Origin of the sequence: uncultured Alistipes sp., from assembly GCF_902388705.1 — a bacterium.
Taxonomy (GTDB): Bacteria; Bacteroidota; Bacteroidia; order Bacteroidales; family Rikenellaceae; genus Alistipes.
Window position 1 is genome coordinate 1 of the sequence record NZ_CABMQJ010000002.1, and the last position, 182,856, is coordinate 182,856.

The window sequence follows — 182,856 nt, forward strand, 5'->3', positions numbered from 1 at the left end:
GGCAGCGGACGCTCCGCGTCGGGGCGCCGGGCCGGCACACAGAACGCCGCGGCCAGCAGGGCCCACGGAAGGATATGTCGCAGCGACATTTTCATATGCAGGTTCAAAGTTAACTTTCCCGGCGCTAAAATCCAAAAAGTGCACTATATTTGCCGCCCGGAACCGCGAAGCACGGTTTTTGCCGTCATCCTGCCATCATGCACCGGCCCGGGCAACCCGCAGCGGCGTTCCGGATTTAGTCCGGAGCTCGCCATTCCGGCATCATCCGGCCGTACGGCGGCAACGTCGGGAAGCAGCGGAGCAACAAACGCATACACGCGGCTGCGGCCGCCGTCGATGCGATAAACGTCAAGATACTATGCGCAACATCAGGGGAGTCAAGGGAGTCATATACGCCATCGTTTCATCGGCCACTTTCGGGCTGATACCGCTGTTCTCGATACCGCTGCTGCATGCGGGTATGGCCTCGCCGGCCATCCTTTTCTACCGCATGCTGCTCTCGGCGGTCATCATGGCGGCCGTAGCCCTGCTCACAGGACGGAATTTCCGCATCTCGTGGCGCGACTTCGGCGTGCTGGCGGGTTTGAGCCTGATGTACGCAGCCACGGCGCTGGGGCTGCTGCGCTCGTACGACTACATCCCGAGCGGCGTGGCAACCACCGTCAACTTCCTCTACCCGCTGGTCGTAACCATCGTCATGACGCTCTTTTTCCGCGAGCGCAGCTCGGTGTGGATTGTCATCGCCATTTTCATCTCGCTCGTCGGCGTGGCCCTGCTGGCATGGGGCGATGCGGGCAGCCGCGACCCCGGACGGGGCCTCGCCTATGCGGGTGCCACGGTGGTGACTTATGCCGTATATATCATAGGAGTGATGAAAAGCCGCGCAGGGCGGCTCGACTCGCTGGTCGTGGCATTCTACGTACTGACCTTCTCGGCGGCGATATTCCTCGTCTATGCGCTTTCGACGTCGGGTATCGGCGTGGTGCACACCTGGCCGACATGGCGCAACCTGTTGCTGCTGGCCCTGCTGCCGACGGTGCTTTCGAACCTCACGCTCGTGCTGGCAATCAAGGAAATCGGGTCGACGATGACCTCGATCCTCGGGTCGATGGAGCCGCTCACGGCAGTCCTCGTCGGGGTAGTCCACTTCGGGGAGCGTTTCGACCTCGATGCCGCGGCCGGGCTCATACTGGTCGTCACCGCCGTGATTATCGTCATCCTGCAAACCCGCCATACGCCGCCCGCACCTCCGGCCGACATTCCCACGCAGCCGCAGGAATAAGCCGGCTGCCGCTCTGCACTCCGTATTTCCGCCGCCGGCAAACCGGCGACAGCCGCCCTTTTACGCCCTGCGTTTCGGATTGGCCGGAAACCACCCCTTGGCGACGCGCGCGCGCTGTTCGAACAATTCGCCGATCGACCAGAGCGACGAGGCGCCCCAGACGGCCAGCAGCGTCGACCACAGGATATGCCGCACGGCGACCGAGGCTGCGATGGCCGCAACGCCCATGATGAGGAACACCCACCAGCAGCGCACGCCGAAATAATACTCGCCTTTGACGACGAGCGGATGGAACAGCCCGATAATCAAAAACGTCGCCACGCCGATTACCAGCCCCGTAAGGTTATATTCCGTAAGAAATTCCATAGCACACGATTTTAGTGTTTTGCCAAAGATACGAAAAAAGGACGGTTCCCGGGGAAACCGCCCATAAGAAATACCCTAACAAGTATCGTCAGAAGCTATACTGCAGCATCACGTTCACACGGTTGGCGTGGTTCTTCATGCTGTTCATGTCCTTGCGCGAACCGTAAAGGTACTCGCCGGCCACCTTGCAGCGCGGGGTCAGCGAATAGAAAATGTTGCCGAAGATATACTGTCCCTGCTTGTACTGGTCGGCCGTATAGTAACCCTCACTGCGCTGCACGCGCACCGTTGAGTAACCGCCCGACACGAACAGGCGCGGGGTGAGGTTGATCTGGCCTGCGGCCTGCACGCCCCACATCGGCATCATGCGCACGAGCATCGGATTCTTCGGATTGGGCGTAAAGTCGAGGCCCGAACCCGTCAGATCCTGGATGTACGGGGTGATGCCCTCGCCGTAGACGCCGTTCATGAACATGCGGAACCAGTTGCAGCATTTGATCGTACCGCTCAACTGCACGCCCCAGCCCAGCAACGACGTGTTGGATTCTTTCGACACCTTGTACATGTACGGATTGCGCAGGACGGCCGATGCACGGAGGTGGCTGCTGCGGTCGGCGCCCCAGGCAACCTGCAGGTACATCGGGAAGTCGGGTACACGCTGGTGCAGTTCCTTGAAATTCTCGCCGTAGGTGGCGCTGACGCTCGGCAACTCGGCGGCGACGCCGAATGTCATGTGCTTGCGGGCGAATTCGACCTCGTAGCGAATCAATGTCGCAAAATTGAAGTTATAGGCGTTCGGGCCCTGGAAGTCGATGGTCGTGGGGGCGGCCGACAGGTCGCAGAACGTGGTTACGTCGCGGCCGAGGGTCAGTCCCTTGAACGATACGTAGGCCGAACGCAGACGGGGCGTGTAGCTGCCCTCGGCACCGCCGCGGAAGTCGGCGTCCATGTAAATCACCACGCGGCCCAGCGCACGGGTGTTGGTGATTGCCTTCAAGAACAGACGCGAAGTCGAGGCGTCCATCATCAGCTTCTGTTTCGAATTGTAGTTGCCCGGAACGGGTATATCGTAGGGCACGAAATCGATGTTGTCGACGATGCCGTCGAAATCATAACCGGCGCGCAGTGCGACGAAACCGCCCATCGAAAAGGAGAACTTGTTGTTCTTCGATGCAAATACGAACTGGGGTTTCTCGGTTTGCTGGAAACCGGGGCGGTGCGTTTCGATGTAGTCCTGCGTGGCGTTGTCCATAGCCAGACGATTGAGCGCCGCGGCCTGCCGGGCCCCGCAGCCGCAGTTGTAAATCGTATCCACCTCATGCACGGATATAAGGTAGACCGTAGGCGAATACTCGCCGTCGCGGCCCTGGCCGCGAAGATGCTGGGCGGAAGCGGAAGATGCAAGGAGCAGGGCCACAATCAAAAGTCGAAATGTTTTCATAAGCCGAATAAAATTTGGTTTTTTAATCAATTTGCTTGGTTCGATAGGATTTGTTTTTGGGACACAGGCAGTTAATATTCACCCCGGGAATTAGCAAGATATATGCCAAAGGAAGTTGCGCGAAATTTGATTTTGAACCGCCGGAACCAATTTTGCAGGGGATAAAACGCATCCCTGTAAATCCGGATGAATCCGGTTTCCCGGTTTTCATTATCTTTGCAGGAAAGATGCCCCGGCACGGGCAGGCAAGGCCCGGCAAAAACCGGAACGGACTTGGCACTGCACCGTCTTTACCGAAAACTGAAATCCGGTTTAGACAGGCGGCGCCCCGGCATAACTCGAGCAAAGCTTGGTTCTGCACTCGGCTTGCACTATCTTTACCGAAAACTGAAATCCGGTTTAGACAGGCGGCGCCTCGGCATAACTCGAGCAAAGCTTGGTTCTGCACTCGGCTTGCACTATCTTTACCGAAAACTGAAATCCGGTTTAGACAGGCGGCGCCTCGGCATAACTCGAGCAAAGCTTGGTTCTGCACTCGGCTTGCACTATCTTTACCGAAAACTGAAATCCGGTTTAGACAGGCGGCGCCTCGGCATAACTCAAGCAAAGCTTGGTTCTGCGCTCGGCTTGCACTATCTTTGTGCATTATTTAAATAAAGGTATATGCTGCTCTGGATTATCACTGCACTGACACTCGCGGCCGTCGCCGCCGACATCATACACTACCGCCGCATGCGGCGCAGGGCCCCGGCCGTACGCCACCGCCTGTTCATCGCGGTAGCAGCCGTGACCGATGCGCTGCCGTTCGCAATCGCGCTGACCGGCCTTTTGAGCCGCGACAACACCACGGCATTCATGACTTTCGCCATGTGGACCTTCTGGGTATGGATGGTTACCGTCCTGCCGCGTATCGCCTGCTATTTCTTTCGCTGGATTCGCCTGCCCCGGGTGGGGGTCGTAGCGGGGATTTGCGTGGCGCTGCTCTTTATCTGGGGCGCGACGGCGGGCCGCACGACGATTCTCGTAAACCGTGTGGAGGTCTGTTCCGACCGCCTGCCTTCAGGGTTCAGCGGCTTCCGTATCGCCCAAATCTCCGATATGCACCTCGGCACCCTCGTCCGGCCCGATGCCGAACTACGGCGCATCGTGGACAGTGTCAACGGCCTGCGTCCCGATTTGATTGTCTTCTGCGGCGATTTGGTCAACGTACGCAGCTCGGAGCTCGACGCCCCTATCATGCGCCTGCTGGGCGGGTTACGGGCCACATACGGCGTGGTGTCGGTTACGGGCAACCACGACGCAGGCCTCTACATCAAGGACAGCATTGCACAACCCTATGAGACGAGCCTCGCCAAGGTGATTGCCCGCCAAAAGGAGATGGGCTGGCGCGTATTGGAAGACACGACCGTCTACCTGCACCGCGGCGGCGACAGCATCTCGCTCACGGGCATCTCGTTCGATCCCGCACTGCGGCACCTGCGCCACGACCCCGACCTGCCGCCCGCCAATCTGGACATCGCCTACCGGGGCGTCCCGGAATCGCTCTATAACATCACGGCCGTGCATATTCCCCAGCTCTGGCCGCAAATCACCGGTGCCGGTTACGGCGACCTGACGCTTTCGGGGCACGTCCACAGCATGCAGATGAAAGTGCGCCTCTTCGGACGGGCGTTTTCCCCGGCTCAACTGCTCTACACACGCTGGAGCGGCCGCTACGACGAGGACGGCCGCACGCTTTACATCAACGACGGCACGGGATATGTGGCCTTCCCGATGCGTGTGGGAGCCTATCCCGAAATCACCCTGATAACTTTGGAACGATGCGAGTAACCCTTTCCGCCGCGGTCACGGCCGACGGCTATATGGACGACGACAGCCCGCGACGGCTGATTATCTCGACACCCGGCGACTGGGAGGCGGTTTACCGCCTGCGGGCCGCACACGACGCCATCCTCGTCGGCGCAGAAACCCTGCGGCGCGACGACCCCTCGCTGCTGCTCCGCGACGAGGCGGTGCGCATGCGCCGTGCACGGGAGGGCCGCCGGCCCGACATCGCGAAAGTCACGCTCACTCACTCGGGCAGGCTGTCGCCGCAGCTGCGGTTCTTTACTGCGGGCGATGCCGATCGTTATGTGTTTTCACAGCGTAATTTACCTGAAATACAAAATCTTGCGAATGTTATATACAGCGAAGCTCCAATCAATGCCAAACACATCGTCACCGAACTGGAAAAACGGGGTGTCGAGCACCTGATGGTCGAAGGAGGAGCGAAAATCCTGCGCATGTTCCTCGACGAGGGGATGGCCGACACATTGCGGCTGGCTGTAAACCCGAACCTGCGGCCCGGCACGAGGGGAGGTGCACGGTTCGAGCCCGGATTGCCGGACAGCATCCCGCACACCCGCGAAATTGTCGACGGCATGGAGGTGACGATTTGGACACTTCATCCCGACACGACAGCCCGGGATTTCGGATTCCTGCAAAGAGCAATCGACGAGGGACGCAAATGCACGCCTGGCCCCACGTCGTATAGCGTAGGAGCTGTCGTGGTTACGGCCGACGGCCGGATATTTGCAGGATACACCCACGAAACCTCGCCTACGCACCACGCCGAACAGGAGGCCATTGCCAAGGCGCTGGCTGCCGGCGCTGCGCTGCGCGGAGCCGCCATGTACTCCTCGATGGAGCCCTGCTCGCAGCGGGCGAGCGAACCCGAAAGCTGTACGCAGCTCATTATCAGGCATGGTTTCGCCCGGGTGGTGTTCGCGCTTTACGAACCGGACTGCTTCGTCTGCTGCCGCGGGGCGCTCACCCTGCGCGAGGCGGGCATCGACGTACGTGTTTATCCTTCGCTGGCAGCGGGAGTGTGGGAGGCCAACGCCCACCTGAAGCGCTGAATCCGTCGCAATTTGTGTCCGTAAGGGCCTAAAATTGGCCTGTTTTTCCGGAAAATCGTGCAACGTATCGAGATAACTTATATATTTGCTCCATAAACGCATTGATTAATATGAAAATAGCAGTCAGAATCGCCCTTACGGCGACGGCACTCGCGACAGTCGTCCAGCTGCCTGCACAACAGGCCAAGCAGACGCTTTCGCTCGACGAAGCGATCGCCGTTACGCTTACGGAGAACCCGGCGATGAAAGCGGCCGATTTCGAAGAGAAGGCCGCGACGCAGGAGCGCCGCGCAGCCATCGGCCTGCGCATGCCCAAAATCAGCGTCACAGGCGCCTATGCTTACCTGGGGAAAGACATCGGTTTCGATTTCAACGAGATGAAAGGCCCCGCCAAAAACCTTGCGGGGCAGATCCTCGGCAGCGGGCTCGTGCCCCCCGAAATGATTCCCTCGATCAACGGGCTGCTCAATCCGCTGATGAATGCCGACTGGTTCCTCAAGGTACAGGATCAGAGCCTCGGCTTCGTGGGCGGCGAAGTGACGATGCCCATCTGGCTGGGCGGCAAGATAAACGCCGCCAACCGGGCTGCGAGAATCAACGAGCGCACGGCCGTGGAGCAGGGTAACCAGACCCGCAATGCGCTGATCTCGGAACTCGTGGAGCGCTACTTCGGACTGGCGCTCGCCACGCAGGTCGTCGAGGTGCGCCAGCAGGTGGTCGACGGCGTGCGCCGCCACCTGGAAGACGCCGTGGCCCTCGAAAAGAACGGCATGATTGCCCAGAGCGAACGCCTCTATGTCGAATTCAAGATGGCTGAAGCCGAACGCGAGTTGGCGAATGCCAAATTGCAGGCCGAAACCATCGCCAGCGCCCTGAACAACACGCTGGGCCGCGAAAACGATTGGCAGCCCGTCACGGCGATGTTCATCGTCGAGCGCATCGAGGAACTGGAATATTACCAGGATCTCGCACAGGATCGCAACCCGCTGCTCAACCAGGTGTCGCTCAAGCGCCAGCTGGCCGAGGAGGGCGTGCGCGTCCAGCGCGCCGACTTCCTGCCGCAGGTGGCGGCCATCGGCGGCGGCTCGTTCTACAATTACCAGGTTTCGGGCATCGTGCCCCGCTGGGCGGTGGGCGTGGGTGTCAACATCAAGATTTTCGACGGCCTGAACCGCGAATACAAATATTCGGCGGCCAAACAGACGGTACGGCGCGTCGGGGCCCTGCAGAACAAGGCGGGCAAGGACATCTCGGTACTGGTCGAAAAACTCTACAACCAGATGATGAACTACCGCAACCAGATGACCTCGATCGATGCGTCGCTGAACTTCGCCGAGGAGTACCTCCGCATGAAGAACGCCGCATTCCTCGAGGGCATGAGCTCTTCCACAGATTTGATTGACGCCGAGCTGAACCTCGCCGGAGTGCGCACCGAGCGCCTGCAGGCAGCCTACCACTTCGATTTGCTGCTGGCGCAGCTGCTCGAAGCCGCCGGCATCAGCGACGAATTTTCGGCCTATGCGCGCCGCGCCGACGCCCGGCCTGTCCTGTTCGATAAAAAGTAAAAAAATAAAACCATATGAAGCGAAGCAACATTATCGGAATCATCGCGGCCGCAGTGATTATCATCGTATCGGTCGTACTGATCAGTTGGTACCTCAAGCGCACGACCCCGACGCTGATCCAGGGCACGGTCGAGTGCACGACCTACAAAGCCTCGTCGAAAGTCCCGGGCCGCATCGACGACATGAAAGTGGCGCAGGGCGACCGCGTGGAGAAAGGACAACTGCTCTACACGCTCTCGACGCCCGAACTGGAGGCCAAACTCCAGCAGGCCGAGGCGGTCAAAAGCGCGGCTTCAGCACTGGATCAGGCGGCTATCGCCGGCGCACGTATCCAGCAGATCGAAGCGGCCCTGAACATGTGGGAAAAGGCACAGGCCGGCCTGGAACTGGCCCGCAAGACTTTCGAGCGCGTGAAAAACCTCTACGACCAGGGGGTGGTCCCGGAACAGAAACTCGACGAAGCGTCGGCCAACTACAAGGCGATGGAGGCCACCGCACTGGCTGCAAAGGCACAGTACAACCTGGCGTCGGACGGAGCCCGCAAAGAGGATAAGGAGGCCGCAGCGGCCCGTGTCCGCCAGGCCGAGGGCGCCGTCAGCGAGGTCGAATCCTACATCGGCGACGCCATGGTCTATTCGCCCGTGACGGGTGAGATTTCGACCATCATCGCCGAGCAGGGCGAACTCGTGGGCAGCGGTTATCCCGTCGTGGCGATTCTCGACTTGAGCGACGTCTGGGTGACGTTCAACATCAAGGAAACGCTGCTCCCGGCCATCGCAGTCGGCACCCGCATGAGCGGTTACGTCCCGGCGCTGGCGCAGGACGTCGAGTTCGAAGTGACCTATATCTCCGCGCAGGCCGATTTCGCAACGTGGGCCGCAACGCGCACGCAGGGCGGTTTCGACATCCGCACCTTTGCCGTGAAAGCCAAACCCACGACCCACGTCGACAACATACGTCCGGGCATGAGCGTGCTCGTGGACTGGGACAAAATCGAGAAGTAGGAGCGAACGATGCTGGATTTCCTGCGCAATACATGGGCCGTACTCCGGCGGGAACTGATGCGACTGACGCACCAGCCGATGTACTTCGTGCTGATGCTCGTGCTGCCCGTGGTGTCTTTCGCGTTCTTCGCCCTGCTGTTCAACAAGGGCGTGGCGCGCGACATCCCGATTGCCGTGCAGGACGAAGACCACACCACGCTCTCACGCAAGGTCACGCAGATGATCGACGACACCCCGACGGCGCTGGTGGCCTACGAAATACAGAACATGGACGAAGGCGAACGGCTGATGCGCGAGGGCAAAATCATGGCCATCGTGCAAATTCCGTCGTTCTTCGAGAAAAACATCCTGAGCAACAGCCAGACGCACATCGAGAACTACATTTCGGGAACGAACATCACGGTCAACGGACTGCTGTCGAAAGACATCCAGACGGCCGTGACGACTTTCTCGAGCGGCATCCAGATACAGCTCTTCACCAAACAGGGACTTACCGAACGGCAGGCTATGGCACAGCTGATGCCCGTACGGTTCAACAGGCACGTATTGTTCAATCCTTATATAAATTACGGCTATTACCTCTCGCCGAGCTTCATGCCGATGATGCTGCTTATCTTCATCGTCATGGTGACCGTTTTCGCCATCGGCACCGAGCTCAAGCACGCCACGGCGCGCGAATGGCTCGGCACGGCCGACGGCTCGGTCGGCGCGGCGCTCGCAGGCAAGATACTGCCCGTCACGGTCATCATGTTCCTCATGTCGCTGGTGATGTTCCTGATTATCTTCAAAGTCGTTGGCGTGCCGCTCAACGGCAGCCTGACGGTCATCCTCGTAAGTACGCTGCTCTTTATTTTGAGCTACCAGGCCATTGCGGTGTTCATCGTTTCGCTGCTCTCGAACCTGCGCCTGTCGCTCTCGATAGGCGGTGGCTATTCGGTGCTGGCGTTCACGTTCTCGGGGCTCACGTTCCCGATTATGGCCATGTGGCCCGCCATGCAGTATTTGAGCAAGCTGTTCCCGTTCACCTACTACACCGACATCTTCGTCGACCAGATGCTGCGGGGCGCCCCCGCGGTCTATTCGCTGCCCGACATGGCTTACATGTCATTATTCATTGTCTTACCGCTCCTCTGCCTGCCGCGCCTGCGGACGATTTGCACGGAGGAAAAATATTGGGGGAGGTTATAGTATGAGTAGGTTCACACACCAGGTAGCCTCTTACTGGCAGCAGATGCTGTCGGTCATGCGCAACGAATTCCGTTCGATTTTCACCGATGCGGGCGTCGTGCTCATTCTGGTTCTCGCGCTGATTATCTACGCCACGGTCTACTCGTTGGCTTACGGCCCACAGGTGCTCCGCAACGTACCGATAGGCGTTATCGACGAATGCCGCACCCCGACCAGCCGCAGCCTGATCGAAACATTCAATGCCGGGCCCAACACCTACGTGGCTTACAACCCGACGAACATGGAGGAGGCCAGGGAACTGTTCTTCGGCCGCAAGATATACGGCATCGTTTACATTCCTTCGGACTACGAGAAGAACCTGCTCGGTGGCTCGCAGGCCAATGTGGCGATTTATGTCGACGCAAGCTACTTCCTGATGTACCGGCAGGTGTTCCAGGAGGTCGTGACCTCGATCGGCACCACGGGCGCCATGGTCGAATTCCAGCGCCTGATTGCCAAGGGGGCCGACATTCCGCAGGCGCAGGCCACCTCGCAGCCGGTTATCTACCAGTCGCACAACCTGTTCAACCCCTATCTGGGCTACGGCACGTTCGTGATGCCCGCCATCATCATGGTCATCATCCAGCAGACGATGCTTATCGGCATCGGCATGATCGGCGGCACATGGCGCGAGTTCGGACTCTACCGCAAACTATGTCCGTCCAACCGCAAACGCATGTCCACGCTGCCCATCGTGATGGGCAAGGCGCTGGTCTACGGCATGATTTACGCCGTGACGACTTTCTATATCCTCGGACTGCACTACCGACTGTTCCACTTCCCGATGAACGGCGCGACGAGCACCATTCTGGTGTTCATGCTGGTATACCTGGCCGCCTGCATCTTCCTCGGCATCGCCATCTCCACGCTGTTCCGCTACCGCGAAAATTCGCTGCTGCTGTTGCTGTGGACTTCGATTCCGCTGCTGATGTTGAGCGGCGTATCCTATCCCCGCGAGGGTATTCCCGACTGGCTGTTCAACTTCGGGCAAATATTCCCCAGCAGCCACGGCGTTGATGCGTTTATCCGCATCCAGACCATGGGGGCCTCGCTCTCCGAAGTGCTGCCCGAAATCCGGATGCTCTGCATCCTTACGCTTATCTACGGCGGCCTCGCCTGCATCGGCATCCACTTCGTAATCGACCGCGCAGCCAAGGATACACCCGTTAAAAGCCTGAAAAAATAATGCATATCGAATTCCAGGCGCCCCTGATTGCCGTCCAGGACGTCGAGCGCTCGAAGCGCTTCTACTGCGGGCTGTTCGACCAACAGATCGTATCGGATTTCGGGGAGAATGTCACGTTCAGCGGCGGCTTCGCCATACAGGAGAAATTCGCATGGCTTACGGGCCTCGCGGAGGATTCCGTGCGCAGCCGCCCGCACAACATGGAGCTGTATTTCGAAACGGACGACCTCGACGCATTCATGCAGCGGCTCGGGGAGTATCCCGAGCACGTCGAACTGCTGCACGCGCCCCGCAAATACGACTGGCAGCAGTGCGTCGTACGTCTCTACGATCCCGACGGCCATATCATCGAAGTGGGTGAGGCGATGGAAGTCGTCATAAGGCGGTGCCTTGCCGAGGGACACACGGCAGAGGAAACCGCCGCACTCACCCAGCATCCCCTGAAACTCGTGCTGCGCGTCCGGGACGAAGCGGCGAAATAGCCCTGCACACCCTGACGACACGATTTGCGCAGCATTTTTCGGCCGGCACCGGCAACAACGATTGTGCGACATGCAGAACTGAAACGCCATCCCGGCAACGCGCCGGATATTCGCAAAAAAAGACACCGGGCATTTGCCTGGTGTCTTTTTCATATCCGAAGCCGAATCCGGCCGCAGCGTTATCTCGGACCGTGGAAAACTCCCGGAGGAGGGCCGCCCGGGCCGCCGGGCCCCATGCGGCGCGCACCGGAGGGCTGCGCCACGCCGTCGTAATCCTTGATGTTCTTCGAGCCTTTTTTGCCGAAGCGGCGCAGGTTGTAGGTGAACTGCACCATGTAGTAGCGGCCGATCACGCTGTTGGTCGAGTTCTGCGTCCAGCCCGAACCCGTCGAACGCGCGAAAGCCTTGTTCTGGTTGAAGATGTCGTTTACACCGACCATAACCTCGCCCCGCTTGTTCTTGAAGACTTTCTTGCCGATCCAGGCGTTGCAGAGCAGGTACGAGTCGTCGTAATCGTTCGTAAAGCCGATATACTGCGTGTAGGCCACGCTGCCCGTAAAGGTGAAGCCCAGCGGGAAGACGAACTTCATGTTTCCCTGCGCCGTGTGGTTGAAATACCGGTTCTTCGCACCGGCCTCGCCCAGCGAGTTGGTCGCTTCGTTGTAGGTTCCGTTCCACGAGAGGGTGAAGTCCACATTCTCGGAGATGTTGCTGCCCAGCACCGTACGGAAATCGTATCCCATGTTTTTGGTGTCGTTGCGGTCGCCGCCGGTGATGAACCCGTTGCCGTCGACCGTGCCGCCGAGCATGCTCGGCGTCAGCGAGTAGCTGACACCCGCCATCACGTTGAAGTTGCTCTTGAGGAACCCGATGGGGAAACCGTAGCTCAAATGCGTGCGCAGGTTCCAGTAACCGTCGAGATTCACGGGCGTGGAGTAGTAGTTCGGCGTATACTGGTCGCCGCCGAGGGTTATCGTCCCGGGATTCGCAACCAGGTGCGTGGCGTTGTAGTCCGAGGTGTTCTGCATCGAGAACATCCACATGAACGTACGGCCTTTCTCCACGTTGGAATTCACGTAGTGGAAGTTGATTCGGTGGCTGTACGACGGGTTCAGGTCGGGGTTACCCTTGGTGATGTTCTGTGCATTCGACACGTCGGCGACATTCTGCAGGTCGGTGATCGACGGATTGTCGGTATAGGAGGAAACGAACAGGCGCAGCGAATTTTCACGGTTGATGTTCAGCTGGCCCATCATGAAATAGGTCACGTTGTTGTACGAATGCTTGATTTTGTCGGCATCGTCCCGCACGACCTGTCCGTCGAGCGTCGCACGCTGGTAATAGACGTTCGCCACGAACGTATTGCGCTCTTTCGAGTAGCGGAAGCCGGGGCCGGCGCTCTGCGTCAGGTAACCGCTCTTGTAGGAGTTCGAAAGCGAGGGGTCGGGAACGAGTCCGCCTGTCGAATAATCCGCTCCGGTGATGTACGATTTCTTGTCGCGCTCCTGATAATCGTACGAGGCGCGGTATTGGAGGCTCACCTGTGCGTACTTCGCCACGGGCTCCGTGTAGGTGAACTGCCCGCGCAGGCGGTAACTGCTCGACGGCGCGAGGTTGCGCAGGTAGCGCAGGTCGGTATATCCGTCGGGATCCCATTCGCCCGTTTCGGGGTCGATCGTGGGGCGTACCTGCGAAATTTTCAGGATGTTCGAATAGGAATTCGAATTGTTGGTGTTGTCCGAGTAGTTGACGTTGCCGTCGAGCGTAATCGTACGGCCGTCTTTTCCGAGTTTCGCCCGGTACACGGCGTTGGTGCGGATGTTGTAGCCGTGGCGCAGGCCGTCGTTGAAGTTGTCGGTGCGGCTGTATCCGCTCTCGCCGAACTGCCAGCCCTGCGTGGTGCTCAACGGGTCGTTCGACTGGTAGCTGAAACTCGGGCGTATCATCAGGTTCTGGTTGTCCGAAATCTTCCACTCCAGACGGCCGTTGAAACGGTGGTTGTAGGACTCCGTATCGGAATAGCCGCGCGTCGAAAGGGTATCCACGGGCATCGGCGATTCGTACCACTTATCGACCGTCGAACGGTTCTTCGTATCGGTGTTATTGAAGAAATAACTGCCCTGGAACGATACTTGGTCGCGTTTTCCCCATGTATCGGAGTAGTTGATGCCGATGGCGTTCACCGATGCCACACCGCTCTGCGGGCGCACCATATACTGGCCTACGCCGCCTCGGCGGCCGCCGCCCGAGCCCGAAACGCCGAGGATGTCCTCGAACGAGAAATTCTGCTGGTTGACGTTGTTGAACAGGCCGATGACCGATATGCGGCTGCTTCCGCTGAAGATATTGGCATTACCGCCTACGACGTACTTGTTTTTCGCCTCGGTCTTGGTATCGGCATCGTAGCCGTATCCGGCATACAGTTTTCCGAACTGTCCCTGGCGCATATTGGCGTGCGTGACGATATTCAGGGCCTTATATCCCTCACCGTCGTCCATGCCCGAGAATTCGGCCGCGTCGCTCAACTTGTTGTAGACCTCGACACGGTCGACAGCCTGTGCCGGCAGCGACTTGATGGCCGTGGTCACGTCCTCGCCGAAAAACTCCTTGCCGTCGACGAATACTTTCTTGATCGCTTCGCCCTGCGCTTCGACCGTGCCGTCGGAGACCGTGATACCCGGCATCTTCTTGAGCAGTCCCTCGACATCGGCGTCGTCGGTGACTTTGAAAGCCCCGGCGTTATAACTTACCGTATCGCCTTTCTGCGAAGTACGCAGCGCCTTGGCCTCCTTGACGACGGTTTCGATCTGCACGCCCGGCTTGAGCTGTATCGTGCCGATATTCTGTTTGGCCGCAGCTACCTTGAACGTCATCTCGGCGTTGTTGTAGCCGAGGAAAGAGACGACGAGCGTGTAGTCGCCGTATGCCAGCGAGGGAATCGACACGGCGCCCTTGTAGCCGGAGGTGAAATATTTCTTGTTGTCCGGGGCATTCACCGGAGCGACCTCCAGCACGGCACCGGCAACGCTTTCGCCGGTCTCGGCGTCCGTGACGGTACCCGTGACCGTCCCCTTCTGGGCAAAGGCCGCGACCGCGAACAGCGTGAATAAAGTTGAGAGTAGTAGCCGTTTCATCTTTTATTTTCGATACTTCCGTTTTTTAATTTTGCGCATGCGAAGATAGCTTTTTTATCGCGGATTTCGGCCCGCACCGGGGCGAATCGGCAAAAAAAGGGTGCCAGTCGACCAACCGGCACCCCGACTGTAACAAACCGGTTATTTACCTAACCTCACTTCTTCCCTTTCTTGTCCTTTCCGGTACCCGGCCTGTCACATTGCTTTGCGCCGCAACACGTTCCGTCTTTCATCTGCGGGCCGCGTTGCATGCCGGGTTTCGGGCCCTGCATCTGCTGCCACTGCTCGTATTGCTCCGTGGTCAGGATTTTCTTCATCTTCTCGGCCTGCGCCTTGCGGGCCGCGCGCATCTGCTCGTGCTGCGCCTGCATATTCTTAATTTCCTGCAGGTTGAGCTCGTACAACTGCTTCGACTGATTCTCGTCGAGGTTCAGTTTTTCGACCATGCGGTCGGTTTTGCGCTGGGCCATCTGCTCGGCCGTGGGACGCTCTTTCATCCGGGGGGCCCGTTTCGAATCCTGTGCAAAAGCGCTTGTGCCCGCCAGCAGGCAGAGGGCCATTGCAACCGCAAAAATTCTCTTTTTCATAGTTTTAAGATTTATGTTATCCGTTCATCGAATGGATTTCGACTCCCGTTGCTAATGCAAAGGTAGGGCCAATCCGGTACCGGCAGTACCGAAGTGCGGGTCAAACGGCTGAACGACGGGGCGAACCGGCTATTCGGCGGGTTGAACGGACGTGAGCCACGATTTGAATTCGGGGACGCGGGCTTTGGAAATAACGATGCGCTCGGGGATTTCGACCGTCAGGTGGAGCGACAGGCGGCTTCCGAACCATACGGTAATCTCTTTCACGGCGCGGCGGGCGACGATGAACTGGCGGTTGGCGCGGAAGAAATCGGCCTCGGGCAGCACGGCCTGCAGCGCCTCGAGCGTTTTGTCGAGCGGATAGGTGGCGCCGTCGAACGTGCAGGCCGTCACCTTTTCATTGGAGGTATAGCAGTAGGCAATCTCCTCGCGTTTGAGCGGGATAATCTTGTCGCGGACATGTACGAGGAATGTCTGTTCGCGGTGCGATGCGGCCATCGTACGCACGCGGGAACCGTAGTCGCTCCGTTCGCTGCTCGACAGGCGGTCGAGTTTGTGCAGCGCCCGCTGCACGTCGGCGCTGTTGATCGGCTTGAGCAGGTAATCGATACTGTTGACCTTGAACGCCTCGAGCGCGTATTGGTCGTAAGCCGTCGTAAAGATTACGGGAGCCGTAACCTCCACGGCGCTGAAGATGCGGAACGAGTCGCCGTCGGCCAGGTGGATGTCCATGAACAGCAGGTCGGGCTGGGGATTCGCACGGAGCCACTCAACGCTCTCTTCGACGCTTTCGAGCGTTTCGACGATCTCCATGCCGGGCGCCACCTGTTTCAGGATGGCTTTCAGGTTCAGCGCAGCGGCTGTTTCGTCCTCGATAATCAGTGCTTTCATCATACGGCGGGGTTCTGTAACGGCATGCGCACGACGAATTCCCTGTCGGAATCGACAATCTCGATGTCGCGGCCGGTGATGAGGTGCCAGCGGTTGCGCAGGTTCTCGAGGCCGATGCCCGTCGAAGGTTCGGGCTCGAGTTTGGGCACCTTGGGATTGGCTACGACCAGCCACCCGTTTTCGGTGCGAATCGAGATATGGAACGGCTTGCTGCGGGTTATCGTATTGTGCTTGACCGCATTGCCCACCAACGGCTGCAGCGAGAGCGCCGGAAGCGTCCATGTGCGGTACTTGTCGTCGACGTCGATGTCGAAAAAGAGTTTGTCGGCATAGCGTATCTTGAAGAGGTAGCTGTATGCCTCGATGAATTTCAGCTCCTCGTCGAGCGTCATCAGCGTGCTCTGTCCGTTCTGGATGATGTAGCGGAACGTATAGGAGAGCTGGTCGATGTAAACGAGCGCCTTTTCGTCGTGCTTCTCCCGCACGAGCATCGCCAGCGAGTTGAGCGAATTGAAAAAGAAGTGGGGGTTAATCTGCCCCACGAGCATGTTGTAGCGGGTCGTGAGGTTCTCGTTCTTGAGCCGTTCGTTCTCCATGACGACGGCCTGCTGCTTGGAGTTGAGCACGTATACCCAGCCGTAGAGCATCGACACGGCCACGGCGAACGAACACTTCAGCAGCAGCATGTAGTCGAAAATATGGTCGCCCATGAAATTCAGCATGATACGGCCCGTGCGCCACTCCGAAACCGGCGCGACCATATACAGCGCCGTGGCGGCCAGCACGCACCACATGCAGTGGCGGACGAAACGCCCCGGGGTGTACCTGTGGCGGACGGAGGTGAGAATCGAAAGCATGATAAACGAAACGACCAGGTAATAGAACAACTGCAATGTCAGCTCCGTCGCTTTCGAAGGCCGGTTGAAAAGCGTACTGTAATCGAACTCCTCGCCGTTGCGGATGCGCAGTTCGTTCATCACCGGATGGGCGCCGTAACGGCGCGGCGCCACCAGGTCGACGACCAGCCGGTCGCCGTCCTCCAGTCCGAGCCTCCGCAGACGCTGCATCATCACATAGACGCTGTCGCCGTTTTCGTAGACGATGTAACCGTGGCCGTCGGGGCTCACCCGCAGCGTTCCCTCTTCAGCGCGCGCGACGACGCTCGCCTTGGCCGGACGCGGCTGGCTGTCGCCCCGTTGCTCGACAATCAGCAGCAGCACATAGGAGAAATTGACGACCAGCGTGATAGCCAAAGCTACCAGCACGTTGAGAATCAGGTCCGAATATTTCGACTGCGGCGCCATATCGCGTTACTCTTCCTTATACCACGACGCGTACAGCATATAGTCGTGGGCCGTACGGCGGATAATCTCCTCCCGCTGTTCGGGAGTCACCTCCTTGACTTTCCGGGCCGGGACGCCGGCATAAACCGAGTTGGGCTCCAACTTGGCGTTCGAAAGCACCAGCGCATTGGCCGCGATGATGCACCCCGACGGGATGACGGCGTTGTCCAGCAGGGTAGCGCCCATACCGATCAGGCAGTTGTCGCCGATGACGGCGCCGTGGACAATGGCGTTGTGGCCCACCGACACGTCGTTGCCGATAATGGTCTGCGACGGATGCTGCGCCTTGTCGTAAATCGTGTGGAGCACCACGCCGTCCTGAATATTCGTCCGGTCGCCGATGACAATCTTGTTTACGTCGCCGCGCAGGACGGCGTTGTACCAGATCGAGCAGTCGCGTCCGATTGTCACGTCGCCCAGAATGACGGCCGTTTCGGCCAGGAACGTATTTTCTCCGATTGCGGGAGTATGTCCCCGCACCTCTTTAATCAATGCCATATTCGTTATAAAATTTCTTTGGTTTCAAATATATGTTCCGTGCGCGTACCGTTGCGCAGCACCTCCATGCGGTGACGTCCCGGCACATAGGCCGCACTGTCGATGCACAAATTCCCGACCGGCACGCCGTCCCATGTGGCGACCACGTCGCCCGGCTGCAATCCCGCCGGGGCGTATTCCCCGTAAAGTCCCGTCACAGGCCATCCTTCGCAGATGTCCGTGCGGTCAATCACCGAAAACCCGGATACGACGAACGGAAACGGGGCTTCGCAGCCGACGGCCGGCCGGAGCCAGAGCGCAGGAGCGGCGAAGTCGATAACGAAATCGAAACGCTCCAGCAGCCTGTTGCCGATTAGTCCGGCAATATCCTCGCGCGCCAGGAATCCCGACATGTTCCGCGACACTTCGACGGGAACCTCCGCAAACGTCCGCTCCCCGAGCGTCACCGAGCCGGCCCGGCAGTATAGGTGGTTCGCGCTGCCGCCGATTCCTCCCGAAACCGTGCCGTATGCGACCTTTTTGCCCGCGCAGCCGTCGAATCCCGCACGGCGTGCCGCCGGGGTGGTGATGCTCACCGTTCCGGGACTTCCCATGTCGAGCAGGAATTTACCCTCGACCGTATGCGCGGAATCGAGTTGCACGCGCACGGGAACGTATAAGCGGTCGCTCTGCTTTTCGGCCGGAATCCGGGTGAATCCCGCCGACGCGAGCGTATCGGGCAGCACGGCACGAAGGTAACCGCGCTTGAGGTTGAACTCCACGCAGGCCTGCGCCAGGTATTGCTGGCCGAAAATACCGTCCGCACGTCGCCCCAGCACCTCTTTTAGGGCAAGTACAGGCGTCATTTGGCTTTGCCAGCGCAGGGTGTCGACACCGAACGGAATCTTCCCGAAAAGCACGCGAACCGACGAGGTCGCATTTCCGGCGCCTCCGATCCGGGCCCTCGTGTCGCCGGCCGGAACGAATCCGGACTGTGCGAGCCACAGCGAATCGACGTACAATCCCGTCGCTCCCGTGTCGAATACCAGCCGGGCGGGAAGCGAATCGCAGAGCGTTGCATCGAAGTACAGGTGCCTGCCATTATAATGGAAAGCGACCGCATCTTCCGGAAGCGGTTCGGGAGCGGGCACATCCGTTTGCTGCGGCCCCCTGCCGCTGCAGGAAGCCAGTAACATGCCCGCCAGGGCCGCCGATACGAACGACAGCGACAGCTTCATCGTCTTATTCCCCTTTTTTCGCTTCCTGCCAGAGTTCCTCCATCTGCTCGAGCGAAAGTTCATGCAGCGAATGCCCCTCGGCCGCAGCCTGTTCCTCCATGTAATTGAAGCGGCGGATGAACTTCTTGTTCGTGCGTTCCAACGCCGATTCCGGGTCGATGCCGTACAGCCGCGAAGCGTTGACCAGCGCAAAGAACAAATCGCCGAATTCGGCTTCGAGGTTCGCCTTGTCGCCCGAGCGCATCTCCGCCTCGACTTCCGCAATCTCCTCTTTCACCTTGTCCCACACATCCTCGCGCCTGTGCCAGTCGAACCCCGTGGAGGCCGCTTTCTCGCCCACGCGAAACGCCTTGACCAGTGCAGGAAGCGAACGGGGCACGCCGCCCAGCGTACCGCTTTTGCGGTTCTTCTTGCGGAGTTTCAGCGCCTCCCAGTTCTCCTTCACCTCGTCGGGCGTATTGGCATGGATGTCGCCGTAAACGTGCGGGTGGCGGTATACCAGTTTATCGCACAGGGCGTTTGCCACATCCGCATAGTCGAACGCCCCCTGCTCCTCGCCCAGTTTGGAATAGAATACCACGTGCAGCAACAGGTCGCCCAGCTCCTCCTTGATACCCTCCATATTGTGGTCGGTGATTGCATCGGCCAGCTCGTAAGTTTCCTCGATCGTGTTGCTGCGCAGCGAATCGAAAGTCTGCTCACGGTCCCACGGACACTCGCGTCGCAGCGTGTTCATCACTTCGAGCAGGCGGGCCGTGGCCTCCAATCGTTTATCTTCCATCGTTTTGACTTAATTTTACAGCAAAGGTAGCAATTCAGCGGAAAAAAAGTAACTTTGTCCGAAACAAAATTCCGCATCGCCATGAAACTGCGACACCTGATACTCCTCACAGGAGCGCTCTGCACTCTTTCTCCCGCCGTTGCACAGCCGTCGCCGGCACGACAGGAACCCTGTCCCGGCACCTGCCGCATCACCCCGCAGACAATGCTCTGTTACGAAACACCGCTGGCGCCCCTGGCCGACTACCTGCGCGAATACATCAACGTTCCAAAGGCCAGCGACAGTATGTCGGCCGACGAAGCGATTGTGCTTTCGCTCGACCCGGCGCTCGGCAGCGAAGCCTATAGCCTCCATATACGGCCGCATCGCATCGAAATTGCCGGCGGCGACTACGGCGGCGCTTTCAACGGCGTACAGGCCCTGTTCCGGCTGCTGCCGCCCGAAGTCTACGCCGGGCAGCTGAAACTGCCCGCGGAAATCGCCTGCACCAAAGCGGAGGACGCACCGCGTTTCCCGTACCGGGGCATGATGCTGGACGTGGCCCGGACATGGATTGATGCAGCTGGAATAAAGCGTTATATAAACCTGCTATCACACCACGGCATCAACAAATTACACCTCCATCTTTCGGACGACGAAGGGTGGCGTATCGAGATTAAATCGCATCCCGAGCTGACCGAAATCGGCGGTTTTCGCGGCGGCGATTCGCCCGTGCGTCCGGTTTACGGCAAGTGGGACGAAAAATACGGCGGCTACTACACACAGCAGCAGATGGGCGAGATAATCCGCTACGCCGCAGTCCGCAATGTCGAAATCATTCCCGAAATAGACCTCCCGGGGCACAGCCGCAACATCGCCTCGGTGCATCCCGAAATCCGCTGCAACTATCCGCCCGACACGGTTTCGACCAACGGCTACGACTACCGCTCGGCGTGGTGCGTGGCCCGCGAGGCCAATTACGCACTGCTGTCCGACATTCTGGGCGAAGTGTGCGCGCTGTTCCCGTCGGAATATATTCATGTCGGCGGCGACGAGGTCGACATGACCCAGTGGAAGAGCTGCCCCGACTGCCGGGCGCTGATGCAAAGGCGGGGCATGACCGACCCGCACCAGTTGGAGGATCTGTTCATGGAGCGCATGGCGGCCATACTGGCGGCCAACGGCAAGCGCCCGGGGGTGTGGAACGAAGCGGTAAGGACGGGCAGCCTGGCGCACGACTGCCGGGTCTACGGCTGGGAGAGCGTCAAAGCCTGCCTCGACGCCACGGCAAAAGGCTACCAGACGGTGGTGATGCCGGGCCAGTACTTCTATTTCGACATGCGGCAGACGCCGCACGAGGACGGCCACGACTGGGCGGCGATTTTCGACGCCAGGAAGACCTACGGATTCGACTTCGCGGCCCAGGGGTTCAGCGCCGGGCAGATGCGCCACGTCGTCGGACTCGAAGGGACGTTTTTCAGCGAGGCTTATGTGTCGCATGAACCCGAGAAGCCCGATTACCTCGACTACATGTGTTTTCCGCGCATCTGCGCCCTGTCGCGCATCGCATGGAGCGGGAACGACGAAGGGTGGGAAGCCTATTACAAGGAACTGGTTTCGGCGCATTACGACCGCATGGCCGCCATGGGCATCCGTTTCCGGCTCTTCCCGCCGAAAGTAAACTACCGGGAGGGTGCTTTCACGGCAACGGCCGACGACGGTTCGGAAATATATTACCTCGTGGGCGATTCGCCCGAAGAGCACCGCTACACCCGACCGGTGAAGACGGACAAGCCGCATCTGTACCGGTTCTTCACCCGCTACAAGAGCGGCCGCAGCCCCCTTGTCGCGGACAAATCCTATTACCGCACGATAACGCCTGCCGTGACCATCACCACATCGATGGGGGAGAGCAAACAATTCCCCTGCACGAACGCCTCCGGTTACAAGGGACTCTCCCGGACACGCCGCGCATGCCGCCAGCAGGACTGGGTGCTCTACATGTTCGAACAACCCGTGAAATGCCGCGAAATGTACCTGCAAACGGGCAACCGCCAACTGCCCAAGACCATCATAACCACAGGTTATGCCGAAGTGTCGTACGACGGCACTACGTTCGAACGGGTGGGCGATCTCGAAAAGGGCAGTATAACCCTGAAGCCGGAACGGCCGGTGCAGGCCGTGCGTATCGTATCGACCTGCGACGACAACGGCACGCCCTATGTGACGATCCAGCCGCCACAGGTGAAACCCGTTCTGTAAGGGATACGGCAATCAGGCGCCGCGGCCCGGGGACGCGTCCGGCGTAACGGATTTTCCGCAGCCCGGCGTGCGGGCAACAGCCGATTCGACTGCGAAACGGTAAAACAGGTACTGCGCCAGATAGTAGGTAATCATCACGACGTATGTGCGGCCGGGAACGGGCGCAACGAAGCGCCCCCATGCAATCACGGAGTCGGAAAAGACGAACAGCAGGGCCGCGCACCGGAACCATGCGGCATGCGGCCCGCAGTACTGGAGCACGCTGTATAACATTCCCGCAATCACCAGCCCGTAGATACCGACGCCGAATCGTTCGACCGGATCGACGGCACGGGGCACGATAACACCGAACAGGAACACGAACAACACCCCGATGAGCACAACTGAAAAAGCGCGGGGCATATAGTCCTTTGCCCGGGGCAGGAAGTAGCGCATGTAGGCGCCGTGCGCCAAGGCGAAAAACAGCATCTGCGGAATGAACAGCCCCTTTGCCCCCACTGCATCCCCGGCCGCCGACAACAGGAGTGCGGCCCCGATCGGAACCAGCTGCCGCTGCCGGAGCCGGAAAACCGACAACGCCAGCAGCAGCACAGGCCATGCGACCTTGTACGGAAGCGCCGCGGCCTTTATGAAGAACACGGCAACGCCCGCCGCGAAAAGCAGGGTAGTCAGGGTCGATATGCGGGAAGTACGATGCATCGTTTCGGGAAAAACCGCTTCAGAAGAAAAGCCGCCCGGCAGGGAACTGGCGGGCGGCTTCGGTCGATTGTTATCCGTTAAATCCGGTTATGCCCTCACTTGCGCGCCGCACTGGCGTTCGAACTGCATCGTCAGGTTTTTCATCACTTTCTCAATCGTCTTTTCGTCGAGTGTGCGGGTTTTGTCCTCGAGGATGAAGCTCAAAGCGTAGGACTTCCTGCCCTCGGGCAGCTTGTCGCCCTCGTATACGTCGAACAGCGAAACGCTCTTAAGCAGTTTGCGTTCGGTGGCGAACGCCACGTCGCGCAGCGCCGAGAAAGTCACCTGCTTGTCCACGAGCAGCGCCAGGTCGCGTTTGACCTCGGGGAATTTCGACAGCTCCTCGGCGGCAATGCGGTGTTTTTTGGTCGACTTCACGAGCGCCTCGAAGTTCATCTCCAAGTAGAATACGTCCTGTTTGACATCCAGCTTGCGGCGTATCTTCGAACTTACCGTACCGATCTGCAACAGCTCCTTGCCGCCCAGCGACATCGTAAGCGCCTCACCGAAGAGGTCGCTGCGGAGCGTGTCGGTCTTGAGCGCATAGATGTCGACGCCGAAGCGGCGCAGGAGTTTTTCGGCCACGGCACGCAGCGTGAAGAACGACGCTGCCTGCGGCCGGGCGTTCCACGACGCGGGAACGGCGGTACCCGTCACGGCGATGGCGAGGCGGTACTCCTCGGAGTAGGCCGCGAGGTGATTCTCTTCCGTGCGCCTCGACTCGTCGTAGAAATAGCAGTTGCCGAACTCGTAGAGTTTCAAATCGCCGTTGCGGCGGTTGGCATTGAGCTGCACGGCTTCGAGCATGTTGAACAGCAGCGTCTGGCGCATGACGTTCAAATCGGCGCTCAACGGATTGAGAATACGCACGCAGTTCTCCGCCTTGTACGCCTCCAGTCCGTCGTAATAGGCCGCCCTGGTCAGCGAATTGGACATGATTTCGGTGAAGCCGTTGGCGGTCAGGAAGTCGGCCGCGAGGTTCATCAGTTTGCTGCGGTCGGGTTTGGGCGCATAGGAGAGCGTCGAACGAACGCGCGACGGTATTTCGACGTTGTTGTATCCGTAGATGCGCAGGATGTCCTCGATAAGGTCGGCCTCGCGCTGCACGTCGACACGGTAGGGCGGCACGGCCACGCTCATCACACCCTCTTTTTCGGCGAGTATCTCCACCTCGAGCGCCGCGAGAATCGTGCGGACGGTATCTTCGGGAATATGCTTGCCAATCAGCGAATCGATGCGGGCGAACGAAATGTCGAACCGGAACTTTTCAATCGGTTCGGGATAGATGTCCGTGATGTCGCTCGAGATTTCGCCTCCGGCCAGCTCTTTCATCAGCAGGGCCGCACGCTTGGCGGCATAGACCTGCATGTCGGGGTCGACGCCGCGCTCGAAGCGGAACGAGGAGTCGGTATTCAGGCCGAAACGCTTGGCCGTCTTGCGCACCCATACGGGATTGAAATAGGCGCTCTCGATGAATACGTCGGTCGTCGTATCGCTGACGCCCGAATCCAGTCCGCCGAATACACCCGCGATACACATCGGGCGCTCGGAAGAGCATATCATCAGGTCGCCGGCCGTAAGTTTGCGCTCCACGCCGTCCAAAGTCACGAAAGGCGTGCCCTCTGCACAGGTGCGTACCACGACCTCGTGCCCTTCGATTTTCGCCGCGTCGAATGCGTGCAGGGGCTGTCCCAGCTCGAAAAGCACGAAGTTGGTGATGTCCACCAGGTTGTTCTTGGGATTGATGCCCGCAGCGCGCAGGCAGTTCTGCATCCACTCGGGCGAAGGGCCGATTTTGCAGTTTTTCACGGTCACGCCCGCATAACGGGGAGCCGCTTCGCTGTTTTCGACCCGAATCTTTACGTCCAAATCGCGGTTGTCGGGGGCGAATGCCGACACGTCGGGCATCTTCACCGCCACATCTTCGCCGCGGCTGCGCAGGTAAGCCGCCAGGTCACGCGCCACGCCGATATGCGAGGCGGCATCCACGCGGTTGGGCGTAAGCCCCACCTCGATCAGGTAGTCGTCCTCGATGCGGAGGTATTCTTTGGCCGTCGTGCCCGCCACGGCACCGGAGGGAAGCTCCATGATGCCGTCGTGCGAGGCGCCGATGCCGAGCTCGTCCTCGGCACAGAGCATACCCAGCGATTCGACGCCGCGGATTTTGCTGCGCTTGATTTTGAACTCCTCGTCGCCGCCGCCGGGGTAGAGCACCGAGCCGACCGTGGCGCAAAGCACCTTCAGGCCCGCGCGGCAGTTGGGTGCGCCGCAGACAATCTGCAGCGGTTCGCCCGTGCCGACGTCGACCGTGGTGACGTGCAGGTGGTCGGAGTCGGGATGATCCGTGCAGGTCAGCACCTCGCCGACCACCACGCCCGCAAGTCCGCCCTTGATGGTTTCGATTTTCTCGAAGCCCTCGACTTCCAGTCCGATGTCGGTCAGAATCCGGGCGACCTCCTCGGCCGGCAGGTCGGTGTCGATGTAGCGCTTGAGCCAGTTATACGAAATATTCATATCGTTGAATTTGAGAATTAGCTAAAATCGAACAAAGATAACGATTTTTCGCCTCATTTGTAAAAAACACGGCGGAAAAAGCAGACACGGGGCAAGCTCGGCGGACGGCAGCGCCCCGGGCGGCCCAGCCGCGGTGCGGCAGCAGGCCTTCCTGCACCAAACCGCCCTTTATATTTAGGTATCGTAAAAAGTCGCCGGAAAATTTGGATTTTCGGTTGCGACCCGCTATATTTGCAGAAACGACCCGAAGAAACAGGAAGGTCGGTAAAAACGGAAATGCTTTACAATTTCAACATACAGGCTTGGTGGTGGCGCTCGTTGACTCTCGTGGACAATGAGTGCGGCTCCGTGCGTGTATAGTTGAACGACATACCCAACACAAGCCCGTTGTTTACGAGAGAGTAAACAGCGGGCTTTTTCTTTTGCACCTTAACCGAACACGAAAATAATTCAAAGACTATGGAAACAAAGAAATTCTGCCTGACCGAGCGTCAGATGCCCACACAATGGTACAACATCGTGGCCGACATGCCCAACAAACCGCTGCCGCCGCTGCATCCCGCAACCAAGCAGCCCGTAACCAAGGAGCAGATGAGCGCCATCTTCGCCGAAGAGCTGATCGACCAGGAAATGTCGACCGAGCGTTTCATCGACATTCCCGAAGAGGTGCAGGAAATCTACAAGATATGGCGTCCGACGCCGCTCGTGCGGGCCACAGGACTGGAAAAGGCGCTCGGAACCCCGGCGAAGATTTACTTCAAGAACGAGAGCGTGTCGCCCGCCGGGTCGCACAAGCCCAATACCGCCGTGCCGCAGGCTTACTACAACTACAAGCAGGGGATTCGTCGCCTGACGACCGAAACCGGCGCAGGACAGTGGGGCGCGGCAATCGCATTCGCGGCCAAGCATTTCGGACTCGACGTGCAGGTTTACATGGTCAAGGTCAGCTACGACCAGAAACCCTACCGGCGGCTGATGATGAACACGTGGGGCGCCGAATGCATCGCGTCGCCCAGCACCCTGACCGCTTCAGGCCGCGCGGCGCTCGAACGCGACCCGAACTGTTCGGGAAGCCTCGGACTGGCTATCTCGGAGGCGGTAGAAAAGGCGCTGGAGCACCCCGAAGACACCCGTTACTGCCTCGGCAGCGTACTGAACCACGTCATCCTGCACCAGACCATCATCGGACAGGAGGCTGTCGCGCAGATGGAGATGGCCCAGGCCGAACCCGACGTGGTAATCGGGTGCTTCGGCGGCGGCAGCAACTTCGCAGGCATCGGCTTCCCGTTCCTGCGGAAAAACCTGACCGAGGGCAGGAATATCCGTATCGTGGCGGTCGAGCCGTCGAGCTGTCCGAAGCTCACGCGCGGCACGTTCCAGTACGACTTCGGCGACGTAGCCGGATTCACGCCGCTGCTGCCGATGTACACGCTCGGACACGACTTCCAGCCGTCGGACATCCATGCGGGCGGATTACGCTATCACGGAGCGGGGTCGATCGTGAGCCAATTGCTGAAAGACGGCCTGGTGGAAGCGCGGTCGCTGCCGCAGACCGAAACCCTCGCGGCGGGTATCCTTTTCGCCAAGACCGAGGGTATCATCCCGGCACCGGAATCGACGCACGCCATTGCCGCAGCCATCCGAGAGGCGCTGGAAGCCAAGGAGGAGGGCAAGCCGCGGACCATCCTTTTCAACCTCTCGGGCAACGGCGTGATAGACCTCTACGCCTACGAGCAGTATCTTGCGGGGGCGCTGAAAGACTACGTCCCCGGCGACGATGAAATCGCAAAGACCGTCAATCAGTTGAACAAGATTATTTAAAGCAATGCGGCCGGTACTCGAAATACCGGCCGCATTCGTTTTACATCCCGTTTTATTTCGACCCCAGCCACAGGAAGACCATGCCGACCAGGATAAAGGCCAAATCGACGGCCTTGGAGCGCAGGTTCCGTTCGCGGAACAACACGGCGCCGCACAGGAACGACACGACCACCGATCCCCGGCGAATCATCGACACGACGGATATCATCGCACCGGAATCGCGCAGGGAGAAGAGGTAGGCAAAATCGGCCAGCGACAGGAAAACCGAAATAAAGGGGATGGCCCAGCTCCAGTGGAAAGGGGAGGAGGTATGCCGTTTCGGCCACCACAGCAGGCCGGTCAGCACGGCCATCATCCCCAGCTGGTAGAGGTTGTACCAGCTCTGCACGAAGACCGGGTCGAGGCGCGACATGATGTATTTGTCATACAGGCCGCTGACGGCGCCCGTGACGGCGGCCAGGGCGATGCAGAGAATCCAGACGTTATGGGCGAAATCGACGCCCTCGCGGCGGCTCGAGCGGCTCAACAGGAAAAGCGACACGAGGGCCAGCGCCACGCCTGTCCACTGCCAGGCGTTCAGCCGTTCGCCGAAAACGAGCATCGCGCCGACGAGTACCATGACCGGACGCGTGGCGTTGATCGGGCCCACGATGGTGATGGGCAGGTGTTTCATGCCGAAGTAGCCGAAAATCCACGAAGTGAGGACGATAACCGACTTGAGCACGACCAGTCCGTGCGCTCCGGCCGTGCCGGGCGGGGAGGCGAGCACCGTCCCGTCGAACCACCCGAGGCCGAACTCGGCCGAAAGAATCGCCGGCAGGAAGATAAGCGACGAAAAGAGGGTGTTGAGCAGCAACACAGGCAACACGGCGTTGCCTGTGAGGGCCTTTTTCTTGGCCGCGTCGTAAAAGCCCAGCAGGGCCGCCGAAGTGAAAGCGAGAGTCAGCCACATAACGAAAGTCGGACGGAATCGATGATTATTATGGGATTGATTTGAGAAAAACCGGGAACCCACCGAACCCGCATTGCGGCATCGCAGATGCAGGTTTCAGTTTCGCCGTCCCCGAACCTCCCTTTCCAAAGGAAAATCCCGGGACGGAATGTCGGTGGATGCCGGCTTAATCGTCTGAAATGCGAAAGGCGGCCTTCGCCACCTTTCCGCACCGTGTCGTCACGGGTTACAATTCGTCGCTGTAAACCGCACCGGGCAAATCGTGGAGATTATAGCGCGAAGCCATCGACATGCCGTAGGCCCCGGCCGACTTGATGGTCAGCAAATCGCCGCGGCGTGTCGTGCGCAGGCTGACGTTCTCGTCGAAAACGTCGGTCGATTCGCAGGCGGTACCGACGATGGTGTATTTCTCGCGGGGCACTTCGTCTTCCGAGGTGATGTTCTCGATGTTGTGGTACGAGCCGTAGAGCGCCGGGCGAATCAACTCGGTCATCGAGGCGTCGACAATCACCAGTTTGCGGCCCGTGGCGGTGGTTTTGTTGAAAAGCACCGTCGTAATCAGTTCGCCGCACTCGGCCACAATCGAACGGCCGAACTCGAAGTGCACTTCGCGGTCGCCGACGGCCAGGTGGTTGTGCACGATGGAGAACAGCGACGCGAAATTGGGAATCGGCTCGTTCTCGGGCACGTCGTAGTTGACGCCCAGACCGCCGCCCACGTCGACGAAACGGAACGAAAAACCGAGCTTCTCGAGGTTCTCGACGATGACGTTGACCTTGTTGCACATATTCTCGAACACATGCAGCTCGCGAATCTGCGAACCGATGTGCAGGTGGATGCCGATAATATTGATGTGTTTGAGCGATTTGATTGCTTTCGCATGTTCGAGCACTTCTTCATATGAAATACCGAACTTACTGTCTGCCTGGCCGGTATCGATGCAATGATTGGTCTTGGGGTCGATGTCGGGGTTGATACGCAGCGCCACGTCGGTCACGCGGCCGGCCTCTTTGGCGAGGCTGTCGACCAGCTCCAGCTCCTCAATCGACTCGCAGTTAATCGCCAGGATATCCTGCTCGATGGCATAACGCAGTTCCTTGTCGCGCTTGCCCACTCCGGCGTAAACGATTCCCTTGGGGGCGAAACCGGCCTCGATGGCCTTGCGCAGTTCGTTGCCGCTGGCGCAGTCGATGCCCAGCCCGTATTCGCGGATGATGGCCAACAGGTGGTCGTCGTAGTTGGCTTTGATGGCGTAATGCACCTTGTAGCCGTATTTTTTGGACTCGTAGACGACGCTTTCGAGGGTCTGGCGCAGCAGCGCCGTATCATAGAGATAGAACGGGGTTTCGTAGCCCCGGAGTTTTTGTGCAATCTGTCTGCTTAACATTTTTCCTAACTTTTAACCTGTTGAAGTTGCAAATATAAGCTATTTGGTTTATTTGAGCAAATCCAGAATCACCCCGGCTGCGAGCGAAAGGCTCGCCAGCCCGTTGAGCGTGCCGAATGCGATGCCGATATTCCGCTGGCGCGAGGGTGTTACGAGCAGGTGCTCCAGTACGAGGAGCGCCGTGAAAACAGCCGCCCCGAGCCACAGCCACACCGATCCGGGGCAGTAAGCGACGAACCAGCCGAGCGCCGCGACGCTCACCGCATGCAGGCCGCAGCTGATGCCGAGGGCCGTCCGGGCCGAGAAACGCGAGGGAATGGAGTGCAGGCCCCTCTGGCGGTCGAAGGCGGCATCCTGCAGGGCGTAGATGATGTCGAAGCCGCCGCACCACGTCGTTACGAGCAGGGCGAGGATGCAGGGTTCGAGGGCGAAGCGCCCCGTGACGGCGATATAGGCCCCGACCGGCGCGATGCCGAGCGAAAGGCCCAGCACGAGGTGCGCCAGTGCCGTAAAGCGTTTGCAATAGCTGTAAAAGAGCACGATGAAGAGCGCAGCGGGCGCAAGGAGCGCCGTCAGGCGGTTGATCGTCGCGGCCGTGGCGATGAAAAGCAGGGCGTTGACAACCACGAACCAGAACGCATGCCGTGCCGGAACCTTGCCGGAGGGTATCTCGCGTCCGGCCGTGCGGGGATTCTCGGCGTCGATGCGCCGGTCGGCCCAGCGGTTGAAGCCCATGGCCGCATTGCGGGCGAAGACCATGCACAGCACGACCTGCGCCAGTACGAGGTACGGCGACTGCGGGCTGTAGGGCGGCGCGGCGGTCGTGAGCCCGTACACGAACCCAATCATGGCGAAAGGCATGGCGAAAATCGTGTGCGCGAACCTGACGAGCGAAGCGTATTTCGAAACGGCATTCATTCTGGATTGCAGTATTTGCGGGCACAAAGATAGGAAAAATTCCGCATCGGCGCATTTCCGGCGGCCGGAGCCGCACAAGGGCCCGTAAATCCAAAATATTTCGTATATTTGCACACATTTTTATGCGATATATGAAAAACATCCGCAACTTTTGCATTATAGCCCATATCGATCACGGCAAGAGCACCCTGGCAGACCGCCTGCTCGAAAAAACGAACACCCTGAACCAGCGCGAAATGCAGGCGCAGGTGCTGGACGACATGGACCTCGAGCGTGAGAAAGGCATCACGATCAAGAGCCATGCGATACAGATGGAATACACGGCCCGCGACGGGCAGCAGTATACACTCAACCTGATCGACACCCCGGGACACGTCGACTTCTCGTACGAAGTGTCGCGTGCCATCGCCTCGTGCGAGGGGGCGCTGCTGGTGGTGGACGCCACGCAGGGCATCCAGGCGCAGACCATATCGAACCTCTACCTGGCCGTGGGGCACGATTTGGAAATCATCCCCGTACTGAATAAAATCGACATGGACTCGGCGATGATCGACGAGGTGAAAGACCAGGTGATCGACCTGATCGGCTGCAAGGACGAGGATATCCTGCTCGCGTCGGGCAAAACGGGACTGGGCGTAGAGGAGGTGCTGGAGGCCATCGTACAGCGCATTCCGGCTCCCGAGGGCGACGAGAACGCGCCGTTGCAGGCGCTGATTTTCGACTCGGTGTTCAATCCGTTCCGCGGCATCATCGCCTATTACCGCGTATTCAACGGCACGCTCCGCAAGGGCGACCACGTGAAGTTCTACAACACGGGCAGCGAGTACGATGCCGACGAAGTGGGCGTGCTGAAACTCAAGATGCAGCCCCGCACACAAATCAAGGCGGGCGACGTGGGGTATATCTGTTCGGGTATCAAAACCTCGTCGGACGTCAAGGTCGGCGACACGATTACCTCGGTGACCAACCCGGCCAAAGAGGCTATCGCCGGCTTCGAGGACGTGAAGCCGATGGTCTTCGCGGGCGTCTATCCCGTTGAGGCCGACCAGTACGAAGATTTGCGGGCCTCGCTCGAAAAATTGCAGCTGAACGATGCGTCGCTGACGTTCGAGCCCGAGAGCTCGCTGGCGCTGGGCTTCGGGTTCCGCTGCGGATTCCTCGGGCTGCTGCACATGGAGATAATCCAGGAGCGCCTCTACCGCGAATTCGACATGGACGTAATCACCACCGTGCCCAACGTGTCGTACCGCATCACCACGACGCAGGGCGACGTGGTCGAGGTGCACAACCCCTCGGGGCTGCCCGAAGTAACGAAAATAGCCAAGATAGAGGAACCCTACATCCTCGCGCAGATTATCACCAAGTCCGAATTCCTGGGCAACGTCATCAAACTCTGCATCGACAAGCGCGGGGTGATGAAGAACCAGACGTTCATCACGCAGGACCGCGTGGAGGTGAATTTCGACATGCCCCTTTCGGAAATCGTGTTCGACTTCTACGACAAGCTCAAGAGCATTTCGAAAGGATATGCGTCGTTCGACTACCACCGCACCGGCTACCAGCCCTCGAAACTCGTCAAGCTGGATATCCTGCTCAACAGCGAGCCGGTCGACGCGCTTTCGTCGCTGACCTATACCGACCACGCTTACGATTTCGGCCGCAAGATGTGCGAGAAACTCAAGGAGCTGATTCCGCGCCAGCAGTTCGACATCGCCATACAAGCCGCCATCGGCGCCAAAATCATTGCCCGCGAAACGGTCAAGGCCGTGCGCAAGGACGTGACAGCCAAGTGCTACGGCGGCGACATCTCGCGTAAGCGGAAGCTGCTCGAGAAGCAGAAGAAAGGCAAAAAACGCATGCGCCAGATAGGCAACGTAGAGGTGCCGCAATCGGCATTCCTCGCCGTATTGAAAATGGACTAACCGTTAACCAACCATGAAGAAGACCATTATCGACCTGTTCGAGGACTCCGTCGTGAAATACGGGGCCAAGACATTCCTGCTGGAAAAAAGACACGGGGCATTCGAGCCGACGACCTACGCCGAAACAAGGGAGCAGGCCCTCGAGGTGGGTGCGGGACTGGCCGCAATCGGCGTCCGGCCCAAGGATAAAGTCGCCATACTGGCCGAAGGCTCCAACGCATGGATAATCTCGGAACTGGGCCTGTTCTACGCCGGAGCCATCAGCGTGCCGCTGTCGGTGAAGCTCGAGGAGTCGAACGACCTGCTGTTCCGGCTGCGGCATGCCGAGGTCAAGGCCCTCTTCGTATCGAAATACCAACTGCCGAAAATCCGCCGCATACGCGCAGAACTGCCGCAGGTCGAACACATCATCGTCATCGGCCACACGCCCCTCGAAACGGGCGAAACGGCGCTCGGGACGCTCAAGCGCATGGGACGCAGCTACCTGTCGGAACACCAGGAGGAGTTCCTCGCCATCGGCCGCAGCATCCGGAACGACGATTACGCGACAATCACCTATACGTCGGGCACTACGGCCGACCCGAAAGGCGTCGTGCTCACGCACCGCAACTACACGGCAAACGTCGAGCAGTCGCTTTCGCGCATCGACATTCCGTCGTATTACCGCACGCTCATCATCCTGCCGCTGGATCACTGCTTCGCACATGTCGTCGGGTTCTACATCATGATTGCCTGCGGCGCCTCGGTGGCGACCGTGCAGGTGGGCGCCACGCCGATGGAAACGCTCAAGAACATTCCGCAGAACATCCGCGAGGTACGGCCGCATTTCCTGCTGTCGGTGCCGGCGCTGGCCAAGAATTTCCGCAAGGGCATCGAGGCTTCTATTCGCGCCAAAGGGCGTTTTACGGAGGGGCTGTTCAACCTCGCGCTCCGCACGGCGTATGCCTACAACGGGGACGGATACAGCAAGGGGCACGGCTGGCGCGTCGTGCTGTGGCCCGCAGTAAAGCTGTTCGACGCCATCCTGTTCCGCAAAGTCCGCGAAGCGTTCGGCGGCAGCCTCAAATTCTTCGTCGGCGGCGGCGCGCTGCTCGACACGGAACTGCAGCGCTTCTACTACGCCATCGGCATTCCGATGTTCCAGGGTTACGGGCTCTCGGAGGCGACGCCCGTGATTTCGACCAACTCGCCCAATTACCACTGGCACCGTTTCGGTTCGTCGGGTAAAATCCTCATTCCGCTCGACCTGAAAATCGTCGACGAGCAGGGCAGGGAGGTACCCCGCGGACAAAAGGGAGAAATCGTCATAAGCGGCGAAAACGTCATGGCCGGTTACTGGAAAAATCCCGAGGCAACGGCGGATACGCTGCGCGACGGATGGCTCCACACGGGCGACATGGGGTATGTTTCGGAGGACGACTTCCTCTATGTGCTGGGGCGCTTCAAGAGCCTGCTGATTGCCAGCGACGGCGAAAAATACAGTCCCGAGGGCATGGAGGAGGCGATCGTCGACAAATCGCCCTACATCGACCAAATCATCATACACAACAACCAGAGCCCCTTTACGGGCGCCATCGTCGTGCCGAACCGCGAAGCGCTGCGGCGCGAACTCGACAGCCGCGGGATAACGGGCGGGGAGCGGGCCGCAAAGGCCGCAGAAATGCTCGGTGCCGAAATCGACCGCTACCGGGCGGGCGGAGCCTACAGCGGGGAGTTTCCCGAGCGCTGGCTTCCGGCCGGACTGGCGATTGTCGACGAGCCGTTCACCGAGCAGAACGGACTGGTCAACAGCACGATGAAGGTAGTGCGCGGCAAAGTGGAGGAGCATTTCCGCAGCCGCCTCGACTACCTCTATTCGCCCGAGGGACGCAACCTCAAAAACGCGGAAAATCTCGCAGCGCTGAAAAAAATCGTGGGCTGATGTGAAATTTGATGCCCCGAAAACTTGAAAATAAAAAAAAGCGGAGTATATTTGTACTCCGAAATGCGGGAGTAGCTCAGTGGTAGAGCATCAGCTTCCCAAGCTGAGGGTCGCGGGTTCGACCCCCGTTTCCCGCTCACGGCGAAAAGTCTTTTCAGAACACCCTGAAAGGACTTTTTTCTATTTTGGGCGGATGCCATGCGAAAATAGGGCATCCGGGAAGTACACCCTTTACGTTTTATTGCTACATTTGTATAACGATCAGCTATACATCCGGCCGGCGCGACACGAACCCCCAAACGATAAAAATACCATGAAAAAACTCGTAATACCGATATTGCTCGCATACTGCTGCATGTCATGCGGCGACCATGTCGAAAAAATGCAAATGCCGGCCTATACGTTCGAAAGCAACGGGCCGACCGTCTATACTGACAGCTATATCACCTATATAATTTATACGCCGGTGAAGTGCGATGCGGCGCAATTGAGTCTGATCGCTGCGGATATCCGGAAAAACACCGATGTAAAATACACCTCGCTGTGGATCGAATACAGGGAGCCGCAGCACTATGACTCTTATGCGACCTCGAGCATCGATGCAACTGCGGCCGTAACGAAAATAAAACCGCAGGAAGAGAGCCTGCCGGAAAATCCGCAACCCGCTGCCGAAACCGTCCGGGAGCCGGAACCGGTGCACAAGCAGGCAGCTGCGACGCCCCAAAAGGAGAGGACAATCGACGGGACGGTTATCGGCCGCTTCAGGGACAACATGTCGAACATCTACGTCCTATACAGCAAAAACGGCAAATATTATATCGACAACTCATACACCGACGGCTCCCACATGACACAGGAGCTGGAAACACGCACGAGAAACGGCGCGAAAACCTACAATGTCGTCGGCGATCCTTACGAATACTTCGTAATCGAGGGCGGTCGGTTGTACTGCTACGACGAGGACGGAAACCTGGGCGGTATATACGATCCGGCATAAAGGGCGTAAAAAAACGACATGGGAGCGTCCGACAAGCCCCGGAAATAAATCCACCCCTGCCGTAACGCTGCGGCAGGGGTGGAATCGTCAAAAGGATGCCGGACAGTCCGGCCGCCGTCATTTCCCGAAGGTCCGGGTATAGGAAACCGACGGCATAACCGGAATCAGCACCGTCGCCTTATAGGTTCCCCGGTAGGGGTAGACGCTTACGGGATTCCTGTGCGATGTAACGTTGATGACCGAGAACTGCCAGTTGCGCACGCCGTTGCGCTTGCGGCGCTCCATGTTGTAGCTGATGTCGGCGCGGAAATAGTTGCGCATGCGCATCGTGGGGTAGGCCGTAATGCCGACAATCGGACGGCCGTCGGGATCGGGATAGCTTTCGTCCGTCAGCCGGAGGGGCAGCCCCGAGCGCCACGACACGTTGAGCGAAAAGGTATGCCGGCGGCCGGGTCGCTTCACCACGTCATAGTTCAGGAAGGTATTGAAATCGTGGGGAACGTCGTAGTCGAACGGGTAGGTGACACCGTCCGAACGGCGGCGCGAAGCGGTATAGGTGTAGGAGGCCGTGAGGCTCAACCGACTGGTCTGGTACTGGAGCATCGCCTCGACACCAAGCGCCCGGCCCGTGCCGTAGACGAAACCGCCGCGCCCCAGCAGGAAATCGTCGCTGTCGTAGATGAGCGGCAGGTTGCGCATCCGCTTGCAGTAGGTTTCCAGCGAAAGGGAGAGGTTGTCGTGCAGTTTCACACGGCCGCCCAGCGACACCTGCCATGCGTGCTGGAGGCGGCCGTCGCGGAACGGCGTCCAGAAATCAATCGGCATGGAATAATAGTAGCGGTTGAACTGCACCAGCGCCTGCGAGTTCATCGTAGCAGAGAGCCAGACGGCATTGTCGTGCCCGAAGTCATAGGAGAGCTGCGCGCGCGGCTCGACGGCAAACCGGGACGGCTCCGCATGGTCGTAGAGCGCCCCGCGCAGTCCGATGTCGGCACGCCACGGCCCCCGGCGGAAGCGGTTGTTCAGGAACACGGCGCCCGACGTAAGCTGCTGCCGGGGATACCCGCGCTGTTGGTACCGGCCGTTTACCCGGGCCCGCGTATGCATCGGCATGAAGCGCTGGCGGGAGAAATTCACCCCGTACTCGAGCGAATAAGTATCCGAAATGCGGTGGTCGAAAGTCAGTCGTGCCCCGAATTCCCGGGTTTTGAACGTCGTTTCGCCCCAGTTGCGGTAGCCGCCGTCGGGTTCGTCGTATTTCGCTTCCTGACGGTTTTGCAGGAATGAATAATAGACGACAGCCGTCGAGTGCAGGCGCTCGCTCCATCGGGATTCGAGCCGCAGGGAAGCTGTCGTATTGCCCCAGCCGAAAGCATTCCAGGCGTGTTTGTCCTTGTTGCGCATGTTGTCGTCACCGGAATAGAGGCCGAGGGTCAGGGTATGGTTGCGGTGGACATCATAGGCGAGTTTCCCGGTCAGGTCGTAGAATCCGAGGCGCACTTCGTTGCCCACGGCAGCCAGCACCGCTTCGGGAAAGAAGTAGCGGGCGGAGACGAGGTAGGAGCCTTTGCCGCGCACAAGGGGCCCGTCGAGCGTCCCGGCCAGCGAAAGCGTGCCGACGGTGAGCGACTGGCGGTGGTGCTGCCGGTCGCCGTCGCGCGTGCGTATCTGTGCCAGCGCCGAGAGGCGCGAGCCGTAAGCGGGGGAGATGTAGCCTTTAGACACCTCGGCCGATTGTACCGTTTCGCCGCTGAAAATCGAAAGGATACCGTAGGCATGCGCCTGGTTGTAGACCGGCACGTCGTCGTAGAGTATCTGGGTCTGGTCGTTGCTGCCCCCGCGCACCAACAGTCCCGACATGCCGTCCTTGCCCGATGTGACGCCCGGCAGCAGCTGCAGGAACTTGAAAATGTCTTTCTCGCCGGCGAACAGCGGCGCGTATTTGAGCTGTTCGACGTCCACGGCGACATTGCCCGTCTGCCTGAAGACCATCAGGGGTTTGCGGGCCATGACGACTACGGAGTCGATGGCCTCGGTGCGGGCAATGCTGTCTGCGCGTTCCTGCGCCCCGAGCATGGCCGGAACAGACACCGCGAGGAGGCATGCGAACATGGCTCTCATAACTCGGGCGACGTATAATAGTTGTATCCGGCAAAGACGCCGAGTCCGTTGGCGACGTTCGAATAGACCGTGATTTGCTCGGTAAAGGGATTGTCCCCGGCACCCTCCTCGGTATTCAGCGTCTGTTTGTAGCGCGAGCGCATATAGCGGTCGTAGGTGTCCGACGCGGTTATCACGCGGAACTGATGCGTACCCTCGGTATTTCCGTCGACGGAAAACCGCAGCGGAACTGCCGCCGTGCAATTTTCATAGGGAATGCGCAGGAACTCCTCGAAATCAATCGTGCAGCCCTTTTCGTCGGCTTCGTAAGCGTCGTTGGAGCCGTTCACCTGATCCACGAACGCCGAAGCGGTATAGTAGCCCCAAAGCTTCTCCGACTCACCCTCGCGGATTCTGTATCCCCGGAGCCAGACGGCTTTCGCATCGGCCGGAACGGTCAGCGCCGCAAGGTCGAAATGGCGGTACCAGCCTTTGTACATCACATGGCTGATCGTGGCCACAGGAGCTTCGGGAACCGAGGTTTCGGCCCACAGTTCCCCGTAATCCGGCACGCTGACCTCCAGCCGGTAGCGGCGCCCCGGCACGGCTATGAACGTAGTTTCGGTAATGCCGCCGCCCGAGGCCGGGCAGCGTACGACCTCGGTTCTGCCCTCGAACAGGCGGATTTCCGCATCTGCGACGGGTGTGTAATTATCCCCCTCGGCATAGGTGCCGCTCCAATGCAGCCTGACGGTAAAAGTTTCCTGCGGCGTCAGGAGCGCATTGACGACGACGCGCCGTCGGAATCCTTTTCCCTTGAAGTCGTAATCCACCGTCACGCAGGCGGAGAGCAGAAGGGCGCACAGCGCCGTGCACAGGGTTGGGGCACTCCCGCAGGCACGGAAGGCGGGAGCTTTTTTACAGGTACGGGGCATATCGGTTCGGGTTGAAGTGAAAAACAAAAGTCGGGACACACGGGCATCGCCCGCACCACCGCTGGGGTGTACCCGGCCCGGGAGCAGGTGCCAAAGCCAGCCGGGATTTCCCCAGCCGACGTTCTATTTGACCGTAATCGTCAGGCGGTCGGCTACGCGCGTCTCGAGCGGACATTCGTCGTAATACCCGTATACCAGCTGCAGGACAATCGTTTTGCCCTTCGCACCGTGGATATTGACCGAGAAGGGCAGCTGGAACGTACTTTTACCGAATTCCAGCGAGCGGGGCGTAAAGTCGAAATCCGTGCCCTCGACGGCGGTCGAAAGCGCATCGTCCACGACCACCTGTACCGTCTGTTTCGGATAACGTTCCATAAGGGAGATGTTCCGTGAAACGAGAAGTGCAACCCGCGAATCCGGCGCAGCGTCCAGCCGGGTCACGGATTCGACATAGCCCTCCATGACGGGTTCGTCGAGGAGGAAAGAAATCATGTCCTGATAACTGTACGAATACTCGCTGTCATCGCCGCAGCCGGAAAAAAGGAATACGCAGGCCAGTGCGCAAATAAAACCGTGGAGTTTAATCATAAAAACAGAATTAGTGGGGTTAGACCCTGCAAAGGTAAGTACGCACGACCCGAAAAGACAAAAAAATGCCTTGTAAAAAACTTACAAGGCAAACATATAACAATCTGATATAAAATGTTTTACACCCACAGAAATCCATAAAAACATTACACGAAACACATATAACTGATTATCAACGAATTAAACATAAAATCCCCAAAGCACGACCGCACCGCACCGGGGGGGGGTATTTCGCTGATAATAAGCATATTACTTGAACATTTCCAGAAACACCCTTTTCGACGGGGCGTCCGATTCGGCGATTTTCGATTTCAACCGGGATTTTTTCGTATAGACATTCCCGAGGCTGTCTTTGGTAAAAACGCTGATTACCCGGGGCGAGAACCCCGCATAGATATAGCAGAGCAGGTCGAACTCCGGTTCTTTGAGCGAGGGTAACTCCTGCCGGGCCTTTTCCATGACACGGTCGTAACACATGTTCACGACCTGTTCGATTTTCTGCCTGCTCCCGGCGTCCGAGGCATAGGAATCGAGCAGGGTGCGCACCTCCTCGTAAATCGCTTTCTGCTCGGTTTTCGTTCCCTGGCGCTCATAATAGGCCGAGGCGAGCCGGTCGATAAGCGCAAACCGCTCTTTGACCACCTGCCGCAGTTCCGAGGACTTCGAACGCAGCAGTTCCATGCGTGCGAGCATGTTCCTGTTGACCGTATTCACCTCGTCGACGGCGGACATATACTCGGCGACCGCCTGACGGCGGCGGCGACGGTTGATATAGGCGACATATCCGACAAACAGGACAATCGTAAGGAACAATGCCGACGCCAGCCACAGCTTTTGCCGCAACATGCGCAGCGTACGCTGCGAAACGCGCTGTTTCTTTTCCAGATAGTCGCGGTGCAGGCTGGCATAGGAGCGTTGCAAAGCGATGCGAACCAGCGAGTCCTGCGTCGAGAGACAGTCCCGGAACTCTTCGGCGGCCTCCCTGTACCTGCCGTTATCCAGGTGGATATTCGCAGCGGCGCTTTTCCACTGGGCGAGGGCCGACGGTTTGCCGCCGACCTGCCGTCCGGCACGCTCCAGGTAGAGCCGGGCGCTGTCCGCATGCCCCTGCGCCTGCTGCGCCAGAGCCATCGCGATATTCTCCTCGGCTTCCCACTCCCGGTGCAGGCGGCGCCTTATCTCCCAAAGCGAGGCGGCGGCGCGCTGCGGTTGGTCCTGTCCGATATAGGCCAGCGCGAGGTTGCCCAAGCAGGAGTACTGCATCGCCGTATCCCGCTGCCGCTCCGCCATGCGCAGGGAGCGGATGTAGTAAATACCCGCACTGTCGTATTTTTCCAGGTTGGAATAGGCCTCGCCGATGTCGAACATGGCGTAGGCGCAATGGCCGTCGAGCCCGGCCCTGCGGAAATTCCCGCAGGCCTCCTGCGCATATTTCAGGGTATTCCGGTAGTCGTACTGCGAATGGTAAAGCTCTGCAATCTGGTGGTACAGCAGGCCCAGCGTATAGGGATCGTCCAGTTCGCGCCCGAACTCCTCGATGTGCAGGAAATAGAGCAGCGCCCCGGTAGAATCGCCCCGGTTGCACAATATCCGGCCGTAATAGTAACCGGCCAGAAACCGGTTGCGCCGCGGGCCGTGGCGGCGGTAGTACTTCCGGGCGATGCGGATCAGCGAGTCGTTCGTTTCGTCGATGAAATTTTTATCGAGCGCCTGCGAATAGAGCAGCGCATAGCGGGCGCGGGCGCTGCGGCGGGTAATCTGCCGCTCGTCGAGCTGCTGCAGGAGATACAGCGCACTGTCGGGCCGCGTCGCCATGAGCCCCTCGGCCCAATCGAGGTGCATACCGACCGTCCGGGCATCACACCCGGCAAGGCCGACGACCGGCAACAAGAGCAGGATGATTCGCTTCACGACCGGCTTTAAGGCCGCAGCCGGAGTCCGAAAAAAATTCATATGGGAAGTGGGTTAGGAGTGACCGGTGCCGTTTTCCGCCGCGCAGTGCAGCGGCCCGGCCCGCCGGGGCGACAGCAGGAAGCCCTGTGCACCGGCAATGACAGCCGGGGCGAGCAGATTTTGCAAAGGGCCCGTTATTCATACGCAAGGTTCGGGTAGAGGGTATATATCGAAGAAACGGACGGCTTCCCGATATATTATGCGGACGTAACGAAATACATTACCAGCCAAGAGGGTGGAAGCGACGATGGTTTCGAAAAAAAAACGAAACGCTTTCGTTTCGAATCCCGGATTTTTTTCATAGATTTGTAAACGGCGGAGCTGCCGCAACCGGGCAGCAGGGATAGCCGCCGCACACCGGCCGGACCCGCACAAAACCGGGGCCGGGGAAAAGAGTACGCTAAAACCTAAAAGAATATGGAACAATACATCTTGTCGCTGGATCAGGGAACGAGCAGCTCCCGGGCAATCGTTTTCGACCACAAGGGGCAAATCCGCTCGGTAGCGCAGCGGGAATTCACCCAGATATTCCCCAAACCGGGATGGGTCGAACACAACCCGCACGAAATCTGGTCGTCGCAGGCATCGGTAATCGCCGAAGCAATCGCCGCCATCGACATCAACGGGCTGAACATCGCCGGAATAGGCATCACCAACCAGCGCGAAACCACAATCGTATGGGACGCGGAAACGGAAGAACCGGTGTACAACGCCATCGTCTGGCAGGACCGCCGCACCTCGGCGTACTGCGATGAGCTCAAAGCTGCGGGAAAAACCGGGTTTATACGCGACAGGACAGGGCTGATTATCGACGCCTATTTCAGCGCCACGAAAATCAAATGGATCCTGGATAACGTGGCCGGAGCGCGCGAGCGCGCAGAAAAGGGCAAGCTGATGTTCGGCACGGTCGACACGTGGCTGATTTGGCGGCTTACGCGCGGCGAGGTGCACGTGACCGACGTGAGCAACGCCTCGCGCACGATGCTTTTCAACATCCACACCCTGCAATGGGACGAGGAACTGCTCGAACTGTTCGACATTCCCGCATCGATGATGCCCGCGGTGAAATCGTCGAGCGAGGTATACGGCGCGACGAAGACCACCATATTCGCCCACAAGGTGCCCATTGCGGGTATCGCGGGCGACCAGCAGGCCGCCCTGTTCGGGCAGATGTGCGTCGAGCCGGGGTCGGTGAAGAACACTTACGGCACGGGATGCTTCCTGCTGATGAACAGCGGCGAGAAACCCATCACGTCGTCGAACAACCTGCTGACCACCATCGCCTGGAAAATCGGCGACAAAGTCAATTACGCCCTCGAGGGAAGTATCTTCGTGGGCGGATCGGTCGTGCAATGGCTGCGCGACGGACTGGGTATCATCCGTTCCTCGTCGGAGGTCGAAGCGCTGGCCGCCTCGGTGGCCGACACCGGCGGGGTTTACTTCGTTCCCGCGCTCACGGGATTGGCGGCCCCGCACTGGGATCAGTACGCGCGGGGGGCTATCAGCGGCATCAGCCGGGGCACGACGGCAGCCCACATCGCCCGCGCGGCGCTGGAGGGAATAGCCTACCAGACGCTGGACATCGTCGGCGCCATGCAGCGCGACTCGGGCATCACGCTCAAGGAGCTGAAGGTCGACGGCGGTGCGGCGCGCAACAACCTGCTGATGCAGTTCCAGTCCGACCTGCTTGCAACGCGCGTCATACGCCCGAGCGTGACGGAAACCACGGCTTTGGGCGCCGCCTACCTCGCAGGCCTGGCCGTAGGATACTGGGAAAGCATCGACGAAATCCGGCAGCAATGGCAGGCGGAGCATGTCTTCGAGCCCACCGCCGACCGCGACCATATCGCACAGGCCGTCGCAGGCTGGGAAGACGCCGTCCGACGGGTGTTACGCAATAATAACGACCAATAAAACCTCAAACTATGGAAATATCGTTGTATACCAAGTGCCTGTTCGAGTTTATCGGGACGCTGGTGCTGGTGCTTTTGGGCGACGGGGTAGTCGCCTCCACGGTGCTGAAACGCTCGAAAGGCTTCGAAGGCGGCTGGGTCGTAATCACCATCGCGTGGGGCCTTGCCGTGATGTGCGGTGTGCTGATTGCCGGGCCCTATTCGGGAGCGCATCTCAATCCCGCCGTGTCGATCGGACTGGCGGTCGCAGGCTCGTTCCCGTGGGCATTCGTCCCCGGATACATCGCCGCGCAGCTGCTGGGCGGGTTCTGCGGCGCCGTACTGGTCTACCTCTATTATAAAGACCATTTCGACGCCACGGACGACCCGGCTACGAAACTCGGCGTGTTCTGCACCATGCCCGCCATCATGAACAAACCGCGCAACCTGTTCTGCGAAACGGTCGGCACGTTCCTGCTGGTATTCGTGATTCTCGCCATCGGCAACGAACAGAACACACCCGAAATCGGGATGGGAAGCCTCGGGAGCCTGCCGGTGACGATGCTCATCATGGCCATCGGCATGTCGCTGGGCGGCACGACGGGATATGCCATCAACCCCGCACGCGACCTGCCGCCGCGCCTGGCGCACAGCCTCCTGCCCATCAGGGGCAAGGGCCCCAGCGGCTGGGGTTACAGCTGGGTTCCCGTAACGGGCCCCGTGGTGGGCGCACTCGTGGCAGGCCTGATTTACGGATGCATCTATATCTGCGGCTGACGGCGGCAGAATGCCGGTTCACACCTATGGCCGCCCCTGTCCCCGGGAGCGGCTTTTTCGTATCCGGCCGTAAATGCGCATCGCCTCCTGACGGAAACATGCCGTCCGTTTCGGCGAGGCGAAAGCCGGGACGAGAAACGGGATTGTCGCCCGATGCAGGCAAATTTAGGCGGCAGCCCGCCAACAACGACGGGCATGCGGGAAATTTTCCCGGATATTTTTCGTTAATTTACAGAAGACAATTCCCAACGAATGGACACGACGACATTTCATATCAAAAACATGGTCTGCAACCGCTGCATTCTGGTCGTGCGGCAGCTGCTCGAAAAACTGGAACTCACGCCGCTCCACGTCGGGCTGGGACAGGCAATCGTGCAGGAGGAGCCGACGGAGGCGAAACGGGAGGAACTGAAAAACGCGCTGGAAGCCGTTGGCTTCGAGTTGATCGACGACAGGCGCACGGTGCTGCTCGAGCAACTCCGCAATGCGGTCGTCGATTTGGTGCATTACCACGACAACACCCTGCGCACGAACCTCTCGGACTACATCTCCGAAAAATTCCACAGCGACTACGGCGCCTTGAGCAGGCTCTTCTCGGAAGTCAACGGCGTCACGCTCGAGAAATATTACATAGCCCAGAAAATCGAGCGGGTCAAGGAACTGCTGGTGTACGGCGAGTTGTCGCTGGGCGAAATAGCCGACAAACTCAACTATTCGAGCACGGCCCACTTGAGCGCCCAGTTCAAGGGTGTGACCGGAATCACGCCCAGCGAATTCCGGCGGCTCAACGACAAAGCGCGAAAGCCCCTCGACAAGGTGTAGGGCGCCCGCAGGGCGGCGGAATGTTGTAAATCGTATCCGTAATTATGTAACGCCCGTCCCGGGCGCAGGCCTTATCTTTGCAGTGCAACCAAAAGAAAACACTGCAATGCCGACACATCGCACCGTAAAAACGATATTTCCCGTACTCGACATGAGCTGCGCGGCGTGTGCCGCACGGGTGGAAAAAGCACTGGCTCACCAAACGGGTGTCCGCGCCGCACACGTCAACTATGCGGCGGCGACCGTTGCCGTGGAGTACGACCCGGCACAGGCCTCGCCCGAATCGCTCCGCGAAGCCGTCCGGAAAGCCGGATACGACCTGCTGACCGCTCCGGGCCCCGCTGCGGCGGATGCGGAAAAGGAACATGCGGAACGGTTCCGGACGCTGAAACGCCGCGCGCTCTGGGCGCTGCTACTCGCATCGGCCGTCATGGCCGTGGCGATGTTTTTCGACGATGCGCCCTATGCCGTCCCCGTCATGTGGCTGCTCTCGACCCCGGTGGTATTCTGGCTGGGACGCGGATTTTTCATCCGCGCATGGCGGCAGCTGCGGCACGGCACGGCGAACATGGATACGCTGGTAGCCGTCAGTACGGGCACCGCCTATCTGTTCAGCCTCTTCAACATGCTCTTCCCCGGATTCTGGCTCGCGCGCGGCATCGAGCCGCACGTCTATTTCGAAGCGGCGAGCATGATCGTCGCCTTTATCCTGCTGGGAAGGCTGCTCGAAGAGCGGGCGAAAGGCAACACGGCATCGGCGCTCCGGAAGCTGATAGGCCTGCAGCCCGGCACCGCCACGGTTATCGACGACAGGGGCGTGCAGCACGAAGTGCCCCTCGACCGGATTCGCACGGGCAGCAGCGTGGTGGTAAAACCCGGCGGCCGTATCGCCGTCGACGGAACCATCACCGAGGGCGGCTCCTACGTGGACGAAAGCATGTTGAGCGGCGAACCCGTCCCGGTGCGCAAAGTCCCCGGGGAACGGGTTTTCGCCGGAACAATCAACCAGAAAGGATCGTTCGTGTTCCGGGCGGAAAAAGTCGGAACGGAAACCATGCTGGCGCACATCGTCCGCCTGGTACAGCAGGCACAGGGGAGCAAAGCCCCCGTACAGAAACTCGTCGACCGGATTGCGGCGGTGTTCGTGCCCGTCATCATCGCCGTCGCCGTCCTCTCCTTCCTACTATGGGTCGTATTCGGCGGCAGCGGCGGGTTTACGCACAGCCTGCTGGCCTTCGTGACCGTACTGATCGTCGCATGCCCGTGTGCGCTGGGACTGGCCACCCCGACGGCCATCATGGTGGGAATCGGGAAAGGAGCGGAGCAGGGTATCCTGATTAAGGATGCGGAGAGCCTCGAAACAGCAAAAAAAATCGACACGGTGATACTGGACAAAACCGGAACGCTGACCGAAGGCAGGCCGGTCGTGACCGACCTGATATGGGCCCGGGGCTCGGAAGGGCTGGAACCGCTGTTCCTCGCGCTGGAAACGCGCTCGGAGCACCCTCTGGCCGAAGCCCTGACAGCCCGGCTGAAAGGAGGGCCCGTATCCGTCGGCAGTTTCGAAAACCTTCCCGGCCGCGGGGTAAAGGGCTGCGCAGGCGGACGTACGTACCTCGCAGGCAACCGGCTGCTGCTGGAGGAGCACGGCATCCCTGTCGGCGAGGAGCTGCTCCGGCAGGCGGAGCGATTGGCCGCACAGGCCAGGACGGTCGTCTGGTTCGCAGACGACACACATGCGGCGGGCGTCGCCGCGATAGCCGACCGCATCAGGCCCGGTGCGGCAGAGGCCGTTGCGGAACTGCGCAGCATGGGACTGGATGTGCAACTGCTGACGGGCGACAACGAAGCCACAGCCCGCGCAATCGCCGCAGAAGCCGGAATAACACACTACGCCGCCTCCGTACTGCCGGACGGAAAAGCCGGGCATATCCGCCGGTTACAGGCTGCGGGACACAGGGTGGCGATGGTCGGCGACGGCATCAACGACAGCGCGGCGCTGGCACAGGCCGACTTGAGCATCGCCATGGGACAGGGCAGCGACATCGCGATGGATGTGGCGAAGATAACAATCATCACCCCCGACCTGGGGAAAATCGCCGAAGCACTCCGTCTGTCGGCCATGACCGTCCGCACCATCCGGCAGAACCTCTTCTGGGCATTTATCTATAACCTGATCGGCGTACCCGTCGCGGCCGGCGTGCTCTATCCGGTCAGCGGATTCCTGCTGAACCCGATGCTGGCGGGGGCCGCCATGGCGATGAGCAGCGTCAGCGTGGTAACCAACAGCCTGCGGCTGAAAGTCAAACATGCCGGGAAACGCGCCGGCATCAAAACGGATGTCAAACCTCACACCTATGATAAACAAATGAAAATGGAAAAGAAGTATCGAATCGACAGAATGATGTGCAACCACTGCCGGATGCACGTCGAACAGGCGCTGAACAGCTTGGAGGGCGTTCGTGCGACCGTATCGCTGGAACCGCCCGTGGCAACGGTCGAATTCAGCGGAAGCGAGAAGCCGATCGGCGAATTGCAGCGGGCGCTCGACGGGGCGGGGGATTACAGGATATCGGAAACGGAAGCCTGATTTCCGGAAACGACGCAGAGGGCGCCGCCGCAGGTCTTTATGACCCGCGGCGGCGTTTTCGTTATATCCGGATATTTCCCGCCAATAACTTCCCGGCCCGATTTCCGGACTTCGGCGTTTCCGGGACTTCCGGTCAATATTTCATTTAGTCCGTTAAATTTCAGGCAAATAAAAAAGTACGTCCGATTCCGGGCGGCAACCGGGCATCAAATATTGTATAATCAGTATATTACATACAACATCAGGTCATCCGCAATACGCTCCGGAGACGACTAAAACCCACAATATCATGGAGATGGATGCCGATAATTGGAAGCAATTTTGTATCTTTGCACCCAGTGACCAATTCTTCAAATTAAATTTACTTAATTATGTATTCGCCAGATTCCGCCTTTACGGGGCGGCATCCGGTTGCCGGGCCATACCCGGCAAGGATGGACCGTGCCCGTACCAAGGAGCAATTCGACTTCATGTCGTGTTTCTTTCTCCACATCTCCGATTACGAAAAGGCCGGGCGCAAAGGCTCGGCGGCCAATTACCGGTCATCCTACCGGCTGTTGCTTCATTACCTGAACGGTCAGCACCTGACCTCCAAACACCTTACGGCCCGTTGGGCAGAGCGTTACGAACGCTGGCTCCGGGCCCGGGGCGTAACGACAAACACGGTGACCTTTCACCTGCGCAACCTGCGGGCCGTCTACAACCGGGCGGTGAAAAAACGACTCATACCGTCCTCGCATCCCAACCCGTTCAGCCACCTGACCGTCAGGCAGACAGTCACCCGCAAGCGCGCCCTGTCCCGCATGACCCTCAAGCGAATCTGTACGGCCGACCTCTCGGCCATGCATCCCAAATACGCACTCGCGCGCGATATATTCATGTTCAGTTTTTTTACGCGCGGCATGTCGTTCGTGGATATGGTCTACCTGCGTAACTGCGACATCCACGACGGAGTGCTGACCTACGCACGCCACAAGACCGGGCAGATACTCTCGATGCGTATCGAACCCCAATTGCAACACATTATCGACCGCTACCGCAACGCCTCGCCCTATCTCTTCCCCGTACTGTCGAAAGACGACAGCTACCGCAATTACCGCCAGCAGCAGCGCGAGCTGAACAAATTCATCCGAAAAATCGGAGTCCTGCTCAATATTCCGGAACCGCTGACATTCTATGTCGCACGACATTCATGGGCAACTCTAGCCCGGGATTGCGGCACACCGCTCACGGTGATCAGCGCCGGAATGGGACACACGTCCGAACGGACGACGCGCATCTATCTTGCACAACTCGACCACAACATCATCGACAAGGCGAATCGAAAAATCATCGACCTGCAATAAAAGACGGAATAATATGATAACCGGATTTTTTTGTTGAAACGAAAGGATTCTGCCGATAAAACAAACAAAGACCCATTATTACCAATAATGTATCTTGAAATCGTAATAAGTTGTATTATAGCCGTTTCAATACATCGGCAAAAATAGAACTAATTATATTCATAACCAAACTTTTCAGCAGAAAAAATTACCGCGTCCAATGTAATAAGCTGAAAATAAATCTCTTAAATCCCCACTTCACCACTATTTCAATCCGAATCGTCCGAAAGCTCCGGACAGCCCCCGTCATGTCCGGCAAAAAGTGTCCGAACAGCGTATTTCCCTACTGACACACAGGTACATAGCTGCAAGAAGACCCATTATTGGTAATAATGGGTCACGAAATGTAATTGCATAATATTAATTTTCAAGTAGTTACAAAACGCATGTTGTCTGTGAAAATATTGTGGGCAGTGAAAATACTGCTCGTGCTGCACAAGGCGTCGGCCGACGGAGCTCCCCTGGTGAAGAGCCGCGAGTTGCTGTCGTCCTGCGTCGGGCCGGGTACAGACGCCTACATATGCCGCCGCACACTGCGCGAACTGGTCGCCAAAACCGATTATGTAATCTGCGTCTTCCTGTCGGGAAGAACCTACTACAAATGGAACGAAAACTTCCGCCCCACGCTGCACGACCTGATATCGCAGCTGGAGGGAGGGATGCACGAGGCGACCAACACATTCTGGTCTTACGAAAACACACGCACCATGCAGCCCCTGCAGCGGGTCTGCAGACAATTCGACAACCACATACATAACTACCTGTCAAATATATACATCGAAGAATTGGAATCACCCGCACTGTCAAAACAGGGCCGGTTCCGAATGTCGCAGTTGTATCCACAGGCTGCGGACGGCACGGAAAAACAATCCGGCAATTGCCAAAATGTCAGCCCATGAAGAAAAACGCACGCTTAACGGGCCGGTAAACCCCGGCAAACGAAGAATGGAAGGATCAACACCTGTCGATTTTATCCCCTCGATACTCACGATAGCCGCCACAGCGCTGACGGCAGCCGTCTGCTACCGCCTGTACCGGACACGGAGGATAGCCCCATGACGGATTCGCAGAAAGAACATTCATACCGGAAAAATTCTAATCACTACAAAAACATTCAAACATGAAACGCCTCTACCTGATTGCACTCTTTGCCATGTTCTGCGGAGCCGCCACGGCCCAGGAAAACGGCAACCGCGACGCCCAAAACCGCATCGTGCGCGGCCCCTATGAAACCAACCGCTTGTTCGACAACATCTTCGTCGGAGTCGCAGGCGGTGTAAACCTCTATTTCGGCGAACACGACTCCAGGGGTAAATTCGGGCAGCGCCTCGCCCCCGCACTGGACATCCATGTCGGCAAGTGGTTCACGCCTTCGATCGGCGCTCGCGTCGGATACACGGGCCTGCAGGCAAAAGGATGGACGACCGCCGGCTCGATGTACGCCAAAGGCGCCGACGGCGACCTGTTCAAGGAGAAATTCGGCGTATCGTACCTGCATGCCGATGCCATGTGGAACTTCTCGAACGCCGTAAGCGGCTACAAGGAAGACCGCACATGGAACTTCGTACCCTTTGCCGGCGTGGGCTGGGCCCGCTCCTACGGCAACGGCACGCACGACAACGAAATCGGCTTCGACGTCGGCCTGCTGAACGTCGTACGCCTGTGCAGCGCACTCGACCTCACGCTCGAAGCGCGCTGCCTGCTGGTAAACCAGCGTTTCGACGGCGTTACGGGCGGCCGTATCGGCGAAGGCATGCTCTCGGTGACCGCCGGACTCGCATACAAGTTCAACCGCCGCGGCTTCAAGCGCGCGTCGCAGGCACAGCCCGCCGACTATACGCCTTACCTGGAGCGCATCAAACGGCTCGAAAACACCAATAACGAGCTTGCATCGCAGAACTCCGCACTCGACGCCGAAAACGAGAAACTCCGCAACGCCCCGGCAACGGTCGTTTCCGAGCAGAAGGTATCCGCGTCGCCCGTAGCGCTCTTCTTCAAAATCGGCAAGGCCACGCTCGACAAGAAAGAGCTCACGAACCTCGAATTCTACGTCAAGAACGCCATGAAAGCCGACAAGGACAAGACGTTTACGCTAATCGGCTCGGCAGACAAGGATACGGGCACCCGGGAAATCAACCAGCGCTTGAGCGAACAGCGGATGGAGTATGTATTCGACCTGCTGAAGAACAAGTACGGCATCGCCCCCGACCGCCTGATCCGAAAAGCCGAAGGCGATACGAACAACCGCTTCGCAGAGCCCGAACTGAACCGCGCGGTCATCGTGGAATAACCCCCAGCAGCTCGTTCACATGCCACGTACCGCAACCCCAGCAACAAGCGATGCCGCCCGGCCTTCGACGGCTCCGGCCTATCTGCTGGCCTACCTGGAGGCAAAGGAGGTGCGCGTATACGCCCCGCGCAAACAATGCCTGTGGGCTGTACAGCAGCTTCCGCAGCAAGAAGAACAGCGGATAGAGGCGGAACTGCAGCGGCTCCGGCACAGCGGAGAGCGGACGTCCGTACTGGAAATAGAATTTTCCGCGGACGGAGGAGCAGGCAGCACACGGGTAGTGTGCGTTCGGGGCTGACAGCAATGCAAGACAATAACTTTCACAATAAAAACAGATCGACTATGAAAAATCAATTTTTGCCCTATGAAGCGCCGGAGCTGTCCCTGATCTCCGTTCGCGTGGAAAAAGGATTCGCCGTAAGCAGCGACATCGAACCGGGAACCGGCGGCGGTGAGCTGGGCGGAACGAGAACGTACTCCTATGACGATTACGAATAGCAGTCCGGCCACCTGAAAAATCAAGACAAAAACAAGAAACCTATGAAAAAATTACTCGTTATAGCAATGCTTGCCGCCATCGGCATGATTGCGTGCAGCAAGGACGACGCGACGGCTCCCGCCGAAGACACGCAAAAGTATGTGCAGGTCACCATCCCCGAGGAGATGCTCACCCCCGAAACGCGCACGGCCGTGGACGGCACGGCGACCACCTGGGTAGCGGGGGACAAGATAGCCGTATTCCTCTACGACGGTTCCGCGACGCGCAAATGCGAATTCACGGCCGACAAAACGGGCGCGACCACCACGTTCACCGGGGATGTACCCATCGGTTCCTACATGCTGGCGGCAGCCTACTACCCGTACAGCTGCAACGCCACGTTCGACGCCGTAAACAAGACCTTCAAGCATACGTGGGGCTCTTCCTACTGCACGGCGAACCTCGCCGACTACGACTTCATGTATACGAATATCTGGGAAACGCCGTTCAGCGTCAGCGAAACGACGACCCTGATGCCCGTGCAGTTTACCTTCAGGCCGCTGATGGCCCGCATCAAGGTGACGCTGGGGCTGGGTGCCAGCGAAACGCCCAAGAAAGTCACGTTCACGACCGGCAGCAATGTATTGCCGACGGCCGGAACCATCGACCAACTGGGCAATTTCACCGCATCGGCCGTAGGTAATACGCTTACCGTCGACACCGACCGCAAAGAGTTCGTAATCGGCATGCTGCCGGTCAGCATCCATTCGACCATGAGCGTACAGGTTACGACCACCGACGGCCTGACCTATTCGGACAAGTCGCTCACGCTGGCCGGACTGAAACGCAACCACCACTACACGATGAGCGTTCCCTGCAACAGCAAGACGATGACAATCACCGTTCCCGATGAAATCGACAAGAAGTACGGCACCGACACCTGGAAAGACAACGGGTTCTACTCCGTCGACCCGCAGTACGACCCGGCGGGGATTTTCGACGGCTGGTACTTCTACCGCGCGGAAATCAAGAGCGACAAGAACGGCGACGACAAACTCAAGAAGAACCGTATCCAGCTGCAGGTTCCCGCCGGCACCAACAACGACAACAACGGCGCGTTCGTCACGGCCCCGATACAGTGCGACGGCTCGAAAACCGTGAAAGTGACTTTCGAAGCGGCGACGAACCGGGCGTTGGTGAACATCAAATACAGGATAGGCCTCACCGACGCCGGAGTTTCGATAACGGAGTCTTTCCTGCGTAACCGCAACAACATCCAGGCCGGCAACGACAAGGAGTGCAGGTCGGGCACCCAGACCCACACGTTCACGGTCACCAACGGACAGCGCATCATGGTCAAGATATTGAGCACGGCCGGCTCCTACCATGTGGAGTTCGCGAACTTCTCCTATACGATCGAATAACTTCGGGAAAGTGAATCCATAAATCGGGACGGAGTCGACAGCCGTCCCGATTTACATATAAAACAGACATCTGATGAAAGCAGCTTACACAAAGCCGGAACTGGAGGTATTCGCAGTCGCGGCGGAGGCGGGATTCGCAATCTCCCAGCCCCACGGCGGAGAGGTGGGCCCCGGCTCGGCGGACTACTCCGCAAGCGGATGGGGCGCCTATGAAAATGAACTGTAATTGCGTTAAACTTGCCTATCATGAAATACGAACATACATTCCGTCTGCTGACGCTGGCCATGCTGCTCCAGACCGGGTGCGGAGAGGATCCCACCGAAACGGCGGGGAAATCCGAAACAGGGCCTTCGGCGCAGGGCGCTCCCGTTGTGTGCCGCCTCGCAATTGACAACGGCGACGCTCCGGCTGCCGAAGGCACCACCCGCACCGTCTACGGCCCGCTCACGGACGATTATTATCCGATTTACTGGCGCAGCGGCGACCGGGTGGAAATCATCTGTCCACAAACAACCCCGCAGCGGTCGGTGGTCGAAGTCAGCGTATCCGGGCCGACCGAAAGCGAGGCCGACCTGAGCGATACGGGCATGGCCTGGGGAGAGGACACGCATTACAATTTCTATGCGTTCTACCCGGCAAAAGCCATTCAGGCCAACAGCGGCTCGATCGTCGTAACGGCGATTCCGGCCGTGCAGACCTACGACAACGGCGAATGCGACATGCAGTATGCCTACATGGCGGCATGCGCCGAGGGGGTGGAACGCGGCACGGAAGTGCCGTTCACGTTCCGGCCGCTGATGACGGCGGTGACGATACAAATCGGCTTCTCCGAAGAAACCGAAGTGCAGAAACTCGTGTTGTCGAGCGAAAACGGTCCGGTAGCAGGCACTTTCACCTATGACATCGCCACAGACCGGAGCACGGTCGACCCGGACCGCAGCTCCCGCGTGCTGGCCCTGCATATGACCACGGGCGACATTCCCTACATCCTGCTCGATGCAGGCTCGAAAATCGCGGTCACGGCATTCATGCTGCCGCAGGATATCGAAGGTCTGACGCTGACCGCCGTAACGACGGGCGGGAAGACCTACGGCTACACGACGCAGGCGACGCTCAAAGCCGGCCACCGCTATTCGTTTACAATCGGCGACATGCAGGCACAGGCGCAGCAGACGGCGGAGGACGGATCCGACTGGATGAAATACCTGCCCGACAACGTCTACCTGTCGCAGGTGTCCATGCCCGGATCGCACGACGCCTGCACGATGTACGGCTCGCATTACGAATACAAAAGCGGCATGCCCGGCGAAAGATACCATTTCAAATGGCTGCAAAACGTCGTATTCGGATATATGAACACGACCAAAATCATCAAGGCACAGGAGCTTTCGATCGAGGAGCAGCTTGCCGCCGGCGTACGCATGTTCGACCTGCGGCCCAGCGCTTCGGGCAGCTCCGTAAGCGACCTTCCCATACAGCACGGCATCGCGCCGCTGGGCGACCCCACGCTCGGGGGCTACACACCGGGAAGTTCCGACCGGCAAGAACTCGCGCCGTTCAGGCTCTCGCACCTGCTCGACCGCTTCGTGCAATTCCTCGAGGAGCATCCGGGGGAGACGGTGCTGGTGCACATGAAGTACGAAAACACCAGCGGAAGCGGCAAAACGGGGTGGAATAAAAGCGTGGTGAGCTACATCAAGTCGCAGTGCGAAGGGCGTATCGCCGATTTCCATCCCCGCATGACGCTGGCCGACGCCCGCGGCAAGATACTCTTCATAATTCGCGAAGATTACAAATCGGCGAACAACGGCCAATACCTCGGCGCATACCTGAACTGGACGCACGACAAGGTGGTTTTCGAAACGACGCTCCACGGCAACACGGGCGACGTGGCGCAAATCAAGGTCAACGACCTCTACAACATCAAGAACGGGTCGTCGGACGGCGTGAAGAAAACGGAGGCTATCGACGACTGCATCGCCTATACGTACAACACGACGGATGTGACCCGCTGGTGCATGAACTACGTCAGTTGCTACGACACGGCCCATTGCAGCGTATCGGGCATCAGTATCTTCGGTGCGGTGGGGGACTACGACTACTGCGCCAACCTCTACAACAAGTACACGGCGGACAAACTGAACCGATACTCGTTCCGCGGAAACGTCGGCATCGTGCTGATGGACTTTGCGGGTGCGGAGTACGCCACGATGACTTACGGGCAGACCTACTCCAACATGCGGGTATACGGCGACGACCTAGTGAAAGCCGTCATCGCCGCCAACAACAAGTGGGACCTGCGCCGCAACGAATAGCCTGCGGCAGAAGGCCCCGCCGACCATCGGAATCAACCAGCACAAAAACCTCCCGGGAATATCCCGGGAGGTTTTGCACACACAAACATTAACAATACAAACAACACAATGGCTGAATCGCCCGTTTGTTCCGGTACAAAGGTGGGGGTAATTTACGGCTCCCGCAATCGCCACTAATAAGTATTTTATCCCCGAAAACTCCCGATATATGGTGAAACCGTACGACGGAACCGCGTGACCTGCAATTTTTTATTTTGAATTTCGAAATAATGCATTATCTTTGCAAGCGAATTCCAACACCGCCGGCGACCGCCGGAGTTTCGAAAATCACTTTGAAATAGAAATATATGCAGGATTTAAAAGCGCTCGAAGGGAAAAATCTCGCCGAATTGCGTGAAATAGCCAGAGCACTCGGCATTGAAAACATCATGGTAAAGAAGCGCGAACTGATTGAAAAAATCGCTGGGGGCATCGCAACCGACACTCCCGCAGACAATAAGGACAAAAAGGGAAAGAAAAAGGAGGCACCCGCTGCGGATACGCCGGCGGAAACCGTTCCCGAAGCGTCAATGACTCCCGACAGGGAGGCAGAACCGGCGCCCAAAGCCCCCCGGGGCCGCAGGCCGCGCATTACCAAGACCGAGAATACCGCACCGGCGCAGCGTCCGGCAGCAGCTCCCGAAATGCCCGCCGCGCCGGAGCTTCCGCTGGATACCGTCGCGGCAGAGCCCGAACCCGAAACGGCCCCCGCACAGGCGGCACAACCGGAAACGGCGGAACCCAAGCGCCGGGGCCGCAAGCCCAAAGCGCAGGAACAGGAGCAGGGCAATCCCGAGCCGCAGGCCGCCGCAGCCCCCGAGGCGCTGCAATACGAGGACGAGATAATCACCAAAGACGATTTCGCCGGTGAAATCGAAGGGGAGGGCGTACTGGAAATCATGCCCGACGGCTACGGGTTCCTGCGCTCGGCCGACTACAATTACCTGAACTCGCCCGACGACATCTACGTATCGCCGTCGCAAATCAAACTTTTCGGACTCAAGCCCGGGGACACGGTGAACGGTGCCATCCGCCCGCCGAAAGAGGGTGAAAAATACTTCCCGCTGGTGCGCGTGAACGAAATCAACGGCCTCGCGCCCGAATACATCCGCGACCGCGTACAGTTCGAATTCATGACGCCGCTCTTCCCGAGCGAGAAGTTCTGCCTGACGGGCAACGGACACAACAGCCTTTCCACACGCATCGTAGACCTCTTTTCACCCATCGGCAAGGGGCAGCGCGCCCTGATCGTGGCACAGCCCAAAACCGGTAAGACGGTATTGCTGCAGTCCATCGCCAACGCTATCGCCGACAACCACCCCGAAGTATACATGATTGTCCTGCTGATCGACGAGCGTCCCGAGGAGGTTACCGAGATGGCCCGCAACGTCAAGGCCGAAGTCGTGGCGTCGACTTTCGACGAGCAGGCTTCGCGCCATGTGAAAGTGGCCGAAATGGTGCTCGACAAGGCCAAGCGCATGGTCGAATGCGGACACGACGTAGTGATTTTCCTCGACTCGATAACCCGCCTGGCACGCGCCTACAACTCCGTGCAGCCGGCATCGGGCAAGGTGCTCTCGGGCGGTGTGGACGCCAACGCCCTCCACAAGCCCAAACGGTTCTTCGGCGCCGCCCGCAACACGGAGGAGAAAGGCTCGCTGACGATTATCGCCACGGCGCTGATCGACACCGGCTCGAAGATGGACGAAGTGATTTTCGAGGAGTTCAAGGGCACGGGCAACATGGAGCTCCAGCTCGACCGCAAACTCTCCAACAAACGCGTTTACCCGGCCGTCGACGTCATCGCTTCGGGTACGCGCCGCGAAGACCTGCTGCTGCCGCGCGACGTGATGAACCGCACGTGGGTTCTGCGCAAATACCTCTCGGACATGAATCCCGTCGAAGCGATGGAATTCCTCCAGAAACAGATGAACCTCACGGACACCAACGAAGAGTTCCTCGCCACGATGAATCATTGACGCCGTACCATATCCCACATCCCACTTGCATCAAAACCCAACGAAAATGAAAAGACTACTCATCCTGCTTTCATGTTTATTCTTCGTCCACAGCGCGTTCGCATGGGGACAGAAAGGACACGATATCACGGCATACATCGCAGAATGCCACCTGACGCCCGAGGCCGCCGAGAAAATCGACAAAGTCCTGAACGGACACTCTCCGGTTTACTATGCCAACTGGCTCGACGTGGCCAGCCACACCCCGGAATACGCATACAGCAAGACCTGGCATTACCTGAATGTCGACGAGGGTATGACCGTCGACACCATGCCGGCAAACCCCAAGGGTAACGTACTGACAGCGGTAAATACGCTCGTCGCCGAACTCAAGGCCGGCGACCTGGCCCCCGAAGAGGAAACCCTCCGGCTGAAAATGCTAATCCACCTGGTAGGGGACATGCACTGCCCGATGCACCTGGGCCGTCTTTCGGATATCGGAGGCAACCAGCGTCCGGTGCTGATGTTTAACCGCAAAACCAGTCTTCACTCCGCATGGGACTCGGCGATACCCGAGGCGGCACACAAGTGGAGCTACTCGGAGTGGCAGGAGCAAATCGACCGGCTGACGGACGACGAAGTGCTCCTGATACAGGCCGGCGAACCCTATGACTGGGTCAAGGAGACGCACGCCATCTGCGTCGGCGTCTACGAAGATTCGCCGGAAGGGACGAAAATATCCTACGATTACGTGGACAAATACACACCGGTTATCGAACAGCAGTTCCTGCGCGGAGGTTACCGGCTGGCCAAACTGCTGAATGAAATATATCGGTAATCCCGACCGGACAACAAAATGAAACGGCCCCGCATTGGCGGGGCCGTTTCATTTTGCAAGCAGGGCGTCGGGACGCCTTTTGCAGCCCGTCTCTGCTTTCGGCGGGCCCGACGGCAGGCCCGACGGCAGGGTAGCGCGCCTACCAGTCCGTTGAAAACAGTTCGAGCAGTTGACGGCGTTTCACGGGCTTGGCCAGGAAGGCATTGCATCCGGCCTCGATGGCGCTGGCCTTGTCCGAATCGAAAGCGTTGGCCGTGAGCGCCACAATCGGAACCGAGGAATTGAACTCCCGGATTTTCCGGGTCGCTTCGAGTCCGCCCATGACAGGCATTTTCAAGTCCATGAGCACGAGGTCGAATCTTCCGCTGCGTACCGCTTCGACCGCCTTCACGCCGTTTACCGCACGCGTGAGGTCGTAGTCCTTGAGCATATGCCGCACCAGCGAATAGTTGCTGTCGTTGTCCTCGGCGACCAGAATCCGCATCTCCCTGTCGTCGTTCCCGGCGGGAACGGCATTCCGCAGCGGACGGGACAAATCGGTTGCATCGGAACGGCCCCGTGTACCGACCTCACACGGGAGCCAAGCCCAGAAAGTCGAACCGGAGCCCGCCTGGGAACGGAACCCGACTTCACCTCCCGCAGCTTCGATGATCGCTTTGCAGATGGCCAGTCCGAGCCCCGTGCCCTGAGCGAACTCGTTGAGTTTCTGGAAACGGCCGAACACCCGTGCCTGCAGCTCCTCGGGAATACCGGCCCCCGTATCCTCGACATAGATCCGGACGCCGCCCCTTTCGGCGGCATATCCCATTTTTATATGTCCCGACCGGGTGCATTTCACCGCATTGGTGAGGAAGTTCATCCACACCTGTTTAAGGCGGTTGCAGTCCAGAAACACCCAGCAGTCCGGAAGCGAATTATCCATGTGCAATTCGACATCCGGATTGGTGATTTTCTGCTGCATCATCAGATAGAGTTCGTTGCAGACCTGCGACAGGTCGAACTTTTCCCGCTTGCGCTCGAGTATGCCCGACTCGATTTTGGAAAGATCCAGGATGTCGTTGATCAGCCGCAGCAGCAACTCGTTGTTGGATTCGATAATCCGCCAGTATTCCGCCTTTTCATCCGGGTCGTCGCAATCCACCAGCAATTCGGAGAAGCCGACGATGGCATTCAGCGGAGTGCGTATTTCGTGGCTCATGTTGGCCAGGAAAGCGGATTTGAGCCTATCGGAAAGCTCGGCCTTGTTTTTCAGCTCTTTCAGTTCCTGGGCCATCTTCTCCCATTTGGTATTGTTGAACGCAATGCCCGTATAGCGGATGATGCGGCCTTTTTTATCCCTTTCGGAGGGGATGCCGGTGATAATCAGCGTCTGCCACTCCTGATCCCACTTGGTGCGGGAACGGTATTGGAGGCTGAACTCCTTGCATTCGCCGCAGAACATGCTGTCGATATTCGCGCGTACGCACTCCGTATCTTCGGGATGGGCGACACTCAAATAATCCTCGGGGACGAGCGCCCTTTCGGAATCGAAATCGTTCACCGGGTCGTTGAACGAGCGGAACTGCCCGGTCGCCACATCGAAATCCCAGTAAGACATTCCGACCGTTTTGAACGTGAGTTCCATCTTGTAGTTACGCTCCTTGAGCTCCTCGTTCAACTGGTGAAGTTTGGAAATATTCTGCCGGAATCCCGTAAACCTGATGACCTCACCCTGTTCGCCGTATTCGAACGGAACTCCCGTAACGTTGCAATACTGCCAGCAGTCGTCGTACTTGGTCTGTATGCGGCAGGTAAAATTGATATTGCTCTTTTCGCCCGACAGCATGGTCTGAATGGCATCGTTGACCGACGACTGGTCTTCGGGATGGATAACCTCCAAATACTCGGACACGGTAACCAGTTTATCCGCAGCATAGTCGTTGACCGGATCGTTGTAGGACTCGAATTTCCGGGTACGCACATCGAAATCCCAATGGACGATGTCGCTCACTTTCATGGCCAGTTCGCGTTTGGCAATCAAATCCTGCGTCTTTTTGGCCATTTGTATCTTTTCGGTCACGTCCAGCTGGGTTCCTACGATTTGCAGTTTGCCCATATGCTCCGTCGAAACCCGCAGGCGGGTTTCGTAATGGCTGTATCGGCCCTCCATGCCCGGGTTCAAAACACGCACGGTAAGCTGCCCCTGCCGCACCTCGCCGCTCTCCAGCCGGGAGAAAAGTTCCGCCAGCGGAACGCGATCCTGCGGATGCAATTTCGCCTGCAAGTCGCCCAGCGTCATACCGTCGTGCACCATCGGCTCGCCGTACAGCGAACCGAACACCCGTTTGCGCACGTCGTACACCCACGAAGACATGCTGGCCGCCTCCATGGCCATTTCCAGATTTTTCTTGGTTTCCTCGGTACGGTATTCCGCCTCCTTGGTGGAGGTCACGTCGTTGGTGAGCAGCATATGCCCGAGAATCTCGCCCTTCCGGTTCCGCACGGCGACAATCCGCGCCTCGTATATAATGGTATTTTGGCTGCGGGTCGAAAAGTACTCTTTGTTTATCAACTCGAAATCGTATTCGAACTCCAGGGTGATATCCTCGCCGGACTGTATCTTCGCTTTGAGTTCCCCGTCGACATAGGGGCTGTCGAACAGGTTGATCTTATCCAGCACTTCAGACAGGTCGGTGACGCCGTACATGCGCAGTGCATGGTCGTTTATACTGCGCAGGATACCCTGCGTATCGTAAATCTCAATGCCCATCGGCAAATGTGCATAAACATCCTCCGCAAACAGGATCTGTTCGTGCAGTAATTCGGACATTTCTTTTTCAAAAGACTGCTTACGGTTTTCGCGGGCAGTTTCAGGCTGCTTCATTTCGTATGTAATTTAGTATTTTTCGGTTACCAGGCAATGTGTACCGTACGCCGGTATTCCGACGGGGACATGCCCGTATGCTGGCGGAAAAACCGGCTTAATGAGGAGTGGTTGGAGAATCCGGTCTGTCGGACAACGTCTTTTATATCGAGGTTGGCGTCCAGGAGCAGGGACTTTATCGCGACGACAACGTAGTCCGCGATAAACTCACGGGCAGACTGCCCGTTTACTTCCTGTATGACTTTGGTCAGGTATAAGGGGGATATGCACAGTTTGTCGGCGTAGAAAGCGATTTCACGGTGCTCACGGTGGTGTTCGAAAACGAGCATGGCGAATCGGAATGCGATGCTCTCCTTGTTGGAGTTCAGGATGCGGAGGGTTTTCCGGTCGCACGATATTTTCCGGAAGTGGACGTAGAAGTCCCAAAAATAAATCCGCAGCAGGTGCAGGACGGTTTCCCGCCGGAAAACGGAATCGTCGTTCTTGCAGCGGAAATCGAGCACCCGGCAGAATCCGAGGAACCTCGCGGCCTCCTGCCCGTTAAGCCGCACCCGGAAATTCTTCCGCATGTAAAAGAAAAAATCGGGAGTTATCTTGCCCAGGCCGCTCATGACATCCAGAAATACACCCCTGTCGACTTTGAAAAAGGTCATGGAGAAATCGGCACTGACATCGTGAATCGACACCAGCTGCAACGGAAGAACGGTAACCAGATCGTTTTCAGCTATTGTACGACTGACGGAAAACACCTTTATCACGGCTGTACCGCCCGTGCACATCCCGCAGAATCCCTCTTCGAGGTACGCTTCGTGTTCGCATGCGGGAAGGGCCGAAATATCGGTATCTACGTGAAAATCATCTCTCATCTGATATTTGTCTAAATGGGATACATAAAGGTAGGGCATTCCTGTTCCATTCGGCAGTTTTCTATAAAAATTGAACGCGACTAGCATGTTTCGGTGCCAAAACCGTGCAACTGCAGGATTGTCGTCCGGAAAATTTATGCTCCCTGCCATACGGGCACAAAATAAGCCGCCGATCATAAAGATCAGCGGCTTATTACCGGTACTCGGAGCGGGAATCGAACCCGCACGACCATTGCTGGTCACAGGATTTTAAGTCCGGCGTGTCTACCTATTCCACCATCCGAGCAGCAGTCTTTCGGCGAAAGACGCCGGCAAAAGTACGAAAATTTTACGATTCGCCAAAATCTATATAACTTATAATCGCTTCGGTGTCATCGGGCCCGAACCAGCGTATCCCGCCGTCGCGGCGGAACCAGGTGAGCTGCCGCTTGGCATAGCGGCGCGAATTGCGTTTGATAAGCGCGACTGCCTCGTCATAGGTGGTGCGGCCGTCGAAATAGTCGAAAAACTCCCGGTAGCCGACCGTCTGCAACGCATTCAGGTGGCGATAAGGGTACAGGGCGCGGGCCTCGGCTTCCAGTCCGTCGGCCAGCATGCAATCGACACGCCGGTCGATACGTTCGTATAGCATATCCCGGGGCATGTCTACGCCCACTTTCACGATGCCGAAATTCCGCGGCCGGGGCGTACCGGTACGCAACTGCGAATAGGGGAGTCCGGTCTGCAGGCAAACCTCCAGCGCCCGTACGACACGCGCCGGATTACTGCGGTCGACTTTGTCGTAGTAGGCCGGATCGAGTGTTTTCAACTGCGCGGCAAGCGACTCCAGCCCCTCGGTTGCAAGCCGCGAGGCGAGTTCCCGGCGCAGTTTCTCGTCGGCCTGCGGCAGGTCGTCCATACCCTCGCACAACGCCCGCACATAAAGTCCCGAGCCCCCGACGGCTACGACATAATCATGCGCCGCGAAGAGTTCATCGAGCCGCGCAAGGGCTTGTGTCTCGTACTCTCCACAGCTCAAGTTATCCTTTATATCGTGCGATGCTATAAAATGATGCTCAACTTCCTGCAGCTGTTCAGGCGATGGCTGGGCAGTACCGACAGCCATCCCCCGGTACATCTGGCGTGAATCGGTCGAAAGAACCGGGGCGCCGTAACGGCGGGCGATGCGGATGCTCAAATCCGTTTTTCCCGAGCCGGTAGGCCCTACGATAACGATGAGCCGTTTAGTACTCGTCGTCATAGTTGTCGTCGCCCTCGAAGTCGTTGAATTCGCCCATCACCTCGTTGAAAATCGACCCTTCGCCCCCGACGACATTCTTCGTGGGATCATACTGATCCGGAGCGTCGGCCTGCGCGTAAATTTCACGCGGATAGGAAGCGCCGTCCTGCGCTTCGAACGAACCGGTCAGCTCCAGAAAGTAGGCCCGGTCGCCGAACATGTCGAAGAGATAGATCAGCCGGTCGCGGTTGTTATGGATAATCTGCCCGAGGGTCACGTTCTCCATTGCCACGGGAGCCCCCTCGGCGCCGTCGTCCATATCCATCAGCGTGAATTCGCGCTGCTTCTCCCAACGTTCGTCGGCCTTGAAAAACGATGCCATGCAATCCTCGTATTCGAGCGAGCGAAGGATGAAATGATGAAAATCGAGCAGGGTAGTATCGTACAGCACCTCGTAATCGCGCACGAAGTTGTCGTTCTCATCGCTCAACATCCTGAATCGGAAAACCATCGACATAACTGTATGTATTTTGAATTTCTCTATACAAAGATAAGAAATAAAAATGAGACTAAGAGCAGAGCACAGAAAGAAGGTTGTAAAAGAGCGATTTAGGCGATAATCAGAGAAAAGTGAGAAGCCAAGTAAAACCATCAAAAAGCCAAGTAAAACCGGAGTTACGTTACTATCCCGTTACTCTTCTTTGGTAGATAAAGGGATTTTAGATAGGTTTTCAATGCGCTGATTTACATGCTTTCAACGGTCGCCGTGGCTGTAAATGTAACCTAAATTTCGAGAAACGAAAGAGGTTACGCTAAAAAAGAAACAAATCCGATTCTTTTGCACTGATTGGCAATGCTTTGCATATTAACGAATGACTCTACATAACTTAATTTTGTAACTTAAAAAAATGTAGAGTATGAGATCAACTTTTAAAGTCTTGTTTTATTTGAAGCGTAATGCCCCGAAGAAGAACGGGCTTGTGCCAGTCATGTGCCGTATCACGGTAAACGGCAAAGTATCTCAGTTCAGCAGCAAACTGGACGTAGAGGAAAAATTGTGGAACGTCGAGCTGGCCAGGGTGTCCGGCAGAAGTACCGTTGCACAGGAAACGAACCGGATGTTAGACAAAATTCGTGTAGGTATCAACAAAGCCTATCAAGAGATTTGCGATAAAGACAATTATGTCACTGCCGAGAAAATCCGCAATGCTTTTCTGGGAATGGGGATGAACCACGAAACTCTGCTTGCCGTATTCCGTCAGCACAATGCCGATTATTTGAAGCAAGTAGGCAAAATCAAAAGCGAACGCAGTTATTGGAAATACTGCACAGTGTACAACCACTTGTCGGAGTTTATCAAACAGCGGTACAAAGTAAGCGATATTGCGTTGAAAGAGCTTGCTCCGGCTTTCATTACGGACTTTGAGTTATTCCTCAGAACGGAGAAGAACCATTGCACCAATACGGTATGGTCTTATATGATGCCCTTTCGGAGTATTATCTTCATGTCCATTAATAACGGCTGGCTGCAACGTGATCCGTTCTTCGGGTACAGCATCACGAAGGAGGAAACAAAGCGGGGTTTTCTGACTAAAGAGGAAATCAAACTCTTAATTAACGGCACGTTCAAAAAGAAAAGCTATGAATTGATCCGTGATTTGTTCATCTTCTGCACGTTTACCGGATTGAGTTGGACGGATATGGCGAACCTAACAAAAGAGAATCTGCAAATATCCTTCGACGGTCATCTGTGGATTAAGACCAACCGCCAGAAAACGGGTACGGAGAGCAATATCCGCTTGCTGGATGTTGCCAAACACATCATAGACAAGTATGAGGGTATGGCAGAAAATGGAAAGTTACTTCCTGTTCCTTGCTATCCGAACTGCAAAAACGGAATAAAGGTTATCGCTAAAAAATGCGGTATAGATAAAAACGTTACGTGGCATCAAAGCCGTCATAGCTATGCCACGACCGTGTGCCTATCGAACGATGTACCTATCGAAACACTCTCAAAAATGCTCGGACATCGTAGTATCCGCACAACCCAGATTTACGCTAAAATTACGGCAGAGAAAGTCAGCCGTGATATGGATAAGCTATCGAAGCAGATCGAGCAAATGGAGAGTTTTATTTGTCAAGCAATTTAATTCAACATGATTATGAAACGAGGAAGTATATCTATCAACAGAAACAGTGTTACCATTACAGGTAACGTATGGATGGCGGATTTTGAAATAGCCGAGCTATTAGGTATTACATACTCCGCAATCAGAATTAACATCAAAGCTATCTACAAAAGCAGAGCTTTGCAAGAAAACGACACATACCAATATATCCATTTAGAGAATGGCAACCGTGCGAATGCGTATAATCTGGAAATGATAACCGCCCTTGCCTTTCGACTTAACAGCCTGCCTGCCAAAGTATTTCGGCAGTGGGTTGTCCAAAAGGTGGTAATGCCGATACGCACAGAACCGTCAATCGTGGTTCAACTCAAAGACAACAGCTTTCTATGCTGAATGAAAAACGGGCAAACCTCTCATATAAGATTTGCCCGTTCGTTTTAATTTAGATCATTGTCTGTCAGCCAATCTTGGGGGATTAATTTTTCTCCATTTCTCCAGACTGCTTTAACACAGTTTTTAAACTTGTCGTCTTGTAGATAGGCATGATCTGTAATAATTACTTGAAATTTAGAATCCATCGCATCAGTTCTGTCAATAATGAAATCGAACATCTTTTTTACTGCTATTTCATCTGAACTTTCTTGCATTACTCCGTCATTATTGACATCTTTCTCAGGTGGAAAATATACTTGTGTCGGTTGGTCAATCATTAGAAAACGAGGTACAGGTCTGTCAGTTTGAACAAAGTGCTGATGTAATGCGAAGTGAATAAGTAAATGATAACTTACCCAGTTGGCTCCACTTCCCATCTGAGATAAAGGGATAGATTTGCGATCTGTATCTGCAATCAATGTTAATTTTGAAGGTCAAATCTAATTAGAGCATCTTCATATTCTACATCAAGGCTCCTCACCCAATTGCTCATGTGTAGGTTTATCTTATTAATGATTGACATCAATTTGTCTTCTTTTGACTCTTTATCAACAAGTCCAGATAACCTCTCAATTTCAATTCTCAATTCTTGAATCTGATTATCCAACCCACGATCCTCTGTAAAGTCTACGCTTTCCAAAAACAGACTTATTCGTCCTATAACTTTTCCTCTTCGCAAATTCAAATCACGTAATCTTCTTGCATTTTCTTGCTCTGTATATAAAGCCGAAATTGCATTTTCAATTTTAAGTATTTCCTCTTTTAGAACATCAACTTTTACCGATAACTCTTGTAAATATTTGTTTAAACGAGGCTTTTCCCTAGCTGTTTCTTCCAAACTACGATTAAGATGCAAGAGCGGTGCATTAATTGCTTGTATGGAAGGAATATTTGTTGATAGAGCATTATTACATAACGGACAAACATTGTAGTCTGTATTTTCTGTTTCTGAAAATAGCCCTATACTCTCAAGTCTCATTTTTTGTTGCTCGACTTCTTCCGAATAATGAAAATTATTTTTTATAAAGGTTTTTGTGGCAGATATAGTATCTTCCAGATGACCTAATTCAACTTTATATTCATTTCTTTTATTTACAAGATTTTTCAAAGCAGAATTTTCACCATTCACTGTTACTTGTGAGGTGTTGTATTCCCAATCTTTGACACTATTTAGGGCTTTAAGAGCATCTGAAATTGTTTCAACAATAATATTTTTATCCATTATACCCATTTCTTTGGCTTCCTCTACTAATGAAAATGCCAAACTTACGCCATCAGTCCTAATTTTATCTGCTTCATTCTTCTCACGCGTAAGTCTATTTAAGATTCGTTTATTTTGAATAATTTCCTGCTCAATTTTTAAACTATCTTCTCTAATTGCTCCTAAAAAACTAAGGCAATGAATCCTTCATTGACTGAGGAACAAACTGTTCTGTTTGTTTATAAAATAAATAATCCTGCTGCGCAATAAGCGTTTGAGGTTGAAAACTATAAAATCGCGAATGTTTAAAATTAACCTCTAATGATTCTCTAGTATTATTCTCTGCGATTTGTAGATTCTCAGCTATTCCTAATTTTCTTGATAGAAATTCTTTTAAAGCTATAATATGTTACTGTTATTATGAAGATTAGAGAATTCAGGAAAATAATCATCATTAATTTGTTCGATATAGATTTCAGAGATACTGCTAACATTCCGAACATTAGGATTTAATCGTGCAATAACATACTGTTCATTGTCTGCAAAAGCAATAGTCATTGCAAACCAATAAACATTATCTCGAATAACGCCATCTGCTATTTTACACTCTTTGCTTCCTAAACAGTAATCAACAATATTAATCAATGCGGTTTTTCCAGACTTGGATTCACCTGTGATAATATTCACTTTACCCAAATCAAAAGGAAGTATTCTTTTACGCTCAGCATCCTTGTATAGGATAATATTTTTAATCTGCATATTATGGTCTAATTTTTAGAAACATGTAAATTGTTTGCTCATTCCCTGTCAAACGGAACCACTTACCAAGTAAATCTGCTTTTTTATAAATAGATCGAACTTCATCTGAATGTTCTCCAGTTGGGTTTCTACGCATATATTGAGTTAATTTCTATCCTACCGTTATCATCAATTTTTGCAGCATTATGTGATAATAGAAACATAAGACTTTCCTTCGTGTAAGGAATTAACTCTTTTACTCTATATGCAAAATCAATAAACAAGAACTCATTCTCATCAACCCAATAATGAAAATAAGTGCTTGATCTTTGAGGCATGTTTTCTCTGGTTTTTTTATGTAGGAGTTTTGGCAATATTAAATAAAGCAAAGAAAATGGAAACTTTGCATTCTCTTCATTGTTATTGTATGCCGCAATAGTCCGACGTATTATTTCTCCACAAAATGCAGGATTAAGTAAATTAGCTGCAATCTGAGATCTATCTTCCCATTTTTCCATCATTTATCTTTTAATAATTCTTGAAAATTTGGATGCCAACCAATTTTTTTGTCTTCCGCCAGCATATGGCAACTTCCTGTAGTCAAGTATTGTGGCTGGAAGTTATTTCGTATTTTATATGCAGGGGGGGGGCTCTTTATATAAAAATCTTCATAGAAACTTTTTCCAGCTTTTGCTAATTCTTCTTCAGTCATATCCTCACATTCATCTTTCATCAATGCAAAAATACTATTCCAGTGATTGAATAATTGATTATCAAATCTATTGTATTCTTCTATACCTGTCAAATTATCTCGTAACCATTTTGATCGCTGTTCAAAAGCCCTTCTAAAATCACTAATAGCATTTCTCATACTATTATTTTTGACTGCAATTATTTTTAACTGTTTAATAAACATCCTTTCTTCATAATCTGCAATTTCTTCTTCATCTATGGTTAGTGGATCAGGAAAATCATCAGGTAGATTGTCTGCCGAAAACATTTCTCTCGTATCTGATATTTTCATTTGTAGTTCTTTACTTGAAATTCCATCTTTCTTTTGGGACAGCATCAATATACATTGTGAAACCACCAACCCTCTATTTTTTCCACAAATAAATCTATTTTCCCAACTGGAGCAGAATACTTTAATTCATTTTTTATTGCGGTTAAAGTTCCGTCAATTGACAACGAAGCATCTATGATATTATACTATTTATCAATTTAGTTTGTTGTTCTGACGATAAACGAACAAATGCTTCGTAACCTTTTATATTGGTTTGATTACTACTCTCTGTACATATTTTAAGCATATCTTCCAATACACCTATCCGAGTTTGAGTACTACTAACCGTCAGTCTGGATATAAAGGAATCAGGACTTACTGTTGCTGTTGTAATGAGTGTGAAAACAGTATTGTCAATATCTAATAAACCAGAAAGAATAGCCTCACTCCAAACCCGTATAGTTTTCCAAAAATCAGCACTTCTGTCTGACAAATTTGCCACAGAATTGATATGTAATTTGGTTTGATACAAATCCCTACCATCAATATCATCTATCACAATATCATCAAGTTCTTCTAATCGAATAGAAGGGTTCTCCTTTGCTTTCTCACGCAACAATAAATACAAACTATATCTAATTTGATAATTGTAGCCTAAAGATGGTTCTTTGGCTGAAAAGTCTGTTTGATAAGTTGTACTCATACGCAATCTATATCTATTTGTTTTCGATATTCTCTGTTAGCAAATCTTTTACACTAACCTGTAATATTTCAGCTATTTGGTAGAGGATTTCTAATGTTGGTTGCCTTCGGTTGCAAACAACTGACTTTCGACCGTATGATACCGCCCTACAGTATGGAAGTGACGTATGACAAGACGGTACACGTCATTTTCCCGTCCGCAGTCCGTTATGTGGATTTGGGTTCTCCCAATCTGATTGCGGGCAAAGCCGACGGTGCGGAAAATGTGATCCGTGTGAAAGCGACGGTGAAGAATTTCCGCACAGAAACCAATTTTTCGGTGATTACCGAAAGCGGCTCGTTCTATACCTTTAATGTGAAGTATGCAGATGAACCGTTGTTGCTCAACATCGAGATGAAAGACTTTATCCACGATGGCAGCACGGTTAATCGTCCGAACAATGCCCTCGATATTTATTTGCAGGAGCTGGGCAGCGAATCCCCCAAGTTGGTGCATTTGATTATGAAGTCTATCCACAAGAACAACAAGCGTGAAATCAAGCATATCGGGGCGAAGTCTTTCGGCATCCAATACCTGCTCCGTGGGATGTACACGCACAACGGGCTGCTGTATTTCCATACGCAGATTAAGAACTCGTCTAACGTGCCGTTCGACGTAGATTTTATCACGTTCAAAATCGTGGATAAGAAAGTAGCCAAGCGTACCGCCATTCAGGAGCAGGTGATTTTTCCGCTCCGTGCCTATAACTACACCACCCGTGTGGCAGGCAACAAGGACGAGCGCACCATCTTTACGATGGAGAAATTCACCATTCCCGAAGACAAACAAGTGATTGTCGAATTGCATGAGAAATCCGGTGGTCGCCATCAGTCCTTTGTGATTGAAAACGAGGACATCGTGCGTGCAAGGGTGATTAACGAACTGAAAGTGAAGTAAGATGAAGAAGTATCTATTTGTAGTTGTAGCGTTGCTTGCCCTTGCGGGGCAAGCAAACGCCCAACGCTGCCTACCGGGTATGCGTGGCGTGGAACTGAAAGGCGGTTTCGTGGACGGAGTACAGAAACCTGTAAACTATTATCTCGGTATCGGGCTATCCACTTATACAAAGAACGGAAACCGCTGGGTGTTCGGGGCGGAATATCTGAACAAACAGTACGAATACAAAAGCCTCTATATCCCCAAAGCGCAGTTTACGGCGGAGGGCGGTTACTATCTGAAAGTCTTGTCCGACGCTTCCAAAATATTCTTTCTCTCTTTGGGCGGTTCGGCACTTGCCGGATATGAAACAAGCCGGTGGGGTGATAAGTTACTTCCCGACGGGGCAACACTCCGCAATAAGGATTCATTCATCTATGGCGGTGCGGTAACATTGGAATTGGAAACTTACCTGTCCGACCGTGTGGTGCTGTTGCTTAACGCACGGGAGCGGGCACTCTGGGGCAGTTCCATCGGGCACTTTCACCTGACTTTCGGGGCAGGCATAAAATTCATCTTAAATTAGTATGACCATGAAAATAAAGATTATAACCATGTTGGCGGTGGTATTGACCGGACTGTTCCTTACCTCCTGCGATGACAAGATAGAAGTGCAGCAGGCATACGATTTCTCACTGACGACCATGCCTGTGCAGAAACGCATCAAACAGGGTGAAACGGCTGAAATACGCCTCCAACTGCACAAGTCGGGAAACTACCGGGAAACGGAGTTCTTCATTTCCTATTTCCAACCGGACGGACGTGGGAGCCTGCGGATGGATGACGGAACCGTATTTGCTCCCAATGATTTCTATCCGTTGAAAAGAGAAACATTCCGGCTGTATTACACTTCGGAGTGTACCGACCAGCAAGCTATTGACGTGACAGTGTATGATAGCTTCGGGCAGAGGTATGATTTGAGTTTCTCGTTTCAAAATTATGGCGATACGAAAACTACAGAGAAGTAAAAACAAAAAAATCCATCGACACCATTGTCGATGGATTTTTTCCACAGAAGCATATTATATTTTATATATTTCTTGTCTTTTTCTAAAAGCTCGTTCTCCTCCCTCTAATATTTCACAACATAATTTGCGAGTTTTTTCATTGTCTATTGACCCACGTTCCATTATTAAAGATTTTATACTTGTACTCTTTAAAGGGATAATTAGCTCCGCATCGCCAAGAACAGCTATGTTAGGATTGTGCGTAACAATAATTACTTGTCTATGTTCTTTTATTTTCCGTAGATTAGCAACAATTGATTTATAAATAAATTCACTATCTAAATTATCTTCTGGCTGATCTATCAAAAGAGGAACCTTGCTTTTTGATTGCAATAAGATTGCTAATAAAATTGATTGTTGCTGTCCTAATGATAATTGATTTAATGGCCTGTTTACGTATTGAGTATTTCCTGATTCGTCTTCGACAACTTTTGTAACAATTATACTTGGTTTATCATCAAAATCCAAAGAATCGAAATCCTCATAATTATAACTATCTGTAGCTTTTATCAATAAGCCATTAATTTCATCATCTGAATAGACACGTGCTCGTGATTCATCAACTATCTTTTTCATGAAATCAAGATTCTTTTTCCGTATTGCTTCAGCAAAATCAATAGGAGTAATATTTTGAGCTAAGAATTCGGATTTTCTTAATAATCGCCATTGTGATAAATTTCTTATAGCTTGTTCAAATGTGGGAGAATATCCACCATTCATATATCTTACAGATACAAAGAAATTATCTACACTATTCTTTAAATTCTCATTTGTCATTTTGGCAAAAGCATAATGATGAGAATAAATCTTATTTTTTACTTCAATTCTTTTCTTGATAATATCATCCCGTTCTTTAAGTAGTATCTTTAGGTCAGATTCTTTTTGTTGCAATATTTTAAGTTTTGTTTGATATATAACAACGTCTTTAGTAATCTGATTTATTTTTCCTAAATCAAATGGAATACCCTTATCTTCAAGTTCTTTCTTCTTGGCTTCGATTTTGGATTGAATTTCTGTTTCCTTGCTCTTCCATGTTTCTAACTGAACTTTCAGTTCTGCTATCTTTTGAGATAATTCCGTATTTAACTCGACTTGCTTAGATGATACTATCTCTCCAAATCTCTTTACTATTTTTTTCACTTGGATGAAATTATCTTTTCCTACTTTAATTTCATTGCCATCAATTTTTTCAAAATTCTCGAAAATTGTCTTATCAGAAAGAATTTCTTTATATTTATGAACCAGAGCATTTAAGTCAGTAATAATGCTACTACGTATTTCTTTTTCCCTAATTAATGCTAAATGGAAATTAACTAATTCACTTGCTTTATCTTGTTGTAATTGTTTCAACTTGCCTTCAAGGTTAATTTTCATTTTAGTAACTTCAGGAATTTGGGAAACCTCTATCCTCAAAGCTCTCAACTTACTTTGATTATCATTTAATAAATCCCGATACGATTTATCTTCGATGTTTAAATTATCTATGTCAATAAAAGAATTGAGGAAATCTATCAAAAATTGCGGATTTTTCTCACTAAACTGAATAGTTTTGGCAGTTTCTCCTTGTCCGTAACTTTCAATTTGCACTTTAGAGAGTCCTTCTGAATCAGTTAAATTTGTTACACTTCCATTCTTTTCTCTCGAAAAATTGATAATCTGCCCTGTTTCATCTTCATATTGTAATAAAATTCTCTCAGGCCAAACTTCGCTATCAACAACATTTAACTCAGAGTGATTCCCTGAACATTCTCTTAACGATTCAAGCATTGTTGATTTCCCCGCACCACGTCCACCGATAATGCAGGTTAAATTATTACTAAAATGAACTACTTGTTTGTCAAGCAATCCCCCTTCGATACTCATTCCAACAAATCGAGGAAGTCTCTCTGGTATAAGATTTTCTATTCTTATTCTTGAATTGCTACTTAATAAGGCTATTCTAAATGCGTGAAAATTTAATGAATCCAGCTTAATTCGGGTTAATTTTTTTTCTCCACTTGCATTCAGTCCGAGTTTGTCTAACGTATGAGCATCTGAAGACATTAATTTTGGAAAGTCATAGTTGCTTTCTAAATTTAATGCTTGTCGTCTTTCATTAATTAATCTTTTTCTTTCCTCTGAACTTTCGGTATCGTCATTATCCGTATATAAGGATATGCTATCTTTGGTGCTAATTTCTAAAGCCATTAATACCTCATGAGTCAGAATAGCAGACATTTTGGGGTCAAAACGATTAATTGTTTTTTCAAAACCAGAGTCTAACTCAATATGGGCTAATACACCTACACCATTATATTGTTTTGCAAGATTTAGGCAATCTATAATTCCTTGCGTACATGTTTGCCTATCTTCTGCAACTGACAATTTTCCTCTAAAATTTTTTAGTTCGTCATATTTTTCAAAATATAAAAGCAAATGTCCTTGTAATGTTGATACTTCCATGCCCGGAATAACAAGAATGTTTTTCCCTTCAGCATGTTTAAGTGCTCTTTTTACATTTCTATCTTCATTGTGGTCTGTGATTGAAATAATAGATAATCCTTTTTCTATCGCAGTATCTACAATATTTTCAGGAGTCATTGTAGTATCTGTTACGTCAAAAGAACCTTCTTCTCCATAACTATGGATGTGCAAGTCTGCTTTATAAAAACTTGCACCTGAATTAATCGTTTCAAAATCAATCATAATATTTATTTGTTATTATATTCTCTACTATTTATCACTATAACGATTTTTGTTCACAAATATAACAATTGTACCTGAAATTCAATTACATAAAATGGAATTTATTACTTTTGTGCCGTTTTATCAGCTAAAAATAACGGCACAAAAATAACCCTCTGAATTTTTAGAGGGTTTAACTACGGTTTCTTTGTTACTTTCTTACCCGCTATCGGCTCACTGAAAGAAAGTAACGGGCGGAAAAACCGCCCGTCCTCTCATAGCCTTGTATACAATCCTGTAATCGAAGTGAACATTTCTTCCAGCATATCGCAATAGACACCTTCATGCAGCGCAATATCCTTTTTTGATACTTCAAATGTCTTTTTGCTGAATATCTGACGGAAGAACTTCATTGTATAAGTGTCCGTTTCTCTATCCAAAATGATTTCAAGCCGATTGGCGGAAGTCTTGTTCCTTGCAAGGTTCATTCTTAACCCGTTTCCCAAATCTATAAAATCCTTGCTTCCCGTCATGGCAATAAACTTACCATCGCCAAGCTGTTCTAAGATAGTCTTTGCTACCATTATTTGCTCTCCTTGTTCTTTAGCCATTCATCCCTGCGCTGCCTGCATATTTCCAATGTAGGGGCGACTGTTGAGAATAACTCACCATCTTCTTCATGGCGGTAATCGTATTGGCAATACCTGCTTTTCCTGCGTAATCGGGGCATTAGGTTGAAATACACATAGTTTTCTTGTCCTGTCTCGCAGGTGGATACTCCGTTATTGTTCAATGATTTCATGCTTTTACTGATTAAAATTTGTACCAACTATCGTGATAATTATCTCCTATAAGAGTGAACACGCCAATTAATTCACTCTCTGTTGCAAATTTCTTGGCTTCCCGAATGGTCGGGAATATGTCTATCTTCCGAAAGCCTATGAATAATGTGTACATGGCTTATTCCTCCCTCCATATCATTATCGGTGTATAACGTTGCAGCCACACTATAATGGATGGCATATTGTATTTGGAAGTGATTACTGCCGAATTATCGCCAATCTGCGTGAAACGCGTGCTTTCATGAGACTCTATCCATTCCTTGAGAGTGGATGCTCCCCATGTTTGGGGAGTATCAAATATGCCGTTCAGTTCTTCGATGTTTTCATCGAATGTTACTATTATCGTTTTGTATGCTGTTTCCATATTCTTCTTATCAGTTTAATGATTATGCAGCCATCCGCTTACGGATAAGCCGTTTGTTCTTATTTACAAGTTCGATGATGCGGTCGTGGTATTCGGTATTTTGGTTGCATACGCCACGACTTTGTAGGACTTTCATTGTTTTGAGCGAAACTTCTATCGTTTCTACCCGCTTCCCGTCTATGCAGGCGGAAAATATAAGGCTGTCGGGTTTGAGGTAGTATTCGTTGGAATACACGCAATGGTGCATGGCTGTTCCCTCTTCCAAAAACTCCAATACGCTCTCCAATACCCGTACTTGGATTGTCCCGTCTGTAAAGGCGATGCCGAAAAACTTGCCTTTGAGTTCTTGGAAACGCTGTTCATTTTCCAATGCCTTGTGCTTCTGTTCTTCAATCCGTTCACGTTCCAAACGTTCCATTTTCTTTTTTACAAGGCGGTCATGTTCGGTTTTCAAGTCGGCAGGACAAACATATTTCGGACTGTTTGTGTCCTTGCCAAAATAACGGAGCAAGTCGATATAGTCGCACCATATCCCTGCATCGCTTACCATACAGCCGTTACGGGTTGCTATGCGGATGGCATTCCAATAGGTGGAGATACTTTTGGACGGATGGTGTATGAAATAACTTAGCAGGCTATATTGTCCCGTCTTCATCAGCGTTTCCGCTTGGTTGTTTTTCAACAGTTCACAAAACAGGTCAAACGGTTGGAGTTTGTGAAAATCACCTTTGAAGCCGTTACGCTTGAGTTCGGGAATTACCTTTATTCTCGGATAAGTACATACGGGGTGTATGTCATACACATGGTGGTTCCTGCGGATTTCCATAGAACTGCCTTCCTGCCATAAATCGTAATAGATGAAAGCTATCCCTCTCAATCGGGCTATCGTTTCAAACTTACCGTTGGGGGCAATCCAGCGTTGTGCCACTTCGTAAATGGAATATTCGGCAGGCTGTCCGACCTTGTAATAAGCCTTTGCAAAGAAGAACCGTATCACTTGATAGCCTTTGCAGGTGGTAATCATGGAAAAATATTCAATTTCTTTGAATACCCGTTTTCGGGTGGTATGGACTTTCAGTTCCATTCCGCAATGAGGGCAGGTGCAATCGCAAAGCGTATCTGCCAATGCTCCGTTTCCCTGCCATTGGTGTCCGCACTCGGTGCAGGTAATGATACCTTTGGCAGACCTGCGCCCGACGTGTTCAAAGCAATGGCGGAAAGCATACTTCTTTTGTGCTTCATTAATTTGAGGTAATTGTGCGCTCAATACTGTAACCTCTTTTTGTATCTCCGTTTTCGGTTTCATAATCGTTAGAATAAAAGTGCCATTTGTCCGTTGTTAATACCCTCTTTCTTAGGGGCAGTCTTGCGCTTCGTCATTCTGCTATAAGCCTCGTTTTCGGCTCGCTTGATGGCTTCCTTACGTGCTTCCGCTTTCTCTTCTTCGGTCAGTTCCACCGCATGATTGACTACTACTTTGCAGTCGATAGGCTTGCCAACTTCAATATTGGTTTCATCGTAGTAGTGTACGGCTTGCCCGAATATTTCATCATCAGAGAAACCGTTGCAACCACTTCTCTGAACATAGTTCAAAATATAGGTTATGCAATCTTCTATGTTTTTCAACGGGTTACGGTAGGAACGGGCGAATAATTCGTCATACTCGGCACGCTGTTCTAAATAACTCTGTATTTCTGTTTGGAAATGGATGGATGCTTTCATCTTATTTGGGTATTTATGGGTTTTTAAATGGTTGCTTGGATTATCTCTACTCGCCACGCTGGTATCACCTCGTCAAACAGGTAGGAAATAAATTCCTTGCGTGCATCGGTGCATAACTCTTTATATAGTTCCTTAAAAGGCTCTATATTGCCGTTGATATATACGCTTACCATATATTCATAGATATTTTCCACTTCGTAATATCTGCATTGCTGTGCAACTGTCTTGTTGTATCTTTTCATGTTTCTGTATGTTTTAAGAAATGAGTAACCAAAATATTCCACCGATGATTGCAGCATATACAAGGCAGTAAATGACTATCGCCAACGCTATGGTAAAAAGCAAGCGGATAACGAATTTGCCTACTGCTATTCCTACTAACCACCACCAAAAGCTACCACCTAAAAGTGCTGAACCTGCTACGGCAACGAGTGCCAAAACTGCTATTTTATACCTTGTCTTCATCGCTGTTGTTTTTTTAAGTTTATGCGGATTCTTGAGATGAGGGAGGGAGTTGAGTTTCAATTTCTATCTGCCTCCTTTGAATCCGACATTTTTTTTATGCGTCTTTCCGTCGAGTCGGTCGTTTTTGTTTCAGGGGCGATAATGGTGTAGGGTTTAGGACAAACAAGGTTTATGAGAAAAATACTCTCAAACGCAGTGCAGCAGGAAGATTTTTATCAGAACCGCTTGCGGCTCGACCTTGTTTGTCCGTGAAGAACCCGGAAATACCTTTGCCACTGAGAACGAAAATGACTGTCCCGACGGTTTAGAATCAGCATATTGTGGAGGATCCAAAATCAGAGAGGCAGATTCAAATTATCAATTAATCTTTTCCATAGTGGTTACCCACTATGGGTATCAATAAGGGTGGGTAGACAATGATAAAAGATACCGCTTCGCATAGTCGGAAAAAGAACAATCCCCCGTCTGCAAGTGCTTTCACTGCTGACGAGGGATTGTTCTAAAGGCTATGCCGTAGGATGAATATGATTGCCCGATTTATCGGGGTAATGGTATTCAGACGAAAATAAGGTCTTTTATACCGATGAAGGGGTGGAGAAAATATATTAGATGGACATTTAGAAAAGTTAATCAGAACATCCTTTGCAATATTCATTTTTTGCGTTACCTTTGCATACAGAGTTATTTGAGGTACGCAAAGCACAGAGGTTCAATGAAGTTGCATTGTCGCTAAATCGTTACCAATAACTTTCTACTTCTCTACTTAGTTCTGTCATTCAGACAGATACGCAAAAATTTCTTATTCATGGCAAAGATAGTACAAAATGCGAGAAAGCCAAAGTTATGCCGGGTTACTTCCGCTCGAGATACTTTGCAACGGGGTCGATGAGGTAATGGCTGCCGCGGGGATTATCACGGTTCGGCCGGACGTAATCGTGGTGGAACTCCCACCAGAAAGCGCCCCGGTAGCCGCTGGCCGTAATCCATTCGATTTTGTTCAGTACCGACGACGGATTGTCGATGGTCACGAACTCGTTCCTGTCGGGAGAAAAGTAGTAGGACACCTCCGCAACGGGGTCGTACTCCTCCGTCCAGCCGTTGCCGAGCCGGGGCAGAAACTCCCGGTAGGTGATGTAGGAACCGTATTTGCTCAACGGGCCGTCGGCCTTCTGTCCGGGTTTGAGTCCTTTGTAATAGAATCCGTAATTGGCCAGGCCGAGGCAGAGCTGCCGCTTGTCGAATACGTTCCAGTGCGCCAGCTTCGACCGCATGCGCTCCATCGAAGTGTTATGCGACGGGGTGCTGCCCCATACGCCGTCGCACATGTCGTAAGACATGATGTTTATCCAGTCGACCGCCTGGCTCAACTTGTCGGCCAGCGGCCGGTCGTACACATGGTCGATGCTCAAGGCGGTGGTCAGGTAATAGTATTTCCCGCGGCGCGCGGAAAGCTCGTCCAGTTTCTCGCGCAATTCGGCCATCATGCGGGCGTGCAGTTCCTTGTCGAGCGTGATTTCCCAGTCGATGTCTATTCCGTCGTAATCATTGTTCCCGACCAGCCGTACCATGTATCCCACGAATTTGGAGATGCGTTCGGGCTTCTCCAGGAACGGCCGGAATTCCTGCTGGCCGCCGAAACACAGCAGGACTTTAACACGGGCGTCGTGCGCCTTTTCAATCATCTGCGGCACCAGCGGCATATTGCCCGCCTGTTCGGTGTAATCGAAGCGGTCGGCGTATCCGTCGATCACCTCCTGCGGCAGGTCGAAATCGAAATTTTTCCACTCGGGGGTGGCCATGAGATAGATGAACTGGAAAGTTTCGTATCCCGGATTCGACAACTCCTCCTTGCTCAACAGGCTTTCCACGGAGTAGGTTGCATGGATAAAGTCGGGAATTTGGGGTGCGACGCTTCGGGCGCAGCTTCCCAGGATAACCAGGGAGGCAATCGATAGAATAAGTCTCTTCATGACGCTTGGATTAATTTGTATCAGCCACAAATATAATATTTTTTACCAAAACATCAATCCAATCCGATATTTTTCATTATCGCACCAATCCATTATAACATTTTTAGCCGAAAATCTTATTTTAAAGAGGTGAGAAATGCAATAACATCCCGGTCATCGGGATAATCCGTCAAGGCAGGGGACTGCGCGCGGCCGAATCCCGCACGACGGCTGTGGGAAATGGACTCCGAAACCACACATTGCAGTTCGGCATCATGCGCCGCGAGCCACGCTTCGACCTCGCCGGCGGATGCGTAATACGAATAGCCGAGGCAGCTCAACGCCGTCGGGAAAGCACGCTGCTCGACGGCAACGGCCGCCCCGAGGTCGAGGAAAGGCCGGCCGGACATCTCCAGCAGGGCCTTCTGCTGGCGGTAATTGTTCCGGTATTTGTCGTTCACCTCCGGCATCGCCAGACGCAGTTCGTAACCTGCCGGCACGAACAGCAGCGACACGCTGCGGCATCCCAGCCCCGAATAAGCCCAGATGTCGTCGGCAAGGCCGGCCAGTTGCCCGGGGGTTTCACGGCCCGACAATACGGCGACCGACTGGCGATTGCCGCGCAGCAGGGCCGGAATCCCGGCATACCGTGCACGAAAATAACGGTTGGCATTGTCGCTGCCCGTAGCGATAACGGCATCGACGGGCGTTTTGCCGTCGTAGAATCCGACCGGCACCTCGGGATCGATGTCGTGCAGCAATCCTACGACATACTTCATCAGGACGGTATCTTTGGCCGAGGGTTTCACCAGACACTTATGTCCGCTTGCGAGCACACACAGCAAATCGAAAAATCCGACCATCGGAATATTTCCGGCCATGACGACCAGCACACGCCGCGGAGTGCAGACGGGGACAGGGTAGGCAGACAGCCATTTCCCGAGCGCCTCGCGCCGCAGCATCCCGCCGGCCAGAGCGGCTGCAGCACGGCGAACATCCGCAGGCGTAAACCAGGCATTGGCACGGCAGGCCTGCGCCACGACATCGCCGGCCGGCGAATCGCCTCCGAAGCTGCCGAAGCCTCCGAGCCGCCGGCCCAGTTCCGAAAAAAGTTCAATGGCATCTTTCATGGCACAAAGATAGTGTTTCATGGCGGAATATGCACATTTTATCCAAAGTTGCGCTATCTTTGTAGATACGGATATTAAACGACAAAACTATGGAGAGAACATTCACAGAAGCGCTTCGCCACCGTCGCAGTTATTATGCACTGGCACCGGAATCGCCCGTCGACGACGCACGGCTCGAGGAGATCGTGCGTTTCGCCATAAAGCACGTCCCCTCGGCATTCAATTCGCAGTCCACACGCGCCGTGCTGCTGCTCCACGAGCACCATGCCGAATTGTGGAAGATTGTAAAACGCACCCTGCGGGCAATCGTTCCGGAGGATGCCTTTGCCCGCACCGAAGAGAAAATCGAGCGCAGCTTCGCATCCGGATACGGCACCGTACTCTTTTTCGAGGATACGGACGTCGTACGCGGCCTGCAGCAGCAGTTCCCGGGTTATGCGGGCAATTTCCCGACATGGTCCGAGCAAACCTCCGCCATGCACCAGCTGGCAATCTGGACGATGCTCGAAGATGCCGGACTGGGCGCTTCGCTGCAGCATTACAATCCACTTATCGACAAGGAGGTGCGCAAACACTGGAGTCTTCCCGAAGAGTGGAAGCTCATTGCCCAGATGCCGTTCGGAGCCCCCGCAGGAGAACCGAATGAAAAAACTTTCGAACCGCTGGACGAGCGTATCCGGGTGTTCAGATAGCGGCACGAGGCAGGTTTCGCAGGAAAAATCCACAGAATACCCCTGAAAAATTTGGAGTTTCGGATTTTTTATATACCTTTGCACTCGCAATTGCGAAACACGCCATGCGGAAATAGCTCAGTTGGTAGAGCGCAACCTTGCCAAGGTTGAGGTCGCGGGTCCGAGTCCCGTTTTCCGCTCTCATTAAATGGTTGATAATCAGTCGATTATCAACCATTTTTCTTTTTCTGCCGTGTGTTGCGGATGTCCGTCGTGTAACACGCCATACCCTGAAATCAACGCGGCCGCATGCCGTGCCGCCCGCAGATCCGTCGGCGCAAACGGACTGTATCGCGCCGAACGGACAGGTCGAACCCAGACCTCACGTGATTTGTCATAGACCGTGCCCCGTGTGCCCGCACCATCGAAAGCATTCCCCCATACTGCGAAACCGGAATTTTCATTCCGGCCCTGCTTCCTGCGCTTCGATGCGTTCGATGATTGCATCGTAATTCTCCACGTCGAAAATATCGAACTCGACCAGGGGCCGTCCCGCCTCCCTCATCGCGAAAATGTAATTCAGCAGCAGGATATATACCCTTAAATCACTGCCTGCGATTTCCATTTCGGCTTCGCCGAATGTCGATATATCCCGGTTGAAGCGCTTTTGTAAAACATGGTCGAATACGAACACGGGCAGTTGAGTTTGGGACAACGTATCGTTTTGACGGGCAAAATTGCGTTTGTATTCCTCCGCCTGCTTCTCGCCCGGCATCGGCATCAGCCACTTTTTCAGCAAATCGTCTGGCAGTTCGGTAGACAGAACCCGGTAACGATGCTTCCGCAGATAGGCAAAACTCGTTTGAAGCAGCGATAGAAACTCCCCCAGGGGGATTACGCCGCCCGAGGAAAAGGGGCCGAAAAGTCTGTTCAGCAATTTTCGCAGCATGCAATGTTCTTGTTATTTCGACTTCTGTTTTTACCGGTCAGATCCGCCGACCGCCATTTGCCCGATGCCGCGGCGCATAAATCAACCTGCACCGTGTAATTGCGGCTTATGGCCCGCAGGGCTTTTCGGAATCGAGGTCGTCCCGGTTTGTCGCCTCGATGCCATGTTAAAAAAGGGGCGGTTCCGATTGAACATAGTGACGCAACTTCACTTCTCGAAGAATTCAATGCGGAAACCGCCCCGGCTACCAGATTTCAAGGGCCGCTTCCGGTGCGGGACTTGTCGACCGCAGCCGGAAGAGGGGATATAATGTGTTGCAGGGAAAGCGGGGCAGCGCCCGGCACAAGCCGCCGATACCGATTCCGCCCGGCCCCAAACCGGGGACGGGTGCAATCCGCAGGTGCGGAGATAATACGCATGGACGGCAGGACGCAACGGGGTTCCATAGATTCGTGTGGATTGTTGGAAATATGCGCCCCGGATAGGCATAAAAAGGGGGCGCGGTGTCAGCCCCAGTAAGCAGGTCATAGGAAACCCGAATCAGAAAGCTGTCCTGCGCCCCTGTTGTGTCCCGCCAAAAAATAAGCGGGACATAACAAGGACTGACAACTATTATACCTGATTCAAACCCTCCCGAAAGAGGTTCCTATGTTTGCTCACTGGTATAAAGAGTTGTTTACCCTTTATAGTTATGTCCGTCGGCTATGCCGAGTTATGATAATTCCACATAATGGTCTGTTCTGTTTCTTTTAAGTGGCTTCGTGCCACCCCTTTTGGGAAACTTTTGCAGACTATTTGCAGGAATGATAAGCAAATATACGGAAAATATGGACAGGGCAAAGCGGTTTACCAACTTTTTTCATAATTTTGTAGTTATGAAAAAGAGCGTCAACTTTTTACCCGAGAATAAACGGAACGACCTGAAACAGCTTGTCGGCCTTATCCGCGAGAACGTGAAGAACGTCGGCATGGTTATCCTGTACGGCAGTTATGCCCGGAACACCTATGTCGATTACGACCAGCGCATCGAGTTCGGCATCCCGACTTACTTTATGAGCGATTACGACATACTGATCCTGACGCGCAAGCCAATCGGGGCGATTGAGTATTCGCTGTATGACAAAATTGCCGACGCTTTTTTTCAGCACAAGAACAGACCTTTCCATACAAAGCCCCAGTTTATCAATTATGGAATAGACGACTTCAACTATGCGCTGACGAAAGCCCACTATTTCGAAACGGAGATAAAACGGCAGGGAATCATTCTGTATGATTCGGGAGATTATAAACTTGCCCGTCGCCGCAAGTTGAATTTCGACGAGATTCAGGAGCGAGCGCAGAAATATTATGATGACAATTTCAAACCGAAAGCGATTGAGTTCATTCTTTTAAATATTGATTCTTATAATAGGAAGAATTATAAAATGGCTTCATTTAACTTGCACCAAGCCACAGAAAATCTTTTGCGTATAATAGAATTAGTATTTACTTTATATAGCCCCAAAGAACACAGACTTACTGAATTGATGAATCGTTGTAAACGGTTCACGACCGAAACATTCAAAGCGTTTCCACGGGACACGCCGGAAGAAGAACGGTTATTCAAACTCTTGGAACGGGCCTATGTCGAATCCCGCTACAACCCCGATTTCGAAATCACAAAGGAGGACATCGACGCGCTGCTGCCGAAAGTCGAACACCTGCGCGACATCGTGGAACGGGTCTGCACGGCGCAGATCGACTACTATTCGCAACAGAGCGAGAAATAACGCCCGGAAGTCGGCGGCAAATCGAGTTATTCGAAAAATTCGAATAACTGCCGACAGCAGAACCAGACCCCACAACCCGAACTTATGAATGATATAACCGTTATCCAGAATAAAATCTACGAAATCCGCGGCCTGCGCGTGATGCTCGACTTCGACCTTGCGGCGCTGTATCAGGTTACGACCAGCGCTCTGAATCAGGCCGTAAAACGTAATGCAGAGCGGTTTCCGGAAGAATTTATGTTCCGTATTTCTGCAAGCGAATGGGAACATATCTCATCACAATTTGTTACGACATCCCGGACAAAGCGTCCGAAAACTTCTTTGCCGTTTGCTTTTACCGAACAAGGTGTTGCCATGTTGTCCGCAGTATTGCGCAGTAAACCTGCTATACAGGTCAGTATTTCAATTATGAAAGCCTTTGTCGCCATGCGCAACTACATTACCACGACAACCACCGTCACGGCAGAACTGGCTGAAATCCGCGCGAAACTGGCCCTGCTGGAGCGAACGGACGAGGACAACGCCGAAGCCATAAACGATCTGTCGGAAGATATGCGCAAGGAGTTGGACAATATCTATCAGGCAATCGCCGCCCTGTCTATCAAAACCCCGCAAGCGCGCAAGCAACCCCGGCCGATAGGATTCAAAAGGCCGGACACAAAATAAACCGGACACAACCCGAACAAATGGAAATTGCTGTTATCCAAAATAAAATCTACGAAATCCGCGGCCTGCGCGTGATGCTCGACTTCGACCTGGCAGCTCTTTACGGAGTGGAAACCCGCACGCTCAAACAAGCCGTGCGCCGTAATATCGAACGATTCCCGGAAGATTTTATGCTTCAATTATCGTCAGAGGAAGCTAACTACCTGATAAACATAGGGAGATCACAAAATGTGATACCCCCGGATTACAATGTCGGTGCTGCGGGAATGTTCGCTTTTACCGAGGAAGGGGTAGCCATGCTTTCGGGAGTTTTACGGAGCAAATCCGCAGTGCAGGCCAATATCGCCATCATGCGGGCTTTTGTCGCCATGCGCAACTACATCGCCACGACGACGACCGTCACGGCAGAACTGGCTGAAATCCGCGCGAAGTTGGCCTTGCTCGAACGCAACGACGAGGACAACGCCGAAGCCATAAACGACCTTTCGGAAGATGTGCGCAAGGAATTGGACAATATCTATCAGGCAATCGCCGCCCTGTCTATCAAAACCCCGCAAGCCCAAAAACAGCCCCGGCCCATCGGGTATAAGAAATGAGAGTAAATAGAGCCATGACCCAAAAACAAGCGATACAACTTTTCGAAGAACGCAAGGTGCGGACCCTCTGGGACGACGAAGCGGAAACATGGTATTTTGCGATTGTCGATGTTGTCGCAATTCTGACCGAAAGTGCAGATGCCGCCGCCTATTGGCGTAAACTCAAACAGCGGCTTAAAGCGGAGGGAAATGAAACCGTGACAAATTGTCACGGTTTGAAAATGCTGGCTGCCGACGGAAAGATGCGTCTTACCGATGTCGCAGACACCGCTCAACAGAGCCATAAGCAATGAAATATCGCCTGATATATTGATATACAGCGAATAGGAGCCGCAGGCCGGGCCTGCGGCTCCGCCCTCGGCAAGCGAGTGATAATCCATTGATTATCACTCGCTTTTCTTTTTGCGGGTGCGAAACGAAACGCTCCGCAATGCCTCTTTCGCACCGTTTTCCAAAGAATTTCTCACCACTTGTACAACCGTTTTAAGGCGGTAAAAGCTTGTCTGCATACCCGTAACGCCCGGCAACGTGCCGGAAACCGACGGGCAGAGGGTTTGTTGCACCTTTGTCCGGAAACCGCCGCGCCCCCTCGACCCGCAACCGGCTATTCGGCTCCGGTATTTTCCGGCGGCGCAGCGAACCTCTCCCGCGCCCGTACGTCGTATTTCGCCGGGACATGTGCCGTCGCCGTATGGCATGCATTGCAGCCGCCTTTTTATCTCGCTATAAGATAAAGCGTTGAACCTGAACATAAAAAGTTCATCCATTTATGGCAAATCATTTGCACGCCTGTGCCATAACCGCGCCTTTTCGGGTGCCATTCTAATCAAGGCGGACGCCGGAATGCGTAACTGCATCCGGTCGCTTTCGGGACAATAAAACATGTGAGAATGAATAAAATTTATTTCATGCTGGCAATCCTGCTGGCGTCGGTAAACACATCCCAGGCCCAGAAATGGGCTGTCAAGAGCAACCTGCTCTACGATGCCACGACAACAATCAACCTGGGCGTCGAAGCGGCGCTCGGCCGCCGCGTGACGCTCGATGTGTCGGGCAATTACAATCCCTGGAAATTCGGCGATGCCCGGTGGAAACACTGGCTCGTACAACCCGAAGTGCGCTACTGGCTGTGTGAAAGTTTCAACGGCCATTTTTTCGGACTGCACGCCCACTACGCCGAATACAATGCGGGAGGAATCGATTTCAGCTCCGATTTCCGGCACAACCGTTACCAGGGGCACCTCTATGGTGCGGGTTTATCCTACGGTTATCAGTGGCTGATAGGCAAGCGCTGGAACCTCGAAGCCACAATCGGCGTCGGGTATGCCCGCCTGTGGGATCGGAAATATCCGATCGCCGAATGCGGCGAAGTGATGCGCACCCGGTCGCGCAACTATTTCGGGCCGACCAAAATCGGCCTGACACTCATCTTTATCATCAAATAACAGCAGGATATGAAACGCCACTCGACACACCGCATAGCCGGCCTTTTGGCCGCATGTCTGATTTCGGCCGTCGCTGTCTACGGCCGTGAGGGAAATCCGGCCGCTTACCGGGACGACGACCGCCTTTGCATAAAGCTGCCGATCACCGCCGGCATCGACCTCCCGGCCAACGGACAGTTGATCGTCACACCGGTCGTTACCGACGGAGAACACCTGATGCAGCTGCCTCCCGTCGTTTTCACGGGGCGCATCCGGGAGAAAGTCAATGAACGCAGGGAACGGCTCTACGGCACACCGGCTCTTCCCGAAAATAGTGTCAGCAACACGGTTATCCGCCGCGGGCGGAAAAACCCGTCGGGGAATACGGTTCTTTTCGAAAAGAAGATTCCTTACGAGCCGTGGATGGCGGGCGGCCGCGTCGTCCTGTACCGCGACCTGGAGGGATGCGCCGGACACCGAACGGCACTTCCGCCGCTGGTTGCCGCTGAAATCCCCGCTTCCGTACAACCGCAGCTGTCGTTCCTCGTCCCCGCGGACGAACCCAAGCGGCGCAGCGAACAGATTACCGCCGTCGTGCATTTCCCGCAGGGCCGTTCGGTGCTGCTGCGCGGATTTGCCGACAACCGCCGCCAACTGGCACGTATCGACAGCCTTACGGCCTGTCTGACGACAAACGACACGCTCCGAATCGAGAGCATCTACCTGAAGGGATATGCCTCCCCGGAGGATACCTACGCATTCAACACCCGTCTTTCCGCGAACCGTGCGCGGGCCATCCGCAGTTACCTGCAGGAGAATTTCAGACTGGAGGATGCGGAGTTCACCGTCGTCACCGAACCGGAGGACTGGGACAGCTTGCGACGCTGGGTTGTCCTTTCCGACCTGCCCGCAAGGGACGAGGTGCTGGCCGTAATCGACACGGTATCGGATCCCGATGCCCGCGATGCCGGCATCTGGAAAACAGACAACGGCAAAACCTATCTCATGCTGCTGCGCGAAGTCTATCCGCAGTTGCGGCGCGTGGATTACCGCATCGGATATACGCTGCCTCCGTTCACCGTAGAGCAATGCCGCGAACTGATCGGTTCCCGTCCCGAATGGATGACCCTCGGCGAAATGTGCCGGCTGGCGGAAACCTATGCCGTCGATTCGCCCGAAAGGGCGTATGTCTGCGCGGTCGCGCTGGAGTTTTACCCGGACGATCCCTGTGCCTGCAACAACATGGCGGCGCTGGCCCTGCGGTGCGGCGATATTCAGACAGCACGCCAATGCCTGGCTCGCTGCGCCGAAGCCCCCTGCGCATGGAACAACCTCGGCATCCTGTGTCTTATCGACGGCGATACCCGGAAAGCGCAGCATTGCTTCTCGCTCGCTGCGGAAGGGGGTTCCGCGGAGGCGGCATACAACCTGGCCCATTTCGCCGAACTGAACTGCGAATGGTAAAGACCGAATCCGGATTTCAATCACTCTAAAAAATAAAACATGAAAAAAATTTACAATCTGTTGGTATTTGCGGCTTTCGCCATCGCCGCTGCCGCATGTTCCGACGACGGCGAGAAAACGGACATTGCCGATTCACCGGCCGGCAACCTGCAATTCATCACCCGGGCGCCGCAGTCGGCTTCGGGCCGCGGCCCGGTATACAGCGCCGGCGAATTCCGCATCCTGGCGTTCAAAAACACCGGCTCGGAGTATCTCTACATGCGGGACATTCCGCTCGGCGCGATGAATTTCGACGGCTCGGCGCTCTCGGGCACGGTGCAGTTTCCCGCCGGCGACTATAAATTCCTGCCCTCTTACGGATTGGTGGCACCGGGCAACTACACATGGCCGGCCTTTACGGACGCCGCCCTTTCCGACGCGCTCTGCGTGACCCATACCGAAGAGAGTTTTCCGGCGGTATTCATGCTCAACGTACCGCTCGATGCGGTTCCGTCCTACACCGTGTCGCTCGACGGCCCGAAGCAAACGGTGAACGCCACGCTTCGCCGTGCCGTATCGCGCGTGGACGTGCTTTTCATCCGGGCGGAGAAGGATGCCACGACAGGCGTCCATACCGAAAAACCGGGCGATGACATTTTCGGCCCCGAAAAACTGGCCGGGGTGAAACTGGCGTATACCGGCGCCAACAGCCGGCTGGGCCTTTCGGGCGAAAAGGCAGAGGGACTTTTCGACGTGTCGCACACCATCGCCGTTCCGGCGGAGGCTGTGACGACGGGCACGGGTGCTTCGACGGTCGTCGGCGCCGAGAAATACGATTTTGAGAACGTACAGCCCGCCGACATTATCGCCGGGTCCGCGCATCTGAAAGGCACCTACCTGATTCCCAATCCCGACAATACGGCCACGACCGGATTCTCGATGCAGCTCACCTCGGGCGAAGGCTCGACGCGCACCATCGCCCTGACGGACAAAATTCCCGTCGAGCGCAACAAGGCGACGCTAATCCGGATTTACGTATTGGGCGATAACGTCTTCACCACGGGTGTCGATTTCGATGTCGAAGTCAATACGGTCTGGGACGGCTCGAATTTCGTGGACGGAGAGATAGACTGACGAAAGCTGACGAACCATGAAACAGTGCAAACTTACGATGCTCGTCCTGGCGGTGGCCGCCTGCGCGGCCTGCGCGGAGCCGGAAACGGCCAATACCGTTCCGAACCAGGAAACGACGCGCGTCACGCTGCGACGCGAAGGAGCTGCGGATGTTTCGGTCTACGCTTTCCGCCTGCAGGGAGAGCGCTTCCTCTTCGACACGCTCTTCCGCGAAGGGTGGACCTCCGACGGCAGGATGTCGGTACGCATGCCGAACGGGCGCTACAAATTCCTGTTCGCGAGCGGAGCGACCGGCCGGCTCGTCCTCGAACCCGAACCGCTCACACGGCAGACGGCATGGGAGGATGCGTCCTTCGTCCTGCGGGAAAATGCGGAGGTGCCCGGCACCCGCTGTCCGGCCGACGAACTGTTCCTGCAATACCCCGCATCGGAGGCCGAGGCGATTTATACGGTCGGCGGCATGGATCTGACGGTTCCGGCAACGCTCCGGCGCGCTGTCTGCCGGATTGAAATATCAGTCAAGCGCGGTTATCACGACGGTACGCGATACGTCGAAGTTCCCTATGAGGGAGCACAATCCGTACTCGACGAGATCGACCGCATCGAACTCTCGGCCGGGGGCACGGGCCTGCGGGTGAATCCGGCCGGAAGCAGCGGCACGGCCACGGTGGCGGCGAGGCTCGCAGCAGCCGATTACACGGAACTGACCGACGGCGGATTCATCCGGCTCGAAGGGCCTTTCGTCATTCCGCCCGCCAACGGCGGGGAGGTGGGGCTCGACATCTCGGTCGTCCCCGTTTCGGGAGCCGCCCTGCAACCGGTGCGACTGCATCTGGCAGGCCAGGCGGAGCGCAACAAACGCCTCGACATTACACTCTGGATCACCTCGGGATATCCCGTCATCGGGGTCGAAATACGAACCGCCCCAATCGAACAGGAACAGGAGGGCGATACGGGAATATGGGAATAAAAAAACTATCGTGATGAAAAGAAATATCCTTTATCGAATCTGCGGGGTGCTGTTTTCGCTCTCGGTGCTGGCGGCCTGCGGGCTGGAAGCACAGGAAGAGTGCCTCCCCTGCAACGGCAAACTCCGCTACACCGAGCTGCGTCTGGAAGGCACGCCTTCCGCAGCGGGACTCGAAGCCCCGCTCTACCTTTTCCGCCGTGCGGCGGGGACACAGGACGGATACCTCTTCGACCGCAGCTACACCTCAATCGCCGACGGGGAAACGCTCAAACTCCCGCTCGCCGAGTTGAAGGCTTCCGACTATCGTTTCCTGATGGTCGCCCAGCCCCAGGACAGGGAGTGGCTTTCGCTGAACACGGCGGCCGGAACGTCGTTCGCTCCCGGCGTTGCATGGGAGGATTTACGGCTGGAATGCGCTGCGGGCGGCGCGGCACCGGAAGGGTACGGCGGCTTTACCGATATGAGCGGCGAAGCCATCCTGCGCGACGGGATCATCCGCCTTGCGCTGACGCGTATCGCCGGACAGGTGCTTTTCGACATCTTCCGTACGGGAGGTTCGCTTTCACAACCCGAAAGCATCGTTTCGCCCGACGTGAAGTCGGTGATCGACCGGGTCGCCCGGATTGAAATCACCTACGAAAGTCCGACCACGGCGCTGCGTTTCGATGAAAACGGAACGCTGGTTCCCGCGGCGTATGCTCCGGAACCGCTGACACAGACCATCGAGCCCCGGGCAACGGATTTCAGGGTCGCGCTTCCACAGGCGGACAGGGGGCTCGGCGTATACGACGACGGCCTGCGCGGCAGTCTGCGTATGGAGGGCGCTTACCTGCTGCCGTCCGACGCGCAGCTCCGCGTGAAACTGCGCTTCTCTTATTACGACACGACGCCCGTCTGCGACAACGACCACACGGAGGCCCATTCCCCGGCATGTTTCCCGCTGCGCCAGGTTGCGCTCGCCCTTCCGGCAGCCGATGCCGGCACAGGGCTTCCCGTGGGGGCGGATTGTTATACGGTCAACCGGGTGGGCCTGCGCTGCGACCGCATCATCGACATTCCGGTCGGCGGAGGTATCGAAACGAATTTCGACTGGCAAGGAAACGGTAAAAACGCACAGTTATGAAAAAATATCCAATCCTGTTGTTCTGGGCGGCTTTGCTGACGGGCGGCTGTTCGGACGAACCCTCCGGAAAGCCGTCGGCCGGCGAAGAGCCCTGTGTCGAAGTCGGCTTCAGGCTGGAAGCCGTCGATACGGACACTTCGCTCGAACCCATGACGCGAGTCACTTCCTACAAGGAGTGGTTCAGCAACGCATGCCGCCTGCTGATTCTGAAAAAGGCCGGCACCCGCTGGATTGTGGATGCGACGCAAACCGTCCTGCTGGATACCGATGCGGGGCCGTGGGCCGAACTGAAACTCGCGGAGGCCCTTCCGCCGTGCTCGTTCAGTTGCGAACTGCGTCCCGGCGATTATCGAATCGTTGCCGCAATCAACTGGCAGGCGGGTGATTGGAACACGGAACTCGTGCCCGGCAAAGTGGTTGCCGACGATGCCGACGCCACGCTGCCTGCACCGCCGCTGATTACCTATTCGATTTCGACACACTGGATGAACAGCGGGTACCGGCAGTTGAACCGTGAGGTTTTCGTGGCCGTAGCCGATTTTACGGTGCCCAAAAGCGGTGACCTCCACTCGGCCGGCATGCCGGCGGTGACGCTGCGGGCCGAGCGGCGCGTAGCGAAGTTCCGTGTCCTGCTCAAAGACAAGCGTTCGCCAGTCAATGAATTCTCGTTCGAAAAGACAGCCCACACCGTCCGGTTACGCTTCACTTCGAAGACGAAGCCCTTTGCCGAGGGAATCGATGCGCTCGGAGGTATGTATTACGGCCCGTCCGGGCTTTACGAACTGCCGTGGTGCATGTCGACGATGGGGGAGTTCCACGCCTCCAGAACGGGTATGTACCTGATGTGCCAGAGCAATTCGACGGTCTTTTCACCCTTCCTTTTCGCCGGGCCCGAAGCCGGGGAAGTGCCACTCGAAATAGCGGATATCCACATTTCGGGCGCAAGCGGCGGATTTACATACAAAACGGACGAGGTGTTCACCCGTACGCTGTCCTGCAGCACGATTACCGGCATCGTTTTCGAAACGACCGACATCTATGACTATTCGCAGCAGATACTGATTGACTTGGTCGAAGCGGTGGACGATGCCGGCATCCCCGAGAATGCAGCGGCGCTTTTCGATCCATTTTACGAGTGGAACGCCATGTCCTATTAAAAACACGAAGCCATGAGAAATTTGTCCTGTATACCGTTCGCCCTCCTGTGCCTGCTCCTGTCGGTGTCGTGCATCGAGGAGAAGCTCGACGCCTGCCCGCCCCGGGGCGGAAATGTTGCGGTGACGCTCCGAATCGAGAAGTTCCGGACCCGGCCGCCTTACCGTCCCTCGGATCTGGAACCGCAATTCACCGCACGCATCCATTCGCTCGACTACCTGCTCTATGCCGATGGGCGGCTGATTGCACAGGGTCGTGCGGACGACGTTGAGGCGACCGCGGGCGACTGCTACCTCTTCCGCCTCGACACGCTCCCGTTCGGGGCTTACCGGCTGGCGTTTGCGGCCAATGCCGCGCCGCGCATGATGGCCGGCACCACCGATGCGCCGGAACTCCGCTATATCGTCTATCAGGGGGAGAAGGACGACGACGACCATTTCCGCGCTGACCTCCCGTTCGAGGTGACATGTCCCTGCCGCAACGAGTTCGAAACCGTGCTTCAGCGCGTGCACGGCGTGACGCGTTTCCGCTTTGAAAACTTACCGGCGGAGATTACGTCCGTGGAGGTCGCACTCGACAATATAGGCGAACGCATGCCGCTCTGCGGCGAGCCCGACCGCCCGTGCGAAGTGTCCAGACGCATTCCCGTGGCGAACCTGGCGACACGCGCGGCCGGCACATACACGCTGGGCACGTTCTGCACCCTGCCCGACATGAAGAGCGCATGGCGGCTGAAGCTCTACGCTGACGACGCCTCTTCGCCGATTTACGACCGGGTGGTAACGGATACGCTGAACATCGAATGCAACCAGTTAATCGAACTCACGGCCCGTTTCAAGGAGGGTGATTTCCGGGGGGAGATCGATTTTTCGGTCGACGTCGACACGACATGGGACGGCTCGAACGAAGGCGGCGGCGAAGTTATGCGCAGGTAAAGCCCTGCCGCGCAGAACGGCGCGGTTCACCCTGCGGTGAATTTTCGCCTCGACCTTTCCGGATTCGCAGACAGCGGGGCTTCTGCTGTCGGGACCTTGCGTAAGCGGCCGAAATAAAGCGGCGCAATGCGCCCGCACCCGCATGGGAACGCATCCCCGGCAACCGGGAAAGTAGCGTGCAATAAGCCGCCCGGCCGGCTTATTGCCTCCCTCAATCACCTGTTATTCCACCAGCTCGAACCGGACGGCAACGCTGCCCGCGCCGACTGCGTCCGGAAGTCCCGATGTGCTGTCCAGCCGTCCGATCTGCGTATAGCTGTACGAGGTTCGGAATGTTTCGTAGAAAAGCACGATACAGTCGGAGCCGTAAAGCATCAAATCGCCGATACGGATAGTCCCCGGATTGAACGGGGAGCTCGGCAACCGGCCGGACAGGTAATAATATTTTTCGTTGCCGTTCAGTTCGTCCATAGAAACGCTCATCGGCAACAGGGCTTTGAATGCACGCGCCGTGGCGTTGTCGGCAAAGGTCGCCGTAAAAGAGGACGATCCGATCGTAAGCTGTAACCGGTTGCCCGGCGGAGGGACGGGTTCGGGGTCTGGCTGCGGCTCGGGCGCCGGAGTTACCGTGCCGGACGGTACTGGGTCATCATCCGGGCTACACGCCGTGAATCCGGAAGAAGCGGTCACCAACAACAGATTCGTAAAAATCATAAACAGACGTTTCATGGCGATACTTTTTTAGTGGTAATTTCGAAGAACCGGAAACACGCGCGACGGGTTGCGATACCCCCGATACCCGCCGCAAGGGACAGCCGGGTAGCCGGCAGGGGACAGCGGATGCCGAATCCCGCGATAGACACACCGTAAGCGGCCGTTGTTCCCAGATTGGCCGAGGTCAGGAACAAGCCGTCGGCAAAATCGGGTGCGTGCGGATGACTTTTCCAGGACAAACGGTTTAAACAATCGTATAGCCGCCGTCGACGGCGATAGCCTGCCCGATGATAAAGCTGGCTGCGGGACTGCACAGCCACACGACCGTGGCTGCGACCTCCTCGGGACGGCCGAAACGGCCTATGGGCAACATTTCGACCGCCTTTTCTTCGACCAGGTCGCCCGAAGCAACCATCTGTTCGACCATCGGCGTAGAGATTGTGCCGGGACATACGGCGTTGATGCGGATACCGCGTTCGGCATACTCCAGTGCGGCACTCTTGGTCAGCCCCAGCACGCCGTGCTTCGAGGCATGGTAGGCCGCACGGCCGGGAAGCCCGACCAACCCGCCCAGCGACGAACAGTTGACGATGGCCCCGAAGCCCTGACGGCGCATCTGCCGCAGCTCGTATTTCATGCAGAAGAACACACCTTTGAGATTGACGTCCATCACACGGTCGTACTCGGCCGTTTCCAGGTCGGCAATATCCGTCACCAGGCTCTGCACGCCGGCATTGTTATAAGCCGCATCGAGCCGTCCGAAACGAGCGACGGTTTTTTCGACCGTTGCCTCGACCTGCTTCTCGTCACCCACATTGCAAACTGCGTAATCCGCATCGTACCCGGCATCCGCAAGCCTTTGCGCCGCAGCCCTTACAGCCGTTTCATTCATGTCGGCCAACATTACCGCATAGCCTGTTTCGGCAAACATCCCTGCCGCAGTTTCACCCATGCCGCTTGCGGCTCCGGTGACCAATGCTACTTGTCGTTCCATTATCATCTTATTTTTGATATTCGCTATTGCAGGTTTTCTTTGAAGAACTTTTCCAGCTTGCCGAACGGAATCAAACCTGTACGGTCGTACAGATCGACATGACCGGCACCCGGCACGATATACAGCTCTTTGGGTTCGGCGGCGCGCCGGTAAGCGTCTTCGCTGAACTCGCGCGAATGCGCATGTTCCCCGGTGATGAACAGCATCGGCCGCGGCGAGATGCTCTCGATATCGTTGAACGGATAGAAGTTCATGAATTTCACACTGCCCGTAAGCGTGGGATGCGTGGTGGTCAGGGACGTAGCCCCCTCGGGCGTAAATTCCCCGCGGGGCGTGCGGTAAAAGCCGTAGAACTCCCGTTCGATCGGCGTGGATTCTTCGGTCAGCTCGTGCACCGTACCGCCCGTGAGGGCAATCTCTCCACCGAGGAATTCGGCATAACGCTGTTCCGCCACCGCTTCGAGCAACTGTTTGCGCTGCCCGGGCGTCACGGCATTTTTCAGTCCGTTTCGGCTGGCCGCACCCATGTCATACATACTCACGGTCGCAATGGCTTTCAGCCGCGGGTCGATTTTCGCAGCGCTGATGGCGAAACTGCCGCTACCGCAAATACCGACCACGCCGATAGCGTTGCGGTCTACGAATTCCCGCGTACCGAGGAAATCCGCAGCAGCGCTGAAATCCTCCGCGTATACATCCGGCAGGACAGCATTGCGGGGCTCGCCTTCGCTTTCGCCCCAGAATGAAAGGTCGATCGCCAGCGTCACAAAACCACGCTCGGCCAGCTTCGTGGCGTACAGGTTCGCAGACTGCTCCTTGACGGCCCCCATCGGGTGTCCGACAATAATCGCAGGACGTTTTTCACCCGGCTTCATATCGCCGGGCAGGAAGAGGTTCGCGCCCACTTTCATCTTATACTGGTTCCGAAAAGAAACCTTTTCGCAGTTCACCGAAGCGCTCCGGTAGAAATTGTCCGCATCCCTCTGTGCGGAAGAAATGCCGTGCATCATAAAAAATGTCATTGTTAAAATAAAGATTCGTTTCATGTTTGTTCGTTTTCGTGTCTACAGTTGCATCGTTTCCGATTTTCCACACGGCAAAATTACGTCGCGGAATTCTACGGGCTGGTATCCGGATTACGGATAAAAATACCCGGATTACGGTTTTGCGAACAAAACCGAAACGGCTGTACGACAACCGGCTACCCGGATTACGGATAAAATTACCCCGATTCCTGTTTCGCACCGTAAACGTGCAGCAGGAGCGTGAAAAAGCACTATCTTTGCTCTTGGAAAAACAAAAAACACCATGGACGGAATCCTGACAATAGACACCATCGACCAATACAACAAACTCTTCGGGTTCGAAACCCGTCATCCGCTGGTCGGCATCGTCAGCTTCGATACGGCCGAAAGCCAGGGCAGCTACCGGATGACGATGGGATTCTACTCGGTGTTCCTCAAGGAAACACAGGGGTGCAAAATCAATTACGGCAAGACGAATTACGATTTCGACGACCAGACGGTGGTTTGCATCGCACCTGGCCAGACCGTCGGCTATACCGATATGGAGGGGATTCCCAAGAAATCGGTCGGACTGCTGTTCCATCCCGATTTCATCCGCGGCACGTCGCTGGGACAGAAAATCAAGAAATATACGTTTTTCTCCTATGAGGCCAACGAGGCCCTGCACCTCTCGGAAGAGGAGCGGGAGATTATCCTCGACTGCCTGAAAAAGATCGGCATGGAGTTGCGGCATGCCATCGACAAACACTCGAAAGGGCTTATCGCAACCAATATCGAACTGTTGTTGGACTATTGCATGCGCTTTTACGAACGCCAGTTCGTCACGCGCGAAGATATGAACCTCGATACGCTGGCCCGCTTCGAACAGTTGCTGGACAACTATCTCTCGAGCGGCATCGCAGCCAAAGAAGGATTGCCGTCCGTACGTTATTTCGCCGACAAGATATACCTTTCGCCCAACTATTTCGGCGACCTCGTGAAAAAGGAAACCGGCAAGTCGGCACAGGAGTATATCCAGTTAAAAATGATCGACACGGCCAAAGAGGGGCTCCTCGACCCGCACAAGACGATAGGGCAGGTGGCCTACGACCTGGGGTTTCAGTACCCGCAGCATTTCGTCCGTTTTTTCAAACGGCAGGTCGGCATCACCCCCCGGGAGTACAGGCAGCAAAACTGACAACCGACTTGCGGACTTTCGGGCGGCACAGCCGCCCGAAAGTTCCGGCGCACCCGTTTACATTTTGGCTCGTGGTTTCAGGAACCTATCAACAAGGTATTTCCGCACCGGTATATCATAGAACTTCAAACATATCCAGGCCAGCGCGATACTGCCGAAGACGACTCCTGCAGCCCCGGGCAACGACTCCCCGAACGTAAGGTTGTCATTCTTCACCCAGGCGTAATACAGGTATATGAAAGGGTAGTGCACCATGTACAGGGGATAGGAAATATCCCCCAGGAATTTGCAGACCCGCGTCGTATACCTGTCGGTAGTTTTCCCGGAAGCCCCGAGATAGACCAGAAGCGGGAAAAACACGGCGAAGCACACCGTATCGTACACCCCGTTCAGCCACATATGCTCCGCTCCGCCCAGGCGCGGTACGGCCAGCAGGGCGACGATAGCCAGACTGCATATCCAGAATGCGCCCCGCACGCCGGCCGGTTTGAAAATACGCGTAAGGAGCAATCCGGCCGAGAAAGAGAACATCAACCGCAGAAATCCCCCGGTAAATTCAATTCCCGTCAGGGAAAATCCGGCGCATATATCGCCGTACGGGCCCGCTATGGCATATGCCGCCAGGCCGCACCCGGCAATGAAAACCAGCGCGGCGAGGGCCTTGGTCGGGAGCTTGCGGATAAACAGGGCGTAGAGGATATTGCCGATATACTCGAAAAACAACGACCAGCTCGGGCCGTTCAGAGGATACATCTCGCCCAGGCCCCGCACCTCGGTTCCGGGAGTGGCCGGAATCAGCAGCGCATTCAGGAACGTGGCGAAAATCAGCGACAGGACGGTAACTTTGGACACGTCCCATACCGGACAGCCCTGGAAATAGAACATGACTGCCCCGATGAGGGCCCCCATCACGACCATCGGATGCAGTCGGATGATCCGGCGCTTGATGAAATCTTTGGTTTTCATCGTTCCCCAACGGTCGTCATACGCATAGCCGACGACGAATCCCGACAGGATGAAGAAAAAATCGACGGCCAGATAGCCGTGATTGATAATCTGATCCAAATGACTGGTCGCATAAGCTTCGAACAGGTGGAAACATACGACCGTGATGGCGGCCACGCCACGCAATCCGTCGAGTATGCCGTAATGGGGTTTGGTATCTGCAAACGCAGCCAGGGAGATTTGTTCTTTCAACGCAGAAAAATTTAATCGTGAAAATCCGTTTTTCAAAGAAGTTGTAAAAATAAGCAATTTATCCGGAATATCGGGAATAATCAGCATATTTACACCGCCTTTATTTCCGGCAGGGCAGATTATTCGTCCGGCCGAACCGTCAATTTTTCCAAAGGATGGTGTAAACGGCGAAATAATTGCTACCTTTGCAGCATAAACAACGTGAGTTCATTCTGATCTTTATCTCCTATGCATTCCCCCGGGCTATTTCCGTCCGGCTCTTTCATCGTTGAATCGACCTTTGTAAGCTTTCTTTGTTTAGACAAATTCCGAGTATGTCCCGGCGGACAGACGAGGGGCGATGTCAAATTTTAACGACAGTACGAAAATTAAAATCATTTTTAATCCGCAAGCACAGCTTCGCACCTCCTGCGCCACAGGACGGCAGGCGGACAAATCCGGACAAGCCGGCCGCAGTTGCGGCAGGCGAAACGCCGAAACGACGGCAGCCACGGATACCGCCGCTCACGGGACAGGCATACGGTCACAGGAGGCAGCCACACTGCGACCTACAGGACATGGCAGAAACCGCACCGAATTCATACCCGGCACAGCCATTCTGCACACCAGACGGATTCCCACGGTAAAAACATCCACAGAACAGGCAAGCAACAATTCAACTCAACACAATATTATACCAGGCAAAAAAACTAAAGCAAATTTAATGGCAAGATCACAATCATTTGGAAAGAGAGAAAACGAAAAGAAAAAACAGGCCAAGCGCCTCGAAAAACAAAAGCGCAAGGAAGACCGCATGACCGGAGGTACGACTTCGCTGGACGACATGATCGCGTATGTCGACGAGAACGGAAACATTACCGACATACCGCCCGAAAAGCGGGAGAAAACGGAAATCGAACTGGAAGACATCGTGATAGCAACCCCCAAAAAAGAAGACATGGAACCCGAGCTGCTGAAAGGCAGGGTGGAGTATTTCAATACGGACAAAGGTTACGGTTTCATCAAGGACCTGGCCTCTGCGGAGAAATATTTTTTCCACATATCTTCCGCTCCGGAAGGAATCTGCGAGGGTAAAATCGTCAATTTCGAACTTGAACGGGGAACGCGCGGCATGAATGCGGTAAGGATTGTATTTGCCCAATAAAAAACAACTCCATTTATTCACAATAAAATTAAAAAAAATGAACATTTACGTTTCAAACCTGAACTTTCGCACAGAGAACGCAAGTTTACAGGCATTATTCGCAGCATTCGGCGAAGTTTCTTCCGCTAACATCATCAACGACCGCGAAACCGGCCGTTCGCGCGGATTCGGTTTCGTGGAGATGCCGGACGACACCGCAGGACAGACTGCTATCGATGCGCTCAACAACAGCGAGTTCGAGGGTAAGGTTATCACCGTCAACGTAGCCCGTCCGAAGACGGAACGCAGCAACGGCGGAGGTTACAGCCGCGGCGGAGGCTACGGCCGGAACCGATACTAAACAGATACGCCAACTTACCAAAAAGGGATAACGCGTATGCGTTATCCCTTTTTGTTCGCGCACGGCAGGGGTGCACGTTATATCCGCAGGTTACAAGTCGATGCGTTTGCACGACGAACCGGCAATTTCAAAAGCCTCGCCAGCACCGGGGAGCGAAACCTTATGCGCCTTTTCATCCATGTTGACCACAAGGCAGACACGTTTTCCGTCGGGTTTCTGCCATTCGGCAGCCAGCACCAGCGAATCGTCCCCGAAACCGGGAATATTGACAACCGGATTGTCGCCCGACGGGGCGAACTCCCGGATAAAAAGACCTCCGTACACCACGTCATGCACCCCGCGGCGGAAATCCATGAGCGTCTTCATGAAGCGCGCCTCCTTTTCGGCCTGCTTCGCCATCAGGGCCCGGGGGTCAACCCAGCCGATCTGCGAGCCCCACAGCAGGGCTTTGGTCAGCTCGTAGCGGAAGTCGCCCTGCGACATCTTGTCCGGTTCGCTCGGCGTGTAGGTGAAAGCGCTGGTGACGGCGCGGTCGGAGTAGACCATCGGGAACACCGGCTTTATGACACATGCATTCTCCTCATGCGGGGTGTTTACCACCAACAGCATGTCGAACAGGTCGATATAGCACTCGGCATTCTCCTCGCTTGTCAGGATTCGCCCTTGTTTCAGGTGGTTGGCGCGAATCTCGCCGATAAGCCTGCGGTAACCGTCATACCAGAAATCCCCGCCGCCCAGCGGGTGGTTGTGGTTTTCGTTCCAGCACGGCTCGGGCGCAGCGGCTGCAATCTGGTCGATATAAACCCCGTCCACGCCGATGACAGCCTGCAGGCTGTCCACCAGTCCGATAATCTTCCGGTGCCAGATATCCGTAGAGGGGCACGTAACCGTATTGAGGACTTTGGAGGTGGGGTAGATCTCCGTATAGAGCGAGCCGTCGGGTTTCCGGCAGGAAGCATCGTACCCGCCATCGCGTTTGTAACTGTCCGCAGCCGGATCCCAAAGGCGGCCGTTGATATACGGAGTCACGCGCGCACCCATTTTCTGAACAGCCTGCACCATTCCGGCGAAGCGATCCTGCGCGGGCAGGTAATCGGGATAATGAGTGTCGTAAGGGTAGTGGTGCCAGAAATACCAGTGTACGCCCAAACCCTTGCCGAAGTGCTTGGCGGCGCGTTTCACGGCATCGAACGTATCGTCTTCGACAAACTTGGCCCTCACCCATGCATCGGCATCGTAACACCATTGCGGGATATTGCGCGAAGCCAGCGGTTTGCTGCCCCATTCGGTGGTAAAGGTAAACGGACGGTACCACCTTACGACGGCATCCTCCCAGCCTTTTTTCGTAAAGCCTACAACCGAAGTCCACGGCAGGCGGAATGTTCCGTCCCCGATCCATCCGGCAGAGGCGGGAATGTCGTCGCTGAAAACGACCGTTTCGCGCGTACATTGCGCCGAGTATGTTTTGCCGCAGCCCCGGCGATCCTCCGTACCGTAGTAGAACGCGCCGTCGCCGTTATGTACCAGAATAAACTGCATGGCGGAAGCATGCGAGGGATAGCGGGCCTCGAACGTGGCAATGTCCAGGTTCTTCTCGACGCCCCAGCCCTCCGTAGTGATGACCTTGCCGTCGGCAGGACGCTCAATCACGACACGGGGAAATTCCAGGTCGGTCACGAGCCATTTGGCCGGCAGGTCGGCCTCCAGGTTCCATTGCAGCAACTCTCCGTCGTCGGGCAGCGTTACGTACATCCGGACAGGATATTTCACGGAACTGTAATCGAGGGTCAGCGACCAGGTGAAAATCAGCGTCTTGGCATCCTCGTCGTCGCGGACTTTCACACCGTCGTAAACAGCATGTTCGGGTTTCAGTTCGGGATTTTCCCCCTGGGTTCCCTTGTATACCAGAATCCACGGCGTATCGTTCATACCCGCATCGGCAACCCGGTGCCCGTTCAGGGTCAGTTTTTCGATGTCGAAACTCCCTTTTGCCTTGAACACGGCTTCCACCGCGGCATTAGACAGCGTATAGCTGTCCCCGGATTCGGTCACAGTCGTTTTTCCACGGGCAAATGCCAGCATGTTCAGCAACAGGAATCCTGTCGTGAGGATACAGATTTTTTTAATCATAGCGTAAAGCGTCTTTTTGTTGAGTGTCCATTTATGTAAGTTTCGGAAGCGGATTCCCCGGCATGTATATACATATTTCCGAGGTTATTATATATATAAGGTATAAATTTCACCGGGCCGGGCCTCTGCCCGCATGGCAAAAATAAGCAAAAATATTTTACTTACAAAGTGGTTTTTAATAAAAAACTTTTCTAATAATCAAAGCCTCCTAAAATACATAAAGCAGCAGTAAATCATGTAGTTTTGCCGACAAACGACTCGCCCGGACAATCACAATAGGCTGATTTAACGTAATTTATAGCAAACCCAGATATTACAGCCCGAATAATCCCCTGAAATCGAATAAAATTCGCATAACTTTTTTTTATTTAAGTATTTCAGCAGGTACAAGAATCACATCACTCTGTATATCAACATCATACATACAATACCAGAAGCCTTGCGGGGCTCTTCGGCCAATCATTAAAGTAAAAAAACTTACCAAAAATACTTTTGATAATAATTTTATTGTTATATTTGTTACTGAATAATGAATACTTTTACCCGAAACGCATACCGAAATTAACGCAACCGGAAGCGTATAAAGTTATTTATCAGGATATTCGACACCCGCAACTACTATTGTAAATAAACATAACAACCAACTCAACTAATTACCAACACCTATAAAACGATGGATGCCTATGGTAAAACAAAACTGACAGAACCCAAACGTATGACTTCTTGGTACTCGGTTCCCAGGGATCGAAATGCCACAGTTGTTTTGCGACAAGCAAAAACAAAATTGAACTTGTACGGTAATTTGACGCCGACCGACGCCGGTACCGTACAAATCTAAATTAAGTAATTATAAATGAGTAAATATGAAAATGATTATACAAAAGCTCTTTTGTAAAATAATGCTTCGATCGTTTGTGCTGATATTGGGGCTTATTTCGGTTACGGGACTGCATGCGAATCCCGGATTCGAATATTCCGAAAGTAGCGTAGAAGCGTCCGTATCCGAACAGCAGGGGGGGGGGAAATGTCCAGCTCACCGGCCGGGTATTTGACGAAAACAAAGCCGGCGTGCCGGGTGCCACGATTCTGGTCAAAGGCAGTACGCGCGGCGTTATTTCAGATGTCGACGGACGTTTCAACATCAGCGTCAAACCGTCCGACGTAATCGAAATCTCCTACCTGGGTTACGAAACCCAGTCGATTCCGGTAGGTTCGAAAACCGAAGTAATGGTCGACCTCGTCCGGAAAGTCTCCGAGCTGGAGGCCGTGACCGTGGTCGCATTCGGTAAACAGCGCAAAGAAAGTATCGTCGGCGCTATCAACACCCTCGATGCAAAAGACCTGAACATTTCCACCGGACAGCTCTCTTCGGGCCTTGCAGGTAAACTCGCGGGTATCGTCGTCATGCAGCGCACGGGCGAGCCCGGCGCAGGTGCCGATTTCTGGATCCGCGGCGTGAATACGTTCGGAGCCAACAACAAGCCCCTGGTGCTCGTCGACGGCGTCGAACGCGACATGGACCTCGTCGATCCGGACGATATCGCCACGTTCTCCATCCTCAAAGACGCAACCGCCACGGCCCTCTACGGTGTGCGCGGTGCAAACGGCATCGTGCTGATTACCACCAAGCGCGGTTCGGAATCGGCTCCCAAAGTCAATGTCAAGGCAGAGTTCGGTATGACGCAGCCCGTCAGATTGCCCAAAATGGCCAACACGGAGCAGTGGCTCGATTACTTCGACGAACTGTACCGCGACACGGGACAGGAACCCGCAATTTCGGACTATGCCCGCCAGATGTATTTGAGCGGCCGTGATCCCGACCTCTATCCGTCGGTCGACTGGATGAAAGCAATCTACAAGGACATGGCGATGACCGGCCGTGTCAATGTCAGCGTCACGGGCGGTACCCCGAAAGTACGTTATTACGTGGGCGGTTCATACTATACGGAAGGCGGTATGTTCAACATGTCCGGCAACAACAATTACGACGCGCAGATGAACTTCAACAAGTTCAACTTCCGTTCGAACGTCGATATCAACATCACCAAATCGACGGAGCTGGGATTGTCGATTTCGACCCAGTACACCATGAAAAATACGCCGAGCGACCGCTCCTGGGATACGGATATGAGCCGCCTGTATGCGTATACGCTGCAAATGACTCCTATCGCCACCCCGACGATCTATTCCGACGGCACTTTGGCCGCTCCGGGAGAAAGCGGCGTGCAGATCAACCCGTACAACATCCTGAACAATTCGGGCTACCAGCGCCGGAACAATATCGTGGCCCAGTCGCTGTTGTCGCTGACGCAGGATTTTTCGGAACTTGTTACCGAAGGCCTCAAGGCCAACGTCAAATTCTCGTGGGACGCCCAGAACGCAAACACCCTGGTTCGCTATAACGACCCCTTTATTTATTACGCGCAAGGCCGTGACGAGGAGGGTAAACTTATTTTCACGGATCCGATCAATCCCAATGCGACCAACTCCATGGGATACTCCAACCAGAACAACGTAAGCTGGACGACCATCAACTTCGAGGCATCGGCTGTCTACGAGCGTGTTTTCGCCGAAGACCACCGCGTCAGCGGCATGTTCCTCTTCACCCTGCGCAGCCGCTCCAACAATATTCCGGCCGGATACGTCTACGCATTCCCGTACCGGAACATGGGTATCGCCGGACGTTTTACGTATGCATTCCGGGATAAATACTTCGCCGAGTTCAACTTCGGCTACAACGGTTCGGAGAACTTCGCACCGGGCAAGCGTTTCGGTTTCTTCCCCTCGTATGCACTGGGCTACATGATCAGCAACGAGAAATTCTGGGAACCCCTGCGCGACAAAATCAATATCCTGAAAATCCGCGGTTCCTACGGTAAAATCGGTAACGACCAGATCGGCGGCAACCGTCGTTTCGCCTACAACACGACCATGAATACGTCAGCCCCGAGCTTCAACTTCGGCACCTCATTCAACGACAGGTCGGACACGGGCGGACATCCGTCGCTGGGTTATGCAACGGGCGATTACGGCAATATGAACGTGGGTTGGGAAGAGGCTACGAAGGCCGACATCGGACTCGAACTGGGCCTGTTCAACATGATTAAAATCCAGGCCGACTACTTCTACGAAAAGCGCGAGGGCATCTTTATCCAGCGCGAATCCTCGCCGTCGGTTGTCGGGACGAAAGTACAGCAGTGGGTCAACCTGGGCCGCATGAAGAACCAGGGCTTCGACCTTTCGCTCGAATTCGACCACAACTTCTCGAAAGACCTCTACGTATCCGCACGCGGTAACTTCACCTACAACCGCAACAAGAAACTCTACGACGACAAACCCGACCAGATCTGGAAATACCAGAACCTCGCAGGTTTCGCCTACAATCAGCAGTTCGGACTGATTGCCGAAGGGCTGTTCGAGTCGGAAGAGGATATCGCCACCTGGCCTGAACAAAAGTTCGGTACGGAGCTGCGCCCGGGCGACATCAAATACCGGGACATCAACGGCGACGGCGTAGTCGACACGTACGACCGGGTGGCCATCGGCTACACGACGGTTCCCGAAATCAACTACGGTTTCGGCGCCAGCATCGGCTGGAAAGGATTCGACGTATCGGTATTCTTCTCGGGCGTTGCCAATGTAACCCGTATCGTCAGCGGAAGCGCCTTCTACGGCCAATCATCCAACATCATGTACCTCGGCCAGATTTTCGAGGACGTGGCTAAAAATCGTTGGACGCTGGACAACCAGAACCCCAAGGCACCTTATCCCCGCCTGACAACCGGTGAAAATACGAACAACAAACAGGCATCGACCTATTGGCAGCGCGACATGAGTTTCCTGCGCCTGAAGAATGCCGAAATCGGCTATACGCTCCCCCGGAGCCTGACCAAGAAATGGGGCATGTCTACGGTACGCTTCTATGTCCAGGGCGTCAACCTGCTTACCTTCAGCGACTTCAAACTCTGGGATCCCGAAGTCAATGCCAATTACGGTAACGTTTATCCGCTGGTACGCACCGTAACGCTCGGTGTAAATGTCAATTTCTAATAAAAATACCGGAATACTATGAAACAAATACGCATATTAGCAGCGGTCGTTCTGATATTTGCTTTTTCGCTTACCTCCTGCGAGTCGTTCTTCGATGTGAATTTCGACGACCAGGCGACTCTCGAGAAAACATTCAGCCAGAGTTCGACCACCAAAAAATTCCTGTCACACCTCTACTCCTACATTCCGATGGAGGAAGAGATTGTGAACTCCCACGGCTGGGTCGTTCCGCGTTCGGACGAAGGACAATACTCGTTCTACCAGTGGGTATATTACCTGCTGTACAAAACGGGCAGTTACAGCAGTGCGACTCCCACTTCGACGACCTATTACAATTATTGGCCGGAGTTCTATATCGGCATCAACCAGTGTTCGATCTTCATCAACAACGTGGATCTCAACAAAGGGGATACTGCTGAAGTAAATGCCTATATGAAAGCCGAGGCCCGTTTCCTGCGTGCATACTTCTACTTCTGCCTGTTCCGCCAGTACGGTCCCGTATACATCTGGGGCGACAGGGAAGCCGACGAAGCCATCCTCGCCTCGTCCATCGACCGCCATACGGTCGAGGAGAACATCAGCTTCATCGTAACGGAGCTGGACAAGGCTGCAGCCGACCTTCCGCTGCAGGTTGCCGATGTCGGCGAAAGTGAATCCACATGGACGGGACGCCTTACCAAGGGTGCTGCCCTGGCGCTGAAATCGCGCGTACTGCTCTACGCCGCATCGCCGCTGTACAACGGCTGCGACCTGTATGTCGGCAAAATGAAGAACATGTACGGAAACTACCTCTTCCCGCAGACCAAGGACGAAAGCAAATGGGAGGATGCTGCCAAAGCCGCGTGGGCCGTTATCGAAATGGGCCGGTACGAGCTGTGCAAGGACAACACCACGGGCGACAAATTCAAAGACGGCATGACCTCTTACCAGAAAGTGATGTTCGACCCCTGGAACAAGGAAACGATCTGGGGCTGGTGGTGGCGTACCAATCAGGCTGCCTATGCCTATCTGGGAACGGTCGGCGGACAAATAGGTCCGGCCCTGCCGCCTATGGGAACCAAATTTTATGCGGCATTCGGCGGTATAGCACCCTCGCTGAAACTGGTCGACACCTATCCCATGTACGAAAGCGGACGCTACCCGATCACGGGTTACCAGGGACAGAACGACATGTCGAAGCCCATCATCGACCCGCTGTCGGGTTACAGCAACGTCGGCTTTACCGACAATTACCAACAGCCTCTGGATGCGAATATCGGATGGGATCCGGCTCCCATCAAGGCCCACAACAGTTGCGTGGGACGCGATCCCCGCTTCTATGCCAGCGTAGTGCCCAACGGTTTCTGGTGGCCGAATAAAACCATGAACGTGAAATTCACCTGCTACAACAATACGGAGTGCACCTCTCCCTGGAGCGCAGCGGGACAATGTATCCGTGTAGGGTACGCATGGCGGCGCCTCCTGCCGGCCAACACGTCGCTTGCAAGACAAGAGGATTTCAAGGCCATCAGGTATGTCTATCCGGCATTCCGCCTGGCGGAGATTTACCTCAATTACGCGGAGGCCTGCAACGAGAAACCGCAGCGCGACGAAGCGGCGGCCATCGAATACCTGAACAAAGTGCGCAACCGCTCGGGACTGAACAATATCGAGGATGCGTATCCCGAAATCAAAGGCAACAAGAACCTGCTTCGCTGGTGTATCCAGAAAGAGCGTATGGCGGAATTCGGCCTGGAGGCCATGCGCCACTACGACGCCTGCCGCTGGATGATTGCCAAGGACGAATACCCGGGCGCAAACTGGACATTGCATGTTAGCGCGACGACTTACGAGGAATCTTACGAGCGCACATCCACGGACTTCGTCGGTGCTCCCAATACATTCCAGGATAAGGATTACCTCTTCCCGATCAGCGCAAACCAGTTGGCCGAAATGACCAATATGACCCAGAATTACGGATTTTAATTAACGCTCGAACACTATGAAAATAAATATGTGGAAACTGTTGATTGTCGCCCTGATTGCATCGACCGCCCTGGTCGGCTGTAAGGATGAGCGCGACAACTTCATGGTCGACGATACGATTTCATTCATCAATACCGAGAATTATGCAACCGTATCGGTATACAACGAAAAGTACGACTTCCCCGTGATGAAAAACGGCAAGGGATTCTCGGGTGCGACGGCCCATCTGACGGTTTCGGAAACGGCTTTGGACGAATACAATGCCGCGAACGCAACCAACTATGTGACCATGCCGGAGAATTGCTACAAGTTCTCGGCTACGACGCTCAAATTCGCCAAGGACGACCTTCGCAAAATCGTCGAACTTTCGTGGGACGAAACCGCCGTGCTCGCACTCGACAAGAGCAAGGACTACGTAGTACCGGTACAGCTCTCCGTCGACAACGGCTCCGTACAGGTGAGCGAAGGCCTCGACCTGCTGATCGTGCATCCCAAACTGTCGTCGGTATCGATGGAAAAGACGTTGGCAGCCTCGCTGCTGCCCTCGGCTGCGGGCGACGCAATCTCCTGCGACGGCAACGTCGTACTCGACAATCCGATTTCGGTAATGGACGTAACGGTGAACTTTACAATCGACAACAGCCTGATAGCAGCCTACAACGAGGCGAACGGCACCGACTACAAAGCTGCGCCCGACGGATTCGCCACGATGGCGTCCGCCACCTCGCAGATTGCCGCAGGCCAGACGTCGGCACCGTTTACCTGCAATTTCGATTCCGACCTGCTGTTCGCCGGCAGCGAGCTCAAAGTCACCGGCAATATGCTCGTCCCGATTCGTATTTCGTCGACTTCGGTAGACGGCCTCGGCATCTCGAACGGCGTCATGTACGTTCCCTTCACGATGGACAAGGAGCTGAAAGGCCCGTGGACGCTGCTGGAGGGCGAGGAAAACTGCTACGCAAGAGACCCGAACAACGGCGGTGCCGCCTGGATTATGCAGTATACTGCCGACAAGCTGTTCGACGGTGAGATAACTGCAGGCCACGAGTGGATTTCCTGGTTCGCAACCCAAATCGAGTTCCCGATAACTTTCGTCGTGGATATGGGCACGAGACAGGTGTTTACCAACTTCCTGATCAGCGATTACTCGACCCACCAGGGCAATCTCCGGGAATATGAAATCTACACGGCCGAAGAATATGACGGCGAGAACACCCGGTGGAACCTCGTTGCAAGCGGCAAACGCAGTTACGGTTGGACCGGAGTAGCGACTGTTTACGACTATCCTGTCCAGAAATACTTCGCAGGCCGTTACATGAAGTTCCAAATCATGAAGGCCGAATCCACTGTCGGCGATTACCTCTACGGACGCGGCAAACTGGCCGACGTACAGGGTGTGGGATTCTAACCATTGATTTTGAGTAATTAATCCCGTTGTGAACCTCTCCTTTACTTCACAACGGGATTAATTTGTAAATTTACAACCTATGAAACGCAAACTTTTCAGGGCTGCAATTTCTGTCATAACAGCCGTCGGATTCCTCGTACTGCCGAATGCCTGTTCGCAGGTCAAATTATATCCGTGGGAGAACCGGGAGGCCCCCGCGACCACGACCGACGCCGTCCTCTGTTACGGCGGCAGCCACCATCGCACGCCTTTCCTGTGGGACAGGGAGCGGCTGGCCCCCTATGTCACCTATGTCGACAAAGAGGGTAGGGAACACTGGCTCTTCGACGGATTTATTTTCCTGGAGTTCCAGGATACGAACCGGCCCGACAAAGCGCTGTACACATTCGAAACCGGGCATCTGCGCGACATGGGCGTAGCAGCCGGAAAAGCGCAATGGCAGGAGCTCATCGACTATTATTTCACGAAAGGCAACGGCGTCGAGGCATTGGAAGATGTGGTGAAAGAGGCCGAAGGCCGGCTGGGCAAAGCGCCGCAGAAACGCCGCATAATCATGGTGCTTCCCGACCCGGTGATTCACCAGCATTATATCGACACGACCTCCACGACGACCTACTGGGGCGCACTGGACGGACGGCAGCTCGACTTCAGCAAAAACGAAGACCGCATCGCTGCCTGCAAATGGTTTATCGACCAGGTGCGGGCCAAATTCGCCGAGGGGGACTACGAGCACGTAGACCTGGCCGGATTCTACTGGCTGCGGGAAATCGTCACCCGTCCGGTGGATACGGAATTCAGCTACCACCTCACCCGTTCGGACATCATGCTGCCGCATATCGCCGAATACCTCCACAGCCTGAACTATACGTTCAACTGGATACCGTACTACGGTTCGCGCGGATACGACGTATGGCAGACGTTCGGTTTCGACCAGGTCTACCTGCAGCCCAACTATTACTGGAAACCGCAGAACGACATGGATACCGTGTGCGATCAAATCGACCGGCTCGGCGTCGGCATGGAGCTCGAATTCGAACCCACGCTGCTCAACGCGCGTGAGGGCAGCGAGGCATTCCGTGCCCGGTTCCGCGACTATATCAAATATGCCCGACAACGCGGCATATACGGCAGGCAGCCGTTCGCATATTACCACGGCACCAACGGTTTCTACGACCTGTCCGCCTCCGACGACCCGGCAGACCGGGAGTTGTTCGACGAGTTATGCCAATTTATAATCAATAACCCGCTGCGCCGGCAGTAGCCGGAAACAGGGGCTGCATCCGGCAAACGGAATCCGGCAGCGCCCCGCAGCACAAAATTTACAAAAAGATATGACACGCAGATTTTTTTCAGTTGCAATCATAGCGGCCGCAATCGCCGGATTCACCGGTTTTTCCTGCACCGGGCCGCAGAGCAGAATGTATCCGTGGGAGAAAAACCGAAAGAGTCTGGCAACCACGACCGACGCCGTACTGTGCTACGGCGGCAGTCATCACCGCAATCCCTTCCTGTGGGACAAGGAACGCTTCGCCCCCTATGTCACCTATGTAGACCAAGAGGGGAAAGAGCAGTGGCTCTTCGACGGATTTATCTTCCTCGAATCGCAGGATGTAGACCGTCCCGACAGTGCGGCTTATACGTATATGACGGGAGTGCTGCTCAATACGGGCGTAGCCGCCGGTAAAGAGCAGTGGCAGGAGCTCATCGACTACTATTTCGCCGAAGGCAATTGCGTCGACGGACTGGAAGAGGCTGTAAAAGCAGCCGAAAGCCGGCTGGGCAAAGCGCCGCAGAAACGACGTGTAATCATGATGATTCCCGACCCGGTGATTTACCACCACTACATCGACACGACCACAACGACGACCTACTGGGGCGCGCTGGACGGACGGCAGCTCGACTTCCGCAAAAACGAAGACCGTATCGCAGCCTGCAAGTGGTATATCGACCAGGTGCGGGCCAAATTCGCCGAGGGGAACTACGAACATGTAGACCTGGCCGGGTTCTACTGGCTGCGGGAGGCAATCGCACAGCCGCAGGATACGGCTTACAGTTATCACCTGACCCGCTCGGACATCATGCTGCCGCATATCGCCGAATACCTCCACGGGCTGAACTACACGTTCAACTGGATACCTTACAACGACGCCCGCGGTTACGCCGACTGGCGGAAATTCGATTTCGACCAGGTTTACATGCAGCCCAACCATTACTGGAAACCCGAAATCAGCATGGACACCGTATGCACGATGATTAACCGCGCGGGCACCAGCATGGAATTCGAATTCGAAGCTTCGATTCTCAAGGCGTGGCCGGGCAGCGACGTATACCGGGCCCGGTTCCGCGATTACATGAAATATGCCCGGCAATACGGCATATACGGCAAGCGGCCGCTGGCCTATTACCAGGGCAGCAATGCGCTTTACAACCTCTCTGTTTCCAGCGACGAAACGGACAAGGAATTTTTCCACGAGTTCTGCCGGTTCGTAATCGGCAATCCGCTGCGCTCACAGCAATCCGGAAACGGAAACAAATAAAAACCTGAATCAATGATAAACTACCGAATTATCTGCATGCTCCTGTGCATCCTGCCGCTTACGGGCTGCAGCAAAGGCGGCGACGAGCCGGACAAGGGTCCGACGCCCTCGATGAGCATGACGATCGTATCGTCCGACGCGGCATCGGTGACGCTGGACATCAAGATCCTGAATGCCACGCATGTCCGCATACTGTGCAAGCCCACCGGCGTCATCACGTCGCAGACGGCGGAAAGCGTCGCCGAAAAGGGGACGAAATATACCGGGACACGGGTGGTAATAGACGGGCTGTCGGGCCAGACCACCTATACGGTCTTTGCCGTAGCCTGCAACGACGAGGGGGCGTACGGGAAAATGCAGTACGTCCAGTTCACCACCGACAAGGCAGGCGCGCAGATGTATTCGTGGGAGAAAAGCCGCAACGGCATCCTTTCGTACACGGATATGGTACTCTGCTACGGCGGCAGCCACCACCGCACCCCGTACCTGTGGGAAAAGGATCGGTTCGAGCCGTTCGTAACCTACGTCGACGAACAGGGCAAGGAGCATTGGCTCTTCGACAGTTTCCTCTGCATCGAATTCCAGTCCAGCAGCCGTCCCGACGGCAAGTACTACGCCTATATGCTCGGGTTGATGAAAGACTACGGTTTTTCGGCCGGCAAGGCGCAGTGGCAGGAGCTGATCGATTACTGGTTCAAGCAGGACAACGGCGTGAACGCCCTCGAACAGGCGATAGGGGATGCCGCTGCACGCCTCGGCGCGCCCCCGGCCAAACGCAAGGTCATTATGATCATGCCCGACCCGATCATCTACAAAGTGTTCGACGGCAAGGGAAACGGCACGGGCGACCCCAAATCGACGACCTACTGGGGCCAGCTCAACGGCCGCCAGATGGACTTCGCTTCCGCCGACGACAGGCTCGCCGCCTATAAATGGTACGTCGACCTCGTTCGCAAGAAATTCGACCTGGCGAACTATCAATATGTCGAACTGGCCGGATTCTATATCATCTCCGAGGAGCTCGCATCGCCCGACGACGGATGGAACTACGAACTGAAAAAGTCGGACGAAATCATTCCGCCGCTTTCGAAATACCTGCACTCGGTCAACGAATCGCTCTGCTGGATTCCCTACAACCGGGCCGCGGGATACAAACGATGGAGCCAGTTCGGCGTCGATTACGCCTACATGCAGCCCAACTACTTCTGGGACGAAAAAGGCGAGAAACCCCTTTCCCGGTTCTTCACCGACATTTCGGCCAACAACCTGGCCATGGAGTTCGAGTTCGACGAAGCGCTCCTCGAGGGAAAAACGGGCTGCGACTCCTACAAGGCACGCTTCCGTGCCTATATGTCCGGCGCCAAACAGAACGGCGTCTACGGACGTAAACCGTTGAGTTACTACCACGGCACCAATGCGTTCTACGACCTGTCGAAATCGCTGGCCGCAAAGGACAGGGAGCTCTACCACGAATTCTGCCAGTTCGTAATCAACAACCCGTTGCGTAAATAACGATTAACACCAGACAAACAAATGAAAGCTTTAAAAATTTTCGGAGTTCTCGCCCTTTTTGCAGTTCTCGTATTTTTCTTCGTCCGTGCGGCATGCAAGACCGATACCGCACAGGAGTGCCGGCAATCCGGCCTCTGCAACGGCGAGACGATGTATTCGTGGGAACGGGAACGCAACGGAATCCTGTCGTTCACGGATCTCGTTCTGTGTTACGGCGGCAGCCACCACCGCACCCCGTACCGGTGGGACAAGGAGCGTTTCACCCCGTTCGTGACCTATACCGACAAGCAGGGCAGGGAGCACTGGCTGTTCGACAGTTTCCTCTGCATCGAATTTCAGGACAGCAGCCGTCCCGACGGCGTCAACTACGCCTACATGGTCGGCGTACTGCAGGGGCGCGGCCTCTCGGCCGGCAAAGCGCAGTGGCAGGAGTTAATCGACTACTGGTTCGACGGCGATAACGGCGTAAACGCCCTCGAAGCGGCGGTAAAAGAGGCCGCACAGCGCCTCGGCACGCCTCCGGCCAAACGCAAGGTCGTCATGATTATGCCCGACCCGATTATCTACCGGAAGTACGACGACACGAAAGAGTCGACCGCCTATTGGGGCGAGCTGGACGGCCGTCAAATGGATTTCGCCTCGGGGGACGACCGCGTAGCCGCATACAAATGGTATATCGACGAAGTGCGCAAGCGGTTCGATGCGGGAAACTACCAGTATATCGAACTGGCAGGATTCTATCCCATTTCCGAAGAAATCGTGACCCCCGGCGACGGCTGGTGCCATGAGCTGAAAAAATCGGAAGAGGTGATTCCCCCCGTCGCCGAATACCTGCATGCCCGGAACGAGTGCCTGTGCTGGATTCCCTACAACCGGGCGGCAGGCTATACGAAATGGCGCGAAATGGGCGTCGATTACGCCTACATGCAGCCCAACCATTACTGGGACGACAAGGGAGCAAGGCCGCTTTCCCGTTACTTCTCCGACATCAAGACCTATGACCTGGCCATGGAATTCGAATTCGAAGAAACGCTGCTCGAGGGGCAGAAAAACTGCGACCTCTACAAACAGCGCTTCCGCGAGTACATGGCCGGCGCCAAAGAACACGGCGTCTACGGCAGCAAGCCGTTGAGTTACTACCACGGCACGAACGGATTCTACGACCTATGGAAATCGACGGCCGAAAAGGACAAGGAACTGTATCACGAATTCTGCCAGTTCGTAATCGGCAACCCCCTGCGTAAATAATCTACAACAACAAAGAAATACGATGAAAACAACCCGAACATTCGCATTTTACCTGCTTCTTGCGGCGCTCACGATTTTCCACAAGCCTGCCGCCGCACAAAATTACCAGACGACAGGCATACAGGATCTCGCCCTGATTTATCAGGGCGGCAGCCACCGCCTCGACTGGACGGTCGACGAATTCAGGCCTTACGTGGTAAACCACTTCGCGGACGGCACGAAGGACTGGCTCTTCGACGGATTCCTGTTCCTCGAATTCAAAGACGGCTCCGGACGCAACTATACCGTCGGCTACGAAAAGCTGAATGCCCGCAAGGGTGAATGGGCATGGCTGCTGGATCGGATATTCGAACAGGGCAAATCGCTTTCCGCACTCGACCAGTGCATCGGCGAGCAGATTCGCGAGATCGGCAAACCGGCTTTCAAACACCAGGTCGTACTGGGACTTCCCGAAGCGATACGCGACCAGAAAGACTGGGGTGAGTTGGACGGCCGGGTGATGGATTTCTCGAAAGAGGAAGACCAGATTGCCGCTACGAAATGGTACATCGACGAACTGCTCGAACGGTTCAAAGCCGCAGGGTACAAGCACCTGGAGTTGTCCGGATTTTACTGGGTGGCCGAAGATACGCACCATTGCGCCGACCTGACCATCCCCTTGAGCGAGTATATCCACGCCAAAGGCAAACTTTTCTACTGGATTCCGTACTGGCAGGCCAAAGGACACGAGGAGTGGAAACGACTGGGATTCGACGTGGCTTACCAGCAGCCCAACCACTTCTTCAACCATTCGATTCCGGACAGCCGGCTCGACGACGCCTGTGCTACGGCACGCCGCCACGGGATGGCCATGGAGTTCGAGTTCGACGAAAAGGCCACGGCAGATATTCCCAACTCGTCCTACGACCGGATGGTGGCCTACATCAACCACTTCGAGAAGAACGACGTATTCAACTCCTCGGCCGTGGCTTACTATTGCGGCAACCGCGGCGTACTGACCCTCAATGAGTCCAAAAACCCGAAAGACAAAGCCCTGATGGATCGCCTGGCACGGATTATCCGGATGCGCCATATCATGAAATACGGATTCCCGGGAAAGAACAAGACCCGGGTTATCGCGCACCGCGGATACTGGCACACGGAGGGTTCGGCCCAGAACTCGATCACCTCGCTGCTCAAGGCCGACCAGCTGGGTGTTTACGGCGTGGAATTCGACGTATGGATGGCATCGGACGGCGTACCCGTGCTCAACCACGACGGCTGGCACGACGGCTACGACGTACAGAAAACCCCGTCGACCACCCTGACGACACTCAAGCTCGAAAACGGCGAACCGCTGCCCACGCTGGCACAATTCCTCGATGCCGCCGAAAACACGAAAGTCCGCCTTATCCTCGAACTCAAGCAGCACGCCACGCCCGAAGCGGAGAATGCGGCAGCAGAAGCCGTCGTGAAGATGATCGACCAGCGCAAGCTCACCAAACGGGTGACCTACATCACGTTCTCGCGCCATGCCATGGAGGAGCTGATTCGCCTGTCGCCGAAGACCCCGGTGCTTTACCTGGGCGGCAACATTTCACCGGAAGAGCTGAAAGCGCTGGGCGCCGCAGGCGGCGACTACAATTACGGGGTGTACCTGAAGAACCCGTCGTGGCTCGACGATATGAAACGCATGAAAATGATTTCGAACGTATGGACGCTGAACAATCCGGTCGACATGGTATGGACGGTCGAAAAACAAATCGATTTCATCACCACCGACCGTCCGGATCTCTTCCTCAAGCTATCCGGCGAGTAAACCAAAACAAAGAACTGATATTCAGATATGACTGCGATATATCCGGAATAATTCCGGATATATCGCTTTCCTAAAAAACGCAACCATGAAATTCAGATTCGCAATCTACCTGCTGGCACTTTGCTGCGCCCTGCCCGCAGCCGCGTGCGCCGACGGCGAACACGGCCGCAAAGAGGGCGGAAAGGGGAGCGGAAACAACGATACGGACAGCCGTCCCTACTCCGAAAAAATGTTCGTCAAACGACAGGGCGACGACCTTTACATTTCAGCCAAGATGGATCGCAGCACCGACATCGTCTACTGGTTCAAACGGTGCATGTTCAATGAACTGTACACGTTCTACCGGGTCGGCATCATCGGCAACAACGATGCAACTCCCACCAACAAACCCGAAACACAGCCCGAGGTCGTGCTCAACCTGGCTTACAGCGACAATATCGGCCCGTTCGCCGTGGCGGGATGCGGCTGGTGCGGCGCGAACCACAAATACATGGAGCGGACAGCCCGCACGGCCTATAACGAGGGATATGCCGTATTCGTGGACGGCAACCGCATCGACGGTGATCTGGCCGTTACGGCCGGCCAGGTGGAAATCGAAGTGGAGAACGTAATCCTCGACCCGTCGCGTCCCTACCGGAACGCCGCCGGAGAGGAGGAGCTGCGCGACGTACTTTGCCGCGAATCGGTGCGTTACAGGATAAACCGCAACAACATCGAGGTCGCCGCTTCACACCGCTTCTGCAACCCGACACCGGTAACCATCGCCATCTACTACGGCATGCAGTCGATGTTCGAGGGCGAAACGCACCTGTTCACCCCGGCGGGAGCCTACGGCGACTGGACGCCGGCAGCCGACGTTTCGACGTTCAACAAGGGCCAATACCCGCAGTTCCGGCGCTATCTCGAGAAAAACACAAAAGCTTACCAATCCACGTTCCTGCTGCCTGACGGCCTGGGCGACCACTCCCGCCTGGGGGACGACGACATCGTATTCATCAACGCCTCGTACGGCAAGAGCTACCACAAACTCATCGCGGACAAAAGCATGAAAGAGGGCGACCAAATCAATTGGCGCGGCATCTACACATGGTTCGTATCGCCCCTTGCAGACGATACGGAACTGCTGTGCTACGAGGGCATCGCAGACGGCCGCACGGCCATCTTCATAGACTGCAAAAAAGCATGCAAACGCGACCTGAAACTCCCGTCCTACCTCGACGCCCGGAAATACGAGGTGCTCGACTCCTACGGCAGGGTGCAGGTTACGGCCGACGGTCGCCATACGCTGAAAATCTCGGCCGACGCCGCAGGCGGCAGCGTACTGCTGCTCAAAAAGTAAACGGGAAGCCGTATCACTTCCACGACAAAGCCCGAAACAGCATTGCTGTTTCGGGCTTTGTCAACCACAGGACAGAGAATTACCTGCGCCGGCGATGTTTCTTCGTGCCGTTCAGCAACGAGTCGATAACGGGAGGCAGGATTTTTTCCATCACGTCGAACCCCGCCTCCGTAGGATGGACTCCGTCGTATGTATAGGCTTCGATCATTCCGCCGTCCGGTTCGGACATGGCCGCATGGTAGTCCACATACGGAATGTTCTCTTTTTGAGCATAGGCGCGGATCAGGGCATTGAGCTCACAAATTTTCGCAGCGGGCTCCACCCCCTTGCGCCAGCCGAACTCACGCGCCGGAAGCACCGAGCACAACACGGGACGGATGCCGTTGGCACGGGCCAGTTCGACCATCGACACGATGTTGCCCAGAATATGCGGCAAAGATATATAGCCGTTGTTTTGTGCGATGTCGTTCGTTCCGCCGCAGATAACGGCGACCTGCGGATGCAGTTCGAGCACGTCGGCACGGAACCGCACGAGCATCTGCGAGGTCGTCTGCCCGCTTATGCCGCGCCCCACGTAATCGTGCGAGGCGAAGAACTCCGGGTGTTTTCCGGCCCACAGTTCGGTAATCGAGTTTCCCATGATGACCGCCTTCGGAGCGTGTTTCTGCTCCCGGTTGGCCTGTTCGAAACGCCCGAAATTCGCCCAGTCGGACGGAGCCTGTGCGCCTGCATTTCCAGCGCAGACCACAACGGCGAGGAGAAAGAGCAATAACTTTTTCATAGCTTCAAGGATTTATCGTATCGCACGCATGGGAATGTCCCAGCCGGTAATCGTCGCAATGTAGGGAATTACCGCCGCAGCCATTTTACGCTGTCCGCGGTGGCTCAAATGGTAGCCTGCCCCCATATCCGCGCCGTTGTCCGTAACGCCGTCGAAATGCATGATGCAATGCAGGTTCCTGTCGTCCAGTCCCGCCATAATCGTTCGCAGGTAACCGTAGAAGGGCTCGGCGCCCGTCGGTACGACATAGAGAATCGGCACCGCACCGTATTTTCCGCGCAGGTTGCCGTACATCTCCGCGAATGCCGCACCGAACGCCTCCTTGGAAGGGGTGATTCCCGTGCTGCAATCGTTCGTGCCGAGTTTTATGACAACGATGTCGGGTGTATAGTCCCGGAAATTCCATTGCGGCTCTTCGTCCATGTCGAACGTACGCAGGACGCGCTGGCGCATGGACAGGTCGGAGGTCTCCTTTTCATCGGCCCAGTTGCGGACGACGCCCTGTCCCGAGTGGGCGACGAGCACGTATTCGGCATCGAAATAACGGGCGATGATGCATCCCCAGGCCAAATCGCAGTTTTCGGTTTCGGGGGTAAACGGCTCGGCGGCCGATTTCCCCTCCGTGCCGTAGCCGCACGTATGCGAATCGCCGATGAATTCAATCAGCCGCGCCGGAGCGGGCGGCAGGGGCAGCATGACGCCGTCGGTTTCGATACCGAAGAGCGTCGTGCGGCCCTGCTCGGCCTCCGTGCGTTTCTGCACGATCACGGTGTGTCTTCCGGTTGCGAGCCCCTCGGCAAGTACCACGGACGACACCGGGCCCTCGGTCGTCGCCTTGCCGTACAGTTCCCCGTCCACGAATACGTTATAGTAATTACGCCCGGTATCCGAAACGCGCATCGAGCAGGAGCTTCCGTCGAAACAAAAGGTAAAGTGGCTGCCGCTCCAGTCGAACGACAGGCTGCCGTCGACATTCCGGGCGGCTCGCCCCGTGAAACGCACCTTATCCGAATCGGCTTTGCAGAAGTGCGCCCCGGAGGCGCAGGCTCCCGAAAAAGCGAACATGGCCATGACAAAGAGCAGGTGTTTCATCCAGAAACTTATTTTATGTAGGGTTTAATCTTCCCAATCCACACGGCATAAGCAGCGGCTTTGAGATGGATGCCGTCGAACGTGTACTCGTCGGGCAGCTCCCCGTTGCGCTGCATGTCGCTCCAGATGTCGATAAAGGTCAGGCCGCGGCGTTCGGCCATGGCACGCAGCAAACCGTTGAATTCAACGAAGCGTGCATTCTTGCCTTTCATGAACTTCTCGTTATAAACTTCGTTCAGGGGCAGCAGGCTCTGGATATAGACTTTCGTGCGCGGCGTTTCCCTGGCGATAATATCCAGCAGGCGTTCGTATTGCTGCAGGAGTTTCTCGTTCGAGATTTTCGAGAACAGCAAATCGTTGGCGCCGCCCATGATAAAGATGGCTTTGGGCTGTCCGTCGACAATCGGCTGCACACGGTTGATCATCCCCGATATGCAGTCGCCGCCGATACCGCGGTTGAGCACGCGTTTGTCCTGGAAATACTCCGACCAGAAACCCCGTTCGGTCAAGCTGTTGCCGAGCATCACGATGTTATGGCGCGTGACCGGCACCAACTCCTCGACATTGCGCTTGGAGCGGTAGTAATCGTTATCGCAGGTCAGCGTATCGCGCTGTGCCTGTGCCGACGCACCCGTAACAGCCGCGGCGGCCAACAACAGGAGAATGAGTTTTTTCATGGGTTTATCCTTATTTTAAGTTTCCTTCGAAATCGACGTCGCGGTCGAACGGATGCAGCGCAGCATCCGTCATACGGGCCGCCTCGCGCCGGGTTATAGGCCTTGTATCGCTGCTCGCGGCAATCGTTCCGCCCGCCTTGCGCAGCAGCTCGGAAGCCGAAGCGGCCGTCAGCAGGGCCGTATCATCGGTCACCTCGACCTGCGGCGCATAGTCGTGCAGGCCGCGGCTGAATTCACCGACCGAGATTGTACGGTCGGGATAGAACCACGACCGGTTTGCCCATTGGAACGGTTCGCCCGTCATGCGCAGAATACCCGTCGCGGCGATGCGCTGCAACACCTCGAAATCGGGATCGTCGGGTTTCACGTCATACAGCGGTGCAATATAGGCTTTCTGCGCCAGCAGGGCGGCCTGCAACCTGCGCACCGGAATCTCGCGCGGCGCACAGCCCTGTTTGGCGGCCAGCGCCGCGAGTGTGCCTGCCGCCTGCCCCGTAAGCAGGACGACGGGCTGCAGGCGCGTCGATCCGTTGATGAGGTTCGAAACAGATATGGCCTTGTCCGACACAATGAGGTTCTCGGTTCGGGCCGGAATCATCACCCCGGCCGGAATGCTGAACGACGGCACCGGAGGGAAAGGAATCTTCCCGATTTCCGGACGGCAGTCATGGTGATGGTCGACAGGGTAGTCGCCGACCGATATGCCCGTGCGGTATAGCGCCGCCGGACGGTCGTAACGCGCCGTTACATCGTCGAGCGTCATCCGAATCACTCCGTCCAGGCGCCGGCCCTCGCGGTGGTAGGGCAGGCAGGCCAGCCCGTCCGCCGTGGGAAACTCATCGTCGGCAATCCCCAGATTGCGGAATCCCAGCTCGTGCTGGATGTAATAGACGAACCGCAGGGTCTTTTCGCGGGCGGGACGCAACGCCGCGTCACGCTCGGCATAAGGCAGTCCGACCACATTCAGGTAGACGTCGTTGCCGTTGACCGGCCAGTTGATCATGTATTTACCGTTGGGCAGGCGCCCATAATTGAGCATCACCTCGGCCGATATGGGCTTGCCTTCAGCCGTCTGGCAGCTGTGTGCGAACTCCGCCGGGTCGTAACCTGCAGGTCGCGGTATGGTCTTGTCGGCGCCTTTGCCGTAATCCTTGAGGATAGCCACGAATGTCAGGTCCTGCACGATATCGTTCGCCTGTTCCGGAGCCAGCGCCTCACCCGTATCGGCACGTGCGTCCATACCCAAACGATAGGAGGTGCCGCTCAACGGCAGCGCGTCGCCCAAGTCGGTGGCATCGATGGTGACGCGGGCCGAAACATCGAGTCTGCCGCCCGTCTCGTCGACGAACCGTGCGCCCGTTACCTGCCGACCGCGCTTATACACTTCGACGAGCCGGTATCCGTGGCGGACTTCGAGCAGCGGCTCGGCCGCCGCCATGGCTTTGAATACGCTGTCGGCCACATGCGGCTCGAAAAGCGTGTTGCTCACCCAGCCCGTGGCTACGGCGTTCGCACCGCCGTAGTGCCTGCGTATCGCTTCGCGGAACTCGTTCCACAGCCCGGACGGCATCTGGTGGTTGCCGTCAATGGCCGCCACCCCCTGCGCCGAGATCATTCCCCCGAGCATGGGCGTGGGTTCGACCACGAGCGTGGCGGCTCCCTCACATGCCGAGGCGATGGCCGCCGCCGTTCCCGACGTCGTGCCGCCGATAACCAGTACGTCGACCGTACAGCGTGTCTTACTGCCACACGCCGGACATGCAAGCCCGAGCGAGGCAGCCAACACGACGGACAGTATGAATCCTGTGCGTATCATGTTTGGTTTCTACGTTTTATGCAAGTTTCACGGCACGTTTCCGGGCCGCAGGCAGTTATCCGGCGTGCCGGCCGTCTATTTGCACTGTTCCAGTATCTGCCATATCTGGTACAGGCCGCGCGGAACGTGGAAGCAGCCTTTCCATTTACCCCCCTTGAGCGTAAGCAGCGTTTCGCCGCGGCGGTTGAGATAACCGAACCATTCGGGATATTTCGGGTCTTTGAAGTGCGTCCACATGTAGTCGTGCAGTTTCTGGAACCACGCGAGGCACTCTTTGTTGCCCGTCAGCTGGTAGGCCTTAATCATCGTAATCGCCGATTCGATATGCACCCACCACAGTTTCTGATCCCATTCGAGCTGCTGCTGGGGACGACCCAGGCGATCCATGAAATAGAAAATACCGCCGTATTGCTTGTCCCAGCCATATTCGATGGTCGACAAGGCAATCTTCACGGCCTTGTCGATAAGGTCGGGACGGTGGAGCCGTTTGCCCAAATCCATGATAAACCACATCGCCTCGAGCGAATGGCCCGGATTGATCGAGCGCCCCTCGAACGAATCGACCAGCGAGTTATCCGCGGCCGAAACATTCTCGACGATAAGCCCCAGATCTTTCTGGTAAAACACCTCCATCACTTCGTGCAGGCAGGTTTCAATCGTTTCGTCGATGAGTTTGCGGTCGATGAGCTGCTCGATTTCGAGCGTGAGGTTACACAGAATCATCGGCAGCGCGAAATCCTTGATCGGACGCGTTCCGGGATGCCCCTTACACCATTTGCCCTTGGGATGCTGACGCTTTTCCAACACGCGGTCGAACGTCTTTTTGGCAATGTCGGCGTACTCCTTGTTCCCCGAGGCGACAGCCAGCTGCGCGAAAGCCATCGTGGCAAACGTATAGGAGAAGATATTGTAGGGATCGATGAGCGGCTGTCCGTCACGCGTGAGCGAGAAATACCAGTTGTAGTCGCCGTCGTGTCCGTATTTTTTCAGGAATTCGCCTCCCTGCACGGCACATTCCAGCCACTCTTTACGCGGCTCTACCTTGTTGTAGAGCATCGAAAAAAGCCATACTTCGCGCCCCTGGAGCCAGACGAACTTGTCCGTGTCGTAGACACTGCCGTCCCGCTCGAGGCAGGAGAAGTAACCTCCGTATTGTTTGTCCTGGGAATGTTCCAACCAAAACGGCAGGACGCTGTCCAACAGTTCCGACTTATATTTGCCAGCCAGTTCTTGAAAATTCATGATATCGTATATTAGTTTAGTCTATGAAGTTAAATCCCATGCAATGCCCGTTACGCGTCTTTCTGCCAGTATTTCTCGATTTCCTCGAGCGAACGTCCCGTAGTTTCGGGCACGGCACGCCAGATAATCAATATATAAGGTACGCACATCGCCGCGAACAGGAAAAACGTGCCGGCAGGCGTAAGGTTCTCGAGCATCCATGGCGTCAATTGTCCGATCAGGTACGTACCGACCCACAGCGCGAGTCCAGCGATCGACATCGCGAGTCCGCGGACGCGGGTAGGGTACATCTCCGACAGCAGCACCCATACAACGGCGCAAATCGACACGGCACAGAAAAAGATATACGCCAGGAAGAATACCAGCAGGAATACATTGGACAGGCCCCAAGCAGCGCCCCACAGGAAATAGATGCCGATGCACAACAGCGACAGAATCATTCCCGACACGCCCCAGTAAACCAGTTGCTTGCGTCCCACACGGTCGATAATCACCAGTGCCAGCACGGAGGTAAGCATGTTGACAACTCCGACGAGCACCTGCGAGAAGAGCGAATCGCCGCTCGAAAGGCCCGCATTCTCGAAAATCGTCGGGCCGTAGTACAGCACGGCGTTTACGCCCATGAACTGCCCCAGGATGGCAATGAAGACCCCGATTACGACCGCCTTGCGGATACCCGGGGCAAACAGCATGCGCCACTCCGACTGCGAAGCGGCTGCCGCCGTACCGCGCACGGCGGCAATTTCCCCGTCGGCGAGTTCCGGCGAGCGGTAAATACGCTCCAGCACGACGTGCGCACGCGCATCGCGTCCCCGCAGGACGAGCCAGCGCGGACTTTCGGGGATGAAGAATATGACGATGAAAAACAGCAGGGCAGGCAGCGTTTCGGCCCCGAACATGCCGCGCCACATCTCCGTAATCCAGATTTTCTGCATCAGCGCCGAGGAGTACACAGCCGTTTCGGCCGATTTGAGTATCTGGAAATTCACGAGATAGGCAGCCAGAAACCCGACCGTGATGGCCAACTGGTAGAGCGACACGAGCGCCCCGCGCCAACGGGCGACGGCCACCTCCGAAATATACATCGGCGATACAATCGACACCACGCCGATACCGATGCCGCCGACAATGCGGTAGGCGACCAACTGGGTGAAATCGGCACATACGGCGCAGCCTACGGCCGACACGGTGAACAGCACGGCGGAGAGGAGCATCGTCAGCTTGCGTCCGAAGCGGTCGCTCAAGACGCCCGCGACCGCAACGCCGCCGATAGAGCCGATAAGCGCGCATCCGACGAACCACCCCTGCTGCATGGCGTCGAGCCCGAACTGGGTGGCTACGCCGCTCACCGTACCCGAAATGACGGCCGTGTCGTAACCGAACAAAATCCCGCCTATGGCGGCTACCAAGGAGAGAAATGCCACGTAGCCGGTGTTCGTAGTCTGTGTTTTTTTCATAGGCTACCTGATATTGAAGTATTCTTTATAACGGTCGTAGAGATGCCCGGCCTGCAGATAAGCCGACTGGGGGCTCATGAAATGCGAAAATTCGAAGGTGATGGCCTTGTCGTAACCGGCGCGTTTGGCGGCTTCGAGTTTCAGGCGCAGTTTGTCGAACTTGATGGGCAGGAACTTGATGGGCATGTCGCGGTCGAACGACTCGGCATTGGTCCAGCACTGCATGCCGTAGCGGTCGGCGAGTTTCTTGTTGACCGTAAAGAACGCATCCAGTTCGTCGTAATCGATATGCCCGTCCTGAAATGCACAGGCGTCGACCACGTCGTGTATGCCGTCGAATATCTCGTCCCATTCGCGCTCGTGCTGCTCGACCGACACGGCCTGCTCCTTGGTCAGTTTGCTGCCGCTGGCCATCACGGCCTTCTTGCCGTCGATCCACGGCGATATGAACGTCGGCAGTCCGCCCGACACCTCCTTGCACTGCTTGCCCAGGGCATGGAACGCCCCGATGGCTCCTTTGGTGGCGCGGCTGATTTCACCGCTCAAATACCAGCCGCCGAAACTCTTGTATTTGCGGCCGTAAATGTTCCAGACCTCCTCGATCACATATTTATTATGCTCGATTTCGCTCGACATGTCGCCCGTATCCCAGTATTTGCCCGAATCGTAGAGGCCGAAATAAAATTTCATCCCGTATTTTTCAGCCAGCCGCAGGAACAAATCGACCAAATCGACCGACGGCATATAGCACCCCTGCTTCAGCAAGTGGGGCGACGGGTAGGTAATGAACTTGCGGTAACCCGATCGGATTTCGATTACGGTATCGATGCCGATGGCCTTCATATGGCGGAAGTCGGCGTCCCACTCCTTTTCGCCCCAATTCTGGTGGGGGATATCATGCGAAATCTCATCGAGGAACGTGCCCGAGATACGCAGCCCATTCTCCCGGGGAACCAGCAGGGGGCTTCGTCCCGGCGGGGCGGCAGCCGCTTCCGATTCCGCGGCAGCGATATTCGAAGCCGCTTTGACCACCCCGGGAACGGCGACGGTGGAAGCAGCGGCGACAGCTATTTTTTTTAGAAAATTCCTTCGGTTAGAAGTTTTCATATCGGGCTGCATTTTATAGTTCGCATAAAATAAAGTAAATTTTATTGTTTTTCAATGCAAATATAATAAATAAATTTACAATGAAATAATATTATAGCTTTTTTTATTCGAAATTACCAAAAATAATCACGGTACGGCTTCAAATCGCATCTAAGGAGTGCCAAAATAAAAAAGTCCGTACGAATACGGACTTTTTATCTGACAGGCGAATCAGAACGCAACTACATCAATCCCAGCATTTTGCTGCGGCTCAACATGCAGGCGCCCACGGCACCGGCCTTTTCGCCCAGTTTACTCAATTTAATCGTGGTGTCCTTGTTGACGAGCTGCAACGAATATTTGTTGATAGCGCTCTTCAGCGGCAGCATGATGTAATCCTTGGCCACCGCCAGCGTCCCGCCCAGGACAATCAGGTCGGGATTGAACAGGTTGATAAGTCCCGCGAGGGCTTTGCCGAGCGTATGCCCGACATTCTCCATCACTTCGATGGCAAGCACATCCTCCTGTCCCAGCGCATCGAGAATATCGTCCAGGGTAATTTTGTCGCCGCGGTTGTATTTGTCCGAAAGCATCGAAACGCGGTTCTGCGCCAGTTTATCCATGAATATCCGGTATACGGCAGAGCCCGAGGCGCCGGTTTCGAGGCACCCGCGTTTGCCGCAGCGGCATATCACCTCGTTGTCCAGCAGGGGAAAATGGCCGAATTCACCCGAGAACCCGGATTTGCCGTAAAACAGTTTGCGGTCGACGACCACGCCGACACCCAAACCCCAGCTCGCATTGACGAATATCATCGTACTCTCGTTATTGCCGACACCGCACATATATTCCCCGTAGGTCATCGCGCGGGTGTCGTTCTCGACATATACCTTGCAGCCCAGGCGCTGTTCCAGCAACATCGAGAGCGGCTGCTCCTCGACGAAGAAGTAGCTGTAACTGTATCCCGTCCGCGAATTGACACGCCCCGAGAGGTTGATGCCGATGGAAAGGATTTTCTTGTGGTCGATTTTACTCTTTGCGATGAACCCGTTTACGGCTTCGCACAGCCGGTCGAGCGACTGCACCGAATTCTCCATGACGAACGGCACGGAGTCGCGCATGTCGACCACCTGTCCCTTGAAGTTAATCACCGCCATGGTGATGATGTCTTTCTTGATGTCGACCCCGACGAAGTATCCCGCATAGGGATTCAATCCGTAAATATTGGGCCTGCGTCCCCCGGCCGTCCCCTGTTTGCCGAAGTCGTGCACGAAACCGTCTTCGATAAGCTCGGTAACGAGTTTGGTAATCGTCGGAACGGACAGGTTCATTTCGTGGCTCAAATCGGTAATACTGAAATCGCCGCCCGTTATATAATGTCCTATCAGTTGCCGTTTCAGCAGGGCGGTTTTGTTACCTTCCTCTGCCTGTCCCAAGAATGAATCGACCATAATTACAAATAATGACTGGTATGATGAATTGTTGGACAAAGATAATAATTTTTACTATAAACAAGACATTTTCAACGGTATTTGGCAATTCGCACCGCGCAAAATAAATAATTACGGGACATGCCGGAAAACAATAAATTTTATTTTTTATCACATCACCCACATTTTACCGGCCGCGACACCGCGCAGGGCGGGTGCGGACAGCACAGAAAAGAGGGAACCCGGCACCCGGGCCGGACTCCCTTTACGGGGCTTTTTTATTCACAAACAGCTTTGGGTCAGCAAGATAACTCCATCAACCGCCGCACCCGCTCCGTCTCCTGCCAGCCGCGTTCGGTTGCCGAACCGCGGATGATGGTAAAGAGCACGCGCAAGGCCGCGTCGCGATGCCGGCTTTCGGTCTTGAAATCCGGCCAGAAAAACTGCTCCAGCAGCCCGGAATACTCCATGCCGAACAGGTATCCCTCTTCGACGCACTGCCGGAAAACCGAGCGCTGCCGTTTCCGCAGCAGGCGCCGCTCGCCGTTGACCGCATCGACCGCAACCGGATAGTAGGCGATATCTTCGATGAACTGCCAGCTCATCGCTCCGAAAGCATCGTAAGCGGTGACAGCCGAACGCAGCAGCACCTCGACCGGAGTTCGCGATGAGGCGCAAGCAGCGTCCAGCACGGTATTGAGCCGTTGCAGGCCGTATTCCACACACTGCGTCACCAGTTCCCATTTCCCGGGAAAGAGGCTGCACAACTCGTGTCTGGTGATGCCGAGTTTCCCGGCAATGGTACGCATCCGCATGTCGCGGATTCCCTCCTGGAGGAAAAGCCCGTAAACGGCTTCCAAAACTGATTCTTTTTCCATAACGGCAGGTATTTTAAATTAACGGCCGGAGATAGGGAGCGGGGTCCGCGGCCGCAATGCACGGCTGCGGGCAGGGACAGGTTAGGCCTGTTTCCTGTAAGTCAGGGTGGCGACGGCATTGAACACGACCGCAAAAGCGGCCAGAGCGGCGTAGCTGCCCCACAATTCGCCGATCGCAGTGCCTTTGAGGTATACCGCACGCATGACATCGATGAAATAACGGGGCGGGAAAAACCGGGTGAGCCACTGCGCCCATCCGGGCATCGACTCGATCGGGGTAATCAGGCCGCTCATCAGCACGAAAACCATCACGAAGAAGAACATGACGAACATCGCCTGCTGCATGGTCGAGGAGTTGTTGGCTGCAATCACCCCCATACCCGACATGGTGAGGATAAACAGCGCCGCAGCCAGGTAGACAGCGCCGAACGACCCGGCGGGAGCCAGCCCGTAGACAATCCATCCGAGCAGCATGGCTACCGCCAGCACGACCAGCCCGATAATCCAGAACGGAATCAGTTTCGCCAGCGTGAATGTAAAGCGGCCGACCGGCGTTACGTTGATCTGCTCGATCGTTCCCGTTTCCTTTTCGCCGACGAGATTCAGCGCCGGGAGGAAGCCGCACAACATAATCAGCAGCATAATCATCAGCGCGGGAATCATATAATATCGGTATTCGAGCATGGGGTTGTAACGGTTCTGCACCGCAACCATTTCGGGTGCGGCGGGCAATCCCTCGTCGCCGCGCAACCCGGCAAGGGTCTGCATGACCACCTGCACGGTATATTGCATTCCGAGGTTGCCTTTGAGGGCGTTCACGCCGTTGGCCGAGATACTCACCTTTTTCGGGGAACCGGCAACAATCGAGCGCTCGAAGTCGTCGGGAATCTCGACAATCACGTCGACCACACCCGCCTCCAGTTCCGCGAGCGACGTCCCGTAATGCCCCGCCACGTCCTGCAAGGTGAAGTAATCCGAAGCGGCGATTTTCTGCACGAGGCGCCGCGAAGCCGCCGTACGGTCGTTGTCGACCACCGAAATACGGATATGGCGGACGTCCATCGTCGTGACCCACGGGATGACCAGCATCACCATCAGCGGAAAGACGACGACCATCTTCGGCAGGAAAGGATTGCGGATGAACTGCCGGAGCTCCTTATCGAGTAAAACGAGTAGTGTTCGCATCGTCATTCGAGTTTATCGTTGAACTTCTTCAAAGCCACGCCTATCAAAAGCACGGTCATGGCCAGCAGGATAAAGAACTCCCGCAGCACCGCGGCGAACGGCAGCCCCTCGATCATCAGTTTGCGCACGGCGGAGATATACCAGCGTGTGGGAATGATGTACGAAACGCCCTGCAGGACGCCCGGCATATTTTCGATGGGGAAGACCATGCCCGAGAGCATGATAATCGGCAGGATGAGCAGCATGCCCGAAATCAGCATCGCCGTAATCTGGTTGTCGGACACGGTGGAGATAAACAGCCCGAGGGCCAGCGCCAGCACCAGATAGAGCATCGACAGCCCGACCAATCCGCCGATGCTGCCCGACATGGGTACGTCGAGGACATAACGCGCCAGCAGGAGAATCGTCGCGAGGTTCATACACGAGAGCAGGAAATAGGGAATCATCTTGGCGAAGATAATCCGGAGCGGACGCACGGGCGATACCAGCAGCACCTCCATCGTCCCCGTTTCCTTTTCGCGCACAATCGACACGGAGGTCATCATGGCGCAAATAAGGATGAAAATCAGCCCCATGATACCCGGTACGAAATTATAGGCGCTCTTCATCCGGGGATTATACAAGAGGTGTGTTTCGGGCATGGCGCCAGCGGACTGCCGCCCGGAGAGCAGGATATTCTGCAAATAACCGGCGCCGGCGACCGCCGTATTGGGGTTCGAGGCATCGAAAACCAGCTGGACGGCCGTTTCAGACACAGCTTCCGGGCCTGCGGCAGCCATCCGGCGGTCGTAGTCGTCGGCAAAGACCACCACGGCGTCGGCCCTGCCTGTACGCAGGACATCGTCGATTTCCGCCTGCGAAATGTAACCCCGGAAACTGAAGTAGGGATTGGCCGCAATGCGCTGCACCTCTCCGCGGACGGCCTCCGTCCGGTGCGGGGCCGCCACGGCGAAGTCGATGTTGTTGATTTCGACCGAAATGGCGAATCCGAACAACAGCAGCTGGATAACGGGCATGACCAGCACGATAAGCATCGTACGCCGGTCGCGCAGGATATGCAGCGCCTCCTTTTTGACGAATGACAAGAAGCCTCCCATTATTCGGCGCGTTTGGCCTCCCGCGCCAACGAACGGAACACCTCGTCCATCGATGCGGCGGCAAATTGTTTTTTCAGAGCGGCAGGGGTGTCCAGCGCGCGGATCTGTCCGTCGACCATAATCGACACGCGCGAGCAGTACTCCGCCTCGTCCATATAGTGCGTGGTCACGAACACCGTGGTGCCCCCGGCGGCGGCCTCGTAAATCATCTCCCAGAACTGGCGGCGCGTCACGGGATCGACGCCCCCGGTAGGCTCGTCGAGGAAGACCACCTCGGGCCGGTGGAGCGTCGCCACCGAGAAAGCCAGTTTCTGTTTCCAGCCCAGCGGCAGGGAGCCTACCGGCGTGTTGATTTCCGAACGGAAGCGCAGACGGCCGAGCATCGTCACCGCACGGCGCAGTATCTGCATCCGCGTCAATCCATAGATGCCGCCGTAGAGGCGGATATTCTCCAGCACCGTAAGATCGTCGTAGAGCGAAAAACGCTGGCTCATATAACCTATATGGCGTTTGATTTGCTCGCCCTCGCGCATGATGTCGAACCCGGCGACCGTACCGCCGCCCGAAGTAGGGTAGCTCAACCCGCAGAGCATGCGCATCGCAGTGGTCTTGCCGGCGCCGTTCGCCCCGAGGAACCCGAAAATCTCCCCGCGGCCCACGTCGAACGTAATGCGGTCGACGGCGGTAAAACCGCCGAACCGCTTGCATAAATCCCGGACGGATATTATCGGCTCATTCATGGCGCATCAGTTTTATAAATACATCTTCGATTCCCGCATCGGCCGGACGCACCGTCACATCGCGAAATCCCTGCCCGGCCAGCTCCCGGGCCAGTTCGCCCGCATCGAAACCGGGAGCCGCAATGAGGTGGTGCGCCTCGCCGAAAGGGTAGCATTCACGCACCCCGGCCGAACGGCGGGCCGCCAGCAGCAGGCCGTACATGTCGTCACCCGAAAGTGCGAAAAGCGGCTCGTCGAACCGTGCGACGATGCCCTGCGGCGTATCGATGCCGAGCACCTTCCCGTTGTTGCACAAAGCGATGCGCTCGCAGCGGCGGGCCTCGTCCATGTAGGGCGTCGACACGAGAATCGAAATTCCCTTGTTTTTCAGTTCGGACAGCATGTCCCAGAATTCGCTGCGCGACACGGCATCCACGCCCGTTGTCGGCTCGTCGAGCAGCAGCACCGAGGGGCGGTGAATCAAGGCACAGCACAGCGCCAGTTTCTGTTTCATACCGCCCGAAAGTTTTCCGGCACGGCGTGTGCGGAACGGCTCTATCCGGCTGTAAATCGGGGCTATCAAATCGTAGTTGGCCCGCATTTCAACGCCGAAAAGCGCCGCGAAGAACGCGAGGTTCTCCTCGACCGACAAGTCGGGGTAGAGCGAGAAGCGACCCGGCATGTAACCCACGCGCTCGCGGATTTTGCGGTAGTCGGCGACGATGTCCAAACCGTCGACCCGGGCGCTGCCGGCATCGGGATTCAGCAGCGTAGCAAGCAGCCGGAACAGCGTGGTTTTACCTGCGCCGTCGGGGCCGATAAGGCCGAACAGCTCGCCGCGCCCCACTTCGAACGACACGCAGTCCAGTGCCGTCAGCGCACCGTAGCGTTTGGTCAGGGCATCTGCTTTGATTGCGGCATCCATCGCATCCGGGTTTATTCGTCCAGTTTCACTTCGCCGTACAGGCCGATTTTCAGCCGTCCGTCGTTCTCGACGGCAATTTTCACGGCATAGACCAGGTTGGCGCGCGTATCCCGGGTCTGGATGGTTTTGGGCGTGAATTCGCTCTCCGAGGCAATCCAGGTGATATGTCCCGGATAATCGCGCCGCTCCCCGCCGCCGAAATCGGCGGTAACGGTCACCGGCCGGCCGAGCTCCAGCCCGGAAAGCTGGTCCGACGTGAAGTAGGCCCGCAGGTAGATTCGGCCGAGGTCGGCCACTTTCATCAGCGGACGGCCCACCGAGGCCAACTCCCCGGCCTCGCTGTATTTGGCCAGCACCGTCCCGGCAATGGGCGATGCGATGCGGCATTTCGAAAGCCGGTCTTCGACCTGCGCAATCTGCAGTTCGATGGACGAAGTATTCTCGTCGATGGAGGCCGTATTGTTCTTCAGCGTCGAAAGCTGGGCGTCGAGCTGGCCGTTCAGCACCTTGAGCTGGGCATCGATGTCGTCGAGCTGTTTGGCGGTGGCGGCACCGTCTTTCAGCAGGTTTTCAACACGGCGGCGCTCGGTCTGCTGTTTGGCTATCTGCTCGCGCAGGGCGGCGACCTGCTTCGAAATGTCCGGGCGGCCCGAACGTACCGACGCAGCCGTGCGTTCGAGCTGCAGCTTCTGCAGGTAGAGCTGTACGGTGTCGATCGCACCTACCTGCCGTCCGGCTTCCAGCACATCGCCCTCCTCGGCGTCGAAGCGGAGAATGCGTCCGGCGGCCTCGGCGGACACGACCACCTCGGCAGCTTCGAATGTTCCCGTCGCATCGAAATCGCCGTCATGCCCGCAGGCGACGGCCAGGAGCGGCAGGACGCCGTAAATAATGGTTCGTTTCATGGTTTATCGGTTTACAGTATGTTTCAGTTCGTAAATGGTTTTGACCAATTCTATTTCGCGGGCCGAACGCGCCGTTGCGGCCGCAGCCTCTTCGGTAATCTTGCGCAGCAGGTCGTTGGTGTCGATTACGCCATTGCGGAGTTTCGACTCGGCGGCCTCGCGCACCGAACGGCGCAGCGCAACGATACGGTCGTCATCGGCAAGGGCTTTGCGCAAACGGGCGATGTCACCGCTCTCCTCCGTTGTCTGCAACTTGGTGTTAAACAGGAAGATGTCACGCTGCACCTCGACCTGCTGTTGAGCCGACCGAAGTTTTTTCAGCGAATTGCCGCGCGTATAGTAAGCTCCGAAATTCCACGACATCCGCACGCCGACAAGGGCGTTCCACGACCAGTCGCCGTTCATCATGCTCTGCATGTAATCCAGTCCCGGATAACCGTAATACCCTTGAGCAAAGAGTCCGAAGCGGGGACGCGACGAAGATTTGACCAGCGACTCCTGGGCCGCGAGTTTATCGATCCGCGCGTCGAACAACGCCAACTCGGGGCGCTCCGGCTCAAAGGAATGCGGCTCCGCGACATCGGGACGCACCAGCGCCGCATCGCCGAGCGGCCGGCCGATGAACACCTCCAGCATCCGGCGGTAGCTGTCGCGGGAGGCTTCGACCTGCGTCAGTTGCTGGCCCACGGAGAGCAGTTCGGCCTCCACGGCATCGGCGTCGGCCTGCGTCGCCACGCCGTTGCGCCGCAACGCACGCACCTTGTCGAAGTTGCTGCGCAGCAGTTCGAGCGTCAGGTTCGTCTGCACAATCTGCTCCTCAAGCAACAGGATACCGAAATAGAGGTTGTCGACCCGCCCCTGCAATGCGTAGAAATCGACGTCGGCGGAGCGCTGCTGTTCGGCCGCCTCCGCCTCGGCAATCCGTTTGTCAGCCCCCGCCTTGCCGCCGTCCCAGATGGTCTGGTTCAGTTCCAGCTGCACTTTATACTGATCTTTGTCCAGCCCGGGAATCGAAATGCCCTGTTGCGCGAGCATTCCGGTCAGCGCATCGGGAAAATTCGGAACCCCGGTCTGCCACGTGGCCTGCGCCGAAAGCCCCAGCTGGGGCAGCCAGGTACGGCGGGCGTTCGACAGGGTATAACCGGTCGTCTGCCGTATCAGGTCGTACTGCCGGATTTCGGGATAATGTGCGCGGGCCAGGGCCCGGCACTCGTCGAGCGTCGGTTGCGCACCGGCCGAAAACACCGCAAACAGGCACCAGCACAAGATAACGATTCGTTTCATAGCTTATATTTTTTTAAGACGCCGTGTAATGACTTCGACATTCTCCGCCTTGCGCAGCTCGAAAAAACGGGCCCGGTCGTTCGAAAAACTCCCGAGAATCGGTTCGATAAGCGGATAGGCGATAAACGGAAAAACGTTGAGCGAGATAATATCGAGCATCAGCATCCGGACATCCAGCGGCTCCGCTTCCCCACGGGCCGACAATGCGTCCAGTTCCCGCTGCATGTCGCGCATCAGCGTATCGGCGATTTCCCGGATGCGCGCACGCATGGTTTCATAACGGTCGGGCCGCGAAAAGACCTCGTTGACAATGAAACGCGGCAAATCGGGGTTTCGCGCGATAAAATCGAAATGGCTGCCAATCGCATCCCGCAGCCGCTCCTGCAGCGGAAGGTTCGGCTGCCCGAATGCCGCCAGCACCGATTCGCCCATCAGACGGAGTTTCTCGTCGAGAATCCGCTCGAAAAGCTGTTCTTTCGTCCGGAAGTAATAATGCAGCATGGCGTGCGTTACGCCGGCAGCCGAAGCGATCGAAGTGGTGCGTGCACCGTCGAAACCCTTCGACAGAAACTCCTGCTCAGCCGCTGCGAGTATCGCCTGTTCTTTGGTTTGTGTCGATTCGGTCATGGTTTTATTGTATTAACAATTCAATCTAACAATTTTGTTAATGCAAATATACGGACAAAAACCATATCTCCAAACAATCGCAGGGATTTTTCCGCCGGAACTGAAACATACTACCAAAATTTGATAGTATAATGCCGGATACATCCCGGCATCCGTTTCGACACACAGGCCCGGCACATGCCGGAATCGGACGGCGGACAGGGCTGCGTGCGATTTCTGTTTTGCACACGCCCAAACCTCCGGGGAGCATAAAAAAAGCCGCAGGATACCCGTTCTGCCCTAAAAAGTCCTACCTTTGCGCCGAAAATACCGACCCGCATTCCACACCGGCGCAAATCCGGACGAATGCACAACCAGCTAAACCCATGTATTGCGTCCGACTTGCCACCGCTCTGCTCCTGCTCATCAGCCCCGTCGGCTGCCAGCGCGTACCCGACGCCCTGTCCGGGGCCGAAACAATCGTCATGGAGCATCCCGACAGCGCCGTAAAACTGCTGCTGACCATACCCTCCCCGGCAAAAAAACTATCCCGGCGCAACTATGCGCATTATGCGCTGGTAATGACGCAGGCGCGTTACCTTTCCGGTGAAAATATGGTCGGCGATACGCTCTCCGACATAGCCCTCGACTACTACCAGGCCCACACCCGGGATTTCGTCCCCGTACAGAAAGCCTACTACTACGCCGCAAAAATAGCGCACCAACGGCACCAGCCCGAACTGGCGATGTCGCTGCTGCTCAACAGCCGCCGGGCGCTGCCGGCGAAAGGGGAGTGGGAACGGCACTATGTCCTGGAAACATGGCTCGGGGTATTCTGCGGCGGACAACACCTGTTCGAAGAGAAAGTCCGCCACGCAATGCGCGCGTACGCCTACGCCGACAGCCTCGGCCGCGACGACTGGCGCTGTATTTCGCTCGGCGACCTCGCACATGCATATATGGGGCTCGACCGCTACGACAGCATGGAATATTACGCCCGGAAAGCCCTCCGACTGGCCGAAGAAAAAGGCATCACGGAAAACACCTCCCCGAAATGGGCGATGCTGATCGAGGGCGCCATCAGACGTAAGGATTACGCGGCCGCAGAGGAGTACTGGAACCGGGGGTACCAACACGCCGAAGAGCGTGTGCGGTACTCGTGGATCAAGACCCTCGCCGAAATACGCAACCGGCAGGGGCGCTACGACGCAGCGCTGCACCTGCTGGACAGTTCCCGGATGATGTGCGCCGACACGTCGCACTACACCTCGCGCGCCCTATGGGCGTTCCATGCCGCGGAAGCATGGGAGGGCAAGGGAAACCCGGCAAAAGCCCTCGACGCACTGAAATATTACTGTGCGCTGAAGGACTCGATCGACGACGAGATACACGGCGCCGATGTGCTCAACACCCGTGAATTGTGGCAATACGAACAACTGAAAGCACAGAATTCGACTTTACAGGGGCAGAAGCGGCTCCGCGAACGCCTTGTTTACCAGACGATACTGCTGTGTGCGGCCTTGCTGCTGCTCGGCGCATGGATAGCGATGCGCATATGGCACCGCACCAAACTCCGCCAACTGGCCCAGCAGCGGCATATCGTAGCGCAGAAAAACGAACTGGTGGAGATGCGGCGCAAGGAGGAACAATTGCGCACGACATTCTTCTGCCAGCTCAACAGCCGTTTCATCTCGCTCGTCAAACAGGGCGGCGACACGAAAAAATGCCGGATGTCGGACGCCGAGTGGCAGACGATATTCAACCATGCCGACGCCGTTTTCGACAATTTCACCGTCCGGCTGCGACAGCAGTTCCCGGCCCTGAACGAGGAAGATATCCGCTATTGCTGCATGGTTCGCATGCGCCTTTCGCAGGCTGAAATAGCAGGCGTGGTGTGCCTGGAAAAGGACTCCGTAAAAAAACGCCTGAAACGCATCCGCACCGAAAAACTGGCATCGGCAAAGGGCACCACGCTGGAGGAAATCCTCTCCGGATTGTAGAAATATACCCCCTGCACCGCCAGCAAGCAAGCCACAACCAAAAGGTAATCAGCGGCTTTTATCAAATCTGCATTTCACTATTATACCCCCGTATCCGGCCTGTTATTCCCGGGCCGGATTTTAACTTTGCCGCAATGAATTATCGGCCCTGCGCCTCGCACGCAAAGGCGCCCGCATATCCCCGCCGGACGAAAACACCCACTTATTTAAAATAAAAATGCAGAAGTTCAACTACACCCCAAGCAATCCCTTTTCGGGCTCCGTTTCTTCGCTGGCCATCGGCGCCGGCATGGTCATCGTTCCGCTCGTATGGCCTTTCGGCATCCGCATCGGCCGTACGCCGATTCTCGGCCCTACGGCCGTAACGATCATCTTCGTACTCGGAGGGCTCGCGCTACTCGCATTCACGGCGCTGGAAATCACCAAGGCCCGCAAGCTTATCGCACAGGGCGGCGAAATAACCGTCGACGGCGATCAGGTTACGATACCCGTCGTAAAGAAAGGCGCCGTGGTCCTGGAATCGTTCAAACTTTCCGAGGTCGAACGCACCAAATTCGACGAAGAGGAAAACGAGTTCAACATCTCGCTGCCGTCCGACCACCATGTCATCCGCGGTGCATTCTTCGACAGCGCCGATGCGTTCGAGGCATTCAAATCGGTTTTCGAAAAATAGGAAATCCCACCGCCTGCCAATACATGCGCTCCCGTATCCTGCAGAAAAACGCTCCGTGCGGAGCCGGACTGTCGTTTTGTTGTTGCAGCCCCGGCAACGTGCATGGCTGAACTCGTTTTCCCCGTGCGGGCCTACCGCATAGAGGCTCCGAAGAGTCCCCGTCGGTATGATGGCCATGTCCGTCATACCGACCTCTGCAGCCTTTTCCTGACATTTACCCTATAACAAACATCCAGTTCTTATTTTTTCAACCAATCCAACAATGCGCCAAATCATCAATCTGGCCGCTGCGGCCATCGTAACCGCTGTATTTTCTTCCTGCTCGGCACTCACGGGCTATCCCACAGACTCCGAGGCCAGTTACGCCAAGGCTATCGAACTCACGAAAAAAAGCGTCGATACCGACAAATTCAAAATCTACTCGCTCCTGTTCATGGAGGGCGAAGCCCTGTCGGACAATCTCATGGCCGTAACGGCAAAACTGGTCAACAAGGACAACCAGGCATTCAGCCAGACCTATTACATGAACGGAACCGAGCCTACGGCACTGCGCGAGGTGCAGCAGACGTTCGAAGCCCCCGCCTACGAAACCACCGTCGGCATCGACCTCACGCAACTCGACGCGGCGAAAATCGCCGCACAGATTGCCGAAGCCAAGACGATGCTTCCCGAGGGACATTCGTACAAGTCGGTCGGCTACTACGAAATCGAGGAGGAGGTGCCGGCGGGAAACGAGGCATTCAACCGCGGCAAGAAATTCGGCACGCAGCACACCACGTTCATCGTACGCTTTACCGAAGACGGCAAGGAAACGGAAAGCAGTGCCGGCAAAACGGCATATATCTACTACGAGGGTAAGGTAACCGTCGCTGACGACGGTTCGCTTTCGATCGAGGAAAATTAACTTTTTTCGGTTTCAAGCACGGTTTTCAGCCGTTTTTTCCTAAATTTACAGAATCAACGTCCACAAGAGGACTTTGTCATAACACAGACAACATGAAAACTACTCACTCATTCGTCACTCCGGTTCTGGACTCCACGCAGAGCAAAGTCAACATGGAGGCCTACGAGCAGGCAATCGACCGCTATAACGAGGGAAGCCACCTCGAAGCGTTCCATCTGCTGCTCGACCACCTGAACCCGGAATTCCGCACCAAATACGGCAACGCCGGCGGTACGGAGTTCCATATTCCCCACGGTTCCATTCTGGTAAACATCCTCGTCGCAGGGGACAAACTGCAAATCAGCGCCGATTTCCTGGAGCTGCCCGAGAAAGGCCGCGTCGCCATGCTGCGCCAGGTCGCCGACCTGAACATCAACCGCCTGATGCTGCCGCGCTTCCGCAAGAATGGCGACACGCTGAAGATGGAATACGCATGCCCGTTGTCGCAGAGCCATCCGCACAAAATCTATTTCATCCTGCGCAACATCTGCCACATCGGCGACCGCTATGACGATGAATTCTGCGCGAAATTCGGCGCACGGCGCAGTTACGAGCCGCAGATTACGCCATATCCGGAGGAGGAAACGACCCGCATTCACGAAGCGATACGGCAAACCTGCCGCGAAACGCTCGACGCGGTAAAAGAATACGAAGCCGAACGCAAATACGGCTACTCGTGGAACGTAATCGACACGGCTTTCTATAAAATTTCCTATTTCGCACATCCGCAGGGGCAGTTGATGAACGACCTCGACAAGGCCATCGACGATATGGACAAGGAGCTTCCGGTAGCAGAGTTGGTGGTAAAAGGCAAGGCGTTTCTGGAAAAACTGCTGGCGATGCCGCGCGAAGAGCTGGCACGCGACCTCTATTTCGTCGACACGCTGGTTTCGACCAAGCGCCGCTCGTCGCTGAATAACGTCCAGGAGAACTTCAAGGACGTTTATCTGGAAGCAAACGAGGCTATCGAAGCCGAAAACTACGAGCGCAGCGCTGTCCGCATCCTTTACAAATTCTACGAAATGTATTTCTACAACGACGTGCAGGACGACCTGAACGCCGTGGTCGCAAATGCGCTCCGCAAATCGGCCGGCAAACCGATGGAGGAGGCATCGGAGATACTCTTCGAAGCGCTCGAGAAAGTCATGGAGGACGACCTCACTGCCGACGACGGGGACGAAGACGAAGAATCGGGCGAACTCGGCATCGCGGCAGCCGCGGCAGTCGAACAGGTACAGCAGATGGCCGCCGCCATGCAGGGGGAGGTCGTGGCCATGCAGGCCGCCATGCAGCAGGCGCTGGCCAAAGGCGACATGGCCGAATACATGCGCCTGGCGCAGGAATTCCAGCAGAAGATGATGGAACAAGCCCTCGGACAACAAAAATAACCGCTCAAAACCGCATATTCATGGAACAGAACAATATTTACAAGTCGGTATTCAAAGTCACCCACTCGGGCGGCTCCGGGAGTTGCTTCTACCTGAAAAGCTACGACCTTTTCGTAACGAACTACCACGTGGTCGACGGGTTTCGCGATGTCGCCATCCACGACAACGACCGGAATCCCTACCTGGCGAAAGTCGTGCTGGTCAATCCGGCACAGGATATCGCCCTGCTGGCAGCCGAGGGGGATTTCTCGGCGCTGCCCGAAATCGCACTTGCCGGTGACGACACGCTGACCATCGGCCGCAAAGTCTATGTCGCCGGATACCCCTACGGCATGCCGTTCACGATTACCGAAGGTTCGGTGTCGTCGCCCAAGCAGCTGATGGACGGCAAATATTACATCCAGACCGACGCCGCGGTCAACCCCGGCAACTCGGGCGGCCCCATCCTGAACGACGACAACGAAGTGGTCGGCGTGACGGTCAGCAAATTCACGCAGGCCGACAACATGGGCTTCGGCATCCGGGTCGAAACACTCCATGCACTGCTGAATTCAATCGGCGAACTGGACCGCACGGTCTTTCAGGTGCAGTGCGGCAGCTGCGAGGAACTCATCGCCGAAGAGGAGGAGTTCTGCCCGTCGTGCGGCGACAAGTTGCCGGAAGGTGTTTTCGAGGTGCGCGAGCAGTCGCCGCTGGGCGGATTCGTCGAGTCGGCCATCGAACAGATGGGTGTCAACCCCGTGCTGGCACGCGACGGGTACGACTCGTGGCTCTTCCACAAAGGCAGTTCGGAAATCCGCATCTTCGTCTACGACAACAACTACCTCTTCTCGACGTCGCCAATCAACCTGCTGCCAAAAAAAGAGGTGGAGAACGTGCTGGACTACATGTTGAGCGAGGATTTCGGCCCCTACAAACTGGGAATCGAGGGGCGTCAAATTTACATCGCATACCGCATCCACCTTTCGGACATCACCGATGAGTCGGAGGACGAAATCCGGAAAAACATCGTCAACCTCGCTTTCAGGGCCGACGAAATGGACAACATGCTGGTAGAGCGTTTCGGCTGTGAATTCTCGGAATATTCGAAGACCGACGCATAACAGCTCGCACACAGCAATAAAGCAAGGGCAGGATTTACGTAAATCCTGCCCTTTTCAATCGCGGCATTCCGCATCCGCCTAACCGAATATCTCTTTCAACTCGAGCCACAGGCTCATCGGACGCTCACCCATGTACGGCAGGCCTTGCCCTGCGGCGTCCGCGACCTCGCCTAATTTTTCAGGTAGAACGAGGATATGCGGACAGTGCGGCGGTTTGCCTGCATCAGGTACCTGTACTCATAGGCGCCCCCGCGGCTGACGAGCACCGACGAAGTGATGCCGTCGAAACTCCGCAGGTCGTAGCGCCGCGTCGGCCCCAGCCCCATATACGGCGTCACGAAAAGCGTTTCACCGTCGACGCACAGCCTCACGGCCGAACGCCTCAACTCACCGAACAGCAGCCAGCAGGAGGCAAAGAGCATCAGTCCGGCCGCCAGCACGACCGGGAAAGGGGTCTTCGTATCCGCATCGGACAGGAAATAAACCAGCAGGGCGCTGAATCCGAAAAAAAGCAGGGTAGTCGCCGCGAGCATGTATCCCCGCCACGAGAAGCGGGATACGACGGCATGCCGGCCCGCAGGTACCGCATGGTCGCGCACAAAGACCGCGCCCCACAGGAGGATGACGACACCCGACAGGACATACAGCGTCCACCTCCAATTGCGGGCTCCGGCTTTCAGGGTGAGGACATACGGAGAAACGGCAAAAGGCTTTCCGCCGAATGACAGCTGCGGGACGAGTGTACAGCGTTCCGCACCCCGAGAATCTATCCGGTACCTGTAAACGTACTCATCCTCCCCGTTCACAGCGGAATACCCGGTCGAAAACGGCATACATCCGACACCGTTCACCATCAGCAAAGGCTGCGCCTGATCGGGTTTCCGGCCGCAGACCAGCCGGACGACATATCCGCCCGTCCGGGCCATTGCGGCGGTATCCGGTTCGAGCCGGCACTGCGGCTGCACGACAGCGGTATCGGGCCGGATTGTGATGACCAGCCCCTCGCAGCGGCACGTCCGGCCGCCCACGACCGCCGAGGTCCCCGGCACAGTCACGTCGCCGCTTACCGGGGAACGCACCAGGTAACGATAAGCATACGTATCGGAGCGGGTCGTAACACCGTTGACAATCGACATCTGCGAGCCCTGCGAGCGCCCGAGTTCCCGGACAAGGGTCAGGGCTCCCCAATGCGGCTGCGCGATGGACTCGATTTCCCCGGACGCCGTATACGACACCTCGAACTCCTGGAAAACCCGCGGCTGCTGAGGCGTGACCTCGATTCCGAGCTGCTGCGCCTGCACGGGAATGCCGCCGCACGCCGCTCCCGGACAAGCCGACGGTAGTGCCGTTTCAGCCTCCCGGGAAAAAGCATCGGGCGCAAACAGGGCAAACAGCATGACGATCAGCGCAAAGCTCCGGCAACAGGTTTTCTTCATATTCGTCAGGTTTCGTGAATCGCCTCCAAAGATACGAATAATCGCGCTTCCGGCCAGTGCTCCGGCCTCTTTTTTCAAAACGAACGAGGCCACAACTCCCCTGTAAAAACACATCCCGGGATTCTCAGAATCCCGGGGATGCATTCTACACTGAATTACACGCAAATAAACGGTATTACAGGTTGTCCTGCTTAAGGTGCTCCACATACTTGTCGATACGCTGCATCTCCTGCGGTATGCGGATATTCTGGGGACAATGCGGCACACATTGGTTGCATCCGATGCAGCGGCTGGCCTGGCGGAGCTTCGGTACGCTGCGGTCGTAGCCCACGAGGAATGCGCGGCGCGCCGTGCGGTAATTTTCATCCTGCGACGATACGGCCACGTTTCCCTCGTTGACACACTTGTTGTAATGGAGCAGGATAGCCGGAATATCCAGTCCGTAGGGACACGGCATGCAGTATTTGCAGTCGTTGCAGGGAATCGTGGGGTAGCGGAGCATCAGCTGCGCCGTTTCCTCCAGGAATTCCTTGTCCGCATCGGTCAGCACGTCGAGCGGCGAATAGGTGCGCAGGTTGTCCTGCAGGTGCTCCATGTACGTCATGCCGCTCAACACGGTCAGCACGCCGGGGAACGATCCCGCAAAACGGAAAGCCCACGACGCGACGCTTGACGAAGGGCGGCGTTCCTTGAGGTGGGCGGCGACATGGTCGGGCACGTTCGACAGGCGTCCGCCCAGCAGCGGCTCCATAATGACGGCAGGAATACCCCGTTTCTCGAGCTCGCCATAGAGATACTCCGCATCGGTATTGCGCGTGTTCACCTCCTTGGCATGTTTCCAGTCCACGTAGTTGAGCTGTATCTGCACGAAATCCCACTTTATTTCGTCATGGCGCGATAGCAGGTAGTCGAACACCTCGATTTCGCCGTGGTAGGAGAATCCCAGGTTGCGGATACGTCCCGCCCCGCGTTCGGCAATCAGGAAATCGAGCATCCCGTTATCGAGGTAGCGGCTGCGGAGGGCCGCCATGCCGCCCATGCCGATACCGTGCAGCAGGTAATAATCGATATAATCGACCTGCAGGGCCCGGAACGAGTTACGGTACATCTCCATCGAGGCCGCACGGCTGTGGGTCGACGGATCGAAATTCGAAAGCTTGGTCGCAACGAAGAACCTGTCGCGCGGATGACGCTTCAGGGCGATACCCGTCGCGGTTTCCGACCACCCGCGGACATAAGCCGGGGAGGTATCGAAATAGTTGACGCCGTGTGCGATGGCATAATCGATCAACTCGTTCACGGCCTGCTGGTCGATTTCATCGCCCGAACCGTCGGATCGGGAGCGCGTCGGCCAGCGCATACAACCATACCCCAGCAGCGACACCCGCTCTCCCGTTTTGGGATTGACGCGGCAGGTCATCTCGCCGGCCGGGACTCCGTCTGCAGCAGTCGCACTCCCGGCTGCGCCGCCTTTGGGTTTACATCCGTAGAGGGCGGCGGTCGTGGCCGCCGTTCCGGCGCCGAGTACTTTCAGGAATTTCCGGCGGTCTATCTTTTCTTTCTCTTTCATGGCTGTAACGGTTAAATGGTACGGTGGCGTCGGTGCCCCTCGACATAAATGGCACTGAACGGGCGGCTCGGGCACAGGTTCTCACAGGCACCGCAGCCGATGCAGCGCTCCTCGTTGACGACCGGGATAAGCGGCGAATCGGGCTGGTCCGGATTCTTATGCACCATATGGATAGCCCCGGTCGGGCAGTGGCGGGCGCAGTTGCCGCAATCCACGCCGTCGGTGTTCACCACACAGTTTTCGGCAATCCACACGGCATGGCCGATCTGCGTCGCCGCCTTATCGGCAGCCGTAATCGGACGGATGGCCCCCGCAGGGCAAACCTCCGAACACTTCGTGCATTCGGGACGACAGTATCCGCGCTCGTACGACATTTCGGGCACCATCAGGGTCATCAGCTTTCCCGAGGGCCTCAACACCTGGTTGGGGCACACGGCGACACAAAGCTGACAGCCGGTACAGTGCGCCTCCATATTACGGGCCGCCAGCGACCCCGGCGGGGTCAGGGGCGTCGTACGGTTGGGGATTTTCTTGTCTTCGATCACCGCAAGGCCGCCGTCGACCTTTTTCTCCTGCGCACGGACGGTTGCCGCATAGGCCATGACGCCGACAAGCGACAGGAATTTGCGGCGCGAAGTACCGGACTGTACGTCCGCTCCGGCGGCAGGTTTCACGGCTGCTGCCCCGGCATCCGCAGAATCACGCTTCGCCGCAGGTTTGTGCGAAAAGGCAATGGCTCCCTGGCGGCACTTGCCGAGGCAGTCCATGCAGGCCACACAGCGACTGTAATCGATTTCGTGCGCCTTGGCATCGATACACGAAGCCTTGCAGTTGCGGGCGCAGAGGCCGCAGCCGTTACATTTCGAAGTATCGATCCGCGGTTTGAAAATCGCAAAACGCGACACGAAACCCAGTATCGTGCCAACGGGGCAGATCGTATTGCAATACGTACGGCCGTTGCGCCAGGCGAGCACCACCAGCACCACGCATGTCACGGCGGCTACGGCCAGTGTCGCACCGCTTTTCACCCACACGTCGACCGTGTAGAACGCATAACTGTCCATCCGCTCGGCCAGGTACGCCATGAGGTTGTTGCCCCACTGGTAGAACGGTGCAAAAAGGTTCGACACGATACGCCCGTAGGCGCTGTAAGGAGCCAGCAGGGCGGCTACCGGCTTGAAGTGGGCGACCATCGCCACGACGAACAGCGCCAGCACGCCGTAGCGCAGCCATGCCAATGCCCGGGAATAGGCGAAACGGTTTTTCCTGCGCCGGGCCGCCGTCCACGACACGACGTCCTGAAAGACGCCCAGCGGACAAATCACCGAACAGTAAACGCGCCCGAACAACACGGTCAGCAACAGAAGCAGGACAAGGATACCGGCGTTTACCGCCAGCAGGGCAGGCAGGAACTGCACTTGGGCCATCCAGCCGAACCACGCATGCAACGTCCCCGTGAAGTCGAGGAACAGCAGCGTGATCATCGTGAAAAAAAGGGTCGCAACCGCGATTCTGATTTTTCGCAACATTTCGATTTATTTAGTCAGGTTTATATCCCGGAGCCATGTCAGCACGGCATCCTGCGAACTTTTCACGGCTCCGCCGCGTACGGGAAGTCCGCGGGCCACGGTGGCCCCGGTACAAAGTTTTCGAATATCCTCTTCGCTGTGGCCCATGCGGCTGCCCTCGTGCGTCATAAAGGGCACGACGGTCTTGCCCGACCAGTCGTAACCGGCGAGGAAAGTCGCCACAGGAGGTGCGATTGTCGCCCACCAGCAGGGCGAGCCGACGAAAACCACATCGTATCCGGCGATGCTTTCCGGCTTGTCTTTCAACGCAGGATGCTCCCCTTCGGCAATCTCTTTCTTCGCCTGGTCGACGACAGCCCGGTATTCGGAAGGGTAGGCCGCCGCAGGAACGATTTCGAAGACAGCGGCACCGGTCGCCGAAGCAATCTGCTGCGCGAGCTCGCGCGTATTGCCGCTGTGCGAGAAATAGGCCACCAGCACTTTCCTGCCGGGAGCCGTCTGTGCATTCGTATCCATACCGGGAAACAACATCGTTATCAATGCCATTAAAATCGTTATTCGCATATTTTATTATTTTCCAAGTTTCACGCCCGGAGTCCCATCGCATAGGCTTCCTCCATCGCAGGCATTCCCTCGATGTCGCCGGCCTGCCATGCCCCGACGCCGTAAATCACGCCTTTCTCCCGGGGCCCTTCAAGGCAGTCGAGGAATCCCCGGAAGCACTCGACCGTACGCTCCATCATCGGAACGCTCTGCTCGGCAGCGGTCAGGATAAAGTAGAACTCCTTGCCGGTCATCTCCAGATAACGGGCGCAGGCACGGTCTATCAGGGTTTTCATCTGTGCGCACAGCGTATAAAAGTAGACCGGCGTAGCCATCACGATTACATCCGCCGCGACCATTTTGCCGAGCACTTCCGCCGCGTCGTCTTTCTGCGGGCAGGGCTTCGCCCCGTTGTAACACGCACCGCAGCCCGTGCAATAGCCAATCTTCCGGTCTTTCAGGAAGATTTTTTCCACCTCGTGCCCGGCCTCCAGGGCACCTGCCATAAAACGGTCGCACAACCTGTCCGAGTTTCCCCCGCGCCGCGGGCTGGAGGAGAGAATCAATATCTTCTTTGCCATAATTTCAAATTCAATTGCCGGATTATAAATTACAGAGCCATGCAACCACTTCCGGATCGCGGTGATCGAGGAAACTGCTTTTATTGCGGTCGAGCGCTGCGATCGCCGTCATGTCCCCGGCGTCCAGTTCGAAGTCGAATACGTCGAAATTCTCGACGATACGCTCTTTGTGAACCGATTTCGGAATGCATACGACATTCCGCTGTATCAGCCAGCGCAGCACGACCTGCGCCACCGTTTTTCGGTGTTTAGCGGCAATCCCCGCGAGCACCCCGTCGGTGAACAGGTTGTTTTTTCCCTCGGCGAAAGGTGCCCATGACTCGATCTGCACGCCGCGGTTCTCCATCAGCGCCGCACTTTCCACCTGCTGGAAGAAAGGATGCGTTTCCACCTGGTTCACGGCAGGCACGATTTCGTTGTGCAGAATCAGGTCGACGAGTCGGTCGGGATAGAAGTTGCTGACGCCGATAGCGCGTACGCGCCCCGCCTTGTAGAGCTCCTCCATCGCCCGCCACGAACCGTAGACATCGCCAAAAGGCTGGTGGATAAGGTAGAGGTCGAGGTAATCGAGCTGCAGGAGTTCGAGCGATTTCGTGAACGCCTTTTTCGCACGGTCGTATCCGGCGTCGCTGATCCAGAGTTTGGTCGTGACGAACAGCTCCTCACGGGGAATCCCGCTGCGCCTGATTGCCCGGCCCACGGCAGCCTCGTTGCCGTACGCCGAAGCGGTATCTATCGAACGGTAACCCGCCATAAGAGCCTCATAAACACATTCTTCGCAGAGGGACTGGTCGGCAATCTGGTAAACGCCGAACCCGAGGATCGGCATTTCCACGCCGTTATTTAATAGTATGTTCTTCATAACTTTCCTTTTATTCGGGTATCACTTCATTCAGGCACGCAATCGCATTCAGCGTCCGCGGGTAACCTACGTAGGGCAGCAATTGGGTCACGACTGCCAGCAGCGTCCGCTTGTCGTTACCGACGTTCACGTTGCCCTGGATGTGCCCCTTCAACTGCGGCTCGCAGCCGCCCAGCGACAGGAGCATCGAAAAAGTCAAAAGTTCGCGCATCTTCGCATCCAGTCCGCCGCGGGCGACATAATCGCCGAAACAGTTGGCCGACAGGTAATCCTGTATGTGTTTCTGGTTCGCCGGCGCCGCTGCGCGCATCGCATCTATCCGCTCGCCGAAAATTGTCTTCTGCACGGCCAGCCCTTTTTCAAAACGCGTTTCGGGCGAGGTCGTCGACTGCCCCTCCAGCGGGAGCACGACGCCGCGTGCCGCCAGCACGCCGTTCGTAATATCCACGAAGTCCGCCACCCGGGCCATGCCCACATAGGGTACCGCCTGATAGAGCACCTCTTTGGCCTCGACAGGCGTGACACCTGCATCGAGGGCCCCGCCGAGCGCACTCCGGTATTCGGCATGCGCCTGTCCGGCTATGCACGAGGCAAGGATGCACATCATCCGCATCCGGGGGTCAAGTTCACCATATCCAAGGACTTCACCGAACGCAAAATTACCAAAAATTTCAAATAATTCAGGGTCTTCCGCCTTAAATTTCGACGCCTGTTCCGGGAACGACGCCGTATAATTCCGTACGGCCGTTTCGTCCGACCGGGATGCGGCGCCGGCTACCGCCGAAGTCGCAGCGGCATACTGCGCGTCGTCGACCGGCTCCAGCCATGTATTGCGGTTCGTCTGCGGATTGGCTTCGATCGCCAGATGCGCGAACCAGCTGTCGGGGGCCGCACCGTGCCAGTGCACTACATCGGGGGCGATTTCCACCACATCGCCCGGCCGCAGTTCGCGGGCCGGTTCGCCCGCAGCCTGATAGTAGCCGCGGCCGCTCACGGCGACCAGCACCTGTCCGCCCGTGTGGCTGTGCCAGTTGTTGCGGCACCCAGGCTCGAACGTCACATTGGAAATCGGGCAGTTGAGCTCCCCGTTCCGCGTCAACCGGGCGAGGTATGCCTGCCCGGTGAAATACTTCGAAAACATTTCGGGCAATTTTTCCCCGCGCGGGAAAACAACGCCCATCCGTTCATTCGTTTTCATATTACCCTTGTCTTTGTTTTGTGCATAAATACCCGTCGCTGCGAACAGCAGCACGACGAGCGTCGTAATCAACCTGCTTTTCATTTTTCTGAATTTTTCCACATTGCAAAAGTAGGGCACTTCAAACATCCGGTTCTTACCCGGATTACGGTTCGTCGTACCATTATTACCGATTCGCCGGCAGGGGCGCGGCAGGGGTCGAAAAAAACACTAACTTTGTGACAAACGAATAAAAAACGGATTATGGAAGAGATTGCCAAACTGGACCATATTTACCAGTACAACGAAATGATGGGCGTGGAAACCCTGCACCCGCTGGTCAGCGTCATCGACTTTTCGAAATGCCCGCCGGCCCGGCACTCGCGCCGCATGTACGGTTTCTATTGTGTTTTTCTGAAAGACGTCAAATGCGGCGACATGCGCTACGGCCGCCACTATTACGACTACCAGGAGGGGACGCTCGTATTCCTCGCCCCGGGACAGGTGGTCGGCATCGAGGACAACGGCGAGCAATTCCAGCCCAAAGGCTGGGCGCTGCTGTTCCACCCCGATCTGCTGCGCGGAACGTCGCTCGGGCGCAACATCGGCCAGTACACGTTCTTCTCCTACGAATCGAACGAGGCGCTGCATCTCTCGGAGCAGGAGCGGCACGTGGTGCTCGACTGCCTGCACAACATCGCGGGCGAATTGCAGCACGCCATCGACAAACACAGCCGGACGCTGATCGTATCGAACATCGAGCTGCTGCTCAATTACAGCATCCGTTTCTACGAACGCCAGTTCACCACGCGCAGCGAAGTCAACAAGGATGCGCTGTCGGGATTCGAACGGCTGCTGAACGACTACTTCCGGGACGATACGCCGCAGCGCGACGGTGTGCCCACGGTACGCTGGTGCGCCGACCGGCTGCACCTCTCGGCCAACTATTTCGGCGACCTCGTAAAAAAGGAAACCGGCAAATCGGCCCAGGAATACATCCAACTGAAGGTCATCGACATCGCCAAGGAGCGTATGTTCGACATCACCAAATCGATCAGCGAAATCGCCTACGAGCTCGGTTTCAGGTACCCGCAGCACTTTACACGCCTGTTCAAAAAGTGCGTGGGGCAGTCGCCCAACGAATACCGGATGCAGAGCTGACGCCACTCCGGATAGGGCGAAACCCCCGTATCGTACGAACGATGCGGGGGTTTCGCATAAAACGACCGGACAGAATCCAACCGGCCACTTATCCGGCCCGTCAGCCTCTCTTGCCCTGGTTGGCCACAGCGGCCATCAATGCGGCTATCTCCGCGGGATCGCCCAGGAAATAATCCTTATCGTAGTTCAGCCCGTCGTCGAACTCGAAGACATAGGGCACGGCCGTGGGCAGGTTGAATTCGGAAATCGCCTCGTCGGAGATGCCTTTCAGTGTCTTGATAATACCGCGCAGGCTGTTGCCGTGGGCCACGACCAGCAGGGCGTCGTGGTGCGCCAGCGCAGGCAGTATTTCGCATTCCCAGTAAGGCATGGTGCGGGCGACGGTATCGCGCAGCGACTCGGTGCAAGGCAGTTCGGCCTCGGGCACATCGCGGTAGCGGACGTCGAAACGCGGGTTGCGCGGGTCTTCCCCGCCGAGCGGGGCCGGGGCCACGTCGTAACTACGCCGCCAGATATGCACCTGCTCGTCACCGTATTTTTCGGCGGTTTCCCGCTTGTTGAGTCCCTGCAGCGAACCGTAATGCTTCTCGTTAAGCCGCCAGCTCTTCGAAACCGGAATCCAGTCCTGATCCAGTTTGTCGAGCACGAGGTTGAGCGTCTTTACGGCCCGTTTCAGGTAAGAGGTATAGGCTCGGCCGAACTGAAACCCCTCCTTGCGGAGCAGTTCCCCGGCCTTCGCCGCCTCGGCAACGCCTTTCTCGCTCAAATCCACATCCGTCCATCCCGTAAACCGGTTCTCCCGGTTCCATGTGCTCTCGCCGTGGCGGAGCAAAACGACCTTTTTCATCCCATCGCCTTTTCTGCTTCGGCCCGCACCTCGTTCACCAGCTCCCGGTGCTTGTCGAAATCGTTAATATTCTGCAAAGTAGTGTGCGCTATATTATCCAGCGCTTCATGCGTAAAGAACCCCTGGTGCGAGGTCATGATAACGTTGTTGAACGACAGCAGGCGTGCCAGCACGTCGTCGTTCATGATGCTGTCCGAGGTGTCTTCGTAGAAATAAGCGGCCTCCTCCTCGTATACGTCCAGTCCGGCGGCTCCGACTTTTTTCTCTTTCAGCCCTTCTATCAGCGCTTCGGTGCGAATCAACTGCCCGCGGCCCGTGTTGATGATGATTACCCCGGACTTCATCCGTGCAACGGCGCCTTCGTTAATCATATACCGGGTCTGGTCGGTCAGCGGGCAGTGCAGCGAAATAATGTCGGCACGGCGGTACAGCTCGTCGAGCGGCACGTACTTTATCTGTGCCGCGGCGGCATACTCCTCGTCCGGATAGATGTCGTAAGCCAAAATTTCCATGCCGAAGCCCTTGAGGATGCGTATCAACTCGCGGGCGATTTTTCCCGTACCGATGATGCCCGCCGTCTTGCCGTACATGTCGAAGCCCATCAGGCCGTGCAGCGAGAAGTTCCCGTCGCGCGTACGCCAGTAGGCGCGGTGGACTTTGCGGTTGAGCGCCAGCATCAGCGCCACGGCGTGCTCAGCGACGGCGCACGGCGAATAGGCCGGAACACGCACGACGGGAATGCCGTATTCCGCCGCGGCTTTCAGGTCGACGTTGTTGAATCCCGCACAGCGCAGGGCAATCAGTTTCACGTCCATTTCGGCCAGTTGGCGAATCGTGTCGGCATCGGCCGTATCGTTCACGAAGATACAGACCGCATCGGCGCCCTTGGCCAGCAGGGCATTGTTGGCATTCAGGTGGCTGCGGTGATAGTTGAACTCGAACCCGAAAGCCGCATTCGCTCGGTCGAACGACTCGCGGTCATAAGGCTGGGTTCCGAAAAACGTTATTTTCATAATGTACTTTTAACTTCTTATTATCTTATCCTAAAACGTTTCCGGACAAGGGATTATTATGCAATCGTCACCCCGGGATCGAGGTATACGTCCTGAATGGCGTTGAGCAGCGCCACTCCCTCGGCCATCGGACGCTGGAACGCCTTGCGGCCGCTGATAAGGCCCATGCCGCCGGCACGTTTGTTCACCACGGCCGTCATGACCGCCTCCTGCAAATCCGAAGCCCCGCGCGACTCTCCGCCCGAATTGATCAATCCGACACGCCCCATGTAGCCGTTGGCCACCTGATAGCGGCAAAGGTCAATCGGGTGCTCGCTCGTCAACTGCGAATAAACCTCGTCGCGCGTCTTGCCGAACCCGATTGCCCGGAACCCGCCGTTGTTCTCCGGCAGTTTCTGCTTCACGATGTCGGCCTTTATCGTCACGCCCAAGTGGTTCGCCTGTCCGGTCAGGTCGGCCGAAGAGTGGTAGTCGACGCCGTCCTTTTTGAAACTCCCGTTGCGCAGGTAGCACCACAGAATCGTCGCCATGCCCAGCTCGTGCGCCTCATCGAACGCCCGCGCAATCTCGACCAATTGGCGGCGGCTCGGCTCCGAGCCGAAATAAATCGTGGCGCCGACGGCTGCAGCCCCCATATTCCACGCATCGCGCACGGTACCGAACAGCACCTGGTCGTAGGTATTGGGGTAGGAGAGCAGCTCGTTGTGGTTGAGTTTCACGATAAAAGGTATCCTGTGGGCATATTTGCGCGCTACGGAACCCAGCACGCCGAACGTCGAAGCCACCGCGTTGCAGCCGCCCTCGATGGCCAGCTCGACGATTTTGCCCGGATCGAAATAATCCGGATTGGGGGCGAACGAAGCGCCGGCCGTGTGTTCGATGCCCTGGTCTACGGGCAGAATCGAAACATATCCCGTATTGCCCAGCCGGCCGTTGGCGAGTATCCATTGCAGACTGCCGAGGGTGCGCACATTGCGGTCGGATTCCATCCAGACCCTGTCGACGGTATCGGGCCCGGGCAGGTAGAGCCGTTTTTTGTCGATAGTCCGGCAAACATGGGAAAGATAGTATTCCGCTTTCTCGCCCAGAATTTCAATCGTCTTGCTCATAATCATGCATATTTAATGAATCAGGTGTTACCCTGCAATTCAGGTTCCAAAGCACCCTGCGTACCGGACAAAATAAAAGCCGCCCGGCGGGGCGGCTTATTTCTTGGTGTTGCGGTACTCGGTAGGAGATTCGCCCGTATGCTTCTTAAAATAGCGCCCCAGATAGGACTGGTCGGGAAAGTGCAGGCGATAGGCAATCTCCTGCACCGACAAATCCGTCGACTGCAGGAGCATCTTGATTTCCAGCAGCACCGAGCGGTCGATGAACTCCTTGGCGGAACTGCGCGCGATATTGCGCACGATGGTCGAAAGGTAGCGGGTCGAGATGCAGAGTTTGTCGGCATAGAACGAAACTTCGCGCTGCTGGGAGCTGTGCTCGTGCACGAGGGCCACGAAACGGTGGAACAGTTCGGTCTGCCGCGTAGTCGTTTCGGGCGTCTGGTGCTGCATGTTGGCAAAACGCTGCACCTTGTCGTATATCTCCATCAGCACGTTCTGCAGGCGGTTGCGGATAATCGTATTGCGGAAGACATTGTTCCGGTCGCGGTACGTGTAGGCCGCCATCTGAAACCAGATGCCCGCCCCCTCGACGATACGGGGCGGCGGGTAGGAGATGGGATTTTCACGCAGAGCCCGGAAAAACGAGGGTTCGAGCCGGAATCCCGCTTCGGCGAAAAGGTCGCGCGAAAAGGCACAGAACGTCACCCGGAAGTCTTCGGTACGCTCCGTGAGCATCAGCATGGAGCCGGGCAGCACGAGTATCATCGTATTGCGTTTCACCACCCCGTGATATTGGTTTACGGTAACCTCGGCGCTGCCTTTGCGGCAAAAGAGGATAGCGCCTCCCTCGCAGCGGCTCGCGTAGTTGCTGTAAAAGCTGAAATCGGATTCCCCGACGACAAATTGCTCTTCGGGCGTAGTTATTATGGGGTTAGGCGCAGACATACGAATTCTTTTTTCGAACAAATTTAACGATTTTTTCATTATAATCCTAAAATTTGTTCCGAAAAACACCAACACTGTTCGCAATATAATGGCATGATCGCATCCTTTTTAGGGTACTTTTGCAACGAAAAAAGTTTTTTTAGTTTAAAAGAGGAGAAATTATGAAGCAAACATTTGTGAAAGCAGCCGTTATGGCCTGCTTCATGGCGGCCGTTTCGTGCGGACAGGCACCGACGGCACAGGGTCCCGCCCAATACGGCGTAATGACCATTGCCACCACTGACCGCGAAATCCCGAGCAACTACTCCGCAACGATCCGCGGACGTCAGGACATCGACATTTATCCGCAGGTTTCGGGTACCATCTCCGAACTCTGCGTCAACGAGGGCCAGGTCGTATCGAAAGGACAGACCCTTTTCATCATAGACCAGGTACCGTACAAGGCGGCGCTGCAGACTGCCGAGGCGAACGTCGCAGCGGCCAAGGCCGGCGTAGCGACGGCCCAGCTTACCTATGACAGCAAAAAGGAGCTCTTCGCCAAGAACGTCGTATCGCAATACGACCTCTCGACGGCCGAGAACACGCTGCTGACTGCCAAGGCACAGCTCGCACAAGCAGAAGCACAGCGCGTCAACGCAGCCAACAACCTCTCTTACACGGTCGTGAAAGCCCCGGCCAACGGCGTGGTAGGGACGCTGCCGTACCGTGTCGGCGCCCTGGTGAGCGCATCGCTCCCGCAGCCCCTGACCACCGTGTCGGACAACTCGGACATGTACGTCTACTTCTCGATGACCGAAAACCAGCTGCTCAACCTGACGCGCCAGTACGGCTCGATCGCCAACACACTCAAGAACATGCCCGACGTACAGCTGCAGCTCAACGACGGTTCGATTTACGACAAGACCGGCCGCATCGAGTCGATCAGCGGCGTTATCGATCCCTCGACGGGCAGCGTACAGCTGCGTGCAGCGTTCCCCAACAAGGACGGCCTGCTTCACAGCGGCGGCGCCGGCAGTGTGATCCTGCCCAACATCCACAAGGATTGTATCGTCGTACCGCAGACTGCGACGTTCGAACTGCAGGATAAGGTATATGTATATAAATTGGTGGACGGCAAAGCCTCGTCGTCCATGATCGACGTAGAAAAAATCAATAACGGCAGGGAGTATATCGTCAAGTCGGGCCTTACGCCGGGCGAGGTGATCGTTGCCGAAGGTGTGGGTCTGTTGCGTGAAGGCACGCCCGTGATTGCCAAAGGACAGGATGCTCCGGCACCGGCAGCTCCCGAGGCCGCAGCCCAAACCGAAACCGAAAAGGAGGAATAACATATGACACTGAAACATTTTATCGAACGACCCGTACTGGCGTCGGTCATATCGATAGTAATCGTCATCGCAGGTATCATCGGACTCGTGGGACTTCCCGTCGAGCAGTATCCCGATATCGCGCCCCCGACGGTTATGGTGCGCGCCAGCTATCCCGGCGCCAGCGCCGAAACAATCCAGAAGTCGGTCATCGTTCCGCTCGAGGAAGCTATCAACGGCGTGGAGAACATGACTTACATCACTTCATCCGCCGCTGTCGGCAGCGCCACCATTTCGGTTTATTTCCGCCAGGGAACCGATGCCGACATGGCCGCCGTGAACGTACAGAACAAGGTATCGCGGGCCACCGGTCTGCTTCCTTCGGAAGTTACGCAGATCGGTGTGACCACCATGAAGCGCCAAACCTCCATGGTGAAGATTTTCTCGCTCTACAGCCCCGACGACTCCTACGACGAAACGTTCCTGGCCAACTACGCCAAAATCAACATCGAGCCGCGTATCCAGCGTATCCACGGTGTGGGCGAGGTATTCACGCTCGGTGCCGCCTATTCGATGCGCATCTGGCTGAAGCCCGACATCATGGCCCAGTACAAACTCATCCCGTCGGACGTTACGGCGGCACTCGCCGAGCAGAACATCGAGTCGGCGACCGGTACGCTGGGTGAGAATTCCCAGAACACGTTCCAGTACACGCTGAAATACCGCGGACGTCACCAGACGCCCGAAGAGTTCGGGGAAATCGTGATTCTTTCGCAGCCGGACGGCACGATACTGCGCCTGAAAGATGTCGCCGACATCGAACTGGGCAGCGAGTCCTACGCATACAAAGGCTACACCAACGGCCATCCGGGTATCAGCACGATGATTTTCCAGACTGCGGGCTCGAACGCCACACAGGTCGTGAACGATATCGAAGCGCTGCTCGAAGAGGTCGACGCCGAACTGCCCAAAGGCATAGAAGTCGCCCACCTGCAGAGTGTGAACGACTTCCTCTACGCCTCGATGAGCGAGGTGCTGAAAACCCTGATCGAGGCCATTATCCTCGTGGTGCTCGTGGTATACGTCTTCCTGCAGGATATCCGTTCGACCCTGATTCCCACGATTTCGATTCTCGTGGCGCTGGTCGGTACGTTCGCATTCCTGTTCTTCGCAGGGTTCTCGATCAACCTGCTGACGCTCTTCGCACTCGTCCTTGCGATCGGTACGGTGGTCGACGACGCCATTATCGTAGTGGAGGCTGTCCAGGCGCGCTTCGACGTGGGATATAAGTCCTCTTACATGGCCACCATCGACGCCATGTCGGGTATCACTTCGGCCATCATTACCTCGACGATGGTCTTCATGGCCGTGTTTATTCCCGTCGCCATGATGGGCGGAACGTCGGGTGTGTTCTATACGCAGTTCGGTATTACGATGGCCGTGGCCGTCGGTCTTTCGGCCATCAACGCCCTGACGCTGTCGCCGGCGCTTTGCGCCATGTTGCTGAAGCCCTACCTCGACGAAAACGGCGAGATGCGCGACAACTTCGCGGCACGCTTCCGCAAGGCTTTCAACACGGGATTCAGCGCCATGGTCAACAAGTACAAATACGGCGTACTGCTCTTCATCAAGCACAAGTGGCTGATGTGGTCGACGCTCGGCCTTGCCATTGCGGCGCTGGTGCTGCTGATGAACACCACCAAAACGGGTCTGGTGCCCGATGAAGACCAGGGTACGATTATGGTCAACGTGACTGCTGCCCCGGGTTCGTCGCTCGCAGAAACCCATAAAATCATGGAGAATGTTTCGCAGCGTATCCAGGGTATTCCGCAGATCCGCGACTACATGCAGGTTGCCGGTTACGGTATGATCGCCGGACAGGGTTCCTCGTACGGTATGTGTATCATCAAGCTCAAGGACTGGAAAGACCGTCCGGAAAAGACCGACGACGTGAATGCGGTCATCGGGCAGATTTACGGGCGTACAGCCGACATCAAGGATGCGCAGATATTCGCCGTGGCACCGCCGATGATTTCGGGTTACGGTACTTCGACCGGTTTCTCCATGCACCTGCAGGACAAGGCGGGAGGGGACCTGACCGATTTCTACAACATCTACCTGCAGTTCATCGGCGCATTGAACCAGCGTCCGGAAATCGAGAGGGCCTATTCGACGTTCAACATCAACTTCCCGCAGTATATGGTGGACATCGACGCTGCGAAAGCCAAACGCGCCGGCATCTCGCCGAACACGATTCTTTCGACGCTTTCGGGCTACTACGGCGGCCAGTATGTTTCGAACATCAACCGCTTCTCGAAAATGTACTACGTGACGATTCAGGCCGATCCGAAATACCGCCTCGACACGGAATCGCTGCGCAATGTCTTCGTACGCACGCAGAGCGGGGAGATGGCTCCGTTGAGCGAGTTCGTGAACCTGACGAAGGTTTACAGCTCCGAAGTCCTGAACCGCTTCAACCTCTACAACTCGATCGCCGTGAACGGTACGGCCGCCAACGGCTATTCGTCGGGCGACGCCATCAACGCCATCCGCGAGGTGGCCGCACAGGTGCTTCCGCGAGGCTACGGTTACGAATTCGACGGCATCACCCGTGAAGAGGCACAGACGGGCAGCAACACGGCTATCATCTTCGGTATCTGTATCCTGCTTATCTACCTTATCCTGAGCGCCCTGTACGAGAGCTTCCTCGTGCCGTTCGCCGTCATCCTGTCGGTACCGTGCGGCCTGATGGGCAGCTTCCTCCTGGCCAAGATAATGGGGCTGGAGAACAACATTTACCTCCAGACGGGTCTTATCATGCTCATCGGCCTGTTGTCCAAAACGGCCATCCTGCTTACGGAGTACGCTTCCGACCGCCGCGCTGCGGGCATGAGCCTCACGCAGGCCGCCGTATCCGCCGCAAAGGTTCGTCTGCGTCCTATCCTGATGACCGTCCTCACGATGGTATTCGGTATGATCCCGCTGATGTTCTCGTCCGGCGTAGGCGCCAACGGCAACTCGACGCTGGGTTCGGGTGTCATCGGCGGTATGATCGTCGGAACGCTGGCCCTGCTGTTCCTCGTACCGACGCTGTTCATCGTCTTCCAGACCCTGCAGGAGAAGATCAAGCCGCTGGAGTTCGATCCCGATCCGCAGTGGGCCGTACGTGCCGAACTGGAGGAGTGTAAAAACGAGAAAGAGGAGGAATAACAAGATGAAAAAGTTAATTATCATACTGGCCGCAGCGGCCATGACCGGCTGCGGCATCTACAAGCCCTACACGCGTCCCGAGGTGAAAACCGACGGCCTGTACGGCACGGCCGAAACAGCTGACACGGCGACTATCGGCAATATCGGCTGGCAGGAAATGTTCCCGGATCCCTACCTGCAGAACCTGATACAACAGGGACTGGACAACAATACCGACCTGCAGTCGGCGCAGTGGCGCGTCAAGGAGGCCGAGGCGACGCTCAAATCGGCACGCCTGGCTTACCTGCCGTCGTTCAACTTCGCGCCGCAGGGCAACTTGAGCAGCTTCGACTGGGCAACGCCGTCGAAGACCTACAACATCCCCGTAACGGCAAGCTGGCAAATCGATATTTTCAACGGACTGACCAATGCCAAGCGCAAGGCCAAGGCACTCTACGCACAGAGCAAGGAGTACGAGCAGGCTGTGAAAACGCAGTTGATTTCGGGCATTGCAAACCTCTACTATACGCTGCTGATGCTCGACAGCCAGTACGAAGTGACCGAGCAGACCGCCGAAAAATGGCGCGAAAGCGTGCGTACGATGCGTGCGATGAAAGAGGCCGGCATGGCCACCGAGGCCGCCGTCGCCCAGTACGAGGGTACATGCCTTTCGATCGAAGCTTCCCTGCACGACCTGCAGTACCAGATTCGCCAGGCGGAGAACAGCCTCTGCTCGCTGCTGGCCGAAGGCCCGCACGAGGTGCAGCGCGGCCGCCTCGAAGGACAGCGGCTGCCCGCCGACCTGACGGTAGGCGTGCCCGTGCAGATGCTTTCGAACCGTCCCGACATCCGCAGCGCCGAATACTCGCTGATGCAGTCTTATTACGCGACCAGCGAAGCCCGTTCGGCCCTCTATCCGTCGATTACGTTGAGCGGCACGCTCGGATGGACCAACAGCAGCGGTATCAGGCTCGAGAATCCCGGTAAAATCCTGTGGTCGGCAGCGGCTTCGCTCCTGCAGCCCATCTTCAACGCCAATGCCAACCGCGCGCGCGTCAAGATTGCCAAGGCACAGCAGGAGGAAACCCGCCTGGCATTCCAGCAGGCCCTGCTCAATGCCGGAGCCGAGGTCAACAATGCCCTCACGCAGTGCCAGTCGGCACGCGCCAAGGCCGACCTGCGCGTAAAGCAGATCGAAGCGCTGGAGCGCGCCGTGGAGAGCACGGAACTGCTTATGCAGCACGGCTCGACGACCTATCTCGAAGTATTGACCGCACAGCAGTCGCTGCTTTCGGCCCAGCTGTCGCAGATAGCCGACCAGTTCGATGAAATTCAAGGAGTCGTGAATCTCTACCAAGCTCTCGGCGGAGGCCGGGACATGGCAGCGGAGGAGAAATAATGAAGCGGGGAGCGACCAGAGAGGAGATCATCCGCACGACGCAGGAACTCATCACCCGGAACGGCATACGTGCCGTCCGGGTGGATGAGATTGCGCAGACGCTGGGAATCTCGAAACGCACCCTTTACGAAATGTTCGCCGACAAGGACGACCTGGTAAATGCCTGCCTCGACTTTATGGGCAGCCGGCAGCGTGAACGCATCGCGTCCTACCGGAAACGGCACAGCCGGAGTTCGCTCCAGCGGGTTTTCAAACTCGTATACGAATACATCGACGCCCTTTACATGGTAGAGAGCAGTTTCCTGTCGGACATACGCCACAAAGTGATTTATGCCGAGCATTTCGACGAAAACCGGGAATTCTGGCGCAGCGAGCTGGCCCATCACCTCAACGGCAGCCGCGAAGAGCAACTGCTGCTGTCCGAAATCGAGCCGACATCGTTCGCAGACCGGATAATGGATACGATGCTCGAACTGCGGCTCAACAACGCCACCCGCGAAGAGGTTTACCTTTTCTGCCGGACGATACTGCGCGGCGCCGCGACCCAGTCGGGCATCGACCGCATCGACCGCAAATGACGCATATTATTCCGTAACACACCAAACACTCCGCAGCGGCAACGCTTGCGGAGTGTTTTTTCACCTCTCCCGGACGCAATCCGGGACAAATGCGGCCAGCCTCGGAAAAAGGCGGGAGGGTACCGGCACCAGCAGGCAGGCCGAGCCCCCTGCGGCGATACAGAAAGCTCGTAAAAACGCAAACAACTATACCTGCGGAACAGACCGGGGTAACGAGCGCAGGCGGGAATCCGCGACAGGAGGGCCATTCCGGAGAGCCCGACAGGCACAGCACGGGAATCCCGGCAGGAGCCGGACGGATACCAGACAGGGCCGGAGCGGCGGTAAAGCCGGCAATCGGAACCGCTCATACGGGCAAAAAAAGAAGGCTGCGGAATACTCCGCAGCCTTCTTATCTATCCGGCATTTTCCGGTCTAATAGAGCAGGTCGTCGTTGGCCTCGTCCTTATACCAGTATTTATGCTCGGCTCCGCCCGAAGCGGCCCACGCGCTGAAATAGGTATAAACGGTACGGATGTCGTTGCGTTCGACAGGGTAGCGGAATTCACCCGGGATACAGAGCGCCCACATCATATAGTTGTCCTTCATGCCATTGCCTTTGGAAATGTAGTACCTGTAAGGATCCGTTTCGACAAACGTGTTGCCCGAAACCACTGCGAAGCCGGTCGGCTGGCTGCCGGGCGTATGAATCTCGATATCGCGGCTGAATGTACCCGAACTGCGCTGGTTCACGACGATGAACGCATTGAGCGCCGATTCGATAATGGCACTTGCATCGACGGGCTGGGCAAACGTCACGGTCGTCGTATGCTTCACGGTGGGAACACTCTTGCCTTTCTGCGTATTGATATAGGTTCCCTCGCCCAGAATCTCCTGCGCCGTATTGAACAGCGGGATGATCGCCAGCTCGCTGCCGGTCTCGAGGTCGGGGCTTGCAAATGCGCCCTGTCCGAACGAGGTGTGCGTTGCCGTCACGCCGGCGACCTCCGAGGAGCGAACCTTATCCAACTGGATGGCAAAAGCGTTGAGGTGCGCGGCACCGGCTGCTTTCAGCTCCCAGTTGATGCGAATCAACTCCACCTTTCCGGTCGTCTTGCTGATGCGGCGGTCGACGCTGACAACCACGACGATGTCGTTCATGTCGTAATCGCCGATCCAGGGCCAGCCGTCTTCGAAGCAATAGGTGTAGGGAGCGCCTGCCACTTCGATGAAATCGGGTTCCGGTTCGGGATCCGGCGTTACAGGTTCCTTGCCGCCGTTGCATTTGCTCCCGGGAATCACGACCGTCTGCTCGGTGCGCATCACGGCGCCGCCCGTCAGGCTGCCCTCGTCGATGACATACTTCGTATCGGCGGTGTTATCGTATACGACTTCCATCAACCCTTCGAACTTCGTTCCGTAGTAACGCGAACTGATGCCTTTGTCACGGATTACGACCACGGCCATCAGCTGGTCTGCTGCGGCCTGGCTTATGATACGCACGTTGCCGCCCGACTTGCTCGCATTGTATTCGTCCATCGTGAAAATCGAACCGGCAGCAGCATACAGTTCCGTATTGCTGTTGAAGTAGACCGTCCCGGCGTCGAGTCCGGAGCCGGAAGCGATATAGAACTTGGCGCCTTCGGCAACGATGTCATCGGCCACGGTATGGCAGTTCACATAGAGCGTACCGCCGCCGCGCGCTTCGAGTTTATCCATCGCAGCCGTACCTTTCTGGAAAGTAACCGACTGGTTGGTCACGTAGAAAGTCCCGTCGATAGTGACCGAACCGTTCTCGCAGTTATGCAGCTCCGCATAGGTATTGAGCCGGAAATCCGCACTTTCCACCTTGCCGTCGTTGTACAGTTTCGCATGGTTGGTGACTTCCACATTACCGGCCTGCAGTACGGCCGAAGCCCCGTTGAAGAACTCGCAGGAGTTGTTCACGTTGAACAGCCCGTTGACGATGAACGTACCTTCGTTGACAACGGCCTTGCACGAAAAGCTCGTTCTTTCGGTCGTGAATGTACCGCCCTCGAAAACAAAAATCGCAGGGTTGACGGCATTCTTCTGCAAGTTGGCCTTCGCCTCCTGAATATAAACCTCACCGCCCGGAAGCACGGCAAGCGTTGCCTGGCCGATCGTATAGGACGAATTCAGCGTCAGCTTGCCCGCCACGTAGAGGATGGGAGTGGTGTTAGGGCTGAATGTACCGTTCAAGTTGATGTTGCCCGTAATCTCGGCGCCGGCGGGAATGTAGTATTCCGCGGCAGCGGCGTAGGGTTTGGAAATCCAACTCGCCCCGAGGTCGATATTGGAGGCCGGCGTCTGGCGGATAATAGCCCCCTCTTCGAAATCTGCCTCGCTTTTGGCCGCAATCTGCGGATAGGAGGGCATCGAACTCTCTTCACCGCCGCGCGTCGCGGCAGCCATACGGATTTGCGGAACCGCGGCGCTCTGCATCACGGCTCCGGCTACATTCACCGAAGCGGCTACGGGTTTCATAACCACCGAAACCGTACCGTCGGGCAGGGTAGTCTGCACATAAATGTTCTCAACTCCGGCAGGCAGGGTCACTGCCGTCGAGAACGTAGGCTGCGAAGCTTTCACCACCCCCATGGCCACGACGTTTCCGTCGGCCAGGATCGGTGACGAATAGATTCGGACAACGGCATATTCGGGTGCGGCACCGCCTGTGTTCGGCATACCCACCGTTACCGTTGCGTCACGGGTCATTTTCCAATAAAAGTCCTTTGGAATAGTTGTAGAGGTCTGGTTGTCGTCCCCTCCCTTACTGAATTCTTTTTGACAGGCGCCTGTCAATACCGCGACCAGCAACAAAATTGCTGCGTTAAGTCGTTTCATCATAAAATAGAAAATTTTTAGTCAATCCCTTGTGCGTTATGCACATTCTTCACAACGCAAAGATAATCATTATTTTTAATATTCAAACTTTTCGGCTCATTTATTCCACAATAAAGCCCAGACTCGTAAATCGGCATGCAAATTTGCAGCCGCGAAACGGCCATTTTTCAAAAAAATGCGCAGAAAGGGTAGCGGGAACCAAAAAATTCCTATATTTGCACCACAGGACAACATCCGAAAGCAGAATAATGATTGCAACGACGACATACACCGACAGGTGCCGCGGAATGCTCCGCGACATGACTATGGGTATGATGTGCATGTGCAACCGATTCCGCCGGGTGTAGCCTTTACGTGTGCACGAACGATACAATCCGGCTTCCTTGAGGTCGGATTTTTTTGTAACGATTAAAAAACGAAATATGGCTGAAAAAAATTACCGTTTCGAAACGCTGCAGGTCCACGCCGGACAGCAGCCCGATCCCGTAACCGGCGCACGCGCGCTGCCGATTTACCAGACGACCTCTTACGTCTTCGACAGCGCCGAGCAGGGTGCGGCACGCTTCGCCCTGCGCGAAGAGGGCAACATCTACACCCGTTTGAGCAACCCGACGACCTCGGTGTTCGAAGAACGCATGGCCGCACTCGAGGGAGGTACGGCCGCCGTGGCCGCAGCATCGGGCATGGCCGCCCAGTTCCTGGCCCTGGGCAACATGGCCGGCATGGGCGACAACATCGTCAGCACCTCGTTCCTTTACGGAGGGACATTCAGCCAATTCAAATATACGCTCGCGCGCATGGGCGTCGAAGTCCGCTTCGCCGACGGCGACGACATCGGCAGCATCGCCTCGCTGATCGACCGACGAACGAAAGCAATCTACCTGGAAACCATCGGAAATCCCGAATTCAACGTTCCCGATTTCGAGCCGATCGTAGAACTGGCGCACAAACACGGCATCGCCGTGGTGACGGACAACACGTTCGGTGCAGGCGGCTACCTCTGCCGGCCCGTCGAGTGGGGCGTGAACGTCGTAACCCACTCGGCGACCAAATGGATCGGCGGCCACGGCACGAGCCTCGGCGGCGTAGTGGTCGACGGAGGCAATTTCGACTGGGGCAACGGCAAATACCCGGCTTTGAGCGAGCCTTCGGAGGGATACCACGGATTCAACTTCTGGAAAGAGTGCGGCAAGACGGCATTTGCGACCCGAACCCGCTGCGAAGGGCTGCGCGACATCGGGTCGTGCATCAGCCCGTTCAATGCGTTCCTGCTGACGCAGGGCCTCGAAACCCTTTCGCTGCGTGTGCAGCGCAGCGTGGACAACGCCCTCGCAATAGCCGAATGGCTGGAAGCGCATCCCCGCATCGAGCACGTCAGCTATCCGGGACTCAAGAGCAGCAAGTACCACGCCCTGGCGAAGAAATACCTGCGCAACGGTTTCGGCGGCGTGCTGACGTTCCGCGTAAAGGGAAGCGCCGAACAGGCATCGAAAATCGTCGACAACCTCGGCCTGATCAGCCACCTGGCCAACGTCGGCGACGCCAAGACACTGCTGATACACCCGGCCTCGACGACGCACGCCCAGCTGAACGAGCAGGAGCTCGTCGCCTCGGGCGTCTATCCCAACCTGCTACGGCTGTCGCTCGGAATCGAACACATCGACGACATAAAAGAAGACCTGAACGAAGCCCTGAAACACCTGTAATGGAACCGCATATTTACATAGCGCCCGGGCCGTTCCTGCTCGAAACGGGACACACGCTGCCGGAGTTGAAAATCGCTTACCACACCTACGGCACGCTCAATGCGGCGCGCGACAACGCCGTATGGGTATGCCACGCCCTGACGGCCAACTCGGACGTGGCGGACTGGTGGCCGCACACGGTCGAGGCGGGATGCTTCCTCGACCCGGCACGCCATTTCGTCGTCTGTGCCAACATCCTCGGCTCGCACTACGGCACCACGGGCCCGCTGCACGTGAACCCGGCAACCGGGACACCTTATTATAAGGATTTCCCGCCGTTCACAATCCGCGATATCGTGCGCGCGCACCAACTGCTCGCGGACGCACTCGGCATCGACCGCATCGACACGCTCGTAGGCAGTTCGGTCGGGGGATTCCAGGCTATCGAATGGGCCGTGGCGGAACCGCAGCGCATCGGCAAACTCATCCTGATTGCCACGGCGGCAAAAGCGTCGCCGTGGAGCATCGCCATCGACGAAACACAGCGTATGGCCATCGAGGCCGACACGACATTCGGACAGCCGCGCGACGATGCGGGCATGGCCGGGCTCGCCGCAGCGCGCGCACTCGGGCTGCTGACCTACCGGGGCTCGCTGGGGTACAACCTCACCCAGCAGGACTGCGAAGAGTGTCCCGCCGTACACCGCGCCTCCACCTACCAGCAATACCAGGGAGAGAAACTCTGCAAACGCTACAACGCCTATTCCTATTACGCCATACTCGATGCGTTCGACACACACGACGCCGGACGCGGGCGGGGCGGGGTAGCGGCGGCACTCGCACGCATCGAAGCACGCACCATCGTAATCGGCATCACGACCGACATCATCTTCACCCCGGCCGAGATGCGCGAACTGCACGGCATGATTGCCGGAAGCAGCTATGTAGAAATCGACTCGCCGTTCGGACACGACGGATTCCTGGTCGAGCACGGGCAGTTGAACGACATCCTCATCCCTTTCATGAACAATCAATAACAAGCAGCATATGAGCAAAATCAAAATCGGCCTGTTCGGGTTCGGCGTCGTCGGACAGGGCATCTACCAGGTAGTGCAGAAATCGAAGAACGCCCACGCCGAAATCGTGAAAATCTGCGTCCGCGACCCGGAAAAACCGCGTAAGGTCGAGGTCGACAAGTCCCTTTTCACGACCTCGGTAGACGACATCCTCGACAACCAGAACATCAACCTGATCGTCGAGGTTATCGACAACGCCGATGCCGCTTACAGCATTGTAAAACGGGCGTTGCTGCGCGGCATTCCCGTCGTTTCGGGCAACAAGACGATGCTCGCACACCACCTTCCGGAGCTGATCGAGATACAGAAGACCCGCAACGTGGCGCTGCTTTACGACGCCTCGTCGTGCGGCTCGATTCCCGTAATCCGCAACCTCGAGGAGTACTACGACAACGACCTACTGCTGGAGGTCAAGGGTATCCTGAACGGTTCGTCGAACTACATCCTGTCGCGCGTGTTCGACCACAAGGACAGCTACGCCAACGCCCTGGCGCAGGCACAGGCGCTGGGCTTCGCCGAAAGCGACCCTTCGTTCGACATCGAGGGGTACGATTCGCTTTTCAAACTGGTAATCATCACGGTACATGCACTGGGCACGTATGTCGCCCCGGAGCGCATTTTCACCTACGGCATCTCGACCATCCACGACTCGGACATCCAGTATGCGCGCGAGAAGAACGTGAAGATAAAATTGGTGGCGCAGGTGGTCAAGGTGAGCGATGAACATTTCACGATGTTCGTCATGCCGGAATTCGTGACGCCCTCCAAATACATTTACAGCGTCGACGACGAGTATAACGGCGTGGTGATTCGCGGCGAATGCTACGACCGCCAGTTCATGTTCGGCAAAGGCGCCGGAAGCCTGCCCACCGCCTCGTCCATCCTGAGCGACATCATGGCCCGCCTGAACAATTACCGCTACGAGTACAAGAAACAGAGTTACATGCAGAAGCCCGACTATACGACGGACATCACGCTGAAGATTTATGCCCGGTACAAGGACACGGACGTGCACGGGATTCTCAATTTCTCGAAGATACACGAACAGTACACCAGCGAAGAGAGCAATTACGTCATCGGCGACATCCTGTTGAGCGAGCTGCTCGCCAAACGCAGCCAGCTCTGCGGAGAGGACGTATTCCTGGCCAATATTCCGATATTCTTCCTGAACCGCGACAACTGATGCGGCAATTCATGAAAGAGCGGGCTCCCCGAATTGTTCGGGGAGCCCGCTCTTTCATACCTCACCGCGTTGCTACAAGTCTTTCACACACCGCAGCGAAACGCCGTTTCCCGCCGAATAGGGAACCGTCTCGGGTTTACCTCCGCTCGCGAGGAAATACAAGGCACTGTAGGTAGCGCCTCCGTCGGAAGTCGTGCAACTCATCAGGTATCCTTTCGTTTCGGAAATATAGCGTCTATCCTCGGCGTTCCACATCCCGGCACAGGTAAAGAAAGCGTCCGTATACTCGGGGCTGGCGACCAGTTGCTGCAACTCCGTAATATCCGGGATATGCCATCCCGGGGGACAAATCCCCTGCACGGGCGTACCGGCCGCCGCATCTCCGATTGCCGTCCTGAAACTGTACAGCATGCCGCGCTCCGCGACATACTCCGTGTCCACGGCTTCCGCATTGCCCCGGCAGGGATACCAAACGCCGTTTTTAAGCAACGCCTCGTCGGGCACATAACGCAGGCTCTGCGTCATCCACTCCCTATCGCCGAAGGAGGCTGTCCGGTAGGTCGCACCGGCATAGGCAAGCGTCCCGGAACCTCCGCCGCTGCCGCCGTCGCCGAGCGAACCGCCGTCCACCCAATCGCCGATTTCACCGCTCAACTTCACTTCGATGTCGATATTGGTCACATCGACCGACATGTCGTAACGCCTTCCGCCTTCGAGCAGGGCGGACGAGAGGGTCTTGGTATGGCTTTTTCCGTCGGCGGTCGTCACCGTAACGGTCAGGGCCGCCTGCTGCGGCACGAGAATCGCACGATACGCAGCATCGGGCGTCACCTCGAACGCCCTGACATTGGCCGCTGCCGCGCCGGCCTTGACCGAAGCAGCCGGCACGTCGAAATCGATCTCCGCGACGGGAACCAGCCCTCCGACGGTAACTCCGGACACAGGTGAATCGGAACTGTTGGCAACGACGATTGTCAGCTGCGAGAGCAGATGGTTGAAAAGCATCCCGACCGGAGCCGAGGCGGGTGCAGCATCCTTTTTCACCGCGACGAGCAAATCGGACGAAGCCGTGCCGGCCGTCTGGTCGGCGGCGACGGTGAATTCGGCGGGCATGCCTTTTTCATCATAAGGATAATAGGCCGTCAGCGTCGATTTTTCATGCATGCCGCCGTACCACACCAGCCCGGAGGCAAAGGCAGCCCCGTCGTAGGCCATTTCGACATTCCCGGCATAAATTTCCGAGCCTTTGGTTATGGTGACTCCGATCCGGTCACCAGTATCGAAATACATCCCCGTAACACGGGTCGAAATTGTCGGGGCTATCCGGACGAGGTAGACGTCGGATTCGGACTTTGCACAGCCGGCAGCGACGAAGACAATCGTCCATGCCGCAAAAAACATTTTTTTCATGGTTGGTAAGGCGCAATGAGGGTTAGTGACTTTTCAGCACAAATTTAAACCTTTTTGCGTTATTACCAAGCTATTTCATCAGTTTTTATAATAGGATTCATCGAGGCCGAGCGTAAAATTGTCCCGGCGGCGGAACGTGAAGACAGCGGCGGCAAGCACCAGCGCTGCGTTGAAGAAAAACGGAAACCGGTCGCTGTGCGTGCCGAAGATATGGCGGAGGATGTCCACGATAAAGGGACACACCATTACGGCCAGGTAGTTCATCGCCATGACGAACGACAGGGCCAGCGTCGCCGAACGCGGCGGAGCAATCGTCGCCGCCTTGTCGTAAACGACAGGCTGCATTACCCCGTAACCGAACCCGGCGCACAGTACGCCGATGACCAGCATCGCCTTGTCCCGGAAAATGCCGACGCACAGCAGTCCCGCACAAACCAGCCCGAGCGACACGAGATTGACATTACGCTTCAGCAGACGGATGATGTTGTCGATGAACAGTCCGGGCAGCATGATTGCCAGGAAAAAAAGCGAGATAAGCACCCCCGAGAAAGAGCTGTCGATTTTGTAGTCGTCGACAAGGAATGCAGTGTAGAACGTCACGACCAGCACGGCAAAGGTAATGAAGAAGTAGAACAGCATCAACTCGACGAGCTTGCGGCGATCGATCATCTTATGGCGCCGCTGAATACTCTGCTCGGGTTCCGGCTCCGAACGGCGGCGCTTGAGGAAAAACGACAGCACCAGCGAGACTCCCGGCAGCGTGTAAACCAGAAAAGGCAGGTGCCAGTCGACATTGGCCAGGTAGCCCGTCACGACGGTGGCCAGCACGAGGGTCAGGTTGTTAATCGAAGAGCTCAAGCCCAGCTGGCGCACCCGGTAATCGCCCGTGAAATAGTCGACGACCAATCCCGTGGACAACGGAATCACCATCCCCGCGCCGATTCCCAGAATGCAGCTGATGACAATCAGCCACGCCATGCTCTTGGCGAACAGGCAGGCCACTCCGCTCAAGAAAAAGACGGAAAGCCCGACCATAAGTATCTTGAGGTTGTCCCTGCCCACGGAAAGCTTTCCCGAAAGCAGCACGAACGGAATGATAAGCAGCGACGGAAGCGACGTCAGCATCTGTATCTCGAGGTCGGTAGCCTCCGGAAATATTTTGTTCAGGTCGCCGAGGATAGGGGAGATGGCAAGACCCGGAAGCGAGGCGATGGCCGAAACCGACCAAATCGCCAGCAATACCATAAGCGAGATAGTACCTTTTCCTGTTTTGATTTTCATTGCCCGTGGATTTACCGCCCACACAGCAACTGTTATACCAAACAAAACGGGCCGGCATGTTGCCGGCCCGTTATCTCATACCCGGTTCGCCTACCGCGTTCTCACCTTTACGCAGCGCACCTGCATGCCGTTGGAACGGTATTGGAGTGCCGATTCCTGCACGTTGCTGGTTTCGACGTCACTCTTGTTGAACCAGAAATAGAACGCCGAAGACTTCCTCTCCGCGGCAGCCAGCGTCGTCCAGTAGTAACCGACCCAGGGCTGGTTATAGAGTGCCGTATTACGGGTTTGCTTGTCCTGCACGGGAGTGGGATAGAAATTCTGGATGCTTCCGCCGCCCTCGTTTTCATCCGAGATGTTCCGGTAGATGCGGCGGCCTGCACCGATGAAGAGCGACTCGGACGCACCGTCGGTCAGCGTCCAGCCGAATTTATCGTAATACGGCTCATAGCCGACATCGAGCGGCTCCTTGATTGCAAGGCCCTTGAAAGCCGCCGAGGGAGCGACGCGCCATCCGTAAGGACAGGGGTCGTTTACGCTTTTGGAACCGACGTTGTCATCGGGCGACCAACTGCCGGCGTCCTCGTTCCAGCGCCAGTCGTAACCCGATTCGGAAGTCCCGAGAATAAACGTCACGGGATTCTGCACGGCATACTCCGCCGTACCCGTTTCGGCACTCGATTCCACCGTCTTCAGGTAGACACGGCCGCCGGTACCGCTGTACATGGTCGCAGAGGCCCCCTGGCTGGCCTGATAGGTATCCGGGCCGATGAACGGGTCTTTGCGGCCCCACTGGTAGTAGAGGCCGTACGAAGCGAGGATTTTATCCGATGACGAATTATCGTTGTCGAGCGCCCCGAGGTTACGCGACATCATCGTATAGCCGTTGAAGTCGACCGAACCGCCCTCCGCATCGGGATTGTAATCCGCAACCCACACATGCCAGCTCCAAAGCAGTACGCCGTCGGCATCGTAGGCACCGACAATGGCATTGCCGCGTTTGATAATATTATCGTTATCGCTGTCGGCACCGACATAGAACGACGCTTTGCCGTCTTCGAAATCCAGGTATTGCAGCAGGCCCGATTTGGACTGCCACACGATACCTACGTGGTCGGTAGCCAGCTGGGAGCCGTCGCCCCGGCGCATGGCATCGAACAGGTAGTTCGTCTCTTTCTGCGTCGCGATATAACTGTTGGCCACCTTGTTGCCTTCGCTCAAATCCTCCGTCGACACGATCCCCACGAAAAGCGTCGCCGATGCAATCGACCCGCCCGGTGTCGTCCCGGACAGCGAGAAAGAACCCGTTCTGACGGCATCGCCGCTCTCGATGTCTTCGGCCGAAGGAGCCGTAACCACGAGCGTACCGGCAACCAGGTCGATAGTCGGCTCGCTCCATCCGGCAGGTTTGCTCGTCACGGAGATCGTCTTGATGTTACTGACCGAGAACGTCACCGTTTCCGTGCCGCCCGCCGCTGCAAAAAACACTGCGGAAGAGTCGAGCATGATTTTGCCCGAATCCTTGTCCTTGCTGCACGCCGCAATGAAAACCGCTGCGGTCACAACCACGGTCATCAGCCTTACGAATCCTTTCATATTACTTATATTTACTGAAATCCAGTTAAAAAAATCTTTGCAAAGATACCAAAAAGCGGGATAAATCCTACAAGGACATCCCAAATAATTTATTTGGGAATAATTATTGCCGCTTATCCTTAAACGGATTATAAATGCAAATAGTATGTCCAGATTGAAAATTGAAACGGGAAGCTCCCCCGCAAAGGAGCGTTTCAGCATCACGGTAACCGAGAAAGGACCCTATCTGGTTTACGGCCGGCCGCCGCTGGCCGAGCAATTCATCATGCCCAACGAGCTCAACGAGAGCTGGTATTTCCAGGAGGGCAAACATTTTTCGACCGAATCGGAGCCGACGGCACTTTGCCGCTGCGGGGTTTCACACCGCAAACCCTACTGCGACGGAAGCCACGAAACCGCCCGTTGGAACCCCGAGCTCACGGCGGTTCCCGACTCGCTGCTCGACGAAGCGGAAGTAATCGACGGGGGAACGCTCCAGATGACCGACAACGAAAAATACTGCGTTTTTGCACGTTTTTGCCACCCGCACGGCGATGCATGGACGCTGACCGAGGAGTCGGACGATCCCGAGGCACGCAAATTGGCGATTCGTGAGGCCTCGATGTGCCCCAGCGGCCGCCTGATGGCCTGGGACAAAGATACGATGAAGCCCTACGAGTTCCGTTTCGAACCGGGCCTGGGGCTTATCGAAGACATCACCATCGGCGCCAGCGGAGGCCTGTGGCTCCGCGGCGGAATCCCCATGCGGCGCGAAGACGGCCGCACCTATGAAATCCGCAACCGCGTAGTCGTCTGCCGCTGCGGCCAGTCGGCCAACAAGCCCTACTGTGACGGCACGCACGCCGCGATCAAGTGGAAAGACAACCTGGAGGGCGAACCCGTAGGCGAAACGCTGCCCGAAGAGGTTTACTGACAACCAGGATGTAACTGCGCCAGCCGATACAGCCGCAAACGGCACTTCTCCGGCGAACTTCGCAACATAAACTCACCCCTGCCGCAGCGCATTGCAGCAGGGGTGAAGCCGTTTAAGACGGGGAGTTATCGGACGCCATATTTCATTCGCCCTTACCGGCAGATGAAATCGATATAGTCGCAGATGGCCTTCGTGCAGACGGGGCAGAACTTATCCGTGCGGTGCAGGTTGTTCATCAGGCAGTTCCGCCACGGGCGGTAGACCCCCTCGGCAGCATATCCTCCGCCCTCGAAAACGCCCACGACACCGTCGTATTCCGCGGTATCGGGCGTCGGCACAGGTGTTCCCGGCGGCACCATCGCTTTCCAGAACTTATCCCCGAAACGGACGAGCGTCGTCAGGTTCGGCTCCCATGGTTCGACGTCTTTCGCATACATGTCGTCGTACGAAGTCGTACCCACGTATTCGTCGCCCAGTCCGAGCAGCAGGTGGCCGAATTCATGCACATAGATTTTCCCGGTTCGCGTGGGGTGGTGCGCAGCGCTGATGCCGTAAAAATTGAAAATCCCCCCGCCGCCGTATTTCTGGGTATTCGACAGCACGTAGATATAATCGTAGGGTACATGCGCCGCGATGTCGCGCACGCGCTGGAAGTCGGTGACCATCTGGTACCGCTCCGAATCGAACGTATAGAACTCCGCCCCGCAGGCCGTATTGCGCCAGACATGCTCGCCCGGAATCGTCACGCCCGATTCGGCGGACGGAGCCCACACGGCGCGGATGTTGAAGCGATAGGCATTCTCCTTATAAGGCGAATAGCTGAAAAACTCGCGGGCGAACTCCCGGCAGGCGGATTCGAACTTCGCCCGCTCTCCGGCGGCATACCCCTCGGGCAGCAGCACGATGTCGACCCGCCGCGCGGGATTGCCGCTGTACGCCACTTCGAACGTTTCGTAACGGGGCGTAAACTGCACGATGAAATAGGAAGCGGGATCGATATTCTGGCCGAACCGTTTCTCGAAACGCCCCTTGGCATCACGACCGAAGATTTCGATGCGGCACGGGCGTTTGGGATAGGGAAAGACCACCGACTCGGGGTAGGAGCGGCGTATGCTGTCGGCCTCGGCCGTGCCCTGCCACTCGTTGAAAAGCGTACAGAAACCCCGCGAGTAGATTTCCTGCCCCGAAGCACGGTCGACGATACGGAAATACTGGTTACCGTACCCCGTCGTGTCGAGCAGCGACACTTTCGACCCGGCCCAGTAGGGTTCCGCCTTCAGTTCGTCGAAAAAATACTCCTCCGAACGGCTGTCGCCGCTGTGGTAATAGTCGAAACGCATCGTCCTGTCGAGGAACCAGTCGTCGAAACGCACCTGCGCCGAAGCGGCCGTACAAGCGCCGAGGAACAGCAAAACAAGCATTTTTTTCATAGTCCGGAAATTATTTGCCCAAATATACAAAAAAAGAGGCGCGGATGAAATCCGCGCCCCCTGAACATCTCCCCGAAAGGTTATTTTTTCTCCGGCCGGGCGATGGTTTCGCGCATCGTCGTGTCGGCCATGATGTTTTTCATCTTGTAGTAATCCATGATGCCCAGATTGCCGTTGCGGAACGCCTCGGCCATCGCCAGCGGCACTTCGGCCTCGGCGAGAATCACCTTGGCGCGCGCGTCCTGCGCCTTGGCCTTGTTCTCCTGTTCGAGCGCTACGGCCATGGCCCGGCGCTCTTCGGCTTTGGCCTGTGCGATATTCTTGTCGGCCTGCGCCTGGTCCATCTGCAACTGGGCGCCGATATTCTTACCTACGTCGATGTCGGCGATGTCGATCGAAAGGATTTCGAAAGCGGTGCCGGCATCGAGCCCCTTTTCGAGCACGACGCGGGAAATCGAATCGGGATTCTCCAGTACAATCTTGTGCGAAGCGGCCGAACCGATCGACGATACGATACCCTCGCCGACACGCGCCAGCACGGTTTCCTCACCTGCGCCGCCGACCAGCTGCTTGATATTGGCACGCACCGTAACGCGGGCCTTGGCAATCAGCTGAATGCCGTCTTTGGCCACGGCAGCCACGGGAGGCGTATTGATGACCTTGGGGTTCACCGACATCTGCACGGCTTCGAACACGTCGCGGCCGGCGAGATCGATGGCCGTAGCCATCTTGAAGTCGAGCATGATATTGGCTTTCTGCGCCGATACCAGCGCATGCACCACGTTGGTGACGTTACCGCCCGCCAGATAGTGTGCTTCCAGTTCGTTGGGGTTGAGCTCCAGTCCGGCTTTCGTGCTCTCGATCATCGAAGACACGATTGTCGAGGGCGGCACCTTGCGCCAGCGCATCAGGATGAGCTGCAGCAGGCTGACACGCACGCCCGACACCAGCGCCGAGAACCACAGTCCCACCGGAATGAAATAGAAGATGAGCCAGATGGCAAAAAGGCTCACGAAAATTATCAGAACAATTAATCCTGCCTGCATATCCATAATAGTCTATTTTTTGGTTGTTTTTACAATGACACTGAAATTTTCGAAGCCCACGACTTCGACCTCCCGCCGCGGGTCGACGTATGCGTCGAGCGACTTGGCTTCGTAGATTTTACCCCCGACCTCGATCTTCCCCATCGGCGAAAGGCGCGAAAGGGTCGTGCCGCGATCGCCCACGTTCAGTTCCTGCTCGGGCGTGGTGGGCATGCTCGACGAGTTGATTTTCTGCTTGAGCGAGAAGCGCTGCCACGTCTTGGCGCGCAGGGAGATGACCGTCGCAACGAGCGACAGCACCAGGATAACCAGCACCACCAGCGTCCCCGTCACGGGACCGTAATCACGATACGCGAGGTAAATGGAACTGCCGTAGCAGACCAGCGAAAGGACGGCGCCGATCGACACGCCCGGCAACAGCACCAGTTCGGCCACCAGGAAGAGCAGGCCGAACACAATCAGGAGTACAATATAGAACATCGTCATAAAGGGTTGTTGAATATTGCACTAAAGATAAGGATTAATTTCAATTATTCCGCAATTTCCGCGACTTTTATTTCCAAAGCGGGGTCGGTTTGCGTTATCGCGGCCGCCACCCGGTCGGCCACGGCCTTGTCGTCGAACATCCCGACGACGAACAACTGCTGTCCCACACGCGAAAGTTCGCACCCCTCGGCCGTATCGGCAATCACGGTCTTCACGTCGTCCGACAACGCCTCGGTGCCGGTAATCTCGACCCGGTAGACAATCTGCTGCGCCTCGGGATCGCTCGAAAGGTTGCGGTATTCGCCGTCGGTCCAGACTACGATCTCGGGCCGGACGAAGCCTTTGGATTTCAACAGCTTCTGTGCAGCCTCGGCCTCCTCTTTCGTGGCGAATCCCCCGGCGTAGTAACACCACTTCTTATCCTCGTTCACCAGGTAGGAGAGCGGGTATGCGCCCCGGAAAGTCGAAACGGCCCGCTTGGTATTGAACGTCCCGAGCAGGATACGGTAAATCGTCCCGTGCTCGTAGACCCGGCACTCGGGAATCGGATGCTGGTAGCTGTATTTCGGCGTCGCGGAGAACGCGATACTGTCGTAATCGAGGAAATAGCGCTCGGCCACATCGATTCGCGGCAGGCGGAAGTCGATAGCCTCCAGTTGTGCGGCCACGCCGCGCAGGGAATCGCGTGCCGAAGTCAGCCCCAGCACGTCGGCTACGGCCGTTTCATACCCGACGAGCACCTTCTTGCGCAGGAAGTAGTCGGTCACGGCATCCGACGCTGTTTCGCCGCGCACGGCCGACAACTGCCGCGCGGCCTCCGCGAGCCGCTCCTCTTCGCGTGCCAGAATTTCGTCCTGCCCCTGCATGTCCATCAGGTAGCCGTAGGCGTAATTCTTGTTGTCGAAGATATAGTTCCACACCCCGGAAAGCGAATCCGCCAATACGCGGTTGAAACCCTGCAGGGTGTTGTATTTGTCGTAAATCGCGACGGCATCCGCCTCAATCTGCGCCGCGGCATAGGCCTCGGCCAATTCGGAAATCGTACCGTAATTGGCGAAATAACGGTTCACATAATCCACGGCCCCGAGCTCCAGCCCCTGCGCTTCGAGCAGGGCGGCGTAGTCGGCTTCGGGCAGCTGCTCGCGGAAACAGGGGTTGTAAATCAGGTTGCGCACCTTGAGTGAATCGGGAAGCGCCGCAGGATTCCCGGCAGCAGGTTCGGCGGGCTGTGCAGCCGCACCGTTCAGGTTGGCCAGCACCCACTCCTGCTCGATGGTGTTAATCCTGCCGATGAGGCGGCCCTTGGCATTGCGCACCTCGAATATCCGGCTTTCGAGCTGCAGGATATCCTGCGAATACCGCTGCCGGTTCGCCGGGTCTTCGCGCAACTGCTTGCGGGCCCGCTCCACGGCGTTGACAATCGAATCCTCGCGCATTTGCAACTGCGCGTCTTCGCGCAGGAGCGACATATATTCCTCATTGCCCTCGAGCCCGGCAATACGGGGTTCGACAGCAAGTTGCTGCGCATGCAGGCTCCCACAGCCCAGCAGCGCCGCACATACCAGTATGTAAGTCTTACGAAACAACATCTCGGTTATCTCCACCATTTAATGAAAAAGAGTTGTATGAATCCGAAAATCTCCAGACGTCCCAACAGCATCAGCAGCGAATTGGAAAGCTTGAAGGCGGCCGGTACCGCCGAAAAATTATCCATCGACCCCACCTCGCCGAATCCGGGCCCGACGTTGCCAATCGAGGCCACCGAGCCGGAAAAGCTGGTCATCAGGTCTACGCCGAACATCGTGCCGAACACCGTACCGGCAAGAATCAGCATCAGGTACGCCACAATGAATATCATGACGGAATGCAGGAATTCCGACTCCTGAATCACCCCGTCCAGCTTGATACGGATAACGGCGTTCGGATGCTGCTGCTGGCGCAGCCGCGTACGCATCATCTTCATGGCCAGCACCAGCCGGTTGACCTTGATACCGCCCGCCGTCGAGCCCGCACAAGCACACACGATAGAGCCGAATATCAGCAGGATAACCGCAAACGACGTCCACTGGTTGGAGTCGGCCGTCGCAAAACCGGTCGTCGTCACCAGCGACACGAACTGGAACAGCCCGTGGCGGAACGCCAACGTGAAGGTCGGGAAGATATTCGCCGCAAAAAGGCTGATGGCAATCAGCAGGCCACCCGCGAACAACATGCCGAAGTACCAGCGCGTCACCTCCGAACGGAAAATATTATTGCGTTTGCCCGTCACCGTGGCGTAAATCAGCCCGAAGTGGATACCAGCAGTCATCATCGTGAAAATCAGAATCGTGTCGATCATCGGGCTGTTGAAATAGGCGACACTGGCATTCTTGGTCGAAAAACCGCTCGTGGCGCACGCCGACATGGCATGGCAGAGCGCATCGAACCAGTTCATGCCCGCCATCTTGAGCAGCAGGGTAGACAGCACGGTAAGCCCGACATAGACCACCAGCAGTATCTGCACGATAATCTGGGTGCGGTAACGGTAGTTATCCTTGGCAAGCGTCGACAACTCCACATTGGAAAGCGTCATCTTGTTGCGGCCCAGCGAGGGCAGAATCAGCAACGCGAACATCACCACGCCCATACCTCCGACCCAGGTGGTCGAGAAGCGCCAGAACTGCAGGCCCCGGGGCAGCACTTCGATGTCGTTGAGAATCGTCGACCCGGTGGTCGTAAATCCCGAAACGCTTTCGAACCATGCATTCACCAGACTGAATTCCCCGCCCCAAATCAGGTAGGGAAACATCCCGACGACGCAGGCCACCAGCCACGAACCGACCACGATGCAGAAGCCCTCCTTGTTGGTAATCTGCTCCTTGCGCTCGACGAATATCAGCGGGAAAGCCCCCAGCAGGGCGGTGAGCAGCGAAGAGAGCAGCAGGGGATAGAATGCCGAATCCATGCCGCTGACGTAGGAAATACCCGCCGACAGGAGCATGAACAGCGCGATGAACAACATCACGACCCCGACATATCGTAAAACCACATCTACACGCATCTGGTCAGGCTTTTGTCTGCTTGGAATTGGAAACGGTTATCAGGGTTTCGATTTTCTCTTTCAGCTCCAGCACTTCGTCCTTGCAGTCGGCTTTGACCGTAAACGGTATACGGAACGAGAGGTAATCGCCCAGGCCCTTGTTCATCCGGACGATGGGATTCACACAGTAAACCGACATGAAGTAATAGAGCATCAGCACGATGGCAATCATCACGGCCAACGATATGAGCACGGGAGTCACGGCCCGGTAGGCATTCTTCTTCATCTGTTCGGCACGCGGGGCCAGTGAACTCTGCGTCGAGGTCATATAATTCTTGATGGCCGAAGTCAGGCGGCCGTACAAAGCCTCGTACTCGTTGCCGTACCACTTGATGCCTGCGGAATCGGGGCGTAGTATACCCGCCGCAGGAGCCACCGGCACCGCCGTATCGGGAGTGCCGAAAGCGAGGTAATTGTCGGTCAAAAGGCGCAGTTCGGTCGTGGCGAAAGCCAGCGAATCGAGAAACGACTTCTCGAGCGCTTCGCTCTGGGCCACGAGCAGCGTATTCTCCAACCGCTCCAGGCTCCTGCGGCACAGGCTGTCGTAGGAACGGTCGCCGAACACAGAAAGACGGATCAGCGCCACGTTCTGTTCGTGGGCGGCATCGAGCATCTCCTTGGCCAGCTCGATGTTACGCTTGTTCGCCTTGAGTATCTCGCCCGTATCGCGGCTCAAATGGCTCAATTCGACGAACGAAACCATACCCGAAAAAAACAGCAGGCAGACGATGCTTAAAAAGCCGACCGTCACTCTTCTGCGCAAACCCGTCATATTGCTTTTAATTTTTATACCTGCAAATATAGTGATTTAATCCAGAATATCACCCATCAAATCGTGAGATTCGTCCATCTCCCCGAGCTTTACCCGGCAGATGGTGTTGACGCGGGCCTTGTCGTAAGGCGCTTTCACCCGGCGGTAACTGCCCGTATAGCCAAACATCATGCCGCCGCGCCTCGTACTCTCGAACAGCACCGTATCCTCGCTTCCGGCGGCCCGGGCGCAAAATGCCCCGTGCAGCTCCGCGCAAAGCACCTCCAACTCCCCGACACGGCGCGTGGCCACCGACGGCTGCACCTTGCCGGGCAAGTCGACGGCCGGGGTTCCGGGCCGTTCGGAAAAGGGAAAGATATGCAGAAACGCCGGTGCCAGACCGGCGAGGAAGTCATAGGTCGTGCGGAAATCCTCTTCCGTTTCGCCGGGGAAGCCGACGATCACATCAATGCCGATAAACGCGTCGGGCATCAGCCGCCGGACGGCGGCAATCCGGTCGGCGAAACGCGCCGTGGTGTAGCGGCGGCGCATCAGCCCCAGTATCTTGTCCGAACCGCTCTGGAGCGGGATATGGAAGTGATGCTGGAATTTAGGCGAGGCGGCGCAAAATGCTATTATCTCATCCGTCAGTAAATTCGGTTCGATGGACGAAATACGATAGCGCTCGATCCCGTCGACTTCATTCAGCGCACGCAGCAGGTCGATGAACTTCTCACCCGTCGTACGGCCGAAATCCCCCGTATTGATACCCGTTATAACGATTTCTTTCTGCCCGGCGGCCGCAATCTGGCGGGCCTCCGCAACCAAATCGGCGACAGGCATGTTGCGGCTGCCGCCCCGGGCATAGTGGATGGTGCAGTAGGCGCACTTGTAGTCGCAACCGTCCTGCACCTTGAGGAAAGCGCGCGTGCGGTCGCCGCTCGAGAAGGCCGCGAAAAACGAGGTCAGCGAATCGGTATCACAACTGTAAACCTGCGCACGGCCCTTGCCCGACAATTCGACCACCCGTTTATATAACTCTCCTTTATCATTGTTGCTCAATACAATGTCTACGCCGTCGATTGCCGCTATTTCCTGCGGTTTCAACTGGGCGTAACAACCCGTCACGGCAATGATGGCACCGGGATTGCGGCGGTGCAGCTTGCGAATCAGGTTGCGGCATTTTTTGTCGGCGTGCTCGGTCACCGAACAGCTGTTGATGACACATATATCGGCCTCGGCGTCGGGCGCCACGCGCACGAACCCGCCCTGCTCGAACTCCCGCGCAAGGGTAGAGCTCTCCGAAAAGTTGAGCTTGCAGCCGAGGGTATGGAAATTGACTCTGCGTTGTTGCATAAAATGTCGGTTTTACCGGGCGAAATTACGAAAACTGCACGAAAAGGGAGGTCTTTTCCGATAAAAAAGCGTAAATTTGCGCGCAATTAAAGAACGAGGCATGGAATTTTTCAGCGACCTGATTCAATACGGCTACCTGTCGAACGCATTGGCGGCCTGTGTCCTGTCGGGCATAACCTGCGGCGTGATAGGCACCTACGTCGTATGCCGCCGGATGGTTTTCCTATCGGGAGGCATCACGCACGCCTCGTTCGGCGGCTTGGGCATCGCCTTTTACCTCGGGGCCAATCCCATTGCCGGGGCGATGATATTCGCCGTGCTTTCGGCACTGGGCATCGAGTGGGCCGGAAGCCGAGGCCGCATCCGCGAAGATTCGGCCATCGGCATCATCTGGTCGGTAGGCATGGCTGTCGGGGCGCTTTTCATGAGCCTGCGGCCGGGTTACACCTCGGGCGACCTCTCGGCTTACCTGTTCGGCAGCATCGTCACGGTGACGCACGCCGACGTCGTGGCGCTCGCCATCCTGACCGCAGCTATCATCGCAGGGGCGCTGCTGTGGCTGCGGCCCGTGATGTACGTGGCTTTCGACCGCGACTTCGCCCGCAGCCGGGGCATTCCGACGCGCGTAATCTCCTACGTCATGGCGGCGCTGATTGCCGTTACGATTGTCCTCTCGATCCGCATCATGGGCATCGTCCTGCTCATCTCGCTGCTCACCATGCCCGTGGTCATCGTCAACGCACTCTCCCGGTCATACCGCACCGTCACCCTCGGCGCGCCGCTCATCGCCGTGGCGGGAAATGTCGCGGGACTCGTCGCGAGCTACAATTTCGAAGTTCCGCCCGGCGCCGCCATAATATTTACGCTCACCCTTACGCTTATTATAGTAAAACTATTACCTTTGCGTCAGAAAAAAGCCGGATCCGCCGCATGAAAACCATCCACAAACTCGTTCTGAAAGCCTATCTGGGGCCGATGGTGCTCACATTCTTCATCGTGATGTTCGTCCTGATGATGAACATCGTGTGGCGCTATATCGACGAACTGGTCGGAAAGGGTTTGAGCGCCGGCATCATCATCGAGCTGATGACCTATTTCATGGCCAACATGATTCCGCTGGGACTGCCGCTGGCCATGCTGCTGGCGGCGATCATGACCATGGGCAACCTGGGCGAGAACTACGAACTGCTGGCGATGAAATCGGCCGGCATGTCGCTCATACGCATCACCAAGCCGCTGATTATCCTGGTGAGCGTAATCGCCGTAGGCAGCTTCTTCATCGGCAACAACCTCGTGCCGTACGCCAACAAAAAGGTATACAGCATCATCTACGACATCCGCCAGCAGAAACAGACCCTCGAATTCCAGGACGGCCTGTTCTTCAACGGCATCGACAACATGTCGATTCGCGTCAGCAAACAGGATCCCGAAACCCACCTGCTGCGCGACGTGCTGATTTACGACAACCGTTCGGCCAACGGCGACATGAACACCATCGTGGCCGACTCGGGCTACATCCGCCTGTCGGACGACAAGAAATACCTGCTCGTGACGCTGTTCAACGGCGAAACCTACGAGCAGACCCGCAGCAGCCAGTGGTTCACCCAGAGCAAACTGCGCCACCACATTTTCGACCGGCAGAACCAGACCATCCCCATGGAGGGTTTCGCCATGCAGCGCAGCGACGACAACCAGTTCTCGAACAGCCAGACCAAGAATATCAACGAGCTGCAGCACGACATCGACTCGCTGGAGAAGATGGTCAACAACGCCACGACCCGCTCGTACGAACCCCTGCTGAAAGAGCAGATTTTCGCGCGCGACAACTCCGTGCTGCCACAGCCCGACAGCCTGCGCATCGACCGCAGCAAGTTCCGCGACATGTTGGCTACGGACTCGGTTTCCGTGCTCGGGACCCGGGAGAAAGAACGCATCTGGAATCAGGCACGCACTCTCGCGAAAAACTCGCGCAACATGTTCTCGTTCGACGAGTCGGCAGCCAAGGAGGCGCTCAACCAGCTCTACCGCAGCAAGGTCGAATGGCACAAGAAAATGTCGCTCCCGGTATCGATTATGATTTTCTTCCTGATCGGCGCGCCCCTGGGTGCCATCATCCGCAAAGGCGGACTGGGACTTCCGGTCGTCGTGTCGATTATCTTCTTCGTAATCTACTACATCATCAGCCTGTCGGGAGAGAAACTGGCCAAAGAGGGTAGCTGGGAGGCCGTGTACGGCATGTGGCTGTCGACGTTCATACTCACGCCGATCGCCGTGTACCTGACCTACAAGGCCACGAACGACTCGGCGCTGCTCGACACGGACTGGTACGCCGGGAAACTCAAGGCGCTGCGCGAGCGGATGCAGCCTGCGATCAATAAATTGAAAAACGCTATAAAACTCAAACGACATGGCAAAAGACACGATTCTGAATAGTGTAGAAGAGGTTATCGAAGATTTCCGCAACGGCAAGGTGGTAATCGTCGTGGACGACGAAGACCGCGAGAACGAAGGCGACTTCATCGTGGCGGCGGAAAAAATCACGCCCGAAATCGTGAACTTCATGCTTAAGGAGGGACGCGGCGTACTCTGCGCCCCGCTTTCGGAAGACCGCTGCGAGGAGCTCGGGCTCAACATGATGGAGGAGAACAACACCTCGCTGCTGGGCACGCCGTTCACCGTGACCGTCGACCTGCTGGGGCACGACTGCACCACGGGCGTTTCGATTCACGACCGCGCAGCGACCATCCGCGCACTGGCCAACCCCGCGACGCGGGCCACGGATCTCGGCCGTCCGGGACACATCAACCC

The 182,856-nt window shown here is 56.0% G+C and carries 154 protein-coding genes, 3 tRNA genes and 3 pseudogenes; 74 read left to right on the forward strand and 86 right to left on the reverse strand.

What is annotated here, in order from left to right:
- The first annotated feature begins 358 nt into the window (after nucleotides 1–358).
- Complete coding sequence (locus QZT71_RS00840) at nucleotides 359–1,282, forward strand: DMT family transporter (RefSeq protein ID WP_295911217.1); 924 nt, start codon at nucleotides 359–361, stop codon at nucleotides 1,280–1,282.
- A 60-nt stretch (nucleotides 1,283–1,342) separates the two neighbouring features.
- On the opposite strand, the gene QZT71_RS00845 is transcribed toward QZT71_RS00840, so the two are convergent.
- The 3 genes from QZT71_RS00845 to QZT71_RS00855 form a co-directional block, all read right to left on the reverse strand.
- On the reverse strand, nucleotides 1,343–1,648 hold the full coding sequence (locus QZT71_RS00845; RefSeq protein WP_295911219.1) for a DUF4491 family protein: 306 nt from the start codon (nucleotides 1,646–1,648) through the stop codon (nucleotides 1,343–1,345).
- An 88-nt stretch (nucleotides 1,649–1,736) separates the two neighbouring features.
- Nucleotides 1,737–3,089 (reverse strand): DcaP family trimeric outer membrane transporter, encoded by a 1,353-nt coding sequence (locus QZT71_RS00850; protein ID WP_295911220.1) that lies wholly within the window; start codon nucleotides 3,087–3,089, stop codon nucleotides 1,737–1,739.
- Nucleotides 3,090–3,111: 22 nt separating this feature from the next.
- A complete protein-coding gene (locus QZT71_RS00855) occupies nucleotides 3,112–3,735 on the reverse strand; it encodes a hypothetical protein (RefSeq protein ID WP_295911222.1) in 624 nt (207 codons plus the stop codon).
- A gap of 17 nt (nucleotides 3,736–3,752) precedes the next feature.
- Between QZT71_RS00855 and QZT71_RS00860 the strand changes: the two genes are divergently transcribed.
- The 7 genes from QZT71_RS00860 (at nucleotide 3,753) to QZT71_RS00890 (ending at nucleotide 11,450) form a co-directional block, all read left to right on the forward strand.
- Nucleotides 3,753–4,919: a metallophosphoesterase gene (locus QZT71_RS00860; RefSeq protein WP_295911224.1), complete on the forward strand. Its 1,167-nt coding sequence runs from the start codon at nucleotides 3,753–3,755 to the stop codon at nucleotides 4,917–4,919.
- Nucleotides 4,910–5,986: a dihydrofolate reductase family protein gene (locus QZT71_RS00865; protein WP_295911226.1), complete on the forward strand. Its 1,077-nt coding sequence runs from the start codon at nucleotides 4,910–4,912 to the stop codon at nucleotides 5,984–5,986. Before QZT71_RS00860 ends, QZT71_RS00865 begins: the two co-directional genes overlap by 10 nt.
- Nucleotides 5,987–6,096: 110 nt before the next feature.
- Nucleotides 6,097–7,551 carry a TolC family protein gene (locus tag QZT71_RS00870; RefSeq protein ID WP_295911227.1) on the forward strand — a complete coding sequence of 485 codons (1,455 nt, stop codon included), beginning with the start codon at nucleotides 6,097–6,099 and terminating at the stop codon, nucleotides 7,549–7,551.
- Nucleotides 7,552–7,565: 14 nt separating this feature from the next.
- Complete coding sequence (locus QZT71_RS00875) at nucleotides 7,566–8,555, forward strand: efflux RND transporter periplasmic adaptor subunit (RefSeq protein ID WP_295911229.1); 990 nt, start codon at nucleotides 7,566–7,568, stop codon at nucleotides 8,553–8,555.
- A 9-nt stretch (nucleotides 8,556–8,564) separates the two neighbouring features.
- A complete protein-coding gene (locus QZT71_RS00880) occupies nucleotides 8,565–9,743 on the forward strand; it encodes an ABC transporter permease (protein ID WP_295911231.1) in 1,179 nt (392 codons plus the stop codon).
- A 1-nt stretch (nucleotide 9,744) separates the two neighbouring features.
- Nucleotides 9,745–10,968, forward strand: a complete 1,224-nt coding sequence (locus tag QZT71_RS00885) for an ABC transporter permease (RefSeq protein ID WP_295911232.1) — start codon at nucleotides 9,745–9,747, stop codon at nucleotides 10,966–10,968.
- Nucleotides 10,968–11,450, forward strand: a complete 483-nt coding sequence (locus tag QZT71_RS00890; protein WP_295911233.1) for a VOC family protein — start codon at nucleotides 10,968–10,970, stop codon at nucleotides 11,448–11,450. The genes QZT71_RS00885 and QZT71_RS00890 overlap by 1 nt, the downstream gene beginning before the upstream one ends.
- 179 nt (nucleotides 11,451–11,629) lie before the next feature.
- On the opposite strand, the gene QZT71_RS00895 is transcribed toward QZT71_RS00890, so the two are convergent.
- The 7 genes from QZT71_RS00895 to mazG form a co-directional block, all read right to left on the reverse strand.
- A complete protein-coding gene (locus QZT71_RS00895) occupies nucleotides 11,630–14,584 on the reverse strand; it encodes an outer membrane beta-barrel protein (RefSeq protein ID WP_295911235.1) in 2,955 nt (984 codons plus the stop codon).
- Between the two features lie 155 nt (nucleotides 14,585–14,739).
- Nucleotides 14,740–15,171 carry a DUF4890 domain-containing protein gene (locus QZT71_RS00900; RefSeq protein WP_295911237.1) on the reverse strand — a complete coding sequence of 144 codons (432 nt, stop codon included), beginning with the start codon at nucleotides 15,169–15,171 and terminating at the stop codon, nucleotides 14,740–14,742.
- 129 nt (nucleotides 15,172–15,300) lie between these two features.
- Nucleotides 15,301–16,062 (reverse strand): LytTR family DNA-binding domain-containing protein, encoded by a 762-nt coding sequence (locus QZT71_RS00905; protein ID WP_295911452.1) that lies wholly within the window; start codon nucleotides 16,060–16,062, stop codon nucleotides 15,301–15,303.
- Entirely contained in the window at nucleotides 16,062–17,366 is a 1,305-nt protein-coding gene (locus tag QZT71_RS00910) for a sensor histidine kinase (protein ID WP_295911238.1), read from the reverse strand. Before QZT71_RS00910 ends, QZT71_RS00905 begins: the two co-directional genes overlap by 1 nt.
- A gap of 6 nt (nucleotides 17,367–17,372) precedes the next feature.
- The gene (locus tag QZT71_RS00915; RefSeq protein ID WP_295911239.1) at nucleotides 17,373–17,903 is read right to left on the reverse strand and encodes a gamma carbonic anhydrase family protein; all 531 of its coding nucleotides are present in this window, start codon (nucleotides 17,901–17,903) and stop codon (nucleotides 17,373–17,375) included.
- 5 nt (nucleotides 17,904–17,908) lie between these two features.
- The gene (locus QZT71_RS00920; RefSeq protein WP_295911240.1) at nucleotides 17,909–19,120 is read right to left on the reverse strand and encodes an aspartyl protease family protein; all 1,212 of its coding nucleotides are present in this window, start codon (nucleotides 19,118–19,120) and stop codon (nucleotides 17,909–17,911) included.
- 4 nt (nucleotides 19,121–19,124) lie between these two features.
- Nucleotides 19,125–19,901, reverse strand: a complete 777-nt coding sequence (gene mazG / locus QZT71_RS00925; protein ID WP_295911241.1) for a nucleoside triphosphate pyrophosphohydrolase — start codon at nucleotides 19,899–19,901, stop codon at nucleotides 19,125–19,127.
- A gap of 81 nt (nucleotides 19,902–19,982) precedes the next feature.
- Between mazG and QZT71_RS00930 the strand changes: the two genes are divergently transcribed.
- On the forward strand, nucleotides 19,983–22,142 hold the full coding sequence (locus QZT71_RS00930; protein WP_295911242.1) for a family 20 glycosylhydrolase: 2,160 nt from the start codon (nucleotides 19,983–19,985) through the stop codon (nucleotides 22,140–22,142).
- A gap of 12 nt (nucleotides 22,143–22,154) precedes the next feature.
- Here QZT71_RS00930 and QZT71_RS00935 read toward each other — a convergent pair whose 3' ends face one another.
- Both QZT71_RS00935 and pheT read right to left on the reverse strand, forming a co-directional pair.
- Complete coding sequence (locus QZT71_RS00935; protein ID WP_295911244.1) at nucleotides 22,155–22,841, reverse strand: lysoplasmalogenase; 687 nt, start codon at nucleotides 22,839–22,841, stop codon at nucleotides 22,155–22,157.
- A gap of 87 nt (nucleotides 22,842–22,928) precedes the next feature.
- Nucleotides 22,929–25,394, reverse strand: coding sequence for a phenylalanine--tRNA ligase subunit beta (pheT, locus tag QZT71_RS00940; protein ID WP_295911245.1), 2,466 nt, complete (start codon nucleotides 25,392–25,394; stop codon nucleotides 22,929–22,931).
- 459 nt (nucleotides 25,395–25,853) lie between these two features.
- Here pheT and QZT71_RS00945 point away from each other — a divergent pair, with 459 nt between their 5' ends.
- A complete protein-coding gene (locus QZT71_RS00945) occupies nucleotides 25,854–27,215 on the forward strand; it encodes a TrpB-like pyridoxal phosphate-dependent enzyme (protein ID WP_295911246.1) in 1,362 nt (453 codons plus the stop codon).
- 52 nt (nucleotides 27,216–27,267) lie between these two features.
- Here QZT71_RS00945 and QZT71_RS00950 read toward each other — a convergent pair whose 3' ends face one another.
- The 3 genes from QZT71_RS00950 to QZT71_RS00960 form a co-directional block, all read right to left on the reverse strand.
- Complete coding sequence (locus QZT71_RS00950) at nucleotides 27,268–28,167, reverse strand: DMT family transporter (RefSeq protein WP_295911249.1); 900 nt, start codon at nucleotides 28,165–28,167, stop codon at nucleotides 27,268–27,270.
- 226 nt (nucleotides 28,168–28,393) lie between these two features.
- Entirely contained in the window at nucleotides 28,394–29,554 is a 1,161-nt protein-coding gene (gene lysA / locus QZT71_RS00955) for a diaminopimelate decarboxylase (RefSeq protein ID WP_295911251.1), read from the reverse strand.
- Nucleotides 29,555–29,602: 48 nt separating this feature from the next.
- A complete protein-coding gene (locus QZT71_RS00960) occupies nucleotides 29,603–30,472 on the reverse strand; it encodes a 4-hydroxybenzoate octaprenyltransferase (protein ID WP_295911253.1) in 870 nt (289 codons plus the stop codon).
- 131 nt (nucleotides 30,473–30,603) lie between these two features.
- On the opposite strand from QZT71_RS00960, the gene lepA reads away from it, so the two are divergent.
- The 4 genes from lepA (at nucleotide 30,604) to QZT71_RS00980 (ending at nucleotide 35,312) form a co-directional block, all read left to right on the forward strand.
- Nucleotides 30,604–32,394, forward strand: a complete 1,791-nt coding sequence (lepA, locus tag QZT71_RS00965; protein WP_295911254.1) for a translation elongation factor 4 — start codon at nucleotides 30,604–30,606, stop codon at nucleotides 32,392–32,394.
- A gap of 13 nt (nucleotides 32,395–32,407) precedes the next feature.
- Complete coding sequence (locus QZT71_RS00970) at nucleotides 32,408–34,315, forward strand: long-chain fatty acid--CoA ligase (protein ID WP_295911255.1); 1,908 nt, start codon at nucleotides 32,408–32,410, stop codon at nucleotides 34,313–34,315.
- Between the two features lie 65 nt (nucleotides 34,316–34,380).
- A tRNA-Gly gene (locus QZT71_RS00975) sits at nucleotides 34,381–34,452 on the forward strand.
- A gap of 176 nt (nucleotides 34,453–34,628) precedes the next feature.
- Nucleotides 34,629–35,312: a hypothetical protein gene (locus QZT71_RS00980; RefSeq protein WP_295911256.1), complete on the forward strand. Its 684-nt coding sequence runs from the start codon at nucleotides 34,629–34,631 to the stop codon at nucleotides 35,310–35,312.
- Nucleotides 35,313–35,429: 117 nt separating this feature from the next.
- On the opposite strand, the gene QZT71_RS00985 is transcribed toward QZT71_RS00980, so the two are convergent.
- The 4 genes from QZT71_RS00985 to QZT71_RS01000 all read right to left on the reverse strand — a co-directional run bounded on the left by QZT71_RS00985 (nucleotide 35,430) and on the right by QZT71_RS01000 (nucleotide 40,846).
- Nucleotides 35,430–37,433, reverse strand: a complete 2,004-nt coding sequence (locus tag QZT71_RS00985) for a TonB-dependent siderophore receptor (protein WP_295911258.1) — start codon at nucleotides 37,431–37,433, stop codon at nucleotides 35,430–35,432.
- A complete protein-coding gene (locus QZT71_RS00990; RefSeq protein ID WP_295911260.1) occupies nucleotides 37,430–38,347 on the reverse strand; it encodes a DUF4249 domain-containing protein in 918 nt (305 codons plus the stop codon). Before QZT71_RS00990 ends, QZT71_RS00985 begins: the two co-directional genes overlap by 4 nt.
- A 123-nt stretch (nucleotides 38,348–38,470) precedes the next feature.
- Nucleotides 38,471–38,935: a hypothetical protein gene (locus QZT71_RS00995; RefSeq protein ID WP_295911261.1), complete on the reverse strand. Its 465-nt coding sequence runs from the start codon at nucleotides 38,933–38,935 to the stop codon at nucleotides 38,471–38,473.
- A gap of 249 nt (nucleotides 38,936–39,184) precedes the next feature.
- Nucleotides 39,185–40,846, reverse strand: a complete 1,662-nt coding sequence (locus QZT71_RS01000) for a hypothetical protein (protein WP_295911263.1) — start codon at nucleotides 40,844–40,846, stop codon at nucleotides 39,185–39,187.
- A 459-nt stretch (nucleotides 40,847–41,305) separates the two neighbouring features.
- On the opposite strand from QZT71_RS01000, the gene glpK reads away from it, so the two are divergent.
- The 13 genes from glpK to QZT71_RS01065 all read left to right on the forward strand — a co-directional run bounded on the left by glpK (nucleotide 41,306) and on the right by QZT71_RS01065 (nucleotide 57,697).
- Nucleotides 41,306–42,802, forward strand: a complete 1,497-nt coding sequence (gene glpK, locus QZT71_RS01005) for a glycerol kinase GlpK (protein ID WP_295911264.1) — start codon at nucleotides 41,306–41,308, stop codon at nucleotides 42,800–42,802.
- A gap of 11 nt (nucleotides 42,803–42,813) precedes the next feature.
- A complete protein-coding gene (locus tag QZT71_RS01010) occupies nucleotides 42,814–43,557 on the forward strand; it encodes an MIP/aquaporin family protein (RefSeq protein ID WP_295911265.1) in 744 nt (247 codons plus the stop codon).
- A gap of 252 nt (nucleotides 43,558–43,809) precedes the next feature.
- Complete coding sequence (locus tag QZT71_RS01015; protein ID WP_295911267.1) at nucleotides 43,810–44,379, forward strand: AraC family transcriptional regulator; 570 nt, start codon at nucleotides 43,810–43,812, stop codon at nucleotides 44,377–44,379.
- A gap of 106 nt (nucleotides 44,380–44,485) precedes the next feature.
- Entirely contained in the window at nucleotides 44,486–46,969 is a 2,484-nt protein-coding gene (locus QZT71_RS01020; protein ID WP_295911268.1) for a heavy metal translocating P-type ATPase, read from the forward strand.
- A gap of 434 nt (nucleotides 46,970–47,403) precedes the next feature.
- A complete protein-coding gene (locus QZT71_RS01025) occupies nucleotides 47,404–48,315 on the forward strand; it encodes a site-specific integrase (RefSeq protein ID WP_295911270.1) in 912 nt (303 codons plus the stop codon).
- 425 nt (nucleotides 48,316–48,740) lie between these two features.
- On the forward strand, nucleotides 48,741–49,253 hold the full coding sequence (locus QZT71_RS01030; RefSeq protein ID WP_295911271.1) for a hypothetical protein: 513 nt from the start codon (nucleotides 48,741–48,743) through the stop codon (nucleotides 49,251–49,253).
- A 221-nt stretch (nucleotides 49,254–49,474) separates the two neighbouring features.
- The gene (locus QZT71_RS01035; protein WP_295911272.1) at nucleotides 49,475–50,644 is read left to right on the forward strand and encodes an OmpA family protein; all 1,170 of its coding nucleotides are present in this window, start codon (nucleotides 49,475–49,477) and stop codon (nucleotides 50,642–50,644) included.
- Nucleotides 50,645–50,986: 342 nt separating this feature from the next.
- Nucleotides 50,987–51,142 carry a hypothetical protein gene (locus QZT71_RS01040; protein ID WP_295911274.1) on the forward strand — a complete coding sequence of 52 codons (156 nt, stop codon included), beginning with the start codon at nucleotides 50,987–50,989 and terminating at the stop codon, nucleotides 51,140–51,142.
- A gap of 42 nt (nucleotides 51,143–51,184) precedes the next feature.
- Nucleotides 51,185–52,546, forward strand: a complete 1,362-nt coding sequence (locus QZT71_RS01045) for a fimbrillin family protein (RefSeq protein ID WP_295911275.1) — start codon at nucleotides 51,185–51,187, stop codon at nucleotides 52,544–52,546.
- Between the two features lie 73 nt (nucleotides 52,547–52,619).
- Complete coding sequence (locus QZT71_RS01050; RefSeq protein WP_295911278.1) at nucleotides 52,620–52,772, forward strand: hypothetical protein; 153 nt, start codon at nucleotides 52,620–52,622, stop codon at nucleotides 52,770–52,772.
- Nucleotides 52,773–52,792: 20 nt separating this feature from the next.
- Nucleotides 52,793–54,862 carry a fimbrillin family protein gene (locus QZT71_RS01055; protein ID WP_295911280.1) on the forward strand — a complete coding sequence of 690 codons (2,070 nt, stop codon included), beginning with the start codon at nucleotides 52,793–52,795 and terminating at the stop codon, nucleotides 54,860–54,862.
- 347 nt (nucleotides 54,863–55,209) lie between these two features.
- Nucleotides 55,210–56,880 carry a transcription termination factor Rho gene (gene rho / locus QZT71_RS01060; protein ID WP_295911281.1) on the forward strand — a complete coding sequence of 557 codons (1,671 nt, stop codon included), beginning with the start codon at nucleotides 55,210–55,212 and terminating at the stop codon, nucleotides 56,878–56,880.
- Between the two features lie 46 nt (nucleotides 56,881–56,926).
- Entirely contained in the window at nucleotides 56,927–57,697 is a 771-nt protein-coding gene (locus tag QZT71_RS01065; RefSeq protein ID WP_295911283.1) for a S1/P1 nuclease, read from the forward strand.
- A gap of 139 nt (nucleotides 57,698–57,836) precedes the next feature.
- Here QZT71_RS01065 and QZT71_RS01070 read toward each other — a convergent pair whose 3' ends face one another.
- From QZT71_RS01070 to QZT71_RS01090, 5 genes are all read right to left on the reverse strand, one after another.
- Entirely contained in the window at nucleotides 57,837–60,506 is a 2,670-nt protein-coding gene (locus QZT71_RS01070) for a response regulator (RefSeq protein ID WP_295911284.1), read from the reverse strand.
- Between the two features lie 80 nt (nucleotides 60,507–60,586).
- A complete protein-coding gene (locus QZT71_RS01075; RefSeq protein ID WP_295911285.1) occupies nucleotides 60,587–61,426 on the reverse strand; it encodes a helix-turn-helix domain-containing protein in 840 nt (279 codons plus the stop codon).
- 200 nt (nucleotides 61,427–61,626) lie between these two features.
- Nucleotides 61,627–61,712: transfer RNA gene (locus QZT71_RS01080), tRNA-Leu, on the reverse strand.
- A 42-nt stretch (nucleotides 61,713–61,754) separates the two neighbouring features.
- Nucleotides 61,755–62,666, reverse strand: a complete 912-nt coding sequence (gene miaA, locus QZT71_RS01085) for a tRNA (adenosine(37)-N6)-dimethylallyltransferase MiaA (RefSeq protein WP_295911286.1) — start codon at nucleotides 62,664–62,666, stop codon at nucleotides 61,755–61,757.
- Entirely contained in the window at nucleotides 62,650–63,162 is a 513-nt protein-coding gene (locus tag QZT71_RS01090; RefSeq protein WP_295911288.1) for a hypothetical protein, read from the reverse strand. Before QZT71_RS01090 ends, miaA begins: the two co-directional genes overlap by 17 nt.
- Nucleotides 63,163–63,562: 400 nt before the next feature.
- On the opposite strand from QZT71_RS01090, the gene QZT71_RS01095 reads away from it, so the two are divergent.
- Nucleotides 63,563–64,795: a site-specific integrase gene (locus QZT71_RS01095; protein ID WP_295911290.1), complete on the forward strand. Its 1,233-nt coding sequence runs from the start codon at nucleotides 63,563–63,565 to the stop codon at nucleotides 64,793–64,795.
- A gap of 12 nt (nucleotides 64,796–64,807) precedes the next feature.
- The gene (locus tag QZT71_RS01100) at nucleotides 64,808–65,167 is read left to right on the forward strand and encodes a hypothetical protein (protein ID WP_295911292.1); all 360 of its coding nucleotides are present in this window, start codon (nucleotides 64,808–64,810) and stop codon (nucleotides 65,165–65,167) included.
- A 44-nt stretch (nucleotides 65,168–65,211) separates the two neighbouring features.
- On the opposite strand, the gene QZT71_RS01105 is transcribed toward QZT71_RS01100, so the two are convergent.
- The 8 genes and pseudogenes from QZT71_RS01105 to QZT71_RS01135 form a co-directional block, all read right to left on the reverse strand.
- Entirely contained in the window at nucleotides 65,212–65,625 is a 414-nt protein-coding gene (locus tag QZT71_RS01105; RefSeq protein ID WP_295911293.1) for a DUF3732 domain-containing protein, read from the reverse strand.
- Between the two features lie 2 nt (nucleotides 65,626–65,627).
- Nucleotides 65,628–66,428 carry a hypothetical protein gene (locus tag QZT71_RS01110; protein ID WP_295911294.1) on the reverse strand — a complete coding sequence of 267 codons (801 nt, stop codon included), beginning with the start codon at nucleotides 66,426–66,428 and terminating at the stop codon, nucleotides 65,628–65,630.
- A gap of 378 nt (nucleotides 66,429–66,806) precedes the next feature.
- On the reverse strand, nucleotides 66,807–67,166 hold the full coding sequence (locus QZT71_RS01115) for an AAA family ATPase (RefSeq protein ID WP_295911295.1): 360 nt from the start codon (nucleotides 67,164–67,166) through the stop codon (nucleotides 66,807–66,809).
- A 1-nt stretch (nucleotide 67,167) separates the two neighbouring features.
- On the reverse strand, nucleotides 67,168–67,302 hold the full coding sequence (locus QZT71_RS12485) for a three component ABC system middle component (RefSeq protein WP_363150547.1): 135 nt from the start codon (nucleotides 67,300–67,302) through the stop codon (nucleotides 67,168–67,170).
- On the reverse strand, nucleotides 67,295–67,663 hold the full coding sequence (locus QZT71_RS01120; protein ID WP_295911297.1) for a three component ABC system middle component: 369 nt from the start codon (nucleotides 67,661–67,663) through the stop codon (nucleotides 67,295–67,297). The genes QZT71_RS12485 and QZT71_RS01120 overlap by 8 nt, the downstream gene beginning before the upstream one ends.
- Nucleotides 67,663–68,169, reverse strand: coding sequence for an ABC-three component system protein (locus QZT71_RS01125; protein ID WP_295911299.1), 507 nt, complete (start codon nucleotides 68,167–68,169; stop codon nucleotides 67,663–67,665). Before QZT71_RS01125 ends, QZT71_RS01120 begins: the two co-directional genes overlap by 1 nt.
- Before the next feature lie 172 nt (nucleotides 68,170–68,341).
- Entirely contained in the window at nucleotides 68,342–68,851 is a 510-nt protein-coding gene (locus QZT71_RS01130) for a hypothetical protein (RefSeq protein WP_295911300.1), read from the reverse strand.
- A 13-nt stretch (nucleotides 68,852–68,864) separates the two neighbouring features.
- Nucleotides 68,865–68,975, reverse strand: a pseudogene (locus tag QZT71_RS01135) (transcriptional regulator); the annotation flags it as partial.
- Here QZT71_RS01135 and traN point away from each other — a divergent pair.
- From traN to QZT71_RS01150, 3 genes and pseudogenes are all read left to right on the forward strand, one after another.
- Nucleotides 68,966–69,787 (forward strand): annotated as a pseudogene (gene traN, locus QZT71_RS01140) (conjugative transposon protein TraN); the annotation flags it as partial. The pseudogenes QZT71_RS01135 and traN overlap by 10 nt on opposite strands.
- A gap of 1 nt (nucleotide 69,788) precedes the next feature.
- Complete coding sequence (locus tag QZT71_RS01145) at nucleotides 69,789–70,352, forward strand: conjugal transfer protein TraO (RefSeq protein ID WP_295911302.1); 564 nt, start codon at nucleotides 69,789–69,791, stop codon at nucleotides 70,350–70,352.
- Between the two features lie 7 nt (nucleotides 70,353–70,359).
- Nucleotides 70,360–70,794: a DUF3872 domain-containing protein gene (locus tag QZT71_RS01150; protein ID WP_295911304.1), complete on the forward strand. Its 435-nt coding sequence runs from the start codon at nucleotides 70,360–70,362 to the stop codon at nucleotides 70,792–70,794.
- A 54-nt stretch (nucleotides 70,795–70,848) separates the two neighbouring features.
- Here QZT71_RS01150 and QZT71_RS01155 read toward each other — a convergent pair whose 3' ends face one another.
- The 10 genes from QZT71_RS01155 to QZT71_RS01200 all read right to left on the reverse strand — a co-directional run bounded on the left by QZT71_RS01155 (nucleotide 70,849) and on the right by QZT71_RS01200 (nucleotide 79,969).
- Nucleotides 70,849–73,518, reverse strand: coding sequence for a TrlF family AAA-like ATPase (locus tag QZT71_RS01155; protein ID WP_295911305.1), 2,670 nt, complete (start codon nucleotides 73,516–73,518; stop codon nucleotides 70,849–70,851).
- Between the two features lie 254 nt (nucleotides 73,519–73,772).
- Nucleotides 73,773–74,081 (reverse strand): hypothetical protein, encoded by a 309-nt coding sequence (locus QZT71_RS01160; protein WP_295911453.1) that lies wholly within the window; start codon nucleotides 74,079–74,081, stop codon nucleotides 73,773–73,775.
- On the reverse strand, nucleotides 74,081–74,299 hold the full coding sequence (locus tag QZT71_RS01165; RefSeq protein WP_295911307.1) for a DUF3873 family protein: 219 nt from the start codon (nucleotides 74,297–74,299) through the stop codon (nucleotides 74,081–74,083). The genes QZT71_RS01160 and QZT71_RS01165 overlap by 1 nt, the downstream gene beginning before the upstream one ends.
- 158 nt (nucleotides 74,300–74,457) lie before the next feature.
- A complete protein-coding gene (locus tag QZT71_RS01170; RefSeq protein WP_295911309.1) occupies nucleotides 74,458–74,703 on the reverse strand; it encodes a hypothetical protein in 246 nt (81 codons plus the stop codon).
- A 22-nt stretch (nucleotides 74,704–74,725) separates the two neighbouring features.
- A complete protein-coding gene (locus QZT71_RS01175; RefSeq protein WP_295911311.1) occupies nucleotides 74,726–76,009 on the reverse strand; it encodes a PcfJ domain-containing protein in 1,284 nt (427 codons plus the stop codon).
- 5 nt (nucleotides 76,010–76,014) lie between these two features.
- Nucleotides 76,015–76,425, reverse strand: coding sequence for a PcfK-like family protein (locus tag QZT71_RS01180; protein ID WP_295911313.1), 411 nt, complete (start codon nucleotides 76,423–76,425; stop codon nucleotides 76,015–76,017).
- Nucleotides 76,426–76,448: 23 nt separating this feature from the next.
- Nucleotides 76,449–76,667 carry a hypothetical protein gene (locus QZT71_RS01185; RefSeq protein WP_295911315.1) on the reverse strand — a complete coding sequence of 73 codons (219 nt, stop codon included), beginning with the start codon at nucleotides 76,665–76,667 and terminating at the stop codon, nucleotides 76,449–76,451.
- A 13-nt stretch (nucleotides 76,668–76,680) separates the two neighbouring features.
- A complete protein-coding gene (locus QZT71_RS01190; protein ID WP_295911316.1) occupies nucleotides 76,681–76,890 on the reverse strand; it encodes a hypothetical protein in 210 nt (69 codons plus the stop codon).
- 851 nt (nucleotides 76,891–77,741) lie between these two features.
- Nucleotides 77,742–78,860, reverse strand: coding sequence for a glycoside hydrolase family 18 protein (locus tag QZT71_RS01195; protein ID WP_295911318.1), 1,119 nt, complete (start codon nucleotides 78,858–78,860; stop codon nucleotides 77,742–77,744).
- A 116-nt stretch (nucleotides 78,861–78,976) separates the two neighbouring features.
- Nucleotides 78,977–79,969 carry an acyl-CoA reductase gene (locus tag QZT71_RS01200; RefSeq protein WP_295911454.1) on the reverse strand — a complete coding sequence of 331 codons (993 nt, stop codon included), beginning with the start codon at nucleotides 79,967–79,969 and terminating at the stop codon, nucleotides 78,977–78,979.
- A gap of 89 nt (nucleotides 79,970–80,058) precedes the next feature.
- On the opposite strand from QZT71_RS01200, the gene QZT71_RS01205 reads away from it, so the two are divergent.
- Entirely contained in the window at nucleotides 80,059–80,661 is a 603-nt protein-coding gene (locus QZT71_RS01205) for a nitroreductase family protein (RefSeq protein WP_295911320.1), read from the forward strand.
- 106 nt (nucleotides 80,662–80,767) lie between these two features.
- A tRNA-Gly gene (locus tag QZT71_RS01210) sits at nucleotides 80,768–80,840 on the forward strand.
- Nucleotides 80,841–81,100: 260 nt separating this feature from the next.
- On the opposite strand, the gene QZT71_RS01215 is transcribed toward QZT71_RS01210, so the two are convergent.
- On the reverse strand, nucleotides 81,101–81,589 hold the full coding sequence (locus QZT71_RS01215) for a hypothetical protein (protein ID WP_295911321.1): 489 nt from the start codon (nucleotides 81,587–81,589) through the stop codon (nucleotides 81,101–81,103).
- Nucleotides 81,590–82,464: 875 nt separating this feature from the next.
- Between QZT71_RS01215 and QZT71_RS01220 the strand changes: the two genes are divergently transcribed.
- The 11 genes and pseudogenes from QZT71_RS01220 (at nucleotide 82,465) to QZT71_RS01270 (ending at nucleotide 92,804) form a co-directional block, all read left to right on the forward strand.
- Entirely contained in the window at nucleotides 82,465–83,358 is an 894-nt protein-coding gene (locus QZT71_RS01220; protein ID WP_295911323.1) for a HEPN domain-containing protein, read from the forward strand.
- Between the two features lie 84 nt (nucleotides 83,359–83,442).
- Nucleotides 83,443–84,024 carry an ORF6N domain-containing protein gene (locus QZT71_RS01225; RefSeq protein WP_295911325.1) on the forward strand — a complete coding sequence of 194 codons (582 nt, stop codon included), beginning with the start codon at nucleotides 83,443–83,445 and terminating at the stop codon, nucleotides 84,022–84,024.
- A 20-nt stretch (nucleotides 84,025–84,044) separates the two neighbouring features.
- A complete protein-coding gene (locus tag QZT71_RS01230) occupies nucleotides 84,045–84,620 on the forward strand; it encodes an ORF6N domain-containing protein (protein WP_295911327.1) in 576 nt (191 codons plus the stop codon).
- A 14-nt stretch (nucleotides 84,621–84,634) separates the two neighbouring features.
- A pseudogene (locus tag QZT71_RS01235) lies at nucleotides 84,635–84,889 on the forward strand (hypothetical protein); the annotation flags it as partial.
- A gap of 621 nt (nucleotides 84,890–85,510) precedes the next feature.
- A complete protein-coding gene (locus QZT71_RS01240) occupies nucleotides 85,511–86,065 on the forward strand; it encodes a DUF3575 domain-containing protein (protein WP_295911328.1) in 555 nt (184 codons plus the stop codon).
- A gap of 9 nt (nucleotides 86,066–86,074) precedes the next feature.
- Entirely contained in the window at nucleotides 86,075–87,508 is a 1,434-nt protein-coding gene (locus tag QZT71_RS01245) for an OmpA family protein (RefSeq protein WP_295911330.1), read from the forward strand.
- Between the two features lie 39 nt (nucleotides 87,509–87,547).
- Nucleotides 87,548–88,621, forward strand: a complete 1,074-nt coding sequence (locus QZT71_RS01250; protein WP_295911332.1) for a hypothetical protein — start codon at nucleotides 87,548–87,550, stop codon at nucleotides 88,619–88,621.
- A 16-nt stretch (nucleotides 88,622–88,637) separates the two neighbouring features.
- On the forward strand, nucleotides 88,638–89,591 hold the full coding sequence (locus QZT71_RS01255; RefSeq protein ID WP_295911333.1) for a hypothetical protein: 954 nt from the start codon (nucleotides 88,638–88,640) through the stop codon (nucleotides 89,589–89,591).
- Nucleotides 89,592–89,604: 13 nt separating this feature from the next.
- On the forward strand, nucleotides 89,605–90,714 hold the full coding sequence (locus QZT71_RS01260) for a DUF5031 domain-containing protein (protein ID WP_295911335.1): 1,110 nt from the start codon (nucleotides 89,605–89,607) through the stop codon (nucleotides 90,712–90,714).
- Nucleotides 90,711–91,871, forward strand: coding sequence for a hypothetical protein (locus tag QZT71_RS01265; RefSeq protein ID WP_295911336.1), 1,161 nt, complete (start codon nucleotides 90,711–90,713; stop codon nucleotides 91,869–91,871). The genes QZT71_RS01260 and QZT71_RS01265 overlap by 4 nt, the downstream gene beginning before the upstream one ends.
- A gap of 12 nt (nucleotides 91,872–91,883) precedes the next feature.
- A complete protein-coding gene (locus QZT71_RS01270) occupies nucleotides 91,884–92,804 on the forward strand; it encodes a hypothetical protein (protein WP_295911338.1) in 921 nt (306 codons plus the stop codon).
- Nucleotides 92,805–93,026: 222 nt separating this feature from the next.
- Here QZT71_RS01270 and QZT71_RS01275 read toward each other — a convergent pair whose 3' ends face one another.
- The 3 genes from QZT71_RS01275 to QZT71_RS01285 form a co-directional block, all read right to left on the reverse strand.
- The gene (locus QZT71_RS01275; RefSeq protein ID WP_295911340.1) at nucleotides 93,027–93,533 is read right to left on the reverse strand and encodes a cyclophilin-like fold protein; all 507 of its coding nucleotides are present in this window, start codon (nucleotides 93,531–93,533) and stop codon (nucleotides 93,027–93,029) included.
- A gap of 229 nt (nucleotides 93,534–93,762) precedes the next feature.
- A complete protein-coding gene (locus QZT71_RS01280) occupies nucleotides 93,763–94,512 on the reverse strand; it encodes an SDR family oxidoreductase (protein ID WP_295911341.1) in 750 nt (249 codons plus the stop codon).
- 23 nt (nucleotides 94,513–94,535) lie between these two features.
- Nucleotides 94,536–95,558 carry an alpha/beta hydrolase gene (locus QZT71_RS01285; RefSeq protein WP_295911342.1) on the reverse strand — a complete coding sequence of 341 codons (1,023 nt, stop codon included), beginning with the start codon at nucleotides 95,556–95,558 and terminating at the stop codon, nucleotides 94,536–94,538.
- Between the two features lie 262 nt (nucleotides 95,559–95,820).
- Between QZT71_RS01285 and QZT71_RS01290 the strand changes: the two genes are divergently transcribed.
- Entirely contained in the window at nucleotides 95,821–96,714 is an 894-nt protein-coding gene (locus QZT71_RS01290) for an AraC family transcriptional regulator (protein ID WP_295911344.1), read from the forward strand.
- 57 nt (nucleotides 96,715–96,771) lie between these two features.
- On the opposite strand, the gene QZT71_RS01295 is transcribed toward QZT71_RS01290, so the two are convergent.
- Nucleotides 96,772–97,911, reverse strand: coding sequence for an acyltransferase (locus tag QZT71_RS01295; protein ID WP_295911345.1), 1,140 nt, complete (start codon nucleotides 97,909–97,911; stop codon nucleotides 96,772–96,774).
- 703 nt (nucleotides 97,912–98,614) lie between these two features.
- Here QZT71_RS01295 and QZT71_RS01300 point away from each other — a divergent pair.
- Nucleotides 98,615–99,055, forward strand: coding sequence for a cold-shock protein (locus QZT71_RS01300; protein ID WP_295911456.1), 441 nt, complete (start codon nucleotides 98,615–98,617; stop codon nucleotides 99,053–99,055).
- A gap of 37 nt (nucleotides 99,056–99,092) precedes the next feature.
- The gene (locus QZT71_RS01305) at nucleotides 99,093–99,395 is read left to right on the forward strand and encodes an RNA-binding protein (protein ID WP_295911347.1); all 303 of its coding nucleotides are present in this window, start codon (nucleotides 99,093–99,095) and stop codon (nucleotides 99,393–99,395) included.
- 90 nt (nucleotides 99,396–99,485) lie between these two features.
- Here QZT71_RS01305 and QZT71_RS01310 read toward each other — a convergent pair whose 3' ends face one another.
- A complete protein-coding gene (locus tag QZT71_RS01310; RefSeq protein WP_295911349.1) occupies nucleotides 99,486–101,525 on the reverse strand; it encodes a DUF6259 domain-containing protein in 2,040 nt (679 codons plus the stop codon).
- 1,068 nt (nucleotides 101,526–102,593) lie between these two features.
- On the opposite strand from QZT71_RS01310, the gene QZT71_RS01315 reads away from it, so the two are divergent.
- From QZT71_RS01315 to QZT71_RS01355, 9 genes are all read left to right on the forward strand, one after another.
- Nucleotides 102,594–105,575, forward strand: coding sequence for a TonB-dependent receptor (locus QZT71_RS01315; protein ID WP_295911351.1), 2,982 nt, complete (start codon nucleotides 102,594–102,596; stop codon nucleotides 105,573–105,575).
- A gap of 18 nt (nucleotides 105,576–105,593) precedes the next feature.
- Complete coding sequence (locus tag QZT71_RS01320; RefSeq protein WP_295911352.1) at nucleotides 105,594–107,540, forward strand: RagB/SusD family nutrient uptake outer membrane protein; 1,947 nt, start codon at nucleotides 105,594–105,596, stop codon at nucleotides 107,538–107,540.
- A 16-nt stretch (nucleotides 107,541–107,556) separates the two neighbouring features.
- Nucleotides 107,557–108,948: a DUF1735 domain-containing protein gene (locus QZT71_RS01325; RefSeq protein WP_295911353.1), complete on the forward strand. Its 1,392-nt coding sequence runs from the start codon at nucleotides 107,557–107,559 to the stop codon at nucleotides 108,946–108,948.
- 79 nt (nucleotides 108,949–109,027) lie between these two features.
- The gene (locus QZT71_RS01330; protein WP_295911355.1) at nucleotides 109,028–110,209 is read left to right on the forward strand and encodes a DUF4855 domain-containing protein; all 1,182 of its coding nucleotides are present in this window, start codon (nucleotides 109,028–109,030) and stop codon (nucleotides 110,207–110,209) included.
- 70 nt (nucleotides 110,210–110,279) lie between these two features.
- Nucleotides 110,280–111,485 carry a DUF4855 domain-containing protein gene (locus tag QZT71_RS01335; protein WP_295911357.1) on the forward strand — a complete coding sequence of 402 codons (1,206 nt, stop codon included), beginning with the start codon at nucleotides 110,280–110,282 and terminating at the stop codon, nucleotides 111,483–111,485.
- A gap of 12 nt (nucleotides 111,486–111,497) precedes the next feature.
- Nucleotides 111,498–112,997: a DUF4855 domain-containing protein gene (locus tag QZT71_RS01340; protein ID WP_295911358.1), complete on the forward strand. Its 1,500-nt coding sequence runs from the start codon at nucleotides 111,498–111,500 to the stop codon at nucleotides 112,995–112,997.
- A gap of 21 nt (nucleotides 112,998–113,018) precedes the next feature.
- Nucleotides 113,019–114,245 carry a DUF4855 domain-containing protein gene (locus QZT71_RS01345; protein ID WP_295911359.1) on the forward strand — a complete coding sequence of 409 codons (1,227 nt, stop codon included), beginning with the start codon at nucleotides 113,019–113,021 and terminating at the stop codon, nucleotides 114,243–114,245.
- Between the two features lie 22 nt (nucleotides 114,246–114,267).
- Nucleotides 114,268–116,043 (forward strand): DUF4855 domain-containing protein, encoded by a 1,776-nt coding sequence (locus QZT71_RS01350; protein ID WP_295911361.1) that lies wholly within the window; start codon nucleotides 114,268–114,270, stop codon nucleotides 116,041–116,043.
- An 85-nt stretch (nucleotides 116,044–116,128) separates the two neighbouring features.
- Nucleotides 116,129–117,382: a hypothetical protein gene (locus QZT71_RS01355; protein WP_295911362.1), complete on the forward strand. Its 1,254-nt coding sequence runs from the start codon at nucleotides 116,129–116,131 to the stop codon at nucleotides 117,380–117,382.
- Between the two features lie 79 nt (nucleotides 117,383–117,461).
- Here the strand turns inward: QZT71_RS01355 and QZT71_RS01360 are convergent, their stop codons facing one another.
- The 16 genes from QZT71_RS01360 to QZT71_RS01435 all read right to left on the reverse strand — a co-directional run bounded on the left by QZT71_RS01360 (nucleotide 117,462) and on the right by QZT71_RS01435 (nucleotide 134,583).
- On the reverse strand, nucleotides 117,462–118,163 hold the full coding sequence (locus QZT71_RS01360) for a GDSL-type esterase/lipase family protein (RefSeq protein ID WP_295911364.1): 702 nt from the start codon (nucleotides 118,161–118,163) through the stop codon (nucleotides 117,462–117,464).
- A gap of 12 nt (nucleotides 118,164–118,175) precedes the next feature.
- Entirely contained in the window at nucleotides 118,176–119,255 is a 1,080-nt protein-coding gene (locus QZT71_RS01365; protein ID WP_295911366.1) for an SGNH/GDSL hydrolase family protein, read from the reverse strand.
- An 8-nt stretch (nucleotides 119,256–119,263) separates the two neighbouring features.
- A complete protein-coding gene (locus QZT71_RS01370; protein ID WP_295911367.1) occupies nucleotides 119,264–119,932 on the reverse strand; it encodes a GDSL-type esterase/lipase family protein in 669 nt (222 codons plus the stop codon).
- A 10-nt stretch (nucleotides 119,933–119,942) separates the two neighbouring features.
- Complete coding sequence (locus QZT71_RS01375; protein WP_295911368.1) at nucleotides 119,943–121,748, reverse strand: FAD-dependent oxidoreductase; 1,806 nt, start codon at nucleotides 121,746–121,748, stop codon at nucleotides 119,943–119,945.
- A 75-nt stretch (nucleotides 121,749–121,823) separates the two neighbouring features.
- Complete coding sequence (locus QZT71_RS01380) at nucleotides 121,824–122,990, reverse strand: AGE family epimerase/isomerase (RefSeq protein WP_295911369.1); 1,167 nt, start codon at nucleotides 122,988–122,990, stop codon at nucleotides 121,824–121,826.
- Nucleotides 122,991–123,040: 50 nt separating this feature from the next.
- Nucleotides 123,041–124,447, reverse strand: a complete 1,407-nt coding sequence (locus QZT71_RS01385) for a sugar porter family MFS transporter (RefSeq protein WP_295911371.1) — start codon at nucleotides 124,445–124,447, stop codon at nucleotides 123,041–123,043.
- 3 nt (nucleotides 124,448–124,450) lie between these two features.
- A complete protein-coding gene (locus QZT71_RS01390) occupies nucleotides 124,451–125,554 on the reverse strand; it encodes a DUF4434 domain-containing protein (protein WP_295911374.1) in 1,104 nt (367 codons plus the stop codon).
- A gap of 221 nt (nucleotides 125,555–125,775) precedes the next feature.
- Complete coding sequence (locus QZT71_RS01395) at nucleotides 125,776–126,984, reverse strand: ROK family protein (protein ID WP_295911375.1); 1,209 nt, start codon at nucleotides 126,982–126,984, stop codon at nucleotides 125,776–125,778.
- Nucleotides 126,985–127,262: 278 nt separating this feature from the next.
- A complete protein-coding gene (locus QZT71_RS01400) occupies nucleotides 127,263–127,841 on the reverse strand; it encodes a TetR/AcrR family transcriptional regulator (RefSeq protein WP_295911377.1) in 579 nt (192 codons plus the stop codon).
- Between the two features lie 81 nt (nucleotides 127,842–127,922).
- The gene (locus QZT71_RS01405) at nucleotides 127,923–129,026 is read right to left on the reverse strand and encodes an ABC transporter permease (protein ID WP_295911378.1); all 1,104 of its coding nucleotides are present in this window, start codon (nucleotides 129,024–129,026) and stop codon (nucleotides 127,923–127,925) included.
- Between the two features lie 2 nt (nucleotides 129,027–129,028).
- Nucleotides 129,029–130,123 (reverse strand): ABC transporter permease, encoded by a 1,095-nt coding sequence (locus QZT71_RS01410; RefSeq protein WP_295911380.1) that lies wholly within the window; start codon nucleotides 130,121–130,123, stop codon nucleotides 129,029–129,031.
- Nucleotides 130,123–130,863, reverse strand: a complete 741-nt coding sequence (locus QZT71_RS01415; RefSeq protein ID WP_295911382.1) for an ABC transporter ATP-binding protein — start codon at nucleotides 130,861–130,863, stop codon at nucleotides 130,123–130,125. Before QZT71_RS01415 ends, QZT71_RS01410 begins: the two co-directional genes overlap by 1 nt.
- Entirely contained in the window at nucleotides 130,856–131,767 is a 912-nt protein-coding gene (locus tag QZT71_RS01420; protein ID WP_295911383.1) for an ABC transporter ATP-binding protein, read from the reverse strand. The genes QZT71_RS01415 and QZT71_RS01420 overlap by 8 nt, the downstream gene beginning before the upstream one ends.
- Nucleotides 131,768–131,778: 11 nt before the next feature.
- Nucleotides 131,779–132,672, reverse strand: coding sequence for an HlyD family efflux transporter periplasmic adaptor subunit (locus QZT71_RS01425; protein ID WP_295911385.1), 894 nt, complete (start codon nucleotides 132,670–132,672; stop codon nucleotides 131,779–131,781).
- A 3-nt stretch (nucleotides 132,673–132,675) separates the two neighbouring features.
- Complete coding sequence (locus tag QZT71_RS01430; RefSeq protein ID WP_295911386.1) at nucleotides 132,676–133,956, reverse strand: TolC family protein; 1,281 nt, start codon at nucleotides 133,954–133,956, stop codon at nucleotides 132,676–132,678.
- Between the two features lie 3 nt (nucleotides 133,957–133,959).
- Nucleotides 133,960–134,583, reverse strand: a complete 624-nt coding sequence (locus QZT71_RS01435; RefSeq protein WP_295911387.1) for a TetR/AcrR family transcriptional regulator — start codon at nucleotides 134,581–134,583, stop codon at nucleotides 133,960–133,962.
- A gap of 365 nt (nucleotides 134,584–134,948) precedes the next feature.
- On the opposite strand from QZT71_RS01435, the gene QZT71_RS01440 reads away from it, so the two are divergent.
- The 5 genes from QZT71_RS01440 (at nucleotide 134,949) to QZT71_RS01460 (ending at nucleotide 140,669) form a co-directional block, all read left to right on the forward strand.
- The gene (locus QZT71_RS01440; protein ID WP_295911389.1) at nucleotides 134,949–136,562 is read left to right on the forward strand and encodes a hypothetical protein; all 1,614 of its coding nucleotides are present in this window, start codon (nucleotides 134,949–134,951) and stop codon (nucleotides 136,560–136,562) included.
- A gap of 217 nt (nucleotides 136,563–136,779) precedes the next feature.
- Nucleotides 136,780–137,235: a hypothetical protein gene (locus tag QZT71_RS01445; RefSeq protein WP_295911391.1), complete on the forward strand. Its 456-nt coding sequence runs from the start codon at nucleotides 136,780–136,782 to the stop codon at nucleotides 137,233–137,235.
- A 262-nt stretch (nucleotides 137,236–137,497) separates the two neighbouring features.
- Nucleotides 137,498–138,139: a hypothetical protein gene (locus tag QZT71_RS01450; protein WP_295911393.1), complete on the forward strand. Its 642-nt coding sequence runs from the start codon at nucleotides 137,498–137,500 to the stop codon at nucleotides 138,137–138,139.
- Nucleotides 138,140–138,231: 92 nt separating this feature from the next.
- Nucleotides 138,232–139,566, forward strand: coding sequence for a phasin family protein (locus QZT71_RS01455; RefSeq protein ID WP_295911395.1), 1,335 nt, complete (start codon nucleotides 138,232–138,234; stop codon nucleotides 139,564–139,566).
- A gap of 20 nt (nucleotides 139,567–139,586) precedes the next feature.
- Complete coding sequence (locus tag QZT71_RS01460; protein WP_295911396.1) at nucleotides 139,587–140,669, forward strand: serine protease; 1,083 nt, start codon at nucleotides 139,587–139,589, stop codon at nucleotides 140,667–140,669.
- A 170-nt stretch (nucleotides 140,670–140,839) separates the two neighbouring features.
- On the opposite strand, the gene QZT71_RS01465 is transcribed toward QZT71_RS01460, so the two are convergent.
- From QZT71_RS01465 to QZT71_RS01495, 7 genes are all read right to left on the reverse strand, one after another.
- Nucleotides 140,840–142,105 (reverse strand): BatD family protein, encoded by a 1,266-nt coding sequence (locus tag QZT71_RS01465; RefSeq protein WP_295911398.1) that lies wholly within the window; start codon nucleotides 142,103–142,105, stop codon nucleotides 140,840–140,842.
- A gap of 175 nt (nucleotides 142,106–142,280) precedes the next feature.
- The gene (locus QZT71_RS01470; protein ID WP_295911399.1) at nucleotides 142,281–143,675 is read right to left on the reverse strand and encodes an aldo/keto reductase; all 1,395 of its coding nucleotides are present in this window, start codon (nucleotides 143,673–143,675) and stop codon (nucleotides 142,281–142,283) included.
- A gap of 11 nt (nucleotides 143,676–143,686) precedes the next feature.
- A complete protein-coding gene (locus QZT71_RS01475; protein ID WP_295911401.1) occupies nucleotides 143,687–145,204 on the reverse strand; it encodes a 4Fe-4S binding protein in 1,518 nt (505 codons plus the stop codon).
- Nucleotides 145,205–145,210: 6 nt separating this feature from the next.
- On the reverse strand, nucleotides 145,211–145,768 hold the full coding sequence (locus QZT71_RS01480; RefSeq protein ID WP_295911402.1) for a flavodoxin: 558 nt from the start codon (nucleotides 145,766–145,768) through the stop codon (nucleotides 145,211–145,213).
- A gap of 20 nt (nucleotides 145,769–145,788) precedes the next feature.
- Nucleotides 145,789–146,328 (reverse strand): flavodoxin family protein, encoded by a 540-nt coding sequence (locus QZT71_RS01485; protein ID WP_295911403.1) that lies wholly within the window; start codon nucleotides 146,326–146,328, stop codon nucleotides 145,789–145,791.
- 22 nt (nucleotides 146,329–146,350) lie between these two features.
- Complete coding sequence (locus QZT71_RS01490; RefSeq protein ID WP_295911405.1) at nucleotides 146,351–147,190, reverse strand: aldo/keto reductase; 840 nt, start codon at nucleotides 147,188–147,190, stop codon at nucleotides 146,351–146,353.
- Nucleotides 147,191–147,200: 10 nt separating this feature from the next.
- Nucleotides 147,201–148,388: a carboxymuconolactone decarboxylase family protein gene (locus QZT71_RS01495; RefSeq protein WP_295911457.1), complete on the reverse strand. Its 1,188-nt coding sequence runs from the start codon at nucleotides 148,386–148,388 to the stop codon at nucleotides 147,201–147,203.
- Between the two features lie 243 nt (nucleotides 148,389–148,631).
- On the opposite strand from QZT71_RS01495, the gene QZT71_RS01500 reads away from it, so the two are divergent.
- Entirely contained in the window at nucleotides 148,632–149,528 is an 897-nt protein-coding gene (locus QZT71_RS01500; protein ID WP_295911407.1) for an AraC family transcriptional regulator, read from the forward strand.
- Nucleotides 149,529–149,628: 100 nt separating this feature from the next.
- Here QZT71_RS01500 and gpmA read toward each other — a convergent pair whose 3' ends face one another.
- From gpmA to QZT71_RS01520, 4 genes are all read right to left on the reverse strand, one after another.
- Entirely contained in the window at nucleotides 149,629–150,375 is a 747-nt protein-coding gene (gene gpmA, locus QZT71_RS01505; protein WP_295911408.1) for a 2,3-diphosphoglycerate-dependent phosphoglycerate mutase, read from the reverse strand.
- Nucleotides 150,372–151,388 carry a 2-hydroxyacid dehydrogenase gene (locus tag QZT71_RS01510; protein ID WP_295911410.1) on the reverse strand — a complete coding sequence of 339 codons (1,017 nt, stop codon included), beginning with the start codon at nucleotides 151,386–151,388 and terminating at the stop codon, nucleotides 150,372–150,374. Before QZT71_RS01510 ends, gpmA begins: the two co-directional genes overlap by 4 nt.
- A gap of 56 nt (nucleotides 151,389–151,444) precedes the next feature.
- Nucleotides 151,445–152,497, reverse strand: a complete 1,053-nt coding sequence (locus QZT71_RS01515) for a class I fructose-bisphosphate aldolase (RefSeq protein WP_295911412.1) — start codon at nucleotides 152,495–152,497, stop codon at nucleotides 151,445–151,447.
- 96 nt (nucleotides 152,498–152,593) lie between these two features.
- The gene (locus QZT71_RS01520; protein ID WP_295911414.1) at nucleotides 152,594–153,442 is read right to left on the reverse strand and encodes a helix-turn-helix domain-containing protein; all 849 of its coding nucleotides are present in this window, start codon (nucleotides 153,440–153,442) and stop codon (nucleotides 152,594–152,596) included.
- 161 nt (nucleotides 153,443–153,603) lie between these two features.
- Between QZT71_RS01520 and QZT71_RS01525 the strand changes: the two genes are divergently transcribed.
- From QZT71_RS01525 to QZT71_RS01540, 4 genes are read left to right on the forward strand one after another with little or no spacing between them, the layout of a single operon-like run.
- Nucleotides 153,604–154,767 (forward strand): efflux RND transporter periplasmic adaptor subunit, encoded by a 1,164-nt coding sequence (locus tag QZT71_RS01525; protein WP_295911415.1) that lies wholly within the window; start codon nucleotides 153,604–153,606, stop codon nucleotides 154,765–154,767.
- A 3-nt stretch (nucleotides 154,768–154,770) separates the two neighbouring features.
- Nucleotides 154,771–157,956 (forward strand): efflux RND transporter permease subunit, encoded by a 3,186-nt coding sequence (locus QZT71_RS01530; RefSeq protein ID WP_295911417.1) that lies wholly within the window; start codon nucleotides 154,771–154,773, stop codon nucleotides 157,954–157,956.
- Between the two features lie 4 nt (nucleotides 157,957–157,960).
- Nucleotides 157,961–159,334: a TolC family protein gene (locus QZT71_RS01535; protein ID WP_295911419.1), complete on the forward strand. Its 1,374-nt coding sequence runs from the start codon at nucleotides 157,961–157,963 to the stop codon at nucleotides 159,332–159,334.
- Nucleotides 159,334–159,912 (forward strand): TetR/AcrR family transcriptional regulator, encoded by a 579-nt coding sequence (locus QZT71_RS01540; protein ID WP_295911420.1) that lies wholly within the window; start codon nucleotides 159,334–159,336, stop codon nucleotides 159,910–159,912. Before QZT71_RS01535 ends, QZT71_RS01540 begins: the two co-directional genes overlap by 1 nt.
- Nucleotides 159,913–160,326: 414 nt before the next feature.
- Here the strand turns inward: QZT71_RS01540 and QZT71_RS01545 are convergent, their stop codons facing one another.
- Nucleotides 160,327–162,627, reverse strand: coding sequence for an LruC domain-containing protein (locus QZT71_RS01545; protein WP_295911422.1), 2,301 nt, complete (start codon nucleotides 162,625–162,627; stop codon nucleotides 160,327–160,329).
- Nucleotides 162,628–163,178: 551 nt separating this feature from the next.
- On the opposite strand from QZT71_RS01545, the gene QZT71_RS01550 reads away from it, so the two are divergent.
- The 3 genes from QZT71_RS01550 to QZT71_RS01560 are packed head-to-tail and all read left to right on the forward strand — an operon-like array spanning nucleotide 163,179 to nucleotide 166,700.
- Entirely contained in the window at nucleotides 163,179–164,462 is a 1,284-nt protein-coding gene (locus QZT71_RS01550) for an aminotransferase class I/II-fold pyridoxal phosphate-dependent enzyme (RefSeq protein ID WP_295911424.1), read from the forward strand.
- Nucleotides 164,462–165,478: a homoserine O-acetyltransferase gene (gene metX / locus QZT71_RS01555; protein ID WP_295911426.1), complete on the forward strand. Its 1,017-nt coding sequence runs from the start codon at nucleotides 164,462–164,464 to the stop codon at nucleotides 165,476–165,478. Before QZT71_RS01550 ends, metX begins: the two co-directional genes overlap by 1 nt.
- A 10-nt stretch (nucleotides 165,479–165,488) precedes the next feature.
- Entirely contained in the window at nucleotides 165,489–166,700 is a 1,212-nt protein-coding gene (locus tag QZT71_RS01560; RefSeq protein WP_295911427.1) for a homoserine dehydrogenase, read from the forward strand.
- Between the two features lie 72 nt (nucleotides 166,701–166,772).
- On the opposite strand, the gene QZT71_RS01565 is transcribed toward QZT71_RS01560, so the two are convergent.
- The 3 genes from QZT71_RS01565 to QZT71_RS01575 form a co-directional block, all read right to left on the reverse strand.
- Nucleotides 166,773–168,110 carry a fimbrillin family protein gene (locus QZT71_RS01565; RefSeq protein WP_295911429.1) on the reverse strand — a complete coding sequence of 446 codons (1,338 nt, stop codon included), beginning with the start codon at nucleotides 168,108–168,110 and terminating at the stop codon, nucleotides 166,773–166,775.
- A gap of 78 nt (nucleotides 168,111–168,188) precedes the next feature.
- A complete protein-coding gene (locus QZT71_RS01570) occupies nucleotides 168,189–169,391 on the reverse strand; it encodes an MFS transporter (RefSeq protein ID WP_295911431.1) in 1,203 nt (400 codons plus the stop codon).
- 90 nt (nucleotides 169,392–169,481) lie between these two features.
- Entirely contained in the window at nucleotides 169,482–170,987 is a 1,506-nt protein-coding gene (locus QZT71_RS01575) for a hypothetical protein (RefSeq protein WP_295911432.1), read from the reverse strand.
- A gap of 145 nt (nucleotides 170,988–171,132) precedes the next feature.
- Between QZT71_RS01575 and QZT71_RS01580 the strand changes: the two genes are divergently transcribed.
- A complete protein-coding gene (locus tag QZT71_RS01580; protein WP_295911433.1) occupies nucleotides 171,133–171,900 on the forward strand; it encodes a CDGSH iron-sulfur domain-containing protein in 768 nt (255 codons plus the stop codon).
- Nucleotides 171,901–172,052: 152 nt separating this feature from the next.
- Here the strand turns inward: QZT71_RS01580 and QZT71_RS01585 are convergent, their stop codons facing one another.
- The 7 genes from QZT71_RS01585 to mtaB all read right to left on the reverse strand — a co-directional run bounded on the left by QZT71_RS01585 (nucleotide 172,053) and on the right by mtaB (nucleotide 180,048).
- On the reverse strand, nucleotides 172,053–173,330 hold the full coding sequence (locus tag QZT71_RS01585) for a M64 family metallopeptidase (protein ID WP_295911434.1): 1,278 nt from the start codon (nucleotides 173,328–173,330) through the stop codon (nucleotides 172,053–172,055).
- Nucleotides 173,331–173,410: 80 nt separating this feature from the next.
- A complete protein-coding gene (gene floA, locus QZT71_RS01590) occupies nucleotides 173,411–174,382 on the reverse strand; it encodes a flotillin-like protein FloA (protein ID WP_295911436.1) in 972 nt (323 codons plus the stop codon).
- 6 nt (nucleotides 174,383–174,388) lie between these two features.
- Nucleotides 174,389–174,862: an NfeD family protein gene (locus tag QZT71_RS01595; RefSeq protein ID WP_295911438.1), complete on the reverse strand. Its 474-nt coding sequence runs from the start codon at nucleotides 174,860–174,862 to the stop codon at nucleotides 174,389–174,391.
- Nucleotides 174,863–174,906: 44 nt separating this feature from the next.
- Nucleotides 174,907–176,469, reverse strand: coding sequence for an SPOR domain-containing protein (locus QZT71_RS01600; RefSeq protein WP_295911440.1), 1,563 nt, complete (start codon nucleotides 176,467–176,469; stop codon nucleotides 174,907–174,909).
- Nucleotides 176,457–177,902 (reverse strand): TrkH family potassium uptake protein, encoded by a 1,446-nt coding sequence (locus tag QZT71_RS01605; protein WP_295911442.1) that lies wholly within the window; start codon nucleotides 177,900–177,902, stop codon nucleotides 176,457–176,459. Before QZT71_RS01605 ends, QZT71_RS01600 begins: the two co-directional genes overlap by 13 nt.
- Nucleotides 177,903–177,906: 4 nt before the next feature.
- Entirely contained in the window at nucleotides 177,907–178,713 is an 807-nt protein-coding gene (locus tag QZT71_RS01610; RefSeq protein WP_295911443.1) for a hypothetical protein, read from the reverse strand.
- Between the two features lie 36 nt (nucleotides 178,714–178,749).
- A complete protein-coding gene (gene mtaB, locus QZT71_RS01615) occupies nucleotides 178,750–180,048 on the reverse strand; it encodes a tRNA (N(6)-L-threonylcarbamoyladenosine(37)-C(2))-methylthiotransferase MtaB (RefSeq protein ID WP_295911445.1) in 1,299 nt (432 codons plus the stop codon).
- Between the two features lie 100 nt (nucleotides 180,049–180,148).
- On the opposite strand from mtaB, the gene QZT71_RS01620 reads away from it, so the two are divergent.
- The 3 genes from QZT71_RS01620 to QZT71_RS01630 form a co-directional block, all read left to right on the forward strand.
- Complete coding sequence (locus QZT71_RS01620; RefSeq protein WP_295911446.1) at nucleotides 180,149–180,982, forward strand: metal ABC transporter permease; 834 nt, start codon at nucleotides 180,149–180,151, stop codon at nucleotides 180,980–180,982.
- Nucleotides 180,979–182,481 (forward strand): LptF/LptG family permease, encoded by a 1,503-nt coding sequence (locus QZT71_RS01625; RefSeq protein WP_295911448.1) that lies wholly within the window; start codon nucleotides 180,979–180,981, stop codon nucleotides 182,479–182,481. The genes QZT71_RS01620 and QZT71_RS01625 overlap by 4 nt, the downstream gene beginning before the upstream one ends.
- On the forward strand, nucleotides 182,456–182,856 hold a 401-nt coding region (locus QZT71_RS01630), incomplete at its 3' end, for a 3,4-dihydroxy-2-butanone-4-phosphate synthase (RefSeq protein ID WP_295911449.1). The genes QZT71_RS01625 and QZT71_RS01630, both read left to right, overlap by 26 nt.

Bases quoted from the DNA above. Each gene is read 5' to 3' on its own strand.
- QZT71_RS01490 (WP_295911405.1), bottom strand. From the start codon at position 147,190: ATGAAGAACATACTATTAAATAACGGCGTGGAAATGCCGATCCTCGGG.
- QZT71_RS01420 (WP_295911383.1), bottom strand. From the start codon at position 131,767: ATGGATGCCGCAATCAAAGCAGATGCCCTGACCAAACGCTACGGTGCG.
- QZT71_RS01275 (WP_295911340.1), bottom strand. From the start codon at position 93,533: ATGAAACGTCTGTTTATGATTTTTACGAATCTGTTGTTGGTGACCGCT.
- QZT71_RS01580 (WP_295911433.1), top strand. From the start codon at position 171,133: ATGTCCAGATTGAAAATTGAAACGGGAAGCTCCCCCGCAAAGGAGCGT.
- QZT71_RS01570 (WP_295911431.1), bottom strand. From the start codon at position 169,391: ATGAAAATCAAAACAGGAAAAGGTACTATCTCGCTTATGGTATTGCTG.
- QZT71_RS01245 (WP_295911330.1), top strand. From the start codon at position 86,075: ATGAAACGCCACTCGACACACCGCATAGCCGGCCTTTTGGCCGCATGT.
- QZT71_RS01560 (WP_295911427.1), top strand. From the start codon at position 165,489: ATGAGCAAAATCAAAATCGGCCTGTTCGGGTTCGGCGTCGTCGGACAG.
- QZT71_RS01485 (WP_295911403.1), bottom strand. From the start codon at position 146,328: ATGGCAAAGAAGATATTGATTCTCTCCTCCAGCCCGCGGCGCGGGGGA.
- QZT71_RS01030 (WP_295911271.1), top strand. From the start codon at position 48,741: ATGTTGTCTGTGAAAATATTGTGGGCAGTGAAAATACTGCTCGTGCTG.
- QZT71_RS00890 (WP_295911233.1), top strand. From the start codon at position 10,968: ATGCATATCGAATTCCAGGCGCCCCTGATTGCCGTCCAGGACGTCGAG.
- QZT71_RS01330 (WP_295911355.1), top strand. From the start codon at position 109,028: ATGAAACGCAAACTTTTCAGGGCTGCAATTTCTGTCATAACAGCCGTC.
- QZT71_RS01455 (WP_295911395.1), top strand. From the start codon at position 138,232: ATGAAAACTACTCACTCATTCGTCACTCCGGTTCTGGACTCCACGCAG.
- QZT71_RS01120 (WP_295911297.1), bottom strand. From the start codon at position 67,663: ATGGAAAAATGGGAAGATAGATCTCAGATTGCAGCTAATTTACTTAAT.
- QZT71_RS01545 (WP_295911422.1), bottom strand. From the start codon at position 162,627: ATGACCCGTGACGCAACGGTAACGGTGGGTATGCCGAACACAGGCGGT.
- QZT71_RS01550 (WP_295911424.1), top strand. From the start codon at position 163,179: ATGGCTGAAAAAAATTACCGTTTCGAAACGCTGCAGGTCCACGCCGGA.
- QZT71_RS00995 (WP_295911261.1), bottom strand. From the start codon at position 38,935: ATGATTAAACTCCACGGTTTTATTTGCGCACTGGCCTGCGTATTCCTT.
- QZT71_RS01300 (WP_295911456.1), top strand. From the start codon at position 98,615: ATGGCAAGATCACAATCATTTGGAAAGAGAGAAAACGAAAAGAAAAAA.
- miaA (WP_295911286.1), bottom strand. From the start codon at position 62,666: ATGACGACGAGTACTAAACGGCTCATCGTTATCGTAGGGCCTACCGGC.
- QZT71_RS01575 (WP_295911432.1), bottom strand. From the start codon at position 170,987: ATGAAAGGATTCGTAAGGCTGATGACCGTGGTTGTGACCGCAGCGGTT.
- QZT71_RS01495 (WP_295911457.1), bottom strand. From the start codon at position 148,388: ATGAAAACGAATGAACGGATGGGCGTTGTTTTCCCGCGCGGGGAAAAA.
- QZT71_RS00895 (WP_295911235.1), bottom strand. From the start codon at position 14,584: ATGAAACGGCTACTACTCTCAACTTTATTCACGCTGTTCGCGGTCGCG.
- QZT71_RS01160 (WP_295911453.1), bottom strand. From the start codon at position 74,081: ATGGTAGCAAAGACTATCTTAGAACAGCTTGGCGATGGTAAGTTTATT.
- QZT71_RS00900 (WP_295911237.1), bottom strand. From the start codon at position 15,171: ATGAAAAAGAGAATTTTTGCGGTTGCAATGGCCCTCTGCCTGCTGGCG.
- QZT71_RS01310 (WP_295911349.1), bottom strand. From the start codon at position 101,525: ATGATTAAAAAAATCTGTATCCTCACGACAGGATTCCTGTTGCTGAAC.
- QZT71_RS01625 (WP_295911448.1), top strand. From the start codon at position 180,979: ATGAAAACCATCCACAAACTCGTTCTGAAAGCCTATCTGGGGCCGATG.
- QZT71_RS01515 (WP_295911412.1), bottom strand. From the start codon at position 152,497: ATGAGCAAGACGATTGAAATTCTGGGCGAGAAAGCGGAATACTATCTT.
- QZT71_RS01230 (WP_295911327.1), top strand. From the start codon at position 84,045: ATGGAAATTGCTGTTATCCAAAATAAAATCTACGAAATCCGCGGCCTG.
- QZT71_RS01325 (WP_295911353.1), top strand. From the start codon at position 107,557: ATGAAAATAAATATGTGGAAACTGTTGATTGTCGCCCTGATTGCATCG.
- QZT71_RS12485 (WP_363150547.1), bottom strand. From the start codon at position 67,302: ATGCGTAGAAACCCAACTGGAGAACATTCAGATGAAGTTCGATCTATT.
- glpK (WP_295911264.1), top strand. From the start codon at position 41,306: ATGGAACAATACATCTTGTCGCTGGATCAGGGAACGAGCAGCTCCCGG.
- QZT71_RS01305 (WP_295911347.1), top strand. From the start codon at position 99,093: ATGAACATTTACGTTTCAAACCTGAACTTTCGCACAGAGAACGCAAGT.
- QZT71_RS01350 (WP_295911361.1), top strand. From the start codon at position 114,268: ATGAAAACAACCCGAACATTCGCATTTTACCTGCTTCTTGCGGCGCTC.
- QZT71_RS01130 (WP_295911300.1), bottom strand. From the start codon at position 68,851: ATGAGTACAACTTATCAAACAGACTTTTCAGCCAAAGAACCATCTTTA.
- QZT71_RS00980 (WP_295911256.1), top strand. From the start codon at position 34,629: ATGAAAAAACTCGTAATACCGATATTGCTCGCATACTGCTGCATGTCA.
- QZT71_RS01565 (WP_295911429.1), bottom strand. From the start codon at position 168,110: ATGAAAAAAATGTTTTTTGCGGCATGGACGATTGTCTTCGTCGCTGCC.
- QZT71_RS01145 (WP_295911302.1), top strand. From the start codon at position 69,789: ATGAAGAAGTATCTATTTGTAGTTGTAGCGTTGCTTGCCCTTGCGGGG.
- QZT71_RS01385 (WP_295911371.1), bottom strand. From the start codon at position 124,447: ATGAAAAAAACACAGACTACGAACACCGGCTACGTGGCATTTCTCTCC.
- QZT71_RS00970 (WP_295911255.1), top strand. From the start codon at position 32,408: ATGAAGAAGACCATTATCGACCTGTTCGAGGACTCCGTCGTGAAATAC.
- QZT71_RS00845 (WP_295911219.1), bottom strand. From the start codon at position 1,648: ATGGAATTTCTTACGGAATATAACCTTACGGGGCTGGTAATCGGCGTG.
- QZT71_RS01055 (WP_295911280.1), top strand. From the start codon at position 52,793: ATGAAATACGAACATACATTCCGTCTGCTGACGCTGGCCATGCTGCTC.
- QZT71_RS00920 (WP_295911240.1), bottom strand. From the start codon at position 19,120: ATGAAGCTGTCGCTGTCGTTCGTATCGGCGGCCCTGGCGGGCATGTTA.
- QZT71_RS01345 (WP_295911359.1), top strand. From the start codon at position 113,019: ATGAAAGCTTTAAAAATTTTCGGAGTTCTCGCCCTTTTTGCAGTTCTC.
- QZT71_RS01265 (WP_295911336.1), top strand. From the start codon at position 90,711: ATGAAAAAATATCCAATCCTGTTGTTCTGGGCGGCTTTGCTGACGGGC.
- QZT71_RS01100 (WP_295911292.1), top strand. From the start codon at position 64,808: ATGAAACGAGGAAGTATATCTATCAACAGAAACAGTGTTACCATTACA.
- QZT71_RS01400 (WP_295911377.1), bottom strand. From the start codon at position 127,841: ATGGAAAAAGAATCAGTTTTGGAAGCCGTTTACGGGCTTTTCCTCCAG.
- QZT71_RS01405 (WP_295911378.1), bottom strand. From the start codon at position 129,026: ATGCGAACACTACTCGTTTTACTCGATAAGGAGCTCCGGCAGTTCATC.
- QZT71_RS01220 (WP_295911323.1), top strand. From the start codon at position 82,465: ATGAAAAAGAGCGTCAACTTTTTACCCGAGAATAAACGGAACGACCTG.
- QZT71_RS01175 (WP_295911311.1), bottom strand. From the start codon at position 76,009: ATGAAACCGAAAACGGAGATACAAAAAGAGGTTACAGTATTGAGCGCA.
- QZT71_RS01270 (WP_295911338.1), top strand. From the start codon at position 91,884: ATGAGAAATTTGTCCTGTATACCGTTCGCCCTCCTGTGCCTGCTCCTG.
- QZT71_RS01285 (WP_295911342.1), bottom strand. From the start codon at position 95,558: ATGAAACGAATCTTTATTTTAACAATGACATTTTTTATGATGCACGGC.
- lepA (WP_295911254.1), top strand. From the start codon at position 30,604: ATGAAAAACATCCGCAACTTTTGCATTATAGCCCATATCGATCACGGC.
- QZT71_RS01395 (WP_295911375.1), bottom strand. From the start codon at position 126,984: ATGGTCGATTCATTCTTGGGACAGGCAGAGGAAGGTAACAAAACCGCC.
- QZT71_RS01355 (WP_295911362.1), top strand. From the start codon at position 116,129: ATGAAATTCAGATTCGCAATCTACCTGCTGGCACTTTGCTGCGCCCTG.
- QZT71_RS01525 (WP_295911415.1), top strand. From the start codon at position 153,604: ATGAAGCAAACATTTGTGAAAGCAGCCGTTATGGCCTGCTTCATGGCG.
- QZT71_RS01475 (WP_295911401.1), bottom strand. From the start codon at position 145,204: ATGTTGCGAAAAATCAGAATCGCGGTTGCGACCCTTTTTTTCACGATG.
- QZT71_RS01075 (WP_295911285.1), bottom strand. From the start codon at position 61,426: ATGAGAGATGATTTTCACGTAGATACCGATATTTCGGCCCTTCCCGCA.
- QZT71_RS01535 (WP_295911419.1), top strand. From the start codon at position 157,961: ATGAAAAAGTTAATTATCATACTGGCCGCAGCGGCCATGACCGGCTGC.
- QZT71_RS01110 (WP_295911294.1), bottom strand. From the start codon at position 66,428: ATGGATAAAAATATTATTGTTGAAACAATTTCAGATGCTCTTAAAGCC.
- QZT71_RS01530 (WP_295911417.1), top strand. From the start codon at position 154,771: ATGACACTGAAACATTTTATCGAACGACCCGTACTGGCGTCGGTCATA.
- QZT71_RS01200 (WP_295911454.1), bottom strand. From the start codon at position 79,969: ATGAAAGATGCCATTGAACTTTTTTCGGAACTGGGCCGGCGGCTCGGA.
- QZT71_RS01150 (WP_295911304.1), top strand. From the start codon at position 70,360: ATGAAAATAAAGATTATAACCATGTTGGCGGTGGTATTGACCGGACTG.
- QZT71_RS01410 (WP_295911380.1), bottom strand. From the start codon at position 130,123: ATGGGAGGCTTCTTGTCATTCGTCAAAAAGGAGGCGCTGCATATCCTG.
- QZT71_RS01065 (WP_295911283.1), top strand. From the start codon at position 56,927: ATGAAAAGACTACTCATCCTGCTTTCATGTTTATTCTTCGTCCACAGC.
- QZT71_RS01370 (WP_295911367.1), bottom strand. From the start codon at position 119,932: ATGAAAAAACTCATTCTCCTGTTGTTGGCCGCCGCGGCTGTTACGGGT.
- QZT71_RS01620 (WP_295911446.1), top strand. From the start codon at position 180,149: ATGGAATTTTTCAGCGACCTGATTCAATACGGCTACCTGTCGAACGCA.
- QZT71_RS01010 (WP_295911265.1), top strand. From the start codon at position 42,814: ATGGAAATATCGTTGTATACCAAGTGCCTGTTCGAGTTTATCGGGACG.
- QZT71_RS01500 (WP_295911407.1), top strand. From the start codon at position 148,632: ATGGAAGAGATTGCCAAACTGGACCATATTTACCAGTACAACGAAATG.
- QZT71_RS01465 (WP_295911398.1), bottom strand. From the start codon at position 142,105: ATGAAGAAAACCTGTTGCCGGAGCTTTGCGCTGATCGTCATGCTGTTT.
- QZT71_RS01115 (WP_295911295.1), bottom strand. From the start codon at position 67,166: ATGCAGATTAAAAATATTATCCTATACAAGGATGCTGAGCGTAAAAGA.
- QZT71_RS01035 (WP_295911272.1), top strand. From the start codon at position 49,475: ATGAAACGCCTCTACCTGATTGCACTCTTTGCCATGTTCTGCGGAGCC.
- floA (WP_295911436.1), bottom strand. From the start codon at position 174,382: ATGGATATGCAGGCAGGATTAATTGTTCTGATAATTTTCGTGAGCCTT.
- QZT71_RS01020 (WP_295911268.1), top strand. From the start codon at position 44,486: ATGCCGACACATCGCACCGTAAAAACGATATTTCCCGTACTCGACATG.
- QZT71_RS01390 (WP_295911374.1), bottom strand. From the start codon at position 125,554: ATGAAAACTTCTAACCGAAGGAATTTTCTAAAAAAAATAGCTGTCGCC.
- QZT71_RS00960 (WP_295911253.1), bottom strand. From the start codon at position 30,472: ATGAATGCCGTTTCGAAATACGCTTCGCTCGTCAGGTTCGCGCACACG.
- QZT71_RS01015 (WP_295911267.1), top strand. From the start codon at position 43,810: ATGGACACGACGACATTTCATATCAAAAACATGGTCTGCAACCGCTGC.
- mtaB (WP_295911445.1), bottom strand. From the start codon at position 180,048: ATGCAACAACGCAGAGTCAATTTCCATACCCTCGGCTGCAAGCTCAAC.
- QZT71_RS01195 (WP_295911318.1), bottom strand. From the start codon at position 78,860: ATGAAGAGACTTATTCTATCGATTGCCTCCCTGGTTATCCTGGGAAGC.
- QZT71_RS01340 (WP_295911358.1), top strand. From the start codon at position 111,498: ATGATAAACTACCGAATTATCTGCATGCTCCTGTGCATCCTGCCGCTT.
- QZT71_RS01185 (WP_295911315.1), bottom strand. From the start codon at position 76,667: ATGAAAAGATACAACAAGACAGTTGCACAGCAATGCAGATATTACGAA.
- QZT71_RS01190 (WP_295911316.1), bottom strand. From the start codon at position 76,890: ATGAAGACAAGGTATAAAATAGCAGTTTTGGCACTCGTTGCCGTAGCA.
- QZT71_RS01170 (WP_295911309.1), bottom strand. From the start codon at position 74,703: ATGGAAACAGCATACAAAACGATAATAGTAACATTCGATGAAAACATC.
- QZT71_RS00875 (WP_295911229.1), top strand. From the start codon at position 7,566: ATGAAGCGAAGCAACATTATCGGAATCATCGCGGCCGCAGTGATTATC.
- QZT71_RS00885 (WP_295911232.1), top strand. From the start codon at position 9,745: ATGAGTAGGTTCACACACCAGGTAGCCTCTTACTGGCAGCAGATGCTG.
- QZT71_RS00945 (WP_295911246.1), top strand. From the start codon at position 25,854: ATGGAAACAAAGAAATTCTGCCTGACCGAGCGTCAGATGCCCACACAA.
- QZT71_RS01605 (WP_295911442.1), bottom strand. From the start codon at position 177,902: ATGCGTGTAGATGTGGTTTTACGATATGTCGGGGTCGTGATGTTGTTC.
- QZT71_RS01440 (WP_295911389.1), top strand. From the start codon at position 134,949: ATGTATTGCGTCCGACTTGCCACCGCTCTGCTCCTGCTCATCAGCCCC.
- QZT71_RS01040 (WP_295911274.1), top strand. From the start codon at position 50,987: ATGAAAAATCAATTTTTGCCCTATGAAGCGCCGGAGCTGTCCCTGATC.
- metX (WP_295911426.1), top strand. From the start codon at position 164,462: ATGGAACCGCATATTTACATAGCGCCCGGGCCGTTCCTGCTCGAAACG.
- QZT71_RS01610 (WP_295911443.1), bottom strand. From the start codon at position 178,713: ATGACGGGTTTGCGCAGAAGAGTGACGGTCGGCTTTTTAAGCATCGTC.
- lysA (WP_295911251.1), bottom strand. From the start codon at position 29,554: ATGTTAAGCAGACAGATTGCACAAAAACTCCGGGGCTACGAAACCCCG.
- QZT71_RS01240 (WP_295911328.1), top strand. From the start codon at position 85,511: ATGAATAAAATTTATTTCATGCTGGCAATCCTGCTGGCGTCGGTAAAC.
- QZT71_RS01045 (WP_295911275.1), top strand. From the start codon at position 51,185: ATGAAAAAATTACTCGTTATAGCAATGCTTGCCGCCATCGGCATGATT.
- QZT71_RS00850 (WP_295911220.1), bottom strand. From the start codon at position 3,089: ATGAAAACATTTCGACTTTTGATTGTGGCCCTGCTCCTTGCATCTTCC.
- QZT71_RS00915 (WP_295911239.1), bottom strand. From the start codon at position 17,903: ATGGCATTGATTAAAGAGGTGCGGGGACATACTCCCGCAATCGGAGAA.
- QZT71_RS01025 (WP_295911270.1), top strand. From the start codon at position 47,404: ATGGACCGTGCCCGTACCAAGGAGCAATTCGACTTCATGTCGTGTTTC.
- QZT71_RS01585 (WP_295911434.1), bottom strand. From the start codon at position 173,330: ATGAAAAAAATGCTTGTTTTGCTGTTCCTCGGCGCTTGTACGGCCGCT.
- QZT71_RS01090 (WP_295911288.1), bottom strand. From the start codon at position 63,162: ATGTCGATGGTTTTCCGATTCAGGATGTTGAGCGATGAGAACGACAAC.
- QZT71_RS00905 (WP_295911452.1), bottom strand. From the start codon at position 16,062: ATGAAAGCACTGATTATCGAGGACGAAACAGCCGCTGCGCTGAACCTG.
- QZT71_RS01155 (WP_295911305.1), bottom strand. From the start codon at position 73,518: ATGATTGATTTTGAAACGATTAATTCAGGTGCAAGTTTTTATAAAGCA.
- QZT71_RS01425 (WP_295911385.1), bottom strand. From the start codon at position 132,672: ATGAAACGAACCATTATTTACGGCGTCCTGCCGCTCCTGGCCGTCGCC.
- QZT71_RS01125 (WP_295911299.1), bottom strand. From the start codon at position 68,169: ATGAAAATATCAGATACGAGAGAAATGTTTTCGGCAGACAATCTACCT.
- QZT71_RS01460 (WP_295911396.1), top strand. From the start codon at position 139,587: ATGGAACAGAACAATATTTACAAGTCGGTATTCAAAGTCACCCACTCG.
- QZT71_RS01050 (WP_295911278.1), top strand. From the start codon at position 52,620: ATGAAAGCAGCTTACACAAAGCCGGAACTGGAGGTATTCGCAGTCGCG.
- QZT71_RS01260 (WP_295911335.1), top strand. From the start codon at position 89,605: ATGAAAAGAAATATCCTTTATCGAATCTGCGGGGTGCTGTTTTCGCTC.
- gpmA (WP_295911408.1), bottom strand. From the start codon at position 150,375: ATGAAAAAGGTCGTTTTGCTCCGCCACGGCGAGAGCACATGGAACCGG.
- QZT71_RS01415 (WP_295911382.1), bottom strand. From the start codon at position 130,863: ATGAATGAGCCGATAATATCCGTCCGGGATTTATGCAAGCGGTTCGGC.
- QZT71_RS00855 (WP_295911222.1), bottom strand. From the start codon at position 3,735: ATGCACAAAGATAGTGCAAGCCGAGCGCAGAACCAAGCTTTGCTTGAG.
- QZT71_RS01095 (WP_295911290.1), top strand. From the start codon at position 63,563: ATGAGATCAACTTTTAAAGTCTTGTTTTATTTGAAGCGTAATGCCCCG.
- QZT71_RS00865 (WP_295911226.1), top strand. From the start codon at position 4,910: ATGCGAGTAACCCTTTCCGCCGCGGTCACGGCCGACGGCTATATGGAC.
- QZT71_RS01290 (WP_295911344.1), top strand. From the start codon at position 95,821: ATGGACGGAATCCTGACAATAGACACCATCGACCAATACAACAAACTC.
- QZT71_RS00950 (WP_295911249.1), bottom strand. From the start codon at position 28,167: ATGTGGCTGACTCTCGCTTTCACTTCGGCGGCCCTGCTGGGCTTTTAC.
- QZT71_RS01510 (WP_295911410.1), bottom strand. From the start codon at position 151,388: ATGAAAATAACGTTTTTCGGAACCCAGCCTTATGACCGCGAGTCGTTC.
- QZT71_RS01360 (WP_295911364.1), bottom strand. From the start codon at position 118,163: ATGAAAAAGTTATTGCTCTTTCTCCTCGCCGTTGTGGTCTGCGCTGGA.
- QZT71_RS01165 (WP_295911307.1), bottom strand. From the start codon at position 74,299: ATGAAATCATTGAACAATAACGGAGTATCCACCTGCGAGACAGGACAA.
- QZT71_RS01215 (WP_295911321.1), bottom strand. From the start codon at position 81,589: ATGCTGCGAAAATTGCTGAACAGACTTTTCGGCCCCTTTTCCTCGGGC.
- QZT71_RS01380 (WP_295911369.1), bottom strand. From the start codon at position 122,990: ATGAATTTTCAAGAACTGGCTGGCAAATATAAGTCGGAACTGTTGGAC.
- QZT71_RS01595 (WP_295911438.1), bottom strand. From the start codon at position 174,862: ATGACGATGTTCTATATTGTACTCCTGATTGTGTTCGGCCTGCTCTTC.
- QZT71_RS01320 (WP_295911352.1), top strand. From the start codon at position 105,594: ATGAAACAAATACGCATATTAGCAGCGGTCGTTCTGATATTTGCTTTT.
- QZT71_RS01430 (WP_295911386.1), bottom strand. From the start codon at position 133,956: ATGAAACGAATCGTTATCTTGTGCTGGTGCCTGTTTGCGGTGTTTTCG.
- QZT71_RS01250 (WP_295911332.1), top strand. From the start codon at position 87,548: ATGAAAAAAATTTACAATCTGTTGGTATTTGCGGCTTTCGCCATCGCC.
- QZT71_RS01365 (WP_295911366.1), bottom strand. From the start codon at position 119,255: ATGAAACACCTGCTCTTTGTCATGGCCATGTTCGCTTTTTCGGGAGCC.
- QZT71_RS01520 (WP_295911414.1), bottom strand. From the start codon at position 153,442: ATGTCTGCGCCTAACCCCATAATAACTACGCCCGAAGAGCAATTTGTC.
- QZT71_RS00985 (WP_295911258.1), bottom strand. From the start codon at position 37,433: ATGAGAGCCATGTTCGCATGCCTCCTCGCGGTGTCTGTTCCGGCCATG.
- pheT (WP_295911245.1), bottom strand. From the start codon at position 25,394: ATGAATATTTCGTATAACTGGCTCAAGCGCTACATCGACACCGACCTG.
- QZT71_RS00990 (WP_295911260.1), bottom strand. From the start codon at position 38,347: ATGCCCCGTACCTGTAAAAAAGCTCCCGCCTTCCGTGCCTGCGGGAGT.
- QZT71_RS01480 (WP_295911402.1), bottom strand. From the start codon at position 145,768: ATGCGAATAACGATTTTAATGGCATTGATAACGATGTTGTTTCCCGGT.
- QZT71_RS01205 (WP_295911320.1), top strand. From the start codon at position 80,059: ATGGAGAGAACATTCACAGAAGCGCTTCGCCACCGTCGCAGTTATTAT.
- QZT71_RS00880 (WP_295911231.1), top strand. From the start codon at position 8,565: ATGCTGGATTTCCTGCGCAATACATGGGCCGTACTCCGGCGGGAACTG.
- QZT71_RS01600 (WP_295911440.1), bottom strand. From the start codon at position 176,469: ATGGTGGAGATAACCGAGATGTTGTTTCGTAAGACTTACATACTGGTA.
- QZT71_RS01435 (WP_295911387.1), bottom strand. From the start codon at position 134,583: ATGACCGAATCGACACAAACCAAAGAACAGGCGATACTCGCAGCGGCT.
- QZT71_RS00935 (WP_295911244.1), bottom strand. From the start codon at position 22,841: ATGCATCGTACTTCCCGCATATCGACCCTGACTACCCTGCTTTTCGCG.
- QZT71_RS00840 (WP_295911217.1), top strand. From the start codon at position 359: ATGCGCAACATCAGGGGAGTCAAGGGAGTCATATACGCCATCGTTTCA.
- rho (WP_295911281.1), top strand. From the start codon at position 55,210: ATGCAGGATTTAAAAGCGCTCGAAGGGAAAAATCTCGCCGAATTGCGT.
- QZT71_RS01375 (WP_295911368.1), bottom strand. From the start codon at position 121,748: ATGATACGCACAGGATTCATACTGTCCGTCGTGTTGGCTGCCTCGCTC.
- mazG (WP_295911241.1), bottom strand. From the start codon at position 19,901: ATGGAAGATAAACGATTGGAGGCCACGGCCCGCCTGCTCGAAGTGATG.
- QZT71_RS01180 (WP_295911313.1), bottom strand. From the start codon at position 76,425: ATGAAAGCATCCATCCATTTCCAAACAGAAATACAGAGTTATTTAGAA.
- QZT71_RS01280 (WP_295911341.1), bottom strand. From the start codon at position 94,512: ATGGAACGACAAGTAGCATTGGTCACCGGAGCCGCAAGCGGCATGGGT.
- QZT71_RS01225 (WP_295911325.1), top strand. From the start codon at position 83,443: ATGAATGATATAACCGTTATCCAGAATAAAATCTACGAAATCCGCGGC.
- QZT71_RS00860 (WP_295911224.1), top strand. From the start codon at position 3,753: ATGCTGCTCTGGATTATCACTGCACTGACACTCGCGGCCGTCGCCGCC.
- QZT71_RS00910 (WP_295911238.1), bottom strand. From the start codon at position 17,366: ATGGCGCCGCAGTCGAAATATTCGGACCTGATTCTCAACGTGCTGGTA.
- QZT71_RS01445 (WP_295911391.1), top strand. From the start codon at position 136,780: ATGCAGAAGTTCAACTACACCCCAAGCAATCCCTTTTCGGGCTCCGTT.
- QZT71_RS01335 (WP_295911357.1), top strand. From the start codon at position 110,280: ATGACACGCAGATTTTTTTCAGTTGCAATCATAGCGGCCGCAATCGCC.
- QZT71_RS00870 (WP_295911227.1), top strand. From the start codon at position 6,097: ATGAAAATAGCAGTCAGAATCGCCCTTACGGCGACGGCACTCGCGACA.
- QZT71_RS01255 (WP_295911333.1), top strand. From the start codon at position 88,638: ATGAAACAGTGCAAACTTACGATGCTCGTCCTGGCGGTGGCCGCCTGC.
- QZT71_RS00930 (WP_295911242.1), top strand. From the start codon at position 19,983: ATGAAACTGCGACACCTGATACTCCTCACAGGAGCGCTCTGCACTCTT.
- QZT71_RS01070 (WP_295911284.1), bottom strand. From the start codon at position 60,506: ATGTCCGAATTACTGCACGAACAGATCCTGTTTGCGGAGGATGTTTAT.
- QZT71_RS01470 (WP_295911399.1), bottom strand. From the start codon at position 143,675: ATGAAAGAGAAAGAAAAGATAGACCGCCGGAAATTCCTGAAAGTACTC.
- QZT71_RS01540 (WP_295911420.1), top strand. From the start codon at position 159,334: ATGAAGCGGGGAGCGACCAGAGAGGAGATCATCCGCACGACGCAGGAA.
- QZT71_RS01450 (WP_295911393.1), top strand. From the start codon at position 137,498: ATGCGCCAAATCATCAATCTGGCCGCTGCGGCCATCGTAACCGCTGTA.